This is a genomic window from Streptomyces sp. NPDC051173, from assembly GCF_040689515.1.
Classification (GTDB): Bacteria; Actinomycetota; Actinomycetes; order Streptomycetales; family Streptomycetaceae; genus Streptomyces.
Map to the genome: position 1 here is coordinate 1 of NZ_JBFBBD010000004.1, position 226,697 is coordinate 226,697.

209 protein-coding genes, 2 tRNA genes, 2 pseudogenes and 1 riboswitch (1 of these 214 running past the window's edge) are annotated in these 226,697 nt (G+C 71.5%); of the genes and pseudogenes, 86 read left to right on the forward strand and 127 right to left on the reverse strand.

Features of this window, described 5'->3' with window-relative positions; translation table 11 throughout:
- Nucleotides 1–93: pseudogene (locus tag AB0435_RS03675) on the forward strand (phosphomethylpyrimidine synthase ThiC); the annotation flags it as partial.
- Between the two features lie 86 nt (nt 94–179).
- On the opposite strand, the gene AB0435_RS03680 reads toward AB0435_RS03675, so the two are convergent.
- The 4 genes from AB0435_RS03680 to AB0435_RS03695 all read right to left on the reverse strand — a co-directional run bounded on the left by AB0435_RS03680 (nt 180) and on the right by AB0435_RS03695 (nt 4,834).
- Nucleotides 180–1,655 (reverse strand): glycoside hydrolase family 3 N-terminal domain-containing protein, encoded by a 1,476-nt coding sequence (locus AB0435_RS03680; protein ID WP_366426121.1) that lies wholly within the window; start codon nt 1,653–1,655, stop codon nt 180–182.
- Between the two features lie 11 nt (nt 1,656–1,666).
- Nucleotides 1,667–2,497, reverse strand: coding sequence for a carbohydrate ABC transporter permease (locus AB0435_RS03685; RefSeq protein ID WP_366426122.1), 831 nt, complete (start codon nt 2,495–2,497; stop codon nt 1,667–1,669).
- A complete protein-coding gene (locus AB0435_RS03690) occupies nt 2,494–3,465 on the reverse strand; it encodes a sugar ABC transporter permease (protein WP_366008100.1) in 972 nt (323 codons plus the stop codon). The genes AB0435_RS03685 and AB0435_RS03690 overlap by 4 nt, the downstream gene beginning before the upstream one ends.
- Nucleotides 3,466–3,562: 97 nt before the next feature.
- Complete coding sequence (locus AB0435_RS03695) at nt 3,563–4,834, reverse strand: extracellular solute-binding protein (protein WP_366008099.1); 1,272 nt, start codon at nt 4,832–4,834, stop codon at nt 3,563–3,565.
- 240 nt (nt 4,835–5,074) lie between these two features.
- On the opposite strand from AB0435_RS03695, the gene AB0435_RS03700 reads away from it, so the two are divergent.
- Nucleotides 5,075–5,851, forward strand: coding sequence for a GntR family transcriptional regulator (locus tag AB0435_RS03700; RefSeq protein WP_366008103.1), 777 nt, complete (start codon nt 5,075–5,077; stop codon nt 5,849–5,851).
- 36 nt (nt 5,852–5,887) lie between these two features.
- Here the strand turns inward: AB0435_RS03700 and AB0435_RS03705 are convergent, their stop codons facing one another.
- Nucleotides 5,888–6,433, reverse strand: a complete 546-nt coding sequence (locus AB0435_RS03705; protein ID WP_366426123.1) for a Uma2 family endonuclease — start codon at nt 6,431–6,433, stop codon at nt 5,888–5,890.
- Between the two features lie 519 nt (nt 6,434–6,952).
- Here AB0435_RS03705 and AB0435_RS03710 point away from each other — a divergent pair.
- Nucleotides 6,953–7,285, forward strand: coding sequence for a MerR family transcriptional regulator (locus AB0435_RS03710; RefSeq protein WP_366426124.1), 333 nt, complete (start codon nt 6,953–6,955; stop codon nt 7,283–7,285).
- Here AB0435_RS03710 and AB0435_RS03715 read toward each other — a convergent pair.
- The 4 genes from AB0435_RS03715 to AB0435_RS03730 all read right to left on the reverse strand — a co-directional run bounded on the left by AB0435_RS03715 (nt 7,216) and on the right by AB0435_RS03730 (nt 12,778).
- Nucleotides 7,216–8,508 carry an acyltransferase family protein gene (locus AB0435_RS03715; RefSeq protein ID WP_366426125.1) on the reverse strand — a complete coding sequence of 431 codons (1,293 nt, stop codon included), beginning with the start codon at nt 8,506–8,508 and terminating at the stop codon, nt 7,216–7,218. The genes AB0435_RS03710 and AB0435_RS03715 overlap by 70 nt on opposite strands.
- 237 nt (nt 8,509–8,745) lie before the next feature.
- Entirely contained in the window at nt 8,746–10,422 is a 1,677-nt protein-coding gene (locus tag AB0435_RS03720; RefSeq protein WP_366426126.1) for a lytic murein transglycosylase, read from the reverse strand.
- A 104-nt stretch (nt 10,423–10,526) separates the two neighbouring features.
- On the reverse strand, nt 10,527–12,119 hold the full coding sequence (locus AB0435_RS03725) for a S1 family peptidase (RefSeq protein ID WP_366426127.1): 1,593 nt from the start codon (nt 12,117–12,119) through the stop codon (nt 10,527–10,529).
- A gap of 86 nt (nt 12,120–12,205) precedes the next feature.
- Nucleotides 12,206–12,778 carry a hypothetical protein gene (locus AB0435_RS03730; protein WP_366426128.1) on the reverse strand — a complete coding sequence of 191 codons (573 nt, stop codon included), beginning with the start codon at nt 12,776–12,778 and terminating at the stop codon, nt 12,206–12,208.
- 359 nt (nt 12,779–13,137) lie between these two features.
- Here AB0435_RS03730 and AB0435_RS03735 point away from each other — a divergent pair, with 359 nt between their 5' ends.
- Nucleotides 13,138–17,061: a polymorphic toxin-type HINT domain-containing protein gene (locus tag AB0435_RS03735; RefSeq protein WP_366426129.1), complete on the forward strand. Its 3,924-nt coding sequence runs from the start codon at nt 13,138–13,140 to the stop codon at nt 17,059–17,061.
- Between the two features lie 128 nt (nt 17,062–17,189).
- Entirely contained in the window at nt 17,190–17,519 is a 330-nt protein-coding gene (locus AB0435_RS03740; protein ID WP_366426130.1) for a hypothetical protein, read from the forward strand.
- A 107-nt stretch (nt 17,520–17,626) separates the two neighbouring features.
- Here the strand turns inward: AB0435_RS03740 and AB0435_RS03745 are convergent, their stop codons facing one another.
- Genes AB0435_RS03745 through AB0435_RS03755 form a run of 3 tightly spaced genes read right to left on the reverse strand, consistent with a single transcriptional unit; the run spans nt 17,627 to nt 20,627 of the window.
- On the reverse strand, nt 17,627–18,940 hold the full coding sequence (locus tag AB0435_RS03745) for a site-specific integrase (protein ID WP_366426131.1): 1,314 nt from the start codon (nt 18,938–18,940) through the stop codon (nt 17,627–17,629).
- Nucleotides 18,940–19,125: a helix-turn-helix domain-containing protein gene (locus tag AB0435_RS03750; RefSeq protein WP_366426132.1), complete on the reverse strand. Its 186-nt coding sequence runs from the start codon at nt 19,123–19,125 to the stop codon at nt 18,940–18,942. The genes AB0435_RS03745 and AB0435_RS03750 overlap by 1 nt, the downstream gene beginning before the upstream one ends.
- Nucleotides 19,122–20,627: a replication initiator gene (locus AB0435_RS03755; RefSeq protein ID WP_366426133.1), complete on the reverse strand. Its 1,506-nt coding sequence runs from the start codon at nt 20,625–20,627 to the stop codon at nt 19,122–19,124. Before AB0435_RS03755 ends, AB0435_RS03750 begins: the two co-directional genes overlap by 4 nt.
- 516 nt (nt 20,628–21,143) lie before the next feature.
- Here AB0435_RS03755 and AB0435_RS03760 point away from each other — a divergent pair.
- Nucleotides 21,144–21,560 (forward strand): winged helix-turn-helix domain-containing protein, encoded by a 417-nt coding sequence (locus AB0435_RS03760; RefSeq protein WP_366426134.1) that lies wholly within the window; start codon nt 21,144–21,146, stop codon nt 21,558–21,560.
- A 528-nt stretch (nt 21,561–22,088) separates the two neighbouring features.
- Here the strand turns inward: AB0435_RS03760 and AB0435_RS03765 are convergent.
- Nucleotides 22,089–23,294, reverse strand: a complete 1,206-nt coding sequence (locus AB0435_RS03765) for a transcriptional regulator (protein WP_366426135.1) — start codon at nt 23,292–23,294, stop codon at nt 22,089–22,091.
- Nucleotides 23,295–23,398: 104 nt separating this feature from the next.
- Here AB0435_RS03765 and AB0435_RS03770 point away from each other — a divergent pair, with 104 nt between their 5' ends.
- The 12 genes and pseudogenes from AB0435_RS03770 (at nt 23,399) to AB0435_RS03825 (ending at nt 34,660) form a co-directional block, all read left to right on the forward strand.
- Nucleotides 23,399–23,776, forward strand: a complete 378-nt coding sequence (locus AB0435_RS03770; protein ID WP_366426136.1) for a hypothetical protein — start codon at nt 23,399–23,401, stop codon at nt 23,774–23,776.
- Nucleotides 23,776–24,027: a hypothetical protein gene (locus AB0435_RS03775; RefSeq protein ID WP_366426137.1), complete on the forward strand. Its 252-nt coding sequence runs from the start codon at nt 23,776–23,778 to the stop codon at nt 24,025–24,027. Before AB0435_RS03770 ends, AB0435_RS03775 begins: the two co-directional genes overlap by 1 nt.
- Before the next feature lie 310 nt (nt 24,028–24,337).
- Nucleotides 24,338–24,595: a hypothetical protein gene (locus AB0435_RS03780; RefSeq protein ID WP_366002703.1), complete on the forward strand. Its 258-nt coding sequence runs from the start codon at nt 24,338–24,340 to the stop codon at nt 24,593–24,595.
- 28 nt (nt 24,596–24,623) lie between these two features.
- Nucleotides 24,624–25,097 (forward strand): hypothetical protein, encoded by a 474-nt coding sequence (locus AB0435_RS03785; RefSeq protein ID WP_366002704.1) that lies wholly within the window; start codon nt 24,624–24,626, stop codon nt 25,095–25,097.
- 160 nt (nt 25,098–25,257) lie between these two features.
- A pseudogene (locus AB0435_RS03790) lies at nt 25,258–25,509 on the forward strand (hypothetical protein); the annotation flags it as partial.
- Between the two features lie 232 nt (nt 25,510–25,741).
- On the forward strand, nt 25,742–26,644 hold the full coding sequence (locus AB0435_RS03795) for a hypothetical protein (RefSeq protein ID WP_366426138.1): 903 nt from the start codon (nt 25,742–25,744) through the stop codon (nt 26,642–26,644).
- Nucleotides 26,645–26,744: 100 nt separating this feature from the next.
- Entirely contained in the window at nt 26,745–27,017 is a 273-nt protein-coding gene (locus AB0435_RS03800; RefSeq protein WP_366002706.1) for a DUF3311 domain-containing protein, read from the forward strand.
- Nucleotides 27,014–28,639: a monocarboxylate uptake permease MctP gene (mctP, locus tag AB0435_RS03805; RefSeq protein WP_366002707.1), complete on the forward strand. Its 1,626-nt coding sequence runs from the start codon at nt 27,014–27,016 to the stop codon at nt 28,637–28,639. The genes AB0435_RS03800 and mctP overlap by 4 nt, the downstream gene beginning before the upstream one ends.
- 327 nt (nt 28,640–28,966) lie before the next feature.
- Nucleotides 28,967–29,125: riboswitch (cobalamin riboswitch) on the forward strand.
- A 156-nt stretch (nt 29,126–29,281) separates the two neighbouring features.
- The gene (locus tag AB0435_RS03810; RefSeq protein ID WP_366426139.1) at nt 29,282–31,660 is read left to right on the forward strand and encodes a ribonucleoside-diphosphate reductase subunit alpha; all 2,379 of its coding nucleotides are present in this window, start codon (nt 29,282–29,284) and stop codon (nt 31,658–31,660) included.
- Nucleotides 31,660–32,676 (forward strand): ribonucleotide-diphosphate reductase subunit beta, encoded by a 1,017-nt coding sequence (locus AB0435_RS03815; RefSeq protein ID WP_366002709.1) that lies wholly within the window; start codon nt 31,660–31,662, stop codon nt 32,674–32,676. Before AB0435_RS03810 ends, AB0435_RS03815 begins: the two co-directional genes overlap by 1 nt.
- A gap of 127 nt (nt 32,677–32,803) precedes the next feature.
- The gene (locus AB0435_RS03820) at nt 32,804–33,226 is read left to right on the forward strand and encodes a YciI family protein (protein ID WP_366002710.1); all 423 of its coding nucleotides are present in this window, start codon (nt 32,804–32,806) and stop codon (nt 33,224–33,226) included.
- A gap of 192 nt (nt 33,227–33,418) precedes the next feature.
- Nucleotides 33,419–34,660, forward strand: coding sequence for an RNA polymerase sigma factor (locus AB0435_RS03825; RefSeq protein WP_366426140.1), 1,242 nt, complete (start codon nt 33,419–33,421; stop codon nt 34,658–34,660).
- A gap of 170 nt (nt 34,661–34,830) precedes the next feature.
- Here the strand turns inward: AB0435_RS03825 and def are convergent, their stop codons facing one another.
- The 8 genes from def to AB0435_RS03865 form a co-directional block, all read right to left on the reverse strand.
- Nucleotides 34,831–35,460: a peptide deformylase gene (gene def, locus AB0435_RS03830; RefSeq protein ID WP_366002712.1), complete on the reverse strand. Its 630-nt coding sequence runs from the start codon at nt 35,458–35,460 to the stop codon at nt 34,831–34,833.
- Nucleotides 35,461–35,545: 85 nt separating this feature from the next.
- Nucleotides 35,546–36,532, reverse strand: a complete 987-nt coding sequence (locus AB0435_RS03835; protein ID WP_366002713.1) for a hypothetical protein — start codon at nt 36,530–36,532, stop codon at nt 35,546–35,548.
- A gap of 257 nt (nt 36,533–36,789) precedes the next feature.
- Complete coding sequence (locus AB0435_RS03840) at nt 36,790–37,947, reverse strand: HD domain-containing protein (RefSeq protein WP_366002832.1); 1,158 nt, start codon at nt 37,945–37,947, stop codon at nt 36,790–36,792.
- 158 nt (nt 37,948–38,105) lie between these two features.
- On the reverse strand, nt 38,106–39,434 hold the full coding sequence (locus AB0435_RS03845; protein WP_366002714.1) for an HD-GYP domain-containing protein: 1,329 nt from the start codon (nt 39,432–39,434) through the stop codon (nt 38,106–38,108).
- 227 nt (nt 39,435–39,661) lie between these two features.
- The gene (gene rsrA / locus AB0435_RS03850; RefSeq protein WP_366002715.1) at nt 39,662–40,009 is read right to left on the reverse strand and encodes a mycothiol system anti-sigma-R factor; all 348 of its coding nucleotides are present in this window, start codon (nt 40,007–40,009) and stop codon (nt 39,662–39,664) included.
- Nucleotides 40,006–40,686, reverse strand: coding sequence for a sigma-70 family RNA polymerase sigma factor (locus AB0435_RS03855; RefSeq protein ID WP_361531846.1), 681 nt, complete (start codon nt 40,684–40,686; stop codon nt 40,006–40,008). The genes rsrA and AB0435_RS03855 overlap by 4 nt, the downstream gene beginning before the upstream one ends.
- 315 nt (nt 40,687–41,001) lie before the next feature.
- On the reverse strand, nt 41,002–41,628 hold the full coding sequence (locus tag AB0435_RS03860; RefSeq protein ID WP_366426141.1) for an alpha/beta family hydrolase: 627 nt from the start codon (nt 41,626–41,628) through the stop codon (nt 41,002–41,004).
- A 318-nt stretch (nt 41,629–41,946) separates the two neighbouring features.
- The gene (locus AB0435_RS03865; RefSeq protein ID WP_366426142.1) at nt 41,947–42,759 is read right to left on the reverse strand and encodes an SOS response-associated peptidase; all 813 of its coding nucleotides are present in this window, start codon (nt 42,757–42,759) and stop codon (nt 41,947–41,949) included.
- Nucleotides 42,760–42,800: 41 nt separating this feature from the next.
- On the opposite strand from AB0435_RS03865, the gene AB0435_RS03870 reads away from it, so the two are divergent.
- From AB0435_RS03870 to AB0435_RS03885, 4 genes are all read left to right on the forward strand, one after another.
- Nucleotides 42,801–43,514, forward strand: a complete 714-nt coding sequence (locus AB0435_RS03870; RefSeq protein WP_366002719.1) for a M50 family metallopeptidase — start codon at nt 42,801–42,803, stop codon at nt 43,512–43,514.
- A gap of 27 nt (nt 43,515–43,541) precedes the next feature.
- The gene (gene aroA, locus AB0435_RS03875; RefSeq protein ID WP_366002720.1) at nt 43,542–44,900 is read left to right on the forward strand and encodes a 3-phosphoshikimate 1-carboxyvinyltransferase; all 1,359 of its coding nucleotides are present in this window, start codon (nt 43,542–43,544) and stop codon (nt 44,898–44,900) included.
- An 18-nt stretch (nt 44,901–44,918) separates the two neighbouring features.
- A complete protein-coding gene (rsgA, locus tag AB0435_RS03880; protein WP_366002721.1) occupies nt 44,919–45,923 on the forward strand; it encodes a ribosome small subunit-dependent GTPase A in 1,005 nt (334 codons plus the stop codon).
- Nucleotides 45,924–46,010: 87 nt separating this feature from the next.
- A complete protein-coding gene (locus AB0435_RS03885) occupies nt 46,011–46,334 on the forward strand; it encodes a multidrug efflux SMR transporter (protein WP_361531828.1) in 324 nt (107 codons plus the stop codon).
- A gap of 224 nt (nt 46,335–46,558) precedes the next feature.
- On the opposite strand, the gene AB0435_RS03890 is transcribed toward AB0435_RS03885, so the two are convergent.
- Nucleotides 46,559–47,206 carry a TetR/AcrR family transcriptional regulator gene (locus AB0435_RS03890; protein ID WP_366426143.1) on the reverse strand — a complete coding sequence of 216 codons (648 nt, stop codon included), beginning with the start codon at nt 47,204–47,206 and terminating at the stop codon, nt 46,559–46,561.
- Nucleotides 47,207–47,332: 126 nt separating this feature from the next.
- Between AB0435_RS03890 and hisN the strand changes: the two genes are divergently transcribed.
- A complete protein-coding gene (gene hisN, locus AB0435_RS03895; RefSeq protein WP_366002723.1) occupies nt 47,333–48,127 on the forward strand; it encodes a histidinol-phosphatase in 795 nt (264 codons plus the stop codon).
- 184 nt (nt 48,128–48,311) lie between these two features.
- On the forward strand, nt 48,312–48,713 hold the full coding sequence (locus AB0435_RS03900; protein ID WP_366426144.1) for a CBS domain-containing protein: 402 nt from the start codon (nt 48,312–48,314) through the stop codon (nt 48,711–48,713).
- Nucleotides 48,714–48,856: 143 nt separating this feature from the next.
- On the opposite strand, the gene AB0435_RS03905 is transcribed toward AB0435_RS03900, so the two are convergent.
- Nucleotides 48,857–50,332 carry a catalase gene (locus AB0435_RS03905; RefSeq protein WP_366002725.1) on the reverse strand — a complete coding sequence of 492 codons (1,476 nt, stop codon included), beginning with the start codon at nt 50,330–50,332 and terminating at the stop codon, nt 48,857–48,859.
- A 159-nt stretch (nt 50,333–50,491) separates the two neighbouring features.
- Between AB0435_RS03905 and AB0435_RS03910 the strand changes: the two genes are divergently transcribed.
- Nucleotides 50,492–50,914: a Fur family transcriptional regulator gene (locus AB0435_RS03910; RefSeq protein WP_366002726.1), complete on the forward strand. Its 423-nt coding sequence runs from the start codon at nt 50,492–50,494 to the stop codon at nt 50,912–50,914.
- Between the two features lie 61 nt (nt 50,915–50,975).
- Here AB0435_RS03910 and AB0435_RS03915 read toward each other — a convergent pair.
- The 4 genes from AB0435_RS03915 to AB0435_RS03930 form a co-directional block, all read right to left on the reverse strand.
- A tRNA-Met gene (locus AB0435_RS03915) sits at nt 50,976–51,049 on the reverse strand.
- A 205-nt stretch (nt 51,050–51,254) separates the two neighbouring features.
- Complete coding sequence (locus tag AB0435_RS03920; protein WP_366426145.1) at nt 51,255–53,138, reverse strand: tetratricopeptide repeat protein; 1,884 nt, start codon at nt 53,136–53,138, stop codon at nt 51,255–51,257.
- Between the two features lie 235 nt (nt 53,139–53,373).
- Nucleotides 53,374–53,447, reverse strand: a tRNA-Met gene (locus AB0435_RS03925).
- A gap of 54 nt (nt 53,448–53,501) precedes the next feature.
- Nucleotides 53,502–56,378 carry a UPF0182 family protein gene (locus AB0435_RS03930; RefSeq protein WP_366002833.1) on the reverse strand — a complete coding sequence of 959 codons (2,877 nt, stop codon included), beginning with the start codon at nt 56,376–56,378 and terminating at the stop codon, nt 53,502–53,504.
- 211 nt (nt 56,379–56,589) lie between these two features.
- On the opposite strand from AB0435_RS03930, the gene AB0435_RS03935 reads away from it, so the two are divergent.
- The gene (locus tag AB0435_RS03935) at nt 56,590–57,114 is read left to right on the forward strand and encodes a PPA1309 family protein (protein WP_366002835.1); all 525 of its coding nucleotides are present in this window, start codon (nt 56,590–56,592) and stop codon (nt 57,112–57,114) included.
- Between the two features lie 77 nt (nt 57,115–57,191).
- Here AB0435_RS03935 and AB0435_RS03940 read toward each other — a convergent pair whose 3' ends face one another.
- The 4 genes from AB0435_RS03940 to AB0435_RS03955 form a co-directional block, all read right to left on the reverse strand.
- The gene (locus AB0435_RS03940; RefSeq protein ID WP_366002728.1) at nt 57,192–58,283 is read right to left on the reverse strand and encodes a PDZ domain-containing protein; all 1,092 of its coding nucleotides are present in this window, start codon (nt 58,281–58,283) and stop codon (nt 57,192–57,194) included.
- Nucleotides 58,284–58,406: 123 nt separating this feature from the next.
- Complete coding sequence (locus AB0435_RS03945) at nt 58,407–58,586, reverse strand: hypothetical protein (RefSeq protein ID WP_116215901.1); 180 nt, start codon at nt 58,584–58,586, stop codon at nt 58,407–58,409.
- A gap of 238 nt (nt 58,587–58,824) precedes the next feature.
- Nucleotides 58,825–59,283, reverse strand: a complete 459-nt coding sequence (locus AB0435_RS03950) for a molybdenum cofactor biosynthesis protein MoaE (protein WP_366002729.1) — start codon at nt 59,281–59,283, stop codon at nt 58,825–58,827.
- A 136-nt stretch (nt 59,284–59,419) separates the two neighbouring features.
- A complete protein-coding gene (locus AB0435_RS03955; protein WP_361527125.1) occupies nt 59,420–60,547 on the reverse strand; it encodes an SDR family oxidoreductase in 1,128 nt (375 codons plus the stop codon).
- Nucleotides 60,548–60,742: 195 nt separating this feature from the next.
- Between AB0435_RS03955 and AB0435_RS03960 the strand changes: the two genes are divergently transcribed.
- Nucleotides 60,743–62,179: a zinc-dependent metalloprotease gene (locus AB0435_RS03960; RefSeq protein WP_366002730.1), complete on the forward strand. Its 1,437-nt coding sequence runs from the start codon at nt 60,743–60,745 to the stop codon at nt 62,177–62,179.
- Nucleotides 62,176–62,712 (forward strand): NUDIX hydrolase, encoded by a 537-nt coding sequence (locus tag AB0435_RS03965; RefSeq protein WP_366002731.1) that lies wholly within the window; start codon nt 62,176–62,178, stop codon nt 62,710–62,712. The genes AB0435_RS03960 and AB0435_RS03965 overlap by 4 nt, the downstream gene beginning before the upstream one ends.
- 57 nt (nt 62,713–62,769) lie before the next feature.
- Here AB0435_RS03965 and AB0435_RS03970 read toward each other — a convergent pair whose 3' ends face one another.
- The 4 genes from AB0435_RS03970 to AB0435_RS03985 all read right to left on the reverse strand — a co-directional run bounded on the left by AB0435_RS03970 (nt 62,770) and on the right by AB0435_RS03985 (nt 66,705).
- Nucleotides 62,770–63,531 (reverse strand): AIM24 family protein, encoded by a 762-nt coding sequence (locus tag AB0435_RS03970; RefSeq protein WP_366002732.1) that lies wholly within the window; start codon nt 63,529–63,531, stop codon nt 62,770–62,772.
- 17 nt (nt 63,532–63,548) lie between these two features.
- Nucleotides 63,549–64,232: an AIM24 family protein gene (locus tag AB0435_RS03975; protein WP_366426201.1), complete on the reverse strand. Its 684-nt coding sequence runs from the start codon at nt 64,230–64,232 to the stop codon at nt 63,549–63,551.
- Between the two features lie 17 nt (nt 64,233–64,249).
- Complete coding sequence (locus AB0435_RS03980; RefSeq protein WP_366426146.1) at nt 64,250–65,992, reverse strand: TerD family protein; 1,743 nt, start codon at nt 65,990–65,992, stop codon at nt 64,250–64,252.
- A 116-nt stretch (nt 65,993–66,108) separates the two neighbouring features.
- Nucleotides 66,109–66,705 carry a M48 family metallopeptidase gene (locus tag AB0435_RS03985; protein WP_366002735.1) on the reverse strand — a complete coding sequence of 199 codons (597 nt, stop codon included), beginning with the start codon at nt 66,703–66,705 and terminating at the stop codon, nt 66,109–66,111.
- A gap of 413 nt (nt 66,706–67,118) precedes the next feature.
- On the opposite strand from AB0435_RS03985, the gene AB0435_RS03990 reads away from it, so the two are divergent.
- A complete protein-coding gene (locus tag AB0435_RS03990; protein ID WP_366002736.1) occupies nt 67,119–68,234 on the forward strand; it encodes a ThiF family adenylyltransferase in 1,116 nt (371 codons plus the stop codon).
- Between the two features lie 50 nt (nt 68,235–68,284).
- The gene (locus tag AB0435_RS03995) at nt 68,285–69,649 is read left to right on the forward strand and encodes an AarF/ABC1/UbiB kinase family protein (protein WP_366002737.1); all 1,365 of its coding nucleotides are present in this window, start codon (nt 68,285–68,287) and stop codon (nt 69,647–69,649) included.
- Nucleotides 69,650–69,667: 18 nt separating this feature from the next.
- Here the strand turns inward: AB0435_RS03995 and AB0435_RS04000 are convergent, their stop codons facing one another.
- From AB0435_RS04000 to AB0435_RS04020, 5 genes are all read right to left on the reverse strand, one after another.
- Nucleotides 69,668–69,853 carry a hypothetical protein gene (locus AB0435_RS04000; RefSeq protein ID WP_366002836.1) on the reverse strand — a complete coding sequence of 62 codons (186 nt, stop codon included), beginning with the start codon at nt 69,851–69,853 and terminating at the stop codon, nt 69,668–69,670.
- 164 nt (nt 69,854–70,017) lie between these two features.
- Complete coding sequence (locus tag AB0435_RS04005) at nt 70,018–70,344, reverse strand: hypothetical protein (protein ID WP_366002738.1); 327 nt, start codon at nt 70,342–70,344, stop codon at nt 70,018–70,020.
- On the reverse strand, nt 70,341–70,703 hold the full coding sequence (locus AB0435_RS04010) for a WhiB family transcriptional regulator (protein ID WP_366426147.1): 363 nt from the start codon (nt 70,701–70,703) through the stop codon (nt 70,341–70,343). The genes AB0435_RS04005 and AB0435_RS04010 overlap by 4 nt, the downstream gene beginning before the upstream one ends.
- 136 nt (nt 70,704–70,839) lie before the next feature.
- Nucleotides 70,840–71,136: a hypothetical protein gene (locus tag AB0435_RS04015; protein WP_366002739.1), complete on the reverse strand. Its 297-nt coding sequence runs from the start codon at nt 71,134–71,136 to the stop codon at nt 70,840–70,842.
- Between the two features lie 142 nt (nt 71,137–71,278).
- The gene (locus tag AB0435_RS04020) at nt 71,279–73,468 is read right to left on the reverse strand and encodes an ATP-dependent DNA helicase UvrD2 (protein ID WP_366426148.1); all 2,190 of its coding nucleotides are present in this window, start codon (nt 73,466–73,468) and stop codon (nt 71,279–71,281) included.
- 227 nt (nt 73,469–73,695) lie between these two features.
- Here AB0435_RS04020 and AB0435_RS04025 point away from each other — a divergent pair, with 227 nt between their 5' ends.
- Nucleotides 73,696–73,953, forward strand: coding sequence for a mycoredoxin (locus AB0435_RS04025; RefSeq protein WP_361527147.1), 258 nt, complete (start codon nt 73,696–73,698; stop codon nt 73,951–73,953).
- A gap of 51 nt (nt 73,954–74,004) precedes the next feature.
- Here AB0435_RS04025 and nudC read toward each other — a convergent pair whose 3' ends face one another.
- The 5 genes from nudC to AB0435_RS04050 all read right to left on the reverse strand — a co-directional run bounded on the left by nudC (nt 74,005) and on the right by AB0435_RS04050 (nt 84,077).
- Entirely contained in the window at nt 74,005–74,952 is a 948-nt protein-coding gene (nudC, locus tag AB0435_RS04030) for an NAD(+) diphosphatase (protein WP_366002741.1), read from the reverse strand.
- A 50-nt stretch (nt 74,953–75,002) separates the two neighbouring features.
- Nucleotides 75,003–76,397, reverse strand: a complete 1,395-nt coding sequence (locus AB0435_RS04035) for a dipeptidase (RefSeq protein ID WP_366002742.1) — start codon at nt 76,395–76,397, stop codon at nt 75,003–75,005.
- A 47-nt stretch (nt 76,398–76,444) separates the two neighbouring features.
- Nucleotides 76,445–80,056 carry an ATP-dependent DNA helicase gene (locus tag AB0435_RS04040; RefSeq protein WP_366426149.1) on the reverse strand — a complete coding sequence of 1,204 codons (3,612 nt, stop codon included), beginning with the start codon at nt 80,054–80,056 and terminating at the stop codon, nt 76,445–76,447.
- A gap of 70 nt (nt 80,057–80,126) precedes the next feature.
- A complete protein-coding gene (locus AB0435_RS04045) occupies nt 80,127–83,360 on the reverse strand; it encodes an ATP-dependent DNA helicase (RefSeq protein ID WP_366426202.1) in 3,234 nt (1,077 codons plus the stop codon).
- A 312-nt stretch (nt 83,361–83,672) separates the two neighbouring features.
- Nucleotides 83,673–84,077 (reverse strand): MGMT family protein, encoded by a 405-nt coding sequence (locus tag AB0435_RS04050; RefSeq protein ID WP_366002744.1) that lies wholly within the window; start codon nt 84,075–84,077, stop codon nt 83,673–83,675.
- A gap of 344 nt (nt 84,078–84,421) precedes the next feature.
- On the opposite strand from AB0435_RS04050, the gene AB0435_RS04055 reads away from it, so the two are divergent.
- The 7 genes from AB0435_RS04055 to AB0435_RS04085 all read left to right on the forward strand — a co-directional run bounded on the left by AB0435_RS04055 (nt 84,422) and on the right by AB0435_RS04085 (nt 94,947).
- Complete coding sequence (locus tag AB0435_RS04055) at nt 84,422–87,055, forward strand: lysylphosphatidylglycerol synthase transmembrane domain-containing protein (protein ID WP_366002838.1); 2,634 nt, start codon at nt 84,422–84,424, stop codon at nt 87,053–87,055.
- 322 nt (nt 87,056–87,377) lie between these two features.
- A complete protein-coding gene (locus AB0435_RS04060) occupies nt 87,378–87,773 on the forward strand; it encodes a helix-turn-helix transcriptional regulator (protein WP_366002745.1) in 396 nt (131 codons plus the stop codon).
- 20 nt (nt 87,774–87,793) lie between these two features.
- A complete protein-coding gene (gene modA / locus AB0435_RS04065; RefSeq protein ID WP_366002839.1) occupies nt 87,794–88,558 on the forward strand; it encodes a molybdate ABC transporter substrate-binding protein in 765 nt (254 codons plus the stop codon).
- On the forward strand, nt 88,555–90,486 hold the full coding sequence (locus tag AB0435_RS04070; RefSeq protein ID WP_366002746.1) for an ABC transporter permease: 1,932 nt from the start codon (nt 88,555–88,557) through the stop codon (nt 90,484–90,486). Before modA ends, AB0435_RS04070 begins: the two co-directional genes overlap by 4 nt.
- 188 nt (nt 90,487–90,674) lie before the next feature.
- Nucleotides 90,675–92,150 (forward strand): alpha/beta hydrolase, encoded by a 1,476-nt coding sequence (locus AB0435_RS04075; protein ID WP_366002840.1) that lies wholly within the window; start codon nt 90,675–90,677, stop codon nt 92,148–92,150.
- 107 nt (nt 92,151–92,257) lie between these two features.
- Nucleotides 92,258–93,343, forward strand: coding sequence for a hypothetical protein (locus AB0435_RS04080; RefSeq protein WP_366002747.1), 1,086 nt, complete (start codon nt 92,258–92,260; stop codon nt 93,341–93,343).
- Nucleotides 93,344–93,396: 53 nt separating this feature from the next.
- Entirely contained in the window at nt 93,397–94,947 is a 1,551-nt protein-coding gene (locus tag AB0435_RS04085) for an alpha/beta hydrolase (protein WP_366426150.1), read from the forward strand.
- A 63-nt stretch (nt 94,948–95,010) separates the two neighbouring features.
- On the opposite strand, the gene moeZ is transcribed toward AB0435_RS04085, so the two are convergent.
- The 12 genes from moeZ to AB0435_RS04145 all read right to left on the reverse strand — a co-directional run bounded on the left by moeZ (nt 95,011) and on the right by AB0435_RS04145 (nt 108,890).
- Nucleotides 95,011–96,189, reverse strand: a complete 1,179-nt coding sequence (gene moeZ, locus AB0435_RS04090; protein ID WP_366426151.1) for an adenylyltransferase/sulfurtransferase MoeZ — start codon at nt 96,187–96,189, stop codon at nt 95,011–95,013.
- Nucleotides 96,190–96,268: 79 nt separating this feature from the next.
- Nucleotides 96,269–97,048 (reverse strand): spherulation-specific family 4 protein, encoded by a 780-nt coding sequence (locus AB0435_RS04095; RefSeq protein ID WP_366426152.1) that lies wholly within the window; start codon nt 97,046–97,048, stop codon nt 96,269–96,271.
- Nucleotides 97,036–97,950: an NAD-dependent epimerase/dehydratase family protein gene (locus AB0435_RS04100; protein ID WP_366002751.1), complete on the reverse strand. Its 915-nt coding sequence runs from the start codon at nt 97,948–97,950 to the stop codon at nt 97,036–97,038. Before AB0435_RS04100 ends, AB0435_RS04095 begins: the two co-directional genes overlap by 13 nt.
- A 46-nt stretch (nt 97,951–97,996) precedes the next feature.
- Nucleotides 97,997–99,115 carry a hypothetical protein gene (locus AB0435_RS04105; RefSeq protein ID WP_366426153.1) on the reverse strand — a complete coding sequence of 373 codons (1,119 nt, stop codon included), beginning with the start codon at nt 99,113–99,115 and terminating at the stop codon, nt 97,997–97,999.
- A complete protein-coding gene (locus AB0435_RS04110; RefSeq protein ID WP_366426154.1) occupies nt 99,112–100,707 on the reverse strand; it encodes a DUF3492 domain-containing protein in 1,596 nt (531 codons plus the stop codon). The genes AB0435_RS04105 and AB0435_RS04110 overlap by 4 nt, the downstream gene beginning before the upstream one ends.
- A gap of 162 nt (nt 100,708–100,869) precedes the next feature.
- Nucleotides 100,870–102,483 (reverse strand): ABC transporter ATP-binding protein, encoded by a 1,614-nt coding sequence (locus tag AB0435_RS04115; protein ID WP_366426155.1) that lies wholly within the window; start codon nt 102,481–102,483, stop codon nt 100,870–100,872.
- Nucleotides 102,480–103,469: an ABC transporter permease gene (locus AB0435_RS04120; RefSeq protein WP_366002755.1), complete on the reverse strand. Its 990-nt coding sequence runs from the start codon at nt 103,467–103,469 to the stop codon at nt 102,480–102,482. Before AB0435_RS04120 ends, AB0435_RS04115 begins: the two co-directional genes overlap by 4 nt.
- The gene (locus AB0435_RS04125; protein WP_366002756.1) at nt 103,466–104,479 is read right to left on the reverse strand and encodes an ABC transporter permease; all 1,014 of its coding nucleotides are present in this window, start codon (nt 104,477–104,479) and stop codon (nt 103,466–103,468) included. The genes AB0435_RS04120 and AB0435_RS04125 overlap by 4 nt, the downstream gene beginning before the upstream one ends.
- Nucleotides 104,476–106,194: an ABC transporter substrate-binding protein gene (locus AB0435_RS04130; RefSeq protein ID WP_366002757.1), complete on the reverse strand. Its 1,719-nt coding sequence runs from the start codon at nt 106,192–106,194 to the stop codon at nt 104,476–104,478. Before AB0435_RS04130 ends, AB0435_RS04125 begins: the two co-directional genes overlap by 4 nt.
- A 163-nt stretch (nt 106,195–106,357) precedes the next feature.
- Nucleotides 106,358–106,450, reverse strand: a complete 93-nt coding sequence (locus AB0435_RS04135) for an Ms4533A family Cys-rich leader peptide (protein WP_366002758.1) — start codon at nt 106,448–106,450, stop codon at nt 106,358–106,360.
- A gap of 150 nt (nt 106,451–106,600) precedes the next feature.
- Nucleotides 106,601–107,911, reverse strand: coding sequence for a DUF3152 domain-containing protein (locus AB0435_RS04140; RefSeq protein WP_366426156.1), 1,311 nt, complete (start codon nt 107,909–107,911; stop codon nt 106,601–106,603).
- Nucleotides 107,904–108,890, reverse strand: a complete 987-nt coding sequence (locus AB0435_RS04145) for an alpha/beta fold hydrolase (RefSeq protein ID WP_366002760.1) — start codon at nt 108,888–108,890, stop codon at nt 107,904–107,906. The genes AB0435_RS04140 and AB0435_RS04145 overlap by 8 nt, the downstream gene beginning before the upstream one ends.
- Nucleotides 108,891–109,023: 133 nt before the next feature.
- Between AB0435_RS04145 and AB0435_RS04150 the strand changes: the two genes are divergently transcribed.
- The 4 genes from AB0435_RS04150 (at nt 109,024) to AB0435_RS04165 (ending at nt 111,192) form a co-directional block, all read left to right on the forward strand.
- Nucleotides 109,024–109,242 (forward strand): hypothetical protein, encoded by a 219-nt coding sequence (locus tag AB0435_RS04150; RefSeq protein WP_366002761.1) that lies wholly within the window; start codon nt 109,024–109,026, stop codon nt 109,240–109,242.
- Between the two features lie 199 nt (nt 109,243–109,441).
- The gene (locus tag AB0435_RS04155) at nt 109,442–110,077 is read left to right on the forward strand and encodes a TetR/AcrR family transcriptional regulator (protein ID WP_366002762.1); all 636 of its coding nucleotides are present in this window, start codon (nt 109,442–109,444) and stop codon (nt 110,075–110,077) included.
- A 360-nt stretch (nt 110,078–110,437) separates the two neighbouring features.
- On the forward strand, nt 110,438–110,665 hold the full coding sequence (locus tag AB0435_RS04160; RefSeq protein ID WP_215083509.1) for a DUF3107 domain-containing protein: 228 nt from the start codon (nt 110,438–110,440) through the stop codon (nt 110,663–110,665).
- A gap of 248 nt (nt 110,666–110,913) precedes the next feature.
- Nucleotides 110,914–111,192, forward strand: a complete 279-nt coding sequence (locus tag AB0435_RS04165; RefSeq protein WP_366426157.1) for a hypothetical protein — start codon at nt 110,914–110,916, stop codon at nt 111,190–111,192.
- A gap of 63 nt (nt 111,193–111,255) precedes the next feature.
- Here the strand turns inward: AB0435_RS04165 and AB0435_RS04170 are convergent, their stop codons facing one another.
- Nucleotides 111,256–112,002, reverse strand: coding sequence for a ferritin-like fold-containing protein (locus AB0435_RS04170; protein WP_366002765.1), 747 nt, complete (start codon nt 112,000–112,002; stop codon nt 111,256–111,258).
- 516 nt (nt 112,003–112,518) lie between these two features.
- Between AB0435_RS04170 and AB0435_RS04175 the strand changes: the two genes are divergently transcribed.
- Together AB0435_RS04175 and AB0435_RS04180 are read left to right on the forward strand one after the other, a co-directional pair.
- Nucleotides 112,519–114,837, forward strand: coding sequence for a DEAD/DEAH box helicase (locus AB0435_RS04175; protein ID WP_366426158.1), 2,319 nt, complete (start codon nt 112,519–112,521; stop codon nt 114,835–114,837).
- A gap of 109 nt (nt 114,838–114,946) precedes the next feature.
- A complete protein-coding gene (locus AB0435_RS04180) occupies nt 114,947–115,822 on the forward strand; it encodes an alpha/beta hydrolase (protein ID WP_366426159.1) in 876 nt (291 codons plus the stop codon).
- Here the strand turns inward: AB0435_RS04180 and AB0435_RS04185 are convergent.
- Together AB0435_RS04185 and AB0435_RS04190 are read right to left on the reverse strand one after the other, a co-directional pair.
- Nucleotides 115,819–116,610 (reverse strand): VOC family protein, encoded by a 792-nt coding sequence (locus AB0435_RS04185; RefSeq protein WP_366002768.1) that lies wholly within the window; start codon nt 116,608–116,610, stop codon nt 115,819–115,821. The two genes, AB0435_RS04180 and AB0435_RS04185, sit on opposite strands and share 4 nt — an antisense overlap.
- 172 nt (nt 116,611–116,782) lie before the next feature.
- Nucleotides 116,783–117,742: an NYN domain-containing protein gene (locus AB0435_RS04190; protein ID WP_366002769.1), complete on the reverse strand. Its 960-nt coding sequence runs from the start codon at nt 117,740–117,742 to the stop codon at nt 116,783–116,785.
- A gap of 162 nt (nt 117,743–117,904) precedes the next feature.
- Between AB0435_RS04190 and AB0435_RS04195 the strand changes: the two genes are divergently transcribed.
- Nucleotides 117,905–118,057, forward strand: coding sequence for a hypothetical protein (locus tag AB0435_RS04195; protein ID WP_162890354.1), 153 nt, complete (start codon nt 117,905–117,907; stop codon nt 118,055–118,057).
- Between the two features lie 96 nt (nt 118,058–118,153).
- Here AB0435_RS04195 and AB0435_RS04200 read toward each other — a convergent pair whose 3' ends face one another.
- From AB0435_RS04200 to AB0435_RS04215, 4 genes are all read right to left on the reverse strand, one after another.
- Nucleotides 118,154–118,759 (reverse strand): MarC family protein, encoded by a 606-nt coding sequence (locus tag AB0435_RS04200; RefSeq protein ID WP_301892603.1) that lies wholly within the window; start codon nt 118,757–118,759, stop codon nt 118,154–118,156.
- Between the two features lie 207 nt (nt 118,760–118,966).
- Nucleotides 118,967–119,830, reverse strand: coding sequence for a PHP domain-containing protein (locus AB0435_RS04205; RefSeq protein WP_366002771.1), 864 nt, complete (start codon nt 119,828–119,830; stop codon nt 118,967–118,969).
- A gap of 106 nt (nt 119,831–119,936) precedes the next feature.
- Entirely contained in the window at nt 119,937–120,578 is a 642-nt protein-coding gene (locus AB0435_RS04210; protein WP_366002772.1) for a DUF6758 family protein, read from the reverse strand.
- Nucleotides 120,579–120,652: 74 nt separating this feature from the next.
- The gene (locus AB0435_RS04215; protein WP_366426160.1) at nt 120,653–121,237 is read right to left on the reverse strand and encodes a suppressor of fused domain protein; all 585 of its coding nucleotides are present in this window, start codon (nt 121,235–121,237) and stop codon (nt 120,653–120,655) included.
- A 478-nt stretch (nt 121,238–121,715) separates the two neighbouring features.
- Here AB0435_RS04215 and AB0435_RS04220 point away from each other — a divergent pair, with 478 nt between their 5' ends.
- A complete protein-coding gene (locus AB0435_RS04220) occupies nt 121,716–122,822 on the forward strand; it encodes a magnesium and cobalt transport protein CorA (RefSeq protein WP_366002774.1) in 1,107 nt (368 codons plus the stop codon).
- Between the two features lie 6 nt (nt 122,823–122,828).
- Here AB0435_RS04220 and AB0435_RS04225 read toward each other — a convergent pair whose 3' ends face one another.
- A complete protein-coding gene (locus tag AB0435_RS04225) occupies nt 122,829–123,785 on the reverse strand; it encodes a DMT family transporter (protein ID WP_366002775.1) in 957 nt (318 codons plus the stop codon).
- Nucleotides 123,786–123,816: 31 nt separating this feature from the next.
- Between AB0435_RS04225 and AB0435_RS04230 the strand changes: the two genes are divergently transcribed.
- Nucleotides 123,817–124,323, forward strand: coding sequence for a hypothetical protein (locus tag AB0435_RS04230; RefSeq protein WP_366002776.1), 507 nt, complete (start codon nt 123,817–123,819; stop codon nt 124,321–124,323).
- Nucleotides 124,324–124,333: 10 nt separating this feature from the next.
- Here AB0435_RS04230 and AB0435_RS04235 read toward each other — a convergent pair whose 3' ends face one another.
- Entirely contained in the window at nt 124,334–125,116 is a 783-nt protein-coding gene (locus tag AB0435_RS04235; RefSeq protein WP_366426161.1) for a hypothetical protein, read from the reverse strand.
- Nucleotides 125,117–125,286: 170 nt separating this feature from the next.
- Between AB0435_RS04235 and AB0435_RS04240 the strand changes: the two genes are divergently transcribed.
- Genes AB0435_RS04240 through AB0435_RS04250 form a run of 3 tightly spaced genes read left to right on the forward strand, consistent with a single transcriptional unit; the run spans nt 125,287 to nt 128,328 of the window.
- Nucleotides 125,287–126,582 (forward strand): CBS domain-containing protein, encoded by a 1,296-nt coding sequence (locus tag AB0435_RS04240; RefSeq protein ID WP_366002778.1) that lies wholly within the window; start codon nt 125,287–125,289, stop codon nt 126,580–126,582.
- Nucleotides 126,572–127,123: a DUF1003 domain-containing protein gene (locus AB0435_RS04245; RefSeq protein ID WP_366002779.1), complete on the forward strand. Its 552-nt coding sequence runs from the start codon at nt 126,572–126,574 to the stop codon at nt 127,121–127,123. The genes AB0435_RS04240 and AB0435_RS04245 overlap by 11 nt, the downstream gene beginning before the upstream one ends.
- Before the next feature lie 44 nt (nt 127,124–127,167).
- Nucleotides 127,168–128,328: an Mrp/NBP35 family ATP-binding protein gene (locus AB0435_RS04250; RefSeq protein WP_366002780.1), complete on the forward strand. Its 1,161-nt coding sequence runs from the start codon at nt 127,168–127,170 to the stop codon at nt 128,326–128,328.
- Nucleotides 128,329–128,395: 67 nt separating this feature from the next.
- On the opposite strand, the gene AB0435_RS04255 is transcribed toward AB0435_RS04250, so the two are convergent.
- From AB0435_RS04255 to sigE, 6 genes are all read right to left on the reverse strand, one after another.
- Entirely contained in the window at nt 128,396–128,587 is a 192-nt protein-coding gene (locus AB0435_RS04255; protein WP_366002781.1) for a YegP family protein, read from the reverse strand.
- A 91-nt stretch (nt 128,588–128,678) separates the two neighbouring features.
- Nucleotides 128,679–129,368: a hypothetical protein gene (locus tag AB0435_RS04260; protein WP_366002782.1), complete on the reverse strand. Its 690-nt coding sequence runs from the start codon at nt 129,366–129,368 to the stop codon at nt 128,679–128,681.
- A gap of 117 nt (nt 129,369–129,485) precedes the next feature.
- Nucleotides 129,486–129,941 (reverse strand): sec-independent translocase, encoded by a 456-nt coding sequence (locus AB0435_RS04265; protein ID WP_366002783.1) that lies wholly within the window; start codon nt 129,939–129,941, stop codon nt 129,486–129,488.
- Nucleotides 129,942–130,047: 106 nt separating this feature from the next.
- The gene (locus AB0435_RS04270; RefSeq protein WP_366002784.1) at nt 130,048–131,565 is read right to left on the reverse strand and encodes a trypsin-like peptidase domain-containing protein; all 1,518 of its coding nucleotides are present in this window, start codon (nt 131,563–131,565) and stop codon (nt 130,048–130,050) included.
- 144 nt (nt 131,566–131,709) lie between these two features.
- The gene (locus AB0435_RS04275) at nt 131,710–132,519 is read right to left on the reverse strand and encodes a zf-HC2 domain-containing protein (RefSeq protein WP_366002785.1); all 810 of its coding nucleotides are present in this window, start codon (nt 132,517–132,519) and stop codon (nt 131,710–131,712) included.
- On the reverse strand, nt 132,516–133,298 hold the full coding sequence (gene sigE / locus AB0435_RS04280) for an RNA polymerase sigma factor SigE (RefSeq protein ID WP_366002787.1): 783 nt from the start codon (nt 133,296–133,298) through the stop codon (nt 132,516–132,518). The genes AB0435_RS04275 and sigE overlap by 4 nt, the downstream gene beginning before the upstream one ends.
- Before the next feature lie 163 nt (nt 133,299–133,461).
- Between sigE and AB0435_RS04285 the strand changes: the two genes are divergently transcribed.
- Nucleotides 133,462–134,127 (forward strand): class I SAM-dependent methyltransferase, encoded by a 666-nt coding sequence (locus AB0435_RS04285; protein ID WP_361525134.1) that lies wholly within the window; start codon nt 133,462–133,464, stop codon nt 134,125–134,127.
- 124 nt (nt 134,128–134,251) lie between these two features.
- Here AB0435_RS04285 and AB0435_RS04290 read toward each other — a convergent pair whose 3' ends face one another.
- On the reverse strand, nt 134,252–134,419 hold the full coding sequence (locus tag AB0435_RS04290) for a DUF3117 domain-containing protein (protein ID WP_003985072.1): 168 nt from the start codon (nt 134,417–134,419) through the stop codon (nt 134,252–134,254).
- 113 nt (nt 134,420–134,532) lie between these two features.
- Entirely contained in the window at nt 134,533–134,676 is a 144-nt protein-coding gene (locus tag AB0435_RS04295; RefSeq protein WP_366002788.1) for a hypothetical protein, read from the reverse strand.
- Nucleotides 134,677–134,728: 52 nt separating this feature from the next.
- Between AB0435_RS04295 and AB0435_RS04300 the strand changes: the two genes are divergently transcribed.
- Nucleotides 134,729–135,514, forward strand: coding sequence for an enoyl-CoA hydratase-related protein (locus tag AB0435_RS04300; RefSeq protein WP_366426162.1), 786 nt, complete (start codon nt 134,729–134,731; stop codon nt 135,512–135,514).
- 280 nt (nt 135,515–135,794) lie between these two features.
- On the opposite strand, the gene AB0435_RS04305 is transcribed toward AB0435_RS04300, so the two are convergent.
- Complete coding sequence (locus AB0435_RS04305) at nt 135,795–136,385, reverse strand: DNA-3-methyladenine glycosylase I (protein ID WP_366426163.1); 591 nt, start codon at nt 136,383–136,385, stop codon at nt 135,795–135,797.
- A complete protein-coding gene (locus AB0435_RS04310) occupies nt 136,382–136,777 on the reverse strand; it encodes a DivIVA domain-containing protein (RefSeq protein WP_366002791.1) in 396 nt (131 codons plus the stop codon). Before AB0435_RS04310 ends, AB0435_RS04305 begins: the two co-directional genes overlap by 4 nt.
- A 106-nt stretch (nt 136,778–136,883) precedes the next feature.
- Here AB0435_RS04310 and folP (AB0435_RS04315) point away from each other — a divergent pair, with 106 nt between their 5' ends.
- Nucleotides 136,884–137,744, forward strand: coding sequence for a dihydropteroate synthase (gene folP / locus AB0435_RS04315; RefSeq protein WP_366002792.1), 861 nt, complete (start codon nt 136,884–136,886; stop codon nt 137,742–137,744).
- A gap of 87 nt (nt 137,745–137,831) precedes the next feature.
- Here the strand turns inward: folP (AB0435_RS04315) and AB0435_RS04320 are convergent, their stop codons facing one another.
- Nucleotides 137,832–138,581 (reverse strand): TIGR00730 family Rossman fold protein, encoded by a 750-nt coding sequence (locus tag AB0435_RS04320; protein ID WP_366002793.1) that lies wholly within the window; start codon nt 138,579–138,581, stop codon nt 137,832–137,834.
- A 65-nt stretch (nt 138,582–138,646) separates the two neighbouring features.
- Nucleotides 138,647–139,726, reverse strand: coding sequence for a succinyl-diaminopimelate desuccinylase (dapE, locus tag AB0435_RS04325; protein ID WP_366426164.1), 1,080 nt, complete (start codon nt 139,724–139,726; stop codon nt 138,647–138,649).
- 136 nt (nt 139,727–139,862) lie between these two features.
- On the opposite strand from dapE, the gene AB0435_RS04330 reads away from it, so the two are divergent.
- Nucleotides 139,863–140,792, forward strand: a complete 930-nt coding sequence (locus AB0435_RS04330) for a hypothetical protein (RefSeq protein ID WP_366002795.1) — start codon at nt 139,863–139,865, stop codon at nt 140,790–140,792.
- A gap of 288 nt (nt 140,793–141,080) precedes the next feature.
- Nucleotides 141,081–141,485, forward strand: a complete 405-nt coding sequence (locus AB0435_RS04335; RefSeq protein ID WP_366002796.1) for an ATP-binding protein — start codon at nt 141,081–141,083, stop codon at nt 141,483–141,485.
- A gap of 162 nt (nt 141,486–141,647) precedes the next feature.
- Here the strand turns inward: AB0435_RS04335 and dapC are convergent, their stop codons facing one another.
- Nucleotides 141,648–142,745 carry a succinyldiaminopimelate transaminase gene (dapC, locus tag AB0435_RS04340; protein ID WP_366002797.1) on the reverse strand — a complete coding sequence of 366 codons (1,098 nt, stop codon included), beginning with the start codon at nt 142,743–142,745 and terminating at the stop codon, nt 141,648–141,650.
- 99 nt (nt 142,746–142,844) lie between these two features.
- Nucleotides 142,845–143,174, reverse strand: a complete 330-nt coding sequence (gene fdxA / locus AB0435_RS04345) for a ferredoxin (protein WP_030366150.1) — start codon at nt 143,172–143,174, stop codon at nt 142,845–142,847.
- A 114-nt stretch (nt 143,175–143,288) separates the two neighbouring features.
- Between fdxA and AB0435_RS04350 the strand changes: the two genes are divergently transcribed.
- Together AB0435_RS04350 and AB0435_RS04355 are read left to right on the forward strand one after the other, a co-directional pair.
- The gene (locus AB0435_RS04350; protein WP_366002799.1) at nt 143,289–144,287 is read left to right on the forward strand and encodes a GNAT family N-acetyltransferase; all 999 of its coding nucleotides are present in this window, start codon (nt 143,289–143,291) and stop codon (nt 144,285–144,287) included.
- A 72-nt stretch (nt 144,288–144,359) separates the two neighbouring features.
- A complete protein-coding gene (locus tag AB0435_RS04355; RefSeq protein WP_366426165.1) occupies nt 144,360–145,202 on the forward strand; it encodes a transglutaminase-like domain-containing protein in 843 nt (280 codons plus the stop codon).
- A 231-nt stretch (nt 145,203–145,433) separates the two neighbouring features.
- On the opposite strand, the gene AB0435_RS04360 is transcribed toward AB0435_RS04355, so the two are convergent.
- From AB0435_RS04360 to AB0435_RS04400, 9 genes are all read right to left on the reverse strand, one after another.
- Entirely contained in the window at nt 145,434–146,546 is a 1,113-nt protein-coding gene (locus AB0435_RS04360; RefSeq protein ID WP_366002801.1) for a PP2C family protein-serine/threonine phosphatase, read from the reverse strand.
- A 99-nt stretch (nt 146,547–146,645) separates the two neighbouring features.
- On the reverse strand, nt 146,646–147,287 hold the full coding sequence (locus tag AB0435_RS04365) for a response regulator transcription factor (protein WP_366002802.1): 642 nt from the start codon (nt 147,285–147,287) through the stop codon (nt 146,646–146,648).
- 246 nt (nt 147,288–147,533) lie between these two features.
- Complete coding sequence (locus AB0435_RS04370; protein ID WP_366426166.1) at nt 147,534–148,775, reverse strand: sensor histidine kinase; 1,242 nt, start codon at nt 148,773–148,775, stop codon at nt 147,534–147,536.
- A 36-nt stretch (nt 148,776–148,811) separates the two neighbouring features.
- Nucleotides 148,812–149,555 carry an ABC transporter permease gene (locus AB0435_RS04375; RefSeq protein WP_366002804.1) on the reverse strand — a complete coding sequence of 248 codons (744 nt, stop codon included), beginning with the start codon at nt 149,553–149,555 and terminating at the stop codon, nt 148,812–148,814.
- Entirely contained in the window at nt 149,552–150,505 is a 954-nt protein-coding gene (locus AB0435_RS04380; RefSeq protein ID WP_366002805.1) for an ABC transporter ATP-binding protein, read from the reverse strand. Before AB0435_RS04380 ends, AB0435_RS04375 begins: the two co-directional genes overlap by 4 nt.
- 167 nt (nt 150,506–150,672) lie before the next feature.
- Entirely contained in the window at nt 150,673–153,354 is a 2,682-nt protein-coding gene (locus AB0435_RS04385; RefSeq protein ID WP_366426167.1) for a hypothetical protein, read from the reverse strand.
- 306 nt (nt 153,355–153,660) lie between these two features.
- On the reverse strand, nt 153,661–154,041 hold the full coding sequence (locus AB0435_RS04390) for a DUF6113 family protein (RefSeq protein ID WP_366426168.1): 381 nt from the start codon (nt 154,039–154,041) through the stop codon (nt 153,661–153,663).
- 8 nt (nt 154,042–154,049) lie between these two features.
- Nucleotides 154,050–154,943: an N-acetyl-1-D-myo-inositol-2-amino-2-deoxy-alpha-D-glucopyranoside deacetylase gene (gene mshB / locus AB0435_RS04395; protein ID WP_366426169.1), complete on the reverse strand. Its 894-nt coding sequence runs from the start codon at nt 154,941–154,943 to the stop codon at nt 154,050–154,052.
- 74 nt (nt 154,944–155,017) lie between these two features.
- A complete protein-coding gene (locus AB0435_RS04400; RefSeq protein WP_116213708.1) occupies nt 155,018–155,212 on the reverse strand; it encodes a hypothetical protein in 195 nt (64 codons plus the stop codon).
- Nucleotides 155,213–155,398: 186 nt separating this feature from the next.
- On the opposite strand from AB0435_RS04400, the gene AB0435_RS04405 reads away from it, so the two are divergent.
- The 6 genes from AB0435_RS04405 (at nt 155,399) to AB0435_RS04430 (ending at nt 163,792) form a co-directional block, all read left to right on the forward strand.
- The gene (locus tag AB0435_RS04405; protein WP_366426170.1) at nt 155,399–157,516 is read left to right on the forward strand and encodes a prolyl oligopeptidase family serine peptidase; all 2,118 of its coding nucleotides are present in this window, start codon (nt 155,399–155,401) and stop codon (nt 157,514–157,516) included.
- A gap of 224 nt (nt 157,517–157,740) precedes the next feature.
- Nucleotides 157,741–158,718, forward strand: a complete 978-nt coding sequence (locus AB0435_RS04410) for an ABC transporter permease (RefSeq protein WP_366002810.1) — start codon at nt 157,741–157,743, stop codon at nt 158,716–158,718.
- Nucleotides 158,719–158,765: 47 nt separating this feature from the next.
- On the forward strand, nt 158,766–160,571 hold the full coding sequence (locus AB0435_RS04415; RefSeq protein ID WP_366426171.1) for an ABC transporter substrate-binding protein: 1,806 nt from the start codon (nt 158,766–158,768) through the stop codon (nt 160,569–160,571).
- Nucleotides 160,572–160,723: 152 nt separating this feature from the next.
- Nucleotides 160,724–161,701, forward strand: a complete 978-nt coding sequence (locus AB0435_RS04420; RefSeq protein ID WP_366002813.1) for an ABC transporter permease — start codon at nt 160,724–160,726, stop codon at nt 161,699–161,701.
- Nucleotides 161,702–161,714: 13 nt separating this feature from the next.
- Nucleotides 161,715–162,737: an ABC transporter ATP-binding protein gene (locus tag AB0435_RS04425; RefSeq protein WP_366002814.1), complete on the forward strand. Its 1,023-nt coding sequence runs from the start codon at nt 161,715–161,717 to the stop codon at nt 162,735–162,737.
- Nucleotides 162,734–163,792 carry a dipeptide ABC transporter ATP-binding protein gene (locus AB0435_RS04430; RefSeq protein WP_366426172.1) on the forward strand — a complete coding sequence of 353 codons (1,059 nt, stop codon included), beginning with the start codon at nt 162,734–162,736 and terminating at the stop codon, nt 163,790–163,792. The genes AB0435_RS04425 and AB0435_RS04430 overlap by 4 nt, the downstream gene beginning before the upstream one ends.
- A 146-nt stretch (nt 163,793–163,938) precedes the next feature.
- Here the strand turns inward: AB0435_RS04430 and AB0435_RS04435 are convergent, their stop codons facing one another.
- The 12 genes from AB0435_RS04435 to AB0435_RS04490 all read right to left on the reverse strand — a co-directional run bounded on the left by AB0435_RS04435 (nt 163,939) and on the right by AB0435_RS04490 (nt 180,273).
- Nucleotides 163,939–164,979, reverse strand: coding sequence for a dipeptide ABC transporter ATP-binding protein (locus tag AB0435_RS04435; RefSeq protein WP_366426173.1), 1,041 nt, complete (start codon nt 164,977–164,979; stop codon nt 163,939–163,941).
- The gene (locus AB0435_RS04440; protein ID WP_366426174.1) at nt 164,969–165,970 is read right to left on the reverse strand and encodes an ABC transporter ATP-binding protein; all 1,002 of its coding nucleotides are present in this window, start codon (nt 165,968–165,970) and stop codon (nt 164,969–164,971) included. Before AB0435_RS04440 ends, AB0435_RS04435 begins: the two co-directional genes overlap by 11 nt.
- An 11-nt stretch (nt 165,971–165,981) precedes the next feature.
- Entirely contained in the window at nt 165,982–166,953 is a 972-nt protein-coding gene (locus AB0435_RS04445) for an ABC transporter permease (RefSeq protein ID WP_366002818.1), read from the reverse strand.
- On the reverse strand, nt 166,946–167,869 hold the full coding sequence (locus tag AB0435_RS04450) for an ABC transporter permease (protein ID WP_366426175.1): 924 nt from the start codon (nt 167,867–167,869) through the stop codon (nt 166,946–166,948). Before AB0435_RS04450 ends, AB0435_RS04445 begins: the two co-directional genes overlap by 8 nt.
- 66 nt (nt 167,870–167,935) lie before the next feature.
- A complete protein-coding gene (locus AB0435_RS04455; RefSeq protein WP_366426176.1) occupies nt 167,936–169,549 on the reverse strand; it encodes an ABC transporter substrate-binding protein in 1,614 nt (537 codons plus the stop codon).
- Between the two features lie 195 nt (nt 169,550–169,744).
- Nucleotides 169,745–170,896 (reverse strand): dipeptide ABC transporter ATP-binding protein, encoded by a 1,152-nt coding sequence (locus AB0435_RS04460; protein WP_366002821.1) that lies wholly within the window; start codon nt 170,894–170,896, stop codon nt 169,745–169,747.
- Complete coding sequence (locus AB0435_RS04465) at nt 170,889–171,944, reverse strand: ABC transporter ATP-binding protein (RefSeq protein ID WP_366426177.1); 1,056 nt, start codon at nt 171,942–171,944, stop codon at nt 170,889–170,891. Before AB0435_RS04465 ends, AB0435_RS04460 begins: the two co-directional genes overlap by 8 nt.
- Before the next feature lie 13 nt (nt 171,945–171,957).
- Complete coding sequence (locus tag AB0435_RS04470) at nt 171,958–172,887, reverse strand: ABC transporter permease (protein WP_366426178.1); 930 nt, start codon at nt 172,885–172,887, stop codon at nt 171,958–171,960.
- Nucleotides 172,888–172,919: 32 nt separating this feature from the next.
- Nucleotides 172,920–173,843: an ABC transporter permease gene (locus tag AB0435_RS04475; RefSeq protein ID WP_366426179.1), complete on the reverse strand. Its 924-nt coding sequence runs from the start codon at nt 173,841–173,843 to the stop codon at nt 172,920–172,922.
- Between the two features lie 176 nt (nt 173,844–174,019).
- Nucleotides 174,020–175,657 (reverse strand): ABC transporter substrate-binding protein, encoded by a 1,638-nt coding sequence (locus AB0435_RS04480; protein WP_366426180.1) that lies wholly within the window; start codon nt 175,655–175,657, stop codon nt 174,020–174,022.
- Between the two features lie 458 nt (nt 175,658–176,115).
- Complete coding sequence (typA, locus tag AB0435_RS04485) at nt 176,116–178,020, reverse strand: translational GTPase TypA (protein ID WP_366002825.1); 1,905 nt, start codon at nt 178,018–178,020, stop codon at nt 176,116–176,118.
- A 198-nt stretch (nt 178,021–178,218) separates the two neighbouring features.
- Complete coding sequence (locus AB0435_RS04490; RefSeq protein WP_366426181.1) at nt 178,219–180,273, reverse strand: ABC transporter family substrate-binding protein; 2,055 nt, start codon at nt 180,271–180,273, stop codon at nt 178,219–178,221.
- Between the two features lie 304 nt (nt 180,274–180,577).
- Between AB0435_RS04490 and AB0435_RS04495 the strand changes: the two genes are divergently transcribed.
- From AB0435_RS04495 to AB0435_RS04515, 5 genes are all read left to right on the forward strand, one after another.
- Complete coding sequence (locus AB0435_RS04495; protein WP_366002827.1) at nt 180,578–180,862, forward strand: hypothetical protein; 285 nt, start codon at nt 180,578–180,580, stop codon at nt 180,860–180,862.
- Nucleotides 180,863–180,917: 55 nt separating this feature from the next.
- Nucleotides 180,918–181,763, forward strand: a complete 846-nt coding sequence (locus AB0435_RS04500; protein ID WP_366002828.1) for a hypothetical protein — start codon at nt 180,918–180,920, stop codon at nt 181,761–181,763.
- A 55-nt stretch (nt 181,764–181,818) separates the two neighbouring features.
- Nucleotides 181,819–183,762 carry a fumarate reductase/succinate dehydrogenase flavoprotein subunit gene (locus AB0435_RS04505; RefSeq protein ID WP_366426182.1) on the forward strand — a complete coding sequence of 648 codons (1,944 nt, stop codon included), beginning with the start codon at nt 181,819–181,821 and terminating at the stop codon, nt 183,760–183,762.
- Nucleotides 183,759–184,526, forward strand: a complete 768-nt coding sequence (locus tag AB0435_RS04510; RefSeq protein WP_366002830.1) for a succinate dehydrogenase/fumarate reductase iron-sulfur subunit — start codon at nt 183,759–183,761, stop codon at nt 184,524–184,526. Before AB0435_RS04505 ends, AB0435_RS04510 begins: the two co-directional genes overlap by 4 nt.
- A gap of 89 nt (nt 184,527–184,615) precedes the next feature.
- Nucleotides 184,616–186,625 carry a TPM domain-containing protein gene (locus AB0435_RS04515; RefSeq protein ID WP_366426183.1) on the forward strand — a complete coding sequence of 670 codons (2,010 nt, stop codon included), beginning with the start codon at nt 184,616–184,618 and terminating at the stop codon, nt 186,623–186,625.
- A gap of 278 nt (nt 186,626–186,903) precedes the next feature.
- On the opposite strand, the gene AB0435_RS04520 is transcribed toward AB0435_RS04515, so the two are convergent.
- From AB0435_RS04520 to AB0435_RS04545, 6 genes are all read right to left on the reverse strand, one after another.
- Nucleotides 186,904–187,398, reverse strand: coding sequence for a DUF3180 domain-containing protein (locus AB0435_RS04520; RefSeq protein ID WP_366005679.1), 495 nt, complete (start codon nt 187,396–187,398; stop codon nt 186,904–186,906).
- A gap of 84 nt (nt 187,399–187,482) precedes the next feature.
- Entirely contained in the window at nt 187,483–188,076 is a 594-nt protein-coding gene (gene folK, locus AB0435_RS04525) for a 2-amino-4-hydroxy-6-hydroxymethyldihydropteridine diphosphokinase (protein ID WP_366426184.1), read from the reverse strand.
- The gene (folB, locus tag AB0435_RS04530; protein WP_366005681.1) at nt 188,073–188,432 is read right to left on the reverse strand and encodes a dihydroneopterin aldolase; all 360 of its coding nucleotides are present in this window, start codon (nt 188,430–188,432) and stop codon (nt 188,073–188,075) included. The genes folK and folB overlap by 4 nt, the downstream gene beginning before the upstream one ends.
- Nucleotides 188,433–188,759: 327 nt before the next feature.
- Nucleotides 188,760–189,251 (reverse strand): nuclear transport factor 2 family protein, encoded by a 492-nt coding sequence (locus tag AB0435_RS04535; RefSeq protein ID WP_366005682.1) that lies wholly within the window; start codon nt 189,249–189,251, stop codon nt 188,760–188,762.
- Complete coding sequence (gene folP / locus AB0435_RS04540; RefSeq protein ID WP_366426185.1) at nt 189,248–190,177, reverse strand: dihydropteroate synthase; 930 nt, start codon at nt 190,175–190,177, stop codon at nt 189,248–189,250. The genes AB0435_RS04535 and folP (AB0435_RS04540) overlap by 4 nt, the downstream gene beginning before the upstream one ends.
- A 157-nt stretch (nt 190,178–190,334) precedes the next feature.
- A complete protein-coding gene (locus tag AB0435_RS04545) occupies nt 190,335–192,185 on the reverse strand; it encodes a phosphatidylglycerol lysyltransferase domain-containing protein (protein ID WP_366005684.1) in 1,851 nt (616 codons plus the stop codon).
- 167 nt (nt 192,186–192,352) lie between these two features.
- Here AB0435_RS04545 and AB0435_RS04550 point away from each other — a divergent pair, with 167 nt between their 5' ends.
- The gene (locus AB0435_RS04550; RefSeq protein ID WP_366005685.1) at nt 192,353–193,471 is read left to right on the forward strand and encodes an alpha/beta hydrolase-fold protein; all 1,119 of its coding nucleotides are present in this window, start codon (nt 192,353–192,355) and stop codon (nt 193,469–193,471) included.
- Nucleotides 193,472–193,555: 84 nt separating this feature from the next.
- Here the strand turns inward: AB0435_RS04550 and folE are convergent, their stop codons facing one another.
- From folE to dacB, 6 genes are all read right to left on the reverse strand, one after another.
- Entirely contained in the window at nt 193,556–194,164 is a 609-nt protein-coding gene (gene folE, locus AB0435_RS04555; protein WP_366426186.1) for a GTP cyclohydrolase I FolE, read from the reverse strand.
- Between the two features lie 144 nt (nt 194,165–194,308).
- Nucleotides 194,309–196,303 (reverse strand): ATP-dependent zinc metalloprotease FtsH, encoded by a 1,995-nt coding sequence (gene ftsH, locus AB0435_RS04560; protein WP_366005687.1) that lies wholly within the window; start codon nt 196,301–196,303, stop codon nt 194,309–194,311.
- A gap of 247 nt (nt 196,304–196,550) precedes the next feature.
- Nucleotides 196,551–197,090, reverse strand: coding sequence for a hypoxanthine phosphoribosyltransferase (gene hpt, locus AB0435_RS04565; RefSeq protein ID WP_102918723.1), 540 nt, complete (start codon nt 197,088–197,090; stop codon nt 196,551–196,553).
- A 104-nt stretch (nt 197,091–197,194) separates the two neighbouring features.
- Entirely contained in the window at nt 197,195–198,217 is a 1,023-nt protein-coding gene (gene tilS / locus AB0435_RS04570) for a tRNA lysidine(34) synthetase TilS (protein ID WP_366005688.1), read from the reverse strand.
- A 187-nt stretch (nt 198,218–198,404) separates the two neighbouring features.
- On the reverse strand, nt 198,405–199,538 hold the full coding sequence (locus AB0435_RS04575; protein ID WP_366426187.1) for a zinc-dependent metalloprotease: 1,134 nt from the start codon (nt 199,536–199,538) through the stop codon (nt 198,405–198,407).
- Nucleotides 199,539–199,922: 384 nt separating this feature from the next.
- A complete protein-coding gene (gene dacB / locus AB0435_RS04580) occupies nt 199,923–201,359 on the reverse strand; it encodes a D-alanyl-D-alanine carboxypeptidase/D-alanyl-D-alanine-endopeptidase (protein WP_366426188.1) in 1,437 nt (478 codons plus the stop codon).
- 144 nt (nt 201,360–201,503) lie between these two features.
- On the opposite strand from dacB, the gene AB0435_RS04585 reads away from it, so the two are divergent.
- Complete coding sequence (locus tag AB0435_RS04585) at nt 201,504–202,001, forward strand: inorganic diphosphatase (RefSeq protein ID WP_045933001.1); 498 nt, start codon at nt 201,504–201,506, stop codon at nt 201,999–202,001.
- A 123-nt stretch (nt 202,002–202,124) separates the two neighbouring features.
- Here AB0435_RS04585 and AB0435_RS04590 read toward each other — a convergent pair whose 3' ends face one another.
- Together AB0435_RS04590 and AB0435_RS04595 are read right to left on the reverse strand one after the other, a co-directional pair.
- Nucleotides 202,125–203,795, reverse strand: coding sequence for a threonine/serine exporter family protein (locus AB0435_RS04590; protein ID WP_366005691.1), 1,671 nt, complete (start codon nt 203,793–203,795; stop codon nt 202,125–202,127).
- 123 nt (nt 203,796–203,918) lie between these two features.
- The gene (locus AB0435_RS04595) at nt 203,919–204,650 is read right to left on the reverse strand and encodes a VTT domain-containing protein (RefSeq protein ID WP_366005692.1); all 732 of its coding nucleotides are present in this window, start codon (nt 204,648–204,650) and stop codon (nt 203,919–203,921) included.
- Nucleotides 204,651–204,874: 224 nt separating this feature from the next.
- Between AB0435_RS04595 and AB0435_RS04600 the strand changes: the two genes are divergently transcribed.
- Complete coding sequence (locus AB0435_RS04600) at nt 204,875–205,240, forward strand: YbjQ family protein (RefSeq protein WP_301893448.1); 366 nt, start codon at nt 204,875–204,877, stop codon at nt 205,238–205,240.
- Nucleotides 205,241–205,346: 106 nt separating this feature from the next.
- Complete coding sequence (locus tag AB0435_RS04605; RefSeq protein WP_366005693.1) at nt 205,347–206,759, forward strand: glutamate decarboxylase; 1,413 nt, start codon at nt 205,347–205,349, stop codon at nt 206,757–206,759.
- Nucleotides 206,760–206,768: 9 nt separating this feature from the next.
- Here AB0435_RS04605 and AB0435_RS04610 read toward each other — a convergent pair whose 3' ends face one another.
- The 4 genes from AB0435_RS04610 to AB0435_RS04625 form a co-directional block, all read right to left on the reverse strand.
- Nucleotides 206,769–207,374 carry a PadR family transcriptional regulator gene (locus AB0435_RS04610; protein WP_366005694.1) on the reverse strand — a complete coding sequence of 202 codons (606 nt, stop codon included), beginning with the start codon at nt 207,372–207,374 and terminating at the stop codon, nt 206,769–206,771.
- A 328-nt stretch (nt 207,375–207,702) separates the two neighbouring features.
- Nucleotides 207,703–208,239: a DinB family protein gene (locus AB0435_RS04615; protein WP_366426189.1), complete on the reverse strand. Its 537-nt coding sequence runs from the start codon at nt 208,237–208,239 to the stop codon at nt 207,703–207,705.
- Nucleotides 208,240–208,317: 78 nt separating this feature from the next.
- The gene (locus AB0435_RS04620) at nt 208,318–209,775 is read right to left on the reverse strand and encodes an aldehyde dehydrogenase family protein (protein WP_366005696.1); all 1,458 of its coding nucleotides are present in this window, start codon (nt 209,773–209,775) and stop codon (nt 208,318–208,320) included.
- A gap of 87 nt (nt 209,776–209,862) precedes the next feature.
- A complete protein-coding gene (locus AB0435_RS04625; RefSeq protein WP_366426190.1) occupies nt 209,863–210,726 on the reverse strand; it encodes a helix-turn-helix transcriptional regulator in 864 nt (287 codons plus the stop codon).
- A 312-nt stretch (nt 210,727–211,038) separates the two neighbouring features.
- Between AB0435_RS04625 and AB0435_RS04630 the strand changes: the two genes are divergently transcribed.
- Complete coding sequence (locus AB0435_RS04630) at nt 211,039–211,533, forward strand: ATP-binding protein (protein WP_366005698.1); 495 nt, start codon at nt 211,039–211,041, stop codon at nt 211,531–211,533.
- A gap of 19 nt (nt 211,534–211,552) precedes the next feature.
- On the opposite strand, the gene AB0435_RS04635 is transcribed toward AB0435_RS04630, so the two are convergent.
- From AB0435_RS04635 to rpmG, 5 genes are all read right to left on the reverse strand, one after another.
- Nucleotides 211,553–211,792, reverse strand: a complete 240-nt coding sequence (locus AB0435_RS04635) for a DUF397 domain-containing protein (protein ID WP_366005699.1) — start codon at nt 211,790–211,792, stop codon at nt 211,553–211,555.
- Between the two features lie 130 nt (nt 211,793–211,922).
- Entirely contained in the window at nt 211,923–212,165 is a 243-nt protein-coding gene (gene rpsR / locus AB0435_RS04640; protein ID WP_366005732.1) for a 30S ribosomal protein S18, read from the reverse strand.
- 58 nt (nt 212,166–212,223) lie between these two features.
- On the reverse strand, nt 212,224–213,399 hold the full coding sequence (locus tag AB0435_RS04645) for a GTP-binding protein (RefSeq protein ID WP_366426191.1): 1,176 nt from the start codon (nt 213,397–213,399) through the stop codon (nt 212,224–212,226).
- The gene (locus AB0435_RS04650) at nt 213,396–213,653 is read right to left on the reverse strand and encodes a type B 50S ribosomal protein L31 (protein WP_366005701.1); all 258 of its coding nucleotides are present in this window, start codon (nt 213,651–213,653) and stop codon (nt 213,396–213,398) included. Before AB0435_RS04650 ends, AB0435_RS04645 begins: the two co-directional genes overlap by 4 nt.
- A gap of 5 nt (nt 213,654–213,658) precedes the next feature.
- Entirely contained in the window at nt 213,659–213,823 is a 165-nt protein-coding gene (gene rpmG / locus AB0435_RS04655; RefSeq protein ID WP_366005702.1) for a 50S ribosomal protein L33, read from the reverse strand.
- A 74-nt stretch (nt 213,824–213,897) separates the two neighbouring features.
- Here rpmG and rpmB point away from each other — a divergent pair, with 74 nt between their 5' ends.
- Together rpmB and rpsN are read left to right on the forward strand one after the other, a co-directional pair.
- The gene (gene rpmB / locus AB0435_RS04660) at nt 213,898–214,134 is read left to right on the forward strand and encodes a 50S ribosomal protein L28 (protein ID WP_366005703.1); all 237 of its coding nucleotides are present in this window, start codon (nt 213,898–213,900) and stop codon (nt 214,132–214,134) included.
- Nucleotides 214,134–214,439: a 30S ribosomal protein S14 gene (gene rpsN, locus AB0435_RS04665; protein WP_366005704.1), complete on the forward strand. Its 306-nt coding sequence runs from the start codon at nt 214,134–214,136 to the stop codon at nt 214,437–214,439. Before rpmB ends, rpsN begins: the two co-directional genes overlap by 1 nt.
- 138 nt (nt 214,440–214,577) lie before the next feature.
- Here rpsN and AB0435_RS04670 read toward each other — a convergent pair whose 3' ends face one another.
- Nucleotides 214,578–214,868 carry a winged helix-turn-helix domain-containing protein gene (locus AB0435_RS04670; protein WP_366426192.1) on the reverse strand — a complete coding sequence of 97 codons (291 nt, stop codon included), beginning with the start codon at nt 214,866–214,868 and terminating at the stop codon, nt 214,578–214,580.
- A 43-nt stretch (nt 214,869–214,911) separates the two neighbouring features.
- Nucleotides 214,912–215,160, reverse strand: a complete 249-nt coding sequence (locus AB0435_RS04675; protein WP_366005733.1) for a GntR family transcriptional regulator — start codon at nt 215,158–215,160, stop codon at nt 214,912–214,914.
- Nucleotides 215,161–215,329: 169 nt separating this feature from the next.
- On the opposite strand from AB0435_RS04675, the gene AB0435_RS04680 reads away from it, so the two are divergent.
- The 5 genes from AB0435_RS04680 to AB0435_RS04700 all read left to right on the forward strand — a co-directional run bounded on the left by AB0435_RS04680 (nt 215,330) and on the right by AB0435_RS04700 (nt 218,575).
- Entirely contained in the window at nt 215,330–215,776 is a 447-nt protein-coding gene (locus AB0435_RS04680; RefSeq protein WP_366426193.1) for a hypothetical protein, read from the forward strand.
- Between the two features lie 122 nt (nt 215,777–215,898).
- Nucleotides 215,899–216,042, forward strand: a complete 144-nt coding sequence (locus AB0435_RS04685) for a lasso RiPP family leader peptide-containing protein (RefSeq protein ID WP_366005707.1) — start codon at nt 215,899–215,901, stop codon at nt 216,040–216,042.
- A 6-nt stretch (nt 216,043–216,048) separates the two neighbouring features.
- Nucleotides 216,049–217,890, forward strand: coding sequence for an asparagine synthase-related protein (locus AB0435_RS04690; protein WP_366426194.1), 1,842 nt, complete (start codon nt 216,049–216,051; stop codon nt 217,888–217,890).
- Complete coding sequence (locus AB0435_RS04695) at nt 217,887–218,147, forward strand: lasso peptide biosynthesis PqqD family chaperone (protein WP_366005709.1); 261 nt, start codon at nt 217,887–217,889, stop codon at nt 218,145–218,147. The genes AB0435_RS04690 and AB0435_RS04695 overlap by 4 nt, the downstream gene beginning before the upstream one ends.
- Nucleotides 218,144–218,575, forward strand: a complete 432-nt coding sequence (locus tag AB0435_RS04700; RefSeq protein WP_366426195.1) for a lasso peptide biosynthesis B2 protein — start codon at nt 218,144–218,146, stop codon at nt 218,573–218,575. Before AB0435_RS04695 ends, AB0435_RS04700 begins: the two co-directional genes overlap by 4 nt.
- Here AB0435_RS04700 and AB0435_RS04705 read toward each other — a convergent pair.
- The gene (locus tag AB0435_RS04705; protein WP_366005711.1) at nt 218,572–218,892 is read right to left on the reverse strand and encodes a UBP-type zinc finger domain-containing protein; all 321 of its coding nucleotides are present in this window, start codon (nt 218,890–218,892) and stop codon (nt 218,572–218,574) included. The genes AB0435_RS04700 and AB0435_RS04705 overlap by 4 nt on opposite strands.
- A gap of 652 nt (nt 218,893–219,544) precedes the next feature.
- Between AB0435_RS04705 and AB0435_RS04710 the strand changes: the two genes are divergently transcribed.
- From AB0435_RS04710 to AB0435_RS04735, 6 genes are all read left to right on the forward strand, one after another.
- Nucleotides 219,545–220,573 carry a rod shape-determining protein gene (locus AB0435_RS04710; protein WP_366005712.1) on the forward strand — a complete coding sequence of 343 codons (1,029 nt, stop codon included), beginning with the start codon at nt 219,545–219,547 and terminating at the stop codon, nt 220,571–220,573.
- Nucleotides 220,574–220,663: 90 nt separating this feature from the next.
- Nucleotides 220,664–221,119 (forward strand): TerB family tellurite resistance protein, encoded by a 456-nt coding sequence (locus AB0435_RS04715; protein ID WP_361528839.1) that lies wholly within the window; start codon nt 220,664–220,666, stop codon nt 221,117–221,119.
- Between the two features lie 588 nt (nt 221,120–221,707).
- Nucleotides 221,708–223,171: a PLP-dependent aminotransferase family protein gene (locus AB0435_RS04720; protein WP_366005713.1), complete on the forward strand. Its 1,464-nt coding sequence runs from the start codon at nt 221,708–221,710 to the stop codon at nt 223,169–223,171.
- Between the two features lie 158 nt (nt 223,172–223,329).
- Complete coding sequence (locus AB0435_RS04725) at nt 223,330–224,025, forward strand: hypothetical protein (protein WP_366426196.1); 696 nt, start codon at nt 223,330–223,332, stop codon at nt 224,023–224,025.
- 103 nt (nt 224,026–224,128) lie between these two features.
- Nucleotides 224,129–225,388 (forward strand): ATP-grasp domain-containing protein, encoded by a 1,260-nt coding sequence (locus AB0435_RS04730; protein ID WP_366426197.1) that lies wholly within the window; start codon nt 224,129–224,131, stop codon nt 225,386–225,388.
- A gap of 185 nt (nt 225,389–225,573) precedes the next feature.
- Nucleotides 225,574–226,697, forward strand: partial view of an MFS transporter gene (locus AB0435_RS04735; RefSeq protein WP_366426198.1) — the 5' portion only. The gene runs 100 nt beyond the window's last position; 1,124 of the gene's 1,224 nt are visible here — the first part of the coding sequence; it begins with the start codon at nt 225,574–225,576; its stop codon lies off the right edge, out of view.

The window sequence follows — 226,697 nt, forward strand, 5'->3', positions numbered from 1 at the left end:
GGCAATTCCGCCGTCACCTCCTCGATCGAGGAGGAGGTCGAGAAGATGACCTGGGCGACCCGCTGGGGCGCCGACACGGTCATGGACCTCTCCTGGGGGCTTGCCCCCAGTTTCGGGAAGGGGCGGGTAGGGGAAAAAGCCCGCCGCAGGCGCGAGCGACCCGCACCCGCCGTCACACATCAGCGCCCCGCGATAACCTCCGCCGCAGCGACGCCGCACACCCGCCCCGCCCCATGCGTAGCCACATGCAGCGCCCCCGCCGGAGGCGCCACGTTCAGGCCCATCTCCACCACCACCGCATCCGGCCGAGCCGAAAGCAGCGAGCCGAGCGCCTTCGCCATCCACGGATGCCGGTGGACGTCGCGCACCACCGCCACCACCCGCCGGGCCCCCGCGTCGGCCAGGACGCGCTCCACTCCCGCGTCGTCGCGCCCGTACGTACCCGCCGTCGTCCCCGGCAGCAGCCGGGAGAGCTCCGCCGCCACCCCCCACGGTGTCTCGTCGCCGACGGCTATGTTCGCGACGGGAGTGAAGGCCGCGACGTGCGCGGGCCCGGTCAGCGGCTCGTACCCCGCCGACGGAGTCACCCGCAGCGCGCGGCGGGCGGCCACCAGGCCCACTTCGGGCGCGGGCACGGCCTCGGCCGGCCCGCGGGCCACGTCGCGCGCCAGCGCCCGTACCCGCGCGGCCGCGTCGGCGAGCCGCTCCTCCGCCAGTTCCCCGGAGCGCACGGCGCCGACCAGCGCGTCGCGCAGCCGCAGCACCGTCTCCTCGTCGGCCAGGCCGCCGCCGACGCAGATCGCGTCGGCGCCCGCGGCGACGGCCATGACGCTGCCGCGTTCGATGCCGTAGGTCGCGGCGATGGCCCGCATCTCCATGCCGTCGGTGACGATCAGGCCGTCGAAGCCGAGGCCGCCCTCGGTGGCGGGGGCCCGCAGCAGGCCGTGCAGCGCGGCCGGGCTGAGGGTCGCGGGCAGCGTGGGGTCGAGCGCGGGCAGCAGGATGTGCGCGCTCATCACGGCCTTGGTGCCCGCGGCCACGGCCGCCCGGAAGGGCACCAGTTCCCGGGTGTGCAGCGTGCCGAGGCCGGCGTCGATGCGGGGCATGTCGTGGTGGGAGTCGACGGCCGTGTCGCCGTGGCCGGGGAAGTGCTTGGTGCAGGCGGCCACACCCGCCGCCTGCATCCCCTCGACGTAGGCGGCGGTGTGCCGGGCGACCAGCGCCGGGTCGGCGCCGAAGGACCGTACGCCGATGACCGGGTTGTCCGGGTCGGAGTTGACGTCCGCGGAGGGCGCCCAGTTGAGGTTGACGCCGCAGGCCACGAGGCGGCGGCCGAGTTCGAGGGCGACGGCCCTGGTCAGCGCGGTGTCGTCGACGGCGCCGAGCGCGAGGTTGCCGGGGAAGGAGGAACCCGTACGGGCCTCCAGGCGGGTGACGTCGCCGCCCTCCTCGTCGATCGCCACGAGCACGTCGTCGCGCTCCGCCCGCAGTTGGGCGGTGAGGGCGGCGAGCTGCTCCGGCGAGGCGATGTTGCGGCCGAACAGGCCGACTGCGGCCAGCCCTTCGCCGAGTCTGCGCAGCAGCCAGCCGGGGGCGGTGGTGCCGGTGAATCCCGGCTGGAGGACCGTGAGGGCGTCCCGGGTGAGCGTGTCCATGGAAGTAAGTGCTAGCCCTTCACTGCGCCGGACGTAAGGCCACCGACCGCCTTGCGCTGGAGGATGACGAAGAGGATGAGGATCGGCAGGGCGAAGAGCGAGGAGGCGGCCATCGTGGCGCCCCAGTCGTCGCCGAAGGTGGAGCGGAAGCTGGTGAGCCAGAGCGGGAGCGTCTGCGCGCCGGGGTCCTTGCTGAGGATCAGGACCATCGGGAACTCGTTCCAGACGGTGATGAAGCCGAAGAGCGAGGTGGCCATCACACCGGGGGCGAGCAGCGGGAAGATCACCTTGATGAACGCCTGGGTGCGGGTGCACCCGTCGACCATCGCGGACTCCTCCAGCTCCTTGGGCACGGCGGCCACGTAGCCGCGCAGCGTGAGCACGGTGAAGGGCAGCACCATGACCGTGTAGATGGCGATCAGCGGCGGGAGGCTGTTCAGCATCTCGGCGTCGCGCACGATCATGTAGTACGCGATGACCATGACCTCCCAGGGCGCCATCTGGGCCATCATCATCACGAGGATGAAGCTCTTGCGGCCCTTGAAGCGCATCCGCGCGACGGCGAACGACGCGAGCAGCGCGATCACCAGCGACAGCCCGACGGCGACCAGCGTCACGGTGAGGGAGTTGCCGACGAGGTGCCAGAAGCCGTCCGCGTCCACCGCCTTGCGGAAGTGCTCGAAGGTGGGGTTCGACGGGAACCACTGGGGGGTGTCGCTGACGATGTCCTTGTTGGCCTTGAAGGCCGTGGAGAACATCCAGTAGACGGGGAAGGCGAAGACCGCGAAGAGGACGACGGCCGCCGCCCCGGGCCAGGCGCGGCCGAGAAGCGAGCGGTTCACAGCTCGTCCTCCTCTTGCTTGAGGACAAGGCGCAGGTAGTACGCCGTCAGGGCCAGCAGGATGACGATGGTGAGGATGGAGATCGCGGCCCCGGCGCCGAAGTGCTGGTTGCCCATGCCCTCGACGAACGCGTAGACCGGCAGGGTCTCCGTGAGCCGCTCGGGACCGCCCTCGTTGATCGCGAAGATCTGGGTGAACGACTTGAAGACCCAGATGACTTCGAGGAACGTCGTGGCGAGGAAGAACGGCTTGAGGAAGGGGAAGGTCACCGAGGTGAACTGCTTCCAGCTGCCCGCGCCGTCCAGCGAGGCCGCTTCGTAGAGCTCCTTGGGGATCGTGGTCGTCGCCGCGTAGAGGTTGATCGCCACGAAGGGGATCGACTGCCACACGATGAGCACGGTGACCACGAAGAAGGTGGAGAACTGCGTGCTGGTCCAGTTGTAGTGGGCCATCGAGTGCCAGCCGAGCTTGTCCAGCACGTAGTTGACGACGCCGAACCGCTGGGCGAACAGCCACTGGAAGACGGTGGTCGCGGCCACGACGGGCATGGCCCAGGCGAGGACGAGGCCGAGCGAGAGCAGCAGCCGCAGCTTGGTGCCGAGGCGGGCGAGCAGCAGCCCGACGAGACAGCCGAGCGCCATGATCAGGACGACGTTGGCTGCGGTGAAGACCACCGAGCGCGCGGTGACCTTCCAGAAGTCGGAACTGCCGAGCTGCTCGCTGTAGTTGTCGAAGCCGATCCACTCGGTGATGTGCCGGATCAGCTGCCGGCGGCCCAGGTCCTGGAAGGACAGCAGCCCGTTCTTGACCATCGTCCAGCCGAGCAGCAGCACGGTGACGAGGGCGGCGGGGAGGATCAGGAGGTACGGGGCGCCCGCCGCGGCCCGGCCGCGGCGGGGTGGCGGGGCGCCGCCTCTGCTGATCCGGGCGGCGGGCTCGGCCGTCGCCTCTTCGATCTGCGCTGACATCGTCGTCCGCCTTCTCCCCTGTCGAACGTATTGCGAGGTGCGCGGCGGTGGCGAGAGGGGCCCTGGGAAAGGAGGGCCCCTCACACCACCGGCCGGATCACTGCTTCTTGCTGAGCCGCTTGTTCATGTCGCCTTCGACCTGCTTGGCGGCTTCCTCCGGCGACTTGCCGTTGAGGACGGCCGTCATGTACGCCTTGATCGGGTTCGGGGCGTTCTCCACCTCGGCCCACTCGGGGATCAGCGGGGTGGTGCCACCGCCCTTGGCAGCGGGGGCGGCGGCCTCGGCGGCCGGGTTGCCCTTCACGCTCGCGAGCAGGGCGTCCTTGTTGGGGATGTTGCCGACCTCCTTGGACAGCGCGGCCTCGTTCTTGTCGGACAGCGCGATCTTCAGGAACTGCCTGGCGAGGTCCTGCTTCTTGCTGCCCTCCGCGATGGCGAGGTTGGAGCCGCCGAGGAAGACGCCCTCGGGCTTGTCGGCGGTCTCACCGGGGATGGTGAAGTAGCCGATCTCCTTCTCGATGGCCGGGTTCGCCTTGATGGCGGTCTGCGCCTCGTAGCCCATGCCGATGAACGCGCCGGTCTTGCCCTTGGCGAAGACGTCGGCCTGCTGCGGGTTGGCCTCGTCCTTGTCCTTGGGGGCCTTGCTGAACGCCTGGTACTGCTTGTAGATGTCCATGGCCTTGGAGACCTTGGGGTCGCCGAGGTTGGACACGTACTTCTTGCCGTCCTTCTTCACCAGGTCGGCGCCGGTGCCGATGGTGAGGCCGTCGAAGAAGTACCAGTTCTGGCCGGGCAGGTAGAGCGGCTCGGCGTCGCCCTTCTTCTGGATGGCGTCCAAGTCCTTGAAGAACTCGTCGCGGGTCTTCGGGACGTCCTTGATGCCCGCGTCCGCCCAGATCCTCTTGTTGTAGATCACGACGCGGTTGGCGGCGTACCAGGGGGCGGCGTACTGCTTGCCCTCGAAGACGGAGGGCTTGTCGAGGGACTCGGTCCAGCCCCCGCCGATCTCCTTCTTGAGGTCGCCGAGGTCGGCGAGGCCACCGGTCTGGGCGTACGAGGGGGTCTGCGTATTGCCGATCTCGATGACATCGGGCGGGGAGGACTCGGAGAGGGCGGTGGTCAGCTTCTGCTGGATGCCGTTCCACTGCTGGACCTGGATGTTCAGCTTGGCGCCGGTCTGCTGCTCGAACTCGGCCTGCACCGACTTCGTCCAGCCCGCCGGGTTCGAGCCGTCCATGAACCACACGGTCAGGCTCTTGTCCTTGGAACCGTTTCCGTCCGATCCCTTGTCACTGTCGCTGGACCCACAGGCAGCAACACTCACCAACATGGCCGCGACACCCGTCGCCGCTATGAGCCCACGCTTCACAGCACTCTCCTCAAGGACCGAATGTGGTCTTTAATGGTTTAGACCAGTGCCCGCAGCTTGGCCTAGACCTTTTGGGGTGTCAAGGGTGTATAAGAGTCGCTGTCGGCTCCGTTACCGGACCGACACCTCGAGGCCGGCCTGGCGTCCCAGGGCTCCTCGGGCGCTGCCCGTGCCACGATGTGACCGCGACAGACGGAGGAGCCGGTGACAGCAGCAGGATCGGAGTCGGGAAGGCACACGATGGTGACCGACGGTGGTACGGCAGGTGCGAAGGAGAGCGGCGGCGCGTCGGGCGGCGCGCGGGTCGCGCGCGTTCCCAAGTATTACCGGCTCAAACGGCACTTGCTGGAAATGACCGAAACCATGCCCCCCGGCACCCCCGTGCCGCCGGAGCGGACGCTGGCCGCCGAGTTCGACACCTCTCGTACGACCGTACGCCAGGCCCTCCAGGAGCTGGTGGTCGAGGGGCGCCTGGAGCGCATCCAGGGCAAGGGGACCTTCGTCGCGAAGCCGAAGGTCTCCCAGGCGCTCCAACTGACCTCCTACACGGAGGACATGCGCGCCCAGGGCCTCGAGCCCACCTCACAGCTCCTCGACATCGGCTACGTCACCGCCGACGACCGGCTCGCCTCGCTCCTCGACATCACCACGGGCGGCCGCGTCCTGCGCATCGAACGCCTGCGCCTCGCCAGCGGCGAGCCGATGGCGATCGAGACCACCCACCTGTCCGCGAAGCGGTTCCCGGCGCTGCGCCGGAGCCTGGTGAAGTACACCTCGCTCTACACCGCCCTGGCGGAGGTCTACGACGTCCGCCTGGCGGAGGCGGAGGAGACGATCGAGACGTCCCTGGCGACCCCCCGCGAAGCGGGCCTGCTCGGCACGGACGTGGGCCTGCCGATGCTGATGCTCTCCCGCCACTCCCTGGACGCGCAGGGGGAGCCGGTGGAGTGGGTGCGGTCGGTGTACCGGGGGGATCGGTACAAGTTCGTGGCGCGGTTGCGGAGGCCGGCGGAGTAGCGGTGCCGCTTCAGGAGGCGGACTGCGTACGGAGGGTCAGTAGGGCCGGAGTCCGCCGGTGTCGAGGATGAACCCGAATGGTTCGGGGATGTGCACAGTTTCGCCGAAGTCGGCGTCTTCACGCAGCCGGTAGCGTCCGTTTTCCACCTCGCTGAACAGCGTCACCGTCTTCTGCCGGGCATCGACGACGAGATACAGCGGAATGCCCATCAAGGGATAGTCGCGGAGTTTGCCGACCCAGTCGTTCTCCGGGTTCGAGGGAGAGACGACCTCCACGGCGATCAGTGCCAGCTCGGCGGCCACACTGCTGTCCGTGGTAACCATGGCCTCTTCAGGCAGATAGGTCAGGTCGGGGTTGCGGACCTTCGCAGTCTGCGGGGATTCGAGATCCGTATTGCCGGTGTCGATGTACCCCGTCGGGGTGTGCGCGTCGAACTGGCGGCGGATCTTGCTGAGGTTGAGCTGATGGATGGCCGAGGGAGACGCCTGCGTGACGAGGATGTCGCCGGACAATTCGGCTTTGAACCCTTCCGGCAGGGCACGGCGGGCCTCTTCGAGCAGCTCGAAGTGCTGCGGATCCATCGTGGGCTCCTTGGCAAGCAGTGAGCGTCTGTCATCCGGAGGCCCGGTGCGAGCCGCTTCGGCGAGCCCCAGGGCCAGGCATCGGTGGGTCAGTCATCGTGTCACGAGCGCCGGCGACGAGGAAACCAGCCGCACCGGCCAGCGCACCCCGCTCCCCGCCCGCACCGGTCGGCGGCTCCTGGCGCAAGGTGTCCCATGCGCCGGTGAAGGCGTGGTGGTTCCTGTGGCTCGGGGCCCTGGCCGGCGACAGGATCGGCTCGACCTTCTACAACCACGCGGATTCCGCGAACGCCCACCGGGAGACCCGCGTGGTCGCCCGCCGCCCGGAGCACCGGCTCGACCAGGTCCGCCCGGTTCGGCGGCGGGCTGAGCTCCCCGATGCCGTGCAATCCGCGGCCGACCACGTCACGCGCCACCGCGGCCGCGGTCTCGGCGGCGGTGCGGCCCAGCCGGACGGACCCGAAGCCCAGGAAGCGATCGGGGTGGGCGGCCAGGGCCTCGCCCAGTTCCCGCCACGCCGTGGCGTGGCCGTCGTCGGCCGAGCCCATGCTGATCGGGGAGCTGGCCGAACGGACCGGGACCAGCGAGCGGCTGCCGCGCTACTACGACCGGGCCGGGCTGCTGCGGCCCGAGCGCCTGCCGAACGGCTATCGGGACTACGCCGACTCCGATACCGCCACCGTACGGCGCATCCGCGCCCTCCTCGCGGCCGGGCTGCCCAGCCGCATCATCCGCCAGGTGCTGCCCTGCACCACGGGCACAGCTACGGCTACGGCCCGCGATCAGGAACGTGACGGCGGTTGGGTCGGGTCCGGAACATTCGGGGCGGGAGTCGCCGGAGCGGATCGTTGACGCGGGATGAACGCGAGGGCTCCGGCATTGCCGTCGGAGCCGTCAGAGCCCTCGGAGCCCTCGGAGCCGTCGGCCGAGGAATCGCCGCCGACCGGGACCCGGTCGGCGGGAGGCTTCCGTCGGCTGCCGGAGAGCAGCTTCACCCCGGGCTTCTCCACCCACTCGTGCAGGAGCACCGCGGCGACAACGGACATCGCCAGGACCAGACTCAGATGCAGCGTCACCGGGATGACCAACTGGTGCGTCTTCAGGAAATGGTCGGCGCTGAAGATGATGATTTCGTGCACAAGGTAGAGCGCGAAGGAGATCTCACCGAGGTAGACGACGTACCGGTTCCTGAAGGGGGACGGCTCACCCTTGATATCGGCCCGGGCGGCCGCGGCGATGGTGAGAGTGAACGGAATGACGGTGTCGGCGGCCCAGTGAAAGTTGTAGGGCATGACGTGGACCGGGCCGAAAATGACGATGAGGGACAGCGAAAGGCTGGCGAGCAGGCCGGGACCGCGCCAGGCGCCGTTCTTCACGAGCAGAGCGACGGCGATACCGATCACGAACTCGATCAGTCGCACGGGCGGCAGGATATAGACCACGAACTTCGCGTCCCAGCCGGTGGCATGCCCGATGGGTGCGGTGAACAGCGGGAGCAGGGCGACACACGCGTTGCCGGCGATCACCGTCGCCCATAGCCCCCGGTTCGACAGCCGCCTGACGGCCTTGATGATGAACGGGAACGCGAGGTAGAAGAGCGCCTCGCAACTCAGCGACCAGGAAACCCCGTTGTACCCGAACCACCAGTCGGTCCGGTTCGGTATCCAGGACTGGATCAGGCCCAGATTCCCCAGCGCGATGCCCGGGTCGAGGACCTTGCCCATCCAGGCGATGGAAACCGCGGCCAGGCAGAAGGTCGCCACATGGCTCGGGTAGATGCGGGCGAAGCGGCGCCGCCAGAATCCGGTCACGGTGTCGCGGGGCCGCGCGGACCAGGCGAGGACGAATCCGGAGAGGATGAAGAAGAAGGAAACCGCCGAGGGGCCGTCGTAGACGACCTGCTTCAGCTTGTCCATGTGCTGGGCGGTGCCGGTGGTGGTCTCTTCGTAGAAGAAGTGGTAGCAGAAGACGAGCAGCGCCGCGTACCAGCGCAGACCCGTGAGCGAATCCAGGCGCACACGCTTGGTGGAGGGTTCGCCGGACTGCTTCGGGGCGGCGGTGGATATCGAGCTCATTGTCGGGGGTTCCATGTGGGGGCGAGTGAATCCTGCGGGAGCTGCCGTTTCGGGCGCGGACTCACCACCACGTATCAGCGGGACATAAACAACCGATGGAATATATCACCTCATACCATTCCGGACGCACTTGATCAACTATGCGAGCTTCCGCCCTGGAGTCACTGATGCTTGCCATTGATGACGTAATGGCATGGGCACGACTATTGTCCGGTCTTGTCGCCGCCCGCCCTGACCTCATCTGTCGGCCGGAGGCGGGGTGACCGTGAGATCGATGTCCAGGGTGACCCCATCGGGCGTGGCGAGGCGGAGGATGTAGGTGCCGGGAGTCTGATCAGCACGGACTTCCGGGAGGGTGATCACGCCGTCGACGCCCGGCGCGGGGAGGACGAGGGTACGCAGCGGGCCGGTGCTGTCCGGGCGCGTGAAGTAGGGGCCGATGGTGTTCTCCGCCGGGTTCTCCTTGCCGGAGATCACCGTCGCAGTGATCACGGTTCCGGCTGCGGCCTGCCCGTAGCGGGTCGCCTTGACGCGTAGGGCGTCGGAGAACGCGCTGCCCGCGGTGGCGCGCAGAGGCCGCACGTCGAGGAGCGTCAGCATGTCGGCGGTGGCGGTGGGCGACGGGCGGAGAGTCACCTGGAAGGTGACGGCCTTGCCGGGCTCGCCCGGTGCGCTTGCCTTGATGGTGAAACGGCCGGGCCTGTCGCCGGTACGGAGGAGCGGTGCGACGGCGATGCCCTGGGCGTCGGTGGTGGCGGTGGCGGTCCGCGCGCCGTCGGGGAATCGCGCGAGGGTGTCGCCCACGATGTCGAAGGTGACGCCCTTCCGGGAGACGGCCCCGCCCTGGGCATTCGTGGCCCGGACCCCGGCCGGCCGGTCGAGCTTCTTCCCGGCTTCGGCCTGGAGGTCCTGCCCGTCGATGGGGTCGAGGCGGCGGACGGTACGCGGGTCCGGCTTGGGATCGGGCTTGGGCTTGGGTTCCGGCCTGGTGTCCGTACCGGGGTCGGGCGTCTTCTCCGGCGTGGGCGGCGTAGGCACATTGGGACGGTGGTTCGCGGCGGTGTTGGTAGCGGCCGAAGTCAGGGTTGCCCTGGCAGGGGCGGAACCGGAGTGCGCGCCGGTGGCAGCGGCCGAGGGATCGGGGCGGTAGGGGGTCGCCGCGGTGTCGTCGGGTATCGCGGTGGTCTTGTCGGCCTGGTAGGTGTGCATCCAGTCCAGTACGGCGTTCACGTATTCGCGCGAGTTGTTGTAGCTGAGGATGGCCTTGTCGAGGTCGGCCGCGTTGGCCAGGTCCCGGCCGCCCGAGCAGAGGTAGCGGGCAGTACCGAGAGCGGCGTCGTAGATGTTGTTGGGGTCCTTGACCCCGTCGCCATTGCCGTCGGCACCCCATAGGACCCAGGTAGAGGGGATGAACTGGGTGGGGCCGACGGCCCGGTCGTACTCCGTGTCCCCGTCCCAGCGCCCACCGTCGGTGTCGCGGATCAGGGCGAACTGCTTGCCGTCGAGCCGGGGTCCACGGATCGGCCTCTCGGTGGACCCGTCGGTGCGCAGGCCGTATCCGGAGGCGTGGACGGATTCGATGCGACCGATCCCTGCGACCAGCTCCCAGGGCAGATGACAGCCGGGCTGACTACCGGCCAGGGCCTGCCCGGCCTTCCGGTAGGCGTCAAGGGCGGTCGCGGGTATGCCCGTGACCTCCTTCAGAGCTTCGGCACCGCCATTGCCCTTGCGGAGATCGGGCAGGCTGAGGTTGGGCACGCCACGAGGCTGCGCCCCCTGCGGACCACCATCGGCGTCACTGGCATCGGCGGTGAACGGACCCGCGACAGCGGCCGTGGACAGCGAGGCGGCCAGAGCGATTCCGCACAGCCCCTGCCGGGTGCGGCTCACGAGGTGGGCGGGGAGGGACTTCATGGTGTGGGAGGACCTCGGCTTGCGGTGACTTCGCTGTGTCTTGCTGATGAAAGGGGTGTGGGGGCCGACGCCTTGGCGTCGGCCCCCACCGGAAATGAATCGGCTCAGCCGACGAGCTGGACCTCGTTGTCGTGGGTGCCCTTGGCATCCACGCCGGGGTAGTAGCTCAGGTTGCCGTCGTTCCAACGGATGAGGATGTCGTTGGGGCGGTTAGTGGCAGCTGCGAAGGAGCCGACCGTGAGGATCTGAGCGTTCTTCCAGGGGGAACCGACGTCCCGGATGCGGATGCGGCCGTGGTAGCCGGCAGTGTCGACAGTCGGGAAGATGGTGGTGTCACCGTCGTTCCAGCGGATGACCAGGTCCGCGGTCTTGCCACCGGTGAACTCACCGGAGCTGATCTGCGCGGCGTTCTCCCAACCCTTGTCCGCCTTGGTCAGCTGGGACTCCTTGCCGACCTTGTTGGTGTCAGTGTCGGAGTACATCGAGGTGGAGCCGTCGTCCCACAGGACGATCAGGTCGTCGCGCAGTGAGTTGGCGGTGTAGCGGCCTGCGGTGATCAGACGGGCGCGCTTCCAGGTGTCGCTGTAGGCGAGAGTCTTCTCGTCGTGGAAGCCGTTCTGGTCGACGTGCGTGTACGTCGAGAGCTTGCCGCTGGCCCAGCGCACGGTGATGCCATCGCTGCCACTGCCGGTGAAGTTGCCGGCGGTGACGGCGCGAGCATCCTTCCAGTAGCTGCCCGCAGGCGCGACCTTGTACTCCTTGGAGAAGGCGGGCTTGGGGTCGTTGTGGTCAGCCCCCTGGAAGATGCTGGCCGAGCCGTCCTTCCACGCGACGAACAGGTCCATCCGACGTTTCGCACCGGCGGAGTTGCCCGTGAAGTAACCGGACGCCATGTAGGCGGCGTTCTTCCAGTCGGATCGGGACAGGAGGTTCCGCGAGGAGACGGACTGAACCCACCCGGCGATGTCGTCGACGCGGGTGTCGACAGCGCCCTTACGGGTCTCGGACTCGTCGCTGCCGAAGCAGCCGCCCTGCCCGGAAGTGCTGTTCACGCCGACCAGCTCGTACCGGCCGGCGATGTCACGGAACGCCGGGCCACCGGTGTCGCCCTGACACACGACCGCGTCACCGGACTTGCCGGTGAGGCCGAGGGACATGTCGTTGACCGTGCCCACAGAGAACTTCGCGTAGTGCAGGCGGTCGGGCACCCACTCGTCCTTGGTGCGGCCATAGCCGGAGACCCACAGGTCCTCACCCGGCAGCACGGCGTTGAAGCCGACACCGACAGGGGTGACCCCGGTGACCCGCTGATCCAGCCGGGCCATCACCAAGTCACGGCCCTCGCTCGGCACGAGCTCCACGACGTTCGCCACAACGCCGCCGTCACGGGTGAGGTCAGTACGCCCGATGGTGGCCGTCGTCTTCAGCTTCGGCGCACCGGCGGCGACCTTGAACCCCTGGGCCGGATTGTCGGCGAAGCAGCTCGCGGCGGTGATCAGCCACTCCTGCTCGACCAGGGCCGCGGAGCAGCTGCGCTGCCCACCGCCGATGTCGAGCTTGGCTGTGAACGCGTACGTACCGTCCTTCGCCGCTTCGCCGACAACCGCGTGGGCGGGCACGCCGGTCAGCAGGCTCGCCGTGACTGCGGATGCGAGAAGCCCGGTCACCCACGCGGCGCGCGGACGTATGGCAGGCATGTTGTTTCATCCTTCGGGGGTGGGAACTCGGCTTGTCAGTTCGGCCGAGTGGGATCCGTGGATACGCGCTGGGCGCGGCGGGTACGTCAGCCGGTGACGCGGAGCTCGACCAGAACGGTGGGGGAACCCGGAGTAGCCGTTCCCTGGCCCACGGACTCACCGTCGTTCTTGGCCACACTGATGTCCTGAGTCTTGCCGTCAGCGGTGAGGCTGGCGCGGACGGCATAGTCACCGGTCGCGATGCGATAGACCTTGGGGATCTCCAGGGAGAGGTAGCCGGCCTTGCCCGAACCGGTGACCTTGAAGCAGTACTGGCCCCGGTCCGGATTGGGCTCCTCGATCCGGGACGACCACACGACGATGTCCGTCGTGGCGGTGCAGTCGGAGAGAAGGATATGCCCGTCACCCTTGCGCAGCGCGATGCCGCGCTCCTTGAGGATCTTCGCCGCGTTCGGGTACTCGAACGTCTCGACAGCGGGCGGGAAGGACGCGTCGCCCCCGGGATTGGGCGCGGCCGCGGCGGTGAAAAGTGCCGAGCTCCCAAGAACGGTGGAGGCAGCTCCGACGGCACCGGAAAATGCGATTCTGCGCATGCGAGACAACACCGATAATCCCTTCCAGGATTTCCGCAGAAGAAGTAAGCCGTTGGTAATGGTCAAATAAAGATGACGAGGCAAGAATGTATCACCTCATGTGATCCAGCGGTTACTTGACGGCATGTGATGCCCATCTCCTCTTGACCTGCCTGGCGTTACCCCTGGTAGGTCTTTGTCGAGGGCATGACATTACCTCCTCCTCTCGTGCATACCTGCGAGTCAACGCGCCCTTTGCCAAGCCAGATTTGAGTCAAGGTGACCTCGCATTTCGCTCAAGGCTGCGGTTATGCTCCCGCGAGCCGAATAACGGCAACAGGAAACCTGCAAAGGGGATCTGATCGGTGAGAGACAGTCTTTACTTCACAAGAGGCGGAGGAGGCTGGGCGTTTGTCATACGCACGTTGTGCCTGGCCCTGCTCCCCTTGGCCCTCCTCGCGGGGCTGCTGACCGCGAACAGCCTCGCATTCGCTGCAGAAATACCGGATGCCTCTGCTCCGGTTGAAGACCCGCCGATGTCCGACCGGGCTCGCGTCGTGGACCTTTGGGTGCGCGGCGGGCCCCAGGTCAAGGCCGCCGCGGAGGCGGCACTCATAGGCACCGACGCGGACGTACGCAAGTTCCTCGACCACGACGAGGACCTTGCGGAGCTCCACGACAACCGCATCAGCGCGTCCCAGATCTACTCCATCGGCGGGCCCGGCGTCCGCGAGGCTGCGAGTAAGGCCCTCCTCGGCTCTGACCAGGACCTGCTCAACTTCCTGAAGGACGGCTGGCAGGCTCCTCTGGAGCAGGACCAGCGGATCCAGGCAGCGCAGATCACGGACGGCGCCGGGCCGACCATCAAGGAAGCCGGGCAGAAGGCCCTCAACGGCTCGATCGGCGACGTACGTAAGTTCCTGGACGGCACGCAGTACACGGCCCAGGAGGCCGACGACCGGCTCCGGCTCGCCCAGATCATCAGCGCAGGCGGCCCGGCCACCAAGGAAGCGGGCAACGTCGCGTTCAAGGGCTCCATCCAGGACGTACGCGAGTTCCTGAACGTAGGCCAGTACATCGCCCGCGACCGCGACCAGGAGCGTCTGACCGTCGCCCAGTTGGCCAAGCTGGCCGAGGACGCGGGCAAGGTGGCCAAGCGCGAGACCGATGCCGCGAAGAAGGCATCGGACCGCGCCGTGAAGGCCGCCGAGCTGGCGAAGAAAGCCGCCGAGAAGGCCCGCGACGAGACCAAGGCAGCCGCGAAGGACGTCACCCGCGCGGCCGAGGCCGCAGGGCGCGCCGCGAGGGCGGCGAAGGGTGCCGCGGAAGCCGCGCAGGAAGCCATCGGCGCCGCGCAGGCGGCCAATTACGCGGCCCGCATGGCATCCAACGCCGCAGCGAACGCGGCGGCAGCAGCAGCAGGCGCAGCCGAAGCGGCATCACGTGCTCGCAACGCCGCGGCGGATGCTGCGTCGGACGCCGGGCGCGCGTCGGACGCACGCCAGGCCGCCGAGGACGCCCGCAAGGCTGCCGATGCAGCCACGGAAGCGAAGCAGATCGCCGGTCAGGTGAAGATCGCCGCGAAGGCTGCGGGTGATGCGGCGGAGGCCGCAGCCGACGCGGTCGGCAACGCCAATGCGGCAGCTGACGCGGCCGACGAATCCGGAGCCTTCGCCGACGCGGCAGGGGCGGACGCGACAGAGGCCAGGGAGTGGGCGGCAACCGCCCGCAGCCAGGCCCGCGAGGCCGGACGTGCCGCCAGCAGGTCCCGGGCACTGGCCTACGAGGCCGCGGACGCGGCGGGCGACGCAGCACAGGCGGCCGGTTCCGCCGCCGTGCACGCCGAGAACGCTGCCAAGGCAGCGGAGGAAGCCGCCAAGCACGCCGGGGAAGCAGCTACCGCTGCCGCCGAGTCGAAGAAGCACGCCACGGCCGCCAAGGAAGCGGCCGACACGGCGAAGGACGCGGTCGACACGGCCATCAAGGTCCACAAGGTCGCGGCCAAGATCGAGGAGGAGGAGCTCAAGGCCAGGACGGCCGCCAGACTGGAACAGGCCAAGGTCCTGAAGAAGGCGGACGACCGGCGCACGGCCGATGCCGCACGCCAGGACAAGGCCCGCAAGGACCTCGACGCCCGGGCCGCAAGCCTCGCCGACGAGGCGGCCAAGCCGGGTACCGACACCAAGGCCCTGGCCGACAAGGGACGCAAGTTCGCGGTCCAGGTCATGAAGACCGGCGCCCCCTGGAGCCAGGCCGCCGCGAAATCCGCGCTCGCCGGTACTGACGACGACATCCGCACCTATCTGCGGACAGGCCGGCAGGAAGCCATCCGGGAAGACGAACGTGCCAACGTCCAGCGCCTCGCGGTCGAAAGCCGCATAGACACCGTCCGCGACGCGGCGAACAAGGCACTCAAGGGCGACGCCAAGCAGATCTCCGAGTTCCTGCGCACTGGCCAGCACGACGCCGCGCTCAACGACTACCGCATCCGCGTCTCCCAGATCGCCGACGGCGCCGGCACCGAAGTGCGGAGCGCGGCGAACAAGGCGCTGCTCGACAAGGACCCGGCCAAACTCCGCGCCTTCCTCACCACGGTGCAGTACACCGCCCGGGAAGCCGACGAGCGTGTCCGCGTCGCCCAGCTCATCGACAGCGGCGGCCCCGAAACCAAGGCAGCCGCCCAGGTCGCTCTGGAAAGCCCCCCGCAGCTCCTGCACAACTTCATCCAGGTCGGTCAGTACAGCACCGCCCGCCTCGATCACCTGACCGCAACCCACGTCGCAGGCATCAAACAGCTCATTGCCAACGCGTCCGCCGTGGCCGCGAACGCACAGCAGGCCGCGGCCCAGGCAGCCGCAGCTTCCGCCGTAGCCGACAAGGCCGCAGCCCAGGCAGCCGACTACGCCAAGCAGGCCAAGGCACAGGCGGGCCAGGCCAAACAATTCGCCGCCCAGGCGGCCGACTACGCCAAGCAGGCCCAGGCGTCGGCAGCGGACGCGGCTAAATCGGCACAGACCGCAGACAAGGCGGCGAAAGCCGCCGCAGCGGATGCCGACGCTGCCGAAGCCTACGCGGCTCAAGCGGGGGAGTCGGCTGCTTCAGCACGCGCATCCGCTGACGATGCTTATCTCGCAGCGGCAGAAGCACGAACCGATGCCGAGAAGGCAGGCAAGGACGCCGAGACGGCCTCGATCGCCTATGCGCAGGTCAAGGCGGATTCCATGGCGCTCTGGATGAAGGAGCGTCAAGAAGAGCTCGACGCGCAAGAGGAGAAAGAGGAAAGCGAAGCAGCCGCCAAACGCCGTGACGCCGAAATCGAAGACCAGGCTTCCATTGACGGCCGTGAGAGTGCTTTCGAGCGCAACATCCGAGAGTGCATGGATGCCCCTTGGTACCACCTCGAATGCGATGACGCTGTCATCCTCGGGAGGGAAATTTTCGGCTTCAATGACGCAATTGACTGCAAAAATGACCTGGGATGGAATGCGCAGTGCGGCTGGACTGCCGTCACGCTGATCCCCGGCGCGGGGTGGGCCTTGAAGGCTGCCAAGGTCGGCGACAAGCTCGCGAGGATCGGGAAGATCGCGGAGCGCGCACGGTTCGGGAAGCGGTGCAAGTGCTTCGTCGCAGGCACCCAGGTCCTGATGGCCGACCGTTCCACACGGAACATCGAGAACGTCAACGAGGGGGACCAGGTTCTCGCGACCGACCCCGTCACCGGCCGAACAGAAGGTCGCGCAGTAACTCGTCTGATCGTCACCGATGACGACAAGCGCTTCAACGACCTGACGATCGCCACCCCCGACGGCCCGAAGAAGATCACAGCCACGAGCGAGCACCCCTTCTGGGTCCCCTCGAAGCATCGCTGGGTCGGAGCGGGCGACCTTGAGCCGGGCACTGATCTTCTGAGCACCGATCGCGCCACCACCGTAGTCGAGGGAAATCAGGCCTACGACCAGCATGTACGCACCTACAACCTCACGGTCGAAGGTATACACACGTACTATGTACTGGCTGGAAATACGCCAGTGCTCGTACATAACTCGGGGTGTAAGGAAGTTGTCACAGACACTTTCAACAGCTTTGAGCAGGCGCGCAATAAGGCACTGGACCTGCTTGGAGATGTGGATCCCGCTACCCGTGTTCCACTCGTGGGGCGCCTCGAAAAGGCAACCTCCACTTACGGGAAGGTTGTTGGATTCACGACCCGAGTCAATGGAGTGTTCAAGCAATTCAGGATGGATTACGACCCCGTGAAGGGGCCGCATATTAACGTCATGGTCGGCAAGGGTGACTCCGCCCAAAAGTGGGCGGTGCCATGGCAGGGCTCTGAAAGTGATTTCATCAATCTCCTGGGAGGGAATTCGTAATGCGCAGCCCGTGCTACGGGAGCCGCCGGGATCTTCTCCCCAAGTTCATGGTCGCACAGTCGCCAGCGGGGCACGTCGGGCACAGTGTTCTGGGCCTTGAGGACAGTCGAGCGCTTGAGGCTGTCAGCTTGAACCGATTCCCGCAGACATCTGGTGGCGTTATCGACTGGGAGGGTGTCCAAGGTCTTGATCACCTCGTTTTCTCGAACGAAGCGGAAGGGGAGCGAGTTGTCGCGGACGTGCTACGCGGGAAAGTCGGCCAGAATTCTGATGTGGTGATCTTCTGGGGCACATTGGTTATGCCCACCGTGGTTCTTTCGGTGGAATCGGCCGTGAACCACGTGAGTGAGATTCTGGAAGTTGGCCCAGACTTCTGGGTCTTTTCTCCTGATGATCAAATCCTCATCGAGTGCCTGCAGGATGGCCAAGTGACTCTGGCGTCGATTCCCCAGGAGTGAAGGGCGTAATCGCCAAAGAAAGTCTCAGACGTACGCCCAGGAGCCCCGCCGGAGAACAGTTCCGACGGGGCTCCTGGGTGCCTTGACGGCAGTAGTTGACGGCAACGTCAGTGGACGGGTGCTGCACAAAGCGGTGGTTCGTCGCTGTCGTCGGGCTCGGCAATGGTCCCCGAGGGGTTGCCGAGGGCACGGCCAAGGGTGTCGATAGCTTGGCGCTGGAGGCGGAGTCGGACGTGGGCGTAGACGGTAGCGGTGACGCCGATGTGGGCGTGGCCGAGGAGCTCCTTGATGACGACGAGTTCGACGCCCTGTTCCAGGAGGAGGGTCGCCGCCGAATGGCGGAGGTCGTGGAAGCGGATGCGGCGGAGCCTGGCCCGGCGGAGCAGGGCGTTGAAGTGCCGCGTGAGTGTCGCTCCCTCGATCGGGGCACCGTCGGGCCGGGTGAAGAGGTAGCCGCTGTCCTTCCAGCCAGCGCCCGCTGCTTCGCGTTCCCGGGCCTGCTGGTCGCGGTGCTGTTCGAGGGAGCGCAGGCACGGTGTGGGCAGTGCGATGCGCCGCTCGGAGCTCCGGGTTTTGGTCGGCAGGGCGGTCAGGCCGCCGGAGTTGGTGCGCTGGAGGGTGCGGCGGATGCTGGCGGTTCCGCCGGCCAGGTCGAGGTCTTCCCAGCGCAGGCCGAGGAGTTCGCCCTTGCGGAGTCCGGTGCGAAGCGCGAGTTCGAAGAGCGCGTGCAGCCGGTGGCCGTGGGTGGCGGCGAGGAACGCGCGCGCCTCCTCGGTGGTGAGGGGTTCGAAGCGGCGGGGCCGAGGGGTGCCCATGCGGACGTTGCGGGCGACGTTGCGAGGGATCTCCTCTTCGCGGACGGCGTGCTCCAGGGCGGACTTGAGCACGGAGTGCACGTAGGCCAGCGTCAGCGGGGACAGCCGCTTGTGGCAGCACTTTCCTGTGGCGCAGCAGCGGGGCTGGTCGCGGGTCGTGTCGAGGCCGCGTGCGCAGCACTGGCAGGTGGTGCGGAGTTGGTCGAGCCAGGTGCGGACGTCCTTGGCGGTGAGTTTGGCGAGCTTTTTCTTGCCGAGGCCGGGGATGAGGTAGAGGCGGGTGCAGGCGGTGTAGCGGGTGTGGGTGTTCTCGCGGAGGCGGTGGATGGCGACGGTCTCCAGCCAGTAGGTGAGGAATGCTGCGACGCTTCCCTGTGCGGAGGGGGCGGGGACGCCGCGGTTGCTGGTGGCGATCTTCTCGGTGAGTTTGGCGGCGGCCTCGGTGCGGGTGGTGCCGTAGACGCGGACGCGCTTGCGGGTGTCGCCGATGGCGAGGACGTATCCGGCGGCTTCCCAGCGGCCGTCCTTGCGCTGGTATACGGTGCCGTCGCCGTTGGCGCGGACCCTGCGCGAGCCGGTGCCGGTGCCGGTGTTGGGGGTGGTCATCAGGATGCCTCTTCGAGGTGGTGGTGGACGAGGGTGTTCAGGGCGTGGGTGGGGATGCGGCGGGCGCGGCCGATGGTGATGGAGGCGAGCCGCCGGGTGCGGATGAGGTCGTAGACGGTGGAGCGGCTGATCTTGAGGCGGGCCATGACCTCGGGGACGGTGAGGAGTTCGGCGTCGGCGGTCACGCGCTCGCCTCCGTCTGGACGGCGGCGGTCAGCGGGTCGGTGGTGTGACCGGCCGGGTCACCGGAGCGCCGCGTGTGCCGGGGGCGGCTCGGTTGCTCGTGCTGGGGGCGTGGTGTGTTGGCCAGGAGGTCAGCGAGGTGGGCGAGTTCGGGCAGGAGGCCGGTGCCGGCGTACTGCCAGTGGGAGATCACCAGGGTCGTGTCCGCGCCGCTGGATCGCCCGTGCTTCTCGCGGTGACCGGCGTTGTGACCGGGGTCGGGGTCGGTGTGACCGGCGGTCAGGTCGGTGCGGTCATCGCGGTCACTGTGTCGGTCAGTGACCGGCTGGCCCTCGCCGGTCTGTTCCTGGCCGGCGTGTCGGCCAACGGCTGCCGGGGCGAGCGGCGTCGGGGCAGCGGTTTCGTCTTGGCGGGTGCGCCAGGTGGTGCGTTCGGCTCGGAGGTGGGTGAGGGTGGTGGAGTAGTGGCGGGTGCGGGTGGAGAAGTGTCCTCGGAAGCCGAGCATGTGGGCCCACTGGCGCAGGCGGAGGTGGGTGTGGCGGGGCTGGGTGCCGAGGTGCCAGGCGGTGTGGATCATGCGGCGGGCGTGGTCGGTGAGGTCGTGCTGGGCGAGTTCGGCGAGAAAGCGGAGTCGGCGGTCGAGGGTGCCGGTGGTGGTCTCGGCTCCCTTGGTGGCGTATTTGGCGATGTAGGCGGCGACGTGGCGGTCGGTGACGGGGGCGTTGCCGGTGAAGTCGGTGCTGCGTATCGCGCGGACGTCGATCTGCCGCCCGAACCGGAACACCGTGGACTCCGGCGGCTGTGTCCCCTGGGCCTCCCCGGCCCCGGCTCCGGCGAGGCGTTGCTGTTGCTGAACGCGGGTGCGTTTGGCGGCGGCGCGGATGGCGTGGTCGAGGAGTTCGGTGGTGGCCCAGGTGGGTGGGGTGCTGGCGGGGCCGGTGGGTCCGTCGAGGCGGATGACGGTGTGGAAGTGGATCTGGCCGCGCTTCTGGTATTCGGCGACCTTGGCGTAGGAGAGCGTGGCGTGGTGGCGCAGGGTGCGCTGGGTGAGTCCGGCGGCGTTGGCGATCTCGCGGCGCAGGTGGGTGGTGAAGCGGGCCCACAGGGCGGGCGCGTGGGCGTTCCACAGCACCGCGCCGGTGTAGTCGTACCGCTCGGGGTTCAGCGGGGTGCCGAGGAGCGGGTCGCCGTCGGCGTGCCGGATGCCGCAGACGCACGAGGATGCACCGGGCTGGTTGTGGACGGGGCCGAAGCCGGGGGCGGTGAGGGTGGCGAAGACGCGGGGGTGGGTGGAGACGCTGGTGGGGACGGTCTTGCCGCCGCGTAGTCCGGCGGCGATGAGCTGGTAGGTGTCGTAGCGGTAGACGTTCGAGCAGGCCGGGCAGCGGGTGGTGCGGCGGTTGCCGCAGCGCACCAGGAGTTCGCCGGCGGGCAGGTGGCGGGTGTCGAGGTGGTCGAGGATCTGCCCGGTGGCAGCATCGAGGCGGGTGCGGTGCCCTGTCATGCGGATCGGGCGGGCGCAGCCGCCCAGCGAGCCGACTTGCCGGGCCAGGGGCGCGAGGTAACCGGCGGCGGCGAGCTTTGGCCAACCGGGCCGTCAGCCGCGCCCGGCGTTCCAGCGCCGAGTCCCTGTTCGCGGACGTGTCGGCGCTCCTGGCGAGCGCCGGTGCGGCGGACGCCCCGTTAGCCGGAGCGGAGGTGGTTGCAGGGGAGAGGAGTTGGAGCTGTGCGGGCATGGGACAGACCTCCGGCAGGAGTCGGGAGAAGAGGAGAGGTGAACCGAGTGGCCGTCGCGCGAGAGAACGGCGGGCGCGGGCGGTGGGCCGGGGGCGTCTGGCCTGGTCAGCGGTGGTGTTCACCGGCGGTGCGTGAAGGTAGCATCGCTTGAAGTGCGCATTCAAGTGCATCCCTCCTCATCTGTTTCGGTGGGCGGTTGGGATGCGGGTACTGTGGCCTGGTTTTCCGGTTTGGACGGGCCGGGTTTCGGTGGTAGTGGCGCGGAGAGGGCGGGTGACCTGCGGTGACGGTGGGGCGGCGGGGGCGTAGACCGGCGGGCGGCACGGTGCTGCTGACGTTCGAGGTCATCGCCGAGGCCCTCCGGGAGCGGATCCGCTCCGGCGGGCTGAAGCCGGGGGACGCGCTGCCGACGCAGGCCGTGTTGATGGCGGAGTACGGGGCCTCCAGCCTGTCGGTGCAGAAGGCCATGGCCCTGCTGAAGCAGGATGGCTACGCGATCTCCCGCCCCGGCAAGGGCGCCTTCGTCGCCCACCCCGACACTGACGCCGGTAACTCGGAGATGGGGAGCACTGCGGTGAGTGGAACCGTGGCCCGCGTCGAGGTGCTGGAGCTGGCACTGGCCGAGACGCTCGAACAGCTCACCGCCCTGCGTGCCCGCGTCGAAGCCCTGGAAGCTGGCGGCACCGAGCGAGGCCGCTGACCCGTCGGCCCCTGGACCGCCAGGGAGCTGTGCGTCCAGATTTTCTCTACGAGGTTCAAGCGGGCTCCGCCCGTCGGAGCTGGCCCGATGTCGCCGACCAACCCAGGGCCGGGGCAGGAGTCGAGGCCGCTGTGGGTGTCGGCGGTCAGTGGTCCGTCAGGTCGTCGACGGGGTTCGACTGCTGCCCGATGGGAGCAAGTTGTGGGGTAAGCGCTGCTTACCCCAGCACCGCCCAAGGCCGGAGCAAGTTGTGGGCTATGGACTCCTTGCCCGCGGCGCGGAGCAAGGTGTCGCCTGCGACCGTCCTATGGTCGGATCGCGGGCACAGGGTCGGCCAGGGGTCCGACCCTCCGTTCCGCCGCCGGGCCCGTCGTGGGCGGTGTCCGACGCCGCCCCGGCTCCGCAGCGCAGGCCCCGCAGACCCGCCGACCGCTCCTGTGCCGAGCGGCCAGGCCGGGCGCAAGCCCGCCGAGTGCCGATACGCCCGCAAGCAGCTGTCCGAACTCCCCCCGCGCGCGATCGGGACGGTCAGGACGCCAGCAGCTCGGCGACTTCGGGAACATCGCGGAACGCTCGCAGCCGGTCCAGCACGATCCGTGCGCGCTCGGTGGTGCGTTCGCTGCCGCTCTGCCCCAGGGCGAGCATCCGGGCAGCCGTCCCGGCTGCGGCCTCGGGCTCGTTCGCGTCGGCGTAGGCGACGGCCAGCCAGGACAGGTACAGCGCCAACTCCCTCGCGTGACTGGCGTCGTAACGGCCCAGGACGTCCGTCAGCAGCGGCACGGCGCGAAGCGGCCGGTGCAGCTCGGTGTAGACGCGGGCCTCCATGACCTGGAGCTCCCCGGCGTCCATCCAGTACAGGTACGACGGCGACTCGGCGTCGGCCGAGTCCTGGGCCAGGGCCTCGCTGGCTTCCCCGAGCGCGGTCATCGCGGGGCGGTCCTGGCCGGCGCGGGTGTGTGCCCAGGCCACCCGGTCCAGGTACAGCGCGCGGGCCTTCGCCGGAGCGTCGGGACCGGCCTCCTCGACGGAGGCGGCAGCCAGGTCCACCGCGTCGCGGGGGCGTCCGGTGTTGCTCCACTGGTAGGCCAGCGAGCCCGCCACGTTCCCCGACAGCACCCCGTCCCCGGCAGCGCGGGCGGCACTGATCCCGAGCCGGTAGATCCGCTCCGCCTCGGCATGCTCGCCCGCATCGGAGGCGACCCAGCCGGCGATCTGCGCCAACTCACCAATCGCCCGTAGCAGTTCGCGGCCCACCTGCTCGGTGTGGGTGCCCTCGCGGTAGAGCGTGACCGCCGCCCGCAGTTCCCGAAGCGCCGGGGCGATCAAGTCCTTCCCGTACACGACGTCGTCCGCCAGCCGCAGGCCGTGCACCCGCCGGGCCAGGTCGGCGACCTGCCCCGATCCGATCCGCTGGCCGGCCCTGGCACCGAGCGGTGCCAGCGGGTCGCCCTCGGGCAGGAAGTCGGCCACGGTCAGCACACGCGGCGCGGGCTCGGCCGGTGGGACGGCCTTGGCCGCCTCCAACAGCTCGCGCGGCACCTCCAGCACCTGCGCGAGGAAGGGCAGCCACTCGCGCGGGGACCGCGTGCCGATCTCCCAGCGGGACACATCGTTTCGCGTCGGCGGAACCCGTCCCGGGGCGGCCTGGGCCAGCGCGTCGGCCAGCCGCTGCTGACTCCACCCGCGCGCCAGACGCAACCGCCGCACCAGTTCCCCGACCGATTCCCGCACCACCTGGCCAGCTTGGCAGACACCGGGGCAGACACGCTGGCTACTCCGCAAGGTTCACGCCAACGAGAACCTGATCGACAGAGCCGAACCGAGGAAGGGACAGCAGCATGCCCGAGGAGGCGACACGCCTGTTCGACGCGAGCACGGTGGAGCCCGCAGCGGAGGACCTACGCCTGCTGCCGTGGACCACCCAGAACGGGCGCCCCTGCTACCTGAGCACCGACGGCGAGGGCTACCTGGCGACCCTCGCTGACGGCATCGAGGAGGTCCAGCTCACCATGGGCCAGGAACTGCTGGACCACGCCCGGGGCGTCCTGGCCCCGGGAGCACGGGCGCTGACGGACGTCGAGTACCGCTGGCTGGCCTGTCGGCTGACCGAGGCCCTGTCGGACGCGCTGAGGGTCGCGGACTCACGGGGGCAGCGCATCCCCGTCCCGCCGGACACGGCCAAGGCTGACGGCTCCGACGAGCCGGGAGCACGCTGATGGGTACGACCACCCGCTACCGGTTCCGCGAGTACACCGTCACCACTGTCCTGGACCCGATGGCGCTGCCGGCCTTCGAGGCCGTCTGCGTCACCGGAGAGGAGCAGGACTGCGGAGCCGCCTCCGGCCAGATGCACACCCCCGAGGAACTGACCCGCTGGATCGCCGCGCACTGCGCGCAGACCGGCCACGCGACCTACGAGCGGACCACCCGCGCCAGCGTCCGTGCCGAGCCTGGAGAGTGGAAGTGAGGTCCCCGAGCGCCAGCACCTCACCGATGGCGGTCGCGGGGACATTGTTGAGATCAATTGGTCTATACCTCTGACGGCAGTAGTGACGGCAACAACCACGCACACCAGTGCACAGCCATGGACCCCGACAGACCGTCAAAACGCCGCTGAGCTGCGAAGAAGCAGGTAGGGCCGGGCGCCGTGCCACACGTACTATGTACTCGCTGGCAGCACGCCGATCTTGGTTCACAATTCCGGGATTTGCGGGAAGACGGCCCTTGATGATGGCGATTGGCAGCATGTTCTGGACCGCCACAGGCCCGGTGGATCAATGACCGACGATGCGTCGGGAATATTCACAGGGAAGGAAAAGGTGCTGCGCCAGAGGATCGCTGACACCATCAATCGAGGCACCCCTAAGCCGAATACGCCAGATCCGGTCACTGGCGCGGCCCGGCCTGGTCAGATCTACGAATGGGACTTCGGTACCACCGTCGGCAAGGCAGGCCCGGCGAATGGGGGTGGAGACCTGACCAGCATTCGCGTGATTGTGAATGACGGGAAAGTCGTGACTGCCTTCCCGTACTAGGTGAGTGAAGTTTCTGCGAGGAGAAAACATGATTAACCTTTCCTTCTCCCTCCCGGAGCCTGCCTCGCCCTGGCGTAGGACCTGGGATGGCGCTAAGCAGGGCGATCCTGCGGGCATTGCGGAGATTGACCTTCGCTACAAGTACTTCGGGGTCAACGTCGAGATGGTCGTGGACGACGTGGAGATCATCTCGAAGAAGAGATTTGTGACGCTCGTGGATCTGGCACTGTCTCTCCGTGGAGTGGTCGAGCGGATCTCCCGTGGGGAGGATGCGGCATTCGGCTTCACGGAGAGCGAGGAGGTCATCAGGCTTCGCCAGGCTGGCGACAGCATCTCGGTGAGCTCATCGAAAAAGCCGGAGCAGGCGTCGGTGGCTAGTGGAGAGCTGCTGGAGAAGATCTCGGAGTTTCTTCAATCGGCGCACTCGCGACTGGTTGAAGAGATCCCAGAATTGGGTGAGAATTTGATTGTCCGGAGAATCACCTCAGGCTCCGGGCTGTAATTTCGGCCCGTAGTAGAAGGCCCACGGCAGAAGCCCCGCTGAAGATCATCAGCGGGGCTTCTGGGTGTCTTGACGGCAACGGTTGACGGCAACGTCAGTGGACGGGTACTGCACAAAGCGGCGGATCGTCGCCGTTGTTGGGCTCAGCGCGGGTTGTGCCGTCTGGCCGGCTGCCGACGTGTTGGCGATCTTCCGCTTCAACGCGGCGGAGCAGATCAACTTCGATGTCGACCTGCGGGAACTCCAAGGACAAGAGCGGCTCGACGTGTTCTGCGGCTTCCTCGCGGCGATCGGCCGACGACTGGGTAAGCCGGTGCTGATGGATTCCGAGGGCAGTGACCACAGTCGCCCCGTCCTCGGGTTCGACGTTGAAACCGATCAGGTGGTCCTGCTGGCGAAGTCGCCGGCCTGAGTGAACGCGGGCGCGGATCGTCCGACCGATGGACGTGCAGATTCGATCCGAACCCCAACTGTCCAGAATTGACAGGCGAGTTAACCCTTAAGAGGGACTTCGCCCACGGCGCTATCGCGATACGGTGACCAGGATTCTTCCGCTTCGTTCCGAGACGGGACGAAGCGACCCCCCACGCTGGCGGCAACCGGCGAAGGGGGTCTACACCCACGAGGGACAGGACTCCCCCAGAATGCTCAAGCATGCTATCGCCCCCGCGCGCTTCTTCTCTCAGGTCCCCAACGAGATCATCCGCCACCCCCGCCTCTCCTCCGACGCCGTTCGGCTCCTCACCTGGCAGCTCTCGCTTCCCGACGGCGTCGATCAGCGGCTGTCGAAGACCGCCGAGCAGGCCGGGATCAAGAAGACCGCGTTCACCCGCGCCAAGCGGGAGTTGGCCGCCGAGGGGTATTTCCACGAGTGGCGGGGGCAGGGCGCCGGAGGGCTGTGGAGGACGCGGCAGTTGGTGTCCAACGTGCCGTTGACCGAGGACCAGGCGCTCGCCGTGCGGGACGGGGTCACGCCACCGCTCGCCGTACGGGACGGGATCACGCCACCGAGTGACGCCGGACCGGCCGTCGGTCAGCCGGATGCCCCGGCCGTCGGTCGTTCCCAAGAAGAGAACACCGGGGAGAACACCCCCCACCCCCTCGCCGAGCGCGGCGCGCGAGCGCTCGCCGCCGTGTGTCATACCGAACGGCGCCTGCGGCGGATCTCCGGGCGGGACGTCGAGCGGCTCGCCCCGCTGGCAGGCGAATGGCTGGCGCGCGGGGCCACGCTCCAGGAGATGCGGGAGGCGCTCACCGACGGGCTGCCGGAGCCCGTCCGCTCCCCCGCCGGGATCCTCCGCGACCGGCTCGCGCGCAAGATGCCGGACCCCCGCCCCGAGCCGGCGCCGCGTCCCCAGCCCCTGCGTGCCTGCACCGGCACCTGCGGCCGGATGATCCGGCCCGTCGCCGACGAGACCGCGTGCCGTGACTGCCGGCTGGAGACGGCCGGAAGCGACGCTTCCGGGGCGGTGGCCGCAACTCGGCGCGGCATGAGCGCCGTTCGGGCCTCGCTGGAGGCGTACGTCCAGGCGCGGCCCGCCGGGTGACGTTGCCATACCGATATGCGGACAGGGGGTGACTCCCCCCACGCCCCTGACCTAGATTTCCTGCGCATCACGTAGTGATCACCAAGGGGGAGTCGCCACCATGACAGAACCACCGATGGAGCCGCCGGAGAGCGGCCGCAGGGCCGTTGTCGTCACGGTGCCGATGGTCGTGGCCGGGGTGTGTCTCGCCATTCCCTTCGTCGCGATGCTGTGGGTCGACTCCTTTTCCCGGCTCACGCCCGCGTTCATCGGGATTCCGTTCTTCTACTGGTACCAGATGCTCTGGGTGCTGATCTCGACCGCGCTCACCGTCATCGCGTACGCGATGGTCCGCCGCCACGAGCGGATCCGCAAGGGAGGTGAGCGGGCGTGAAGAACGGCGTGAACGGCGTGGCGCTCGCCGTGTTCATCTTCTTCTTCCTGGTCGTCACGGTGATGGGATTCGTCGCCTCCCGGTGGCGGCGCGCGGAGAACGCGGACAGCCTCGACGAGTGGGGGCTGGGCGGGCGATCGTTCGGCACCTGGATCACCTGGTTCCTGCTGGGCGGCGACCTCTATACCGCGTACACCTTCGTCGCCGTACCGGCGGCCATCTACGCGGGCGGCGCGGCGGGATTCTTCGCGGTGCCCTACACGATCCTCTGTTATCCGCTGGTGTTCACCTTCCTGCCCCGGCTGTGGTCGGTGGCGCACAAGCACGGTTATGTGACGTCCTCGGACTTCGTGCGCGGCCGGTTCGGGTCGAAGGGGCTTTCGCTGGCCCTCGCGCTGACCGGGCTGCTCGCGACCATGCCGTACATCGCGCTCCAACTCGTCGGCATCCAGGCCGTGCTGGACGTGCTCGGGGTCGGCGGTGGATCCAACTGGTTCATGAAGGACCTGCCGCTGCTCATCGCGTTCGGCGTGCTCGCGGCCTATACGTATTCGGCCGGGCTGCGCGCGCCCGCGATGATCGCGTTCGTCAAGGACGCGCTGGTCTACATCGTGATCGTCGTGGCCATCATCTACATCCCCATCAGGCTGGGGGGTTTCGAGCACATCTTCGCGAAGGCGGGTGACGCCTTCGCCCAGAAGGATCCCGCGACGGGCAGACCGCGCGGCTCCCTGGTGACCGGTCCGGACGCGCAATGGGCGTACGCGACGCTCGCGCTCGGCTCGGCGATGGCGCTCTTCCTCTATCCGCATTCGGTGACCGCGGTCCTCTCCAGCAAGAGCCGCAATGTCATCCGCCGCAACACCACGATCCTGCCGCTCTATTCGCTGATGCTGGGCCTGCTGGCCATGCTCGGCTTCATGGCGATCGCCGCGGGCGTCAAGGTGAAGAACGGCCAGCTGGCCATTCCGCAGCTCTTCGAGGACATGTTCCCGGACTGGTTCACGGGCGTCGCCTTCGCGGCGATCGGGATCGGCGCGCTGGTGCCGGCGGCGATCATGTCCATCGCCGCGGCGAATCTCTTCACGCGGAACATCTACAAGGACTTCATCCGGCCCGATGCCTCACCCGAGCGCGAGGCCAAGGTCTCCAAGCTCGCCTCGCTGCTGGTGAAGGTCGGCGCCCTGATCTTCGTCCTGACGATGGACAAGACGGTCGCGATCAATTTCCAGCTGCTCGGCGGCATCTGGATCCTGCAGACCGTGCCGGCGCTCGTCGGCGGGCTGTTCACCCGCTGGTTCCACCGGTGGGGTCTGCTGGCGGGGTGGGCGGTCGGGATGGCGTACGGGACATGGCGGGCGTACGACACGCCGAGTGCCACTCAGGATCATTTCGGGAATACCAACCTGATTCCCTTCATCGGGGAGAAGGGGTACATCGGGCTTACGGCTTTCGTCCTGAATGTGCTTGTCGCCGTCGTGCTCACGTTCGTGTTCAAGGCGGTGGGCGTGCGGGACGGGGTGGACGAGACAAAACCATCTGACTACACGGCGGATGCGGGTGATCCGGGCGTGGCGGAGGAACTGCCGCCGGCGACGGCGGGGGCCCCCGGAGGTCACTGACGCCTGCGGCGGGCTTCTTCCCCAACCCCGCCCCTTCCCGAAACCGGGGAGACCCCGGACCCCCGAACCACGCTCCGCGCGGTGTCCTCAAACGCCGGACGGGCCGAGTTCGGCAGGACCTTCGCCCCGACCCCCCGGGCGCTCCCGAGATACCCAATCGCGAGCCCCTGGAGGGGTCCCAGAACGACTTCCGGCCGGCCGTCCACCCCGCCGGTCGCCGAGGGCCGTCGCGCCTCCCCGGAGGCGCGTGACGGCCCTCCGTCATGCCCCGTACGGGCAGGCCCTGTTAGCACATTCCGACCCGCTCGATTACCGCACGACACAAGATGTGGTGGTGCGTGCGACGGCCAGCACTAGATGTATGCTCGTCCTCGCTGTCGTCGCAGGGGAATCCGGTGGAAATCCGGAACTGTCCCGCAACGGTGCATGTATGCCGTAATGACGCATGCAGGAGTCCGAGTACCTGCCGACAGCACGCCCACCGCTGAGCCGCACCGGCTCGCACCGGGCGTTTTGTATTCGTCCGGGCCTCGCGGGTTGGGCCGATGGACGCTACGAGCATGCCCTGGTGCTTCAGGCATGCCCGTACGCGCCCGTCGCGCGCCACCCGCCCGGCCCCTTGCCGAGCGAGGGAGAGCCTCAGTGACCATCGCGCCCGCCGATCCGGTCTCAACGTCCGCGGAAGCGACCGGCGGCCCCGGGACCGCGCTGCTGCGCACCCTGACCGACCTCACCGCCGATCTGCCCGCCACCGACCCCGGAAAGGTCGCCGCCGCCGCGCTGCGGGGCCGCCACCCGGGCTCGGACGAGGCCGAACTGCGGTCCCTGGCCACCGAGGCCGCCGCCGGCCTGATCGCCGAGGAGCCCGAGTACTCCAAGCTCGCGGCCCGCCTGCTCACCCTCGCCATCGCCGAGGAGGCCGCCGGGCAGGGCGCCGTCTCCTTCTCCGCGTCCGTCGCGACCGGCCACCGCGAGGGCCTGATCGCCGACGACACCGCCGCCTTCGTCACGACGCACGCCGCGCGCCTCGACGAGCTCGTCGGGAAGGCGCTCGCCGACGGCGCCGACGACCGCTTCGGCTACTTCGGCCTGCGCACCCTGCACAGCCGCTACCTGCTGCGCCACCCGATCACCCGGCAGGTCATCGAGACGCCGCAGCACTTCCTGCTGCGCGTGGCCTGCGGCCTGGCCGAGGACCACTCGGTGCGGGCCCTGGAGGACGTCGCCGAGCTCTACGCGCTGACGAGCACCCTGTCGTACCTGCCCTCCTCCCCCACGCTCTTCAACTCCGGCACCCGCCACCCGCAGATGTCGTCCTGCTACCTGCTGGACTCGCCGCTGGACGAGCTGGACTCGATCTACGACCGCTACCACCAGGTGGCGCGCCTGTCGAAGCACGCCGGCGGCATCGGCCTGTCCTACAGCCGCATCCGCTCGCGCGGCTCGCTGATCCGGGGCACCAACGGCCACTCCAACGGCATCGTGCCGTTCCTGCGCACGCTCGACGCCTCCGTGGCGGCGGTCAACCAGGGCGGCCGGCGCAAGGGCGCGGCCTGCGTCTATCTGGAGACGTGGCACGCGGACATCGAGGAGTTCCTGGAGCTCCGCGACAACACCGGTGAGGAGGCCCGCCGCACGCACAACCTCAACACCGCGCACTGGATCCCGGACGAGTTCATGCGCCGCGTCGAGGCGGACGCCGACTGGTCGCTGTTCTCCCCGGCCGACACGCCCGATCTGGTCGACCTCTACGGCGACGAGTTCGACGCCGCGTACCGCAGGTACGAGGCCGAGGGCAAGGCCGTCAAGCAGATCCCGGCGCGCGTGCTGTACTCCCGGATGATGCGCACCCTCGCGCAGACCGGCAACGGCTGGATGACCTTCAAGGACGCGTCCAACCGCACCGCGAACCAGACGGCCGAGCCCGGCAAGGTCGTCCACTCCTCGAACCTGTGCACCGAGATCCTCGAGGTCACCGACGACGGCGAGACGGCCGTCTGCAACCTCGGCTCGGTCAACCTGGCGCAGCACCTGGGCACCGACGGCGAGATGGACTGGGAGAAGCTCGACCGTACGGTCCGTACGGCCGTGACGTTCCTCGACCGCGTCGTGGACATCAACTTCTACCCGACCGAGCAGGCCGGCAACTCCAACAGCCGCTGGCGCCCGGTGGGCCTGGGCCTGATGGGCCTCCAGGACGTCTTCTTCCGGCTCCGTCTGCCCTTCGACTCCCCCGAGGCGAAGGAGCTGTCCACCCGGATCTCCGAGCGGATCATGCTCGCGGCGTACGAGGCGTCCGCCGACCTCGCCGAGCGGCACGGCCCGCACCCGGCCTGGTCCGCGACCCGCACCGCCCGCGGCGTGCTGCACCCGGACCACTACCCGAACGCCGAGCAGCGCTGGGCCGACCGCTGGGCGGCGCTGCGCGCCCGCATCGCCCAGGTCGGCATGCGCAACTCGCTGCTGCTGGCGATCGCCCCGACGGCCACCATCGCGTCCATCGCGGGCGTGTACGAGTGCATCGAGCCGCAGGTCTCCAACCTCTTCAAGCGCGAAACGCTCAGCGGTGAGTTCCTCCAGGTCAACACCTACCTGGTGGAGGACCTGAAGAAGCTCGGCGTGTGGGACCGCACCACCCGTGACGCCATGACGGACGCCAACGGCTCGATCCAGGACATGAACTGGATCCCGCAGGAGGTGCGCGACCTCTACCGCACCGCCTGGGAGATCCCGCAGCGCTTCCTGATCGACATGGCCGCGGCCCGTACGCCGTACCTGGACCAGAGCCAGTCGCTGAACCTCTTCATGGCGTCGCCCACCATCGGCAAGCTCAGCTCGATGTACGCGTACGCCTGGAAGCAGGGCATCAAGACGACGTACTACCTGCGCTCGCGCCCGGCCACCCGGATCGCCCGCTCGGCCTCCGCCGCCGCCACCATTCCCGTGCAGCAGGCCGTGCCCGACGCCGACGCCGTCGCCTGCTCCCTTGAGAACCCCGAGTCCTGCGAGGCCTGCCAGTAATGTCGACCGCTGAACAGAAGAACCTGCTCGACCCGGGCTTCGAGCTGACCCTGCGCCCGATGCGGTACCCGGACTTCTACGACCGCTACCGCGACGCGATCAAGAACACCTGGACCGTCGAGGAGGTCGACCTCCACTCCGACGTCGCCGACCTGGCGAAGCTGTCCCCGGGCGAGCAGCACATGATCGGCCGCCTCGTCGCGTTCTTCGCGACCGGCGACTCGATCGTGTCGAACAACCTCGTGCTGACGCTGTACAAGCACATCAACTCCCCCGAGGCGCGGCTGTACCTCTCGCGGCAGCTCTTCGAGGAGGCCGTGCACGTCCAGTTCTATCTGACGCTGCTGGACACCTACCTCCCCGACCCGGACGACCGCGCCGCCGCCTTCGACGCGGTGGAGGAGATCCCCTCCATCCGCGAGAAGGCCCAGTTCTGCTTCAAGTGGATCAACGAGGTCGAGAAGCTGGAGCGGCTGGAGACGAAGGCCGACCGCCGTCGCTTCCTGCTCAACCTGATCTGCTTCGCGGCGTGCATCGAGGGGCTGTTCTTCTACGGCGCCTTCGCGTACGTCTACTGGTTCCGCTCGCGCGGTCTGCTGCACGGCCTGGCCACCGGCACCAACTGGGTGTTCCGTGACGAGACCATGCACATGAACTTCGCGTTCGAGGTCGTGGACACGGTCCGCCAGGAGGAGCCCGAGCTCTTCGACGACGAGCTCCAGCAGCAGGTCACCGACATGCTGAAGGAGGCCGTCGAGGCGGAGCTGCAGTTCGGCCGCGACCTGTGCGGCGAGGGCCTGCCGGGCATGAACACCGAGTCCATGCGCGAGTACCTCCAGTGCGTCGCCGACCAGCGCCTCCAGCGCCTCGGCTTCGCCCCGGTCTACGGCTCCGAGAACCCGTTCTCCTTCATGGAGCTGCAGAACGTCCAGGAGCTGACCAACTTCTTCGAGCGCCGCGCTTCCGCGTACCAGGTGGCGGTCGAGGGCTCGGTCTCCTTCGACGACGAGTTCTAGAAAAAAATCTTCGTGTGGCGTGTCGATCCGCGCGTCTGCCGTTCGACGTATAGGTGAAAGGGCCGGGAACGGCCGGGCGGAAACCCCCGCCCGGCGTCCCGCCCCCCACCTGGACAGGAGACGCGCGATGGCACGCTTCATGATGATCGTCAAGGCGACCGAGGAGTCCGAGGCCGGCGTACTGCCGACCAAGGAACTGGTCGCCGAGATGGGGCAGTACAACGAACAGCTGGTCAAGGCCGGCGCGCTGCTCGCGGCCGACGGCCTGAAGGCCTCCTCCGAGGGGGCGCGGGTCTCGTTCTCCGGCGGGCGGCCGACCGTCACCGACGGGCCCTTCGCCGAGACGAAGGAACTGATCGCCGGCTTCTGGATCATCCAGGTGAAGGACCGCGACGAGGCCCTCGAATGGGCCAGGCGGGTGCCCTTCCAGGACGGTGAGATCGAGGTCCGCCCGGTCTTCGAGCCGACCGACTTCCCGGAGGACGTCCTCTCCCCCGAGTGCGCGGAGCGCGAGGCGGCGATGCGGGAGTCGCTGCGCGAGCAGCGCTAGTCCACTGCCGGGCCTGCGACGGAGCGTCCTCAATCGCCGGACGGGCTGCTATTGCGCACCCAGCATCAGCCACATCCAGCCCGTCCGGCGATTGAGGACACCGCCGCGCAGCGGTGGTGCGCGGACGACACCACCCACACCCGACCACACGCACCCGCCGGATACGGCACCCGCTTCGTACGATGGGTGACCGTGACGACCTCCGACACCCATCGCGCGATCGAGGCGGTGTGGCGCGTGGAGTCGGCCCGGCTGATCGCCGGGCTGACCCGCATCGTGCGCGACCTCGGCATCGCCGAAGAACTCGCGCAGGACGCACTGGTCGCCGCCCTGGAGAAGTGGCCCGAGTCGGGCGTCCCGGATAATCCGGGCGCCTGGCTCATGGCCACGGCCAAACACCGCGCGATCGATCTGATCCGCCGCAACGAGACCTACGCGCGCAAGCTGGCCCTGCTCGGCCACGACCTGGAGACGGAGTGGCGGGCCCCGGAGCCGGCCGCCATCGAGGACGACCTGCTGCGGCTGGTGTTCGTCGCCTGCCACCCGGTGCTGTCCACCCAGGCCCGGGTCGCGCTCACGCTCCGGCTGCTCGGCGGGCTCACGACCGGGGAGATCGCCCGCGCCTTCCTGGCCTCCGAGCCGGCCGTGGCCCAGCGCATCGTGCGCGCCAAACGGACCCTCGCCACGGCGGAGGTGCCCTTCGAGGTGCCCGGCTCCGACGAACTCGCCACCCGGCTCTCCTCCGTGCTGGAGGTCATCTATCTCGTCTTCAACGAGGGTTACGCGGCCACGGCGGGCGACGACTGGATGCGTCCGGCGCTGTGCGACGAGGCGATGCGGCTGGGCCGGGTCCTGGCCACGCTGATGCCGAAGGAACCGGAGGTCCACGGGCTGGTCGCGCTGATGGAGCTCCAGGCGTCGCGCGCGGCCGCCCGCACGGGCCCTTCGGGTGAGCCCGTCCTGCTCCTGGACCAGGACCGCGGCCGCTGGGACCACCTGCTGATCCGGCGCGGCCTCGCGGCCCTGACCCGCGCGGAGGAACTGGGCGGCGCGTACGGTCCGTACGCCCTCCAGGCCGCGATCGCCGCCTGCCACGCGCGGGCGCACATCCCGGAGGCCACGGACTGGCCCCGCATCGCCGCCCTCTACGCGACCCTCGCCGAACGCGTGCCGTCCCCCGTCGTGGAGCTCAACCGCGCCGTCGCGGTGACGATGGCGGAGGGCCCGGAGGCGGGCCTGCGGCTGGTGGACGCGCTCTCCTCCGAACCGGCGCTCCGGGAGTACCACTTGCTGCCGAGTGTGCGGGGAGATCTGCTCTTCCGGCTGGGCCGGCTCGCGGAGGCCCGGGCGGAGTTCGAGCGGGCGGCGGGGCTCACGCGGAACGGGCGGGAGCGGGTTCTTCTGCTTCAGCGGGCGGCGGAGTGCGGTTGCTGACGCGTGAGCGGGTGGGCTGCGGGTTGCTTGCGCCTGCGGCGGGCTTTTCCCCTACCCGCCCCTTCCCGGAACTGGGGCTGCGCCCCAGACCCCGCAACACGCTTCGCGCGTTGTCCTCAAACGCCGGACGGGCTGAAATCGGGGGTCTGGGGGCTTGCCCGCCGCCGCGATCAGCCGTTCTCGACCACCGGATACCGCGGCGTCCCCTCCGCCATCTGGCGAAGCGCGTCCTTGCGGTCCCGCTTCGAGAGGCGGTCGATGTAGAGGTAGCCGTAGAGGTGGTCCGTCTCGTGCTGGAGGCAGCGCGCGAAATAGCCCGTGCCCTCGACAGCGATGGGGTTGCCCTTGGCGTCCTGGCCGCGGACGACCGCGTAGTCCGGGCGGGCCAGCTCCGCGTAGGCGGTCGGGACGGACAGGCAGCCCTCGTTGGAGTCGTCGAGGACGCGGCGGTCGGCCGGGAGCTCGTCGAGGACGGGGTTGCAGACGGCGCCCACGTGCCGTACGCCCTCGTCGTCCATGCAGTCGTAGACGAAGACCTTGAGGTCGACGCCGATCTGGTTGGCGGCCAGGCCCACGCCCTCGGCGGTGCGCTGGCTGGCGAACATGTCGTCGATGAGCTGCGCGAGCTCGTCGTCGAACGAGGTGACGTCCTTGCACTCCTTGTGCAGCACCGGGTTGCCGACGACGGTGATCGGGCGGGACGTGCCGCGCTCACGGTGTGCGAGCTCGCGCTCCTCGCAGTCCTCGGTGTCCACGATGAACTCGTCGTTCACCGGCTGCTGAGTCTCTTGCTGCGCCATGCCGCCGTTACGCCTCTCTCAAAACCCGAATCTCAAAACCCGAAAAAATGATGCCTGTACAGTGTAAGGGAGCCATGGGGCGCCCTCAGCAGACTTCCTCGAGATCGCGCCATTCACGCGTGTCCGGGCTGTCGGCGACCCAGCCGTCGAGCAGGCCCCGGACGAGCCCGGCGGGGGCGGCGATGCCGCACTCGCGCTCGGGCACCCAGAGCGAGCCGGAGCCGGCCGTGCGGTGGCCCAGCGGGCCCGGGTGGCCCGGCTCGCTGTGGTCGTGCGGGTCGAGGTGCTCGCCGTCGCCCTCGTCGCTGGGCATCCGGCTCTCGGAGCAGGTGCGGCACAGCAGCCGCACGGAGGAGGACCAGTCCTCGGCCGCGAAGCCCGCGTCGGCGGCGAGCCGCTCCAGGGCGTCCCGGTCGGCCTCGGTGGCGGCCTCCAGGAGGACCACCCAGGTCGGCACGGGCGAGGGGGCCCACAGCTCGATCTCGTCGAAGACGGGGTAGGAGGGCCCGGCGGCGGTGACCCGCTCGCCGTGCGGGACGCCGTCGTGCAGCACGACCTCGCCCCAGCGCCGCCCGGAGGAGGGCAGCGGGATGGAGAGGACCTCCATCCGGGCGGGGTCGAGCCGGCGGCCCCAGACGACCTCCGCCTCGCCCTCCGGCGAGAGCCGTACGGCCGCGCTGCCGAGCTCCATGCCGACCGGCTCCCCGGCCGGGGCGGCCTCGCCGGGCACCCGCAGGCCGTACGCCTGCCAGGCGCGGCGGGCCAGCGGCCAGTCCTGGAGGGCGGTGGCGGCGATGCCCACGTTCCACCAGTCGGGGGCGCCCGCCTCGCGGTCCAGCAGGGCGACGGCCCGCAGCCCCGCGGCGCGGGCCTGCTCCCAGTCGTGCCGGAACTTGTGCAGCAGGGCGAGGTTGAACCACGACTCGGACAGCCACGGCTCCATGTCGACGGCACGGGTCAGCAGCGCTCCCGCGTCCTCGTACCGGCCGTCGCCGATCAAAGTGAAAGCACGGTCGGTGGCCTGCCGCCACGAGGCGGAAGGCCGATGCCGTACCTTGCCGAAGATCCTCACGATTCCCGCCTGCCGGTTTCTGCGTGCGACCACGCCGGATGACCCAGGTGACGGTCGCCGTCCTCCCTGACGACAACCTGCCACATCTCTCTTGCTCCGGGAAGCTGCGCCCGCCACTCCTCGAGGGCGACGCGCGCGGCACCCCCCGTAGTCCGCGCTCTGTGTGTCGTTTTCTTCTCTTCGCATCCAACCATGCCCCTTTGGACGCCCGCTCATTACCCGTGGGTTCAGCGACCGCGCGGGCTTTGGCGGGACTCCTACGGCGCCGGGGGCGGGGTCCGGGGCGGGCAGGGGGCCCGCGCCAGCACCCGGGCCAGGGCCTCCACGACCTGTGGATCGTGGTCGTGGGCCGTGGCCAGGCGCAGTCGCTCCAGGGCGCGCAGCGGGCCGCAGGCGGCGGTCCCCGCGAGGTCGTCGTAGGCGTTGACCGTGCGGACGATCCGGGCGGTGAGCGGTTGCTCACGGAACGGGTCGGCCTGGCGCTCCACGACCACCGCGACCTCGGCGGGGACCCCGGTCTGCCGGACGACCGCGCCGCCCAGCAGGGCGATGCGGCGGCGTTCGGCGGGTGGCAGGAGTTCGGTCGCCCCGGCGGGCACGGGGTCGAGCAGCGAGAGCTGGCCGATGTCGTGCATCAGCGCCGCGTACTCCACCACGGTGAGATCCGCCTCGGCCAGGCCGAGCTCACGGCCGGTGGCGCGGCTGAGCGCGGCCACGCGGCGGGCGTGCCCGGCCGGGGTGTGCCCGGCGATCTCCGTGGAGCGCGCCAGGGAGGCGATGGTCTGGTGGCAGGTGGCGCGCACGGCGGTGTAGCGGCGGAAGGACAGCTGGGTGAGCAGCAGCGGCAGGCAGAAGACCGGCAGTGCCCAGAGCCCGGCGACGGCCACGGCGAGGGCCATGACCACGCCGGTCGCGCAGATCGCCGTGCCGATGCCGGGCAGGGCGCGCAGTTCGTCGCGCAGGGCCGGGCCGTACGGGCCGCCGGTGCGGGCCCGGGACAGGGCGGCGGCCAGGACGGCGTCGCACAGGGCGGTCAGGGCGAGCAGGAGCAGCAGGAACGGCGCGTAGTACGGGCTGTGGCCGGGCCAGCGGTCGAGGGCTCCGGAGTTGTGCAGGGGCTGGAAGCAGACGGCGGCGAAGCCGGTGGTGAGCAGGCGGCGCGCGAGGTGGTCGCGCGCGGGCGGGCGGCCCAGGGCGCCGGCGAGCGTGGCGGCGAGGACGACGGCGACGACCTGGGCCGGGCCGTGCGTGGTGGGCTGCCCGCCGACCTCGCCGAGCAGGGCGTACGCCAGCGCCCCGGCGGCGCCGACGGGCGCGGTCTCGCGGGCTTCCGCGGCGGCGGTGGGGCGCCGCCGGACGGCCTCGCCGAGGGTGATCAACACTCCGTAGGCGAGGGCCACTTGGGGCTGGGCCATCCCCTGCCGGGCGGTCCACGCGAGCGCGGTCACGGCGACGGCCGCGGCGGCGGTGTGCACCCAGCGGACGATCAGGGTGCCGTCCGGACCTGTCGTGGATGCCGAGGCCGCCGGAGATCTTCCGGATGTCGAGGACGCCGAGGACGCCGAATATGCGGTCATCCCTCGCCGCCGTGAAGAGTCGCTCCGGTGACCGAATCCCTCACAGAAGGGACGTTTCCGCTGGGCAGAATTATGCATTCCGTGAGCACGGAGCCCTCCGAGGTGACGGCCGGGTGCCAGCCGTGCCGGTCGAGCGCGGCCTCCAGCGCCTCGACCATGTGCGGGTCGAACTGGGTGCCGGAACAGCGGTGCAGCTCCGCCATCGCGACGGCGACCGGCCGGGCCCGGCTGTAGCTGCGGGTGGAGGTCATCGCGTCGAAGGCGTCGGCGACGGCGACGATCCGCGCGAACTGCGGGATCTGCCGGCCGCTGAGCCCGTACGGATAGCCGCTGCCGTCCAGCCGCTCGTGGTGGTGGAGGATCGCGGCGCGCGCCTCGTCCAGGAAGCCGATGCCGCGGACCATCTCGTGGCCGTACTCCGGGTGCAGCTCGATCAGGCGCCGCTCCTCGGGCGTCAGGGGGCCGTCCTTGCGCAACAGCCGGGTGGGGATGCCGAGTTTGCCGATGTCGTGCAGGATGCCCGCGAAGCGCAGTGCCTCCAGCCGCTCCCCCGCCATGCCCAGCTCTCGGGCGATCAGCACCGACGCGCGGCCGACGCGCTCGCTGTGGCCGCGGGTGTAGCGGTCCTTGAGGTCGACGGCCTGCACCAGGGCCCGGATCGTGGCCTGGTGGGCGGCGCGCTCCCGCTCGTAGCGGTCCAGGAACCAGGACGAGACCGACATGGGCAGCAGTACGAGCAGGGCCGCCAGCGGCCCGTACGCGCTGCGCCAGAGCAGCGCCGTCATCAGGCCCGTCGGCCCGTGCACCAGCGCGGGCAGCAGCGGGCCCGGCAGCAGGCCGCACCAGGCGGCCCGCGGCGAGCGGCGCTCTGCGGTGAACCGGATGACGCCGTCGAGGACGGCGGTGACGAGACAGAAGGCGAGCGCGGCCGCGAGGGCGGGCACGAGCGCCACCGTGAACGCGGCGCGGTCGGGGGCCGTGCCGGCGAAGACGTACGAGGCGGCGCACGCGGCGAGCGACAGCTGGGCCGCGTGCCACCAGCGCCGCACCCACACCGGGCGCTGCTCGACGCGGCCCGCGAGCGCGCCGGGGACGGCGACGAGCGCGGCGGCGGCCGGTGGCAGCAGGAACGCCCCGGCGAGCAGGACGGGGAGGGTCAGCGTGCGGCGGGGCAGCCGCTCGCAGGCCGCGCAGACGGCGGCGAGCAGGGCGATCGCGGTCCAGGGGGTCGCGGTTCCGGCCCGTACGGCGGGCGCGGCGCACAGGGCCGCGGCGACCACGGCACACGCGACACAGCCGCGTGCCACCGCCGGAATTGCCCACATGGCGCGTCCTCCCCGTCCCGTACGAAGCAGGCCAGCTTGCCGTCAGGATGGGGAGAATAGGCTGAGGGGACGCTCAGGAACGGCGCATTCGGGTATTACCCCGGCCGAACCGACCGGTTGCACACCTTCGGGTGATGTTCCCCAGGGAGGGCGTTTGTCCTGAGGACCCTGAGGACGGGAGCCAGGCGCAAGGGCGCGGCCCGCGCCGGGACTGCAGAGCGCGCGGCTCAGTCCTGCGCGAGCTTGCCCGCCGCCTCGGCCGACCTGGCGGCCTCCGCCGCCCTGGCCTCGGCCACCACGTCGTGGTCCGGCACCGACTGCCCGGCGCGGATCAGCTCGATGCGGCCCATGACCTTGGAGCGGAGGTCGGCGGGGACGTCGTCGTGGCCGCAGCAGCGCTTGACGAGCTTCTTCACCGCCTGCTCCAGGCCGTACTTCTCCAGGCAGGGGGAGCACTCGTCGATGTGCACCTCGAACTTGGCGCAGTCGCCGTCGGGCATCTCGTGGTCGAGGAACTCGTAGAGATGGTCGAGGACTTCAGAGCAGTCCGTCTCGTGCGGGTCTCCGCAGCTCATGAGTCCGAGCCTTTCCGATTGTGCGACTCGTCGGAACCGTTCGGCGCCGGGGCCGTACCCGCCGGGACCAGACCGCGCTCGCGGGCGTAGTCCTCCAGCATTCCGCGCAGCTGACGGCGGCCCCGGTGCAGCCGGGACATGACCGTGCCGATGGGCGTACCCATGATGTCCGCGATCTCCTTGTAGGCAAAGCCCTCCACATCCGCGAGATAGACCGCTATGCGGAATTCCTCGGGAATGGCCTGAAGGGCCTCCTTGACGTCGGAGTCCGGGAGGTGGTCCAGGGCCTGGGACTCGGCCGAGCGCAGGCCGGTCGACATGTGCGACTCGGCGCGGGCGAGCTGCCAGTCCTCGATCTCCTCCGACGCGCTGCGCAGGGGCTCACGCTGCTTCTTGCGGTAGGAGTTGATGAACGTGTTGGTCAGGATGCGGTACAGCCACGCCTTGAGGTTCGTACCGTCGCGGAACTGATGGAAGGAGGCGTACGCCTTCGCGTACGTCTCCTGGACCAGGTCCTCCGCGTCAGCGGGGTTGCGCGTCATGCGCAGGGCGGCCGAGTACATCTGGTCGAGGAAGGTCAGCGCGTCCCGCTCGAAGCGGGCGTTGCGTTCGGCGGCGCTTTCGGCGCCGACGACTCCGTCATCGGTCCCCTCGTCGGTCCCAGCGACCGGACCCACCTCCTCCGACACCCTGGCGGAACCGGAAACGGACCCGCTCGAATCGGAGAATAGACGACGATCCGGCCCGTCCGCCGCTCCAGGAGAAGCGGGCTGCGCCACATGCAGCGCCGACCACCCCAGGTCAGCCGTCTGCGGGCGGGACAGGCATGCGGTCGAACCCATGCTGAGAGCTCCCATTCCTCTGTCGTGCCAGTGCGTGGTGACGTTGTGCACAACAGCGGCGCCCGGCCACGCATTCCCGGCCGGCGGGACGTGATCGGGCGGCGGCCGAACGGGTCAGCCGGGCAGCCCCGCGAGCCACTCGGCGACCGGTCAGCCGGGCAGCCCGGCGAGCCACTCGGCGACCGCCTCGGTGATCACCGCGAGGGCGCCGTCCTGGCCGATGGCCGCCTTCTTCGGCACGGCGAAGCCGTGGTCACCGTCCGGCACCGGGACCAGGCGCGTGCCGGACGGGAATTCCTCGGGACGGCCGAACGGGTCCTTCGCGCCCTGGACGACGAGAGTGGGCAGGGCGGCGCCCGTCAGCTCCTCCGCGCGGGACTTCTCCGGCTTGCCCGGCGGGTGCAGCGGGAAGCTCAGCGCGAGGACGGCGACGGCGCCCAGCTCCCTCGCCGTACGGCAGGCGACGCGCGCGCCGGCGCTCCTGCCTCCCGCGACGACCGGCCCGCCGCGCTCCGCGACCGCCGGCCACAGGGCCGTCCACGCGGAGTCGAGCGTCTTCGGCGCCGGGGCGACCTTCTTGCCGGCGACGCGCCAGGGCTGCTCCACGAGGGCGACGGTGATGCCGTGCTCCGGCAGCGCGGCGGCGAGCGCTTGGAGGTCCCGCGCCTCCACGCCGCCGCCGGCGCCGTGGCCCAGGGCGAGGGTGAGCTTCGCGTTCTCGGCGTCGAACCAGTGGATTCGGGCGTCGCCGACGGGGGTGGGGGCTGTCTGGATCACGGGGCCATCTTGCCGCGGCTATGTCCGGGCGCGGGTCGTCTGCGCCTGCAGCGGGCTTTTTCCCCTACCCGCCCCTTCCCGGAACTGGGGGCAAGCCCCCAGACCCCCGCAACACGGCTTCGCCGCGTTGTCCTCAAACGCCGGAAGGGCGTTCACCGCCGCAGGCGGCAACGGCGGGACAGCCGGGGGGTCTGGGGCACGCGCCCCCCACGCGGCGGAGCCGCAGATCAGATGCAGCCGGGAAGGGGCGGGTAGGGGAACAAAGCGCCGCAGGCGCCAACCGACCCGCACCCGGGGGCAGGGGCACGAGCACCCCGCTCAGAACAGCGTCGACTCCTCCGGAGCCGGAAGCTCCGTCAGAAGTTCGGGCCCGTTGTTGCGCACGTCGCTCACAGAAGTCCGCACCGGATAGGCCCGTACGGACGTCCCCGCACCGGCCAGCACTTCCCGCAGCGCCTCCGCATCCATACAGGACGGATCCAGCCACGCACCCCACCGCTCCGGCGACAGCACCACCGGCATCCGCGGATGGATCTCCGCCAAGGACCGCGGCCCCTCCCCTCCCTCGGCGGCGAACGGCTCGGGGGACGCCTCCGTCGTGATCACGGTGCAGGTGGCCCACCAAGCCCGGGGGTGGTCGGCGGGCAGCGCCGGGTCGCGCCAGAACTCGTACAGACCGGCCATCGCCAGCACCGAGCCGTCCACCGGGGTCACGAAGTACGGCTGCTTGCGGGCCCGCTTCCGGCGGCCGAGCTCCTCCAGCTCGCGCTCGGCGGTGCCGGTGACCCACTCGTAGTAGCCGTCGGCGGGTATCAGACAGCGGCGCGACTCGAAGGCACGCCGGAAGGACGGCTTCTCGTGGGCCGTCTCCACCCGCGCGTTGATCATCTTCGCGGCGCCCTCGGGCGATTTCGCCCAGGACGGAACCAATCCCCACCGCAGCGAGCGGAGCTGGCGAACCGGACCGCGCTCCCTGGCGTCTTTCAGAGGACGTTCGAGCACCACGTGGACGCTCTTCGTCGGCGCGACGTTCCAGTCCGGGGCGAGCGTCTCCGCCGGTTCCCACTTCTCGACGCCGAAGAGCCCCACGAGATCCTCGGGACTCCGGCTCGCCGCATATCGACCACACATGTTCGCCACCCTGTCACGGACCCCCGAGGAGCCGCGCACAAATGGACAGCACCAACGCCACCGCCCTGTGGGACCGGGTGGTCGCGACCCAGCCCGACCCCACACTGTGGCTGGTGGTCGCCACCGGGGTCGTCGCGCTCGCCGCGGTCGTCCCGCGCCGCGTCTGGCTGATCACCCGCAACGCGATAACCATCGCCCACGAGGGCGGCCACGGCCTCGTGGCCCTGCTCAGCGGCCGCCGCCTGGACGGCATCCGGCTGCACTCCGACACCTCCGGGCTGACGGTCTCCCGGGGCAGGCCCACCGGCCTCGGCATGATCCTCACCGCGGCCGCGGGCTACACCGCCCCCTCGCTCCTCGGCCTCGGCGGCGCCTGGCTGCTCGCCGCCGGACACATCACGGCCCTGCTGTGGGGCGCCACCGCGCTGCTCGCCGCGCTGCTGGTGATGGTCCGCAACGCCTTCGGCGTGCTGACCGTGGTGCTGACCGGCGCCACCTTCGTCCTGGTCTCCTGGCTCGCGGGCCCGGCGGTGCAGGCGCTGTTCGCGTACGGGGTCGTCTGGTTCATGCTGCTCGGCGGGGTCCGGCCCGCCTTCGAGCTCCAGGCGAAGCGGCGGCACGGCCACGCGGGCGACTCCGACGCCGACCAGCTCGCCCGCCTCACGAACGTGCCCCCGCTCGTCTGGCTGCTCTTCTTCCACGTGGTCTCGCTGTGCGCGCTGACCGGCGGGGGCCGCTGGCTGCTCGGGCTGTGACCACGTACGAGCCACTAAGGTAAAGACATGACCGAGAGCCCTGCGCACACCGACCTCTGGCCTGCCCCCCTCGCGAGCGGGGCCGTCGACGCGACCGTCACCGTGCCGGGATCGAAATCGGTCACCAACCGCGCGCTGGTCCTCGCGGCGCTGGCCGCCGAGCCCGGCTGGGTCCGCCGGCCGCTGCGCTCACGGGACACCTTGCTGATGGCCGAGGCGCTGCGCGCCATGGGCGTGGGCATCGAGGAGACCGTCTCGTCGTCCTCCACGGGCGCCGGTTCGGGCGAGGCCTGGCGGGTGATCCCCGCGCGGCTGCACGGCCCGGCCACCGTCGACGTCGGCAACGCCGGCACGGTCATGCGCTTCCTGCCGCCCGTAGCCGCCCTCGCCGACGGCCCGATCCGCTTCGACGGCGACCCGCGCAGCTACGAGCGGCCGCTGCACGGCGTGATCGACGCGCTGCGCGCCCTGGGCGCCCGCATCGACGACGACCAGCGGGGCGCGCTGCCGCTGACCGTGCACGGCGGCGGCGCGCTGGACGGCGGGACGGTCGAGATCGACGCGTCCTCGTCCTCACAGTTCGTCAGCGCCCTGCTGCTGTCCGCGCCGCGCTTCAACCAGGGCGTCGAGGTGCGGCACACCGGTGCCGTCCTGCCGTCGATGCCGCACATCCGGATGACCGTGGACATGCTGCGCATGGCCGGCGCCCAGGTCGACACCCCGGAGTCGGGCGGCGAGGCCGATGTCTGGCGGGTCTCCCCCAGCGCGCTCCTGGGCCGCGACATCGTCGTGGAGCCCGATCTGTCCAACGCGGCGCCGTTCCTGGCCGCGGCCCTCGTCACCGGCGGCCGGGTCACCATCCCCGACTGGCCCGAGCGCACCACCCAGCCCGGCGACGCGCTGCGCGACATCTTCACCGCGATGGGCGGCAGCTGCGAGCTGTCCGACGCCGGCCTGACCTTCACCGGCACGGGCCGGATCACCGGCATCGAGGCCGATCTGCACGAGGTCGGCGAGCTGACCCCGGTGATCGCGGCGGTCGCCGCGCTCGCCGACTCCGAGTCCGTCCTGAGCGGCATCGCGCACCTGCGGCTGCACGAGACGGACCGGCTGGCCGCGCTCGCCAAGGAGATCAACGAGCTCGGCGGCGACGTCGCCGAGACCGAGGACGGCCTGCGCATCCGCCCGCGCCCGCTGCACGGCGGTGTCTTCCACACCTACGAGGACCACCGGCTGGCCACCGCGGCGGCCGTGATCGGCCTCGCCGTCGACGGCGTCCAGGTGGAGAACGTCGCGACGACCGCCAAGACCCTGCCGGACTTCCCGGAGCTGTGGACCGGGATGCTGGGGCCCGTCGCGGGGGCGACGACGGTGTCGAGAGCCTGAGAAGAGCGGAAGAGCACCATGCGCCGCTACGGCAAGAACCCCGACGAGGACGACATCCGCGTCCGCCCCAACCGCAAGGGCAACCGGCCCCGCACCAACATCCGCCCGAAGCACGAGGACGCCGCCGAGGGCTTCGTCCTCACCGTCGACCGGGGCCGGCTCCACGTCCTCGTCGAGGACCGCACCATCATCGCGATGAAGGCGCGTGAGCTGGGGCGCAAGGGGGCCGTGGTCGGGGACCGGGTCGCGGTGGTCGGCGACCTCAGCGGCGCCAAGGACACCCTCGCGCGGATCGTCCGGGTCGAGGAGCGCTCCTCCGTGCTGCGCCGCACGGCCGACGACGACGACCCCTTCGAGCGGGTCGTCGTCGCCAACGCCGACCAGCTCGCGATCGTCACCGCCCTCGCCGACCCCGAGCCGCGCCCCCGCCTGATCGACCGCTGCCTGGTCGCGGCGTACGACGCGGGCCTGGAGCCGCTGCTCGTCCTGACGAAGTCGGACCTGGCCTCGCCGGACAAGCTGCTGGAGTCGTACGGCGCGCTGGGCGTGCCCCATGTGGTCACCAGCCGCGAGGAGTTGGCAGGCGGCGGGGCCGCCGAGCGGGTCCGGGAGCGGCTGACGGACCGGGTCACCGCCTTCGTCGGCCACTCCGGCGTCGGCAAGACCACGCTCGTCAACGCCCTCGTCGAACGGCAGCGGGCCACCGGCCACGTCAACGCCGTCACCGGCCGGGGCCGGCACACCACGACCTCGGCGCTGGCCCTGCCGCTGCCCGACGGCACCGGCTGGGTCATCGACACCCCGGGCGTGCGGTCCTTCGGCCTGCACCACGTGGACCCCTCCCGCGTCATCCTCGCCTTCCCCGACCTGGTGCCGGGCACCGAGGACTGCCCGCGCGCATGCAGCCACGACGAGCAGGACTGCGCACTGGACCAATGGGTCGAGGACGGACACGCCGATCCGCAGCGGCTCTACTCCCTGCGACGACTGCTTGCCACGAGGGAGCGGCGCGAAGGCGATTGATCGCCTACGTTTGCGAGTGACCGCCGATGGCAAGTGCAACAAACACACCGGCGCGAACGGCGGTCACGGAGACTCGGGAGGCAACTGATGGCGTGGCTGCTGGTCGTGGTCGCGGGCCTGCTGGAGACCGGCTTCGCCGTCTGTCTCAAGCTCTCGCACGGTTTCACGCGGCTGTGGCCGACGATCGCGTTCGCGTGCTTCGCACTCGGCAGCTTCGGACTGCTGACGCTGTCCCTGAAGAAGCTCGACGTGGGTCCGGCGTACGCGGTGTGGACGGGCATCGGCGCGGCCGGCACGGCGATCTACGGCATGATCTTCCTCGGCGACCTGGTCTCGACGCTGAAGCTCGTGTCGATCGGCCTGGTGATCCTGGGCGTGATGGGCCTTCAGCTCTCGGGCTCGGCGCATTGAGCAGGCTGCTGCCCCTTCCGTCGGGGTTGCTGTGAGTGAAGAGGTGTCTCTGGGGGCTGCGCCCCCAGACCCCCGCTTCGGGGCTCCGCCCCGGACCCCACCCGGAGGCTCCGGCCTCTGACCTCCGCGCCCTAGCGTTCGGCCACCGGCGACCCGCGGTCGTGAACCGGAGGGCGCACCCCGCCCCCGTAGGCGCGAGCCGCCCCCCGCCGAAAGCGGATGGCTCAAATCGTGCTGTCGCCCTCCCCGCCGCTCAGAAGGGCGCGGACCAGACGGGCGACTTGTCCGGTCGCCTCCTCGTGCGAGGCCGCCGGGGCGAGCACGTAGGACAGCGTCAGCCGGACGGCCGCCTCGCAGGCCCACAGCACCTTCTCCGCGGCGGGACCCGGCTCCGCACGCCCGAGGCCCGCCGTGACCGCGCGGGCCGTACGGTCACGGATCCCGTCGGCCAGCGCCCAGGGCGTGGGGGTGCCGCGCACCGGGGCGGGCCCGGACGGGCCGCGCGGGGAGGGCACGGCGGGTGCCGCGACGACGGGCAGCCGCTCACCGCGGCAGCCGGTCAGCGCGGCCCGTACGAGGGGGTTGGTGCGGGCCGTGCGCAGGATCCAGCCGGCCGCCGCGGCGCAGCGGTCACCGGCGTCGGCGGTGGTGCCCGCCTCGGCCAGGGCCCGCTCGACACCGGCGAGCAGGGCGTCCGCCTCGCGGCGCACCAGGGCGCGCGCGAGACCGGCCTTGCTGCCGAATTCGTTGTAGAGCGTCTGCCGGGACACCCCGGCCGCGACCGCGACGTCGACCATCCGGACCCCGCTCCAGGGCCGTCTGTCGAGCGCCGCGTAGGCCGCGTCCAGCAGGAGTTCTCGTGCCGCGGGCATCGTCGCCTCCCCGGCCGTGCGGCCGCACGGCGGTAGTGGCCACAGAATTGACGTGCGTCCGGACGGTGTCAAGAGTCCCGGGCGGGCCGTCGGGGTACTGAGGGTGCCCACGGGTACTGTTCAGCCATGTCCGACTACCACGATGATCTGCGCCTGGCCCACGTCCTGGCGGACGCCGCCGATGCGGCGACCATGGACCGGTTCAAGGCCCTCGACCTCAAGGTCGAGACGAAACCGGACATGACTCCGGTGAGCGAGGCGGACAAGGCCGCCGAGGAGCTGATCCGCGGCCAGCTCCAGCGCGCCCGGCCGCGCGACGCCGTGCTGGGCGAGGAGTTCGGCAGCGAGGGCACGGGCCCGCGCCGCTGGGTGATCGACCCCATCGACGGCACCAAGAACTACGTGCGCGGGGTGCCGGTCTGGGCCACCCTCATCTCTCTGACGGTGCAGGTCGAGGGCGGCTTCGAGCCCGTCGTCGGCGTGGTCTCGGCGCCCGCGCTGGGCCGCCGCTGGTGGGCGGCGAAGGGCTCGGGCGCCTTCACCGGGCGCAGCCTGCTCTCGGCGAGCCGGCTCCAGGTCTCGCGGGTCGGCCGGATCGAGGACGCGTCCTTCGCGTACTCCTCGCTCACCGGCTGGGAGGAGCGCGGCCTGCTGCCCGGCTTCCTGGACCTGACGCGCGACTGCTGGCGGACGCGCGGCTACGGCGACTTCTGGCCGTACATGATGGTCGCCGAGGGCTCGGTGGACATCTGCGCGGAGCCGGAGCTGTCGCTGTGGGACATGGCGGCGAACGTGGTCATCGTCGAGGAGGCGGGCGGCCGCTTCACCGGCCTGGACGGCCGGCCGGGGCCGCACAGCGGTGACGCGGCGGCGTCGAACGGGCTGCTGCACGACGAGCTGCTGGGCTATCTGCGGACTTAGGACGCGCCCCCGGTTCAAACATGGGCGCGGGAGCAATGGGAAGCGGAGTTCCGGCTCCACGCGCCTCTTGTTGTGTCCGCGCGAACATGTGACGATGAGGAGCCCCACGCTTGTGAACTTGTGAACACCTTCTCGTCGCAGCGGTGTTCACGGGTCCACAGTCGCCAAGGAGGTGGCTCCGACCATGCTCGTCCGCGACGCCATGAGCACGGTGGTCCTCACCATCGGCCCCGCGCACACCCTTCGGCAGGCCGCGCGGCTGATGTCCGCGCGCAGGATCGGCGCGGCCGTCGTGCTCGACCCCGACACCTGCGGGCTCGGCATCCTCACCGAGCGCGACATCCTCAACTCCGTCGGCGCCGGCCAGGACCCGGACCGGGAGACCGCCCACGCCCACACCACCACGGACGTCGTCTTCGCGGCCCCCGAGTGGACGCTGGACGAGGCCGCCGCCGCCATGGCGCGCGGCGGCTTCCGGCATCTGATCGTCCTCGACGGCCAGGGTCCGGTCGGCGTGGTGTCGGTGCGCGACATCATCCGCTGCTGGGTGCCCGCACGGGCCCGGGCGGGCGCCCTGGCGCACTGACGGCCCGCCAGGGCCCCGCGGGCGGGCAGCCGGAGAGGCCGGAGCCCTTTGGCGTCCGGCCTCTCCGGTTCTTTCGGCAAGCCACTGGTGGGACGACCCCGGCCGGTGCACCGCCATGACGGCGGATCAGCCGGCCGACGGGGTCAGCCGCGCAGGGCCTGGACCGCGGCTTCCAGCCGCTTGCCGAAGTCGGGGTCCGCCTGGCGGAAGTTGTTGATCGCCCGCTCGGCGATGTCCTCGCGCGACACCTTGGCGATGAAGCCCGCGAGGTTGTCGACGAGACGGCCCTTCTCCCCCTCCGACATCAGCCGGTAGAGGTCGCCCGCCTGGACGAAGTCGTTGTCCTCGGCGTGCGAGGGGGTCTCGATGTTGCCCGTGGCGCCGGTGACGGGCAGCGGCTGCCACAGCGGACGGCCGGTCTGCGCCGGGCCGCCGAAGCTGTTGGGCTCGTAGTTCTTGGCGCGGCCGTGGCGGCCGTCGTACGCGTAGCCGTCGCGGCCGTACGTACGCGCCTCGGTGGCGTGCGGGCGGTTCACCGGCAGGTGGTCGGCGTTGATGCCGACGCGGTAGCGGTGGGCGTCGCCGTAGGCGAAGAGGCGGCCCTGGAGCATCTTGTCGGGCGACGGGCCGATGCCCGGGACGAAGTGCGCCGGGGAGAAGATGGACTGCTCGACCTCGGCGAAGATGTTCTCCGGGTTGCGGTTGAGCTCCAGCTTGCCGATCTCGATCGGCGGGTAGTCCTCGTGCGGCCACACCTTGGTGAGGTCGAAGGGGTTGAAGCGGTATGTGGCCGCGTCGGCCGCGGGCATGATCTGCACCTGCACGGTCCAGGACGGGAAGTCGCCGCGCTCGATGGCCTCGCGCAGGTCGCGCTGGTGGCTGTCGGGATCCTCACCGGCGAGCTCGTTCGCCTCCGCCTGGGTGAGGTTCTTGATGCCCTGGTCGGTCTTGAAGTGGTACTTGACCCAGAAGACCTCGCCGGCCTCGTTGTTCCACTGGAAGGTGTGCGAGCCGTAGCCGTTCATGTGGCGCAGCGTCGCGGGGATGCCGCGGTCGCCGAACAGCCAGGTCACCTGGTGCGTGGCCTCCGGCGACAGGCCCCAGAAGTCCCAGACGTTGTCCGCCTCCTGCGAGCCGGTGTACGGGTCGCGCTTCTGGGTGTGGATGAAGTCGGGGAACTTGATGGCGTCCCGGATGAAGAAGACCGGGGTGTTGTTGCCGACGAGGTCGTAGTTCCCCTCTTCGGTGTAGAACTTCAGCGCGAAACCGCGGGGGTCGCGCACCGCGTCGGCCGAGCCGAGGTTGCCGGCGACGGTGGAGAACCGCAGGAACGTCTCCGTCTGCTTGCCGACCTCGGAGAGGAACTTCGCCCGCGTCCACTGCGAGACGTCGCGGGTGAGCGTGAAGGTGCCGTACGCGCCGGCGCCGCGGGCGTGCACGATGCGCTCCGGGATCCGCTCGCGGTTGAAGTGCGCGAGCTTCTCCAGCAGCAGCTGGTCCTGGACCAGGACCGGACCGCCGATGCCCGCGGTCTCGCTGTTCTGGTTGTCCGCGACCGGAGCTCCGGACTCCGTGGTCAGCGGGCCCGCATTCGTCCTGGCCTCGCCCTGAACCGACACGTTCGCCTCCGTCTGATCGTCCTGCCACCTTGGCCTGAGCCGAGATCGATCCTACATTGGACTCTGTCTAAGTCAAGATGCTTCCCATGGCGATATCGGATCCAGGGGTGGACGAGGGCCGCTGCTACGCTGGTCCTATCTGACTGATAGGTGAATGGCATGAGTGACCTGCTGGAACGGCTCCGGGGACGCGGCTGGCGGCTGACCGCGCAGCGACGCGTCGTCGCCGAGGTCCTCGACGGGGACCACGTGCACTACACGGCGGACGAAGTGCACGCCAAGGCGGCGCACCTGCTGCCGGAGATCTCGCGTGCGACGGTGTACAACACCCTCGGGGAGCTGGTCTCCCTGGGCGAGGTCCTGGAGGTGAGCACGGACGGCCGCGCCAAGCGCTACGACCCGAACGCCCACCACGCGCACCAGCACCTGGTGTGCTCCCGGTGCGGCACGATCCGCGACGTCCACCCTTCGGGCGACCTGCTCGCGGAGCTCCCGCAGGACGAGCGCTTCGGCTTCCAGGTCGCGGCGGTCGAGGTCACCTACCGCGGCATCTGCCCGAACTGCACCTCCGCCGCCGTGTGAGGGCGGCCGGGCGAGCACGACAAAGGCCCGGATCCTGAGGATCCGGGCCTTTGTCCTTGAGTAGCGGGGACAGGATTTGAACCTGCGACCTCTGGGTTATGAGCCCAGCGAGCTACCGAGCTGCTCCACCCCGCGTCGGTAAACCAACCTTAACCCGCCCGGCCCAGCAGAAGCAAACGGCTCCGTCACTGCTCACCGGAGGGCTGGGGTCGAAGCCGTGTCACGGGGGCATTGCGCACCCGCATCAGCCACATCCAGCCCGTCCGGCGTTTGAGGACACCGCCGCGCAGCGGTGGTGCGCAGACGACACCACCCGCAGTCGAGCGCAAAGGCCCGCCGCCTAGGCGGTGAGCTCCTGCTGGAGCGCGTCCCGCAGCCGCGCGGCCCGCTCCGCGACCTCGGCGGGCCCCAGCCGCACCGCGCAGTCGCACCAGTGCCGCCCCTCGGTCAGGTCGCCGCGCCGCGCCGCCAGCAGGGCGAGCCGCAGCGCGGCACGCCCGTGCCCGGCCTCCGCCGCCCGTGCCCACCAGAGGGCCGCCTCCGGTTCGCTGCCCTCGCGGGCGAGGAGCAGTCCGAGGTTGAAGGCGCCGTTGCGGCTGCCCGCCTCGGCCGCCTCGCGGTACCAGTGCGCGGCCTCGACCACGTCGCCCCGCTCGGCGACGAGCATGCCGAGCCGCACCTGGGCGCGCCGGTGGCCCTGCCGGGCGGCCCTGCCGTACCACTCCTCGCACTCCTCGTGCGCGTGGTCGTCGCGGTCGAGCAGCGAGCCCAGCCGGAAGGCGGCCTCGGCGCTGCCGCCGCGCACGGCGATCCTCAGGTGGCGTTCCGCGGCCTCCTCGTCGCCGTCGCGCAGGAGGGCGATGGCGACCTGGAGGGCGGCTTCGGTGTGCCCGGCGGTGGCCGCGCGCTCGTACCACTGGAGGGCCATGCGCTCCTCGTCGCGCCCGGCGTAGAGGATGCCCAGGTTGAACGCGGCGTCGACACTGCCCGCCTCGGCCGCCTTGGAGAACCAGGGCTCGGCACCGGCCGCGTCGCCGCCCTGGAGCAGCAGTACGGCCAGCGCGTTGGCCGCCTCGCGGTGCCCGGCGTAGGCGGCGCGGCGGTACCACTGCTCGGCCTGCGCGGTGCGGCCCTGCTCGGCGCAGAGCAGGCCGAGGTTGTACGCGCCGTTGACGTCGCCGTGGTCGAGCGCCGTGCGGTACCAGCGCTCGGCCTCGCCGGACTCGCCGCGGTCGGCGTGCATGGCGCCGAGGGCGTTGGCGGCGTTGCCGTCGCCGTCCTGGGCGGCGCGGCGCCACCAGACGGCGGCGCTCTCGCAGTCACCGGCGTCGCGCAGCAGGAAGCCGAGCGCGCACGCGGCACGCGACTCGCCGTCCTTGGCGGAGGTCAGATACCAGCGCGCGGCCTCCTGGGTCTCGCCGCGGCCCTCCAGCAGCGTGCCGAGGTGCAGCGCGGCGCGGCGGTGGCCGCGGGCGGCGGCCTGGCGGTACCACTGCTCGGCCTCGCGGGCGGGGCCGCCGTCGCGGCTGTCCGCGGCGGCGGCCCGCAGCTCTCGGACGGAGGTCTCCACACCGCCGGGGCCGAGGCCGCCGGTGAGCCCACCTGCGCGGGCGCGGGGCGCCCTGCCGTCCAGGATGCGGGCCAGGCGGTACGCGGCCTCCCGGTGGCCGCGCTCGGCGGCGGCCCGGAACCAGCGCTCGGCGCCGACGTCGCTGCGGTGCTCCAGCAGGTCGGCCAGGGCATAGGCCCCGAGTGCGTGCCCGGATTCAGCCGATTGGCGCAGCCAGTACTCGGCGGCGGGCTCGTCGCCGCGCTCCCGGTGGTAGCGGCCGAGCGCGTGCGCGGCGGCGGCGGAGCCGGCGACGGCGGCGATCCGCCACCAGCCGGCGGCCTCGTCGCCGTAGCCGCGCTGGTGCAGCAGCACGCCGAGGTTGTTGGCGGCGGAGCGGTCCCCGTCGGCGGTGGCGGCCCGCAGGTGGCGCTCGGCGCCGTCCAGGTCGCCACGGCGCAGCAGGAGCGCGCCGAGCATGCTCAGGGCGGCCGGGTCGCCGGCCTCCGCGGCCCTGCGGCGCGCGGTCTCCAACTCGAGGTCGGCGGGGTCGCCGGCCTCGGCGGTCGCCGCCTGCGGCCCGTACGCCGTCAGGTCCTGCTCGCTCCCGTCACCGGGAGCCTCTACAAGCCGACGTGTCTCCCACAGCCTCGTCCTGTCCCCCATAAGCCCCATCGTCGCACCACCCGCAACCCGCGTACACCTGGTATGCCGCAGCCAGTGAGGTCACTTCAGCGTTTTGTCGACTTCCCGACTTCCCGACACGACGGGGCTCCAAACTCTCCACAGAAGCCCCGCACACAACCCGCACACACCGCGCCCTCCCGGACACCTCGCGGTACTACTGACCGCTCGGGTCCGGGCACACGACAAGGCCCGGAGTCCGAGGACTCCGGGCCTTGTCTTTGAGTAGCGGGGACAGGATTTGAACCTGCGACCTCTGGGTTATGAGCCCAGCGAGCTACCGAGCTGCTCCACCCCGCGCCGTTGTGTGACAACCGTACCACGACGGCGCGGGGTGGATCTTCCACATGGGTGTCAGCTGCCCGGCTTGCCGTTCTTGTCGGAGCCCCCGGCCTCCGCCTTGGCGATCCGGTCGAGGGCGTCCTTCAGGTCCTTCTGGGCCTTGCCGTACGCGCCCCAGTCCTTGTCCCCGAGCGCCTTCTGGCCGGCGTCGTAGGCGTCCTGGGCGTCCTTCACAGCCTGCTTGACCGTCTGGTTGGCGGGCGGCTGGCCGGAAGGCTGCCCCGGCGGCTGCTTGGTGCCGTTGTCCGGCGCCTTCCCGCCGAAGACCTCGTCGAGGGCCTCGTCGAGGGTGTCCTTGAAGGCGATCTTCTCGCCGTAGTTCACCAGCACCTTCTTGAGGAGCGGGTAATTCGTGCCAGCGCCGCGCAGATAGACCGGCTCGACGTACAGCAGCCCGCCGTCCAGAGGGACGGTCAGCAGATTGCCGTACTCGACCTCGGAATCGCCCTTCTTCCAGATGTTGATGGCATTGGCGACTGCCGCGTCGCTGTTGAATTTGCTCTGCGCCTGCTGCGGACCCCAGACCGTGGTCTCGGACGGCAGCTTCAGCACTCTGATGGCCCCGTAGTCCGGGCTCTTCGCGTCGGCGTCGACGGCCATGAAGGCGCCGAGGTTCGGCCGGCTCTTCGGCGTGAAGGTCGTCGTCAGCGAGAAGGTCTGCTTCTGCTGGTCCGGCATCTTCATGCTGAGGTAGTACGGCGGGACCGCGTTGCCTTCCTTGGTGGTCGGGTCGTCCGGCACCTGCCAGCGCTCGCTGCCCGTGTAGAACGTGCCCGGGTCGGTCACGTGATAGCGGGTCAGCAGCTCGCGCTGCACCTTGAAGAGGTCCTGCGGATAACGCAGGTGGTCCATCAGCGCCGAACCGATCTCGCTCTTGGGCTTCACCGTGCCCGGGAACGACTTCATCCAGGTCTTCAGCACCGGGTCCTTGGTGTCCCACTGGTACAGGCTGACCTTGCCGTCGTAGGCGTCGACGGTCGCCTTGACGGAATTGCGGATGTAGTTGACCTGGTTCTGCTGGGCCACCACCGACCGCTGTCCGGTGGTCAGCGAGTCCGCTGTGGTGTCACCGAGCGTGGTGCGCGAGGCGTACGGATAGCCGTTGGTCGTGGTGTACGCGTCCACGATCCACTGGATCCGGCCGTCCACGACCGCCGGATAGGCGTCGCCGTCGATGGTCAGCCACGGGGCGACCGCCTCGACGCGCTCCTTGGGCGTGCGGTTGTAGAGAATCCGCGAATCCTTGCCGATGGCGCCCGAGTAGAGCATCTTCGGCTCGCCGAAGGCCACGGCGTAGGCGGCGCGGTTGACGGGGTTCGAGAGGTTCACACCGCTCTTGCCCTTATAGGTGTAACCCTTCTCGCCCTGGTCGCTGGAGTAGTCCAGCTCGGCCTGGGGGCCGCCCACGATCGAATACTGGGTGGTCTTCTCGCCGTAGTAGATCCGCTGCTCGTACTTCCCGAGCATGCCCTCGGTGGGCAGGTTCTTCTCCGTGAAGTCCGGCTCGCCCTCACCCGTGATGGAGGTGCCGTTCGCGGTGATGGCGCCGTAGCCGTGGGTGTACTTGAAGTGGTCGTTGATCCAGTTGCGCTCGGGAATCCCCTTGATGTTCAGCTCGCGCAGACCGATGACCGTGTCCTGCTCCTTGCCGTCCTTCTTGTAGCGGTCGACGTCGAGCGTGGACGGGAACTGGTAATAACCACGCACCTGCTGTTGCTGCTGGAACGTGGGCGAGACGATATTCGGGTCCAGGAGCCGCAGGCTGGCCGTGTCGTTCACGTCCGCGCGCAGCTTGTCCTTGTCCTTCGGGTTGCCCTTGCCCGCGTAGTCCTTCACATCGGTGCCGTCGATCCCGTATGCCTCGCGGGTCGCCGTGATGTTCTTCTTGATGTACGGCGCTTCCTTGGCCTGCTCATTGGGCTGGACCTGGAACTTCTGGACGATCGCCGGATAGAGCCCGCCGATCAGCACCGCCGAGAGCACCATCAGACCGAATCCGATGACCGGCAGCTGCCAGGTGCGGCGCCACAGCGTCGCGAAGAACAGCACGGCGCAGATCAGCGCGATGATGAAGAGGATCGTCTTGGCCGGCAGATAGGCATTGGCGTCGACATAACGCAGGCCGGTCCAGCCGTCGGTCGACTTCAGCCCGCTGGACTTCACCGCCAGGCCGTAGCGGTCCAGCCAGTAGGCGATGGCCTTCAGACCCACGAAAAGGCCGAGCAGCACGGAAAGGTGCCCGGTGGCCGCCGCGGTGGCCCGGCCGCCGGGGCTGGTGAGCCGCAGCCCGCCGTAGAGGTAGTGCACCAGGGCGGAGGCGATCAGCGAGAGCACGACGGCCGCGAAGCCGAAGCTGAGCAGAAAGCGGTACCACGGCAGGTCGAAGGTGTAGAAGGAGATGTCCTTGTGGAACTGCGGGTCCTTCTGCCCGAACGGCACACCGTTGATCCACAGCAGCCACGTGCGCCACTGCCCGGCCGCGGACGCGCCCGCCACGAGCCCCACGAGGGTGGAGACCGCCAGCAGCGCCCACTTCTTGTACGGCGCGATGCTCATCCGGTAGCGGTCGAGGTTCTGCTGCTCCATCGACATCGCGCTCAGCGGCGGCCGCAGCCGGTGCGCCAGCCAGATGTTGATCCCCACCGCGAGCGTCATCAGCACCCCGAAGACGGCGAAGAGGCCGACCTTGGTGCCGAGGGTGGTGGTGAAGACGGAGGAGTACCGCACCGAGCGGTACCAGAGCCAGTCCGTCCAGAACCCGGCGAACATCACGAAGAGCATGACCAGCGCGGCCAGTACGCCCAAGGTCATCAGCAGGGTCCGGATCCGCCGGGACGGGCGGCCGACTCTGATACGTGGCCCTGTCGGGCCTCCGCCGCGGTCCGGCATCTGGAAAGCCAAGGTGCGCACCTCGAAGTTCGCTGTGAGTGGAGCTTGTCGATCAGGGCCCAGCGATCCTAGGGCCCAGTGTGGCAACTTACCGAGGCTTTACTCAGTTCCCATTTTTGGTCACTCTCAGGGCACGATATTGAGCATGTCCAGCACTTCCAGCATTCCCGACCCCGCCGACTCCTCCGGGCCCGCGCTGCCCAATACCCCGATGGCGGCCAGCCCGCTCACCCGTGCCGTGCTCGAGATCGACGAGTACGCCTCCACCCTGGGCTGGGACCAGCCCGCCCGGCTCTTCGCCCTGGTCGACACCGCCAAGCTGCGCTCCCAGGAGCCCGGTCTGGCCTCCCAGCTCGGTCTCGACGAGAACGCCACGTCCTCGCTCACCCCGATCGAGCAGGACGAGGTGCCGGCCGGCACGGCCCTGGACAAGTTCCTCGGCACCATCGCCTGGCCCGACGCGGTGACCGGCTGCGCCCTGACCGTGGAGCGCCTGATGCTCCCGCCGTCGGCCGAGGGCACCGTGCCCAACGGGCTGAACGAGAAGCAGCTCGCCAAGTGGGTCGCCGCGCACCCGGACCGCCAGGAGGTCCGGATGACGGTCGCGGTGCTGCGCGACGGCGCCCGCGAGTCCGCCGTGCGGCTGCGCGAGAAGGACACCCCCACGGAGGTCCTCACCGGTGCCGACCTGGTCCCGGGTCTCGCGGAGGCCCTGGCGGCCACCTTCGAGGACTGACCCTCACGCCCTCACGGCTCCCGCGCCGCCGGGCGGGCCCGGTCATCGGGCCCGCCCGGGGGGCGAGGCAGCGTCCGCTACTTGCTCACCGTGCACTGCGTCAGGCCGGCCGTGTCACCCTTGCGGATCTTCTGCAGCGCGCCGAGGGCGTCCCCGATCGTGTCGACCTTGACCAGGGTGAGACCCGAGGGCTTGTCCTTCGCGGCGGCCGCGCAGTTGTCCTTCGGCGTCAGGAAATACCGGGCGCCCTTGGAGCGCGCGCCCACCGTCTTCATCTCCACGCCGCCGATCGGCCCGACCTTGCCGTTGTCGTCGATCGTGCCCGTACCGGCGACGAACTTCCCGCCGGTCAGGTCGTCCGGGGTGAGCTTGTCGACTATCCCGAGGGCGAACATCAGCCCGGCACTCGGCCCGCCGACGTCCGCCAGCTTGATGTTGACCGAGAACGGGAAGGTGTGGTCGGTCGCGGCCTGGATGCCCACCACGGCGCGCTTGTCGTCGGGGGCCCTGGCCGTGGTGAGGGTGACGGTGTCCTCCCCCTTGGGCTGCCGCTTCTCCTTCTCCGCCGCGGCCGCCTCCTTGGCCGGGACGATCAGGAAGGCGACCTTCTCGCCGGGCTGGTGCTTGGTGACCAGCTTGGCCACGTCACCGGGCTGCTTGATCTCCGTACCGTCGACGGACTTGATCACGTCACCGGCGTGCAGTTTGCCCTCCGCGGGGCTGTCCTTGACGACGGACGACACGACGACGCGGGTGCCGATCGGGATGTCCAGCTGCTTGAGGGCCGCGACCTTGGCGCTCTCCTGGGACTGGCTGAACTCCTCGGCCGTCTCCTGGTTGAGCTCGTCGGGGCTCTTGTCGTCCGGGTAGAGCGTGCTGTGCGGGACCACCAGATTGTCGTGCCCGAGCCAGCCGGTGATCGCCTCGACCAGATTCATCCGGTACTGGGAGCCGGTCACCCGGACCGTCGTCATGTTGAGGTTGCCGGTCGTCGGATAGGTCTTGCGCCCGGAGATCTGGAGCACCGGCTCGCCGTCGTGCTCACCGAGCGTGTTGACCGTCGGCCCCGGGGACATCTCCGCGTACGGCACGGGGATCAGCACACCCACGCAGAGCAGCGCGATGAGCGTCAGAAGGGAAGCGAGCATCGTCGCAGTGCGGCGGGGCATGGAACGACAGTACGGGACGGGTCCGACAGTCCACCTTCGGGGCGGTCCGTACGGGGAAGCAGTGCGGGGCGCATCCCGTGCGCGGGGGCGCCCAGGGGTTTCCGAGCGCGGTTTTGGACGGCGCTAGGAGACTCCGCTGCCCGTGTCCGAGCGCTCCATCGCCTCCCGGAAGCGCGCATAGCCCGCGAGCTCCGCGACATCGCCGGATTTGCGGTTGCGGGCCGCCCAAGCTGCCCAGCTTCCCCACATGACGGCGACGATGACCGCGGCGACGGGAATCAGCAACCACACGAGCGCTGCCATGCCACCCTCCCGGCCCCATGCACCACCATGACTGACTGATGAGCAGATTAATCGTCCGTTCCCTCAACGCTCACGTCAGGGGGGCGGTTACGCAACCGGGGGCGGTCCGTGAGGGGTTGACGCAAGTGACAGGAGGGGAATCTGCGCCGTCCACGGCAGGCGCTACGCGCCGGCCCTCCCCCAGCCGGCTCCCCCAGGCTTCGTCCGGGGGTGCCCCCAGCCCTCCTGCTCGACGGCGCTACGCGCCCACCCACTCCTCTGTCCCGTCCGCGAACGTCTGGTGCTTCCAGATGGGCACCTCGCGCTTGAGGTCGTCGATCAGCCGGCGGCACGCGTCGAACGCCTCCGCCCGGTGCGGGCACGACACCGCCACCACGACGGCCAGATCACCGACGGACAGTTCGCCGACCCGGTGCACCGCGGCGAGGGCCCGCACCGGGAAGTCCGCGACGACCTTCCCGGCGATCCGGCGCAGCTCCGCCTCGGCGGACGGGTGCGCGGAATAGCCGAGTCCGGTGACGTCCGTACCGCCGTCGTGGTCACGCACCGTGCCCACGAACAGCGCGGTGCCGCCCGCGGCGTCGTCACCGGCCGCGGCGAAGACCTCGTCCACGGACAGAGGGGTGTCGCGAATCGCCAGCAGGCGGATCGGGTCGGCGGCGGCGAGCTCGCCGGGGTGCTCGTAGATCGGTGCCATACGGCCCATCGTGCCGCACCCGGGCGGGTGGCCCGGCATGGGCGTTCGACAGACCGCCTGTGCGCTCCTCTGGAGGCTTCTCCAGCCGTACGTGGGTTCGTTCCCTCGCGGGAGCCCGTACGGCCCGCACGCGGCGCTACAGCCTGCGGCGCGCCTTGCGGGCGCGGCGGACCAGGGCGGCGGTGCCCAGCAGTGCCACGGTCGCCCCCGCGGCGCCCGCGGCGGTGGCGTCCTTGCGGCCGAGCCTGCGGCCCGCGACCGTGTGGCGCCCGGCGACCTCCTCCAGCAGCTCCGCGAGGACCTCTTCGTTGGTCCAGCGGGGCCGCCAGCCCGCGTCGTGCAGCCTGCTGCCGCTGACGACCCACGGGTGCATCGTGTATTCCAGGTCGCCGGCGGGCGAGGGCGTCAGCCCCAGGCGGTGCAGCCGGGAGGCCGCGCCGAGCGCGACGGCCGAGGGCAGCTCCATGCGCCGGATGCCGGTGAGCTCCTCGACCTCCTCCTGCTCCAGCCAGCCGTCGCAGCCCACCGCCAGCTCGCCTTCGGCCTTCTCCAGGGCGGCGAACTCCAGTGCGCTCACGAGGTCCTCCACGTGGCAGAACTGCCACGTCGGCCGGGACCCTGCGACGACCAGGAGGCGGGGTGATTCGAAGTAACGCGTCAGGGCCGTGTCGGTGCCGCCGACGAGGACGGCGGGACGCAGCACCGTGACGTTCAGCCCGGGGTGCGCGCGAGGCGCCCGCCGGGCGAGCCGCTCTATCTCCAGCAGGTCGCCCACACCCGTGGCCTCCGCGGTCGCCCGCAGCTCCGCGTCCTCGGCGAGCGGCACGTCGTTGTCCGGCAGCGCGCCGTAGACCATCGCGGAGGTGCACAGCACCACGCGGTGCACCCCGGCGGCCGCGGCGGCCGTCAGCACGGTCTGGGTGCCCCGCACGTTGTAGGCGGTGCGGGCCGCCGGGTCGCCCTCCAGGTCGAGGTCGAGCGCGAGGTGCACCACGACATCGGCGCCGCGCAGCTTCTCGGCGATCACCGGGTCCCGCACGTCCAGGACGTGCCACTGCGCCTCGGAGACATCGCCGCGGCGCTCGTCGATGGCGACGACCTGCTTGATCTCCTCGGAGGCGGCGAGCCGCTGCGTGAGCAGCGCGCCGACGCCGCGGGCGGCGCCGGTGACCGCGACGACCGGCCGACGGCGGGCATGCGGGCTCGTACTGTCACGCGCGGAACCGTTTCGCGCTGCGCGAACTTCTCGGTCTGGGGAACTCACCGGGCATCTCCAGCGGTTGTCTTCAGTACGTACGGGTCATGACACGTACGTACCAGGTGACGTCCATCCTGCCGCAGGCCCAGGGTCGGCGAAGCACCAAGCCCGGATACGGGCGGGGGTGTCTACGCTGGGTGGTGTTGTCGGGCATTCGCCGCCGGTCCTGAGAGCCGGCGGCCCTACGAGCCGAGGAAACCCGTGAGTGACACCCCATTCGGATTCGGTCTGCCGCCGGAGGAGCCGGAGAACGGCGGCGACGGCGAGAAGAAGGGCGACGGCCAGGGCGGCCAGGGGCCCGCGAATCCGTTCGGGTTCGGCGGCCCCGCAGGCGGTGGGGACAACCCCTTCGCCGCGATGTTCGGTTCCCTGAACCCGAACGACCTGGGCGCGGCCTTCCAGCAGCTCGGGCAGATGCTCTCCTACGAGGGCGGCCCGGTGAACTGGGACATGGCCAAGGACATCGCACGGCAGACCGTCGCGCAGGGCACCGCCGACGGCGGCAAGGACGCCAGCGTCACGTCCGGCGAGCGGGCCGCGGTCGAGGAGGCCGTACGCCTGGCGGACCTCTGGCTGGACGGCGTGACGTCGCTGCCGTCGGGTTCGGGCACGGCCGTGGCCTGGAGCCGCGCCGAGTGGGTCGAGGCGACCCTGCCGGTGTGGAAGGACCTGGTCGACCCGGTCGCCGAGCGCGTCGGCGCGGCCATGGGCGATGTGCTGCCCGAGGAGATGCAGGCCATGGCGGGCCCGCTGCTCGGCATGATGCGGTCCATGGGCGGCGCCATGTTCGGCACGCAGATCGGCCAGGCCGTGGGCGTGCTCGCGGGCGAGGTCGTCGGTTCCACCGACATCGGCCTGCCGCTCGGCCCCGCGGGCAAGGCCGCGCTGCTGCCGGTGAACATCGAGGCCTTCGGCTCGGGCCTCGGTGTGCCGCAGGACGAGGTGCGGCTGTATCTGGCGCTGCGCGAGGCCGCGCACCAGCGTCTCTTCGCCCACGTGCCGTGGCTGCGCTCGCACCTCTTCGGTGCCGTCGAGGGCTACGCCCGGGGCATCAAGGTCGACACCTCCAAGCTGGAGGACGTGGTCGGCCAGCTCGACCCCTCGCACCCCGAGCAACTGCAGGACGCCCTCCAGCAGGGCATGTTCCAGCCGCAGGACACCCCCGAGCAGAAGGCCGCCCTGGCCCGCCTGGAGACCGCGCTGGCGCTGGTCGAGGGCTGGGTGGACGCGGTCGTGCACGCGGCCGCCGAACCGCACCTGCCGTCGGCGGGCGCGCTGCGCGAGACCCTGCGCAGGCGGCGTGCCTCCGGTGGCCCGGCGGAGCAGACCTTCGCCACGCTGATCGGCCTGGAGCTGCGTCCGCGCCGGCTGCGCGACGCCTCCCGGCTGTGGGCGTCGCTGACCGACGCGCGCGGCCTGGAGGGCCGTGACGGCCTCTGGGAGCACCCGGACATGCTGCCGACGGCCGCCGACCTGGACGACCCGGACGGCTTCGTCCACCGCGAGCACCTGGACTTCTCCGAGCTCGACAAGATGCTGGGCGAGGCGGCCGGCGGCGCGAAGCCGGATCTGAAGAAGGACTCCGGCACGGAGCCCGGCGCGGGCGACGACTCCGGCGAGGGCGACGACAAGAAGTGAGCCTGCACGAGAACGCCGTCCTCGTACTGAAGGAATACGAGGACCAGCAGGAGGACCAGCAGGAGCTGCGCGGGCTCTATCTGGACCACCTCGCCGGGCACCCGGACGGCATGTGGAAGGCGTGCGGCGCCGGGCACATCACGGCGAGCGCGCTGGTGATCGACCCGGCGGCCGGGCGCGTGCTGCTCACGCTGCACCGGAAGCTGCGGATGTGGCTCCAGATGGGCGGCCACTGCGAGCCGGGCGACAGCACGCTCGTGGAGGCCGCGCTGCGGGAGGCCACGGAGGAGTCGGGCATCGCGGGCCTGACGCTGCTGCCGGGCGGTCCGGTGCGGCTCGACCGGCACCCGATCCCGGCGCCCTGCCACTGGCACCTGGACGTGCAGTTCGCGGCGCTGGTGCCCGAGGGGGCCGTCGAGGCGATCAGCGACGAGTCGCTGGAGCTGCGGTGGTTCCCGTACGACGAGGTGGCCGGCGTCGCGGACGCCTCGGTCGTCCAGCTGCTGGAGCGGACGCTGGCGCGGCTGGCGTAGCGGACTGAGGAATGTGTAAGGGGCGGCCGCTACTGCGGCCGCCCCTTACACATGGGCTCAGCGGTTGGACCAGATGTTGCCCTGGTTCTGGCCGTGCACGCCCTGCTGGCCGATGCCGTACTGCGCCATCAGCCCCTGGCCGATCTCCGCGCCCTGCGGCGGGAGCAGCTCGCTGGGCTGGACGAGCGCGTAACCGTGACCCTGGAAGTTCAGCTCCCAGCCCTCGCCCGTGCTGCCCCGGCGCCGCCAGACGCCCGACGAGGAGGTGGGTGCCTGCATCTGGACGACCAGGGAGGTCGACCAGGCGACGACGGCGTCCGCGTCGGCGTTGACGTACTTGTCCGGGGTGACCTGGAGCATCAGCGGCTGACCGGAGGTCATCAGGGCGACCTTGCCCTGTCCGCTGATGACGAGGTTGTACGCGCCGGTGCCGGAGATCCCGAACTGGCTGTCCACGGCGACGGCGTCCCAGTGCAGGCTGGAGTCCAGCGCGAGGACGTAGGCGCTGTCGACGGTGAGGCCGTTGTGGTCCACGTCGACCACGTGGATGTACTGCGCGAGGTTGGCGAAGTAGACCGTGCCCTGACCCGAGCAGCGCATCAGGTCCAGGCCCTCGCCCGTGTGCGCCTGGGTGGTGCGCTGACCGCGGGACTGGTACTCGCCGTCGAACTCCACCATGCCCTGGTAGGCGACCATGGAGCCCTTCCGGGCGAGGACGTCGTCGTGGCCGGTGAGGGAGACCCGCAGCAGCTGCGGGTTCTGCAGGGCGTAACGCTCCTGCGTCTGTGCTTCGGTGTGACCGAAAAGCGGGCTCTGCATGCTGTCTTCGCTTCCCCTCAGCCCCGCGCCCGGAGCCGGTCGGTGCTGTCCTCGCTGGGCTGTACGACCACGAACCCCTGGCCGGAGAAGCCCAGTTGATAGGCCTCGCCACTGCCCCGGCCGATCAGGGAGGAAGCCTTGAAGCTGCTCTTCCCCTTCATCTTGAGGCCGGTGGACCAGGCGACGAGCGCGTCCGGGTCCACATAGGTCTCGTCGTCGCCGCGGCCGCAGTCGACGACGATGGGGGTGCCGCGGGAGGTGAGCGCCACCCACCCGGTGCCGGAGACGGCCACGTTGAACAGGCCCTGGCCCGCGAACTTCGCCATCCCCTTCACCCGCTCCACGCCCCACTGCAAGTGGGCGTCGAAGGCGAGGATGTTGGTGCCGTTGACGGAGAGGGATTCGCCGTTGAGCTGGATGCAGACGACGTTGGCGCCGTAGTCGGCGAGGTACAGCAGCCCGTCGCCGTGGCACTTCATCAGCGGCATGCCCTCTCCGGTGAGCCACTGGGAGGCCATCTGCCGGAGGGCGGGCGGGTTCGCCTCGTACTGGACGTAGCCCTCGTACGCGATCATCGAGCCGGTCCGGGCGAACAGGTCCTGGCCGGACTGCATGGAGACCTTCAGCATGCTGCTGCCGTGGTTCTCCATGCGTGCCGCGACGGGGGTCGGGGCGTAGCCCGCGAACGGTGTCTGGTTCATGGTCATTTCAGGCTCCCTCAGACCTCGTAGGGCTGGACGACGATGAAGTTGCCGGGCGCGCCGCGGAATTGGAGGTTCACGGTCTCTCCGCTGTGGCCCGGGTAGGCATTGCGGCGCAGCCGCACCTGGCTGGAAATGATCACCTGTGCGGCGGCGGACCAGGCGACGACGGCGTTGCTGTCGGCGTACGTCGTCGGGGTGACCGGCAGCACCACGGGGACACCGTGCGTCTTGACGACGACGGTGCCGTGGCCCTGGAACTGCATGGTGAACAGGGCGCCGCCGGGGATGCCATGGCCCTCGATCCGGCGGACCTCGTGCTGGAGCGACTCGTCGAAGGCGAGCACGGAGTCCGCGGAGACGCAGATGGCGTCACCCTGGAGCTCGATGGGGTGCACGTGGGAGGCGTTCTCGGCGAGGAAGACCTGTCCGCGGCCCGTGCAGCGCGTCAGCTGCATCTCCTGGCCGGTGACGCTGCCCATGATGCGCCCGGCGAAGCCCGCGCCCTTGTAGCCGAAGTCGACCTTGCCCTGGTAGAGCACCATGCTGCCCTGCCGGGCGAGCACGGGCTGCTGGTCGACGCCGAGGTCGACGCGGATGAGCTTGGAGTTCTGGAGCGTCCACCGCTGGCCGGTGGGCACTTCGCGGTACTTCTCGAAGGCCGCCTGGACTCCGCCCGACACGGCGGCGCCGGGCGCCCCCTGGCCGTACGGAGCGGGCTGTCCCGGGTAGGGCGCGCCCTGCTGCGGCGCCTGCGGAGGCGCGCCGTAGGGCTGCTGCGGGCCGGGGTGGCCGTACCCGCCCGGCTGCCGGCCGTGAGGAGCGTGCTGGCCGGGTACGCCCGGCGGGCCGGGCGGCGGCGGGAGCTGGCCGCCGTGCCCGCCTCCATGACCGCCTCCGTGCTCCGCGAAGTAACCGGGCGGGGCGATCGGCGCGGCGAGCGTGGGCGCCGCGTGCATCTGCTGGGGCGTGGGCGGCGGAGTGCTGCCCTGCGGCGGCGGGAAGCCCTGGTGGGGCGGCGGGGTCTGCTGCTGGTACGAGGGCGCCGGTGCGGGTGCCGGTGGCGGGGTCTGGAAGGACGCCTGCGGCATGCTCGGGGCGGGGGGCGGCGGCTGTTGGGCCGGTGTCTGCTGGGCCGGAGGGGCGAAGGCAGGGGGCGCGGTGGCCTGCGCCGGGGGCGCGAAGGCGGGGGCGGCCGCCTGGGGCGGCGCCGAGGCGGGCTCGGGCTCCTCCTCCAGCACCTCACCGCCGAAGTTCCTGAGGAGTGCCTCCAGTCCGCCGTCGAAGCCCTGGCCCACGGTGGCGAACCGCCAGAAGTCCTTCATATAGAAGTCGCCGAGCATGACCGCGCGTTCGGTGCTGAATTCCGCACCGGTGAAGGAGTAGCGCGCGACTTCCTCGCCGCCCGCGACGACACGGAGATAGCCGGGGCCGATCTGGGACATCTGACCGGCGCCGTCGATGCTGGCCGTGAAGCTCAGCTTCCGCACCTGCGGGGGAATCCGGTCGAGGGTGACGCGGAAGGATTCCGTGTCACCGGCCTGTGCGCCGAGTTGCTGAATGGCGCCCTCGGGCGACGCCGGCTGGTTGAAGAAGACGAAGTACCGGTCGTCGGACAGCCGCTCCTCGGCGTCGAGGCCGAAGCAGCTGATGTCGAAGGTCAGACCGGGACCGGCGATCTGCACCCCCACGTACAGATCGGTCCCCGCCGTCAGGTCACTGATCTTGGCCTTGTGGCCGCGCTGGAATTCCCTGGCCATGCGTAACGACCGTCCCCCATCCGAACGTGTGATGAATGCGTCGCGTCAGGCTAACGGCTCAGCCCGCCCCTTACGCCTCCGGGCCGTTCGCGCACAGAGCCGGAACGCCGTCGGCGCTATTCGCTGCGTGCCGCGGGAAGATGGGGAAGCCGGTCGGCGGAGACCACACCTTCGAGGTATCCACGGGCGCGCTCGGTCCGCGGATATGCCTCCAGGAGCCGCCAGAATCCGGGCCCGTGACCGGGGACGAGCAGATGTGCCAACTCATGGAGCAGCACATAATCCACGACGTACTCCGGCATGCCCTGCAAACGGTGCGAGAGGCGAATGCTGCCCTCGGCCGGGGTGCAGGAACCCCAGCGGGTGTTCTGGTTCGTCACCCAGCGGACCGTCTCCGGGCGGGCCCGGCCACCGAGATACTGCGCCGAGAGCCGCCCCGCCCGGTCGGCGAGCTCGGCGTCGCCGAGCACCCGCTTGCTCTCCTGGGCCGCGAGCTTGTCGAGCATCACCGTCACCCAGCGCTGCTCCTCCGCCTCCGACATCCGGGCGGGGATCAGCACCACGGTGCGGTCGCCCTCGCGGTACGCGGAGACCGTTCTCCGGCGGCGCGCGCTCCGTCTGACCTCGACCGCACTGGTCTCCGGTCCGCCGGTGAGCGGGCTCGGAATGATGCGCGGTGGTCTTGCGGCACTGTGCAGAGGATCGACGGGCACGCCCCGACGTTACCCGCTGGCGGCGCGTGAAGTCCCGCCCATCGCTCCTTGTCGGGGGAAAGACACCGGAGAGTGCACGGCTTGTACGACTATCACCCCGCGCTTGTGGATAACTTCGCACGGCCCACCGCCCGTCGGCCCATTCTGGAGGCCGACGGAGGGAGAAGGCCATGCAGACCAACGCAACGACGTGCACGGAATCGACGCGGGGCGGAGCCGTGCGCGGAGCCGGCGCACGAGGTGGCGCCGCGGGGGCGACCGCGGGGGCCGGCAGTACGGGCTCGGCGCGGGCGAATCCGGATCGCGCGGGGCGAGGGCCGACGGCCCCAGGGCGGTCCGGCTCCCCGTCCGCGGGCCCCGCGCCAAGAGCCTTCGCGCCACCGGGGCCCGCCCAGCCGGACTCCGCGCACCCGATGCTCAAGCCCGCACTGCGGCGGAGCTGGCGCAATCGGGACACGGTGCAGTTCGGCGTGGCTCCCGCGCACGCCGTGGCGGTCGGGCCGGTGGACACGGCGACGAGCAGCTTCCTGCCTCTCCTGGACGGCACGCGCGGCATGCCGTTGCTCAGGGAGGAGGCCAGGGCCGTCGGCCTGCCCGAGGGCCGGGCCGACGCCCTGGTCGAGAGGCTGACGCGGGCCGGGCTGCTCGACGATCCGCGGGCCGGGGGCGAGGGGGCCGCCGCGCTGCGCGACCAGGGGCCGGCGCTGGAGCGGCTGCGCCCCGACCTCGCCTCCTTGTCGGTGCTCCACGCCGGGGCGGGGGCGGCGATGGGGATCATGGCCGCCCGCCGGACCCTGCGGGTGCAGGTGCGCGGCGCCGGGCGGGTGGGGTCGGCCGTGGCGGCGCTGTTGTCGGCGTCGGGGGTGGGCCAGGTCGATGTCCAGGACGGCGGCTGTGTGGAGCCGTGGGACGTGGGACCGGGCGGTGTGGGGCCCGAGCGGATCGGCGAGCGCCGCGACGGTGCCGCCGGACGGGTGGTCCGGCAGGTCGCGCCCGTGCCCCGGCCACGGGCGCGGGGAGGTGCCGGTGCCGGGCCCCCGCTGGCCCTGGTGGTGTTCGCCCCGCGCGACGGGCTCGCCGCCTACGCCCCTGACCCGGCGGCCGCGGAGGAGCTCGTCCTGTCCGGAACTCCCCATATGTACGCGGGCGTCCTGGAAGCCACCGGAGTGGTGGGGCCATTGGTGCTGCCCGGCGGGTCGGCGTGCGCGGGCTGTGTGGAGCTCGGGCGGTCCGAGCGGGATCCGGCCTGGCCCCGAATGCTCGCCCAGTGGCGGTCCGGCCGTGCCTCGGGGGTACCGTCGTGCGACATGGCACTGGCCACGGTGGTGGCGGGGCTGACCGTGGGGCGGGCGCTGGCCTTTCTCGACGGTGGATCCCCGGCGAGCGCGGGGGTGCGGCTGGAGCTGGCCCTGCCGGGCCCGGCCTGGTCCCCGCGGCCCGTCGAGCCGCATCCGCGGTGCCCGTGCGGCGCGGCGGGATCTTCGGATCCCGGATATGCCTCGGCCGCGGGGTGCCGCACGGGACAATGAGCAGGTAACCGCCGTCCGCGGCGTGGCTGTTCGGCTAGTTGGAGGGGCGCATGTCTGATCTACCCCGCAAGGCGGTCACCCGTACCGCCAAGTTGGCGGCGCTGCCATTGGGGTTCGCGGGGCGCACGGCGCTCGGGCTCGGCAAACGCATCGGCGGCCGGCCCGCGGAGCTGATCGCCACGGAGTTGCAGCAGCGCACGGCCGAGCAGTTGTTCGCCACCCTGGGGCAGCTCAAAGGGGGTGCGATGAAGCTGGGTCAGGCGTTGTCCGTCTTCGAGTCGGCGCTTCCCGAGCAGGTCGCGGGCCCCTACCGGGCGGCGCTGACCAAGCTTCAGGAGGCGGCCCCTCCGATGCCGACGAAGTCGGTGCACGCGGCGCTGGCGGAGCGGCTCGGGCCGGACTGGCGGGATCTGTTCGAGGAGTTCGAGGACCAGCCCGCGGCGGCCGCGTCGATCGGGCAGGTGCACCGGGCGGTCTGGCACGACGGGCGCGAGGTCGCCGTGAAGCTGCAGTATCCGGGCGCGGGCCAGGCGCTGCTCTCCGACCTCACCCAATTGGGGCGCTTCGCCCGGCTGCTGGGCCCGCTGATCCCCGGGATGGACCTCAAGCCGCTCATCGCCGAGCTCCGCGACCGGGTGGCGGAGGAGCTGGACTACGAGCTGGAGGCGCGTGCGCAGGAAGAGCACGCCCGGGAGTTCGCGAGCGATCCGGATGTGACCGTTCCGCAGGTGGTGCACCAGAGCGATCAGGTGCTGGTCACCGAGTGGATGGAGGGGGTGCCGCTGTCCGAGGTGATAGCGGAGGGCACCCAGGAGCAGCGGGACCGGGCCGGTCAGCTGCTGGCGCGCTTCCTCTTCTCGGGCGCGGCGCGCACCGGGCTGCTGCACGCCGATCCGCATCCGGGCAACTTCCGGCTGCTGACCGGGGACGCCCCCGACGGGCCGCCGGAGAAATGGCGGCTGGGGGTGCTGGACTTCGGCACGGTGGACCGGCTGCCGCAGGGGCTGCCGCCGACGATCGGCACGGCTCTGCGGCTGACGCTGGACGGCGAGGCGGAGGCGGTCCACGAGCTGCTGCGGGACGAGGGGTTCGTCAAGCCGGAGATCGAGCTGGATCCCGGGGCGGTCATGGACTATCTGCTGCCGATCATCGAGCCCGCGCAGGTGCCGGAGTTCACCTTCACCCGGGGCTGGATGCGCGCGCAGGCGACGCGGATCGCCGATCCGCGCTCGCCCGCCTATCAGCTGGGGCGGCAGCTCAATCTGCCGCCGGCGTATCTGCTCATACACCGCGTGACGACCAGCACCATCGGGGTGCTGTGCCAGCTGGGTGCGACCGTGCGGCTGAGAGACGAGATGGAGGCGTGGGTGCCCGGCTTCGCGGCGGCCGACGAGAGTCAGGAGACACCCGCCTGACAGGCCGGAGGAGGGCCCTCACCACCAAGTCGAGTCGAGTCGGCTCTCGATCGCTCTGAGGTTGGCGCGGGCGCAGTCGTCGCAGAAGTAGCGGCGGCTGCCGTTCTCGACGGAGCAGGTCCAGGTCGGCGGCGTACCGTCGGCGGCGGTGCCACAGCGAGCGCACGTCACGGGCGTGGCGTTCTCGGTGGCCTCAGGGTCCAACTGCACTGATTCATGCGTCTTCTGGTCCACTCCCAGACGATATCCCCGTCGACGCGCCGCGAGGGCACAACGCACCCAACGCCCTGCGGGGCCGGTCCGTTCGGACCGGCCCCGCAGGGTTCGGGATGAGCTCCGGGTGAGCCCTGGGCCGGGGCCGGGCCCGCTCAGTGCATGACGGCCATGGCCAGCGCGCGGCGGGCGCGCAGCGAGGCGCGCTCGGCGCGGCGCTGCATCCGGCGGGCGCTGACCAGCCGGGCGGCCCTGCGTTCGGACTCGGCGACCCGGAGGCGTTCGTGCATATGGGCACGGGCCAGGGCTTCTGGGATGAGTTGCATTTCGAGGTTCCTGTTCTGGCGCGAGGCGGTCGCGCCGGAGGTGTCACGGGTGGGGGCTTCGGAGCCGAACGGCTCGGCGGAGGGGCGGTGCATGATCGGATCCTGCTTCTTGGGGTCGTGCGTGGTGGGGCGGTCGATGGTGCCGAAGACGTTCATGCGGCGACCGGGTTCTTGCGCGGACGGCCACGGGGCCGCTTGCGGGCCACCACGACGCCCTGGACGAAGAGCTCGCCACCCCAGACGCCCCACGGCTCACGCCGGTCCAGAGCACCGGCCAGGCAGGCCTCGCGGAGCGGGCAGGTCTGGCAGAGCGACTTGGCGTACTCCACGTCGGCCGGGGTCTCGGCGAAGAAGACCTCGGGGTCGTAGCTGCGGCAGGGGACGGGCGTGCCCAGGTTCTCGATGGCGTCGTCGAGGTCGGCGAGGGCGGTGAGGGGGGTCAAGGAGTCCTCCGTGGGGACAGGCGGGGGGATCAGGTCGGTCGCTACTGACGGGGTGTGTGCCTTGAGTTGCACGGTGTTTTTTCCTCGTCTTGTCTTCCGGCTTGTGGCCGGGCTGGTTCCCCCCGCACGGGCGAGGGGGCAAACAAAAGGGCCGCGGATCCCGGTGTGGGTTCCGCGGCCCTGGAAGGTGCCGACCTGATCGTGCCGATCAGGCTGGATCTCTCCAGGGTTCGAGCCCACGGAAGGCCCACATCGTGAGGTGCTGCTGCTGCGCGTTCAGGGATCCGGCGCCGTTGGTCGTCGCTTCAATGGCATAGGCCTGGGCCTGTGCCGCTGCTGCCCTTACCGCGGACGCCTTGGTCGGTCGCTCATTGACCGGGGCAAAGCCTGCGGTAGGCAGACCGGTGCCCTGGAACAGGGGGAGGGAGCCGACAGTGATGCCGAGGGAACGGGTGGCGACGACCGGGCGATCGGTCATTTTGCTGCTGGTCTTGAAGCTGATCATTGGTCTCCGCCTCCTCTCGGCGTCTAAGGGGACTGGTCGAAACCAGTCCGGACGGTTCAGTACAGCACGGATCCGCCGGAACTCGAAAGAGCCGCTGTCTCCGTGTTCGGAAGGCTATGGGTATGCCCTCCGCGTGCGCAAACTATTTTTCCGGAGTTTCTTCCGAGGCGTCTGACGAGGCCGTCTCCCCGCCCGCGCACAGGGCCAGGACGTCGGCACCGAACCTCTCGAGCTTCCGTCTTCCTACCCCTGAGATGCCCGCGAGCTCCGCCGCGGTTCCCGGCGCGGCTTCGGCGATCGCCAGCAGTGTCTTGTCGGTGAAGACGCAGTAGGCGGGCTGGCCCAGCAGGCCCGCCTGCCCGGCCCGCCAGTCGCGCAGCCGCTCGTACAGCGCCTCGTCCAGCTCGACGGGGCAGTCCTCGCAGCGCATCAGCTTGATCTCGCCCGCGTCCGTCAGGGTCTTCCCGCAGACCCTGCACCGCGCGGGCCCCCGACGCCTGCGCTGCCCGCCGCGCTCGACGCCCGCGCCGCCACCGGTGAAGGCGGCGGCTCCTCCCCCGCCGGGGCGGGCGACGGAGCCGGGCCGCAGCCCGGTCAGGAAGCGGGTGGGGCGGCGGGTCGCCCGGCCGCCCGGAGTGCGGGACAGCGCCCACGACAGGGAGAGGTCACGGCGGGCCCGGGTGACCCCCACATAGAGGAGGCGGCGCTCTTCCTCGACCTGCTCGTCGGTCTTGGCGTATGTGATCGGCATCATGCCCTCGGCGAGCCCGACGAGGAAGACTGCGTCCCATTCCAGGCCCTTGGCCGCGTGGAGTGAGGCGAGAGTCACACCCTCGACAGTCGGCGCGTGCTGGGCGGCCGCCCGCTCGTCGAGTTCGGCGACGAGGTCGGATAGGGTGGCCGCCGGTCTGGCCCGCACGAAGTCCTCAGCGAGCCGCACCAGGGCCGCCAGCGACTCCCAGCGGTCCCGGACCGCCCCCGAGCCCGCGGGGGGCTCTGCGGTCCAGCCACGGGTGCCGAGCACGGCCCGCACCTGGGAGGGCACGTCGTCGGCGTCGGCGAGCTGGGGGTCCGAGTGCCCTCCGGCGCGGGCGGCGCCGCGCAGCAGCAGGGCGGCCTCACGGACCTCCGGGCGCTCGAAGAACCGCTCGGCACCGCGCAGCTGATAGGGCACCCCGGCGTCGGCCAAGGCCTGCTCATAGACCTCGGACTGGGCGTTGATGCGGTAGAGGATCGCGATCTCGCTGGCCGGCACCCCGGAGTCGATGAGCTCGCGGATCCGGCGGGCGGTTCCCTCGGCCTCGGCGGGCTCGTCCGCGAACTCCGTATAGCGGGGCTCGGGGCCCGCCGGGCGCTGCGAGACCAGCTCCAGCCGGTGCTCCGCGGCCCGGCCGCGGGCCTGCGAGAGGAGGCCGTTGGCGAGGTGCACCACCTGGGGGGTGGAGCGGTAGTCCCGGACGAGCTTGACGACGGTCGCGCCCGGGTGGCGGGTGCGGAAGTTCAGCAGGTGGTCGGGCGTGGCACCGGTGAAGGAGTAGATGGTCTGGCTGGCGTCGCCGACCACGCAGAGATTGTCGCGGTCGCCCAGCCACAGATCCAGGAGCCGCTGCTGGAGCGGGCTGACGTCCTGGTACTCGTCGACCACGAAGTGCTGGTACTGACGGCGCACGGTCTCCGCGATGTCGTGCCGGTCCTGGAGGACGCCCACGGTGAGCAGCAGGACGTCCTCGAAGTCGATCACGCCTCGGTCGCGCTTGAGCTGCTCGTACGTCCCGTAGATCAGGCCGATCTCGGCGGGGTCCCGGGGGGCCTCCCGGCCGGCCTTGGCGGCGGCGGGGGCGTAGTCCTCGGGGACGGTCTGGGTGACCTTCGACCACTCGATCTCGCCCGTGACATCGCGCAGTTCATTGCGGTCGAGCCGGACGCGGCAGCGGGCCGCGGCCTCCGCGACGAGCTGGACCTTCCGCTCCAGCAGGCGCGGCACCTCGCCGCCCACGGCCTTCGGCCAGAAATACTGGAGCTGGCGCAGCGCCGCCGAGTGGAAGGTGCGCGCCTGGACGCCGCCCGCGCCGAGCTGGCGGAGCCGGCCGCGCATCTCTCCGGCGGCGCGGTTGGTGAAGGTGACGGCAAGCACACTGGCGGGCTGGAGCACGCCGGAGCGGATGCCGTACGCGATCCGGTGGGTGATCGCGCGGGTCTTGCCCGTGCCCGCTCCCGCCAGCACGCACACCGGACCGCTGAGGGCCGTCGCCACCGCGCGCTGCTCGGGATCGAGCCCGTCGAGCACGGCGTCGGCAGAGTCCGGGACCTGCGGGAAGAGGGTTGCTGTCACCCCGCCATGCTGCCAGGTCGGCGGGGGCGACCGGGAACGTCGTCCACAGGACCAGCCTTCCGGTCATATGAATGGCCGGAGTCCTCCGGAGCGGCGGACAGCCCCGCCTCCCGGCCGGCCGGTGGCGCGGTGACCGGCCGGACGCGGAAACCGCCGGGGAATGGTCCCGCACAGGTGCGCGTTCTACGACTGGCATCACACCCACCACCGAAGGAGCACGAGGACGCATGTCGGGCACCGTGACGATGTACAGCACCACCTGGTGCGGCTACTGCCGCCGGCTCAAGAGCCAGCTGGACCGCGAGGGAATCGCGTACAACGAGATCAACATCGAGCACGACGCCGAATCTGCGGCCTTCGTGGAAAAGGCGAACGACGGCAACCAGACGGTTCCGACCGTCCTGGTCGTCCCCGAGGGCGGCGGCGTTCCGGTCACCATGACCAACCCGTCGCTCGCCCAGGTCAAGCAGGCGCTGGCCTCCTGACCCCGGCGCGGCCGCGGGGCACCGGCTCCGGGGAGCCGGTGCCCGGCCGGCTCAGCTCCAGGCCGGGCCCTGCGGCAGCGGCTCGCCGTACCAGAGCTCCAGCAGGCGGGCCGCGATGGAGATGCCGGTGGGCGGCAGCACCTCGCCGGAGGCGAAGCCCGCCCGCAGCTCCTCGCGCGAGAACCAGCGGGCCTCGTGGATCTCCTCGCCGTCCACCTGGATGTCCGCGGACGTGGCCCGCGCCATGAAGCCCAGCATCAGGCTGGACGGGAAGGGCCAGGGCTGGCTGGCGACGTACTCCACGTCGCCGACGACCACGCCCGCTTCCTCGGCGACCTCCCGGCGCACCGCCTGCTCGATGGACTCGCCCGGCTCGACGAAGCCCGCGAGCGTCGAGAAGCGGCCCTCCGGCCAGTGCATCTGCCGGCCCAGCAGCGCCCGGTCCTGCTTGTCCGTGACGAGCATGATGACGGCCGGGTCGGTGCGGGGGTAGTGCTCCGCGCCGCAGGCGGGGCAGCGGCGGATGTGGCCCGCGGCCGCCACCACCGTGCGCTCGCCGCAGCGCGAGCAGAAGCGGTGCAGCCGCTGCCAGTTCTCCAGGGCCACCGCGTGCACCAGCAGCCCCGCGTCGCGCGGCGACAGCAGCAGACCGGCCTCGCGCAGCCCGGCCGGACGCGCCGACTGGTCCATGCGCCCCGGCAGCGCGTCCTTCTGGAGGGCGAAGTAGGCGATGCCCTTCTCGTCCTGGCCGAGGAAATAGCGGTGCGTCTCGGTGACCGGCGCATCGAACGCCGGGGTCATCACGAGCTCGGTGCGGCCGTCGGGGGTGTCGTCGACCAGCACCTGCCCGCCGGAGACCACGAAGACTCTCGTGGAGGGATGGCTCCACGCCGCGGCGAGCCATGCCTCGTCGAGGCGGTGGTGCGCGGCGCGGTCGATGCCGCTGTCTCCGCTGAGCGTGATGGGCCGGGCGGCTGACAGATCGGTCCAGGTGGTCACGGCTGCTTCCAACTCCCCCTGCGGATGGTGGTGTACGTCAAGAACGCGAGCTACCGGTCGCTTCCGGCCAGGTCGGACCAGAGGTAGGCACTGGTCTCGACGCCCTTCATGAGGAGGTCCAGTTCGACCTTCTCGTTGGGCGCGTGCCAGCCGTCCGACGGCACGGAGATGCCGAGGAAGAGCACCGGCACCCCGAGCACGTCCTGGAGGTCGGCGGCGGGGCCCGAGCCCCCCTCGCGTGTGAAGCGGATCTTCTGCCCGAAGGCCCGGCCCATGGCCCGGACGACCGACTGGAGGTACGGGTGGTCGAGCGGCGTCAGGCAGGGGCGGGTCACGCCCCAGAAGTTGATCTCGTGGCGGATGCCGTCCGGCAGGCTGTCGGCCACCCACTGGCGTACGGCCTGCTGCACGCCGTCGGTGTCCTGGCCCGCGACGAGCCGGAAGGACAGCTTGAGCTGCGCGGTGGACGGCACGATCGTCTTGCCGCCGGGGCCCTGATAGCCGCCGCCCATGCCGTTGACCTCGGCGGTGGGGCGGGCCCAGATCCGCTCCAGCGTGGTGTAGCCCTTCTCCCCGAGGGAGGCGTGGGAGTGCGCGATGCGCAGCCACTGCTTCTCGTCGAAAGGCAGCTCGGCGAAGAGCTCGCGCTCACGGTCGGTGAGCTCCACGATGCCGTCGTAGAAACCGGGGATCGCGACCCTGCGGTCCTCGTCGTGCAGGGCGGCGGCGAGGCGTGCCGCCTCGGTGGCCGGGTTGGGCACGGCGCCGCCGAAGGAGCCCGAGTGGATGTCCTGCTCCGGCCCGTGGAGGTCGATCTGGCAGTCCGTGAGGCCGCGCATGCCCGTGCAGACGGTCGGGGTGTCCTCGGACCACATGCCGGTGTCGGAGACGATCACGGTGTCGCACGCGAGGCGGTCGGCGTACTCGCGCACGAGGGCCGGGAAGTGCGGCGAGCCGGACTCCTCCTCGCCCTCGACGAGCAGCTTGAGGTTGACCGCCGGGGCGGTACGGCCGGTCGCGGCGAGGTGGGCCCGCAGGCCCAGGGTGTGGAAGAAGACCTGGCCCTTGTCGTCCGCGGCACCGCGGGCGTGCAGCCGGCCGTCCTTGACGACGGGCTCGAAGGGCTCGGTGTGCCAGCCGTCCTCGCGGGCGGCGGGCTGCACGTCGTGGTGGCCGTAGACCAGCACGGTCGGGGCTCCGCCGTCGCCCGAGGGCCACTCGGCGAACACGGCCGGGGCGCCGTCGGTCTCCCAGACCTCGACGGTCGGGAAGCCGGTCGCGGTGAGCTTCCCGGCCAGCCAGTCGGCGCTGCGGCGCACATCGGAGGCGCGGTCGGGGTCCGCCGACACGGAGGGGATGCGGAGCCACTCGACGAGGTCGTCGAGGAAGGCGTCGCGGTGCTCTTCGATAAACGCGCGGACAGCGCTGTCCGGGGTGTCGCTCATGACATCGAGCCTATCCGGCCACGCGGCGTGACCATGACCGGGCTTGTTCACGCGCGCTCCCCGAGCAGCACCTCTTCGAGACCGGCGCGGTCCGGCAGGCCCTCGGGCCGGACGGTCTCGCCGTCGCGCACGTACACGAAGGCGGCCGTGACGGCGGACAGCGGCAGGCCGTGCTGCTCCGCCCAGGCGACGCGGTAGACCGCGAGCTGGAGGGGGTCCGCGTCGTGGGCGCGGCTCGTCTTCCAGTCGACGATCTCGTACGTGTCGCCCTCGGGGCCGCGCTCGCGGTAGACGGCGTCAATCCGGCCGCGGATCACTCGGCCCGAGAGAGTGAGCTGGACCGGCGCCTCGACGCGGTAGGGGGTGCGGTGGGCGTACGGGGTGCGCTCGAAGGCCTCCTTGAGGGCGGCGAGGTCGCGCTCGTCGGCGATCTCCGGCTCGTCCGCGCCGTCCTCCGCGCCGCCGGGCAGCTCGTCGGGCCCCAGCATGGGCAGGGGCAGGGCCTCGAACCGGGATTCGATCCAGGCGTGGAAGCGGGTGCCCCGGCGGGCGGCGGGCTGCGGCGGGCGCGGCATCGGCCGGGCCAGCTCGTGCGCGAACCCGTCGGGGTCGGCCGCGAGCCGCACCAACTGCGAGGCGCTCAGGGCGCCGGGCAGGACCACCTCGCGCACGCTCGCGCGTGCCCGGCGCAGCTCTCCGGCCAGCGCGTCCAGGTCGCGGTCCCACGACCCGACGAGCCGGGCCTCCTCGGGCACGAGCGAGTGCCCTGCGGGCGGCTCGTCGAGGAGGCGGCTCCGGCCGTCTTCGGCCCGTACGCGCGCGTGGCGCGCGGGGGTGTCGTCCGGGTGGTGCGGTTCCCCGTGACCGGTGGCGTCGGCCCGCCGTGCGGGAGAGTCCTCCGCCCGCGCGCCCTCGTCACGTACGCGCGCGTGCTCCGCCGTCCCGTCCTCGTCCGGTGCCTGCCGGGGGGCGGGCAGGGCGGTCTCCGGGCGGGTGGTCGGCAGCGCGTCCCAGTCCGTGAGTTCCTCGTCGGCCGGCGGGCCGGGATCCTCCTCGTAGGGGTCCTCCTCCGGCGGCGGCCAGTCCGGGTCGTGGGCCTGCTCGGGCTCCGGGTCGGGGGCGGGCATGGCGGCCTGGGCCGCCATGCGGTCCAGGTGGGCCCGGACGGCGTCCGCCGCCGCGCGGCGGCGGGTCAGCGAGGCGGGGTCGAGGGGCAGGGGCCAGGAGCGGTCGCCCTCCGGCTCGGCGAGGGCGGGGTTCTCCGCGCCCTCCTCGGGCTCCTCCGCCCAGGCCTCGATCTCGCCGTGGCCGGCCTCGCAGTGCTCGCGCAGGGCCTGGAGGAAGTCGGAGGGGCCGCGCGGCTGCTTCTGGCTGGGGCCCCACCAGTGGCCGGAGCCGAGGAGCAGGGAACGGGGGCGGGTGAACGTGACGTAGCCGAGGCGGAGTTCCTCGGTGCGCTGGTGTTCCTTCATGGCGGCCTTGAACGCGGCCAGCCCCTTGCTGTCCCACGCGCCGACGTCGGGCAGGGTGTCGGCGTCACCGCGCAGGGCGTGCGGCAGGACCTTGGCCTGGGCGGTCCACGACTCGCGGGACTGCTCGCTGGGGAAGGTCTTGGCGACGAGCCCGGGGACGGCGACCACGTCCCACTCCAGGCCCTTGGACTTGTGCGCGGTGAGGACCTTGACGGTGTTCTCCCCGCCGGGCAGGGAGCTGTCGAGGCCCTTCTCGTACTGCGCGGCGGTGCGCAGGAAGCCGAGGAAGGCGAGCAGACCGGCCTCGCCGTCGACGGACGCGAAGCCCGCGGCGATATCCAGGAACTGCGAGAGCGTCTCGCGCCTGCGGGCGGCCAGCGCGTGCGGGGAGGCGGACAGCTCGACCTCCAGGCCGGTGGTGGCGAGCACCCGGTGGAGGACGTCCATGAGCGGGTCGGCCAGTGAGCGCCGCAGGTCGCGGAGTTCGGCGGCGAGGCGGGCGAAGCGGACGCGGGCGTCGGACGAGAAGGGCAGGCCGGCGTCCTGGCCCGCCCCCGGCTCGGTCCGGGAGGAGCCACCGGCCGTCAGGAAGGAGTCGAGGGCGTCCGCGAGGGAGACGACCTCGGCCGGGTCGACGCCCTCGACGGCCTCGGCGAGCCTGCGCTCGGGGTCGGCCCCGGCGCCGCCGTAGGGCACGAGCGTCCGGGCGAGGCGGCCGAGCAGCGCCAGGTCGCGTGGGCCGATGCGCCAGCGCGGGCCGACCAGCAGCCGCACGAGCGAGGCGTTGGCGGTGGGGTCCTGGAGGACCTCGCAGACGGCGACGAGGTCGGCGATCTCGGGCAGGTGCAGCAGCCCGGACAGGCCGACGACCTCCACGGGGACGTCCCGCTCGACGAGCGCGCCCTGGATCTGCGCGAAGTCGGTGGCGGTGCGGCACAGGACGGCGATGTCACCGGGCCGGGTGCCCGTGCGCACCAGGTGGGCGAGGGAGTCCGCGAGCCACTCCAGCTCCTCCGCGTGGGTGGGCAGCAGGGCGCAGCGCACCACGCCGTCCCGCTCGGCGCCGGGTGCGGGGCGCAGGGCCTCGACGCCCGCGTGGCGCGCGCGCAGCGGGGCGGCCAGGCCGTTGGCGAGGTCGAGGAGGCGGCCGCCGCTGCGCCGGTTCTCGCTGAGCGCGAACCGCCGGGCGGGGCTGCCGTCGGCGTACGGGAAGTGGAGCGGGAAGTCGTCCAGGTTGGCCACGGAGGCACCGCGCCAGCCGTAGATGGCCTGGCAGGGGTCGCCCACGGCGGTGACGGCGTGGCTGGTGCCGCCGCCGAAGAGGCCGGACAGCAGGAGGCGCTGGGCGACGGAGGTGTCCTGGTACTCGTCGAGGAGGACGACCGCGAACTGCTCCCGCATGATCTGCCCGACCTCCGGCCGGCTGCGGGCCAGCTCGGCGGAGAGCGCGATCTGGTCGCCGAAGTCGAGGAGGTCGCGCTTGCGCTTCTCCTCGCGGTACGCCTCGACGAGGTGGAGGAGCTCGAGCCGGGCGCGCGCGGTGTCGGGCACCCGCCGCAGGTCGGCGTTGGAGAGCTTGGCCCCTTCCAGGGTGCTCAGCAGCTCCGTGTCGTGCGCCCGGAGCTCCGCCGCCGGCACGAGGTGCTCGGCGAGCTCGCCGTCGAGGGCCAGGAGGTCGGGGACGAGGTCGCCGAAGGAGCGGGTGAGGGCGGGATACGGGCCCGGGGAGGTGCGCAGGACGCGGGCGGCGAGCTGGAAGCGGGTGGCGTCGGCGAGCAGCCGCGCGCTGGGCTCCAGGCCGATGCGCAGACCGTGCTCCTTCAGGAGGCGGCCCGCGAAGGCGTGGTAGGTGGAGATCTGCGGCTCGCCCGGGGCCTGGTCGGGGTCGCCCGGCGCGGGGTCGGGGTCGGTGACCCCGGCCTCGACGAGGGCCTTGCGCACGCGCTCGGACAGCTCGCCCGCCGCCTTGTTGGTGAACGTGAGGCCGAGGACCTGCTCGGGGGCGACCTGCCCGGTGCCGACGAGCCAGACAACGCGGGCGGCCATGACCGTGGTCTTGCCGGACCCGGCACCGGCCACGATGACCTGCGGGGCGGGCGGCGCGGTGATGCAGGCCGTCTGCTCCGGGGTGAACGGAATGCCGAGCAGCTCCTTGAGCTGCTCGGGGTCGGTCAGGCGCGGGGTCACACGAAAACGCTAACCGGGGCCACTGACAATCCAGCACCGCCGCAGGTCAGGGCCGGTGGCCGGGGGCCGCTCACTCCACCACCTGCCGGCCCTCCGGCCGCGCGGTGCAGGACGCCCGGAACGAGCAGTGCGTGCAGTGCGCGCCCGGCCGGGGGGCGAAGCGCTCCTCCAGGACCCGGCCCGCCGCCTCGGCGAGCAGGTCGCCGATCCACGCGCCGCCGCCCAGCGGCTCCTGCGCCTGCACCTTGGGGACGGTGTCCCCGCCGTTCTTCTTGGCCGCGCCCTGCCGCAGCTGTACGAGTTCGGCGCCGCCCGCGACGGGCCGCTCGCCGTCGAAGAGGTCGTCGACGGCGCCCTGTTCGACCGCGAGCTGGTAGACGGCGAGCTGCGGGTGCCGGGCGACGTCGTCGGCGGACACCGTGCCCTTGCCGGTCTTGAAGTCGACGACGTAGGCGCGGCCGTGGGCGTCGGCCTCCACGCGGTCCATGGAGCCGCGGATGCGCACCAGGTGGTCGGCGGCCTTGAGGGTGACGTCGAAGGGGTGCTCCGTGGCGACCGGGCCGCGCCCGCCGCGCTCCATCACGTGCCAGCGCAGGAAGCGCTCCAGGGCGGCGCGGGCGTTCTCCTTCTCCTGCACCGACTTCCAGGGCGCGTCGAAGGCCAGCGCGTCCCACACGGAGTCGAGGCGCTCCATGAGGACGGCGAGGTCGGCGGGGGTGCGCCCGGCGGCGACCTCGTCGGCGAGGACGTGCACGACGTTGCCGAAGCCCTGGGCGGCGGTGGCGGGGGCGTCCGCCTTGACCTCCCGGCCGAGGAACCACTGGAGCGAGCAGGTCCCCGACGTACCCGCCAGCTGTCCGACGGCGGAGCCGGACAGTGCGACGGGCCGCGTGCGGTCGCGCAGCGGCACCTCGCTGTGCGTCGGTTCGTGCAGGCCCCACCAGCGGTAGGGGTGGGCGGCGGGGACGAGCGGCTGGCCCTCGTCGTCGCGGAGGGCCGCGAGCCGGGCGAGGCGCTCCGCGGCGGCCGCCCGCAGCGCGTCCGATGCCTGCGGGTCGACCGTGGTGGCACGCAGCTCGGCGACCAGCGCGGCGACGGCCAGCGGGCGGCGCGGGCGCTGGCTGACGTCCACGGGCTCGGCGCCCAGCTCGGCCAGGAAGCGGGAAGGCTGGTCGCCGTCCTCGGCCGCCGCCTTGACGGCGGTGACGACCAGGCGCTCCCGCGCGCGCGTGGCCGCCACGTACAACAGGCGGCGCTCCTCCGCGAGCAGGGCGCCGGGGCTGAGCGGCTCGGCCAGTCCGTCGCGCCCGATGCGGTCGGCCTCCAGGAGCGAGCCGCGGCGCCGCAGGTCGGGCCAGAGGCCCTCCTGGACGCCCGCGACGACCACGAGCCGCCACTCCAGGCCCTTGGAGCGGTGCGCGGTCATCAGGCGTACGGCGTCGGGGCGCACGGCCTTGCGGGTGAGGGTGTCCGCGGCGATGTCCTGGGCCTCCAGCTCGTCCAGGAAGTTCAGGGCGCCGCGGCCGCCGGTGCGTTCCTCGGCGCGCGCGGCGGTCTCGAAGAGCGCGCAGACGGCGTCCAGGTCGCGGTCGGCGTTCCGGCCGGCGGCGCCGCCGCGGCGGGCGGCGCGCTCCAGCCGCTGCGGCCAGGAGGTGCCGTTCCACAGCTCCCACAGGGCCTGTTCCGCGGTGCCGCCCGCGGCGAGGAGTTCGCGGGCGGTACGCAGGAGCGCGCCCAGGCGCTGCGCGCCCCTGGCGTACGCCGTGTCGTGGGCGACGAGGCGCTCGGGCTCGTCGAGGGCCTCGGCGATCAGGTCGTCCGAGGGTCTGGGCACGGTGCGGCCCGCGGCCCGCTCCTCGTCCCTGAGCGCGCGGCCCAGCCGGCGCAGGTCCGCGGCGTCCATGCCGCCGAGCGTGGACGTGAGGAGGATGAGGGCGGTCTCGGCGTCGAGCCGGGGCTGTCCGTCGCCGCTCCCGTCCTCCGCCGCCGGTTCGGCCACTGCCCGCAGCGCCGTCAGCAGCGGGGCCACCGCCGGTTCGTGGCGCAGCGGGACGTCGTCGCCGTCGACCTCCACGGGGACGCCCGCCGAGCTGAGGGCGCGCCGCAGGCCCGGTATGGAGCGGGAGCCCGCGCGCACCAGGACGGCCATGTCGCGCCAGGGGACGTCGTCCTCCAGGTGCGCGCGGCGCAGGATGTCGGCGATGTTGTCGGTCTCGGCGCCCGCGGTCGGATAGGTGTACGCCTCCACCCGGCCGCCCTCGCGCACGGCGGCGAGCTCCCGGTGCGCGCGTACGGCCCGCGCGGGGAGACGGGTCAGCGGCATCCGGCGGGTGAGCAGCCGGGTGGCCGCGAGGAGGTCCGCGGCAGAGCGGCGCGAGGTGGTGAGCACCTCGACGGGCGCCGGTGCGCCGTCCCGGCGGGGGAAGGCGTCCGGGAAGTCGAGGATGCCGTTGATGTCGGCGCCCCGGAAGGCGTAGATCGACTGGTCGGGGTCGCCGAAGGCGACCAGCGTCCGGCCGTCGCCCGCGAGGGCGCGCAGCAGCCGCGCCTGGGCCACGTCGGTGTCCTGGTACTCGTCGACGAAGACGGCGTCGTAGCGCCGCGCGAGCTCGGCGCCGGTCTCCGGCCGCTCGGCGAGGAGCACGGCGCGGTGCACGAGCTCGGCGTAGTCGAGCACGCCCCGCATGTCGAGCAGGTCGAGGTATTCGGCGAGGAAGGAGGCGGCGGCGCTCCAGTCGGGGCGGCCGGTGCCCGCGGCGAAGGCGCCGAGCGCGTCCGGGCCGAGCCCGAGTTCGCGGCTGCGGGCGAGCACCGCGCGCACCTCGTCGGCGAAGCCGCGCGTGGTCAGGCAGGCGCGCAGTTCGTCGGGCCAGCGCACGGCGCCGCGGCCCTCGCGCTCCAGCTCGGCCTGTCCGGCGAGCAGCTCGCGCACGACGGCGTCCTGCTCGGGGCCGGACAGCAGCCGCAGCGGGTCGACGAACAGGTCGGCGTCCTGGTGGGCGCGGACCAGCGCGTAGCAGTACGAGTGGAAGGTCGTGGCCTGCGGTCCCCGGGCGGTGCCGCCGAGCCGGGCGGCCATCCGGTCGCGGAGCTCGACGGCGGCCTTGCGGCTGAACGTCAGGACGAGGACGCGCTCCGGATCGGTGCCCCGCAGCACCCGGTCCGCGACGGCCTCGACCAGGGTGGTCGTCTTCCCCGTGCCGGGCCCCGCGAGGACCAGCAGCGGCCCCTCCCGGTGGTCAACCACGGCGCGCTGGCGTGCGTCCAGCTCAGGAGGAGCCGTGGGGCCCGGCACGGTCCGCACGAGGCGGTACGCGCCCTGGGAGGGCCGCGGCGCCGGCCGCGGGCGGACGGCGTCGGCCGTGCCTGGCGAGGAGGAGGAGCTCACGTGGGTTGCCGGTCCTGGTGGGGGTGCGGGGTCGTGCGGCGGGGTGCGCCGGGCGGCCGGGAAGGGGGTCCGGGCGTGACGGCGGTTGTCGACGCTACGCCAGACGGCACGCGAGGCGCAGGGCGTACCGCGGACCGGCGCACGGCCGTACGGCTCTCACCCGTTCGGGTCAGCCCTTGGGCGCACTGGCCACAGCGTGGTCCGGGGGTGCCCGGAGCACGGATGCTGTCAGGTGTGAGGAGTCACACCGGCCGGGCCGTCACCCTCGGGGGTGCCGTCCCAGCGCGCCCGTGCCATGGCGAGCCGGGGCACGTGCCCCGGCGCCGAGCGGCCGGCCTCCCGCAGCGGTGTGCCCTCCTCGCGGTAGTGGGCGAGCGCGCGCAGCTCGTGGCCGGGCAGCAGGGCGCCGTCCGAGCGGACCACCCGCCACCAGGGCACCGCGCCGCCGTAGAGCGCCATCACGCGCCCCACCTGGCGGGGTCCGCCCTCCCCCAGCCACTCGGCGACATCGCCGTAGGTCATCACCCGGCCGGGCGGAATCCGCTCCGCGACGGCCAGCACCCGTTCCGCGTACTCGGGAAGCTCGGCAGCCTCTCCCCGGCCCGTCCGTACGTCCTCGCTCACCCGGCCCATCCTGCCGCACCCCGCCGGTGGCCGGTCCGCCGCCCGCCCTCTGGCAGCACCACCCGCCCGTACGGCAAGATCACCCAGAGTGCGTATCAGTACTACAGGGCGTACGATCCGGAGTCCGCGCCCCCGAACCACACCCTGATGCCCCCTCGCCCGGCGGGGCCATGCCACCATCTTCCGGGCGGTGACTGGTGATACGAGACCAAGACGAGAAGACGGAGCGACAGCAGGGCGCGGAGCCTCCAGGAGGCGACCGCGCCCCCGAAGCGCTGTCCGGCTCCGGTGAGCCCGCGGCCGAGGGCCCGGACGGGCCTCCCGTCGAGCGGGCGGCGGTGTGCCCCGAGGGGGTGCGCGGCGGGTACGACTGCGACGACGGCGAGGCGCACATCGACCAGGTGTCGGGTGACGAGCCGCTGCTGCCCGCCCGCGTCCACCGCCCGGCGGACCTGGTGCGGCTCTTCCTCGGCATCGTCGGCATCGCCCTGGTCCTCGCCCTCGCGGCCTTCGCCCACGGCACCACGCAGGGCCTGGAGAAGGACATCGGCGACAGCACCGGCCGGGCGCCGCAGCTGCTGGCGAACTTCGCGGGGCTCGCCGCCAACATCGCCATCTTCATCGTCCCGGTGGCGTTCGCCATCGAGCGGCTCATCAAACGTGACGGGCTGCGCATCGCCGACGGCGTACTCGCCGCCGTCCTCGCGCACGGCGTGTCCCTCGCCACCGACCTCTGGGTGGCCGACACGGCACCGGCGTCCATCCGTGACGCGCTGACCCAGCAGGCGCCCACCGGCGGCCTCACCGATCCGGTGCACGGCTATCTGGCCCCTGTGATCGCCTATATGACGGCGGTCGGAATGTCGCGACGGCCGCGCTGGCGGGTCGCGATGTGGGCCGTGCTGCTGCTCGACGCCTTCGCGGTGCTGGTGAACGGCTACACCACACCGTTCTCGATCGTCACCACCGTGCTGATCGGATGGACCGTCGCCTACGGCACGCTCTACGCCGTCGGTTCACCGAACGTCCGGCCCACCGGCCGCCATCTCCTCGCCGGACTGCGCCGCGTCGGCTTCAAGCCGGTGACCGCGCTGCGCGCGGAGGAGAGCGCCGACGCCGTCGGCACCGAGCACTCGCACCCGCACGACCGGGGGCGCCGCTACATCGTCACCCTGGAGGACGGCCCGCCGCTCGACGTCACGGTCGTCGACCGCGAACAGCAGGCGCAGGGCTTCTTCTACCGCCTCTGGCAGCGGCTGGCGTTGCGCGGCATCACCCAGCCGCGCAGCCTCCAGTCCCTCCGGCAGGCCCTCGAACAGGAGGCGCTGCTCGCCTACGCGGCCATCGCCGCGGGTGCCAACGCCCCCAAACTGATCGCCACCTCGGAGCTCGGCCCGGACGCCGTGATGCTCGTCTACGAGCACATCGGCGGCCGCACCCTCGGCGCGGTCCCCACGGAGGAGATCACCGACGAGCTGATGGCCGGCGCCTGGCGTCAGGTGCACGCCCTCCAGTCGCGGCGGATCGCCCACCGCAGGCTCGACGGCGACGCCCTTCTGGTGGATCGTTCCGGCAACGTCGTCCTGACGGACCTGCGCGGCGGGGAGATCGCGGCGGGCGACCTGGTGCTGCGCATGGACGTCGCGCAGCTGCTGGTGACCCTCGGGCTGCGGGTCGGCGCCGAGCGCGCCGTCGCCACGGGTGTGGACGTGCTCGGTCCGGACGCCATCGCCGACAGCCTGCCGCTGCTCCAGCCGCTGGCGCTCACCCGCATCAGCCGGGCGACCCTGCGCCAGCTCGCCCGGGAACGCGCGCAGCGGGAGCGGGACACCGTCCTGGACGCCGCGCGCGCCGCCAAGGAGGCCAAGGAGGCACGGGCCGCCGAGCCGGGCTCGCAGGAGCTGCCCGCGGAGGACCGCAAGGCGCTCAAGGCCGAGCGGCAGGCCGAGAAGAAGGCTGTGGAAGAGGCCCTGGAGGAGGCGCGCGAGGAGGACCTGCTCGCGCAGATCCGCCGCCAGGTGCTGCTGATCCGGCCGCAGGCCCCGATAGAGCCGGTGCGCCTGGAGCGCATCAAGCTGCGCACGCTGCTCAGCTTCGTGGCCGGTGCCTTCGCCGCGTACTTCCTGCTGTCGCAGTTCACGCACGTCCAGTTCGGCGATCTCGTCGACCGGGCGAACTGGGCCTGGGTCGCGGTGGCCGTGGCCTTCCAGGTGCTGACGTACGTCGCAGCCACGATGAGCCTGCTGGGCTTCGTGCCGGAGAAGGTCGCGTTCGGGCGCGCCGTCCTCGCGCAGGTCGCGGGCTCCTTCGTGAAGGTCGTCGCCCCGGCGGCGGTCGGCGGCGTGGCACTGAACACGCGCTTCCTCCAGCGCGCGGGCATCCGGCCCGGCCTGGCCGTCGCGAGCGTGGGCGCGTCCCAGCTCTTCGGCCTGGCCTGTCACATCCTGCTGCTGCTGTCCTTCGGCTATGTGACCGGTACGGAGCGCAGCTCGTCGCTCGGCCCCTCGCGGACGATCATCGGCGGGCTGCTGACGGCGGCCGTGCTCGTGCTCGTCGTGGCGGCCGTGCCGGTGCTGCGGAAGTTCGTCTCCACGCGCGTGCGGTCGCTCTTCGCGGGCGTCGTCCCGCGCATGCTGGACGTGCTCCAGCGGCCGCAGAAGCTGTGCGCCGGCATCGGCGGCATGCTGCTGCTGACGGCGGCGAACGTGATGTGCCTCGACGCCTCGATCCGCGCGTTCGGCGGGGACCTGAGCTACGCCAGCATCGCGGTGGTCTTCCTGACGGCCAACGCGCTGGGTTCGGCGGCGCCGACACCCGGCGGTGTGGGAGCCGTCGAGATCGCGCTGACCGGTGTGCTGACGATCGCCGGACTGCCGGCGGAGCAGGCCACTCCCGCGGTGATCCTCTTCCGCCTGATGACGCTGTGGCTGCCGGTGCTGCCGGGGTGGATCTCGTTCAGCTATCTGACCCGCAAGGGAGCGATCTAGCCGACCGGGTGGGGTGCTCGCCGTTGCCGGGGCTCCGCCGATCCCAGCCGACCGGGTGGGGTCCTCGCCGTTGCCGGGGCTCCGCCCCGGACCGCGCTCCGGGCGGTGTCCTCGATCGCCGGACGGGCTGGATTCATCGGCTGCCGGTGGGTATGCGCGAGTCCCCTACGCCTGCGGCGAGCGGCCGCAGACGCCGGACGGGCCACAGGTGTCGAGCCCGTCCGGCCCACAAGGACGCCTGATCCCCTGACCCATCTCATCTGCCAGGCGATTCCCCCCATCGACCTTGCACATGCGACCCACAGCCCCATAGCGTGCGCCCATGCAGACCTACACCATCGGCCGGGCCGCCAGGCTCCTCGGAGTCAGTCCCGACACCGTGCGGCGGTGGGCCGATGCCGGGCGGGTGCCCACCTCGCGGGACGAGGCCGGCAAGCGGCACATCCGCGGGTCCGACCTCGCGGCCTTCTCGGTGACGCTCGCGGCGGAGGCCGCCGAGGGCGAGGAAGCGGCGTACACCACCGCCCGTAACGCCTTCCCGGGCATCATCACCGCCGTCAAGCTCGGCGACGTCGCCGCCCAGGTCGAGATCCAGGCCGGCCCGCACCGCCTCGTCTCGCTGCTGACGCGGGAGGCCGTCGAGGAGCTGGGCCTGGCCGTCGGGATGGAGGCCGTGGCCCGGGTGAAGGCCACCAACGTGCACATCGACCGCGCTTGACCCGGCACCTGGAGAACCTGATGCACCGCACGCCCGCACGCGCCGCCCTGGCCGCCGCGCTCCTCCTGCCGCTCGTGGCCGCCTGCGGCGGCGGTGGGGACGAGAAGGACGCCAAGTCCTCCACGACGCTCACCGTGCTCGCCGCGGCGTCCCTGACGGACGTCTTCAAGCAGGCCGGGACGGCGTACGAGAAGGACCACCCGGGCACCAAGGTGAACTTCTCCTTCGCCGGCTCGCAGGAGCTCGCCGCGCAGGTGCGCCAAGGCGCGCCCGCCGACGCGCTGGTCACCGCCGACACCACGACCATGGACGGCCTCAAGTCCGACACGGACAAGCCGGCGGTCATCGCGAAGAACCGGCTCACCATCGCGACCGCCGAGGGCAACCCGAAGGGCGTCAAGAGCCTGGCCGACCTCTCCAGGAGCGATCTCAAGGTCGTGCTGGCCGCGCCCCAGGTGCCGGTGGGCCGCTACAGCCAGAAGGTGCTCGACCAGCAGCACGTCAAGGTCAAGCCGGTGTCCCAGGAGGCGAACGTCCGGGCCGTCCTCAGCAAGGTCTCGCTCGGTGAGGCCGACGCGGGGATCGTCTATCTCACGGACGTGGCGGCGGCCAAGGGCAAGGTCTCCACGGTCACCGTCCCGGACGCGCAGAACGCCGTCGCCTCCTACCCGGCCGCGACCCTCAAGGGCTCGAAGCACACCAAGGAGGCCGCCGACTTCGTGAAGTGGCTCGGCTCCGACGAGGCGCAGAAGCTGCTGCGCGCGGCGGGCTTCCAGCAGCCGTGACCGGCCGGACGCTCCGGGGGCGCACGCCCTGGGCTCTCGGGCTGCCCGCCGCGCTCGCGGTGGGCTTCCTGCTCCTGCCGCTCGCGGGCATCCTGGTCCGTACGCCCTGGGCCACCCTTCCCTCGCGCCTCGGCTCGCACGAGGTCACCGAGGCCCTGGGGCTGTCCCTCCTGGTCTCCGGCTGGGCCCTGCTGCTGTCCCTCCTGCTCGGTGTCCCGCTGGCGTGGCTGCTCGCCCGTGTGGACTTCCCGGGCAAGGCGCTGGTGCGCTGCCTGGTGATGCTGCCGATGGTGCTGCCCCCGACGGTCGCGGGGGTGGCCCTGCTCCAGGGCTACGGCCGCAGGGGCGTGCTGGGTCCCTGGCTGGAGTCCTGGTTCGGCGTCACCCTGCCGTTCTCGACGCCGGGCGCCGTGCTGGCCTCCGCCTTCGTGGCGATGCCGTTCCTGGTGATCAGCCTGGAGGGCGCGCTGGCGGGCCTGCACCCCCGCTACGAGGAGACGGCGACGTCCCTGGGGGCGACCCCGCTGCGGGTCTTCCGCACCGTCACCCTCCCCATGGTCATGCCGGGCCTGGTCGCGGGCGCGGCGCTGAGCTGGGCGCGGGCGCTGGGCGAGTTCGGCGCGACGATCACCTTCGCGGGCAACCTCCCGGGCACCACGCAGACGCTCCCCCTCCAGGTCTATCTGCTGCTCCAGGACGACCCGGAGAGCGCCACGGCGGTGTCCCTCCTGCTGCTCGTCATCGCGACAGCGGTGCTCCTCTCGCTGCGCGGACGCTGGCTGACGACCAAGAAGCAGTCCGCCCCCCGGCCGTCGCCGGACGTGCCGCGGTCTCCCGAACGCCTCGTACCGATGACCGAGGCCGTACGCCAGGAGAACCCGGACCGCCCCACGCACCCGCTGCGCACCACGGTGACCGGTGCGACGGCAGCCGAGCTCAGCGCGGAACCCGGCACCACCATCGCTCTCGTCGGCCCGAACGGCGCCGGCAAGACGACTCTCCTCCGCGCCCTCCTGGGACTCACGGACAGAGCCGAAGCCGATCCTCTGACCATTGGCGACACGGACGTCTCCGAACTCCCTCCGCACAAGCGGCGCATCGCCTGGGTCCCCCAGGACAACTCCCTCTTCCCCCACCTCACCGCCCTCGCCAACACGGCGTACGGCCTGCGTGCCCAGGGCGTCCCGAAGGTGGAGGCGCACCACGCGGCCCGGCACTGGCTGGACCGCCTCGGCGTGGGCGGTCTGGCCCACCGCCGGCCCGGTGAACTCAGCGGCGGCCAGGCCCAGCGCGTGGCGCTGGCCAGGGCCCTCGCCGCGCGCCCCCGCCTCCTGCTGCTGGACGAGCCGCTGGCCGCGCTCGACCAGGCGACACGCGCCCAGGTGCGGCACACCCTGCGCACCCACCTGGCGGACTTCCCAGGTGTCTGCCTGATCGTCACCCACGACCCCGTGGAGGCCGTGTCGCTGGCCGACCGGATCCTCGTCCTGGAGGGCGGCCGGACGGTGCAGTACGCGTCACCGGTGGAGCTGACCCGGCACCCGCGTTCGCCCTGGGTGGCCCGGATGCTGGGCCGCAACGCCTGGCAGGGCACGTCCACGGCGGAACGCACGCTGCTCCTCGACGGCGGCGCGAGCCTCGTCGCGGCGGACCCGCTGCCGGGGCAGGCCACGAGCGGGCTCGCCGTCGTGGGCCCGGAGGCGGTGTCCCTGCACGTCGAGCAGCCCGGCGGAAGCCCCCGGAACGTCTGGCGGGGCACGGTCCGCGAGATCACCGCACAGGGCGGGCGGCTGCGCGTCCTGGTGACGGGTGAACCGGACGTGGTCGCCGAGATCACGCCGTCCGCCGCGGCGGAGCTCGCGCTGAAGGAGGGCCTTCCGGTGTGGGTGAGCATCAAGGCCACCGAGGTCACGTTCGTCGCCCTGTGAGCCTCACGGCGCACCTGATAGGACAGCCGCCCCCGGCGGTCCACTACTAACCCGTACGCCCGCACCGCGCGCGCCCCTCACCGGCCGCCCGGACGATGGCAGTCCAACGCCTGCCGCCGACCCCCGGGAGCGCCGCTGTGTCCAGATCCGTCAGGGCCGGGGGGCTGCTCACCACCGTGTTGCTGACCATGGCGGCGGTCACCACGGCCGCCGGGTGCGGCGGGAGCGACGGCAAGCCGGTGGCGAACGTCTCGGAGGGCGACCAGAAGCCGGCCTGGAAGGCGTGCCCGGCGCCGAGCGGCAGCCAGGGCGGTACGGCGGACAAGGCGCCCGGCCGTGAGTGGGAGTGCGCGACCCTGAAGGTGCCGCTCGACTACACGGCCCCCAAGGGCGAGACCATCGACATCGCGATGATCCGCGCGCGGGCCACGGACCCGGCGCACCGGATCGGCTCGCTCGTCTTCAACTTCGGTGGCCCCGGCGGCTCCGGGGTGACCACGCTCCCGGCGTTCGCCGACGACTACAAGAAGCTGCGCACGCGCTACGACCTGGTGAGCTTCGACCCGCGCGGGGTGGGCCGCAGCAGCGGGGTCACCTGTCTCGGCGACAAGGAGCTCGACGCCTACTACGCGGCCGACGTCACCCCGGACACCAAGCAGAAGGAGAAGGCCCTCGTGGACCGGGTGGCGGGCTACGCCGCCGCGTGCGCGAAGCACTCCGGGAAGATCCTGCCCTACGTGGGGACGACGAACGCCGCCCGCGACATGGACCTGATGCGCCAGGCGCTGGGCGAGGAGAAGCTGTCCTACTTCGGGGTGTCGTACGGCACCGAACTCGGCGGTGTCTACGCGCACTTGTTCCCTGGACGGGTGGGCCGCGCCCTCTTCGACGGCGTCGTGGACCCGACGAGCGACCCCGTGCAGGGCGCCCTCGGCCAGGCGAAGGGCTTCCAGCTCGCACTGGGCAACTACATGGAGGCCTGCGTGAAGACCTCCGACAACTGCCCCACCGAGCAGCAGATCAGCGGTCTGCTGCGGCAGTTGGACAGGAAGCCGATCCCCGGCGCGGGCGGCCGCGTGCTGACGCGGTCCCTGGCCACCGGAGGGATCGCCCAGTCGCTCTACTCCAAGGACTTCTGGGACTACCTCACCGAGGGGCTCGAGGACGCCGGGAACGGCGACGGACGGCTGCTGCTCTCGCTGTCCGACTCCATGAACGGGCGTGGCCAGGACGGGCGTTACAACTCGCTCCAGTCCTCCCTCAACGCCATCACCTGCGCCGACTCCGCGCAGCGCTACACCGCGGCCGAGGTCGAGGGGAAGGTGCCGGAGTTCCGCAAGGCGTCCGCCGTCTTCGGCGACTTCATGGCCTGGAGCCTCACGCAGTGCACCGGCTGGCCCGTCAAGGGCGAGTGGCGGACGCCCGACGTGCGCGCGGACGGCGCGGCGCCCATCCTCGTCGTCGGCAACACCGGTGACCCCGCGACCCCTTACGAGGGAGCGCACCGGATGGCGCAGCAGCTCGGGAAGGGCGTCGGCGTGGAGCTGACCTTCCGAGGCCAGGGGCACGGCGCCTACGACAGCGGCAACGCGTGCGTCAAGGGGGCTGTGGACGCCTACCTGTTGGAAGGTACGGTCCCTCAAGCCGGTAAGATCTGCTCATAGCACACATAGCACTATCACCGGTGGCCCGAACGGCATGGATCGAATGTCAGTGGCCCGCACTACGATCGCCCGCACAGCAGTTCCGTGACGGACGGTCGGGGGACAAGGTGTCGTACAGCACGCTTCGCGACGGCGGCCGCAGCGGCCGCAAGGGCCGGGTCCTGACCGGCCTCCTGGCCATCGCCGCGCTGGTGGCCGCCCTCGTGGCGCTCTGGCAGACCCAGTCCACCCCGCTCGCCCGGCGCTCGTACTGCTGGGGCGCCTGGTCCGAGGACGGTGGCCTCTTCCACCGCGGCGACCGCGACCGCGTCGCCGAGGAGAGCGCGCCCGCGCCCGGCCGGCCCACCGGCCTGTGCACGCTCCGCTGGCGCGGCGGCCAGGGCTCCGGGGCGTACGAGCAGCGGGTCGAGCTCCGGCTGGGCACGGGGCCCGACGAGGCCGTGGCGCGGCGCGCGTGGCTCGACGGCCTCTTCGAGGGGGGCGACACCGCGCTCCCCGGCCGGCTGCCCGGCTTCACGGCCGCCGGTTCCGGCGCCCTGGTGCTGCCCGCGAGCTGCGACGTGGGCGGCAGGCCGTCCGTCGTGACGTTCACCAGTTCCCATACGGGCACGGCCGGGGGCACCGCCCGCCCCGGGTTCCCCGACGGCGCCTCCCCGGCGAACGCGGGGGCGTTGTTGGTGAGCGCCGCCAACCGGGCCGCAAAGGCGACGGGTTGCTCGTCGGCGCCACCCATGCGGCTGCACGCGCGGGCGAGGGCGACGAGGCCCGTACGGGTGAACCCCGGCGCGTCGCCGGGGCGTTGCGCCATCCCCGGGCTCGGGGACGCGAGCGCCCCGGACGACCGGCTGACCGACACCGTGGGCAGCGTCCACGACGACTTCCAGACCTGCGGGGTCTCCGGCGACGGGCAGTGGGCCGCCCGCTTCACCATGGTCGGCAGGCCCAGGATCGTCGCCCTCTTCGACGGCCTCACCGGCGACAGCCCGCCCGGCCCCGGCTGGCGGGCGCACGGCCGGATCGACGCGACCGGCGCGCTGATACGTGCCGACTGCGACGGCCGCGCCACGGTCTTCACCATGCGTACGGGCCCCGGCCGAACCCACACCGGGCTGGACGACCCGCGCCGGTCGTTCCCGGCCTTCGTCGACGCGGTGGGCGAGCGCATAGGGTGCGCGCGCCTGCGCGCCCGCTGAGCGCTCCCCCCGCCGCGAGGACGGCGGGCCCGCCGCCTCGTAGAGTCGGTGGAATGACTCCCCTGCGGCCACGGGCCGGCGCCCTCCTTCCCACCGCGCTCGCGGTCGTCCTCGCCACCGCCGGGTGCGGCGGCGGTGGCGGCGGCGGTTCGGACACCACGGACGCCAAGGGCACCGACGCGCCCTCGGGCGTCCAGGCGGCCCCGCGCTGGTCGGCGTGCGCCGCGCCCACCGACGCCCAGGGCGGTGACGGCAAGGCACCCGGCAAGGAGTGGGAGTGCGCCAAGCTCGCCGTCCCCCTGGACTACGCCAAGCCCGACGGCGAGAAGATCGATCTCGCCCTCATCCGGGTGAAGGCGCGCGACCAGAATCACCGGATCGGCTCACTGGTGTTCAACTTCGGCGGACCCGGCGGCTCCGGGGTGACGACGCTGCCGGGCCTGGCCGCCAGCTACGAGAAACTGCGGGAGCGCTACGACCTCGTGAGCTTCGACCCGCGCGGCGTGGGCGGGAGCGCGCCCGTCACGTGCCAGAGCGACCAGGAGCTGGACGCCACCGCGCAGATCGACGCCACCCCCGACGACGACGCGGAGCTCCGCACGACCCTGGCGGCCAACAAGGCGTACGTGGACGCGTGCGCGAAGAACTCCGCCAAGCTGCTCCCCCACGTCGGCACCGTGAACGCCGCCCGTGACATGGACCGGCTGCGCGCCGCCCTGGGCGACGACAAGCTGCACTACTTCGGCATCTCGTACGGCACCGAACTGGGCGGGGTCTACGCCCACTTGTTCCCCAAGCACGTCGGCCGCGCGGTCCTCGACGCCGTCGTCGACCCGACGCAGGACCCCCTGCAGGGCAGCCTCGGGCAGACCAAGGGCTTCCAGCTCGCCCTCGACGACTACCTCAAGGACTGCGCCACCCGCACCCCGCAGGCGGGCTGCCTCTCGCAGGACCGCATCACCACCCTGCTGAAGGACCTCGACGCGAACCCGCTGCCCACCTCACAGGGCCGCAAGCTCACACAGGACGAGGCCGTCAACGGCATCGCGTCCGCGCTCTACTCCAAGGAAACCTGGCGCTATCTGACCTCCGGGCTCCGGGAGGCCACCACCAAGGGCACCGGCAACACCCTGCTGGTGCTCTTCGACGCCCTCAACGGCCGCAACCCGGACGGCCATTACAGCAACCTCCAGGCGGCCAACCGGGCCATCTCCTGCGTCGACGCCGAGCAGCGCTACACGGTGGACGACGTGAAGAAGTACCTCCCGCAGTTCCGGTCCGCGTCACCGGTCTTCGGGGAGAACGCCGCCTGGTCCCTGCTCGGCTGCACCGGCTGGCCGGTCAAGGGCGGCTGGAAGACGCCGGACGTGAGCGCCCCGGGCTCGGCGCCGGTCGTCGTCGTCGGCAACACCGGTGACCCCGCGACGCCTTACGCCGGTGCGCAGCAGATGGCCCGGCAGCTCGGCAAGGGCGTGGGTGTCGAGGTGACGTACAAGGGCGAGGGGCACGGGGCGTACAACAGCGGCAACCCGTGCATGGTCGACGCGGTCAACAGCTATCTGCTGGACGGCAAGGCCCCGTCCGAGGGAACGACCTGTTCGTGACGGGAAACCGCGGAGCGCCGGACGGGCGGCGATCGGCCCGTCCGGCGCTCCGCGGCGTACCGCCTAGTAGACCGGCTTCTCCGGCTCGATCTGGTTCACCCAGCCGATGACGCCGCCGCCCACGTGCACCGCGTCCGCGAAGCCCGCGGACTTCAGGACGGCCAGGACCTCCGCGGAGCGGACACCCGTCTTGCAATGCAGGACGATCTTCTTGTCCTGCGGCAGGTCCTGGAGGGCGTTGCCCATCAGGAACTCGTTCTTCGGGATCAGCCGGGCGCCCGGGATGGAGACGATCTCGTACTCGTTGGGCTCGCGGACGTCGATGATGTCGATGGTCTCGCCGCCGTCGATCCACTCCTTGAGCTGCTTGGGAGTGATCGTCGAGGCCATGGCCGCCTCCTGGGCCTCCTCGGAGACGACGCCGCAGAACGCCTCGTAGTCGATGAGCTCGGTGACCGTGGGGTTCTCGCCGCAGACCGCGCAGCCGGGGTCCTTGCGGACCTTGACCTGGCGGTAGGTCATCTCCAGGGCGTCGTAGATCATCAGTCGGCCCACCAGCGGCTCGCCTATGCCGGCCAGCAGCTTGATCGCCTCGTTGACCTGGATCGAGCCGATGGAGGCGCACAGCACGCCCAGCACGCCGCCCTCGGCGCAGGAGGGCACCATGCCCGGCGGCGGGGGCTCGGGGTAGAGGCAGCGGTAGCAGGGGCCGTGCTCGGACCAGAAGACCGACGCCTGGCCGTCGAAGCGGTAGATCGAGCCCCAGACGTACGGCTTGTTCAGCAGGACGCAGGCGTCGTTGACGAGATAGCGGGTGGCGAAGTTGTCGGTGCCGTCCACGATCAGGTCGTACTGGGAGAAGATCTCCTTGACGTTCTCCGCCTCCAAGCGCTCCTGGTGGAGGACGACGTTCACATAGGGGTTGATCCCCTTCACCGAGTCGCGGGCGGACTCCGCCTTGGAGCGCCCGATGTCGGCCTGGCTGTGGATGATCTGCCGCTGGAGGTTGGACTCGTCGACCTCGTCGAACTCCACGATGCCGAGCGTGCCCACACCCGCCGCCGCGAGGTACATCAGCGCCGGCGACCCCAGACCGCCCGCGCCCACACAGAGCACCTTGGCGTTCTTCAGCCGCTTCTGCCCGTCCATCCCCACGTCCGGGATGATCAGGTGGCGGGAGTACCTGCGAACCTCGTCAACGGTGAGCTCGGCAGCCGGTTCGACTAGGGGTGGCAGCGACACGGGGTCTCCGTAGGTCGGACGGAAGGGTCGTCCCCGCAGCTGCGGGGTGCTCTTCGGCGTAACACTGCCACGCCCCTCCTCATTCCGAGACACCAGGTCCGATGCGCGAGACGAGTTCGTCCCAGTAGCCGGGCATCACCTCCCAGGGGTCCGCTTCGTCCTGGTCCGAGCGGTCGGTGAGGTAGACCGTGCCCGCACCCTGCCCCCGGGCGGTGCGCAGGGCCTCGGCCAGATGCTGCCGGGGCACGCCGTGCACGAGGTGACAGAAGCGCTCGGGCGGGTGGGCGGCCGTCCAGTCGGGCACCTGCGAGTGCCGGTACGCGGACCACGGCCCCCGGAAGGTCACCAACTGGTCGGCCAGGCCCGCGTAGGCGGGACAGGGGTGGGTGCCGTGCTGGAGCACCACATAGGCCCGCTCCAGCAGCGTGCGCAGGCCCGCGACGGTGCGCCGGGTGCCGGGGAGCGCGGCCGGGTCCGTGGGCGCGGCGTCCACCGAGAAACCGTCCACCTTGTACCAGTTGAGGTAGCGCTGCGCCTCCGACAGCAGCTCCGCGAAGGGCCGCTCCCCGAACCCCGCGTCCAGGTGCCCGAGAACGCGGACGCCCGCCTCGCGCAGCCGGCCGGCGGCGGCGAGGCAGTGCGGGTCGGGGCGGGTGCCGGGGCCGCCCGACGCCTTGCCGCACTCCCCCAGCGCCCCGGCCCCGAACACCACCCAGTCCACGGGCACATCGGGGCGCACGAGCTCGCCCCACTCGGCCGGCGCGAGCAGCGGGTGGGCGAAGCCGGGGACGCCGAAGCGCAGCGGCCGCGCGGCGGCGCGCGCGGCGCCCCGGTGGCCCGAGGGGCTCAGATGCGACATGCCGCCTCCATCCAGATGTCGGCCAGTGACTCCTCCAGCCCGATTCTGGGGCGCCAGCCGAGCCGGTCGCGTGCGGTGCGGACGTCGGCCTGCTGCCAGCTGCCGCAGCCGTCGGGGTAGGGGTACGCGGGCGGGGAGCCCAGGTGCGGGTCGTCCAGCTCGTGCAGGGCGCCGCCGAAGCCCGCGACCCTGGCCAGCAGGGACGCCGCGTCCCGCAGGCGCACCGCGCGGCCGGTGCCGATGTTGACGGCGCCCTGGGCGGCGGACAGGGAGGCGGCGTGGACGGCGCGGGCGACGTCCCGCACGTCGACGAAGTCCCGCTGCACGCCGAGGCCGCTGAGCTTCAGCTCGCTGTCGCCGCTCTGCATGGCGCGCCGCATGGCGTCGGCGAGCCGGCCGAGCGGTGACCCGGCGGGCGTGCCGGGTCCCACGGGCGAGAAGACCCGCAGCACGATGGCGTCGAGGCCGGAGCCCAGCACGAGTTCGGTGGCGGCGAGCTTGCTGACGCCGTACGGGCCGCCGGGGCGCGGCACGGCGTCCTCGGCGGTCGAGGAGCCCGGCTGCGAGGGCCCGTACTCGGAGGAGCAGCCCACCTGGACCAGGCGGGCGCCGCAGCCGCTGCGGCGCAGCGACTCGCAGACCGTGGCGACGGCAACGGTGTTGTGCCGGGTGAGGTCGCGGGCGCCGCCTCGGGTGGCGCCCGCGCAGTTGATCACGACCCCGGGGTGGACGGCGTTGAGGAACCGGGTGAGCGCACCGGGGCTGCCGCTGGCGAGGTCGAAGCGGACGTCGGCGTCGTCGCCGCGGCCGAGGGCGGTGAGCTGGACGGCGGGGTCGGCGAGCAGCCGGTCGGCCACGTAGCGCCCGAGGTAGCCGTTGGCGCCGAGCAACAGGACCCTCATCGGTCGCGCCCTCGCTCTCGCCCGGCGGTGCGGGTGGGGTGAACGGTCATCTTCCTTGCTCCTCTGACGGGGTGTGCGGCTCGGGGTGCGGTGGCCGGGCCGGGGTCCCCGGTGCCTGCGGCAGGGGGGCGGTGCCCGGGTCGGCGGGGTCGGTGGTCGCGGGCGCGCCCCGCCGGTGGGCGGAGGCCCGGGACAGCGCGGGGAGGGCGCGGCCCAGCAGGACGAACGCGGGGAGCGCGCAGGCCACGAGGGGCAGGACGGCGGGGCCGTGGGCGCAGGCGGCCCTGGCGAGCGCGCCCGCGGGCCCGCCGCCGCCCGGCAGCCAGGCCCCGAGCAGGGGCACGGCCTCGGCCGCGCAGGCGGTGAGGACGGCGAGGGCGGCCGCTCTGGCGCAGCCGCGCACGGCCGTCAGCCGGGCGAGGAAGAGCAGCCCGCCGAGTGCCGTGGTGGCGGCGAGCGGGGCGGCGGGGTACGGGAGGGCGTGCCGGTCCAGTGCCGAGTGCAGGGCCCACAGGAGCGCGAGCAGCGCGCCGAGGAACAGCCCGGTCGCGGTCATGAGGACGGGCCAGGCGCGCGTACGGAACGCGCCCAAGGTCCGGCTGACCGCCAGCGCGTGGCACACGCGCAGGGCGTACCAGCGCGCGCACCAGGCGGCGAGGGCTGCGGCACAGGCCAGGGCGATGGCGGTGGGGGCGGCGGCCGACAGGGCGCGGGGCAGGTCGAGCCGCCCGGCCGGCCGGCCGTCGAGCAGCACGGTGAGCAGCGGATCGCCGAGGAGCGCGTAGGCGATCAGCCAGAGGGCCGCGAACCGCCCGGCGGTCCACCAGCCGTCCGGGCCCGGAGGGGGCGCGGGTGCCGCTCGCCCGGGTGCCGCGGGTCCGCCGGAGCCCCACACGGCCGGTGCCGGGTCGCGGCGCACGCGCGCGTAGAGCTCCTCGGCGAGGGAGAAGACGTCACGGTGCCGGCAGTCCGCGGCCACGCGTTCGGCGATGCCCCGGGCCTCCAGGACCGCCGCGATCTCCAGTGGGTCGACCGCCCGGACGCACAGTTCGCGGTGGCGGTGCAGGAGCGCCTTCACCGGGTCGGCGGGTGCCGGTGCGGTGGTGCCGGCGGAGGGTATGCCGGCGGCCGTCGCGGTGCCGCTGTCGCGCAGGGGTGTGCTCATCGGCGGCCCGCCCAGGTGGGTGCCTGGCGCGCGGGCCAGGAGAGCGGGGGGTGCGCTCCGGCGGCGTGGGCGAAGGGGACCGACGGGTCGGCGGGGGCGTCCTGCCGTACCGGTGCGTGGGAGATGAGTTCGAGGTAGATGCCGCCGAAGGCCGTCACGTGCCGTTCGACGGTGAAGAGTTCGAGGGCCCGTGCGCGCGCGGCCGCGCCGAGGCGGGCGCGCCGCTCGGGGTCGCGCAGGAGGGCGAGGCAGGCGTCGGCGAGCTCACGGGGGGCGCGGGGCGGGACGACCAGGCCCGTGCCGCCGATGACCTCCCGGACGGTGCCCGCGTCCGGTGAGACGGTGGCGCGGCCGCAGAACATCGCCTCCACCAGGGGCAGCGGGAAGCCGTCCGCGGCTCCGGCGAGTACGACGCTGCCCGCCGCGTACGTCTCCGGGCTCGCGGACTCCTCGAAGCGGACGCCGTCGGGCGGCTGGTTGCCGGGCAGCGGAGCGCCGACGACCCGCAGCCGGACGCCGGGCTCGGCCTCGCGCACTATGTCGAGCGCCTCCCACAGATACGGCTCGGTGCGCCCGCCCGCCCACACGAGCGTGCGCCCGTCGTCGACGACCGTGCCCTCGGCGCCCTCACCGACGTCCTCGTAGGGCCGCTCGTCGACTCCGGGGGGCACGGTGCGCAGCCGCTCGCGGTCGGCTCCGCAGCGCTCCTGCCAGCGCCGCACCTGGGCGTCGCCGGGGGTGATGAGGTCGGCCCGGCGGTAGACCTCGGCGGTCAGCAGCCGGTGGAAGGCGGCGAGCAGGGTCCGTACGGGCAGGGACAGGCCCGCTGCGCTGGCGGCGCTGTTGAGGTAGTAGGCGCGGAGCCGGACCTCGTACTCGGTGACGAGGAGCGGGGTACCGAAGAAGCGCTTGGCCAGCAGCCCCGGGAGGGCGGCGGGCCCGGCGGAGGTGGCGTGGCAGAGGTCGACGGCGGCGAGCCCCCGGTCGCCGTCGGTGGCGCCGTACCAGTCGAGGGACAGCGGCCGCAGCGCGCGCTCCAGCAGTGCGGAGGCGGCGAGCAGGTCGGCGACGCGGGTGCCGTAGACCGCGGGGTGTGCGCCGGGCGCGCGGCAGGCCGCCTCCAGGGCGCGCAGGGCCTGTTCGGAGCGGAGGGCCGGGCCGAGTCCTCCGGCGTCGTGCGCGAGGTCGGCGAGGCCGTGGAGAGCGTCGGCGAAACGGTACGCCTGATCGCTGGAGCAGCCGGTGGGACCCGAGTCGTCGGCCGGGTCGGGGGGGGGCGCACCGACCGAGCCGACGGCGGCCGCGAGCTCGGCGAAGTGCTCGCCGAACCGGCGCCGTTCCCGCTTGCCGTACGCCCCGCCCGGCGCTCCCTCCAGGGCCTCCGGCGGGTCGCCCCACAGGGGGGCCGTGCGCACCCGCCTGACCTGCTCCGGCAGGCCGTACCACCCGCAGCGCTCCTGGCGGGCGCCCCGGCTCAGGGCATAGATCTCGAACTCGTGCCCGGCGAGCCCGCGCACCAGTTGGTCGCACCACTGACCGCCCTCACCCGCGGCATACGGATACCCACCCTCCGTGAGGAGTCCCACGCGCACGCACGCACCCCCGTCTGTCCACTGTGGCCACGCCGACCGCCGCCGAACGGCAGCGGGAGCACGCTATGCGCGCCGCCACGGGGCGCGACGGACGGTTGTCCGTCGCGCCACCGGAAGGGGTGAACAGAGGTGACTTTCCCGGAGATGGGACGTTGCTTCGCGCTATGCGGCGGCTTCCTCCCGTTCGAGCCGCGGAACGGCCGCCAGCAGGCCCCGCGTATAGGGGTGCCGGGGGTTCTCGTAGACGGTCTCCGCCGGCCCCTCCTCCACGATCCGGCCGCCGCGCATCACGATCAGCCGGTCGCTGACCTGGCGCACGACGGCGAGGTCGTGCGCGATGAAGACGAGCGCGAGCCCCAGGTCGCGCTGCAGCTCCCCGAGCAGCTTCACGACCTGCGCCTGGGTGGTGACGTCGAGGGCGGACACCGGCTCGTCGCAGACGATCAGCTTCGGCTCGGGCGCGAGCGCCCGGGCGATGCCGACGCGCTGCCGCTGGCCGCCGCTGAACTCGTGGGGATAGCGGTCGTAGGCGTCGGGGTCGAGGCCGACCCGCTCCAGCAGTTCGCGCACGCGGGCGACGACCTCGGCGTCCGTGAGCTTCCCGGCCACGCGCAGCGGGTCGGCGATGGACTCGCCGACGCTGCGGCGGGGGTTGAGCGAGGAGACGGGGTCCTGGAAGACCATCTGGAGCTCGGAGCGGAAGGGCCGCAGCTCGCCCGTCCCGAGCCCGCCGATGTCCCGCCCCTGGTACCGCAGTTCACCGCCGGTGGGCTCCAGCAGCCGTACGAGCATCCGGCCCAGTGTCGTCTTGCCGCTGCCGGACTCCCCCACGACGCCGACGGTCTCCCCGGCGCGCACGGTCAGCGAGACCTGGTCGACGGCGGTGACCGCCCGCTTGCCGCGCCCGAACTCCCGGGTCAGACCGGTGGCTTCGAGCAGGACCGCGTCCTCGGTCTTCGCGGGGCGTACACCCGGACGGCGGACGTTTATCCGCGGCACGGCCGCCAACAGGTCACGCGTGTAGTCCTCGCCGGGCGCGTCGAGGACCTCGCGGACCGCGCCGCGCTCGACGGCGCGGCCGTTCTTCATCACCAGCAGCTCGTCGACACTGTCGGCGGCCACCCCCAGGTCGTGGGTGACGAGGATCAGGCCCATGCCGGTCTCGGCGCGCAGTTCGCGCAGCAGGCCGAGGATCTGCGCCTGCACGGTGACGTCGAGCGCGGTGGTGGGTTCGTCCGCGACCAGGAGGCGGGGCTCGCAGGCGAGCGCCATCGCGATGAGGGCGCGCTGGCGCATGCCGCCGCTGAACTCGTGCGGGCGGGAGCGCGCGCGCCGGTGCGCGTCCGGGATGCCCACCCGGTCGAGCACCGCGACGGCGCGGGCGCGGGCCGCGCGCCTGCTCGTGCCGCGCCGGTGGACGCGGTGGACCTCGGCGATCTGGTCGCCGATGGCCTGATAGGGGTCGAGCGAGGAGAGCGGGTCCTGGAAGACCATGGCCGCCACCCCGCCGCGCACCTGCCGCAGTTCGGCCTCACCGGCGGTGAGCACGTCGTGGCCCGCCACCCGTACGTCGCCGGTGACGCGGGCGCCGGTGGAGCGGTGGAGCCCGAGCAGCCCGTAGGCCACCGTGCTCTTGCCCGAGCCGGACTCGCCGACGAGGGCGAGCGCCCCGCCGGGGGCGAGCTCGAAGGAGAGCCCGTCCACGGCGCGGACGAAGCCGTCGCCGGCCGGGAAGGAGACGGCGAGGTCGGTGACCTTCACCAGGGGTTCGGTCATCGCAGGGCCACCCTTCGGTCGGCGACGGCGTAGAGCAGGTCGCCGACGATGTTGGCGATCACCACGGCGGCGCCGATGAGCATGACGACGGCGACGACGACCGGCAGGTCGACGGTCTGCACGGAGTGCACCAGCAGCTGTCCGACGCCGGGCAGGCCGAACATCGCCTCGGTGAGCGTCGTGCCGCCCACCATCGCCCCGAAGTCGACGGCCGCCATCGCGATGACGGGCGCGACCGCGCCACGCAGCGCGTGCCTTCCGACGATCGCGCGTTCGGAGACGCCATAGGCGCGGAAGGTGCGGACGTGGTCCTCGGCGAGGGTCTCCAGCATGGAACTCCGGGTCATCCGGGCGTACTTCGACGATTCGAGCAGGGCGAGCGCGACCCAGGGCAGCAGCATGTTCCAGGCCCACTGCTCCGGATCGTCGGTCAGCGCCACATAGGACGGGAAGGGCAGCCACTCCAGGTAGGCGCAGAAGATCATCAGCAGCGCGAGTCCGCTGATGAACACCGGGGTCGCGATGCCGGCGAGGGTGAGCCAGGTGAGTGCGCGCTCGACCACGCCGCCGCGCCGGATGACGGACAGCAGCCCGGTGCCGATGCCCAGCAGCAGTGTCAGGACCATCGCCCCGGCCGCAAGGGAGACGGTGGCGGGCAGGCGCTGCGTGATGAGGTCGGTGACCTGCTGGTCGTTCTGGTACGACAGGCCGAAGCAGGGCGCGTCGCAGTGCATCACGCCGGTGCCGGTGGAGTAGTCGTGCCCGACGAAGATGCTCTGCAGGAAGTGCCAGTACTGCATGTACACCGGGTCGTCGAGGCTGAGCTGTTCCCGTACCTGCCGCAGCTGTTCGGGGCTGCAGCGCGGTCCGCACGCGAGCTTCGCGGGGTCGCCGGGGGCGATGTAGAAGGTCGCGTAGATGACCACGGAGATCACCAGGAGCACGAGGACGGCGCCGAGCGCGCGGCGCAGGAAGTAGAGGGTCATGCCGTCTCTCCCCCCGCGGGCCCGGTGTTCCCGCGCTTCCGGGCGCGGCCGACCCGCAGCCGGGACGCCTCGCGCGGGTCGAGCGCCACGCGCACGGCGTCACCGAAGACGGTGAAGGCGAGCGTGGTGACGAACAGCAGCAGCGCCGGGAGCAGCACGTACATGGGGTCCGCGCGGAACCACGTCGTGGCCGACGAGAGCATCTGCCCCCAGGAGGGGGTCGGAGGCTTGACGCCGACGCCGAGGAACGACATGGACGCCTCCAGGACAATGTTGGACGGGAGCAGGTAGACCGCGTAGGTGATCACGGGGGCGGCGAGTCCGGGCAGCAGTTCGCGCCGGGCGATGCGCCAGGTCGAGCCGCCGGCGAGCCACGCGGCCGATACGTAGTCGAGCTTCTTCAGGCCGAGCGCCTGGGCGCGGACGACCCTCGCGAGGCCGCCCCAGGCGATCAGGCCGATCACGAGGATGAGGAGCACGGGCCGGGGGAAGTCGGTGGGGACGACGGCCGTCAGCGCGATCGCGAAGACCAGCAGCGGCAGCGCGATCATCACCTCGGTGATCCGGCTGAGCAGGCTGTCCACGAAGCGGTTGCCGAGCGCGGCGGCGATCCCGACGGTGACGGCGACGAGCACCTGCACCAGCGTCGCCCCGACGGCGACCATGAGCGAGACCCGCGCGCCGTACAGGAGGCGGACGAACAGGTCGCGTCCGGTGCCGGGTTCGACGCCGAGCCAGTGGTCGGCGCTGACGCCGCCGAAGGAGCCGAGCGGCACACCGCCGCGCGCGGAGTCGACGAGGGTGTCGTGGTAGGCGTTGACGTCCTGGCCCTCCAGCGCGGCCAGCAGGGGCGCGCCGAGGGCGAGGAGGATGAGCAGGCCCAGCACGGCGGCGGCGACGAGCGCGGACTTGCGCGCGCGCAGCCGTCGCCACACCTGCCGGGCCCCGGAGGCGGCTGCCCCGGCGGGGGTCACCGCCTCCGGTTCCGTGGTACCGACGATGTCCGTCACTTGACCGCGACCTGCGAGATGTCGAGGACGCCGGTCCAGTCGCTGATGACGACGTTCTTGACGTCCTTGCCGAAGAGGCGCTTGTAGACGGGGTGGAACAGCGGCACCGTCAGGGCCTGCTCACCGATCGTCTTGTCGAGCGCGCCCCAGCGCTGCGCGGCGGCACCGAGGTCGGTGATCTTGTTGATGCTGTCGATCTCGTCGTTGACCTTGGAGTCGTCGAGCTGGGCCGAGTTGTAGTTCGAGCCGTCCTTGACGATCTGCCGGCCGTCGAAGATGGGGGCGAGGAAGGGACCGCCGGACGGCCAGTCGGCACCCCAGTGGCCGAGGAAGAGGTCCGGCTGCGTCTTGACCTGGTGGACCTTCTCGTCGTAGTCGTTGGTCTCCAGGCCCTGGAGCTTGACCGTGATGCCGGCCTGCTTGAGCGCCGCCTGGATCGCCGTGGCGATCTCGGGGCTGGTCTCGAAGTCCTGCGCGGTGGAGTGCGTGAGCGTGATCTCCAGGCCGTTCGCGTAACCGGCCTCCTTCAGCAGCTCCTTGGCCTTCTCCGGGTTGCCGGTGGCGCCCGCCGGGAAGGGGTCGTAGGGCGCGTAGCCGAAGGACTTCTGGTTGGGCAGGAAGGTCGTCGCCGGCTCGGCGAGCGAGGAGCCGCCCGCCGCGTTCACCACGCTGGTGCGGTTGACGGCGTACGCGACGGCCTCGCGGACCTTGGGGTTGTCGAACGGCTTCGCCTTGGGGTTGAAGGCGAGGTAGTTGGTGTAGCCGAAGTGGCCGGTGCCGACCCGGCCGGCGAGCTTCTTGTCGCCGGTGACCTGCGCGAGTTCGGCCGGGCCGAGGTTGTTGTCGGTGGTGATGGCGGCGGCGTCCGCGCCCTGGCCGCTGGAGAGCCGCTGGTTGATGACCGCGGAGTTCAGGCCCGCCTGCACGTCGATGGTGTCGGGGTAGGCGTGGCGCTCCTTGTCGGTGTCCTCCGACCAGTTGGTGTTGCGCTCCAGCACCAGGTGCTCGCCGTCGCCGGTGTTCTTGACGACCTTGTACGGGCCGGAGGAGACCGGGTGCTCGGCGTACTTCGCGCCGGTGTCCTTGGCCTTGGGCACCGGGGCGAACTGGGTCTGGGTGGCGACGAAGGGGAAGTCGCCCTCGGACTTGCGCAGGTGGAAGACGATGGTCCGGGCGTCCGGGGTCTCGATGGAGTCGAGGCCCTTGGCGTCCTTGTAGACGCCCTGGTAGTTCTCGCCGCCGGCCAGCCAGTCGCGCAGGTAGGGGGCGCCGCCGGAGAGTTCGGGGGCGAAGGAGCGCTCGATGCCGTACTTGATGTCGGCGGTCGTGATGGGCGAGCCGTCCTCGTACTTCAGCCCGTCCTTGAGGGTGAACGTCCAGGTCTTGGCGTCGTCGCTCGGCTTGCCGGTGTCGGTGGCGAGGTCGGGGACGACCTTGGTGCCCTCGGCGCCGTTCGCGCGGTGGCGCGTGGTGAGGGTGCGGAAGACGAGCGAGGGGACGTTGCCGCCGCCGGAGGTGTAGAGCCGGGCGGGGTCGAACTGCTTCTGCGGCTGTCTGTTGAGGACGGTCAGGGTGCCGCCCTTCTGCGGCGCGCCGCCGGCGCCGCTCTTGGCGTCGCCGCTCTTCTCCGGACCGCACGCCGCCGCGCCTCCGAGCAGAGCCACACTGACGGCTGCCGCGGCGACGCGGCGGGATATGGCGGGAAGTTGACGCATGACGAAGAGAGCCTTTCGCGGGACACGACGGGACGAATGCGAGCGGAATGCACCCACGGAAGGCGGTTGAGGAGCGCGCGGACGAACGCGGGACCGCCCCCGGCGGACGCGACGCTAGTGCGCAGGGGCGCAACGCGGAAGTACGCGGGGGAAAAGAGCGGTCTCAGCGACAGAGAATGTCGGCGACTGCGTGCGCGGCCACGCCGATCAGCACCAGCTCGAAGCCGGCGCTCTCGGAGGCGTGGTGGTGCGACATGCGCAGAACACTGGACGAATTTTCGCCCAGTGGCAAAGGTGTCTCAAAAGCAGAGATGGAGCGTCCCGCAGAACGAGACAACTGATCATGACATGACGGACATGGCCGGAGCCGGGCGGACGGGGCGGCCCCTGGAACCGCCCCGTCCGCTCACGCCGCGGGGAAGGGCCAGGGATTCGGCCGGCAGGTCGGGCCGCCCTCCGACTTCAGGAACTTCGTCTGCTGCATCATCACCGGCGCCAGGGCGCCTTCCTTGGTGCAGCTCTCGTGGTCGTGCCCGAGCCGGTGGCCGACCTCGTGATTGATCAGCATCTGCCGGTACATGAGCATCTTGTCGCCGTACGTCTGGGCACCCTGCGCCCACCGATAGGCGTTGATCATGACCCGGTCGGTGGCGGCGGAGTCGCAGGAGACGTTGTCCTCGGTGGTGTCCAGGCCCGACTTGGCGCACCAGTCCGCCGTCGTGCCGGGGCTGGCGAGGGTGATGACGAAGTCGGCGTGACCGGAGGAGACGCGTTCGAACGTACGGGTGCCGCCGTGGCCCCAGCTGCGGTCGTCGTTGAGCGTCCGCTGGACGGCCGTAGCGAAGAGCGTGCCGTCGAGCGGAAGGCCCTTTTCCACGTCAACGCGATACCGCAGCACTTCACCCTTACCAGGGGCCTTGTCGTGACCGCCCACGGTCTCGAAATCACCCGATCCGTGGGCCTTTTCGTCGAGGGGGTACTTCTGGGCCATCTGCTCGTCATAGCCGGCCCGGGCCACCGCACCGCCGTTGGGCGTCGGCCTGCTGTCGGAGCGGGAGGCGGCGTCCGGGCTGCTCCGCTCCACGTCCGCGGACCGGGCCTGCGCCTTGCTGTCCGTGCTGTCGTCGACCTGACCCGCGACGATCACCGCGAGCACGGCCGTCACCAGGGCGGCCGCGACGCCTGTGGCGGTCCGGGCCGCACCCTGGCCCGCCTTCGCGGGTGCGGCCCGGCGCCGCGGGGCCGCGGTGCCCGCCTCGGGCCGCGGCGCGGGCACGCGCGCGGGGGCGACGGTGACGGCGGGCGCGACAGGAGGCACCGGAGCCGCCGCCGCGGGCGCGCCGCCGCCTTGCCAGTAGGCCGCGGGGGCATACCCCGAGGGCTGCTGGGCAGACTCGTTGAGGGGCTCGTGCTCAGAGGCGTATCCCGGGCTCCAGGACGCTCCGTAGCCGGCCGGCTGACCCGAGCCCTGGCCGCGCTGCACCCCGATGACACCCCAGCCGACACCCTGCGCCCGCGTCTCGGGATGCTCCCCGGCCGCGGACGGCTCCCCGGACGGGGCGTGCGCCCCGTCCGTACTGACGCCCTCCGGGGAAGGCTCCTCGGCGGCCTCGGACCCCTCGGCAGACGGGGCCGATCGGCGTCCCGTGCCCCCCTCGGCCCCGGCGGCCTGGGGCCGGCGAGTGGCATGGGAGGCGCGTGCGCTGTGTTTACCCACGAGGCGTAGCGCTCCGTTCAGCAGTGGCGGCGGTGTCCGTGAGGAGGTCGCGGAAGGCACGAGCCACCGCGTCCGGGTCCTCCATCATGGCGACATGTCCTGATTCCAGGAGCGTCAGCAACCGCGAGTCGCGGAAAGTCTCGCTCGCGCGGTGTGCCATGCGGAAGGAGACGAGCTGGTCGCGCTTTCCGTAGACGAGCAGCGTAGGGGCAAGCACCCGCTCCGCCTGACGCCACAGCGAGTGCTGGCCACCGAGTGTGTACGAGTCGACTATGCCGCGCGCGGCACGCGCCATGACGTCCCAGAAGTAGGGCAGCTCCAGGCGCCGCTCGAATTCCGCGACGGCGCGTTCGAACTCCTCCGGTGTCACCCGTCCGGGGTCCCCGTAACAGAGCGCGAGCACCTCGCGGGTACGCCTCTCGGGTGTCCACTCCTTGGTCGCGCGGACGAAGAGGGAGACGATCCCCGGCACGGCGAGCAGCCCGGTGGGCACCGCCGTGCGCTGGGGGCGCAGCTCGGGGAGGGCGGGCGAGATCAGGGTGAGCGTGCGGACCAGGTCGGGGCGTACGGCGGCGACGCGCGTGGCCACCGCGCCGCCCATCGAGTTGCCGAGGAGGTGCACGGGCCCGCGCCCGGCGGCGTCCAGATACCGGATGACCACGCGGGCGCAGCCGGTGATGGACAGGTCCCTGTCGTCCGGTGGCGGTGAGTCACCGAAGCCCGGCAGGTCGAGGGCCTCGCCGTCGACGTGGCCGGCGAGCCGGTCCATGAGCCCGGACCAGTTCTGCGACGACCCGCCGAGCCCGTGCACGTAGAGCGCGGGCGGCAGCCCCTCCTGCGCCGGCTTCCGGGAGCGCACCGCCAGGGTGACGCCCGGCAGCGTCACCGTGCGGACCTCCTCGCCCCGGCTGACCCACGAGGGCCGCCCGGGCGGCACCACGGGAACGGCGCGGGCATCAGGCGACTCGGTCGAAGACATGCGGGCAATGTTACGAGACGATCACGCCGGGACTCCTGTGGCGGAGGTCACAGATCACCTGGCGTCGCGGGGCCGCCTCTCCTAGGCTCGTACCACGGAGTAAGAGGGCTTCCTCCCTGAGAAGGGGTACCGCATGACCGTTGATCCGTCCGATCCGGATACGTTCGAGGAAGCGACCGAGGCCACGGAGGTCGATGCCGAGGCCCCGGAGGCGGACGCCGCCGAGCAGCACGCCGATCTCGCTCCGCGCCGGGACGACCCACTGCGCCACATCCACCCGGACAGCGCCAACGAGGCCGACGTGGCCGAGCAGGCCCGGGTGGTCGAGCTGGACGAGGACGACTACCGCTGAGACACCGCCCGGAGCGACCCCTTCCGGGCGATACCGCGGGAGCCGGGAGTGACGTGCGCGTCAATTGTCGGGATTTTGTTGACTTCCCACAGCGTCCGGTACATGAAATTCTCCGCTCCGACCACGCACGGCCCGGTTACCCAAAAGTACGATGGCGGGCGCGGTGCACACCGTGCAGGGAACGATCATGGGAGGCGGCGTGACAGCCATCGAGCAGACCGAGGCGCGGCCGCGTGGCACGCGTCTGCCGCGCCGAGCCCGACGCAATCAGCTGCTGGGCGCGGCCCAGGAAGTCTTTGTCGCACAGGGTTACCACGCCGCGGCGATGGACGACATCGCCGAGCGCGCCGGCGTCAGCAAGCCGGTCCTCTACCAGCACTTCCCCGGCAAGCTCGACCTCTATCTGGCCCTGCTGGACCAGCACTGCGAGGCCCTGCTGACCGCGGTCCGCACCGCGCTCGCCTCGACCACCGACAACAAGCTGCGCGTGGCGGCCACCATGGACGCCTATTTCGCGTACGTGGAGGACGAGGGCGGCGCCTTCCGGCTGGTCTTCGAGTCGGACCTCACCAACGAGCCGGCCGTGCGCGAGCGCGTCGACAAGGTGTCGCTGGAGTGCGCCCAGGAGATCAGCGACGTCATCGCCGAGGACACCGGCCTGTCGAAGGACGAGGCGATGCTGCTGGCCGTCGGGCTCGGCGGCGTCTCCCAGGTCGTGGCCCGCTACTGGCTCTCCAGCGAGAGCACCGTCCCGCGCGACACCGCGGTGCAGCTGCTGACGTCACTGGCCTGGCGCGGCATCGCGGGCTTCCCGAAGAACCCGGCCGACCACTAGCCGCGTCGGCGGATCTTGTGGTCGGTGCTGCGGGTGGCCGTCGTCCGCACCACCGCTGCGCGGCGGTGTCCTCAAACTCCCCCAGACTCCGTCCGGGGGTGCCCCCAACGGGCTGGATATGGCTGATGTGGGTGCCCAATTCAGCCCGTGGGGGCACCTCCCAGCGGTAGCTGGGGGAGATTGAGGACGCTCCCGAAGGGAGCTCCCGCCGCAGGCGGCGACGGACCCGCAGCCCGGTGACGTCCGCCGGACACGGCCGCGGTGTTCGCTGCCAGCGTGGACGCACCCGCTCGGCTCGTGCCTTTACCGGGCTAGTGTGTGGAACGTACGGGACCCCAAACCTTCGGAGGGACATAAGCCGTGGAGGTCAAGATCGGCGTGCAGCACGCGCCCCGCGAGATCGTTCTCGAGAGCGGGCAGTCTGCCGAAGAGGTCGAGCGCGCGGTTGCCGACGCGCTCGGCGGCAAGGCGCAGCTGCTGAGCCTGGTGGACGACCACGGCCGCAAGGTCCTGGTTCCGGCCGACCGCCTGGCCTATGTGGAGATCGGCGAGCCGACCGCCCGTAAGGTCGGTTTCAGCGCGCTCTGAGCGAGCGCGGAAGCGCGTACGAACGGCGGGGCCCCGGTGTGGAATTCACCGGGGCCCCGCCGTTGTCATATCGACAGGGGGCGGCGAGAGGCGGCAGGGGCCGGCGGACGTCGGCGGAGGCCGCCAGGAGCGGCCCCGCGGAGGGTTGCCGGGCCTCCCCGAGGGGTAGTACGGCTTCGACCGATTTGCACCTGCTCCTCGATCTCGCACGACGATCTCGCACGATCTCAGCACGGGAGGAAGTGACCATGATCCTCTGGGAAGCGCTCGGCTCGGTCCTCATCGGCCTCGCCGTCTCGTACGGAGCCCTGCGCTGGCTGCCCGCGCGGTACGGGCAGTTCCGCCCCCGGAGCCTGGCGCTGGCCACGGGTCCGGCCGCGGCGCTCTTCGGCGCCCTGATCGCCCACTCCGTGCTGGGCCCCGGTCACACCCCGGCCGTCCTCGCCGTCTCGCTCGGCGTGTCCGTCGCGCTGCTGTCCCTGCTGGTGCGGCAGGGCGAGCAGCCCCGCCGATCAGCCACCGCCTGACCCGGGCCCGCCCGGCTCCGGGGGCGCGTCGTGCGCCGTGTGCGGCCGGACGGGCGAGGTGACTCAGGCCGCCAGGCCCAGCGCGGCCATCCGCTTGGTGTGCGCCTCGGTGATCCGGGAGAACATCTTGCCGACCTCGGCGAGGTCGAAGCCGTCGGCCACGCCGCCCACCAGCATCGTCGACAGCGCGTCACGGTCGGCCACCACGCGCTGCGCCTGCGAGAGCGCCTCGCCCATCAGCCGCCGTGCCCACAGCGCGAGCCTGCCGCCCACGCGGGGCTCCGCCTCGATCGCGGCGCGGACCTTTTCGACCGCGAAGCTCGCGTGGCCGGTGTCGTCCAGGACGGTCAGCACCAGGGCGCGGGTGTCGGAGTCCAGGCGGGCGGCGACCTCGCGGTAGAAGTCACTGGCGATCGAGTCGCCGACGTACGCCTTGACCAGGCCCTCCAGCCAGTCCGAGGGCGCCGTCTGGCGGTGGAACTCGTCGAGCGCCGCCGCGAAGGGCTGCATCGCGCCGGTCGGGTCCACGTCGATGGCCGTCAGGCGGTCGCGCAGCCGCTGGAAGTGCTGGAACTCCGCCGCGGCCATTTTCGCCAGCTCAGCCTTGTCGTCCAGCGTCGGCGCCAGCTTGGCGTCCTCCGCGAGCCGCTCGAAGGCGGCCAGCTCGCCGTAGGCGAGGGCACCCAGCAGATCGACCACCGCCGCCCGGTACTGCGGGTCGGCGGCGGCCCGGGACCAGTCCTGGGCGGCGATTCCGGTGTGTACGGCTGCGGTCTCGGCGGCGTTCTCAGCGTTGTCGGGCGTCTCCATGGAGCGCACAATAGCCCGCCCGGCAGCAGGGGGAAGGCCCTGGTCAGCCAGTTCCTCCTCATCTGTCCGAAGGATTGTCCGGACACACATGCGTGTTTCCGGGGTACAGTGGTAATGCGCCTGCTGAGTATTCGGCAGGCTGTCCCATGCTGTGTCTTCCGGTGGCGTCACTCGCCCGGCCCCCGGATCCCCAGCGGATGCCCGGTCGGTGGCCCGATCGGCTTCCAAAACCGACCGCCCTCCGTGCGGCGCATGCGAGACGTATGCGCCTGGAGGGATCCGCTCGCGGCACGTGTGCAAGAGCGAAGGCAGTGGTCCCGCGCGTCACCCGGCTTCCCCAGGCCGGACAGCAACCCGGCGCGGTACGTACGACCCCCTTCGCCGCCTCGCGCCGCGTCTCACAGAAGAGGCAAGATCCTGTCTACTCTCTCCACCTTCCGAGAAATCGGGATTCTTCCCGAGACCGCCGAAGCCCTTGAAGCCGTCGGCATCGTCCACCCCTTCCCCATCCAGGAGATGACGCTCCCCGTGGCCCTGTCGGGCTCGGACGTCATCGGCCAGGCCAAGACCGGCACCGGAAAGACGCTGGGCTTCGGCCTCCCCCTGCTGGAGCGCGTCGTCGTCCCCGCGGACGTCGAGGCCGGCCGGGCGAAGCCCGAGCAGCTCACGGACGCCCCGCAGGCGCTCGTGGTCGTCCCCACCCGCGAGCTGTGCCAGCAGGTCACCAATGACCTCCTCACCGCCGGCAAGGTCCGCAACGTCCGCGTGCTGGCGATCTACGGCGGCCGCGCCTACGAGCCGCAGGTCGAGGCGCTCAAGAAGGGCGTCGACGTCATCGTCGGCACCCCCGGCCGCCTGCTCGACCTCGCCGGCCAGAAGAAGCTGGACCTCTCGCACGTCAAGGCCCTCGTCCTGGACGAGGCCGACGAGATGCTCGACCTGGGCTTCCTGCCCGACGTCGAGCGGATCATGATGATGCTGCCGGCCAAGCGCCAGACGATGCTGTTCTCGGCCACCATGCCGGGCGCCGTCATCAGCCTCGCGCGGCGCTACATGTCGCAGCCCACGCACATCCGCGCCACCGCGCCGGACGACGAGGGCCAGACCGTCGCCAACATCACGCAGCACGTCTTCCGCGCGCACAACATGGACAAGCCGGAGCTGGTCTCCCGCATCCTCCAGGCCGAGGAGCGCGCCCTCGCGATGGTCTTCTGCCGTACGAAGCGCACGGCCGCCGACATCGCCGACCAGCTGGCCCGCCGCGGCTTCGCCTCCGGCGCGGTCCACGGCGACCTCGGCCAGGGCGCCCGCGAGCAGGCGCTGCGCGCCTTCCGCAACGGCAAGGTCGACGTGCTGGTCTGCACCGACGTCGCCGCGCGCGGCATCGACGTCGACAACGTCACGCACGTCATCAACTACCAGTCCCCCGAGGACGAGAAGACCTACCTGCACCGCATCGGCCGTACGGGCCGCGCGGGCAAGTCGGGTACGGCCGTCACCCTCGTCGACTGGGACGACATCCCGCGCTGGAAGCTGATCAACAAGGCGCTGGACCTGCCGTTCGACGAGCCGGAGGAGACGTACTCCACCTCCCCGCACCTCTACGAACTGCTGAACATCCCCGCGGGGACCAAGGGCATACTGCCGCGCTCCGAGCGGACCCGTGCCGGGCTCGCGGCGGAGGAGATCGAGGACCTCGGCGAGACGGGCGGCCGCGGCCCCCGTGGCCGCGGCCCGAAGCAGGCCACCGCCGTCGAGGAGGAGCGCCCCGCGCGCACCCGCACCCCGCGCCAGCGCCGCCGCACGCGCGGCGGTGCCACGGGGGGCGCCGAGGCACCGGCCGCCGCCGTCGCCGCGACGCCCGTGGCCGAGCCGGTGACGCGTCCCGCCGCGCAGCCGGTGGCCGAGGGTGCTCCTGAGACGCCCTCCAAGCCGCGTCGCCGCCGCCGCACGCGCCACAGCGCGTCGTCGGCCGCCGCACCGGTGGCCGCTGCCGCCACCACGACGACCGAGGCCGCCCCGGCTCCGGCTCCCGTCGCCGCCGCCGAGCCCGAGCAGCCGCGTCGCCGTCGTCCGCGCATGGTGAAGCCGCTGGCCACGGACGCGTCCGAGCCCGGTTTCCAGACCGTCGAGACGGCGGCCAGGGCCCTGGCCGCGTCGTCGGCGACGATTCCGTCCCAGGCGAAGGCCGGGACCGAGGTCGAGGAGAAGCCGAAGCGCACGCGCAAGGCTGCCGCGCCGAAGGCCGACGCCGAGACCGTCGCGACCGTCGCGGTCGAGGAGAAGCCCAAGCGCACCCGCAAGGCCGCTGCCCCCAAGGCCGACGCCGTCGTGGTCGAGGAGAAGCCCAAGCGGACCCGCAAGGCGGCCGCGCCCAAGGTCGAGACCGAGACGGTCGTGACCGAGGAGAAGCCCAAGCGGACCCGCAAGGCCGCAGCTCCCAAGGTCGAGGCGGAGGCCGTCGAGGCCGAGGCCAAGCCGAAGCGCACGCGCAAGGCGGCGGCTCCCAAGGCCGACGCCGAGACCGTCGCGACCGTCGCGGTCGAGGAGAAGCCCAAGCGCACCCGCAAGGCCGCTGCCCCCAAGGCCGACGCCGCCGAGACCGAGGAGAAGCCCAAGCGCACGCGCAAGGCGGCTGCCCCCAAGGCTGAGACCGTCGAGGCCGAGGAGAAGCCCAAGCGGACCCGCAAGGCGGCTGCCCCCAAGGCTGAGACCGTCGAGGCCGAGGAGAAGCCCAAGCGCACGCGCAAGGCCGCAGCTCCGAAGGCGGACGGTGCCGAGGCTCCTGTGAAGCGGACGCGTAAGGCCGCGGCGCCGAAGGTCGCCGCGAGCTGACGCTCCATCCCTTCGACGACGGCCGGTCCCCATCACGGGGACCGGCCGTCGTTTTTTCGACCCCTACCCGGAATCCGAGCGCGAGCGCCCCACCGTTAGCCTCACCCCCATGAGCCGCCCACCCTTTCTCACCCTGCCCCCGCGAGCGGAGGCTCACCGCCTCCCCACCTCCCGCGGCGACTTCGCGGCGCACGACGCCCCGCCCGCGGGGGCGAGCCGCGGCACCGTCCTGCTCGTGCCCGGGTTCACCGGGAGCAAGGAGGACTTCATCGCTCTGCTGGAGCCGATCGCGGCGGCCGGTTACCGGGCCGTGGCCGTGGACGGGCGGGGGCAGTACGAGAGCCCGGGGCCGCGGGAAGCGGCGGCGTACGCGCAGGAGGAGCTGGCCCGGGACGTGCTCGCCCAGGCGGCGGCCCTCGGTGGTCGGGTGCACCTGCTGGGGCACTCGTTCGGCGGCCTGGTCTCGCGCGCGGCGGTGCTGCTGGACGCCTCCCCCTTCCGCTCGCTCACGATCATGAGCTGCGGCCCGGGGCCGATCGCGGCGGAGCAGCAGGCGCGCACCCGGCTGCTGATCGACGCCCTGGGACAGCTGGACAAGGAAGCGGTCTGGCAGGAGATGCGGAAGCAGGAGCCCCAGGAACCTCAGGAACCGGGGCCGGTCGCGGAGCCCGCGGGTCTCGACGAGTTCCTGCACCGCCGCTGGACGGGCACGGCCAAGGAGCAACTCATCGCGGCCGGGCGGCAGTTGACGGCGGAGCCGGACCGTACGGCGGAGCTGGCGGCGGTCCCGCTGCCCAAGCACGTACTCTCCGGCCGGCTGGACTACGCGTGGCCGGTGCCGTCGATCGACGCGATGGCGAAGGAGCTGTCGGCGGTCCGTACGGTCGTCGAGGGCGCGGGCCACTCCCCCAACGCGGAACGCCCGGCGGAGACGGCCGAGGCGCTCGTCCGCTTCTGGGGCCGGACGGGACCGGTCACCGCCTAACCGCCCGCCTCGCTCGCCGTCACCGTGAAGAGCCCGCCCTGCGGGTCGCGGAGCGTCGCCTCGCGGCCCACCGGGGACTGGCCCGGTTCGGCGGCGACCGTGCCGCCGGCGGCGAGGGCGGTCTCGACGGCCTTCTCGACGTCGTCGACGCAGAAATAGACGTGCCAGCGGGGCCGGACCCGCGGGTCGGGTGCCGCTTCGACCGCGCCGCCGCGCAGGCAGGCGACCGTGTGCCCACCGGAGCGGACCATCACGGCGTCGTCCTCGTAGCGCACCTCGCAGCGGTCGGGGCGGCCGGTGGCCCACTCGAAGACCTCGCCGTAGAAGATGGCGGCGGCGAAGGCGTCGCGGGTGCGCAGTTCGAGCCAGGCGGGCGCGCCCTCCCGGCCGACGCGCCACTCGCGGAGCGTCTGGCCTTCCCAGAAGCCGAAGACGGCCCCCGCGGAGTCGGCGGCGAGGGCGGCCCGGCCGTGTCCGACCGCGATCGGCCCGACGGCGACGGTGCCGCCGCGCTCGCGGATGCGGGAGGCCACGGTGTCGGCGTCCTCGACGGCGAAGTACGAGGTCCAGGAGACGGCGACACCCATGGTGCGGGCGACGTTGCCGATGCCGGCGACGGGCTTGCCGTCGGCGAGCGCCACGGTGAAGTTCTCGCCCAGCCTCCCGGACCGGAAGGTCCAGCCCATCACCGGTCCGTAGAAGTCCTCGGCGGCGGCGAGGTCGTGGGTCAGCAGGGACACCCAGCACGGCGCACCCGGCACGGCACGGTCAAGGGACGACGACGCCATGGCGGACCGCCTCGCTTCTGGTCGGGGGCTCTTCCGGGGCTTCCGGACTGCCGGACGCCGGCAGCGCTCGGGGGTGGCCGCGCCCTGGGGCACGGCCACCCGAAGCCAGGGTTCCACTCACGGTGCCCGCGCGCATTCCGGCGCGCGCACGCGTCACGCTGGTTCCGTACGTTCAGTACTGGGCGCCCAGGTGGTCCCAGAATCCGTCGCGCAGCGCGCGGCGCAGGTCGGCGTGGCCGCGGAGGGAGAGGCCGAGCAGCGCCTCGGCCTCCACCAGGAGTTCCTGGTCGACGGCGCCGGGCAGGTAGGGGTGGCCGGGCAGCAGTTCGGCGAGGGTGTCGCGGCCGCGCGAGCCCAGCCACTGGGCGGCGACCTGGGCGCCGACGAAGCGCACGTCGTCGCGGCCGGGCGCGGGCGCCTGGTGGGCGGCGGCCTCGCCGTAGGGCTCGGGGACGGCGCGGCGGCTGACGTAGGGCTTGCAGAAGTCGAGGTCGAAGGTGCGCTGGCTGTCGACCTCCCAGAGCAGGGGTTCGGCCTGGTTGCGGCCGGTGACGGCCTCGATGCCCCAGAGGTGGACGCGGGCGCCGTAGCCCTGCGCGGCCTCGACGGCGGAGACGAGGTCCTCGTCGCCGCCGATGAGCGCGGCGTCGCTGATGGCACGGTGCCGGGCGAGGGATTCGAGGTCGCTGCGGATGAGGGAGTCGACGCCCTTCTGCTGGTTGTTGGCGTTGAGGTTGCCCAGGCGCACCTTGACGTCGGGCAGTTCGGCGATGCTCTGCTGCTCGGCGGTGTGGATGCGGCGCCGGGCGCCGTCGTACCAGTAGACCCGCAGCAGCCTGCTGTCGGGGAAGATCATGCGGGCCTTGTCGATGAACGCCTCGATCAGTCCTTCGGCGTCGAGGTCGAAGGCCCGGCGGTCCTCGGTCCCGGCCACGAGCCGGCCCGCGGCGGCGTAGACGTAGCCGGCGTCCACGAAGATCGCGTGGGTGGAGGGTGTGGTGGCGACCTCGGCGAGGACGCGGGTGAGCAGCTCATTGGTGCGCTCGATGCCCGCGGCGACCGTGGTGAGGTCCGGGGTCTGCGGCGGGAGCGGGGGGTGCGCGGCGGGGTTCGCGGCGGAGGGGTGGGTCATGTGCGAGCTCTCAGTAATTAGTCACGTTAAAAATTTCCTTAGCGTAGGGAATGTTTGAAGTGATCACCTCGTTGGACACGTATGTGAACGGGTCGCACCGTCGCGACACCGTCACCCACTCAATGGAGTTCTCCTCAGGAGGATCAGACGAAGGGAGAAGCCTTGCGCTTCGAAATCATGCGCCTGGACGACATCGACGGCTCGGCCGTCGACAGCACCGTCGTGGACGCCGCCTCCGTCAACAGGATCGTGCAGCAGGCCGCATCCACAGGCCAGCGCATCTACATCCGCCCGGCCCACACCGCGGCCCGGTAGTGCGTAAGCGCTCCCACGTGCCGACGCCCCCGTACGGACCGTACGGGGGCGTCGTGCGTTCGCGGGTGTGCCGCGCCGGGCGCGAGGCCCGCGCCGTCAGCGGTTGGCGATGACCTGGGTGATGCCGTTGATGATCTGCTGGACGGCCAGCGCCGAGAGCATCATGCCCGCGAGCCGCGTCACCAGCACCACGCCGCCGTCCTTGATGACCCGGATGATCAGCAGCGAATAGCGCATCACCAGCCACAGCACGACGTGCATCGCGGCGATGGCCACCCACACCGAGATCTGGGCGCTGACGGAATCCGCGTGCTGGACCGCCAGGATCACCGAGACGATCGCACCGGGCCCGGCCAGCAGCGGCATGCCGAGCGGGACGAGCGCGACGTTGACGTCCTTGGTCTGGGTCGGCTCCTCGGACTTGCCGGTCAGCAGGTCCAGCGCGATCAGCAGCAGGAGCAGACCGCCCGCGATCATCAGCGCGGGGGTGGTGATGTGCAGGTAGTCCAGGATCTGCTGGCCGCAGATGCCGAAGACGGCGATGACGCCGAAGGCGACCGCGGCGGCCTGCCAGGCCATCCGCCGCTGGACCTTGGCCGGGCGGCCGGAGGTGAGCGCGAGGAAGATCGGGGTGATCCCGGGCGGGTCCATGATCACAAAAAGCGTGAGAAAGAGGGATCCGAAGACAGCGAAGTCGAACACAGTGTGGCCTTGCGAGAGTGGTGCGAGCAGGAGCTGGGTGAGGCGGGTCGCGGGCGCGGGGCAGCGCACGGAGGTAACAGGAAGGGGAGTGCGTACGAGCAGTACGCGCCGGTCGTACGGCCGGGTGCTCAGGGGCGTACGGAAGCCCGGTCACGCGCGGGCGCAGGGCACGCGCGCGGCCCGGAGGGACCGGGGTGGGGTGAGGGGTCAGCCGCCCGCGCCCGGGACGGGGAACGCGCCCGTGGCCCGGCGGGTGATCTCGCCGTAGATCTCCGGGTCGGTGGTGTAGTCACCGAGCCGGCAGGTCTTGCGGCTGCCGTGGTAGTCGCTGGAGCCGGTGGTCAGCAGGGAGAGGTCGGCGGCCAGGCCGCGCAGCCGGGCGCGCGTGGACGCGTCGTGGTCCATGTGGTCCACCTCGACGCCGTCGAGACCGGCCGAGGCCAGCTCGGCTATGCCGCTCTCGGAGACGCAGGCGCCCCGCTTGAGCGCGAAGGGGTGCGCGAGGACGGTGACTCCGCCCGCCGCCTTGACCAGGCGGATCGCGTCGAAGGGGTCGAGCTCGTGCTTCTCGACGTAGGCGCGGCCGTCACCGGCCAGCCACTCGGAGGTGAAGGCGTCCGAGACGCTGTCGATCACGCCCAGCTCGACCATGGCGCTGGCCACGTGCGGCCGGCCCACGGCGCCGCCCGCGGCGAGCTCCATGACCCGCTCCCAGGCGACGGGCACGCCCAGTTCGTTGAGCTTGGCGACCATGCCGCGCGCGCGGGGGACCCGGTCGTCGCGGACGAGCTCGCGCTCGCGGGCGAGCTCCGGCTCCAGCGGGTCGAAGAGGTAGGCCAGCATGTGCACGCTGAAGCCGTCCGGTCCGGCGAAGCGGCAGGAGAGTTCGGCGCCCGTGACCAGGGTGAGCCCGGCGGGCAGCGCGGCGACGGCCTCGGCGTGGCCGCCGACCCCGTCGTGGTCGGTCAGCGCGACGACGTCCAGCCCGGCGGCGGCCGCGTTGCGGACCAGCTCGGCGGGGGTGTCCGTGCCGTCCGAAGCCGTGGAGTGGGTGTGCAGGTCGATGCGCACGTCACGGCTCCTGGCGGTGGGACGGTAGGGGACCGGTTCAGGATAACCGGCGCCGCCGTCGGCACCGCCACCAACCGGCGCTCCGCCGCGGCCGCCGGAGGCCGGGCTACGGGGACAGCAGGCGCGGGGACAGCGCGCCGCACGGCAGGAGTTCCACCTCGGCGCCCGCTTCGCGCAGATCCGTGAGCACCAGCTCGTCGTACATCAGCAGCCCCGACCGCTCCGGCCAGACGACCGCCCACAGCCACAGCCCGCGCGCCTCGCCCGCGAAGACCGCGCGGTCGTCGGGCGCGCCGTCGACGTGCCAGAGGGGGGTGGGGCGGCCCGCCGCGTGCACCTTGGCGTGCGGCGAGCGGTCGACACACATGTGGGGGCCGGGGTCGGGGCCGTCGATCCCGGCGTAGCGGGCGCCGAGGCCGACGCCGAGCTCCTCGGCGACGAGCAGCAGCTCACCGGGGCCGCCGAGCGGGCTCGGGCCCGAGCAGGCGACGGCGGTGGCCCGGCCGCCGCTGCGGTCGTCGCCCGCGCACACCACGCCCGTGAAGAGCCAGCCGACGGGCAGGGGCCAGGGCATCCACACCGGCACCCGGGCGCGGTTGACGACGACGGCCAGCGCCTCGACGCTCGGCGGGACGACCGGCTGCAAGGGGTGCACCGGGCCGTGCGCGGAGCACTGCCAGGAGTCGGCGAAGAGACCGGGCGCGCGCACCCGGCCTCCGCACTTCGGGCAACTGGGTTCGCCCCTCATAAGGCCCAACGGTCCTCCCAGCCCGCCGCCGCGTCAAGGACGATCACCCGTCCGGACGCCGACACCCCGGAGCGTCACCCCAGGGGCACCCCGGACCTCAGTGGGTCACGCAGATCGGTGCCGTGCGCGAGCCACCGCTCCTCCAGCGCGGCCGCTCCCTGGACCCGCTTCCACGCCGCCTCGTTCGGTGTCATCGGCAGCAGCGGGAGGAAGCGGACCGGCTCCAGCGGCTCGTCCAGTTCGAGGTCCTCGACCAGCCCGCCGGACTCCGCGACGAGCACGGAGGTGAAGGGCGCGCCCGGCCACAGCGGCTCGCCCGTGTCCAGCGAGGCTCCGGGCGCCACGACGAGCCCTTCCACCTGCGGGGACGCGGCGAGCACGGCCAGCAGGCGGAGCACCTTGTCGGTGTCGGCGCGGCCTGCGCGTACGGAGAGGACCAGCTCGGCGCGCGGTCCCCGGAGCGGGTCGGCGACGACGGCGGTGGGGTCGGACATCGGCTGGGCGGACATGCCGAGGGTGGCGTAGCGGACGACGTCTCCGTCGAGGAAACGGAGAACTTCGATCCGGTCGGTGCCGAGGAAGGTCACCGCGGCGCGCGCGTCCGGTTCGCCCAGGGCTGTCCGCAGCCGGGCCTCGACCAGTGCGAGAACGTCTGACATGCAGTGAGCATAGAACGCGTATCGAACGGGCAAAGGAGGGTATTGACGGGTTAAGTGGCTGCTAGCCTTGGCCTCTGGTCAGGGAGTTACGTTCGTCCCTCAGCGGGGACCGGCCGGAGGAGGTGGGGCTGCGGTGGATCCTAGTCGACCGTGCAGTACCGGTAGTTCTCCCGTCCCTCCGCTCCGGGCGCGCTCCTTGTGATCTGAAAGCCTTCCCGTACCGGCCGTTCCGCCGGATACCACCGGGGTTCCCGCTGGAAGTCCTTTCGCGCCCACAGCAGTTGACGGAAGAGCGCCTTCGTCTCGCTTTGTTCCGTGTTCTCCGCGAAGTTCTTGCGCACTGCCGTCAGTCCACCGCACCGCGCGAAGCGCCGCCCGCTTTGCGGACGTATTTCCTGCCGACCGGGGTACGTCCACGTTCCGGGCAGCGTTGCGCCGCTCCCCCGAGACTGGCGGCCGGCCCGTGAAGGAGCCTGCCATGTCGATGATCCGCGACCTGCGTGCCGCCGTCCGCCCCGCCCTCCGCCGGGGTGACACTCCTTACGAGTACGACTCCACGCGGGACCTCTCCGTCAGCAGCGCAGTCGTCGACTGCGCCGTCTACCGCGACGGCAAGCGCCTCAGCGACCACGTCAGCCCGGCCGAGGCCATGCGGCGCGTACGGGCCGACGGCGGCTTCGCCTGGATAGGGCTGCACGAGCCGACGGAGCGTGAGTTCTCCGGCATCGCCAGGGAGTTCGGGCTGCACCCGCTCGCCGTGGAGGACGCGGTCCACGCCCACCAGCGGCCCAAGCTGGAGCGCTACGACGACACGCTGTTCACCGTCTTCAAGACCATCCACTACGTCGAGCACACCGAACTGACCGCCACCAGCGAGGTCGTGGAGACCGGCGAGGTGATGTGTTTCACCGGTCCGGACTTCATCATCACCGTCCGGCACGGCGGCCAGGGCTCGCTGCGTGCCCTGCGCCACCGCCTCCAGGACGACCCGGAGCTGCTCGCCAAGGGCCCCTCGGCCGTCCTGCACGCCATCGCCGACCAAGTCGTCGACGGCTACATCGCGGTCGCCGACGCCGTGCAGGACGACATCGACGAGGTCGAGATCGATGTCTTCTCCGCGCCCGGCAAGGGCTCCTCGCGCGGTGGTGACGCGGGCCGGATCTATCAGCTCAAGCGCGAGGTGCTGGAGTTCAAGCGGGCGGTCTCGCCGCTGATGCGGCCGATGCAGCAGCTCAGCGAGCGGCCGATGCGGCTGGTCGAGCCGGACATCCAGAAGTATTTCCGTGACGTCGCCGACCACCTCGCGCGCGTGCACGAGCAGGTGATCTCCTTCGACGACCTGCTCAACTCCATCCTCCAGGCCAACCTCGCGCAGGCGTCGGTCGCCCAGAACGAGGACATGCGGAAGATCACGTCGTGGGCGGCGATCTGCGCGGTCCCGACGATGATCGCCGGCGTCTACGGCATGAACTTCAAGTACATGCCGGAGCTGGAGTGGAAGTACGGCTACCCGACGGTGATGGTCGTGACGGTGGCGATCTGTGTCGCCATCCACCGGGGCTTCAAGCGGAACGGCTGGCTGTAGAGGGGGCTAGCCCGCCGCCCGGTCGCCCCTGATCACCAGGGCCAGGCCCGCCAGGATCACCAGGAGCGCGGGGTACGCGGCGGCCGGGGGGAGCTGGTGCAGCCACAGGGCCGCGATCAGCGCGGCTCCCGGGGTCTCCAGCAGGATCGCCGTCGAGGTGACCGACGGCCCGAGGCCCTTGACCACACGGTTGATCAGCGAGTGCCCGAGCAGCTGCGCGGTGACCGTGAGCAGGGCCAGCTTCAGCCACGTGTCCCCGCTGTAGCCGCCGAGCCGGTCGCCGGACACCAGGCAGGCGACCAGCAGCAGGACCGTCGTCGTCGCGTACAGGACGTAGGTGTACGCCACGGTGCCCACCGTCCGCCGCACCTCCGCCCCCAGCAGGACGTACCCGGCGGCCGCGATGCCGCCGGCGAGCGCGAGCGCGTCCCCGGCGAGCGCGCGGGCCGATACCGCGAAGTCGACGCCCGTCAGGATCACGACACCGAGGAAGGCGAGAGCGGTGCCCGCCCAGACGAGCGCCGGGCGGCGGTGTCCGCCCAGGCGCAGCAGGAGCGTCGTCCAGATCGGGGTCGTCGTGACGAGCGCGGTCGAGGACGCGACCGACGTCATCCGCAGGCTCGGCAGCCACATCGCGAAGTGCACGGCGAGCAGCACGCCCGCCGCCACGGACAGCAGCAGGGCCCGGCGCCCGATGCCGCGCAGCTCGGCGCGGTGCCGGACGAGCGCGAGCGGGGTGAGGACGCCGACCGCCATGGCGTTGCGCCAGAAGGCGATGGCGAGGGCGGCCGGGGCGAGGGTCGCGGTGAGCGGCGCGGAGAGCGAGATCCCGGCGATGGCCACGGCGAGCAGGGCGATGTCCGTACGGACCGGGGCCGCGGCACCCGGAGCGGGTGCCTGCGACGGGGCGGCGGGGCCCGTACGGGCGGCTCGGGCGGTCCTGGTGGTCCGGGCAGTCATCACCCGTCCAGCCTAGGCGGCATAAGGTGAACGCATGACGCAGACGCTGGCGCTGATCGAAGAGGCCACCAAGAAGTCCGGCCTCATCTGGGTGCAGGGTCCGACGGGGCCGAGCCGTGCGCTGTGGCACGTGTGGCACGAGGGCGCCGCCCATCTCGTCGGCGGGCCCGGCGAGCAGCCGGTGGAGGAGCTCGGGCTCACGGACGGCGCGCGGGCGGCCGTGACGGTGCGGAGCAAGGACAAGGGCGGCCGCCTGGTGACCTGGCACGCGCGCGTGGCCGAGCTCGCGGCGCGGGGCGAGGAGTGGAGCGCGGCCGTCGCCGAACTCAAGGGCAAGCGGCTCAACGCACCGGACGCGGAGCGGCTCGAGGAGCGGTGGGCCGCGGAGTGCCGGGTGCTGCGCCTGGAGCCGGAGGGTTCGACGGTGGAGCTGCCGTCGGGCGCGCTGGCCGCGCAGCCCCTGCCGTCGCCGGCCGTCACGCGGATGCCCATGCCCGCGGCCCTGCCGCGCCTGCTCCGGGGCCGGCGCCGCCGGGGCTGACCCGCGGGGCTCAGGGCTTGCCCGCGGACGGGTCCTTGCCCGTGGACGGGCCGTTGCCCGCGGACGGGTCGGCGCCCGTCGGGATGTTCTTGCCGTAGTCGACGGTGGCGCTCTTGTCCGGGACGGAGAGGGCGAAGTCCTTGCCCCAGTCGCCCAGTTCCAGCTGGCCCGCCCCGCCCGCCCGCTGCACCCGCACGGGATACGGCGTGCCCGTCAGGGAGACGTCGAGCGTGCCGCCGCTGCCCTTGTCGCCGCCGGTGACACGGATCGTGCGGACACCGGCGACCGTCCCGTGGTCGCCGCGCGTGAGCTTGCCGTGCAGCACGAGCAGGCCGTCCAGCAGGACGTTCTTGTCGGTGAAGCCCTTGAACTGCTGGTAGGACGGGTCGTTGGCGGGGACCTTCACGTACTTCTTCTCCAGCTTGCCGCCCACCGCGCCACCGCCGTCCCCGTGCGACCAGAACGCCGCCGGCGCCTTGAGGTAGAGCTCGTCGCCGACGCGCAGCAGCTCGAACGCGCCGGCCCCGGTCGCGACCTGGCCGGTGCCGCCGTCCTTCTTCAGCCGCATGTCGATCTTGTACGTACTGCCCTGGCTGACGACGCTGCCGGACAGGTGGACCGCGTCCGCGCCGCGGGCGGCCGCCGTCGCCTTGTCCTGGATCTTCGCGGCGTCGAGCTTGCCCACGCCGTTGGTGCCCGCGTCGGGATCCTCACCAGCGCCGCCACAGGCCGTGAGCGCGGCGGACAGGCCGGCGCACAGCGCTCCGACGAGTGCCGCCTTCGGGGTTCGCACGTCTGCTCATGCCTCCTGACACCGATGGAGTACGGCAGCGTACCCGGGCCGCGCGGAGGCGGAAGCGGGGAGTCCGTACGGCCGTCTCTCCCGCGCCGGGAAGAAGCCGGGCACGTAGCCTGAAACCTGGACATCACCCCTTCGGGATCCCGGAGAAGGAGGGCGCGGCCATGGCGGGAGGCGTCCACCGGGTGTTCGTCTCGCACCTCTCCGGGGTGGCCGTCTTCGACCCGAACGGCGACCAGGTGGGCCGTGTGCAGGACCTCGTCGCGATGCTGCGCGTCGGCGGGCGCCCGCCGCGCGTGCTGGGCCTGGTCGTGGAGGTCGTCAGCCGCCGCCGGATCTTCCTGCCGATGACCCGGGTGACGGGCGTGGAGTCCGGCCAGGTCATCACCACCGGCGTGATCAATCTGCGGCGCTTCGAGCAGCGGCCCACGGAGACGCTGGTCGTCGGCGAGCTGCTGGACCGCCGGGTGCGGCTGGTCGACGGGGACGAGGAGGTCACCGTCCTCGACGTGGCGGTCACCCAGCTGCCGGCCCGCCGCGACTGGGAGATCGACAAGGTCTTCGTCCGCAAGGGCAAGGGCGGGGCCCTGCGCCGCAAGGGCGAGACGCTGACGGTGGAGTGGTCGGCGGTGACCGGCTTCTCGCTGGAGGAGCACGGGCAGGGCGCCGCGAACCTCCTGGCCACCTTCGAGCGGCTGCGCCCGGCCGACCTCGCCAGCGTGCTGCACCACCTGTCGCCGAAGCGGCGCGCGGAGGTGGCTGCCGCGCTGGACGACGACCGGCTCGCCGACGTCCTGGAGGAGCTGCCGGAGGACGACCAGATCGAGATCCTCGGCAAGCTCAAGGAGGAGCGGGCGGCCGACGTCCTGGAGGCCATGGACCCGGACGACGCCGCCGACCTGCTGTCCGAGCTGCCCGAGGACGACATGGAGCGGCTGCTGACGCTGATGCAGCCGGACGACGCGGCCGACGTACGGCGCCTGATGGCCTACGAGGACCGGACGGCGGGCGGCCTGATGACCACGGAGCCGATCGTGCTCCGGCCGGACGCCACGGTCGCCGACGCCCTCGCGCGGGTGCGCAACCCCGACCTCTCCCCCGCGCTGGCCGCGCAGGTCTACGTGTGCCGCCCGCCGGACGAGACCCCGACGGGCAAGTACCTCGGCACGGTGCACTTCCAGCGGCTGCTGCGGGACCCGCCGTTCACGCTCGTCGGGTCGATCGTCGACACCGACCTGCGGCCGCTGCCGCCGGACACCCCGCTGCCCGCCGTCACCAGCTATCTGGCGACCTACAACATGGTCGCCGCCCCCGTGGTGGACGAGAGCGGCGCGCTGCTGGGCGCGGTGACCGTGGACGACGTCCTGGACCACCTGCTGCCGGACGACTGGCGGGAGACCGAGCTGCACTCCGGTGCGCTGGGCATGAGCGATCTGCCGGAGGCCACCGATGGGCACTGAACGCACGCGTGAGGAGCGGGCCAAGGAGCGGATCGCGCACCAGCCGCGGGTGCGGCTGGACCTGCCGCGGGTGCGGCGGCGCAGCTGGCTGCCCAGTTACGACCCGGAGGCGTTCGGGCGCACCTCGGAGCGGATCGCGCGGTTCCTGGGGACAGGCCGGTTCATCGTCTGGATGACGGTCGTCATCGTGCTGTGGGTGCTGTGGAACACCACGGTGCCGGGGCATCTGCGGTTCGACAACTATCCGTTCATCTTCCTGACCCTGGTGCTCTCGCTCCAGGCGTCGTACGCGGCGCCGCTGATCCTCCTCGCGCAGAACCGGCAGGACGACCGCGACCGGGTCAATCTGGAGCAGGACCGCACGCAGAACGAGCGGTCCATCGCGGACACGGAGTACCTGACGCGGGAGATCGCCGCGCTGCGGATGGGCCTGGGCGAGGTCGCGACGCGGGACTGGATCCGCTCGGAGTTCCAGGATCTGGTGAAGGAGCTGGAAACGCGGCGGGTATTCCCGTACGAGAGTGAGGAACGCGACCGCTGAAGGGCCTTTCCGGAGGCCCCCTCACGCGCCGTACCATCGTGCTTATGGCTACCGACACGAACGGCACGTCCGTGAGCGAGGACGCGATCCGCGCCGCGCTCGCGACGGTGAACGACCCCGAGATCCACCGTCCGATCACCGACCTGGGCATGGTCAAATCGGTGGAGATCGGCGCGGACGGCTCGGTCGCGGTAGCGGTCTATCTGACGGTCCAGGGCTGCCCGATGCGCGAGACGATCACGAGCAACGTGCGCGATGCCGTGGCCGCCGTCGAGGGCGTCACGGGCGTCACCGTCGAGCTCGACGTGATGAGCGACGAGCAGCGCAAGGAGCTGGCGACGTCGCTGCGCGGCGGCACGGCCGAGCGCGAGGTGCCCTTCGCCAAGCCGGGCTCGCTGACCCGGGTCTACGCGGTGGCGTCCGGCAAGGGCGGCGTGGGCAAGTCCTCGGTGACGGTCAACCTCGCGGCGGCGATGGCGGCCGACGGCCTGAAGGTCGGCGTCGTGGACGCGGACATCTACGGCCACTCGGTGCCCCGCATGCTGGGCGCGGGCGACAGCAGGCCCACCCAGGTCGAGAACATGATCATGCCGCCGTCGGCGAACGGCGTGAAGGTCATCTCGATCGGGATGTTCACGCCGGGCAACGCCCCGGTGGTGTGGCGCGGCCCGATGCTGCACCGCGCGCTCCAGCAGTTCCTCGCGGACGTCTACTGGGGCGACCTGGACGTCCTCCTGCTCGACCTCCCGCCGGGCACCGGTGACATCGCGATCTCCGTCGCACAGCTCGTCCCGAACGCCGAGATCCTGGTGGTGACGACCCCTCAGCAGGCCGCCGCCGAGGTCGCCGAGCGCGCCGGTTCGATCGCCGTGCAGACGCACCAGAAGATCGTCGGCGTCGTGGAGAACATGTCCGGGCTGCCCTGCCCGCACTGCGACGAGATGGTCGACGTCTTCGGCACGGGCGGCGGCCAGACGGTCGCCGACGGCCTGACGCGGACGACCGGCGCGAACGTGCCCGTGCTGGGCTCGATCCCGATCGACGTCCGGCTGCGCGAGGGCGGCGACGACGGCAAGCCCGTCGTCCTGTCGGACCCGGAGTCCCCGGCGGGCGCCGCGCTGCGGGCGATCGCGGGCAAGCTCGGCGGCCGCCAGCGCGGCCTGTCGGGGATGTCCCTGGGGATCACTCCGCGCAACAAGTTCTGACGCCGCCTGTGCGACAGGCGCGGTAAGGGGCGGCCTCCATGGAGGCCGCCCCTTACTGTTCCTCCGGCTACCGGTTCCCGGTCTCCAGGTCCTTGACCGGTGCGTCGGGGGCGTTGTTCTTCACGGACGCGATGCCCTTCTCGGCCGCGGCCTTGCTGTTGTACGCCTCGCCGACGGCGATGATCTCGCCGTTCCCGGCCTTGAGGCGGAACCGGTGCTGGCCGGCCTTGTCCTTGTAGAGCTCGAACGAACCACCCATGTCGCTTCACCTCTCCGAGTGCGTCCCCTGCCAGGCATTCAAGCCCGGCACCGGGGCGTCCGCAGCTCGGGTGGCCCGATCGGTGACCGCCTCAGCTCCCGTAGGCGGCGAGGTCCTTGATCACCGAGAAGCCCATGCCGTACGCGCTCATGCCCCGCCCGTACGCGCCCAGGTGGACGCCCTCGGCGGAACCTGCGAGCACCCAGCCGTACTCGGACTCGCGGTAGCGGAAGTCGGTGGGCACCCCGTCGACCGGGAGCGACAGCGTCGACCAGGCGGGTTCCTCCAGATGGTCGGCGAGCTCCCAGGCGAGGGCCGTCTGCTGGTCCAGCCAGTCCTGCCGCAGGGCGCGCTCCATCTGCGCCGGCCAGGTGGACGACAGCAGCCCCGAGCCGGCCAGCCAGGCGGCGGAGGAGACCGAGGTGGCCTCCAGCACGCCCGTGCCGTCGGCGCTGCGCCGGACGGGGCGGCTCGCGACGGTCACCACGACGGCGAAGCGCTGCTTGGCCTCGGCGGGGGCGGTCTTCTCGCCGCGCAGCGAGGGCTCCTCGCCGTGACCCGTGGAACCGTGCTCCACGGTCCCGTCGGCGGCGGCGCCGACCTGCATCAGCCAGCGCGGCCCGCTGTACGCCTCGTCCAGGCCGTACCACGGGAACGAGGCCAGCAGATAGCCGTCGACGGACCGCCGGGTACCGGGGCCGCTCTGTGCCGCATCCTGTGCGGCGGACGCACCGGCCTCACCGGCCGGCCCTTGCGCCCCTACCCGACTCGTCGTCTCCATCTGCGCGGCGCCTCCTCGTTGCCCGACGTCCTGGGCGAGCCCGCCCCCCTAGGGAGACTTCACCCCAAACACAGGGAGGATAGCCACCCCCGTCAATGGCGCCGGGGATGCGCGAGCTCAGGTGGCGTCGGAATCGAAGGGCGGACGCTCGCCCGGATGCAGCCCCTCGCGCTTTTTGAGCAGGTCAGGGCCGCCGGAGGGGGACGCGGAGCCGGGGGCGGCCGGCTCGGCGGAAGGGGCCGGGGCACTGCTGCGCCCGTGGACCGCGTCGGCCACGTCGCCCATCTCCGCCTTGAAGTCGAAGCCGTTGCGGATCTCCTTCAGGCCCAGCTCGTCCTTGTCGAGCACGTGCTTGCGCACGAAGGTCTTGGGGTTCAGGTCCTCGAACTCGAAGTCCTTGAACTCCGGGCCCAGCTCCGAGCGGATGTCCTGCTTGGCGTTCTCCGAGAACTGCCGGATCTTGCGCAACGTCCGCGACACGTCCTGGATCATCTTCGGCAGCTTGTCCGGGCCGAAGATGAGCACCGCGATCACCACGAGCGCGACCAGCTCGAGGGGTCCTATGTCGAGCACGTTGCAGCTCCTTGATGCGTCAGTGGCCGGGGGTCGCGGCCACCTATCACGGTACCTGGCCCGGGGACCCCCGAGGGCGTCGCCCGGGCCAACATCAGGCCAAAGGTCACCGCGCGCCCGCCGAGCCCAGGGTCAGCTCCACGGTCCGCTCGCCGCCGTCGTGCTCCACGGTCAGGGACAGCCGGTCACCCGGACGGTGGCTGCGGACCTTGACGATCAGCTCCTGCCCGCTGTGCACCGGGGCCCCGTCGACCTTCTTGATCACGTCCTGGTCCCGGATGCCGGCCCTGTCGCCGGGTCCGCCGGGGGTGACGGCCGGGCCGTCGGCACCCTTGGAGTTCACCCGGGCGCCGTCGCCCGCGTACGTCATGTCCAGGGTCACCCCGATGACGGGGTGGGTGGCCCGGCCGGTGTTGATGAGCTCCTCGGCGACGCGCCTGGCCTGGTTGACCGGTATGGCGAAGCCGAGGCCGATGCTGCCGCCCTGGCCGCCGAGGTCGGAGCTGTCACCCGCGGACCGGATCGCGCTGTTGATGCCGATGACACGGGCCTGGGAGTCCATCAGCGGCCCGCCGGAGTTGCCCGGGTTGATCGGGGCGTCGGTCTGGAGCGCGTCCACGTAGCTGACGTCGCTGCCGTCCTGCTTCTGGCCGCCCGCGGTGATCGGGCGCTCCTTGGCGCTGATGATCCCGGTGGTGACGGTGCCCGCGAGGTCGAAGGGCGCGCCGATGGCGACCACGGAGTCGCCGACGCGGACGGAGTCGGAGTTGCCGAGGGCGAGCGGGGTCAGCCCGGTCACGCCGGAGACTTTGATCACGGCCAGGTCGTAGCCGCTGTCCCGGCCGACGACGGTGGCCTTCGCCGTCTGGCCGCTGTTGAAGGTCACCGATATGTCGCCGCCGGAGCCCGCGGGCTCCACGACGTGGTTGTTGGTGAGGATGCGGCCTTCCTTGTCCAGGACGAAGCCGGTGCCCGTGCCCTGGTCGCTGCTGCCGCGCACATGGATCGTCACCACGCCGGGCAGGGCGCGCGCCGCGATCCCGGCGACGCTGTCGGGGGCGCGCCCGGACCGGTCCACGGGCGCCTGCGGCAGCCGCACGTGGTGCCCCACGACACCGTCCCGCTCAAGGAACGCGCCGACGACCCCGCCGATGCCCCCGGCGACGAGCGCCACGATCACCGTTCCGACGACGATCCGCCCGCGCCGTCGCACGGCCGGCCCCGGGGCCGCCGGGCGGGCCGCGGGTGAGACGGCCCAGGGGTCGTAGGTCCAGGGCTCGGGCCGGGGCGGCCCGTACGGGAAGGGCGGCGGGAACGCCGCGCCGGGCGGAGCGGGAGGCGGGGCAGGAGGCAGGCCCGGCGGCAGGTGGGTGCCGTGGGCCGGGGTGACCGGGCGCTGGACGGGCGGCGCGGGCGCCCACGGGCCGGGGCGGCCGTAGGGCGGCGTGCTGTACGGATCGGGCGCGTGCAGGGGTGCAGGGGCGGCGTACGGAGCGGCGGGCGCCGTGCCCTCCTCGGCCTGGGCCTCCGGGCCGGGCGGCACCGCGTCAGGCGGTGTCGTACGCCGGGGACGGCTCCACCAGTGCGGCTTGGGACCCATGGGCCCCGCCTTCCCCTCGTCCATCTTCTCCCCACCGTTCGCCGGAGGGCGCGCGGCGTCGCCCGAGGGCTCCGCGGCCCACCAGGAATTCAACCAGGTCCGCGCGGACCTGCGCAGAGGGCCGGGGCCGCCGCCCGGATCCGTCGGGCGCGGCCACGGCGGGAAGGATCAGTGCCGGATCGGCGCGCTGTCGGCCGCGGAGAAGCCGGGTGCGGGGAGCGCGGCGCGGATCAGCGGCGGGAGCGGAGCGGCGGAGGGCCGCAGCAGCGACACCCCCGTGGCCGGAGGCGCGGGCGCGGCCGGGGCGCCGGGCACCGCGGGCCCGTCCCGCCCGGCGAGCGTGAGGGCCAGGGAGCGCCGGCTGTCCTCCGCGGTGTCTCCTTGGCTCATGGAAAGCGGTGTGGTGGCCACGCGGGGGTCCTCCGAGCGCGCGCTGGTGGTCTCGCCGACCGAGGCGAGCGGCTGGGCGCTGCCGAGCGCGAAGGCCGCGAGCGAGACCGCGCCGGCCGCCGCGAAGGCGAAGCGGCGCCCCCGTGAGGCACCGCGGGAAGGGTCGGGCAGCTCGTGGACGCGGAAGCCGCGGTCGCGCTGCCAGGGGGCGACGGCGGGGAAGAGGGCAAAGGTTTCAGCCCGGTTGCCGGAGCCGCCTCTTCCCTGGCCTCCGGGCCGCCTGCGGCCGTCCGGAGCGGGACGCGTGTCCTCGCCGCGGAGCCTCTCGGCGCCGTCACCGCCGGGGCCGGTGCCGGGCAGGTTCTGCAGGCGGGCGAGGAGCGCGTCGGAGAGCGGCGGGGCGGCCGCCTCGGCGAACACGCTCTTGAGCCGGCGCTGGGCGTCGGCTTCGGCTTTGCATGTCCAACAGGTCGCCAGGTGCGCGAGCACCCGCTCCCGAGAGTCGTGTCCCAACTCCCCGTCGACCAGGGCCGCGAGGCGGTCGCCGAGATGGTGCTCGGCGGGGGACTGACCGCCTGAACCGGTCACGCGATCCCTACCTCCCCACCCAGCGGAAAGCCGGGGCCCGCACCCGTGACGGCGACGGCGCGCTGCTCGGCCCGGGCGGCGGGCGAGCGGTGCTGGAGTGCCTTGCGCAGGTGGGAGCGGCCACGGTGGATGCGGCTGCGCACGGTGCCGAGCTTCACGCCGAGCGTCGCGGCGATCTCCTCGTAGGAGAGGCCCTCGATGTCGCACAGGACGACGGCGGCGCGGAACTCCGGGGCGAGGGTGTCCAGCGCCTGCTGGACGTCCGCGTCGAAGTGGGTGTCGTTGAAGTGCTGCTGGGGGGACGGCTCGCGGCTGGGGAGCCGCTCTGCGGCGTCCTCGCCGAGTGCGTCGAAGCGGATGCGCTGGCGGCGCCGGACCATGTCCAGGAAGAGGTTGGTGGTGATGCGGTGCAGCCACCCCTCGAACGTGCCCGGGGTGTACGTCGACAGCGAGCGGAAGACGCGGACGAACACCTCCTGCGTGAGGTCCTCGGCGTCGTGCTGATTGCCGGTGAGGCGGTAGGCGAGGCGGTAGACCCGTGCACTGTGCGTGCTGACGATCTCCTCCCAGGAGGGAGGGGCCCACGCCTGCGAATCCGCATCGGTGGCGAAGGTCGCGGTGGGTGCGGAGTCGGCGGTGCGCGAACGGTCAGCGGTCTTGGTCACGGATTTCGGCTCGCCGATGGACCTGCGAAAGCGCTTCAGCACGCCCCGACGGTCTCCGGCCGCAGCCGCACCTCCCCTGTCGGCTCTGGTGGTGTCCAGTGGAGCCCCTACCATATCCATCCCGCCCGTTAGCTCAGGATAAGGAATTTTGACCTTCATTTGGTCTTGGTCCCCCGTCTCCGACGTCTCCCCCCGGCTTCTCCCGCCGTAGCCTTCCGATTCTTCCCAACGCGCGGTCCCATCTGCGGGTTCCCGTGGTCAGCGGATACAGTCACGGTTGCGTCGACTACGGGGACAGGAGAGGGCCATTACCGGCAACCAGCAGACGAGCTGGGCGTTCGCCGATGCGTTCGTCGCCGAGGGAGAGGCGCTGCGGTGGGCCCGGGACCGGGCTCACGAGGCAGGTCTCCGCTCGGTGTCGTCCGGCACCGGCGCCGCGCTGCGCCTGCTCGCCGCGGCGGTGGACGCCAAGGCGGTGGCCGAGATCGGCACGGGCACCGGCGTCTCCGGCCTCCATCTCCTGCACGGCATGCGGCCCGACGGCGTCCTGACGACCGTGGACAGCGATCCCGAGTGCCAGCAGTTCGCCCGGCAGGCGTTCCGCGCCGCGGGCTTCGCGGGCAACCGCGCGCGCTTCATCCCGGGCCGCGCGCTGGAGGTCCTGCCGCGCCTCGCCGACGGCGGATACGACCTGGTGTTCTGCGACGGCGACCGGCTGGAGTGCCTCGACTATCTAGCCGAATCGTTGCGCCTGTTGCGGCCGGGCGGACTCGTCTGCTTCGAGGGCGTCTTCGCGGACGGCCGCACGGTCGACTCCGCCGCCCAGCCCGCCGAGGTGCAGCGGCTGCGCGAGTTGCTGCGCGCCGTCCGCGAGTCCACGGTGCTGCTGCCCTCACTGCTGCCGGTGGGCGACGGGCTGCTGTGCGCGGCCCGGCGCGGCTGACCGGTGCGTGCCACGGCCGGTCACGCCCCCACCGGGGCGCGGGCGTGACCGGCCGTGGATACACCACTGCCCCGGAGCCAGGACCAGCCGGCACCGGGGCAGCGTGAGATCCGCAGGCCGCGCGTCAGACGGTGACCTTCTCCAGGGCCTCGCCGAGAGCCTTGGCCTCGTCCGGGGTCAGCTCGACGACGAGACGACCGCCGCCTTCGAGCGGAACCCGCATGACGATGCCCCGCCCCTCCTTGGTCACCTCGAGCGGGCCATCGCCCGTCCGCGGCTTCATGGCCGCCATGCTCGTTCCCCTTCCTGAAACCAGCTCGCCGCAGCCGACAACCCAGGTGTCACCGGCATCGAACACATTGCTTCCAGGCCATTATCCCGCATCGCGCGACCCGATGACCAACATCAGTCCGCATCCGGTCGGCAACGCGCTCTCGCAAAACCACCCAATTCGGCGATCGGACTGCGATACTGCGCCGCCATCGCGCCGCCTCGATGGCCGGTTTCTTTGACGCAGGTCACATATCGGCCGCCGGTGATCTCCGGCATGCTGAGCCCTGACGGCTGCCGACGCAGCCGCGACGAGGGAGGGAGCGGCTCCATGGCCGACACCGTGCTGTACAACGTGACGGACGGGCTCGCGACGGTCACACTCAACCGTCCCGACGCCATGAACGCGCTCGACATCGCGACAAAGGTCGCGCTGCGCGACGTGCTGCAGGAGGCCGGCGCGGATCCGGCCGTGCGCGCCGTCCTGCTGACCGCCACGGGGCGCGCCTTCTGCGTCGGACAGGACCTCAAGGAACACGTCGAGCTGCTGGCGCGGACCGAGTCGGTGATGACCACCGTCAAGGAGCACTACAACCCGATCGTCACCGCGATCACCGGGATGCGGAAGCCGGTCGTGGCCGGGGTCAACGGCGTCGCGGCGGGCGCGGGCGCGGGCTTCGCCTTCGCCGCGGACTACCGCGTCGTCGCGGACACCGCCTCCTTCAACACGTCCTTCGCCGGGGTCGCGCTCACCGCGGACTCGGGCGTCTCCTGGACCCTCCCCCGCCTCGTCGGCCAGAGCCGCGCCTCCGACCTGCTGCTGTTCCCCCGCAACGTGCCCGCCCAGGAGGCGTACGAGCTGGGCATCGCCAACAAGGTCGTGCCCGCGGCGGACCTCGCCGCCGAGGCACGGTCGGTGGCCCGGCGCCTCGCGGAGGGCCCGACCGCGGCCTACGCCGCGCTCAAGGAGTCGCTGGCCTACGGCGCGGACCACTCGCTGGCCCAGTCGCTGGCCAAGGAGGACGAGCTCCAGGCGCGCGCAGGGGCGTCGGAGGACCACCGCATCGCGGTGGACGCCTTCCTGAAGAAGGAGAAGCCGCGCTTCGTCGGGCGCTGACCGGCCGGGCGGCCTGGGCCGTGACCGGCGGATCTTGTGGTCGGTTCTGCGGGTGGCGTCGTCTGCGCACCACCGCTGCGCGGCGGTGTCCTCGACCTCCCCCAGCTAACTCCCCCAGACTCCGTCCGGGGGTGCCCCCAGAGGTGCCCCCAACAGGCTGGTTGCGGCTGACGTGGGTGCGCGATTCAGCCCTTGGGGGCACCTCTGAGGACACCCCCAAGGGCGCCTCCGCCGCAGGCAGCAGGCTGCCCGCGGTCTGGCAACGATCCGTCGGACACGGCTACGCGCCCCCGCGCGCATGGCAGTTGGCCAGGTGGTCGTTGACCAGACCACACGCCTGCATCATGGCGTACGCCGTCGTGGGGCCGACGAAGCGGAAGCCCCGCTTCTTGAGCTCCTTCGCCAGCGCCGTGGACTCCGGGGTCGTCGCGGGCACGTCCGCCGCCGAACGCGGCGCCTTCCGGGGCCCGTCCGGGGCGTACGACCAGATGAAGGCGTCCAGCTCGCCGGGCGCCCACTCCGCCGCCACCCGGGCGTTGCCGATCGCCGCGGTGATCTTCGCGCGGTTGCGGATGATGCCCGGGTCGGCGAGCAGCCGCTCGGCGTCGGCCTCCGTGAAGGCCGCCACCTCGGCGATGGAGAAGCCGGCGAAGGCCGCGCGGAACCCCTCGCGGCGGCGCAGGATCGTCAGCCACGACAGCCCGGACTGGAACGCCTCCAGGCACATCCGTTCGTAAAGGGCGTCGTCGCCGTGCACCGGGCGGCCCCACTCGGTGTCGTGATAGCGGCGGTAGTCCGCCACGGACTCCGCCTCCAGGCCCCATGGACAGCGCGCCAGCCCGTCCGGGCCGACGACCGCTCCGGTGCTCATGCTTCCCCGCCCCCGCTCCGCTCGCCCGGCGCGGCGCCGTGCGGCGCCTGTCCGGGGCCCTCGTGGCCCTTCTCCGCGCCCCGCGCCGCCGCCTCCGCCCGCGCGTCGGCGAGGGACCGCTCCAGCTCGGCGATCCGCGCGTCCCTCTCGGCCAGTTCGGCGCCGAGCCGGTCCAGGACGTCGTCGGTCTCCGTCATGCGATAGCCGCGCACGGCGAGCGGCAGCCGCACCGCGTCGACGTCGGCCCGGGTCGTGGGCCGGTCCGCGGGCAGCGGCCAGGCGATCCGGTCCGGCTCGGCCTCGGGCAGCGAGACACCGCTCCCGCCGCCCACGACGAAGAGCGTGACCGCGGCCACCACCACGACCAGCGCGATGAGCAAGAACCAGAACACGACCATCTCCCAGGTGCGCCCGCCACACGAATCCGTCGTCCACGATCGTGCCATGCCCCACTGACAGTTAAGGTCGCTGGCGGACCACGCGAAGAGGAGTAGGGAAATGCTGCGGCTGGGACGGCGCGAGTTCGACGCCCACGAACCGGTGATCATGGCGATCGTCAACCGGACGCCTGACTCCTTCTACGACCAGGGGGCCACGTTCCAGGACGAGGCCGCGCTGGCCCGCGTGGAGCAGGCGGTGGCGGACGGCGCCGCCATCATCGACATCGGCGGCGTGAAGGCGGGCCCCGGCGCGGAGGTCACCGCCGAGGAGGAGGCGCGGCGCACCGTCGGCTTCGTGGCCGAGGTCCGCCGGCGTCACCCGGACGTGGTGATCAGCGTGGACACCTGGCGGCACGACGTCGGCGAGGCGGTCTGCGAGGCGGGCGCCGACGTGCTCAACGACGCGTGGGGCGGCTTCGACCCCAAGCTGGCCGAGGTCGCGGCGCGTTACGGCGTGGGTCTGGTGTGCACGCACGCGGGCGAGGTGGAGCCCCGTACGCGGCCGCACCGCATCGCCTACGACGACGTGATGGCGGACATCCTGCGCGTGACGCTCGGGCTGGCCGAGCGGGCCGTCGCGCTCGGCGTCCGGCGCGACGCGATCATGATCGATCCGGGCCACGACTTCGGGAAGAACACCCGCCACTCGCTGGAGGCGACCCGGCGGCTGGGCGAGATGGCGGAGACGGGCTGGCCCGTGCTCGTCTCGCTGTCCAACAAGGACTTCGTCGGGGAGACGCTCGACAAGCCGGTGAAGGAACGGGTGCTGGGCACCCTCGCGACGACGGCCGTCTCCGCGTGGCTGGGGGCGCAGGTCTACCGCGTGCACGAGGTCGCGGAGACCAGGCAGGTGCTCGACATGGTGGCGTCGATCGCGGGGCACCGGGCCCCGGCGGTGGCGCGCCGGGGGCTCGCGTAGGCACACGCAGACCCACGCAGCCGCACACAGGCGCACACAGCAGGCGCCCCGCCGGGCCCGTGGCCGGGCCGGCGGGCGCCGCGCCGCTTACGCCCCGGCCTCCTTGGTGACCAGGGCGACCGCCTCGTCGACGTCGTCGGTCACATGGAACAGGTGCAGGTCCTGCAGGCCCGCCTTGCCCTCCGCGATCAGTGTGTCGCGGAACCAGTCGACCAGGCCGCGCCAGTACGCCGTGCCGAAGAGGACGATCGGGAAACGCGTGACCTTCTTGGTCTGCACCAGCGTCAGCGCCTCGAACAGCTCGTCCAGCGTGCCGAGTCCGCCCGGCAGCACGACGAACCCGCTCGCGTACTTCACGAACATCGTCTTGCGGACGAAGAAGTAGCGGAAGTCCACACCGAGGTTGACGTAGGGGTTGAGGCCCTGCTCGAAGGGCAGCTCGATGCCGAGGCCGACGGAGATGCCGCCCGCCTCCGTCGCGCCCTTGTTGGCGGCCTCCATCGCGCCGGGCCCGCCGCCGGTGATGACCGCGAAACCGGCCTCGACCAGGCCGCGGCCGAGCGCCACCCCGGCCTCGTACTCCGGCGAGCCCACCGGTGTGCGGGCCGAGCCGAACACGCTGATGGCAGGCGGCAGTTCGGCGAGCGCGCCGAAGCCCTCGACGAACTCGGACTGGATGCGCATCACCCGGAAGGGATCCTCGTGCACCCAGTCCGCGGTGCCTCTGGTGTCCAGCAGATGCTGGTCGGTGGTGCCCTGCTGCATCTGGCCGTGCCTGCGCACGACCGGCCCACGGCGCTGCTCCCGCTGCGCGCGGGCCCCTTCGGGATGTGCCATTCCGCTCTCCCTCCGCTGATCGTTGCTGTTCAGCGTAGGCCCACACGGCGCCGCGGGCGGGCCCGTCAGGAGGTGAGCCAGGCGCGCAGCCGCTCCTCGCACTCCGGGATCAGTGCGGCGCGCACCCGCTCGTCCCGCTTGTGCGCGACCATCGGGTCGCCGGGGCCGTAGTTGACGGCGGGCACGCCGAGCGCCGAGAAGCGCGAGACGTCCGTCCAGCCGAACTTGGGCTTCGGCGTTCCCCCGACGGCCTCGATGAAGGCCGCGGCGGCCGGGTGGGAGAGACCGGGCAGCGCGCCGGGCGAGTGGTCGTCGACGACGAACGCGGCGACGCCGCAGCCCTCGAAGACCTCCCGGACGTGCGCCAGCGCCTCCTCCTGGGTGCGGTCGGGGGCGTAGCGGAAGTTGACGGTGACCGTGCAGGCGTCGGGGATGACGTTGCCCGCGACGCCGCCCTCGATCCGTACGGCGTTGAGCCCCTCGTGGAACTCCAGGCCGTCGATGACCGGCCGGCGCGGCTCGTAGGCGGCGAGCCGGGCGAGGATCGGGGCCGCCGCGTGGACGGCGTTGCTGCCCATCCAGCTGCGCGCCGAGTGGGCGCGCTCGCCCTCCGTGCGCAGCAGGACCCGCAGCGTGCCCTGACAGCCGCCCTCGACCTGGCCGTCGGTCGGCTCCAGCAGCACGGCGAAGTCGGCGGTGAGCCAGTCGGGGTGGGCCGCGGCGACGTGGCCGAGGCCGTTGAGGTGGGCGGCGACCTCCTCGTTGTCGTAGAAGACGAACGTCAGGTCGCGGTTGGGCGCGGGGACGGTCGCGGCGATGCGCAGCTGCACCGCGACGCCGGACTTCATGTCACTGGTGCCGCAGCCCCACAGGTAGCCGTCGTCGTCCGTGTGCGAGGGGACGTTGTCGGCGATGGGCACGGTGTCGATGTGCCCGGCGAGCACCACGCGCTCGGCACGGCCCAGGTTCGTGCGGGCGACGACGTTGTTGCCGTACCGGTCGACGGTCAGGTGCGGCAGCTCCCGCAGCGCGCTCTCCACGGCGTCGGCGAGCGTCTTCTCGTCCCCGCTCTCCGAGGGGATGTCGACGAGCCGGGCGGTGAGGGCGGCGGCGTCGAGGGACAGGTCGAGTACGGCGTCATCCATGCCCGCGACTCTAACCCGGCCCGCAGGGGCCCGGCCCCGGCCGGAAGAGCCCGGCGGATCCCGTGCGCGGGGCCCCGGACTCCGGCCGGGGGCACGGCCCTCATGATTCTCATATCTCTCCAGTAACGTTTGCCGCATGTCCCGGATCTCCGTCACCCGCCGTGGTCGCCTGCTGCGCATCGTGGCCGCCTGCGCCGTGCTGTTGGCGCTGATCGGTTACGGCGTGGCCCAGCTGGTGACGGGCGGCCCCGGCGCCCCCCGCTGCACCGTGCGGGCCAACGGCGCGTCGTACGCGATGGCGCCCGAGCAGGCCGTGAACGCCGCGACCATCTCGGCCGTGGGCGCCGCCCGCGGGCTGCCGGAGCGCGCGGTGACGATCGCGCTGGCGACGGCCATGCAGGAGTCGGGGCTGCGCAACATCCACCACGGCGACCGCGATTCGCTGGGTCTGTTCCAGCAGCGCCCGACGCAGGGCTGGGGCACGGCGGAGCAGATCACCGACCCGGTGTACGCGGCGGGGAAGTTCTACGACCACCTCGTGCAGGTGCCCGGCTATTCGCGGCTGCCGCTGACGGTGGCCGCGCAGAAGGTGCAGCGCAGCGGCTTCCCGCAGGCGTACGCCAAGCACGAGCCGGACGCCTCGCTGCTGGCGTCGGGCCTGACGGGCCGGGCGGAGGCCGCCTTCAGCTGCACGACGAGCCCGGCGGACGGTCAGCACGGGGACCCGTCGGCGGTACGGACGAAGCTGCGGCACGAGTTCGGCTCGACGGTGCTGCCGACGATGGGCGGCACCGGGGGCGGGGGCACCGACGGCGCGGCGGGCGCGGCGGCCCGCACCGTGACGGTGCCCGCGACGTCACCGACGGACGCGCCGGACGACGCTCCCACGCGGCGGGGCTGGCAGCTGGCGTCGTGGGCCGTGGCCCACGCTTCCGAACTGCGGATCGAGCGCATCGACTTCGCCGGCCGGGAGTGGACGGCCGAGGACTCCCGTGACGGCTGGCGCGCGACGAAGGACGCCGCGGCCTCCCCGTCGTCCGAGGTCCGGATCACCACCGTTCAGTAGTACGAGCATCCCCTCCTGCGGGGTATCCGCCCGAGGGACGGGCGGAAATCCGGCATGCCCCGCGAAGCCCGTCCGGCTTCTCTCAACTTCCTTGCGACTAAAGGCTTGTACGCCTTTAGGACAACGTCGCGCCCTGCGTGTTTTGCCCGGGATTTCCCGAAACCGATAATGCGACGCATTGCCAAGGCTTTACCTTCGGGCACCGCAACCTTCGAGGCTCTCACGCGGTAGTCACTGCGTCCGCTCGCCGGACAGCCAACGTTCTCCAACTCCGCCAAAAGGAGCATCATGTCCCTCCCCCTTTCGCGTCGGATCGCCCGGGTAGCCCTGCTGGTCGCCGCCGGTGCCGCACCCGTCATCGGCGCGGCAGGAGCAGCCAGCGCCGCGGACTTCAAGGCCCCCGAGCTGGGCGGCCTGAGCGCGGTGGACGGCGCGAGCCTGGGCAACAACATCGCGGCCACCTCCCACAAGGCCGGTGTCGCGACGGCCGAGGTCGGTCACAAGGCCGTCGACACCGCCGCCCCGGGCACCACGGACACGCTCGGCAAGACCGCCCAGAGCACCACCCCGGCCGCGCAGAAGGTGGCGGGCGACCTCGGCGGCTCGGCGGCCGGCGTCGTGGGCGGCGCGGCGGAGACCGCGACGAAGACCGGCGGTGGCCTGCCGACCGGTGGCCTGCCGCTCGGCCACTGATCGGTCGTTCGACACCGAGAGGGCCCGGGAGTGGTTCCCGGGCCCTCTCGTTTATGTTTTTGGGCGCGGGTCCGCCGCGCCTTCGGCGAGAACGCCCTTCGGGCGTGTCCTCAAACGCCGGACGGGCTGAATTCGCAGCCCACCGGACGTCCCCCTTCCAGGTCAGGCGGACAGTCGCCGTACCGCCTCGGCCACGCGCTCGTCCGTGGCCGTGAACGCTACGCGGACGAAGCGCTCGCCCGCCACGCCGTAGAAGTCGCCCGGCGCGACCAGGATGCCCCGCTTGGAGAGGTCCGCCACCGTGTCCCAGCACGGCTCGTCGCGCGTGGCCCACAGGTACAGCGACGCCTCGCTGTGCTCGATCCGGAAGCCCGCGCGCTCGAGCGCGGCGCGCAGGGCTTCGCGCCGGCGCGCGTAGCGCTCGCGCTGCTCGGCGACGTGCGCGGTGTCCCCCAGGGCGGCGACGGTCGCCGCCTGGACGGGGGCGGCGACCATCATGCCGCCGTGCTTGCGGATCTGGAGCAGCTCCCCGAGGACCGCGGCGTCACCCGCGAGGAACGCGGCGCGGTAGCCGGCCAGGTTGGAACGCTTGGAGAGCGAGTGGACGGCGACGATCCCCTCGTACGAACCGCCGCACACCTCCGGGTGCAGCACCGAGACCGGGTCGGCCTCCCAGCCCAGCTCCAGATAGCACTCGTCGCTGAAGAGCAGCACGCCGTGCTCGCGCGCCCAGGCGACCGCCCGGCGCAGCTCGTCGGCGGTGAGGACGCGGCCGGTGGGGTTCGACGGGGAATTGAGCCACAGCAGCTTCACGCCGGCCGGGTCGAGGTCCCACGGGTCGTCGTAGACGACGGGCTCGGCGCCCGCGAGCCGCGCGCCGACCTCGTAGGTGGGGTAGGCGAGCCGCGGGTAGGCGACCTTGTCGCCCGCGGTGAGCCCGAGCTGCGTCGGCAGCCAGGCCACCAGCTCCTTGGAGCCGACGACGGGCAGGACGTTGGCGTGCGTCACGTCCCGGGCGCCCAGGCGGCGCTCCACCCAGCCGGTGAGCGCGTCGCGCAGCGCGGCCGTGCCCCACACCGTGGGATAGCCGGGGCTGTCGGCGGCGTCGGTCAGGGCCCGCTGGATCAGCTCGGGCACGGGGTCCACGGGGGTGCCGACCGACAGGTCGACGATGCCGTCGGGGTGGGCGGCGGCCGTCGCCTTGTACGGGTCGAGCCGGTCCCACGGAAAGGCGGGGAGACGGGAAGAGACTGCGCCCACGGGTGCTCGCTCGCTCTCTTGCGATAGGTGCTCGGTGTCAAATGCCGCGGCCCCGCACGGCGCGAGGGCCGTACGGGGCCGTGGTGGCTGCCGCGAGAATCAGTGCTCGGGGTTGATGTCCGCCGGCAGCGCGGCGATGAAGGGGTGGTCACGCTCGATCAGACCGAGCTTGGAGGCACCACCGGGCGAGCCGAGCTCGTCGAAGAACTCGACGTTCGCCTTGTAGTAGTCCTTCCACTCCTCGGGAGTGTCGTCCTCGTAGAAAATCGCTTCGACCGGGCAGACCGGTTCACAGGCACCACAGTCGACGCATTCGTCCGGGTGGATATACAAGGACCGGGAGCCCTCGTAGATGCAGTCGACGGGGCACTCCTCGATGCACGCCTTGTCCTTCACGTCGACACAAGGCTGCGCGATGACGTAGGTCACGCTGTCGTTCCTCCTCGGTAGGGCTCATCTCGCGCGGGAGCGCGGCGTCGTCGATGCCCACACCTAGTATCTCCGTTCCCGGGCACTTGACGAACAAGAGGGGCGAGGAGAGCTGTGGAATTCACCACGGGCGGACGGCTGGAAGTCCGGATCAGTACCGCCGATGTGGGAAAAAGGGTATCTGTCCGACGGCTGAACGACCCCGGACGGTCCCCCGAGCGGTTCACGGACACCGTCGGGGTGCTCGACTCCTGGGACGGAGGTGTGCTGCGGATCACACGGCGGACCGGTGAGACGGTGGTGATCGAGGAGTCCTCGATCGTCGCGGGCAAGGTGATCCCGGCCGCTCCGGCGCGCAGGCGGGGCCCGGCCACGACGGTGCGGGAGCTCCAGGAGATCGCGGCGCGCGGCTGGCCCGCGCGGGAGACGGCGGCGCTGGGCGGCTGGACGCTGCGGGCCGCGGGCGGTTTCACCTCCCGGGCCAACTCGGTGCTGCCCCTGGGCGATTGCGGGATGCCGCTGCCGCGGGCCGTGGAGCGCGTCGTCGCCTGGTACGAGGAGCGCGGCCTGCCCGCCGTCGTGCAGGTCACCACCGGCGATCCGGCCGAGGACGAGCGGCTGGACGCGGAGCTGGCGCGGCACGGCTGGACGGCCGAACGGCATGCCGTGGTGCGCACGGCCGCCCTGGCCCCCCTCGCCGACACCACCGCCGACACCGGCCGGGTGCTGCTCTCCCGGGAGCCGGACGAGGCGTGGCTGCGGGCGTACGGGCGCACGTCCGCGTCCGTCGCCGACACGCTGGCGGTGCTGACGGGCGGGCCCTCGGTGTGGTTCGCGACCGTGCCGGGCGAGGAGCGGCCCGCGGCCATCGGCCGCTGTGTCGTCGACGGCCGGTGGGCGGGGTTCTCCGGGCTGGACGTGGACCCGGCCCGGCGCCGGGAGGGCCTGGGGACCCTGGTCGTGGCCGCGCTGGCCGAGCGGGCGCTGAGCGAGGGCGCCTCGGCGGCGTACCTCCAGGTGATGACGGACAACGGCGGCGCGGGCTCGCTCTACGACGGGCTCGGTTTCACCACGCACCACGCGTACCACTACCGTCGCGCGCCGCAGGGGTAGGCGTCACGGGCGCACCATGGACACCGGCGGTGGGTGTTTTCCCCCCACCGCCCCGAGCGGGTACGAGGACCTATGGATGACACCGACGACACCACTGGCCGGCGGCGGTTCGCGGAGGCGGCGCGGGAGGAACGCCCCGACGTCGCGCTGCTCTGCCTCCTGATCTCGGCCGAGGCGGACCCGGAGGCGGGCGAGGCCGCCGTCGACGCGGCGCAGATCGAACTGGACCGGCTGGCCGGGGCGCTCCCCGCGCTGGGGCGCGCCGCCGCGCCCCGGCAGTGGGCCGCGGCCCTCGCGGAGCTGCTCGGGGAGCGCTGCGGGTTCCGCGGCTCCCCCGCCGACTACCGGCGGCTGGAGTCCTCGCTGCTCGACGAGGTGCTGCGGCGGCGGCGCGGGCTGCCGATCCTGCTGTCCGTGGTGTGGATGGAGGTCGCCCGGCGGGCCGGGGCCCCCGTCTACGGGGTGGCGCTGCCCGGCCACTTCGTCGTGGGCTTCGGCGACCCGGACGGGCCGCACGTGCTGGCCGACCCCTTCGACGGCGGGCGGCAGCTGTCCGAGGACGAGGCCGGGCTGCTGGTGGCGGGCGCGACCGGGGCGCCGCTGACGCAGTCGATGTTCTCCCCCGCCGAACCGCTGGAGATCGTGCTGCGCGTCCTCAACAACATCCGCGCCTGGGCCGCGGCCCGCCCCGAGCGGAGCGAGGTGCAGCTGTGGGCGGTCGACCTCTCGCTGCTGCTGCCCAGCCACCCGGCGCGGCTGCGGTACGAGCGGGCGGAGCTGCTGGTGGAGCGCGGGGACTTCGTGGGCGGGGCGCGGGAGATGGAGGAGTACGCGGAGGTGATCGACGCCCTGGAGCCGACGGTGGCCCGGACGGTCCGCCGCGAGGCGCGGGCGGCGCGGGCCATGCTCAACTGAATGCCGGGGGGGGTGGTGGCTGAGCTCGTTGCCCGGCTGCGGGCTGTCTTGTTCCGCACCACCGCTGCGCGGCGGGGTCCTCAGACGCCGGACAGGCTGATTTCCGTGACCCCGGGTGGGCACGTGCGGGTCCCGCTGCGCCTGCGGCGAGCGTCCGCCGGACCCGGGCGATCGAACGCCCCCCAGCTGCATCAAGCCCGTTGGGGGAACACGACGGCCCTCAAATGGCGGTCAGGGCCCGGCGCAAGCCGACGCGTCCCTGACGATCAGGACCGCCGCGTCGTCCTTGAGTTCGCCCTCCGTGAAGGTCTCCAGGTCCGCGCGGAGGGCGCGGGCGAGCTCCGCCGGCGGCAGGTGGACCCAGTGGGACAGCCGCTCGCGCAGCGGGTAGAAGCGGCCCCGCGGGTCGCGCGCCTCGGTGACCCCGTCCGTGCACAGCACCAGCCACTCCGGCGAGGAGGCGTCCGTACGGCAGACCGCCGAGTCGACGGCCCGGCGCGGCACGCCGGTGAGCGGGCCCAGCCCCAGCGGCAGCCCGAAGTGCTCGGGGAGCCGCTCCTCGACCCGGTCGCCGCTGATGACGTAGTACGGGATGTGGCCGCAGGACAGCACCCGGGTCGTGGTGCCGGGCGGACCGACCTCCAGCAGCAGCGCGGTGACGAAGCGTTCGTCCGTACCGGTCAGTGACAGCGCGCTGTTGTGCCGCAGCAGCGCCCCCTCCATGTGGTCGGCGACCGCCTCCAGCGCGGCCTCGTGATAGGCCGCCTCCCGGAACGACGTGAGCACCGCGTGCCCCGCCCCGATCGCCGGCATGCCCTTGCCCTGGACGTCACCTATGAGGATGCGCTGCCCGGCCGGGCTCTCCACCACCTCGTAGATGTCGCCGCCGACCCGGGCACCCTCCTGTGCGGAGATGTAGAACCCGGCGATCCGCAGCGGCCCGGCGGTGAGGGGCAGCTCCCGCAGTATCGTGCGCTGCACGGCGTCCGCGACCATCCGCGTCCGGTCGTACGCCGCCTCGCGCTCCAGCAGCGCCGCGCACAGGGCCACGGAGAAGCCGGCGACGAGGAGCGCGCCGAGGACCGCCACGAGCACGCCCGCCGTGTCCCAGCGCGGCATGATCACGCAGTGGGCCACCGCCTGGGCCACCGCGAAGACCACGGCGACGACGACCGTGCGGCCCAGCGAGCAGAGCCGGGCGGCGATCAGGGGCATGACGCTCGCGATCAGGGCGAGCCGCAGCCGGGTGCCGGTCACGCAGTCGAGCACGGCGAGCACGGCGATCCCCGCGATGAGCAGGGCGGTGAGGACGCGACCGCCGTCGGGAACGCGCTTGATGTGCACGGCGGCGTTCCCCTCCCCCTCGCGTCGTCGTCTTCCGTAGGGACCCTACGACGGCCGTATGACAGCCTTGCGACAGAGTGCCCGATTCTTGACGCGCCGCTACAGCCAGCCCTTGTCCCGGGCGATGCGGACGGCCTCGGCGCGGTTGCGCGCCCCGGTCTTCTGGATGGCCGTGGAGAGGTAGTTGCGGACGGTGCCGTGGGAGAGGTGCAGGGCCGCCGCCAGCTCCGCGTTGGTCGAGCCGTCGGCCGAGGCGCGGAGCACGGCGCGCTCGCGGTCGGTCAGCGGGTTCGCGCCCTCGGCGAGCGCGGCGGCGGCGAGGGTCGGGTCGATGACCCGCTCCCCGCGCAGCACCCTGCGCAGGGCGTCGGCGAGCTGAGCGGCGGGCGCGTCCTTGACGAGGAACGCCTCCGCGCCGGACTCCATCGCGCGGCGCAGGTAGCCGGGGCGGCCGAAGGTCGTGAGGATGACGACCTTGAGCGCGGGCAGTTCGCGGCGGAGCAGCGCGGCCGCGTCGAGGCCGGTCATGCCGGGCATCTCGATGTCGAGCAGGGCGACGTCCGGGGCGTGCGCACGCGCGGCGTCGAGCACTTCGTCGCCGCGGGCGACCTGGGAGACGACCTCGATGTCACCCTCCAGCCCGAGCAGCGCGGCGAGGGCTTCCCGGACCATTGACTGGTCCTCGGCGAGGAGCACCTTGATGGTGCGGCCGGATACGGCGGGGCAGGGCTGCTCGGTCACAGCCACAGGGTAGGCGCTCGGCGCCACGCGGTGATCCCGCCTGGTCCGCGGGTGCGCCCCCACCCCCGTCGGGGGCGCACCCACGTGTCTTCGCCGGCCGCGGCCGGAAGGAATCACAGCCCGCCTGAGCTTGAGCCCGTATCAGCCACCATCAGCCCGTCCGGCGTTTGAGGACGCCGCCGCGCAGCGGTGGTGCGGACGAACGGACCCGCACCCGACCGACAACGCCGGCCCCCGACCCCACCGCTACACACTCACCCGCACGCTCCGCGAGAGCGGCACGCAAGCCCGCAGGCAGAAGCCGCCCTTGGGGCCCGGCCCCGTTTCGAGGCGGCCGTCCGCGAGCGCGAGCCGCTCCGTCAGGCCCGTGAGGCCGTTGCCGTGCGAGCCCCCCGGGCCCCGGCCGTCGTCCGTGACGGTCAGGCACAGCTCGTCGTCCGCCTCCGCCAGGGAGATCTCGCAGCGGCGCGCCCCGCTGTGCCGCACCACGTTGGTCACGGCCTCCCGGAGCGCCCAGGCCAGCACGCCCTCCTCGTCGGGCGGCAGATCGGGGATGGGGGCACCTCCCATGCCGTTCAGGCTATGGGGGACGGTACCCGCCTGGTCGAGATCGGCGCTGATGCCCGCCGCGGCGAGGGCGGTTCGGGCTCCGGCGATCTCGGCGTCCAGGGTGGGGCGGCGAAAGCCGCTCACCGCCTCCCGTACGTCCACGAGTGCCTGGCGGCTGACCCGCTCGATGTCCGCGACCTGCTGCGCGGCCTGGTCGGGCTTGTCCGGCAGCATCCGTCCCGCCAGCTCGCTCTTGAGCGTGATGAGGGACAGCGAGTGGCCGAGGAGGTCGTGCAGATCGCGGGCGAGCCGCAGCCGCTCCTCGTTGGCGGCGAGGTGGGCGACGGTGGCCCGCGCCTCGCGCAGCGCCTTCGTCGTACGGGCCATCTGCCGCACCCCGACCATCGCGAAGCCGCCGAGCAGCGCCGGGAGGACGAGCACGGGCAGGAACGAGTCGGCGTCCGGCGTGGTGAGCCCGACGGCGATCAGCACGCCCAGGGCCAGCAGGATCGCGAAGCGCGAGATCTTCAACGGCAGGCCCGCGCCGCAGCCGACGCACACGTAGACGAAGAGGACGAGCCAGGCGGCGCCCAGCGTCAGCGACAGCACGACGGCCATCGCGAGCAGCAGGCCGAGCATCGGCAGCACCCGGTCCTCCAGCGGCCGCGAGGTCTGCCGGAACACCAGGACGACGTAGCAGAAGACGAAGGCCAGCAGGCCCACCCCGCCGAAGATGTCGGCGGCCATCGTGTGGTGGTCGCCGAGGACGTCCTCGGCCGGTGCCGCCAGATAGGCGAACCAGATCCCGACCCAGGCCAGCTTCACCAGCGCCTGCCGGCGGCTGTCGGGCCGGGACCCGACGCCGTTGTACTCCACGGGCACGTCGTCGGCGGCGAGGACGTCACGCCACCACTGCCGGCAGCGTACGAGCACGCTCATCGCTCCTCCTTCCTCACGGCCGACGACATCGGTGTGTCAGGCCTTGTGGGTGTCCTTGCGGTACAGCCAGGCGGCGGCACCAGCGAAGATCACAAGGTAGGCGAACAGGATGGAGACGTCCTTCAGGTGCGGGGCGTCGCCCTGCTCGATGGCCTGGCCGAGCGCGGCGTAGGCGTGGGTGGGCACCCACTCCGTGATGCTCTGCAGCCACTTCGGGAAGGTCGCGGTCGGCATCCACAGGCCGCCCAGCACGGACAGGCCGAAGTAGATGATCATCGTGATGGGGCGCACGGCGTCGCCGGTCGCGAGATAGCCGACCGCCACGCCGAGGGCGGCGAAGACGATGCTGCCCGCCCAGATCGCGCCGGTCAGCGCGAACCACTGCCAGGCCGCGTCCATCCGGACGTCCTTGACGATCGCGGCGATGGCGAAGACGACCACGATCGACGGGAGGGACACCACGGCGGCGGAGGCGACCTTCGCCGTCACATAGCCGCGGCCGGGCAGCGCGGTGAGCCGCAGCTGGCGCACCCAGCCCTTCTCGCGCTCCTTGGCTATGCGCTCGCTGTTGCCCACGAGCACTGCGGTGATCGCGCCGAAGGAGGCCATGGAGACCATCATCAGCAGTGGCAGCGTCAGGTGCGTGCCCTTGACGATCTCCGTGGAGCTCGCGCCGCCCGCGATCAGCAGATACAGGCCCGCGGGGTAGAGCACGGAGAAGAACATGAACTTCTTGTTGCGCAGTGTGCGCGCGATTTCCAGCTTGATCAAGGTGTTCATCGGGCCGCCTCCTCGGCGGTCGCGGCGTCGGTGATGGCGATGAAGGCCTGCTCCAGGCCGAGGCCCGCGACCTCCAGATTGCGCGGGTAGAGACCCAGGCCGTAGAGGGCGTGGACCGTGGCGTCGGCGTCGTGCGACTGGATGCGCACGGTGCGGCCGGACACCTCCAGGGAGGACAGGAACGGCAGCTCGCGCAGCGCGGCCTCGCCGATGTGCCCGTCCAGGTCGAAGACGATGCGCCGGGCGCCCGCCTTGGCCTTGATCTCGGCGGCCGAGCCGTCGGCGAGCACGCGCCCGCGGTGGAGCACGATCACCCGGTCGGCGATCGCGTCGGCCTCCTCCAGATAGTGCGTGGCGAAGAGGACCGCGCGGCCCTCCCGGGCCTGCTCCCGCATCACGCTCCAGAACGCCTGCCGGGCGGAGACGTCCATGCCGGTGGTCGGCTCGTCCAGCACGACGAGCTCATTGGCCCCGGCGGTCGCGAGGGCGAAGCGCACCCGCTGCTCCTGGCCTCCGGAGAGCTTGTTGACCATGCGGTCGGCGATCTCGGTGAGGTCCGCCTTCTCCAGGACCTCCTGCACCGGATACGCCCGGGGGTGCAGGTCGCAGGCGAGCTTCACGAGCTCGCGGACCTTCACCTCCTCCATCAGGCCGCCGCTCTGGAGCATCGCGCCGACCTTGCCCTGGCCGATGGCCTCCTGCGGCGAGGTGCCGAAGAGCTCCACGCGGCCGGCGTCGGGGGTCCGCAGGCCGAGGAGGAGGTCCAGGGTCGACGACTTGCCCGCGCCGTTGGGGCCGAGGAGGGCGACGGTCTCGCCCGCGTGCAGCTGAAGATCCAGATCGGCGACGGCCCGGACGTCGCCGTAGCTCTTGCTGACATTCTCAAAGCTGACCACGGGGGCGCCGGTGCGGCGCCCTTCCCCCGTGAACGTGCTCGCTGTAGTGGTCATACCCATGATGGTTCCAGGCGGTGGCCCCGCCCGGCAGTGTCAGCCGTCGTGTGCTGCCGATGACAGATGTCATGGATCCGATAACCGGCAGGTCACGGCCCCCGGACGCACGCGAGCCCCCGTGCCGGGTGGGGCACGGGGGCTCGCCTTGCGCCGTCGCGCGTCCGTCAGCTCGGGTTGAGCGGGATGACGCCGATGCGCTCGGCGGGCGTCTTGCCCATGAGCGCCTTGCGCAGGGCGCCCACGACGTCCTGCGGGGTCACCTCGGTCTTGCTGCCGTCACCGCGCTGGATGCGGACGCCCGCGAAGGTCGTCCCGTACAGCTCCTTGACGGCTTCGAGGTCGTAGGAGTCGACGAGCTTGCCGTCGACCTCCTTCACGGAGAGGATCTTCGGCAGCGAGCGCTCGGGGCCGAACTGGATCTTGTGCGCCGCGTCGGTCTGCACGGTGACCAGGCCGGACATGGCGGGGATCGCGAAGCTCTGCATCTCCCGGTCGACCTCGGCCTTGTCCACCTTGGGCTGCTGCCCGGCGCTGGGCAGCTCCACCGTGCTGTCCTTGCCGGTGGCCGCCCGGTCGCGGTACGCCTGGGCGACGGCGGCGACGGCCTTGTCGGTGTCCAGGCCCTGGTACGCCTGGCCGTAGACCGGCACGGCCTTGCCCGCCTCGAACTTGATCGTGCCTTCCTTGGCGGTGCCCGTCTCGCCGGAGGCCCGCTTCAGGGCGTCCGCGATCTTCTCCTCGTCGGCGCCGATCGAGGGCTCCGCCGTACGGGTGCCGCCGACGAGGGAGCCGATGACGGTGAGCGGGTTGTAGTCCCGCCCGGCCGCCGCCCGCACCGTGGCCTGCGTGTCGATGGTCAGGCCGGCCACGGCCGGCTTGAGCGTCGCCTGCTTGCCGCCGATCGACACCTTCAGCGGCGCCGTCGCGCGGTCGCCGAGGGCGGAGTCGAGCTTCTGTACGGCCTGCTCCTTGGAGCTGCCGCCGATGGACACGCCCAGCACGGTGGTGCCGTTCGGCACGTCGGCGTGGTCGAGCAGCAGCCCGGCGCCGTACGCGACACCGACGAGGCCGACGAGCGCGCCACCGGCCAGGACGAGCTTGGAGCGGCCCTTCTTCTTCGGGGCGCTCTTCGCGGGCGCGCTCTTCGCGGGCGCGCTCTTCGCGGGCGCGCTCTTGGCCGGAGCGCTCTTGGCCGGAGCGCTCTTGGCCTCGGAGGACGCCGCGCCGGGCGCGGGCACCTTCGGCTTCGGCACGGGCACGCGGGGCGCGCCGCTGTCCACCGGCGCCTTGGCGCCGGGGCCCGCGGGCGGGGGCACGACGGGCACGCCGCTGACGAGCGTCTCGCCGGCCGCCTTCTGCCCGCCGGGCGGAGGCACCTTGGCGCCGCCCTTCTTGCCGCCCTTGCCGCCCTTGGGCTGCTTCGGCGTCTGGGTGGCCGCGGGGGCCTGCGGGGCCGCCTGCGCGCCGGTGGCCGGGGCCGGGACGCGCGGGAAGCCTTCGCGGGGCGTGTCCGTACGTCCCTCGGCGAAGGCGCCGCCGCCGGGCGGAGCGGGGGCGAACGGGTCCGCGAGGGCGTTCTGGCCCACGGTGGGCATGGTGGGCGCGGGGAACTGCTGCGTGGATTCCACGGCCTCGTTCCACGGCGCGGCACCGGCCACCGGGTTCGCGCCCGGGACGCCTGCGGCCATGGGGTCGGCGGGCCAGGGCGTGGCACCGGTCGTGGAGGGATCGGCGGGCCACGGCGTGCCGGCCGTCGTGGACGCGCCGCCGACGGTGCCGCCCGGCACGGGCGGCTGCGGCATGGCACCGGTCGTCGAAGAACCGCCGGGCCAGTCGTCGACCTGCGGGCTCCCGGCCGTGGGGGCCTCGCCGGGCCACGGCGCCGCACCACCGGGCGCGGGCGGCTGCGGCACGGCGCCGGTCGTCGAGGAACCGCCCGGCCAGTCGTCGGCCTGCGAACCGGAACGGCGTGCGGCACGCGCGGCCGAGGCGTTGCCCTGCCAGGGCGTGGCGCCCGTGGCGGACGTGTCGAGCGGCCAGTCGTCGGCGGGGGCGGGCGCGCCCGTGGCCTGGGCGTCGCCCGGCCAGGGGGTCGCCGCGGTGGTCGAGGGGCCGCCCGGCCAGTCGTCGGCGGGGACCGCGGGGGCGGCCGGGCCGCCGTTCTGCCAGGGCGTGGCGCTCGTCGTGGAGGCGTCGAGAGGCCAGTCGTCCACGGGCGCGGCGACGGCCGGGGGCTCCTGCATCACGGGGTTCGCGCCGGTGGCCAGCGGGTCGGCGGGCCAGGGATCAGAAAGGGGGGCAAGGCCAGAAAGGGGAGAAAGGCCGGAAAGGGGCGCAGCGGTGGTCGAAGGGTCCGGAGCACCGGTCATGGGCGCCTGCCGGGGGACGCCGCCGCTCGGGGTGCCACCGGAAGCGGAACCTCCGCCGAAGCCACCGGCCGCGCCCGAGCCGCCGTCCGACGCACCGCCGACGGCACCGCCCTGCATGCCCGTACGCCGGTTGGCGCCGGTCGAGGGGCCGGGGGCGGACGGGCCGGACTTGCGCGGCGCGAACCAGTCGCTCGTCTTCTCCTTCTCGCCCGTGCCGCCCTGACGCTCCGCCTCCGCGCGCGCCGGGGCCGCGGACGGCTCGGGGCGGCGGGGCAGCGCGGGCTTGCGCTCGCCGGCGGCGGGCGCGGGCACGGCCGGAGCGCCCGGCGTCGCCGGGGCGTTGTCGCCCTCGGCCGCCTCGTCACCGACGGGCGTGCGCATGATGACCGGCGGAATGGGGCGCGAACCCGGGATGTTGATGCGGATCCGCGTCGTCAGCGTGGTCTCGGTCCTGGGCTCTTCCGGCTTCGGCGGCACGGCCGGCTCCTCGTTGCCGCCACCGTCCGAGGACGCGTGACGGGTTCCGTACGGCGGGGTCCCCGACGGGTAAGCGGCGCCACCGCGCCCCTGGGGCCCGGAGGACGAACTGTCAGATTCACGGCTCAAAGCAGGTTCTCCCGGTTGGCTCCGCCGCCCGTCATGACCTCGTTCGGGCGGCTCGGCGGCGCGCACCACCATACTGGGCACCGCGGATACGCACTTGACGGCTGCCGGATCCCCCCGGCGGCAGGGAGCGCGGGGCGCGCCTTCGCGCCTCGCGCTCCTCAGGCAGAAATCGTCACGTCACTTGCCAAGTCGGGCTGAAGGCCCGCCCGGTTGCGGCACTTTCGGGAGCGTGGCGCACATCACAGCCACGGCCATCCCGCCCAGCAGGAAGGCGTACGAGCCCAGTCCGGCGCTGAAGAGGAAGTCGCCTTCCGGTCTGCTCGCGGTCAGCAGCAGCACGGCGACGATCCAGCCGATGCCGGGCGCCATCCCGCCGCCCCGGGTGCGGGTCGCGAGGAGCCCGCCGTAGCTCAGCCCGGCGATGGCCAGCAGAGCCAGCGTCAACCCGCCGGGGAACCAGCCGCCTTGCACCAGCGATCCGGCGGCCCCGGCCAGCGCCCCGAGGGCGGTGAGGCCGAGGTAGCCGCCGATGCGCGCGGCGCCGATCGGTGAGGCCATGCCGCTCATTAGAGGACCACCCCCGCGAACAGGTCGTCCTCGCGCCCGGCACCCGCGGTGCCCCGCACGAGCTTGTAGTACTCGGTGGCGAAGAGCGGCTGCCCCAGGTCGTTGGAAAGCGTGAAGAAGGGGCCGTCCACGGCGATCTGCGTCACGTGGGCACGCATCGCGGCCGCCTTCGCCTCGGCATGGGCGGAGCCGTCGATCGCCGCCGTCACCTCGGCGTCGTCGACGACACCCGGCACGTCCGCCGGGGAGGCGACGCCCGGGAAGGGCTTGCCGACGCCCATCTCGCGCAGCCGCGCGAAGCCCTCCTCCAGGACGGAGCGCGGCACGCAGTTCCAGTAGACCTTCGCGACCTCGTGCGGGTCGCCGAGGTCGCGGCGGAACGCGCTCTCCCCCGCGAGCTCCACGGCGCGCGTCGCGACGCGGTGCGCCTGGATGTGGTCGGGGTGGCCGTAGCCGCCCTCGGGGTCGTAGGTGACCAGGACCTGGGGACGCGTCTCGCGGATCACCTCCACGAGAGAGGTGGCCGCCTCGTCCACGTCGGCCTGCCAGAAGGACCCGGGGCGCTCGTTCTGCGGGGCGCCCATCATGCCGGAGTCGCGGTAGCGCCCGGGGCCGCCGAGGGAGCGGTGGTCGGCGACGCCCAGCTCCCGCATGGCGTCGGCGAGCTCTCCGGCGCGGTACGGCCCGAGGGCGTCGTCCCGGTCGGCGGCGAGATGCGCCAGTCCGTCCGGGATCACCTCGCCCTCTTCACCGAGGGTGCAGGTCACGAGGGTGACATGGGCCCCTTCGGCGGCGTACTTGGCCATGGTCGCGCCGTTGTTGATCGATTCGTCGTCCGGGTGCGCGTGCACCAGGAGCAGCCGGCGGCCCGTCGAGGGGAAGCGGTCGGTCATGGGAACAGCCTACGAGTCCGACCGGCCCGGCGGGACGCCACGCCCGCACTGCCGCCGGCGCCCGCGGGCCGCTGTCAGAACTTGATGTTGCTGATGACGTCGGTTGCGCTCTTGGTCAGCTGGTTGAGCGTCGGGGCGATCGACGAGCTCGAGAGGTAGAACCCCAGCAGCACGCAGACCGCGGCGTGGCCCGCCTTCAGTCCGGACTTCCGGACCAGCAGGAAGACGATGATCGCCAGCAGCACCACCGCCGAAATCGAGAGTGCCACAGCGGTTCACCTCCATGTACGCGCGGTCGGACGGACAAGGGGCGGATGACATACGGATGCCACCCGCGACATACCAACTATGCGTCAGTGATCATAACTTTCCGGTGCCCCGACCTCACTCGGTGCACAGGAGCAAATCCGGGGCGCACGGCGAGATCGCGCCGCCCTCGCCGTAGGCTCGCCGGCATGACCGGACAGCTCACATTCCCACGGCAGTACGCCAGAACCCAGCGCTTCTCCCTCGGCGCGCCGCGCGCATTCACCGTGTCGCCGGATGGTTCGCGTGTCGTCTTCCTGCGCTCCCGCACCGGTTTCGATCGGGCAAACGTTCTGTGGGTGCTCGATCCCGCGACCGGCCGGGAGTATCCGGCCGCCGATCCAGCCGTGTTGCTGGGCGGCGCGGACGAGGAGCTGTCGGCGGAGGAGCGGGCCCGGCGCGAGCGCAGCCGCGAGGGCGCGGCGGGCGTCGTCGGCTATGCGGTGGACAGCGCCGTGGAGTTGGCGGCGTTCGCCCTCTCGGGGCGGTTGTTCCTCGCGGAGTTGCGCGGCGGCACTGCCCGTGAGCTGGCCGTTCCCGGTCCGGTGGCCGATCCTCGCCCGTCGCCCGACGGCCGCCGGATCGCCTATGCCGCGGGCGGCGCGCTGCGGGTCGTCGAGGCGGACGGCAGCGGCGACCGCGCCCTGGCAGAGCCCGGGAGCGCCACGGTGACCTGGGGGCTCGCGGAGTTCATCGCGGCCGAGGAGATGCACCGCACGCGCGGCTTCTGGTGGGCGCCGGACGGGGAGTCCCTGCTGGTCGCACGTGTGGACGACGCGCCGGTACGACGCTGGTGGATCGCAGACCCGGCCAATCCGGACAGCGAGCCCGCCGAGGTCGCCTATCCGGCCGCCGGCACCCCCAACGCCGAGGTGACGCTGTCGCTGCTGGGCCTCGACGGCTCGCGCACGGACGTCGAGTGGGACCGTGCGCGGTACCCCTATCTGGCACAGGTGCACTGGTCGGAGGGGCATCCGCCGCTGCTGCTCGCACAGGCGCGCGACCAGCGGAGCCAGGTGTTCCTGACGGTCGACACGGCGACCGGCGCGACCCGCGTCCTGCACACGGAGGAGGACGCAAACTGGCTGGATCTTTTCCCTGGTGTGCCCGCGTGGACCGCGGACGGCCGGCTCGTACGGATCTCCGACGAGGGCGGCGTACGGGCCCTGACGGTGGGCGACCGGGCCCTGACCGGACCGGGGTTGCACGTCCGCGCCGTACTCGACGTCGGCCCCGGCGACCTGCTCGTCTCCGCCTCGGCCGGGCCGGAGGCGAAGGAGGCGGAGACCGGGGAGACCCATGTCTACCGCGTCGGCGAGCACGGCGTGGAGCGCGTCTCGGAGGGCCGGGGATGGCACTCGGCCGTGCGGTCCGGCGCGGTGACCGTCCTGGTGTCGACGTCGCTGGAGCACAGCGGGGCGACGGTTAGGGTCCTGCGCGACGGCGTACGGACCGCCACGGTCACCTCCCACGCGGAAGCGCCGGTACTGGTCTCCCGCGCACGGCTCACCGAGGCGGGCGCGCGGCGCATCCCGTGCGCCGTCCTGCTGCCGACCGGCTACGCCGAGGGTGACGGGCCGCTCCCGGTGCTCATGGACCCGTACGGCGGACCGCACGGGCCGCGCGTGGTGGCCGCGCACAACTCCCACCTGACCTCGCAGTGGTTCGCCGACCAGGGCTTCGCGGTGGTGGTCGCCGACGGCCGCGGCACCCCGCACCGCTCGCCCGGGTGGGAGAAGGCGGTCCGGGACGACTTCGCGGGCGTGACCCTGGACGACCAGGTCGAGGCGGTCCGGGCGCTCGCCGAGGAGTACCCCCTGGACCTGGGCCGGGTCGCGATCCGCGGCTGGTCGTACGGCGGCTATCTCGCGGCGCTGGCCGTGCTGCGCCGCCCCGACGTCTTCCACGCCGGCATCGCGGGCGCCCCGGTCACGGACTGGCGGCTGTACGACACCCACTACACCGAGCGCTATCTCGGCGACCCGGCGGAGCGGCCCGCGGTCTACGCCCGCAATTCGCTGGTCACCGACGAGGGGCTGGGCGAGGCGGCCGAAGAGGCACGGCCGTTGATGATCATCCACGGCCTGGCCGACGACAACGTGGTCGCCGCGCACACCCTCCGACTGTCCTCCGCACTCCTCGCCGCGGGTCGCCCGCACGAGGTACTGCCACTGTCCGGGGTGACGCACATGACGCCGCAGGAACAGGTGGCGGAGAACCTCCTGCTGCTGCAAGTCGACTTCCTCAAGCGGTCGTTGGGCATGTAGCCGGGTCGTGCCGCAGGTGGCCGTCGACCTGCGGCACGACCAGCCTGTCAAGCACGCCGCGTCGTCGATCCGCTCAACCTTCGCTCAAGAAGCCCGGCCCGGAAGGGCCGATGGCGCAGCCCTCTTGACTGCGCTGTGAATCCATTGCCAAAGTCCGCTCAACCCACCGTTGCGCTCCAGGTCCGCGATGGGCCAACTGGTCTACAGTGCGGGGGATTTAGGCGATGACGAGTCCTTCCCGGAGCACCCTGGCACAACCGGAGCTGGCGGGCCGCTCACCCGGCCGGCTGATGTGGCGCCGCTTCAAGCGCGACCGCGCCGGGGTGATCTCCGCGTACGTCGTGCTGTTCTTCTTCCTCGTCGCGCTGGCCGCCCCGCTGATCTCCAAGCTCTACGGGAAGGACGCGACGACCACCTACGGGCTGAACGAGCGGGGGCTGCTGAACGAGTTCGGCTATCCCGTGAAGCCCAACGGCGGTGTCTCCGGCCGCTTCTGGTTCGGCATCGAGCCGACCCTGGGCCGGGACGTACTGTCCCAGCTGGTCTACGGGATCCGCACCTCCCTGCTCATCGCGACCGCCGCCACCGTCCTGTGCGTGGTCACGGGCGTCCTGGTGGGGGTGACGGCCGGATATCTGGGCGGGCGGACGGACTATCTCCTGGGGCGGTTCATCGACCTGCTGCTGGCCTTTCCCTCGCAGCTGTCCTTCATCGCCTTCACGCCGGTCGTCTACTCCCTCTTCGTCAGCCCCGAGAAGGAGACGCCCACCTATCTGCGGGTGGTGACCCTGATCCTGGTCCTGTGGGTGCTGGGCTGGATGGGGCTGGCGCGCCTGCTGCGCGGGCAGGTGCTGAGCCTGCGGGAGCGGGAGTTCGTCGAGGCGGCCAAGGTCACCGGCGCCTCCCCCTGGCGGATCATCAGCAAGGAGCTGCTGCCCAACCTCTGGACCCCGATCCTGGTGCAGTCGACGCTGATGCTGCCCTCGATCGTGACCATCGAGGCGGGCCTGTCCTTCATCGGCGTCGGCATCGTGGAACCCACGCCCGACTGGGGCCGGATGTTCGCGAACGGCGCCCACTACTACGAGAGCGACATCACCTACATCTTCTTCCCCGGCCTCGCGATGATCATTTTCGTGGTCGCCTTCAACCTGCTCGGGGACTCGGTCCGGGACGCCTTCGACCCCAGGACCGGACGCTGACGCAGGTGCCCTACCAGTTATCGACGGACAGGCAGGTGCATCGACCCATGAACCCGTTGACGAGACATCCCAGGCCGGGATACCGGTGGTGTACGGCCGCGGCCCTGGCGGCCGGTGCCCTGGTGCTCTCCGCGTGCAGCAGCGGAGGCGGCGGCGGGGACGGGGCGAAGGACCAGGGGCCCGGCGCGGACAAGAACAGGTCCTCGAACTACTCGATAGGCACCAAGGAGGACTCGGCCGGCCCCGCCCCCGAGGTGCCCGGTGCCAAGAAGGGCGGCACCGTCGGCGTCCTCCAGCGCGACGCCTTCGTCCACCTGGACCCGGCGCAGATCTACTACAGCGACATGCTCACCGACCAGATGCTCTACAACCGTTCCCTGACCACGTACAAGGTGGACGACAAGGGCCAGGTCAAGGTCGTCGGTGACCTGGCGACCGACGCGGGCACGCCCTCCGACGGCGGGAAGACCTGGAAGTTCACCCTCAAGGACGGGCTGAAGTTCGAGGACGGCTCCGCCATCACCTCCCAGGACGTCCGGTGGGGCATCGAGCGGCTCTACGCCGACTTCGAGACGGACGGCCCGCAGTACATCCCGCAGTGGCTCTCCGGCGACGGCACCGCCTTCCGTAAGGCGCTGCCCGACGGCCCGTACAAGGGCAAGCACCTGCCCTCGTCCGTGCTGGACACCCCGGACGACAAGACGGTCGTCTTCCACTTCCTGGCGCCGCACGCCGACACGCCCTTCGCGACCGCGATGCCCAACATCGGCGCGGTCAAGGCGGCGAAGGACACCCAGCGGAAGTACGACAACGCCCCCTTCTCCTCGGGCCCTTACAAGGTCGGGGACTACAAGGTCGGCAAGTCGCTGACGCTGGTGCGCAACGACCAGTGGGATCCGAGGACGGACCCCGTGCGCCACCAGTACGCCGACCGGTTCGAGATCAGCTTCGGCCACCAGTACGCCGACTCCACCCGCCGCTTCCTCGCCGACCAGGGCGGTGACAAGAACGCCATGTCGTTCTCCAACGCCGTCGCGCCGGAGATGACGGAGAAGGTGCTGAACCAGGCGGACACCAAGGACCGCCGCTTCGTGGAGATCCAGCCGTACGTCGACTACATCAGCTTCAACATGGACCGGCTCAAGGACGTCAGGGTCCGCAAGGCGCTCGCGTACGCCATGCCCAACGGGCAGATCCTCCAGCAGATGGGCGGCACGACCGCCGGGGTGCTGGCCACCAACTACCTCTCCCCCGCCATGGACGGCTATCAGCCGACCGACCCGTACGGGAAGAAGGCCAAGCCCGCCGGTGACCCGGACAAGGCCAGGGAACTGCTGAAGGAGGCCGGCAAGGAGGGGCAGGAGATCGTCTACGCCTACCCCAACACGGACCTCCAGCAGAAGGTCTCCGTGGTCGTCACCCAGGCGCTGGAGCGCGCCGGCTTCAAGGTGCAGAAGAAGGAGATCGACTCCAACACCTGGGCGACCGCGATCGCCGAGGTGAAGAACAAGTTCGACATCTACCGCACGTCGTGGGGCGCGGACTGGCCCGTCTCCTCGACCGTGGTGCCCCCGCTCTTCGACGGCCGGGGGATCGCCGACGGCGCCCAGAACTACGGTCACCTCGACGACGCCGCCGTCAACAAGGAGATCGACCGGATCAACGCCGTCCCGGACGTGAAGCAGGCCGCGCCCCAGTGGCAGAAGCTCGCCGACAAGATCCTCACGGACGACGTCCCGGGCGTGCCGACCTTCTACAACCGGCAGTTCGCGCTGTGGGGTTCGAACCTCGGCGGGGTCCGCTACCACCCGGTCTACGGCACCGCCGACCCGACGGGCGTCTACGTCAAGTAGCGCCGGTCCCCGTGCGGCCGGACCACCACCGGCCCGGCCGCACCCCCGCGCCGGACCCGTACCGCCGTCCGGCCCACGTCCCACAGACAGGACAGCCCACAGACAGGACAGCCTGCCGACAGGACAGCCCGCCGACCGGAAGACCGCGAACCATGCTTCGATTCCTCGCCCGCCGCTCGCTCGGCGCGATCGTGATCATCCTGCTGATCAGCGCGATCACCTTCCTGCTCTTCTTCGCGCTGCCCTCCCAGCCGGCCCTGATGTCCTGCGGCAAGAACTGCACCCCGGACGCCATCGCCGTCATCAACAAGAATCTGGGGCTCGACCAGCCCGTGCCCGTGCAGTACTGGCACTACATGACGGGCATCTTCGTCGGCCGCGACTTCTCCGTCGGCCACTGCCCGGCCCCCTGCTTCGGCTATTCCTTCTCCAACCAGCAGCCGGTCTGGGGCACCATCGTCGACCGCTTCCCGACCACCTTGTCCATCACCCTCGGCGGGGCGGCCGTCTTCCTCGTCGTCGGCATCGGCATCGGCATGATCGCCGCCGCCTTCCGCGGCACCTGGATCGACAAGTTCTTCAGCTCCCTGTCGCTGGTCGGCAACGCCCTCCAGATCTACTTCGTCGGCGTGATCGCGCTCGCGGTCCTCGTCAGCGGCCTGCACTGGATGGACAACCCCGCCTACTACCCCATCACCCGGAATCCCGGGAAGTGGTTCATGGGGATGCTCATCCCCTGGCTGGTGCTCTCCATCATCTTCATCGCCAACTACAGCCGCATGACGCGCTCCCAGATGATCGAGCAGCTGGGCGAGGACCATGTGCGCACCGCGCGCGCCAAGGGCCTCAGCCGGCGCACCGTCTTCTTCCGGTACGCCTGGCGGGGCGCGCTGGCCCCGATCGTCACCATCTTCGGCATCGACCTCGGGTCGCTCTTCGGCGGCGCGATCATCACCGAGTTCACCTTCAGCCTGCACGGGCTGGGGCGGCTGGCCGTCTCCTCGGTCAGCGAGACCGACCTGCCCACCCTGATGGCGGTGATGCTCGTCGGCTGCACGGCGATCGTCGTCGCCAACATCGTGGTGGACGCCGCCTACGCCGTCATCGACCCGCGCGTGCGCCTCGCCTAGGAGCAACGACACCGTGACCACATCCGAGGGCGCGTTCCTGGCCGTACGGGACCTCTTCGTCCGCTTCGACACCGAGGACGGCGTCGTCAAGGCCGTCGACGGGCTCTCCTTCGAGCTCGAACGCGGCCGCACGCTCGGCATCGTCGGCGAGTCCGGCTCCGGGAAGTCCGTCACCAACCTCGCGGTCCTCGGGCTGCACGACCCGCGGCACACCGAGATCAAGGGCGAGATCCTGCTCGACGGGCAGGAGCTGACCGGCGCGCCGGAGTCCGCGCTGGAGAAGCTCCGCGGCGACAAGATGGCCATGATCTTCCAGGACTCGCTCACCGCGCTCTCGCCGTACTACACCGTCGGCCGCCAGATCGCCGAGCCCTACCGCAAGCACACCGGTGCCTCCCGGCGCGAGGCCCGGCAGCGCGCCGTGGAGATGCTGGACAAGGTCGGCATCCCCAACGCCACGCTGCGCGTGGACGATTACCCGCACCAGTTCTCCGGCGGGATGCGGCAGCGGGCGATGATCGCGATGGCCCTCGTCTGCGACCCCGAGCTGCTGATCGCCGACGAGCCGACGACGGCCCTCGACGTGACCGTGCAGGCCCAGATCCTCGACCTGCTCAAGGAGCTCCAGCAGCAGACCGGTTCGGCGATCATCCTCATCACCCATGACCTCGGGGTCGTGGCCCACACGGTGGACGAGCTGCTGGTGATGTACGCGGGCCGGGCCGTGGAGCGTGGCACGGTCCGCGAGGTGCTCGACGAGCCCCACCACCCGTACACCTGGGGGCTGCTGCGCTCCATGCCGCTGCTGGACTCCGACGTCGAGGAGCCGCTCGTCCCCATCCCCGGCACCCCGCCGAGCCTGCTCACACCGCCGCCCGGCTGCCCCTTCCACCCGCGCTGCGGCTACGTCGCCGAGGTCGGCGGCGACCGGTGCCGCACCGAGCGCCCCGAGCTGCCGCCCGGCCGCGGCGCGGCCTGCCACCTCCCGCCCGCCCGGCGGCGGACGGCCTTCGACCGGCCCGAGGAGTCCCGATGAGCGACCAGGTGTCCCCGGGCGAGCCGCTGCTCGTCGCCGAGGGGCTGACCAAACACTTCCCGATCATGGGCGGCTTCCCGTTCCGCCGGAAGGTGGGGGCGGTGCAGGCGGTGGACGGCATCGACCTGACCGTACGGGCGGGCGAGAGCTTCGGCCTGGTCGGCGAGTCGGGCTGCGGCAAGTCGACCACCGGGCGGCTGCTCACCCGCCTCCTGGAGCCCACGGCCGGGCGGATCACCTACCAGGGCCGCGACATCACCCACGCGCGGCGCGCGGAGCTGGCGCCGGTCCGCGCCCAGATCCAGATGATCTTCCAGGACCCGTACGCGTCCCTGAACCCCCGGCAGACCGTCGGCCGGATCATCTCCGGGCCGATGGAGATCAACGACATCCGGCCGCCCGGCGGCCGCGAGGCGCGCGTACGCGAGCTCCTGGAGACCGTGGGGCTCAACCCCGAGCACTACAACCGCTTCCCGCACGAGTTCTCCGGCGGCCAGCGGCAGCGCATCGGGGTGGCCCGCGCGCTCGCCCTGGAGCCGCGGCTGGTGGTGGCGGACGAGCCGGTGTCCGCGCTCGACGTGTCCATCCAGGCGCAGGTGGTCAACCTGCTCCGCTCCCTCCAGCGGGAGCTGGGCATCGCCTTCCTCTTCATCGCCCACGACCTCGCCGTCGTCCGGCACTTCTCGCAGCGCGTCGCCGTGATGTACCTCGGGCGCATCGTCGAGGTGGGCGACCGCGACGACATCTACCGCCGCCCGCGCCACCCTTACACCCACGCGCTGCTGTCCGCGGTCCCGGAGGGCCTCACCGCCGGCGCCCCGACCCGCGAACGGATCCGCCTGGCGGGCGACGTCCCGTCCCCCATCAGCCCGCCTTCGGGGTGCCGCTTCCGTACGCGGTGCTGGAAGGCGCGCCCGAAGTGCGCGGAGGAGGAGCCGCCGCTTGTGCGGCTGGAGGGGAGCGGTTCTTCTCACCTGGCTGCGTGCCACTTCCCGGAGCCGCCGACGGTGGAACGCGACCGGGAGGTGATCCTGGACCCGGCGCTGTCGGGCTGATTTTCAGCCCGTCCAGCGTTTGAGGACAACGCGCGAAGCGTGTTGCGGGGTCTGGGGAGCAGCCCCCCACGCGGCGGAGCCGCACATCAGACGCAGCCGGGAAGGGGCGGGGCTGGGGAAAAGGCCCGCCGCAGGCGCAACGGACCTCAGTCAGAGCCCGGCACAACCTCCCGCTCCTCAGCGAAGTGGCAAGCCGATTCATGCGTGGCCCCCCCACCCCCTTCCCGGAACCAGTCCGGCACCTCCAGCGGCGGGACCACCTCCGCACACTTCGCCTGCGCCTTCCAGCACCGCGTACGGAAGCGGCACCCCGAAGGCGGCGCCGCGGGCGACGGCACGTCGCCGGCGAGCAGGATCCGCTCGCGGCGCGCGCGGGCCCGCGGGTCCGGCACGGGGACGGCGGAGAGCAGGGCCTGGGTGTAGGGGTGCGTCGGATGTTCGTAGATCTGCTCGTCCGTGCCCACCTCCGCGAGCCGTCCGAGATACATCACCGCGACCCGGTCGCAGATGTGCCGGACCACGGACAGGTCGTGGGCGATGAAGACGTACGACAGGTCGAACTCGTCCTGGAGCCGCTCCAGGAGGTTGACGACCTGGGCCTGCACCGAGACGTCCAGCGCCGAGACCGGCTCGTCACAGACGATCACCTCCGGGCGCAGCGCGAGCCCGCGGGCGATGCCGATGCGCTGGCGCTGGCCGCCGGAGAACTGGTGCGGATAGCGGTTGATGTATTCGGGGTTGAGGCCGACGACGTCCAGCAGTTCGCGGACCTTCTGCCGCCGGCTGCCCTTCGGGGCCACCTCGGGGTGGATCTCGAAGGGCTCGCCGATGATGTCGCCCACCGTCATACGGGGGTTGAGCGAGGTGTAGGGGTCCTGGAAGACCATCTGGATGTTGCGGCGTACGGCCTTCAGCGCGCGCCCGGACAGCTTGGTGATGTCCTCGCCCTTGTAGCGGATCACCCCGCTGGTCGGCCGTTCCAGGTTGACGAGCAGCTTGGCGACCGTCGACTTGCCGCAGCCGGACTCCCCGACGATGCCGAGCGTCTCGCCGCGCCGCAGGTCGAAGGAGACGCCGGAGACCGCCTGGACGGCGCCGACCTGCCGCTGGAAGACGATGCCCTGGGTCAGCGGATAGTGCTTGACGAGGTCGCGCACCTCCAGGATCACCTCGCTGTCAGCTCTCATCGAGGGTTTCCTTCCAGAAGTGGCAGGCGCTGGTCCGGCCGGGGGCGACGGTGAAGAGCGGTGGCCGGTCGGTGCGGCAGATGTCCCGGGCGCGGGGGCAGCGGGGGTTGAAGGGGCAACCGGGCGGGATGGCGGTCAGGTTGGGCGGCAGGCCCTTGATCGCGTAGAGCTGCTTGCCCTTGCGGTCCAGGCGCGGGATGGAGTCGAGGAGACCGCGGGTGTAGGGGTGGGCGGGCGCGGCGTAGAGGTCGAGGACGGGTGCGGTCTCGACGATGCGGCCCGCGTACATCACGGCGATCTTGTCGGCGACGTCCGCCACCACGCCCAGGTCGTGGGTGATGAGGACGAGGCCCATGTCGTACTCGCGCTGGAGCTCGGCCAGCAGGTCCATCACCTGCGCCTGGACGGTCACGTCCAGGGCCGTGGTGGGCTCGTCCGCGATGACGAGGTCGGGTTCCAGGGCGATCGCCATCGCGATCATGATGCGCTGGCGCATGCCGCCGGAGAACTGGTGCGGGTAGTCGCCCACCCGGTCCTTGGCCGCCGGGATGCGGACCCGGTCCATCAGCTGGACCGCCCTGGCCCGGGAGTCCTTGCGGGTCATCCCCTCGTGCACTTCGAACATCTCGCTGAGCTGGGCTCCCACGCTCAGCACGGGGTTGAGCGAGGAGAGGGCGTCCTGGAAGATCATGGCGAGCTTGGCGCCCCGCACGCGGCGGCGCGTCTCGGCGGGCATGGTCAGCAGGTCCTGGCCGCGGAAGAAGACCTGGCCGCCGGTGACATGGCCCGGGGGCGAGTCGAGGATGCCCATGACGGCCTGCGCCGTGACGGACTTGCCGGAGCCCGACTCGCCGAGCACGGCGAGGGTCTCGCCGGCGTCGACGCCGTAGCTCACGCCGTTGACGGCCTTGGCCACACCCTCGCGGGTGCGGAACTCGACCCGGAGGTCGCGTACGTCCAGCAGGGCCGGCCGTGCTTCCTGGTGCTCCATCCGCCCGCTCCTCAGCGCAGTTTGGGGTCGAGGGCGTCGCGCACCGCGTCGCCGAGCATGATGAACGCCAGCACCGTGATGCTCAGTGCTCCCGCGGGCCACAGCAGCATGTGCGGGGCGTTGCGGATCTGGACGGAGGCGTTGGAGATGTCGATGCCCCAGGAGACGGTGGGTGGTTTGAGCCCGACGCCGATGAAGGACAGCGTCGCCTCCAGGGCGATGTACGTGCCGAGCGCGATGGTCGCCACGACGATGACCGGGGCCACGGCGTTGGGCGCGATGTGCCGCAGCAGCATCCGCCCGTTCCCGGCGCCGAGCGCCCGCGCGGCCTGGACGTAGTCGTTCTGTTTCGCGGTGACGACGGCGCCGCGGGCGATGCGGGAGATCTGCGGCCAGCCCAGCAGCACGATGAACCCGACGACGGGCCACACCGATCCGCTGGTGACCACCGAGAGGAAGACCAGCCCGCCCAGGATGATCGGGATGCCGAAGAAGATGTCGGCGAGCCGGGACAGCAGCGCGTCCCACCAGCCGCCGTAGAAGCCCGCGAGCCCGCCGAGCACGCTGCCGAGCAGCGTGGCCCCGGCCGTGGCGCAGATGCCGACGGTGATGGAGGCGCGCGCGCCGTGGACCGTACGGGTGTAGACGTCGCAGCCCTGGGCGTCGTAGCCGAAGGGGTGGCCCGGCGCGGAACCGTCCTGGGCCTTGGCGAGGTCGCACTGGAGCGGGTTGCCGCTCGCGATCATCTCCGGCCAGACGGCGATCAGCACCAGAAAGACGATGATCAGCGCCGAGACCACGAAGACGGGGTTGCGGCGCAGGTCCTGCCAGGCGTCGGACCACAGGCTGCGGGGCTTGCCCGTGGGCACCCCGCCGGTCGGCGGCGGCCCCTTCTCCAGCGTCTCCGCCTCGCTGGTGGCCAGGCTCATCGCGCCGCCCCCTGCGGGGGTGATGGCGTCCTGCGGCTCGGGGGACTCAGGCATAGCGGATCCTCGGGTCGAGCACGGCGTAGAGGAGGTCGACCAGCAGATTGGCCATCAGGAAGACGATGACCAGGATCGTCACGAAGCCCACCACGGTCGGCGAGTTCTGCCGCAGGATGCCCTGGAACAGCTGGTAGCCGACGCCGTGGATGTTGAAGATCCGCTCGGTGACGATGGCGCCGCCCATCAGCGCCCCGATGTCGGTGCCGATGAAGGTGACGACGGGGATCAGGGAGTTGCGCAGCAGGTGCCGGGTGATGATCCGGCGCCGCGGCAGGCCCTTGGCGACGGCTGTGCGGATGTAGTCCGCGCGGGAGTTCTCCGCGATGGACGTGCGCGTCAGCCGGGTGACGTACGCCAGCGAGGTCAGGCCCAGCACCACTCCCGGCAGGAGCAGTTCGTCGAGCGGGGCGTCGGGCGAGACGGAGGGCGAGGCCAGCCCCCATTTCACGCCGAAGAGGAACTGCAGCACGTAGCCGCTGACGAAGGTCGGGATGGAGACCACGACGAGGGTGAGCAGCAGTACCGAGGTGTCCACCGAGCGGCCGCGCCGCAGCCCGCTGAGGACGCCGAGCACGATGCCCACGACGATCTCGAAGACGACGGCGGTGAGCGTGAGGCGCAGCGTCACCGGAAAGGCGCCTGCCATCAGCTCGGTGACCTTCTGGCCGTTGAAGGCCGTGCCGAAGTCACCGGTGAGGATCTGCCCCATGTAGTGCAGGTACTGCTTCCACAGCGGCGCGTCGAGATAGAGCTCCTGGCGGATCCGCGCGGCGGTCGCGGGGTCGGGCGCCTTGTCGCCGAAGAGCGCGGCGACGGGGTCGCCCAGGGTGTAGACCATGAAGAAGATCAGGAACGTGCTGCCGATGAACACCGGGATCATCTGGAGCAGCCGCCGGATCACATACCGTCCCATGAGGGCTCCGGGGGTCGTGGCGGGAGGCCCGGGCGGGCCGGGCCTCCCGGTCCGTGCGAAGGCTCGTCAACTGACCTTGATCTGCTCGTAGACGGGCACGCTGAAGGGGTTGAGCGTGACGTCGGAGAGCCTCTCGGAATAGCCGGCGCTGCCGTTCTGGTACCACAGCGGAATGGCCGGCATCTGCTCGGCGAGGATCTTCTCGGCGTCCTGGAACGTGGCGTCCGCCTTGTCCGCCGAGCTTTCCGCGTTGGCCTCGTCGACGAGCTTGTCGAACCGCGGGTCGGAGAACTTCCCGTAGTTCGACGCGGCGTCGGTGTAGTAGAGCGGTTGCAGGAAGTTCTGGATGAGCGGGTAGTCCATCTGCCAGCCCGAGCGGAAGGGGCCGGTCATCCGCTGCTCGGCGGTCTGGTTCCGGAAGTCCGCGAAGGTGCCGATGGGGTTGACGGTGCACGCCCGGTCGTCGCCCAGGGCGTTGTTGATGCTGTTGCAGACGGCGTCCATCCACACGCGGTGCGAGCCGGTGTCGACGTTGGAGGTGAGGGTGACCCGGCCGCCGGGCAGCCCGCCGCCGTCATGGATCAGCTTCTTCGCCATGGCGGCGTCGTACGTGCAGGCGGCACCGCACAGGCCCGACTTGTAGCCGCCCTTGTCACCGAGGGCCGGGGAGGTCCAGTCGGTCGCCGGGGTGCGGGTCTTCCGGTAGATCTGATCGGTGATCTGCTCGCGGTTGACGGCCATGGACAGCCCCCTGCGGACCTTCTCCATCCCGCTTTTCGACCAGGCCGGGTCGTACATCGGGAAGGCCAGGGTCTGGATGATGCCGGCCGGCTGGTTGATGTAGCGGTCACCGAGGTCCTTCTTGACGTTCTTCAGCTGGGCGCTCGGAATGTCGTCGACCAGGTCGAGGTTCCCGGCCTGGAGGTCGGTGTACGCGGTGTTGTTGTCGGTGTAGACCCGCAGCTCCACGCCCTTGTTCTGCGCCTTGTCGGGGCCTGGGTAGGTGTCCCGTCTGACGAGCTTCATCGACGAGCCCTTGTTGTAGGAGTCGATGACGTACGGGCCGTTGCCGATGGGCTTCTTCAGCCAGGCGGCGTGGTTCTCGAAGAAGGCCGCGGGCAGCGGGGCATAGGCGGCGTAGCCGAGGGTGTCGGGCCAGGTGGAGAACTTCGTCCGCAGCTTGACCGTGAAGGTCCTGTCGTCCTTCACGGACAGGCCGGGGAGAGTCTTCGCCTTCGCCGTCCCACTGGCCGGGTGGACCTTGTCGTAGCCGTCGATGTACGCGAAGAAGGAGGCGTTCTTCTGTTTGTTGTCGATCAGGGCCGCGTAGTTCCAGGCGTCCACGAAGGACTTCGAGGTGACCTTCTCGCCGTTGCTGAAGGTCCAGCCGTCCTTGACGCTGATGGTGAAATTCTGCTGGTCGGAGGTCTCGATCCGGTCGGCGAGCATGTTCTCCGCCGCGCCGCTCCTGGGGTCGTACCGCTTGAGCCCCCGGAAGATCATGTCCAGCACCTTGCCGCCCTGGACCTCATTGGTGTCGGCGGGCTCCAGCTGGTTCTGCGGATCCCCCCAGGAGGCCCGCACCACCCCGGCACGCACGCTGCTGCCCCCGCACCCCGACGCCACCAGCACCACCGACAGCACACAGACACCCCACCGGACACGCGCGACTCCCCGCATGGGGGCCCTCCTCGTCCTCAGCCTCACTTAGGACGAGATAACACCCCATGAGGTGACGCGATGGGGCTCTTTGGGTGCCGGACGGCGCAGAAACCGCCCGTATGCGTGAGTGAGGGTCCTCGAACGCGGGACGGGCCGGACGGTGCGGGTGATCCGCACCGTCCGGCCCGTCCGCAGCTCGCGGCCGACCTGCCGCTAAGCGGCCGGGACCACCTGCCGCACCTCGGCGAAGTGGCACGCCGACTCGTGCGCCGCCGGGGTGTCCTTCCCCTTGAAGACCTCGGGGATCGCGAGCAGCGGGAGCTCCTCCGCGCACTTGTCCTGCGCCTTCCAGCAGCGCGTGCGGAAGCGGCAGCCGGACGGCGGGTTCGCCGGGGAGGGCACGTCGCCGGTCAGGATGATCCGCTCCCGGCCCTCGCGCGCCTCCGGGTCGGGCACGGGCACGGCCGACAGCAGCGCCTGGGTGTAGGGGTGCGTCGGGTGCTCGTAGATCTGCGCGTCCGTGCCGATCTCGGCCATCTTGCCGAGGTACATCACGCCGACGCGGTCGGAGATGTGCCGGACGATGGACAGGTCGTGCGCGATGAAGATGTAGGAGAGGTTGAACTCGTCCTGGAGCTTCTCCATCAGGTTGATGACCTGGGCCTGCACGGAGACGTCCAGCGCCGAGACCGGCTCGTCGCAGACGATGATCTCCGGGTTGAGCGCGAGGCCGCGGGCGATGCCGATGCGCTGGCGCTGGCCGCCGGAGAACTGGTGCGGATAGCGGTTGACGTACTCGGGGTTGAGGCCGACGACGTCCAGCAGCTCCTGCACCCGCTTGCGCCGGTCGCCCTTCGGGGCCACCTCGGGGTGGATCTCGAAGGGCTCGCCGATGATGTCGCCCACCGTCATACGGGGGTTGAGCGAGGTGTAGGGGTCCTGGAAGACCATCTGGATGTTGCGGCGTACGGCCTTCAGCGCGCGCCCGGACAGCTTGGTGATGTCCTGGCCCTTGTAGAAGACCTCGCCGGCGGTGGCCGTCTCCAGGGTCATCAGCAGCCTGGCGACCGTGGACTTGCCGCAGCCCGACTCGCCGACGATGCCGAGCGTCTCGCCCTGGTAGAGGTCGAAGGAGATACCGTCGACGGCCTTGACCGCGCCGACCTGCTTCTTCAGCAGGATGCCCTGCGTCAGCGGGAAGTGCTTGACGAGGTTGCGGACCTGGAGGATCGGCTCACCGCGGTCGACCGGGGCGTCGAGAACCGCCTCGACCTCGGCCGTCGTGCTCGCGTCGGTCGGAACGACTTCGGAGACATTGGGCGTCGCGCCCGCCACGGCCTCGTCCTTCTTGCCGGTCTCAGCCATGGATCGTCTCCTTCCAGAAGTGGCACGCGCTGCCGCGGCCGTCGAGCTCGGTGCCGTCCTGCTCCGCGACCGGGAGCAGCTCCGGGATCTCCGTGCGGCACACGTCCTGCGCCTTGGGGCAGCGCGGGTTGAAGGCACAGCCGGTGGGGATGTGCAGCAGGTTGGGCGGCAGGCCCTTGATCGCGTAGAGCTCCTGGCCCTTGTGGTCCAGGCGCGGGATCGACTCCAGCAGACCGCGGGTGTACGGGTGCGCGGGGCGCTTGTAGAGCTCGTGCACCGGCGCGGTCTCGACGATCCGGCCCGCGTACATCACGGCGATCTTGTCGGCGACGTCCGCCACCACGCCCAGGTCGTGGGTGATGAGGATGAGGCCCATGTTGAGCTCGCGCTGGAGCTCGGCCAGCAGGTCCATCACCTGCGCCTGGACGGTCACGTCCAGGGCCGTGGTGGGCTCGTCCGCGATGATCAGGTCGGGTTCGAGCGCCATGGCCATGGCGATCATGATGCGCTGGCGCATACCGCCGGAGAACTGGTGCGGGTAGTCGTTGACCCGCTCCTTGGCCGCCGGGATACGGACGCGGTCCATCAGCTCGATGGCCTTGAGCTTGGCGTCCTTCTTCGACATGCCCTGGTGCACCCGGAACATCTCGCCGAGCTGGTTGCCCACGGAGAAGACCGGGTTGAGCGCCGACAGGGCGTCCTGGAAGATCATCGCCATCTTCGGGCCGCGCAGCTTGCGCCGCTCGTTCTCCGGCAGCTTGAGGATGTCCTCGCCGTGGAAGCGGATCTCACCGCCGGCCACCCGGCCGGGGGGCGAGTCGAGGATGCCCATGATGGCCTGCGCGGTGACGGACTTGCCGGAGCCCGACTCGCCGAGCACGGCGAGGGTCTCGCCGGCGTCGACGCTGTAGCTCACACCGTTGACGGCCTTGGCCACGCCGTCCCGGGTCTTGAACTCGACGTGCAGGTCGCGCACTTCGAGCAGGGGCGCGGACTTCTTGCCCTCGCCGGTCGCCGGGGTGCCGGCGGTCTCTTCGATGGTGGTCATCGGGACGTTCTCCTCAACGCAGCTTCGGGTCGAGGGCGTCGCGCAGCCCATCGCCGACGAATACAAACCCGAGCACCGTCAGCACGATCGCGACACTGGGGTAGACCCACAGGAAGTCCTTGATGCCCATGAAGTCCTTGGCCGAGGAGATCATGTTGCCCCACTCGGGAACCTCGGGGCTCACGCCGATGCCGAGGAAGGAGAGGGACGCCTCGGCCACGATCGCCGTACCCACGCTGAAGGCGATGAACGACATCACCGCGGCGATGGAGTTGGGCATGATGTGCCGGACGATGATGCGGCTCGTGCTGGCGCCCAGCGCGCGGGCGGCCGTCACATAGTCCATCTCGCGGACGGACAGGATGCTGCTGCGCAGCAGTCGCGCGACGGTGGCCCAGCTGAAGATGGCGAGCGAGAGGATCACGGGCATCACGCCGCGGCCCATCACCAGGATGATCACGATCGCGCCGATGAGCAGCGGGAAGGCGAAGAAGATGTCGGCGACGCGCATGATCACGGTGTCGACGAACTTGCCGTAGTAGCCGGCCAGCGCGCCGAGCACGAGGCCGATCAGGCAGGCCAGGAAGATCGAGGCCAGACCGACGACGACGGCGATCCGGCTGCCGTAGACGACGCGGGAGAACTGGTCGCGCCCGAGGGCGTCGGTGCCGAACCAGTGGTCGCCACTGGGGGATTGCAGGGTGTTGCTGAGGTTCTGCGCGTACGGGTCGTGCGAGGCGATCAGCGGCGCGGCCGCGGCGACGATGAAGAGCAGGGCGACCAGGACGAGGCCGACGACGGCGAGTCGGTTGGCCACGAAGCGGTGCCGGATCTCGCCCCACTGGGTGATCCGGGCGGGTGCGGGCTCGGCGGTGCCGGTCGCGGCTGCTGGCTGTGCGGTCGCGGCGTCCTGCCCCTTGGCGCTCTTGGTGAGCTCAGTCATGGGTGACTCCTAGAACGGGGTTGACCTGGCGGTCAGTTGAGACGGATCCGCGGGTCGAGCACCGCGTAGAGCAGATCGACCAGCAGGTTGAGCACGACGAACACGGCGACGCCGTAGGTGACCACGCCCACGATGATCGGGTTGTTCTGCTGCTGGATGGCGGTCACCAGCGCATAGCCGATGCCGTCCCAGTTGAAGATCGCCTCGGTGATGAGCGCGCCGCCGAGCAGACCTCCGAAGGAGATACCGATGTAGGTCACGACCGGGATGATGGAGTTGCGCATGACGTGCTTGAAGAGCACGGTGCGGCGCGGCAGGCCCTTGGCCACGGCCGTCTTCACATAGTCGGCGCGCAGCACTTCGAGCATCGTGCCGCGCATCAGACGGGCGACGAGGGCGGCGTCGATGATGGCCAGCGTCACCGCGGGCATGATCATCGAGTTGAAGGAGCCGTCGGAGATCAGCGGGAACCAGCCGAGCTTCACCGCGAAGGTGCTCTGCAGGATCGCGCCGATGACGAAGCTGGGGAAGCCGATGGCCAAGGTGGTCAGCAGCGTGACCAGCACATCCCAGAACGAGTATCTGAACAGAGCCGCCACCAGACCCGCGAGCATGCCGAGCACCACGTCGATGACGATGGCCGCGAGCGCGAGCTTGGCGGTGTTCTGGAGCTTGGGACCGAGGACCTCGGTCACCTCGCGCCGCTGGGTGTAGTCCTCGCCGAGGTCGCCCTTGACGAGGTTGGTGACGTAGTTGCCGTACTGCACGGCGAGCGGCTTGTCCAACCCGTAGCGCTCGCGCAGTTCCTGGACGACGGCGGGGTCTCGCGCCTTGTCGCCACCGAGCGAGCCGACGGGGTCACCCGGAAGAACGAACAGACAGGCGAACAGAATGAGTGTCGCACCGAAGAGGACGACCACCATCTGCCCGATCCGCCGGATCACATACTTGCCCACGTTGCTGCCTCCTTGACTTGCTGCCGCCGTGGGGCGTGTTCCGCCGCCTCGGGGGGAGGGAGGCGGCCCGGCACGGGCGGCCTTGTGGGCCGGCCGTGCCAGGCGAAGGCCGTGGAGCCGCGGGCCTCGGCCCGGACAACCCCACGACCTTCACGGAAGTGGCTGGATGGTGAGGGTTACTTCGGGCTGATCTCGGCGAGGTTCGGGTCCTCGAAGAAGTCCATCTTCACGCCGTCGAACTTCTTGGTGTTGGCGAGGCGGTACTGGGTGCGCTTCCACAGCGGGATGAGCGCCTGGTCCTCGTCGATCGCCAGCTTCTCGGCGTCCTGGTAGATCTTCGCGCGCTCGGCGGCGTCCTTGGTCTCGCGCGCCTTGACCAGCATCTCGTCGAACTTCGGGTTGCTGTAGCGGCCGCGGTTGTCACCGAGGGCCTTGCCACTGGCGTCCGGGTTGATGCCACTGGTGGACAGCAGCGGCGAGAGGAAGTTGTCCGCGGTCGGGTAGTCGGCCGACCACGCCGCGCGCCAGATGCCGTTGGCGCCCTTCTCCTGCTCCTTGGCCAGCGCCTCCTTGAAGGGCAGACCGTTCAGCTTGACCTTGAGGCCGAGCACGTCCTCGATCTGCTTGGCGACCGCCTGCACCCACTCCTCGTGCCCGGCACCGGTGTTGTAGCCGAAGTCGAGGGTGTCGCCGGACTTCAGGCCCGCCTTGTCCGCGTACTCCTTGGCCTTCGCCTTGTCCTGCTTGACGCAGGAGGAGCAGACGTCCGGCTTGTAGACGTCCTTGAAGGTCGGCGGCAGGAGGGACGTGGCCGGCTCCTGGAGACCCTGGTAGACGCCCTTGGCGATCTCGGCGCGGTCGATCGCGTAGGAGACGGCCTTACGGGCGTCCGCCGACTTCATCTGCGACTCGGTGGTGAAGAGCAGCAGGTAGTTGACGCCGCTGGAGTCCAGCTTCAGCCACTCGCCCTGGCCGTCGTACGTCGCCTTGGCGACCGGCAGCTGCGGCGTGGGCATACGGGCCCAGTCGAACTGGCCCGACTTGAAGCCCGTGTACTCCAGGTTGTTGCTGTTGGCCGGGTTGAGGATCGAGATCTCGACCTTGCCGAGCTTGGCCTTGTCCAGACCGTAGTCGTCGTTGCGGACGAGCGTGATCTTCTGGTTGTGCTGCCAGCTGCCGTCCATCTTGAACGGGCCGTTGCCGATGGGCGCGTCGTTGAACGTCTTGTTGTCGCCGGCGCCGGCGACCTTCGGCATCGGGCTGAAGACGGAGTGCGCGGTCTTCTTGTTGAACTCGAAGTCCGGGGCGGAGAGCTTCACCTTGAGGGTGTACTCACCCGCGGCGGTCAGGCCCGAGAACTTGTCGCTCTTGCCGGAGTTGAGGTCCTTGAAGCCGTCGACGCCGTTCATGTGGTAGGCCACATCGGAGGCGGAGGACTTGGCGGCGGCCCGGGTCCATCCACGGATGAACGCCTCGGCGTTGACCGGCTCACCGTTGCTGAACTTGGTGTCCTTCTTGATCTCGAAGGTCCACTCGTCACCCTTGTCGTTCGGGGTGCCGGAGACGGCCAGCATCGGCTTCAGGGTGCCGTCGAGGTTCACGTCGTACAGACCGGTGAACAGGTTTCGCGCGACCAGGGTGCCCTCGGACTCCTGGGCGTTCACCGGGTCGATCGAGACCGGCTCGGTGATGCCGAGGCGGAACGCCGCCCCGCCCTTGCCATCGCTCTTGCTGTCGTTGCCACCGCACGCGGTCGCGGCCATGGCCACGACTATCGCTCCGACGACCCACTTGGCGCTCTTGCCACCGCGCATGGGTATGCCTCCTCAGGAGTCCACTGGTTCACTACCAAGAGAGGCGCCGGTCCCACGCTGACACCCCTGACAGCGGAGACGGAACCGGCACCTCGAGTGTGCTCGTGAGTCGGCGCTCCCCACAGCGCGTGACCCATTGACCCGAGCTCAATGAACCCAACTATTGAGTACGTCCGGCTTGTAAACCACACTTAAAGGGTCTCGCTTTGGTCACATCGATCACATTCGCCTGTCCGAAATCCGGACAAAGCGAGGAGAGACAGACACCCGCGAAACGGACTGTTAACACAACAACAGGTTCCACACGTCCGCTATTCGGACACTCGGCGGTTAAACCTGGCGCTAAATCACTTGCCGGGAGGGGCACCGGAGAGGCAGTCGCACCCCGAGCATGCCAGAGGCCCGGCTTCACCACTTCGGAAAGTGGTGAAGCCGGGCCTCGGTGAACTGGCGGAGCGTCAGCGCTTGGCGCGGGAAGCCGTGCGGCCGCGCTCCTTCTGGTCCAGGACGACCTTGCGGATGCGGACGGCCTCCGGGGTCACCTCGACGCACTCGTCGTCGCGGCAGAACTCCAGGGACTGCTCCAGCGACAGCTTGCGCGGCGGGACGATCGCCTCGAAGGAGTCGGCGGAGGAGGAGCGCATGTTGGTGAGCTTCTTCTCCTTGGTGATGTTGACGTCCATGTCGTCGGCGCGGGAGTTCTCGCCGACGATCATGCCCTCGTAGACCTCGGTGCCCGGGTCCGTGAAGAGGACGCCGCGCTCCTGGAGGTTCGTCATCGCGAAGGCGGTGACGGCGCCGGCGCGGTCGGCGACCAGGGAGCCGTTGTTACGGGTCTTCAGCTCGCCGAACCACGGCTCGTGGCCCTCGTGGATGGAGTGGGCGATGCCGGTGCCGCGGGTGTTCGTCAGGAACTCCGTACGGAAGCCGATCAGGCCGCGGGACGGGACGACGAACTCCATGCGGACCCAGCCGGAGCCGTGGTTGGACATGTTGTCCATCCGGCCCTTGCGGGTGCCCATGAGCTGCGTGACCGCGCCCATGTGCTCCTCGGGCACGTCGACCGTCAGGCGCTCGACCGGCTCGTAGGTCTTGCCGTCGACCTGCTTGGTGACGACCTGCGGCTTGCCGATCGTCATCTCGAAGCCCTCGCGGCGCATCTGCTCGACCAGGATGGCCAGCGCCAGCTCACCGCGGCCCTGCACCTCCCAGGCGTCGGGGCGCTCGGTGTCCAGGACGCGCAGCGAGACGTTACCGACCAGCTCGCGGTCCAGACGGTCCTTGACCTGACGGGCGGTGACCTTGCGGTCCTTGACGGCGGACTTGGCGTCCGCGCCCTTGCCCGTGCCGCCACGGCCGACCAGCGGCGAGGTGTTGGTGCCGATGGTCATGGAGATCGCCGGCTCGTCGACCGTGATCAGCGGCAGCGCGATCGGGTTCTCCGGGTCGGCCAGGGTCTCGCCGATCATGATGTCGGGGATACCGGCGACGGCGCAGATGTCACCCGGGCCGGCCACCTCGGCGGGCTTGCGGGTGAGGGCCTCGGTCATCATCAGCTCGGTGATGCGGACGCTGGAGATGGTGCCGTCGCGCTTGATCCACGCGACCGTCTGGCCCTTGCGCAGCTCGCCCTGCTCGACGCGGAGCAGCGCGATGCGGCCGAGGAAGTTGTCGGCGTCGAGGTTGGTGACGTGGGCCTGGAGCGGCGCGTCCTCCTCGAACGACGGGGCCGGGACGTGCTCCAGGATCGTGGAGAAGAACGGCTCCAGGCTGGTGCTGTCCGCGGGGACGGTGCCGTCCTCCGGCTTGGTCAGCGAGGCGATGCCGTCACGGCCGCAGGCGTAGACGATCGGGAACTCGATCTGGTCCTCGTCGGCGTCCAGGTCGAGGAAGAGGTCGTAGGTCTCGTTGACGACCTCGTCGATGCGGGAGTCCGGGCGGTCCGTCTTGTTGATGCAGAGGATGACCGGCTTCCGCTGCTGGAGCGCCTTGCGGAGCACGAAGCGGGTCTGCGGCAGCGGGCCCTCGGAGGCGTCCACCAGCAGCACGACCGCGTCCACCATCGACAGACCGCGCTCGACCTCGCCACCGAAGTCGGCGTGGCCGGGGGTGTCGATGATGTTGATGGTGATCGGCTCGCCGCCGTCCTTGGGGTGATACTTCACCGCCGTGTTCTTGGCGAGGATCGTGATGCCCTTCTCACGCTCCAGGTCGTTCGAGTCCATGACGCGGTCGTCGACGGACTCCAGCTGGTGGGCGGCGAAGGCGCCGGCCTGCTTGAGCATGGCGTCGACGATGGTCGTCTTGCCGTGGTCGACGTGGGCGACGATGGCGACGTTTCGAATGTCGTGGCGCGTGGGCACTTGCGGCGCTTCTCCCGGAATCGTGGATGGCGACGCGTACGGTCCGGTACGCGCGCCTGCCGGGCAGGACACGCCACGGCCTATCCACTCCATGGTACGGGCCCGCGCCGACTTCGGCCGCCCGGGGATGCGTACGAGTGTTCTGACCTGCGGTAATTCCATCGGTATTCGCATCGGCCGGCGGCCCCGGGACCCCGGTCAGCCCCGGAAGCCCAGGTCCTGGTACCGCGGGGTGGCGAAGCCGAAGGCCCCGGCGTTGGCCACGGTGCCGCGGGCGGCGACGAGCTCGGGCCGCTGGTAGAGGGGGAGGGAGCCGGCCGCCGCCCAGATCCGGGCGTCCGCGCGGTCGACCAGGTCGTGGGAGACGTCCGGGTCCAGCTCCGTGGACGCCTGCTCGAAGAGCTGGTCGATCTGGTCCGTGCCGACCCGGGTGTAGTTCTGCTCCACCAGCAGCGAGCCGTCGGCCGCGGGCTGCGGCTTGGCGAAGACGGGCCGGGCGTCGGTCGCGGGGAAGGCGGTCGCGGGCCAGGAGTAGAGGGCGAGGTCGTAGCTGCCCGCGGCGATGTGGTCCTTGAAGTAGCCCGCGTCGGCGACCTTCGTGATGTCGGTGTGGATGCCGACCGCCTCCAGACGCCGGGCGATGCGGTCGCCGACGGCCCGCAGCGGCTCGGCGGCCGCGCCCTCCGGCAGGATGAAGCGGAGGCTGAGCTTCTTGCCGTCCTTCATCCGGACCGGGGCGGCGACCGCCTTGCCGCCCGCGTCCCGGGGGGCCTTCTCGTCGACGTCGCCGGGCTGGCCCGTGCGCTCCTCGCGCTCCTGCCGCTCCGCGGCCGACTCCTCGCCGGGGGCGGCGGCCGGCTCGTCGGCGGTCCGGGTGTCCTCCTCGTCCTCCGTGGGCTCGGTGCCGCGGTCCGGGCGGCCCGCCTTGTCCGCCTCGGCCTGCTTCTTCGACAGGGCCGAGCCGTGGGCGCCCTTCTCCTGCCAGCCCGCGTCCGCGAGCAGGGCCTCGGCGGCCTTGGGGTCGGGCCCGCCGATGGCGTCGCTGTTGTCCTCGTACCCCTGCTGTCCCGCCATGTAGAAGTGGCTGCCGAGCGGGTCGGCGGGCAGGCCCAGCGGGCGCAGCACCACCTCGGCGAGGTCCTTGCGGTCGATGGCGCGGGCCACCGCGCGGCGCACCCGCTCGTCGGCCAGCGGGCCGGAGGCGCCGTTGAGGGCGAGCTGGGTGTAGGCGGGCTCCAGGGACTTGCGCACGGTCAGCCCGCGCAGCGCCTCGGCCTCGGGGGGCCTGCCCACCACGGCCCGGTTGCCCTTCTCCCCCTCCCCCTTCTTCAGCGGCTTGTTCGCGGCGATGATCCGGTGCGCGACGGAGGGGCTGACGTCGGCGAGGTCGAGCTTGCCGTCCGCCAGCTCGTCGGCGCGCTCGCCGGGCGGCACGGCGCGCAGGACGAGGCGGTCGAGCTTGGCCCGGTCGCCCCACCACTTCGGGTCGCGTACGAGCGTGAGCGTGCCCTCGTCCTTGTCGCGGGAGTCGACCCGGAAGGGGCCCGCGGAGACCTTCAGCTCGTTGCGAGCGCTGTCGTTGAAGCCGCCCGGGCTGCCCATCACGGACCTCGGGTAGAGCGGGGTGAAGAGCGAGGCCCAGTCGGCGAAGGGCTTGGCGAAGGTGACCTTGACCTCGTGGGCGTTCGCGCCCTGCTCGACGCGGTCGATCCGGTCGTAGCCGGCGTTGCGCGCCGTCCAGTAGGCGCTGTCCTTGCCGCGCAGCGCCTTCCACTGGGCCTCGAAGTCGGCGGCCGACAGGGCCTTGCCGTCGCTCCAGGCCGCCCTGGGGTCGAGCTTGTAGACGACGACCTGCCGGGGCTCGCGCTCGGCGACGGTGGCGGCCGTGAGGTAGTCGGCATTGCGCTGCGGGCGCCCGCTCCGGTCCATGGTGAACAGCGCGGGCAGCACCGCTCCGGCGACGCGCTGGGTGGTGGGGTCGGCGTCGGCCTGGAAGGTGTTGAAGGTCGCGGGCAGCGCGTCCACCGCCCAGCGCAGGGTGCCGCGGTCGGCGACCTTGGCGCGCGGGGCGGCGGCGATGTCCGGCGGGGTGACGGAGCCCTCGGCGCCGCCGTGGCCCCCGCCGCAGCCGGCCAGGACGGGCAGCGGGAGCAGGACGCCCGCGGCGAGCAGCACGGCGGAGCGGCCCGTGCGGGACCGGGTCAGGGTCGTCAGGGGTGCCGAGAGGGCCGAGAGGGCCGAGAGGGGGGCCATGGGATACCTCCGCCGGACTGGGCTGCCGCCGGATGGCTCGTCCGGCGCAATGCGCGGTTGATCGCATCTACCGACAACCACTCAAAGCGACGGGCATGGCGAAAGGGGCGCCGACACGGCGCCGCCGGGCCGCACGCCACCCACGTGGGCGAACGCGGCCCCGGCCCTCGACGCGGGCGCCGCCTCCCCCGACGGCGCGATCGCGAACGCTATCTTCCCCCGGAGGGGTGTGACGCGCGACACTCACTGTCGCAACACTGTCGCCACCCGCAACCGCCGATCGCGGAAGTGAGGGCAAGGACCCATGTCCCTGAACGATGAAGTGACGGCAGTCCAGCGCTGCCTCGACGACCTCGGCCGCGCGCTCGCCCGGCTGGAACCCCTGCTGGGCGCCAGGGACCTGGAGCTGCGACGCGTGCGCACCGACGCCGCCCACCTGCGCGAGAGCGTCACGCTCCTGCGCTCCGCCCACTCACCGGAAGCACCCCGCCCCGAGCCGGTCCCGGTACCCGACGCCCCGTACGACGCCTCGCTGTGGAAGGACGCCGACGAGGAGGGGCTCGGGGCCCGCGACCGGCACGCGCCCTGACACCCCCGGGCAGCGCGGAGAGACACCGACCACCCACTCCTCCCCGGAGTCCCACTTGGCCACTGGTACCGATCCCCGGACAGGCACCGCCACCGCCCCCAGCCAGTCCCCCGGTGGCGTGCACCACGCGTCGCGCGCCTCGATCGCCCCCCGCCACCTGCGCACCGACCGCTGGTGGCTCGCGCCCGCGGCCACGGCCGCCGGGCTGCTGGCGTTCGTCGTCTACTCCACCTGGCGCGCCTTCGCCAACGGCGACTACTACGCCGCCCCGTACGTCTCGCCGTTCTACTCCCCGTGCGTCGCGCAGAACTGCGTCCCCATGAAGGACGGCGCGGACTGGGGCCTCTTCGGCTCCTGGTGGGGCCTGTCACCGGCCCTGCTGGTCCTGATCTTCCCGCTGGGCTTCCGGCTGACCTGCTACTACTACCGCAAGGCGTACTACCGCGGCTTCTGGGCCTCGCCCCCGGCCTGCGCGGTCGCGGAGCCGCACAAGAAGTACACCGGCGAGACCCGCTTCCCGCTGATCCTGCAGAACGTCCACCGCTACTTCTTCTACTTCGCGGTGATCGTCGCGGGCATCCTCACCTATGACACCGTCCTCGGCTTCCGCAACGCGCGGGGCGAGTGGGGTCACATGGGGCTCGGCACGCTCGTGCTGCTCGCCAACATCACCCTGATCTGGGCGTACACCCTCTCGTGCCACTCCTGCCGGCACATCGTCGGCGGCCGGCTGCGCAACTTCTCCAAGCACCCGGTGCGCTACCGCATGTGGGGCTGGGTCAGCGCGCTGAACGCCCGCCACATGCTGCTCGCCTGGGCCTCCCTGGTCAGCGTGGCGGTCGCCGACTTCTACGTCTATCTCGTCGCCAGCGGCGCCTTCGACGATCCGCGCTTCTTCTAGAGACCGACAGCTAGAGACCGACAGCTAGAGATCCAGCCCAGAGAGGGGCATATTGATGTCGCGTACGGCCCGGCAATCCTGGGACGTCGTCGTGGTCGGTGCCGGAGGCGCGGGGCTGCGGGCCGCCATCGAGGCCCGGGAGCAGGGCCTGCGTTGCGCGGTGATCTGCAAGTCGCTGTTCGGCAAGGCCCATACAGTCATGGCCGAGGGCGGCATCGCCGCCAGCATGGGCAACGTCAACCAGGGCGACAACTGGCAGGTCCATTTCCGCGACACCATGCGCGGCGGCAAATTCCTCAACCAGTGGCGGATGGCCGAGCTGCACGCCCAGGAGGCGCCCGAGCGGGTCTGGGAGCTGGAGACCTGGGGCGCGGTCTTCGACCGCACCGCCGACGGCCGGATCTCGCAGCGCAACTTCGGCGGCCACGAGTACCCGCGGCTGGCGCACGTCGGCGACCGTACGGGCCTGGAGCTGATCCGCACCCTCCAGCAGAAGATCGTCGCGCTCCAGCAGGAGGACCACCGGGAGACCGGCGACTACGAGTCCCGGCTGAAGGTCTTCCAGGAGTGCACGGTCACCCGCCTGCTCAAGAGCGGTGAGCGCGTCTCCGGCGTCTTCGGCTACGAGCGCGAGTCCGGCCGCTTCTTCACCATCGAGTCCCCGGCCGTGGTGCTGGCCACCGGCGGCATCGGCAAGTCCTTCAAGGTGACGTCCAACTCCTGGGAGTACACGGGCGACGGGCACGCGCTCGCGCTGCTCGCCGGGGCGTCGCTGATCAACATGGAGTTCGTGCAGTTCCACCCGACCGGCATGGTCTGGCCGCCGTCCGTCAAGGGCATCCTGGTCACCGAGTCCGTGCGCGGCGACGGCGGGGTGCTGCGCAACAGCGACGGCAAGCGGTTCATGTTCGACTACGTCCCGGACGTCTTCAAGGAGAAGTACGCGGAGTCCGAGGACGAGGGCGACCGCTGGTACAAGGACCCCGACCACAACCGCCGCCCGCCCGAGCTGCTCCCCCGCGACGAGGTGGCCCGCGCCATCAACTCCGAGGTGAAGGCCGGCCGCGGCAGCCCGCACGGCGGGGTCTTCCTCGACATCTCCAGCAGGCTGCCCGCCGAGGACATCCGCCGCAAACTCCCTTCCATGCACCACCAGTTCAAGGAGCTGGCGGACGTGGACATCACCGCCGAGCCGATGGAGGTCGGGCCCACCTGCCACTACGTGATGGGCGGGGTGGACGTCGACCCGGACACGGCGGCGGCGGTCGGCGTGCCCGGCCTCTTCGCCGCGGGCGAGGTCGCGGGCGGCATGCACGGCTCCAACCGGCTGGGCGGCAACTCCCTCTCCGACCTGCTGGTCTTCGGGCGGCGGGCCGGACTCCACGCCGCCCGCTACGCGGCGGGGCTCGCGGCGGCGGAGCGGCCGGCCGCGGCCGATGCCGACATCGAGGCGGCCGAGGCGGAGGCGCTGCGCCCGTTCGGCGCCGAGGGCGGCGACCCGGCCGTCTCGCAGGGCCCGGCGGAGAATCCGTACACCCTCCACCAGGAGCTCCAGCAGTCGATGAACGACCTGGTGGGGATCATCCGCAAGGGCCCCGAGATGTCGGAGGCGCTGCGCCGGCTCGCGGCGCTGCGGGACCGCTCCCGGCGGGCGGGGGTGGAGGGGCACCGGCAGTTCAACCCCGGCTGGCACCTGGCCCTGGACCTGCGGAACATGCTGCTGGTCAGCGAATGCGTGGCGCGCGCGGCCCTGGAGCGCACGGAGAGCCGGGGCGGGCACACGCGCGACGACCACCCGGCGATGGACCGGCAGTGGCGCCGGGTGAACCTCGTGTGCCGGCTGTCGGAGGAGAGCCCGGGTTCCGCGGCGGCCGATCCCCTGCTGGGGCTGGTGCGGGTGGCCCGGCGCGAGATGCCGCCGATCCGCGGCGACCTGCTGGCGCTCTTCGAGAAGGACGAGCTGGTGAAGTACCTGACGGACGAGGAGTTGACGACTTGAGTTACGACGCCCATTTCCGGGTCTGGCGGGGTGATGCGGACGGCGGGGGTCTCGTCGACTACACCGTGGCCGTCAACGAGGGCGAGGTGGTCCTCGACGTCATCCACCGGCTCCAGGCCACCGAGGCCGCCGACCTGGCCGTCCGGTGGAACTGCAAGGCGGGCAAGTGCGGTTCGTGCAGCGCGGAGATCAACGGCAGGCCGCGGCTGATGTGCATGACCCGGATGTCCTCCCTCGATCCGGACGCGACGGTGACGGTCACCCCGATGCGGGCCTTCCCGGTGCTGCGGGACCTGGTGACGGACGTGTCCTTCAACTACGCGAAGGCCCGCGAGGTGCCCGCCTTCGTACCGCCGCCGGGAGTGGCGGCCGGGGACTACCGGATGAAGCAGGAGGACGTCGGCCGGTCGCAGGAGTTCCGCAAATGCATCGAGTGCTTCCTGTGCCAGGACACCTGCCATGTGGTGCGCGACCACGAGGAGAACAAGCCGGCCTTCGCCGGGCCCCGTTTCCTGATGCGCGTCGCCGAGCTGGACATGCACCCCCTGGACGCGGCGGCCGAGGCGGGCATCGACCGCAAGCGCGCCGCGCAGGACGAGCACGGCCTGGGCTACTGCAACATCACCAAGTGCTGCACGGAGGTCTGCCCCGAACACATCAAGATCACGGACAACGCGCTGATCCCGCTCAAGGAGCGGGCCACCGACCGTAAGTACGACCCACTGGTGTGGCTGGGCAGCAAGATCCGGCGCCGCGGGGAGTGAGCCCGGCGCGAGCCGGGCGCGAATACGCTCCGTGGAGGGCTACGAGCTCCCGGTAGCGAGTCGGGCAGTACCGCCATACGCTCCCAAATGTGACACGGCTTTCCAGGCGGTACGGGCCGGGGGCGCCGGGCCGGGCCCGGGTCAGGGCTCCCCTCGCCCTCCTCACGCTGTGCGCGCTCACGCTCCCGGGCCCGGCCGCCCGCGCCGACACGCCCCTCGACCTGGACACCGGCGGCCGGATCACCGACACCGTCGGCGCGCTGGGCCAGCGCCGCTCGCAGGTCAACAGCGCCCTCAACCGGCTGCACACCGCCCACCACGTCCAGCTGTACGTCACCTACGTGCGCGACTTCTCCGGCCGCTCCGGGCACGACTGGGCGAACGCCACCGCCGACCGCAACGGCCTGGGCCCGCACGACGTGCTGCTCGCCATCGCCACCCACGAGCGGCAGTACGCGGTCTCCGCCGCCCCCGACTCCGGCTTCCGCCCGCAGCAGCTGAAGACCGTCTCCGCCACCGCCATCGCGCCCGCCCTGGCCCAGCACGACTGGGCGGGCGCGGCCATCGGCGCCGCCGAGGGCTACGGCGCCGTGCTCCAGGGCAAGCCGGTGCAGCTCCCCGCGATCTCACCGGGCAGCAGCGACCCGGGCGGCGACGGGCTCGTGCCGGGCCACCGCCGGGTGTGGCTGCCGGTGACGGTGGCCGTCCTGGCCCTGCTCACCGGCCTCTACCTCTGCTTCTGCTCCCGCCGGGCCGCCCACCGCCGCGCCGCCCGGCGGGAGCGGCCCACCGTCGCCACCTCCACCCCGCCCGGCCTCGCCCGATTGGCCCAGCCGCTCACCCCGCTGCCCGAACTGGAGGCCGAGGCCGCGCGCAACCTCGTCGAGACCGACGACGCGGTCCGCACGAGCGCCGAGGAACTCCTCTTCACCACGGCCCAGTTGGGCAAGTCGGCCACCCGCCCCTTCGCCGAGGCCGTCGCCTACGCGAGGAGCGAGCTCGCCTACGCCTTCCGGCTGCGACAGGGCCTGGACGACGCCCCGTACGAGGACGACGAGATCCGCCGCCGCACCCTGGACGAGATCTGCTCCCACTGCACCAGCGCCAACCGCCGGCTGGACGCGGAGTCCGGGGCCTTCGACCGGCTGCGGGCCCTGAAGGTCAACGCCACCGGCATCCTGGAGCACGCCGAGGAGATCGCGCGGGCGCTCGGGCCGCGCGTCGACACCGCGGAGGCCGCGCTGGCCTCGCTCGCCGACTGCTGCGCCAAGGCCGCGCTCTCCCCCGTGACCCGGCACCCCGCCGAGGCCCGTGACCGCCTCGCCTTCGCCACGGCGGGCCTGGCCGAGGCCCGCCGCTCCCTGGCGGAGGGCGACGCCGACGGCGCGGCGATCTCCCTGCGCGCCGCCGAGGCCGCCCTCGCGCAGGCCCGCACGCTCACCACCTCGGCGCTGCGCCGCGCCCGCGAGCTCACCGGCACGGCCGCCCGGCTGCCGGTCGCCCTGGCCGACGCGGAGGCGAGCCTGGCCGAGGCCCTGGCCACCGGCACGGCGGACGGCGGGCGGGTGGCGGACGCCGAACAGGCGCTGGCGGAGGCCCACCGGGAGATCGCGAGCGGGCGGTACGACCCGCGGGCGGTGCTGCGACGCCTCCAGGAGACCGCCGGCGTCCTCGACGCGGAGGCCGGTGCCCTGGCCGACGAGGGGCGCGCCCAGCGGCGCGTGGAGCGGGCGCTGAGCGCCGCGCGGAGCGAGGTCGCGGCGGCGCGGGACTTCATCGGCACCCACCGGGGCGCGATCGGCTGCCGCGCCCGCACCCGGCTGGCCGAGGCGGAACGCCATCTGGCCACGGCCCGCGCCCTGGTGCCCAGGGGCGGCCCGGCGGTCCTCCACGTGACCGGCGACGCGGACTCCCTGGCCCGCCAGGCGCGCGCCCTCGCCGAGCACGACGTCTCCGACTACGCCGCCCCGTACGACCCCCACGCCCCCCACCCGGCGCGCGCCCTGTGCGGCGCGCTCCTGGGCGGCATCATCCTGACGGGCCTCCTCCCGGCGACGTTCGGCGGCGGCGCGACGCGGGGGCGACTGGCGGCGGAGTGAGGCCTGTGCGGGTGCGCCGCGTGACCCCCTCTGCGGTGCGGGTTGTTGGCGCCTGCGGCGGGCTTTTTCCCCAGCCCCGCCCCTTCCCGAAACCGGGGGGACCCCGGACCCCAGCGCCCTCCGGGCGCGTCCTCAAACGCCGGACGGGCTGGTTTTCCAGCCCGTCCGGCGTTTGAGGACAACGCGGCGAAGCGTGTTGCGGGGGCCTGGGGGCTTGCCCCCGGTTTCGGGAAAGGGCGGGGCTGGGGAACAAGCCCACCGCAAGCGCCAGCAACCCCTCAAGCCCGAGCCGCCCCCGGCCCCTCCTCTTCGTCGTCGTCCTCCGGCAGGCGGCAGACCCGCTCCAGGAAGAACGCCGCCACCATGACGCAGACGGCCGCGAGCACCGACACCCCGGCGTAGATCGTCTGGTCCCGGCGGGCCGGGTTGTTGTCCAGGCCGGCCAGCAGCAGGAACGCGCCCACGCCCCCGTACATGCCCCCGACCAGGGCCGCCACCAGCGCGCTCGCCTGGCCGAAGACCACCGCGCGGGCGGCCACCAGGGGGTCGACGCCCTTCGCGCCGGGGCGCCGCTCGCGCTGCGCCCGCAGCCGGGCGCGCAGCGAGAGCGCCGTCGCGGCCAGCACGACGGCGATGACGGCCAGCACGATGGGCGCCGCCACGGGCACGCTCGGCAGTGTGCCGAAGGCGTCCCACAGCCGGGCTCCCGCCCAGGACACCACCCCGGCCACGACGAACAGCCCGGCCAGCACCCTGACCCGCAGTTGCTTCACCGGTCAGCTCCTCCGTGAGCAGATCGCGGAGCGGACCGCTCCGCGCCCTCGCTCCTCATCTCGTACGTTTCCTCGGCCGGGCGCCTACTCGGGCAGCCGGAGTTCCAGGTCTACCCGGGGTGCGACCCCTTCGAGCCCGACCTGGGCAAGCAGCTCGACGACCGCGCCGTGCCCCGGGACCACGGCCTCCGGGTCCACGTCGTGCCACGGCGCCAGCACGAAGGCGCGCTCGTGGACGCGCGGGTGCGGCAGCGTGAGGACGGGGTCGTCGGAGAGGACGTCCTGATAGCTGACGATGTCGACGTCGAGCGTCCGCGGGCCCCACCGCTCGTCCCGCACCCGCTCGAAGGCTTCCTCGATCGCGTGCCCGCGCTCCAGCAGGGAGTCCGGCGGGAGGGTGGTCTTCACCAGGACGACGGCGTTGAAATACGCCGGCTGGGTGCCCGGCTCGACGCCCCACGGCTCCGTCTCGTACACCGGGGAGACCGCTTTGACCCGCAGGCCGGGCGTGTCCTCCAGCGCGTCGATCGCGCCCTGGAGGGTCTCCAGGCGGTTGCCGAGATTGCTGCCCAGCGAGATCACGGCCCGCTTGGGGTTGCTCAAGGTCACATCGGCGGCGTCCACCTGCTCCACCACGGAGGCGGGCACCGGCTGCACGGTCGGGTCGCTGCTGCTCATACTCGGCTCCGCGTAATAGTGATCGTCACATCGTCAAAAGGCACGGTGATGGGGGCGTCGGGCTTGTGCACCACGACCTCCACCTCCCGCACCGCTTCGTGCTTCAGACACACCTGGGCGATCCGCTCGGCGAGGGTCTCGATCAGGTCGACGGGCTCGCCCTGGACGACGTCGACCACCTCCTCCGCCACCACGCCGTAGTGCACGGTCTTCGTGAGGTCATCGGTGGCCGCGGCGGGCCGGGTGTCCAGGCTCAGCACCAGGTCCACGATGAAGGTCTGGCCCTCCTCGCGTTCCCGGGGGAAAACCCCGTGGTGCCCGCGGGCCTTCAGGCCGCGCAGCGCGACACGATCCACACGAATCACTCCTGCTGGTCGTCGGTATGGCGAGTGCGTACCGGCACCGCCGGCACATCGCCCGTCCCCCCGTCGGCCGGGGTACCCACTTCGAATCTACCTGCGAGCACCGACAGCGCTCGCACCCGGACGCCATGGTGCGCTGCCGATACGCGACGACATGTACGGATGTTCACGGATGCCAAAGAACGTTACGGACAGGGAATCGCGGGGCCCCCGGGCGGTCGCGCGGCGCTTACCCCCGGACCCGTGCCTCACCCCTACCCGACCGCCGGGCACCCCGAACGAGTGGCTCGGCGCATTCCCGTGCTGACGTCCGGCCGGCCGTCACGCCCCCTCCGGACCGTTCGTGCCCTCCCTGTCCTCCGGGCCCTCCTCGTCCTCGTCCTCACGCCCCGCGAGCACGGGCGAGCCGTGGTGCGACCACACCTTCCACTCGTCGCCCACCCGGCGGAAGGTGTTGGTCGCCACGACCAGCTGGCCCACCAGCGGCCCGAGCTCGCCCTCCGTCTCGGACGGGCCGCCGCTGAGGATGTTCTCGGTGCAGGTCACCAGCGCCGTGTCACCGGCCACCGCGACCTCGACGTCCGTCAGGAAGAACTGGATGTAGTCGGTGCTCGCCATGATCAGCGCATACGAACGGAGCACCTCGCTCCGCCCGCGCAGCACCGGCCACCCCGGGTGCACGCAGGACACCTCGGTCCCGGGGTCGTCCAGCCACAGCTGCCCCATGGCCACCGTGTCGCCGCGCTCCACCGCCTCGTAGAGCGCGGTGTTCGCCAGCTCGACCCGCTCGCTGTCCGTACGGGCCGTGCTCACTCGGCCCCCTCGGCGCCCGGGGCGCCCGCCGCCTCTGCCACCATCGCCACCCCCGCCGTCTCCGCCGCCAGGTCCACGGCGCGCACCACCCGCACCGCGTCGGCGCTGGCCCGTACCTCGTGCACCCGCACCGCCCACGCGCCCTCGCGCGCGGCGATCGTCGACACCGCGGCCGTCGCCGCGTCCCGCTCCCGCGCCGGGGGCGGGCTGCCGCCGTCGTCACCGGCCAGCACGCGGCCGAGGAAGCGCTTCCGGGAGGCGGCCACCAGCATCGGCAGCCCCAGCTCCCTGCGGAGCCTGGCCAGCTGGGCGACCAGGGCCAGGTCGTGGTCCGCGGTCTTCGCGAAGCCCAGGCCGGGGTCGACGACCAGCCGCTCCGGGGCCACTCCGGCGGCGACCACGGCGTCCAGCCGCTGCCGCAGCTCGCCGAGGACCTCGCCGACCACATCGCCGTAGACCGCCCGGCTGTTCATGCCCTCGCTGAAACCGCGCCAGTGCATCACCACGAACGGCACCCCGGCGGTGGCCACCACCGGCACCATCGCCGGGTCCGCCATGCCGCCGCTCACATCGTTGACCAGCACCGCGCCCGCCTCGACGGCCGCCTCCGCGACCGAGGCGCGCATGGTGTCCACGGACACCACCACCCCTTCGGCCGCCAGCCCGCGGACCACCGGGATCACCCGGCGCAGCTCCTCGCGCTCGTCCACCCGGGCCGCACCCGGGCGGGTCGACTCGCCGCCCACGTCGACCAGGTCGGCCCCCTGGGCGGCCAGGTCCAGACCTCGCTTGACCGCCCCTTCGGTGTCGAACCAACGGCCGCCGTCGGAGAACGAGTCGGGCGTGACGTTGACCACGCCCATCACCGCACAGCGGTCCCACTCCGGCAGACCGACCGGCCCGAATCGACCACGCAACGCACTCATGCCACCAGCCTAGGGCGTGCGGTGAAGGGCGCGCCGCCTGCCCGTTGGCCGAGCTGCGCGTTGCCGTCGCCGGGCGCGGCACGGCCGCCGCATACGGGCGGGGCCCCGCCCGGCAGCTCTTCGCTGCCGGACGGGGCCCCGGGCCTCCGCCGTACGGTCACGCGGCGCGCGTGACCTCCGCGGCCGAGACCTTCTCCTCGTCCATGAACTCCTTGGGCTCCGCCGGGCGGCGGCGCAGCAGGCGCGGCAGCTCCAGGAAGCCCTCCGCCTGCATCATCGCGAAGCCGATGCGCGGCAGGTCGCGGTTGTTCGGGAAGACGATGAAGCGGGGCTCCCAGCGGGGCCGGAACTTCTCGTTGAACTTGTACAGCGACTCGATCTGGAACCAGCGCGAGAGGAAGACCAGCACCGCGCGCTGGACGCGGACGACCGGGCCGGCGCCGAGCTTCCCGCCGCGCTCCAGGGCGGAGCGGAAGAACGCGAAGTTCAGCGACAGGCGCTTGATCTTCAGGTCGGGCGCGGCCTGGAGGAAGGCGACGATGAGGAGCTCGTTCATGCCGGGGTCGGCGCTGCGGTCGCGGCGCATCAGCTCCAGCGACTGGCCGTCCGGGCCCCAGGGCACGTAGTGCTGCATGGCCTGCAGGTCGCCGAAGGGACCGGGCTCCTCGCCCTCCCCCGGCGCCTTGTGGGCGGTGGCGATGACGGCGTCGAGGTCCTTGGGGTCGCCGATGCGGCCCAGGGCCATCGAGAAGCCGCGCTCGTCCTCGGTGTCGCGCCAGGCCTCGGCGGCCTGCTGGACGGCGGTCAGCTCCTCGGGGCTGAGCTCGCCGACACGGCGCACCTTGGTCTCGTAGCCGTTGCGCTCGATGCGCTTGACCATCTGGCGGACGTTGCGCATCGCGCGCCCGGTGAGGGAGAAGTCGTCGACGTCGACGATGGCCTCGTCGCCCATCTCCAGCGCGTCCAGACCGGTCTCGCGGGTCCAGACCTCGCCACCGGTCTCGCTGCAGCCGGCGACGGCGGGGGTCCAGGAGTGGCGCTTGGCCAGCTCCATGAACTTCTCGATCGCGCCCGGCCACGCCTCGACGTCACCGATCGGGTCACCGCTGGCGAGCATCACACCGGAGACGACGCGGTAGGAGACGGCGGCCTTGCCCGACGGGGAGAAGACGACGCTCTTGTCGCGGCGGAGCGCGAAGTGGCCGAGCGAGTCGCGCGCGCCGTGCTTGGCGAGCAGCTCGCGCAGCCGGTCCTCGTCCTCCTCGGTGAGGACCGCGGCCGGGTACGCCGGGCGGAAGGCGAGGTAGGCCGTGGAGGCGACGGTCAGCAGGCCCAGGGCGCCGAGGGAGTAGCCGACGGTGTAGTCGACGTGGTCGGTGTAGCGGATCGAGCCCTCGAAGCCGAAGAGGCCCCAGATCACGTGCTCGATCTGCTCGAGGACGGAGGGGTCGCCGACCATGTGCTTGTACTGCGAGCCGACGATGATCCAGCCCAGGGTGAAGCTGACGCCACCCATGATGATGAAGTTCGCCACCGCCTTCCAGCGGCTGCGCGGGTCGGGCAGGGCCGTGAAGGAGGGCTTGTGCCAGACCAGGTAGGCGAAGAGCGCCAGCGAGCAGATCGTGCCGATGACCGAGTGCCGGTAGATCAGCTGGGCGGCCGCACCGACCGGCAGGACGACGACGGCGGCGACCCAGGCCCGCTTCTTGGCCCGGATGAGGCCGTGGGCCAGCATCAGCATGAGGATGCCGACGACGATGGAGCCGGCCGCGGCGAGCTGGGTCACGGTGCCGGGGAGGACCTCGGCCCAGGTGTGGACCTTGCTCAGGCGGAACCGCGGGAAGACGCCGGCCGCGAGGTTCATCAGGCCGATGATGATGCCGACCCATCCCACCACGGTCGGCACGTTCTCGGGCCGTGGCCCCTTGGCGATACGCGCAAGCCTCGAAGGTCGCTTGGTTCCCTCGGGAACCCCATCGGACTTTTTGCCATCTACCCTGACAGACATCTCTTCCCGTCGTCCTGTCGAGTGGTCCTGCGCCTTCTGGCGGCAGCGCCCGGACAATGTGCGCCCTGTAGGACGACGGTTTCGGGGTTGAGGTTCCGCCGGGGGCCGAGCCCGGAAAGAAGTAACCATTCCGCGGCCCGCGTCGGCCGCTCGGCAGAAAGCACCTCATGGGTCTCACCAGCATGGCGGTTCTGCTGCTTGCCATAGCGGCGGCGGTAGTGCTCTTCGCGTTGACCATTTGGCTCTGGCCCCGTCTGGGCAAGAAGAGCGTCGGGTCGGTCCTGGGCCGGTTCGGCATGATGCTCGCCACCCAGCTGACGCTGTTCGCCGCGATCGGCCTCTGGGCGAACCAGTCCTTCGGCTTCTTCGCCTCCTGGGCGGACCTCTTCGGTATGGAGAAGGGCCAGGGCGTCGTCGTCGACCACAGCGCCGGCAGCAAGCCGGTCGAGGTCCTCGGCATCCAGCAGGTGAAGGGCCACGGCTCGGTGCCCTCGATCGCGGGCAAGGTCGAGAAGGTCAACATCAAAGGGTCCGAGTCCAAGATCGTGAGCCCGGCGTTCGTCTACCTCCCGCCGGAGTACTTCCAGCCGCAGTACGCCCACAAGACCTTTCCCGCCTCGGTCGTCCTGACTGGCTTCCCCGGCACCGCCGAAGCCCTGATCAAGGGCCTGCACTACCCGCAGGAGGCGCAGAAGCTCGCCAAGGCGAAGAAGATGCAGCCCACCATCCTGGTGATGATGCGCCCGACGGTCGCCCCGCCCCGCGACACCGAGTGCATAGACATACCCGGCGGCCCGCAGACCGAGACCTTCTTCACCAAGGACCTGCGCAAAGGGCTCTCCGAGCAGTACCGCATCGGCATGAAGGCCGCGAACTGGGGCGTGATCGGTGACTCCACCGGTGGCTACTGCGCACTGAAGTTCGCCATGCGTCACCCGGACTCCTACGGCGCCGCCGCCGCCTTGTCCGGCTACTACGAGGCCGCCCAGGACGCCACGACCGGCAAGCTCTTCGGCGACGGCCCGCAGAAGAAGAAGCTGGAGAAGGAGAACGACCTGATGTGGCGGCTGAAGAACAAGCCGCTGCCGCCCGTCTCCCTCCTGGTGACCAGCAGCAAGCAGGGCGAGCACAACTACGGGGACACCCTGAAGTTCATCGACGGGGCCAAGCAGCACCCCACCCGCGTCTCCTCGATGATCCTGGAATCCGGTGGCCACAACTTCAACACCTGGCGCCGTGAGATCCCCGGCACCCTCCAGTGGATGGGCAGCCGCCTCAGCGCCTGACCCCCGCCGCACACAGCGAAGCCGCCCGTCACGACCGAGGTCGTGACGGGCGGCTTCGTTTTCCGCGGCCCGCGTTCTCGCGTCTCAGCGGGAGGACATGATCAGGCTCATGGCCTCGGCGCGGGTCGCGGCGTCGCGCAGCTGGCCGCGTACGGCCGAGGTCAGCGTCTTGGCGCCGGGCTTGCGGATGCCCCGCATCGACATGCACATGTGCTCGCACTCGACGACCACGATCACACCGCGCGGCTCCAGGATCTCCATCAGCGAATCCGCGATCTGCGTGGTGAGCCGCTCCTGGACCTGCGGGCGGCGGGCGTAGACGTCCACCAGGCGGGCCAGCTTCGACAGACCCGTGATCTTGCCGCTGGTCGCGGGGATGTAGCCGACGTGCGCCACACCGTGGAACGGCACCAGGTGATGCTCACAGGTGCTGTAGACCTCGATGTCGCGGACGAGCACCATCTCGTCGTGCCCGATGTCGAAGGTCGTGGTCAGCACCGACTCCGGCTGCTGCCACAGCCCGGCGAATATCTCCTTGTACGCACGAGCCACGCGCGCCGGCGTCTCGCGGAGCCCCTCACGATCGGGGTCCTCACCCACCGCGATCAGCAGCTCACGGACGGCGTTCTCGGCCCGCTTCTCGTCGAATGCGCCGATGGAGCTCTCGGCGTCCAGCGTCACCGGGTCGGTCATGGAGTTGCCTCGTTCTCTCATGCGTACGTACGGGCCGACGGCGGCCACGATGCGGAAAGCCGCGCCCCCCAGGCTAATAACCTGGGGGGCGCGGCATCCATTCCGGGCTCTGTGATGTGCCCGGGTCCAGCTGTTGTTCCCGGCTCAGAGCTCCGGGCGGGTGTCGTCCGGGAGGTCGACCTGCTCCACGGGCTGGCCGCCGTTGCTCGGTGCGAGCTCCTTGGGGGAGAGCACCGGCGGGCGGGTGGAGGGCGTACGGCGCGAGGAACCGGTCCACGCCGGGCGGGCCGGGCGCTTCACGATGTGCTTGAAGACCTCGGCGATCTCCTCCTTGTTCAGCGTCTCCTTCTCCAGGAGGGCCAGAACCAGGTTGTCGAGGACGTCGCGGTTCTCGACGAGGATCTCCCACGCCTCGTTGTGCGCGGTCTCGATGAGCTTCTTGACCTCTTCGTCGACCAGGGCCGCGACCTCTTCGGAGTAGTCGCGCTGGTGCGACATCTCACGGCCCAGGAACGGCTCGCTGTTGTCCGAGCCGAACTTGATCGCGCCGAGCCGCTCGGTCATGCCGTACTGCGTGACCATCGCGCGGGCCGTGGCCGTGGCCTTCTCGATGTCGTTGGCCGCACCGGTGGTCGGGTCGTGGAAGACGAGCTCCTCGGCCGCGCGGCCGCCCAGCATGTACGCCAGCTGGTCGAGCATCTCGTTGCGCGTGGTGGAGTACTTGTCCTCGTCGGGCAGGACCATGGTGTAGCCGAGCGCGCGGCCGCGGGACAGGATCGTGATCTTGTGCACCGGGTCGGAGTTCGGGGACGCCGCCGCGACCAGGGCGTGACCGCCCTCGTGGTAGGCGGTGATCTTCTTCTCCTTGTCGCTCATGATCCGGGTCCGCTTCTGCGGTCCGGCCACGACACGGTCGATCGCCTCGTCCAGGGAGTGGTTGTCGATCAGCTTCTTGTCGCTGCGCGCGGTGAGCAGCGCCGCCTCGTTCAGCACGTTCGACAGGTCCGCACCGGTGAAGCCGGGCGTACGACGGGCGACAGCGCCCAGGTCGACGTCCGGGGCGACCGGCTTGCCCTTCTGGTGAACCTTGAGGATCTCCAGACGGCCCTGCATGTCCGGGCGGTCGACGGCGATCTGCCGGTCGAAGCGGCCCGGGCGCAGCAGCGCCGGGTCGAGGATGTCCGGGCGGTTCGTGGCGGCGATCAGGATGACGCCGCCCTTCACGTCGAAGCCGTCCATCTCGACCAGCAGCTGGTTGAGGGTCTGCTCGCGCTCGTCGTGACCGCCGCCGAGGCCCGCGCCACGGTGCCGGCCGACGGCGTCGATCTCGTCGACGAAGACGATGGCCGGGGCGTTGGCCTTGGCCTGCTCGAAGAGGTCACGGACGCGCGAGGCGCCGACACCCACGAACATCTCGACGAAGTCGGAGCCCGAGATCGAATAGAAGGGGACGCCCGCCTCGCCGGCGACGGCGCGCGCGAGCAGGGTCTTGCCCGTACCGGGCGGGCCGTAGAGCAGGACGCCCTTGGGGATCTTGGCTCCCACGGCCTGGAACTTCGCCGGCTCCTGGAGGAACTCCTTGATCTCGTGGAGTTCCTCGACCGCCTCGTCCGACCCGGCCACATCGGCGAAGGTCGTCTTCGGGGTGTCCTTGGTGATCAGCTTGGCCTTGGACTTCCCGAAGTTCATGACTCGGGAGCCGCCGCCCTGCATCTGATTCATCAGGAAGAGGAAGACCACGACGATCAGGACGAACGGCAGCAGCGAGAGCAGTACCCCGATGAAGGGGTTCTGCTTCGACGTCGAGACGTTGTAGCCGTCGGAGATCTGCTTGGAGTCGGCCTTGGCCTGCAAGGTCTTGGCGAGGTCGACGCCCTGGTCGCCGATGTAGTTCGCCTGGATCTTGCCGCTGCCCTTGACCTTCTGGCCGTCCTTGAGCTCGACCTTGATCTTGTTCTCGTCGCCGGTGGTCAGCTCGGCCGATTTCACCAGGTCCTTGTTGATCGCATTGACGACCTGGCTGGTGTCCACCGACTTGTAGCCGCCGGACGAGCCGACGACCTGCATCAACACGACCACGGCGAGGACGGCCAGCACGATCCACATGACCGGCCCACGGAAGTAGCGCTTCACGTCCATCCATACGGGGCGCGAGCGCCCCGTCCCTCCTGCCACAGTGAGGCACGGCCGCCCCTGTCAGGGGGTGCGTGCGTACGGTGTTCTGCTCGACCTTGAAAAAGATTGAAAAGACTGACCTTCGGACGGTACCCCAGCATTGTCACCCGACGCCGCCGCAGGCGGTCAACCAACCCGCCTTCCCATGCTCCAACGGCGGGAACCACCAGTCGGTTCCCGCACGCGTGGGAGTCCCGTCCGGGCCTGGGCCCTAGCCGCCGTAGACGTGCGGCGCGAGCGTGCCCACGAAGGGCAGATTGCGGTACTTCTCGGCGAAGTCGAGGCCGTAACCGACGACGAACTCGTTCGGGATGTCGAAGCCGACCCACTTCACGTCGATGGCGACCTTGGCCGCCTCCGGCTTGCGCAGGAGGGTGACGACATTGAGGGAGGCGGGCTCCCGCGAGCCGAGGTTCGACAGCAGCCAGGACAGCGTCAGGCCGGAGTCGATGATGTCCTCGACGATCAGGACATCCTTGCCCTTGATGTCGGTGTCGAGGTCCTTGAGGATCCGGACCACACCGGAGGACTGGGTGCCCGCGCCGTACGAGGACACGGCCATCCAGTCCATCGTGAGGGGGGTGGACAGCGCGCGCGCCAGGTCCGCCATCACCATCACGGCGCCCTTGAGGACACCGACGATGAGCAGGTCCTTGCCCGCGTACTCCGCGTCGATCTTCGCCGCCAGCTCCGCCAGCTTCGCGTCGATCTCTTCCTTGGTGATGAGCACCGACTTGAGGTCGGTGCCCATGTCCTTGTCGTCCACCCGCGCCACTCTCGTTCGTTGAAGGCTCGTCCGGCTCTGTCTCATCCGGCCTGTTCGAGGCGAGTCGTGCTCGTTCGCACTCGTTCGAATCAGCCCTGCCGAAGGACCAGTCTGCCACCCTGCCTGCGGACCGCGACGCGCCCGGGCAGATTGATGGCCCCCTGACCGCGCCAACCGGTGATCAGCCGGTCGACTTCCTCGATGTGCCGGGCGAAGAGCGAACCGGCCGGTGCGCCCGCCGAGATGACCGCGCGGCGCAGCACCCGGCGGCGGACGGCGGGGGGCAGGGCGAACAGCTTCGCGGCCTCCAGGGCGCCGCTGTCGTCCCGCACGGAGGGCTCGACGGCGGCGGCCCAGCCGTCGAGCGCGTCGGCGTCGTCACGCGAGAGCTGGGCGGTGCGGGCGAGGGCCTCGACCACGCCCTTGCCGAGTGCCTTCTCCAGGACGGGCAGTGCTTCGTGGCGGACCCGGGAACGGGTGTAGGCGGGGTCGACGTTGTGCGGGTCGTCCCAGACGGGGAGCGACTGGACCATGCACGCCTTGCGGGCCGTCTGGCGGTCCAGGCCGAGGAAGGGCCTGCGGTAGCGGCCGCCGACGCCGGAGGCGACGGCCATGCCGGACAGCGAGCGGATGCCGGAGCCGCGGGCGAGCCCGAGGAGCACGGTCTCCGCCTGGTCGTCGCGGGTGTGGCCGAGCAGGATCGCGGCGGCTCCGTGCCGCTCGGCGACGGCGTCCAGGGCGGCGTAACGGGCGTCGCGGGCGGCGGCCTCCGGACCGCCTTCCCTGCCGACGGAGACGGCGACGGCCTCGACGGGGTCGAGGCCGAGGGCCGTCATCCTGCTGACGACCTCGGCGGCGCGGATGTCGGAGCCGTGCTGGAGGCCGTGGTCGACGGTGACTCCCCCGGCCCTGATGCCGAGCTTGGGCGCCTCGAAGGCCAGGGCGGAGGCCAGGGCCATGGAGTCGGCGCCGCCGGAGCAGGCGACCAGGACGAGCGGGGACCGCTCGGCGGGGGTGGGGGGTACGGATGCGGGTGTGGTGGGGGTGAGGACGTCGTGAAGTACGCGGCGGACCGCCAGGCGTATCGCGGCGACCGCGGGATGTGGACCCATGTCCGTGTGTCCAATCGTTCCATATGGAGATGGTCGGAGCTGCGCGAGCTTCGAGCCTCAGTCACGCTGTGTGCGTCGATGGTGACAGAAGCGAGCCATTACCCGAGCATCGCACGCCCACCCCTGGCTCACGGTCCCTCGGACGGGTGATTACGGAAGCGTTCTACCCGGAGGTGGAGCGTCCGCTTCAGGATTCCGTCTTTCCGTGCACCCGCGCGACCCAGTCCGCCGGTTTGGCGATCTCCGTCTTGGTCGGGAGGGTGTTCGGGGACGTCCAGACCCGGTTGAAACCGTCCATACCGACCTGGTCGACGACCGCTCGTACAAACCGCTCGCCATCACGGTACTGCCGCAGCTTGGCGTCCAGCCCCAGCAGCTTGCGCAGCGCCGCGTCCAGCCGCCCCGCGCCGGTCGCGCGGCGCTGCTGGAACTTCTCCCGGATCTCCGTCACCGACGGCACGACCGCCGGGCCCACACCGTCCATCACATAGTCCGCGTGCCCCTCCAGCAAGGACATCACCGCCGTCAGCCGGCCGAGGATCTCGCGCTGCGCGGGCGTCTGGACCAGATCGACGATGCTGCGCCCGCCCTCCTCCTCGTCCTGCGGCGGCCTGCCGCCCGCCAGCGACTGCGCGGCCTCCCGCACCCGCTCCAGCAGCGTCGCCGGGTCGACCTCCGTCTCGCCCAGGAACGCCTGGATCTCGCCCTCGATGTGATCGCGCAGCCAGGGCACCGCCGTGAACTGCGTGCGGTGCGTCTCCTCGTGGAGGCACACCCACAGCCGGAAGTCGTGCGGATCCACGTCCAGTTCGCGCTCCACGTGGACGATGTTCGGCGCCACCAGCAGCAGCCGTCCGCCCACTGCCGCGCCCGGCAGGTCGCGGGTGGCGGGCGCGAACGTCTCGTACTGCCCGAGCACCCTGGACGCCAGGAACGACAGGAGCATGCCCAGCTCCACGCCGGTCACCTTGCCGCCGACCGCGCCGAGCACCGCGCCGCCCGGGACGTTGGCCCGGCGGTCCGACATCTTCTCCAGCAGCGGGCCGAGCAGGGCGCGGAAGCCGGCGACGTTCGCCTTGATCCAGCCCGCCCGGTCCACGATGAGCACCGGGGTGTCGTGCTCCCCGCCCTCTGACGCCGGCGGCGTCATCCGGGTGAACGCCCGGACGTGCTCCTCCGACGTCTTCGCGTGCCGCCTCAGCTCCGCGACGACCTCGCGGGCCGCGTCCCGGCCGATCTCCGGGCCCGGCCGCACGAGCCTCGTCGCGGTCGCGACCGCGAGCTTCCAGTCGACCATCTCCGCACCACCGATGCTCGTCATGGCTTCACCGTACGTGCTGCGCACGGCTGGCGGTTAGGGGTTCCCTGCGGTGGGGTTCCCATGCGGCTGCGGCTGCGGCGGGCTCGTTCCCCTGCCCCGCCCCTTCCCAGCTGCGTCTGATGTGCGGCTCCGCCGCGTGGGGGCTCCGCCCCGGGCCCCTTGTCTGCGGGCCGGTTGGCGCCTGCGGCGCTTTGTTCCCCAGCCCCGCCCCTTCCCGAAACTGGGGCTCCGCCCCAGACCCCGGGCTGCGGGCCGGTTCGCCGCCTACGGCGGGAGCGGCCTGCGGCCGCGTCCTCAAACGCCGGACGGGCTGAATTCGCTGGACACGGTCCGCACAATCCAGCCCGTTGAGGCACCTCCCAGCAGCAGCTGGGGGAAAAGCAGTCAGCCCCCGCAGCCGCAGCCCGCCACCGTCGTCGCCATGCGGTCCAGGACCCGCTGCGCCGCGTCGGCGTCGCTCGTGCCGGAGGCCATGAAAGCGAACGTCAGGAGGCGGCCGTCCGCGGAGACCGCCGTGCCGGCGAGTGTGTTCACCCCGGTCAGCGTGCCCGTCTTCGCGCGGACGGTCCCGCGGCCCGTCTCCTCGTCCGCGTACCGGCCGCTCAGCGTTCCGGTGAAACCGGCGACCGGCAGACCCGTCAGGACCGGGCGCAGCCCGGGGTGGGCGGGGTCGGCGGCGCGTACGAGCAGTTGGGCCAGGAAGGCCGCCGAGACCTGGTCCGCGCGGTCGAGGCCGCTGCCGTCGGCGATGCGGGCGCCCGGCAGGCCGAGCTTGTCGAGGTGTTCGGTGACCGCCTTCGCCGCGCCCTCGAAGCTCGCGGGCTGCCCGGAGGCGAGGGCGGCCTGCCGGGCGAGGGCCTCGGCGATGTCGTTGTCGCTGTTGGTGAGGGCGCGTTCGACCAGCGCGCCCAGCGGCGGGGAGGAGACCGCGGCGATGCGTTCCGCTTTCGCCCCGGCCGTGCCCTGGGTCACCTCGCCGTCGACCTTGACGCCCTGCTCGCCAAGCAGCTCCGCGAACTTCCGGGCCGCGTCGCCGGCCGGGTCGGCGGACCGGGCGGCGGGTCCGTGGTCGGAGTCGTCGAGGCGGCCCTCGTCGGTCATCAGGGCGCTGACGGGCGCGATGTTCTCGTTGGGGCCGATGACGTGCAGGGGCGGCCCGGAGTAGAGCGAGGTGTCGTACGCGACCTTGGTGTGGTCGGTGCCGCGTTCCTTCAGCTTGCGCGCGGTGGCCTCCGCGAGGGCCTGGAGGCTCGCGGGCTGCTGCGGTCCCGCCGTGGCCCGGTGGGCCGTGAGCGTGGGGTCGCCGCCGCCCACGAGCACGATGCCGTCGCCGCCCGCCACGACCGTGGTGTCGATCCGGTGGTCCGGCCCGAGCGCGGCGAGCGCCGCCGCCGCGGTGGCCGGTTTGATCGTCGAGGCGGGGGTGTAGGCGGTGTCGGGCGCGGAGCCGTAGAGCTGCCGGCCGGTGGCGGCGTCGTACACCGCCGCCGACCGGTCTGAGCCGAGCGCGGCGTCCTTCAGCAGCGGTTCGAGCACGGCGGCGAGGCCGTCCCGGGTCGGTTCCTGCGCGGTGGCCCGGCCGCCGAGGGCGGCGAGGACGGGCGGCGCGGTGGGCACCGGCGGCCCGGCACGACGGCCGTCGCCGCGCGCCGTACCGGCGGCCGCGCGGTCGTGCTCGGCCTTGCGCTGGCCGGACTCCCAGGGCCCGGAAGCCCCCACCGCGCCCGCCGCGGCGACGAGGCCGGCCATGGCCGACACCGCGACGAGCCGTACGGTCCTGCGCCGCTCCAGCGGGGTGTTCCGCCACCACTCACGCACCACGGACCAGCCCCTTTCGCCACCACACACCTGCGTGAGAGACACTTAATCACTGCGCCTTGCCGCGAGCATGGCACCCGCTGTAGCCACCCGCCCGGGAGGACACAGCATCATCGGACGTATGTGTTGATCATGGAGGAGCCACCCGTGGAGTTCGACGTCACCATCGAGATCCCGAAGGGTTCGCGGAACAAGTACGAGGTGGACCACGAGACCGGTCGCATCCGTCTGGACCGCCGACTCTTCACCTCGACCAGCTACCCGGCCGACTACGGCTTCGTCGAGAACACCCTGGGTGAGGACGGCGACCCGCTGGACGCGCTCGTCATCCTCGACGAGCCGACCTTCCCGGGCTGCCTTATCAAGTGCCGCGCCATCGGCATGTTCCGTATGACGGACGAGGCCGGCGGCGACGACAAGCTGCTGTGCGTCCCGGCGAACGACCCGCGCGTCGAGCACCTGCGCGACATCCACCACGTGTCGGAGTTCGACCGCCTGGAGATCCAGCACTTCTTCGAGGTCTACAAGGACCTGGAGCCGGGCAAGTCCGTCGAGGGCGCCGACTGGGTCGGCCGCGCCGAGGCCGAGGCCGAGATCGAGGCGTCCTACAAGCGCCTGGAGGCCGCGGGCGGCTCGCACCACTGAGTGGTGCCGATGTTCGACTGACGTACGCGCGGTTCCCGAGTGCCCCCAGGGCACCGGGGCCGCGCGTTCGTCGTTCCGGAAGCGTTCCGGGAGGCGGGCCGAGAAGGCGTTCCGGAGGGCCTTCTAGAAGCCGCGGGTCCGCTTCGCCGCCCGGCGGGACGCCGCCGCTCCCGGGACCCTGATGAACAGGCGTGCCGTCTCCGAGCCCAGGTTCACCCCGATGGCGATGGCCAGCGCCAGCGCCGCCGCCTTGGTCAGGCTGGAGATGCCGGCGCTCATCTCGTTCCTCGCGAAGTTCAGCAGCGCGAAATACGTCGCGCTACCCGGCAGCAGCGGCCCGATCGCCGCCGTGACGTACGGCAGGGCCGACGCGTAGCGGTAGCGGGACAGCAGCTGGCCGAAGAGGCCGACGAGCCCGGCGGCGATGGCCGTGGCGGGCACCGGGTCGAGCTTGGCGGTGTCGGCGAGGGCCGCGTAGATCACCCAGGCCACGCCGCCGTTGAGGGTGGCCGCCAGGACGGTGTTGCGCTCCTGCTGGAGCAGCACCGCGAAGGAGAAGGCCAGCAGCATCGCGGCGATGATCTGGATCAGCGGCCGCTCCTGGTGTTGCAGCGCCGCCTCGGGGTTCAGCGTTCTGCCGCCGATGTGCACGCCTCCGTAGAGGACGACCAGGACTCCGCAGACGATGCCGACGATGAGGTAGCCGACTTCGAGCAGCCGGGCCGCGGCGGTGATGTAGTAGCCCGTCAGGCCGTCCTGTACGCCCGCCACGAGCGCCCGTCCGGGGATGAGGGCGAACAGACCACCCGTGATGACCGCCGAGGCCTGTACGTGCGCCTGTCCGGCGCTGAGGGCCACGCCCATCGCGGCGGGCGGCATGGCCGCGGCGACGAACTGATAGAACTCCGGCAGCCCGCGCCCGGACGCCAGCCATGCCAGCCGGTCGCCCAGCATCGCGCCCGCTGCCGCCGCCAGGAAGACGAGGGCCCCGCCGCCGACCAGCATGCTCGCCGCGCCGGCGAGCAGCCCGGAGGCGGCCGTGAGCGCCCAGCCCGGGTAGGGGTGGCGGTTGCGGCGTATTTCGGCGAGGCCGCGGTACGCCTCCTCCAGGGTCAGCCCGCGCGAGGTGATCTCATGGACGAGCCGGAAGACGGCGGAGAGCCGGTTGTAGTCGGTGCCGCGGCGGCGCACGGTGCGGCTGGCCGTGACGGGGTCGTCTGTCAGGGACGGCTGGTAGCTGACCGACAGCAGGGTGAAGGTGACGGTGGGCTCGCAGCGCCCGAGGCCGTAGGCGTGCGCGACGCCGAACATCGCCGCTTCCACGTCCTCCGCGCCCTCGCCGCCCGCTAGCAGCAGCTCGCCGATGCGCAGGGTCAGGTCGAGCACGCGGGGTACGGGCGGGCCGGGCTCGTCGGGCTTCTCCGCGCGCTCGGGCACGGGCCGCTCTCCGACCGGCATGCGCAGCATCGTGCGCATCCGGTCCTGCCAGGGCGCCTCCTTGGTGAGGCTGACCTTGGGTATGCCGTGCGGCGGGGTGAAGGCGGCATAGGGCGTGCCCTGGGTGGTGCTGGGGCTCACGGTACCCGCAGGGAGGGTGAAGGCCGAGCCTTCGGGCTCGCTCTCGGGCTCTGCCGCCACGCCCTCCGGAACAGCGAATTCCGATGTGGGGTGCTCGTCCTCGGGCGGACCGGGCAGCGGTACGCCCAGGGGTGGGGTGAACGCGCTGCGCGCCTCGTCGGACTGCGGCTTCCGGTCCTCGACCGGGTCCGCACCACCCCGCTGCCGATCAGCCACCACACGCTCCTCGCACGCCTCCTGCCGCTGCTACGGCCACCATGCCTGATGGGTGTCCCAGGTGCCCAGTGGGGGCCCCGTCATGCGTGCGGCGGCAGGAGAAATCAGGAGAAATACGGGGCGTCAGCGCTTGGCGTGACGGCCGCGCGGGGCCGGACGGCCGTCGTAGGGGGGCATGGGCGCGCCTGGGGCGCCGGGCACGCCCGCGGGGCCGGAGAGGGGAGCGGGCGCCTTCTTCGCCTTGGAGCGGGCGCGCAGCAGCTCGATGGCGACCGGGACCACCGAGATCAGCACGATGGCGACGAGGATCAGCTCGATGTGCTTGTTGACGAAGTCGACCTTGCCGAGGGCGGCGCCCAGCAGGGTGACCCCGGCGCCCCAGAGGCAGCCGCCGATGACGTTGAAGATCAGGAAGGAGCGGTAGTTCATCCGGCTCACGCCGGCGATGATCGGCGTGAACGTCCGGATGATGGGCACGAAACGCGCCAGGACCAGCGACTTCGGGCCGTACTTCTCGAAGAATTCGTGCGCCTTCTCCACGTTCTCCTGCTTGAAGAGGCGGGAGTCGGGGCGCTTGAAGAGCGCGGGGCCGACCTTGCGGCCGAAGAGATAGCCCGCCTGGTCACCGAGGACGGCGGCGAGCACGACGAGCAGGGCGACCAGCCACAGGGGCTTGTCGATCTGGTTCGTGGTGACGAGCAGGCCGGTGGTGAAGAGCAGCGAGTCACCCGGCAGGAAGAACCCGATCAGCAGGCCGGACTCCGCGAAGACGATGGCCAGGACGCCGATCAGACCGAACTGGTCGATCAGGTAGTTCGCGTCGAGCCACTGCGGGCCGAGCGCGAGTGTGGTCATGGGGGACACGGTGACGGCTCCTGGGTCGAGGGCGCAGGCTCGTGCGAGGCCCGGGCACAGGCGGGGTGACGGGGAAGTGCGGCCCCAAAAGTACAACGTGACCGCCTGGCCCCCGGTTCCAGAGTGCCACGAAGCACACCGGCCCCCGGCCGGGCTCAACCGCGCCGCCCCGGCATGCGTCCCGGCCGGTGTACGGCAAAACTGCACACACGGAGGTGGATGCGATGGGCATCGAGGAGTACGGCGGCGGACAGTCCCAGACCGATGTGCTGGTGGTCACGACGAACGACGTGCCGGGTTACAAGGTCGACCGGGTCATCGGCGAGGTCTTCGGCCTGACCGTGCGCTCCCGGCACGTCGGCAGCCAGATCGGCGCCGGGCTGAAGTCCTTGATCGGTGGTGAGCTCAAGGGCCTGACCAAGACCCTCGTGGAGACCCGTAACCAGGCGATGGACCGCCTCGTGGAGCAGGCCCGGGCGCGCGGCGCGAACGCGGTCCTGATGTTCCGCTTCGACGTGACGGAGGCGGCGGACGTCGGCACGGAGGTCTGCGCATACGGCACCGCGGTCGTCATCTCCCCCCGGGCGTGACGCCGGAGGTCCCGGTTCCCGGCGCGGGGCGGCGGTGCCCCCTCACCCTCGCGGGTGGCACCGTCCCCAGCGTGGCGCGCCCGCGCCGGTGGTAGGCATCAACGCCATGGCACTGCACAGAGGCGCCGGCAAGGCGACGGAACGCGGCTACGCGGTCAATCCCTTCTACGGTGAGGCCGACCCCGTCGGCGGGATGGCGGCCGAGCCACCGCGGGAGGCACTGCCCGACGGGCCGATGTCACCGCACGCGGCGTACCAGTTCGTCCACGACGAGCTGATGCTGGACGGCAATTCCCGGCTCAACCTGGCCACCTTCGTCACCACCTGGATGGAGCCGCAGGCCGGTGTGCTGATGGCCGAGTGCCGGGACAAGAACATGATCGACAAGGACGAGTACCCGCGTACCGCGGAGCTGGAGAAACGCTGCGTGCGGATGCTCGCCGACCTCTGGCACGCGCCCGGCCCCGCCGCCGTCGTCGGCTGCTCGACCACCGGGTCGAGCGAGGCGTGCATGCTCGCCGGGCTGGCCTTCAAGCGGCGCTGGTCGCTCGCGAACGCCGGACGCTCCTCTTCCGCCGACGCCCGGCCGAATCTGGTGATGGGCGCGAACGTGCAGGTCTGCTGGGACAAGTTCTGCGCCTTCTGGGAGGTCGAGGCGCGCCAGGTGCCGATGGAGGGCGAGCGCTTCCACCTCGACCCCGAGGCGGCCGCCTCGCTCTGCGACGAGAACACGATCGGCGTCGTGGCCGTCCTGGGGTCGACGTTCGACGGGTCGTACGAGCCGGTGGCCGACCTGTGCGCGGCACTGGACGCGCTCCAGGAGCGTACGGGCCTCGACATCCCCGTCCACGTGGACGGCGCCTCCGGGGCGATGGTCGCGCCCTTCCTGGACCCCGGTCTCGTGTGGGACTTCCGGCTGCCGCGCGTCGCGTCCGTGAACACCTCGGGGCACAAATACGGGCTGGTCTATCCGGGCGTCGGGTGGGCGCTGTGGCGGGACGCCTCCGCGCTGCCCGAGGAGCTCGTCTTCCGGGTCAACTATCTGGGCGGCGACATGCCCACCTTCGCACTGAACTTCTCCCGTCCGGGCGCGCAGGTGGCCGCGCAGTACTACACCTTCCTGCGCCTGGGGCGCGAGGGATACCGCGCCGTGCAGCAGAACGCGCGTGACGTCGCCTGCCGCCTCGCCCGGCACATCGAGGAGCTGGGCGACTTCCGCCTGCTGACGCGCGGCGACGAGCTGCCCGTATTCGCATTCACGACGACCGACAGCATCACGCGATACGACGTCTTCGACGTGTCACGGCGCCTGCGGGAGCGCGGCTGGCTGGTGCCCGCCTACAGCTTCCCGCCGAACCGGGAGGATCTGTCAGTCCTTCGGGTCGTCTGCCGCAACGGCTTCTCGCACGACCTGGCGGACCTCTTCCTGGACGACCTGCGCTCGCTGCTGCCCGAACTGCGCCGCCAGCCAGGCCCCTTGGACCGCCCGGAGAGCGTCGCCACGGCGTTCCACCACTGACGGTCCCCGTCAGCCGCCGGAGGGGTTGCCGGAGGGGTTGAGGCCCTCCCAGGGGTCGCCCTCGTCGGCCATCACATAGGCGCCGGCCTCCAGCCGCCCGATCAGGCCCAGGGCCCACTCCTCGCCGCTCTCGGCGGTGTGGACCCACATGCTCCTGATCTCACCGATGTGCCCCCAGTCCTCCCCCTCCCCCGGCGTCCAGTGCAGGCGGATCTCCTCACGCCAGGCGCGCAGCGACTCGACCCGCCGCTTCAGCAGGGCGATGGCCTCGGCGCGCGGCAGGTCGACCATGAAGCCGATGCCCGCGGTCACCATGTCGACCTTCTGACCGGGCGAGGAGAGCGCTTCCCGCAGCAGCCGGAAATACTCCCGCTCGCCCTCCTCCGTCAGCTCGTACTCCGTACGGGGCGGGCCGCCGGCCTCGCTCGGCGCGGTGTCGTGCGCGATCATCAGCCCTTGCGTGGCCATGGACTTGAGGGCGTGGTAGATCGACCCGGGCTTGGCGTTCGACCACTCGTGGGCGCCCCAGAACTCCAGGTCGCTGCGGACCTGATAGCCGTGGGCCCGTCCGTGCTGCCGGACGGCGCCCAGCGTCAGTAGCCGGATCGCCGACATGGGTTCCTCATTCCGGGGGTGTGCGGCTTGCTGCCGCCCAGCCTAGGGTGCGGGTTGGCTGCGCCTGCGGCGGGCTTGTTCCCCAGCCCCGCCCCTTCCCGAAACTGGGGGCAAGCCCCCAGACCCCCGCAACACGCTTCGCGCGTTGTCCTCGAACTCCCCCAGCTACCGCTGGGAGGTGCCCCCAACGGGCTGATTTCAGCCCGTCCGGCGTTTGAGGACACGCGGCGCAGCCGCGTTGGGGTCCGGGGTCTCCCCGGTTTCGGGAAGGGGCGGGGTGGGGGAAAGCCCGCCGCAGGCGCAACGCACCCGCCGAACGAACCGCCCCTCAGTCCCCCCGCGACTCCGCCACCAACTCCAGCGCCGTCCGCCCGTCCAGCGACTCGCGGATCACATCCGCGTGCCCCGCATGCCGGGCGAGCTCCTCCACCAGGTGCAGCAACAGCCACCGCATCGAGACGGAAGAACCCGGCGGGAACCACGGCGCATCCGGCAAGGGGAACGTGTCCGAGAGGCTCGGTACGGAGTGGATGAAGCGCGCGGTCTCCTCCGCCACCTCCTCCCACCGGGCGAGCACGCCCGCCACGCTCTCGCCGTCGAGCAGCCGGAAGCTGTCCGCCCACGTCTCCGGGGTGCGATGGAGCTCCGGCAGCCTCTGCGCCCGGTGCACCCACCCCTCCTCGACCTCCACGACGTGCTTGAGGAGCCCGGCCGGCGACATCTCGCTCGCACTGGGCTTGCGCGCCGCCTGTTCCTCGCTCAGGCCGAGTACCGACCGGCGCAGCGCGCCCCGCTGGGCCTCCACGAACGCCAGCAGCGTGGCGCGTTCGTCGGTCGGGTCCTTCTCGATCACCAGCGTCACCATGGGATCCACCCTCTCGTCGTCACCGATGCCTTCACCGTAGAAGGCAACGCGGACAGCACGGGTCCTACATCCCGCGCGTCAGAACGGGAATCTGCTGCGCCCGTGCTGGATCGAGATCCACTTGGTGGTCGTGAAGACGTCGACCATCGAGTCGCCGTTCAGCCGCCCGACCCCCGAGTTCTTCTCGCCGCCGAAGGGCACGATCGCCTCGTCGTGGACCGTCCCGTCGTTGACGTGGATCATCCCGGTGTCGATGCGCTTGGCGACGCGTACGCCCCGCTCGATGTCCCGCGTGTGGACGGCGCCGCTCAGCCCGTAGGGCGTGGCGTTCGCGATCCGGACGGCCTCCTCCTCGCCGTCGAAGGGGATGAGCAGGGCGACCGGCCCGAAGATCTCCTGCGTCAGGACCGGCGAGTCGGCCGGGAGCCCCGTGAGCACGGAGGGTGCGACCAGCGTGCCGTTCGTCTCGCCCCGTACGAGGGCGGTCGCGCCGTCCGCGACGGACTGGTCCAGCAGGGTGTTGATGGCGTCGGCCTGACCGGCGTTGATCAGCGGGCCGATATGGGTGGCCGGATCGCCGGGGTCGCCGACCTTCAGGGACTTGACCTTGGCGACGAACTTCTCGGTGAACTCCGCCTCCACGGAACGGTCCACGAGCACCCGGTTGGCCGCCATACAGACCTGCCCCTGGTGGATGAAGCGGCTGAAGACGGCCGCGTCCACGGCGTAGTCCACGTCCGCGTCGTCGAGGACGATCAGTGCGCTGTTGCCGCCGAGCTCCAGGACGGTCCGCTTGAAGTGCGAGGCGGCGACGGTGGCGACGTGCCGGCCGACCTTGTCCGAACCGGTGAAGGAGATCACGCGGGGCACGGGGTGCTCGATGAGCGCGTCCCCGATCTCCGCGATGTCGGTGACCACGACGTTGAGCACCCCGGCGGGCAGCCCCGCTTCCTCGAAGACCTTGGCCACCAGCCCGCCGCCGCATATCGGCGTGTTCTGGTGCGGTTTGAGGACGACGGCGTTGCCGAGGGCGATCGCGGGCGCGACGGACTTGATGGACAGCAGGAAGGGAAAGTTGAAGGGGCTGATCACCCCGACGACCCCGACCGGCAGCCGGTAGAGGCGGTTCTCCTTGGTGTCGTCCGGCGACGGCAGGATGCGTCCCTCGGCGCGGAGCGCGAGGTGCAGTGCCTCGCGCAGGAACTCCCGCACCAGGTGCAGCTCGAAGGCCGCCTTCACGGCCGTCCCGCCGCACTCCGCGGTGATCGCGGCGGACAGCTCGGGCTCCCGCTCGTCGATCACCCGCAGCGCCCGCTCGAAGACGAGCCGCCGGGTGTACGGATTGGTGGCGCCCCACTCCTTCTGGGCGCGCTCGGCGGCGCGGTACGCCTGGTCGATCTCGTCCACGCCGGCCACCGTGATGGAGGCGAGCTTCTCCCCGTCGTAGGGGTTGAAGTCGACAATGTCCCAGGAGCCGGTGCCGGCCCGCCATTCGCCGTCGATGTACTGGAACGCCAACTCGTCGAAGTAGGACATGCGCCATCCCTGCCTGGAGATACGGGGGCGCTCACGGCGCCCGAACCGGAATGCAGACTCCTGATGGGACGTCATCGTACTGATGTGTCACGCGAGTTGAAGCAGCCGCCGCAACAGGTCCCGGGTGAGGGCGGGCGAGAGGCTGTCCTCGTGCAGGCGATCCATCACCCTGCCGTACTGCGCGACCTCGTCGGGCTTGTCCAGATACAGCGCGCTGGTCAGCTGCTCCAGATAGACGACGTCGGACAGGTCGGACTCGGGGAAGCGCAGCATGGTGAAGGCGCCGCTCTCCCCCGCGTGCCCGCCGTGCGCGAACGGCATCACCTGGAGCGTCACATTGGCCTGTTCCGAGACGTCGATGAGGTGCTCCAGCTGACCGCGCATGACGGCCTCGCCGCCGTAGGGCCGGTGCAGCGCGGCCTCGTCCAGCACTGCGTGGAAGTGCGGGGCGCGCTCGGAGAACAGCAGCTTCTGCCGCTCCATGCGCAGCGAGACGCGGCGCTCGACCTCCGCCTCGCAGGCGGTCGGCTGGCCGCGGACGACGACGGCCTGGGCGTAGCCCTCGGTCTGGAGCAGGCCGTGCACGAACTGCACTTCGTAGATGTTGATGTGGGACGCGGCGCCCTCCAGCCCCACATAGGTCTGGAACCATCCCGGCAGCACGTCACCGTAACTGTGCCACCAGCCCGCCACGTTCGCCTCACGGGCCAGCCCCAGCAGCGCTTCCCGCTCCAGCTCGTCGGTGACGCCGTAGAGCGTGAGGAGGTCCTCGACGTCCCGCGCCTTGAAGCTCACCCGGCCCAGCTCCATGCGGCTGATCTTCGACTCCGACGCCCGGATCGAGTAGCCGGCCGCCTCGCGGGTGATCCCGCGTGATTCCCGCAGCCTCCTGAGCTGTGAGCCCAGAAGTATGCGGCGCACCACAGAACCGCTCGACTCGCTCGTGGCCATCTTCGCGACTCCTCCTTTTCCGGTCCCTACCCGGTCGTGCCGCTTCCGCACCCTCCCGGGGCGACCCCCGCTACCCCCGGCGCCGAAGTCTGCCACCTCCGGGCTCCGTTGAGTGTGCATCCGATTACGGAGGCAGTGGCAGTCCGGACACCGTACGCAGGAGGGCGTAGGAAGAATTGCGCCCTTACTGGAGCGTGCGCCCCCAAAACCCCCACGTGCACGTGCATCTGCCCTTGCATCCGCCATCCGCATTGGGAACCATGGGGAACGCACACGTGCATGTCACGTCCACGATTGCCAGGAGTGCCTCGGATGGGTACCGAAGGATCGACTGCGCTCTCCCCCCTGTGGCGAGGGCTGCCACCGATCGCCCCATCGGCCGTCTCCAGCTCCGCCTCCTGTGTGCTGCCGCCCCGGTTCGAGGCGGTCAGGACGGCGCGGCGGTTCACGAGGAGCACGCTCCAGCAGTGGGACCTCCCCGGGCTGTTCGACGATGTGGCGCTCGTCGTCTCGGAGTTGGTCACCAACTCCATGCGCTACGCCCTTCCGGCCGAGCTCGTCGGCACGGAGTACGAGCCGCCCGTACGGCTGCACCTGATGCGGTGGACGTCGCGTCTGGTGTGCGCGGTGCGGGACCCCAGCGAGGAGAGCCCCGTCGCGGGCGAGGCCGACGCGTCCGCGGAATGCGGGCGCGGGCTCCTCCTGGTGGACTCCTTCAGCGACACCTGGGGCTGGCATCCGCTGGCCGGGGCGCTGCGGGGGAAAGTGGTCTGGGCTCTGTTCAGACTGCCGCGGGATCGCGACTGAGCGCTGTCACGGGGGGCGCTCAGTCGGCGATCAAATAGTCGAATTCGCCGTCCTTGACGCCCAGCAGCATGGCCTCGATCTCCGCCCGCGTGTAGATGAGCGCCGGGCCGTCCGGATGACGGGAATTACGCATGGCGATCCCGCCGTCCGGAAGCTTCGCGAACTCCACGCACGATCCCTGCGAGTTGGAGTGCCGGCTCTTGCGCCAGACGGCGCCGTCGAGATCCGTGGCAGCCATGCCGTTGCACGCGTGAGGCACAGGTCTCTCCCGGAGTATTCGCAGGGGGCACCCCGGCACGAATGGTGGGGATGACAACTACTCCGGATCATAGCTCCGTTCATGTGCCTCTGCATGGGCGGATGCACGTGCACTTTGAGTGCGGATCCCGCTACTTCCCGGTGCTCGAATACGGCAGCAGGCCCATCTCACGGGCGTTTTTGATCGCCCGGGAGAGTTGTCGCTGCTGCTGGGCGGTGACCCGCGTCACGCGGCGGCTACGGATCTTCCCGCGGTCCGAAATGAACTTCCGCAGCAGATCGGTGTCTTTGTAGTCGATGTATGTGATGCCCGCTGTTTCCAGGGGATTGGGACGGGGTTTGAGGTTCTTGCGGTGATCGGGGCGGCGGGGCACGGGCATTGCCTTTTCTGGTGATTGATCGGCCGCCGGGATGCGGGTGGCCGACCGGTGATCAGGAAACGGGATCGAGGAGTTCGTCGAATGCGGCGGACAGACACCGCCAGGTGTCCGGGCCCGCCGCGAATTCGGCGTCGGTCAGCAGGCACGACTCCAGCAGCGCGGACAGCGCCTCCGCGTCGAGGCCGGGCGAGGTGAAGGTGAGGTACTGCGCGCGGTCGCCGTGCTCGGGGTGCCAGTCCAGGGCGGCGGCCACGCGACGGGTCGCGGGCACCATCTCCCAGGCGGCGTCCGGCAGCGAGGCCAGCCACGGCCCGGCGTTCTCCACGCACAGGGCGCCTCCGGCCGCGTCCCAGGACAGCAGTGTGTCCGGCCGGTCCGCGAGCCAGAACCGCCCCCGGCTGCGCGCCGCGGCGCACGACAGGTCCTCCAGGGCGTCGTAGAGCCGCCCCGGGTGGAACGGCCGGTGCCGGTGCCATACGAGCGTGCTGACGCCGTCCGCGTCGGCGGCCTGCGGAAGGAGCGCGCAGGCGGGGTGCTGCCGGGCGGCCGCGGCCTCGACGTCGAAGCCCTCGACCGCGGCGGCCGCCAACTCCACGGATTCGACCGGAACCCGACGGGCGGTGGGGGCGAGCTGGCCGAGCAGCGCGAAGTCGGCGGCGTCCGCGGGGGGTGTGGTGTCCGGTCCCCCGCTCCCCTCCACCACCGCCAGCACCGGCGCGTACTCCAACTGCCGGGCGAAGGTGTCCGCGACGGTCCGCTGATCCGACGCGGCGGCCGCGAGGCCCGCCTCGGCGAGGTCGTCGCCGCAGCCGAGCGCGGGCAACAGCAGGGCGGGGTCGACGGCCGTGATCACACCGGTCAGCCGGAAGTCCGGCCCGCTGTGGGCGGCGACCGCCTCGGCCATCGCCTTGGGCTCGACGGAGTCCCACAGCTCCACGACGGCGAGCCGGCAGAGGCCGCCGGCAGCGAGGCGTTCGAGCTCGGGCACCAGGTCCTCGCGCAGCGCGCAGCAGGCGCAGTCGTTGACGAGCGGAGCGTCGCCCTCGTCGAGGACACCCGAGCCGTCCCGTACGGTGCGGCGCACTGTTCCCGTGACGGCCGTCGCCAGGTCGTGATGGAGCGCGACGCTGCCTGGCACGGTGTTCAACAGCCGCTCGACGACGGCGACGCGCGCGTCGGAGTGCAGACCTCCGACGAGCGCGACGGGCAGCGGCAGCGGGCCGGTCACCGGCCGCCCTCCCGCTTGCCGTACCGGCGCTCGAAGCGCTCGACCCGCCCGGCCGTGTCCAGGACACGGGCGGTGCCGGTGTAGAAGGGGTGGCTCGCCGAGGAGGTCTCGACGTCGATGACGGGATAGGTGTTGCCGTCCTCCCACTCCACCGTCTTGTCGCTGGTGGCGGTCGAGCGGGTGAGGAAGGCGTAGTTCGCGGCGCGGTCGCGGAAGACGACCGGGCCGTAGGGCGGGTGGATTCCGGGCTGCATCGGGGTCAGCGCTCCTCTCGGAAGACGGCGTGGCGGCCGACGACGGGGTCGTACTTCCGCAGTTCCATGCGGTCGGGGTCGTTACGGCGGTTCTTGCGGGTCACGTAGGTGTAGCCGGTTCCGGCGGTGGACCGGAGCTTGATCACCGGGCGTAGCTCGTTGCGGGCCATGGGGGCTACTATACAGAAATGGTTTCCATTTTCATTAGGCCTTTCGCGGCCGCACGAGGACCGGAGGTCTGACCTTGTCCGCCCACTGCCAACTCACCGGCCGCAAGCCCGGCTTCGGCAACTCCGTCTCCCACTCCCACCGGCGCACCGCCCGCCGCTTCGACCCCAACATCCAGAGCAAGCGCTACTGGCTCCCCAGCGAGGGCCGCCACGTGCGGCTGCGGCTGAGCGCGAAGGGCATCCGGACAGTCGACAGCATCGGCATCGAGGCCGCCGTGGCCCGCATCCGCGCCCGGGGGGTGCGCGTCTGATGGCGAAGAAGAGCAAGATCGCGAAAAACGAACAGCGCCGGCTGACAGTGGCCCGCTACGCGGCACGCCGCGCCCTGCTCAAGGCAGTCATCCGCGACCCGCACACGTCCGACGCGGAACGCGAGGCGGCAGGGCGCGAGTTGCGCCGCCAGCCGCGCGACGCGAGCGCGACACGCGTACGCAACCGCGACTCGGTGGACGGCCGCCCGCGCGGCTATCTGCGGACGTTCGGGCTGTCCCGCGTGAACGTACGCGCGCAGGCGCACGCGGGGTTCCTGCCGGGGGTGAGGAAGTCGAGCTGGTAGAGGGGCTGTTGGTGCGCCGGGTGGGCTGGTTCTGATGCACCCGGCGCATCGATGTCGGCGGCTGCCTTCTGTTCGGCTTGCACGACGCGAACAGGTCGGGGACGTGCTTGCTCGGACGACTCCCGTCTGCAGACCGCGCTACGAGGCGTCGGCATCCTCCGCACCTGACGGCTTCGCCGCGACGAACGTGCCCTTGGCCGGGAGGGTGATCAGCAGGCCGCGGTCGCGCAATTCCTGAACGGCCCGGCGGATCGTACCGATGGCTACGCCACACTCCTCCGCCAGGTCTCGTTCCCCTGGCAGGCGGGCGCCTACGCGCAAGGCGTCCGCCTCGATCTGGGCGACGATGTGGTCGGCCACCTGCGCATAGACATAGGCGATCTTCGCCGGGTCGACGACCCGTGGCGGCGTGCCGTGCTCATGTGCCATGCGTGCCAACGTAGGTCAATTCACAGCGCGGCACACCGTCTTGTCAGGAGTCGCCTGAACCGTCCTTCTGGGCAGCGACGAATGAGCCCATACCTCGGGTTGTGACGATCAGACCCTCGGCGCGGAGAACGTCCTTGACTTTGCGGACCGTCCCGCGCGCCACGCCGAACTCCTCTTCCAACTGCGTCTCCGAGATCAGGCGATTCACGGGGTACTCGCCACTGGCGATGCGCTGTCGGATCACGTCTGCGATTTGCGTCCACTTCGGACGGGTGGGGTCGAACTCCATCAGGCGACTGTACGCATGAGCGCCTAACCGAACATAGTCACGGACATTCAAGGATGGTATTGGACGGCCATGGACAGGTGAGAACAAGTAGCAGTAGCGTGCTGCCACACAGAACCCCGGCGACCGCACGAACGGCCCCGGGGCGTGGCCACCAGCCCAAGGAGCTGATGACGTGAAGGACCTTATCGCCCGCTTCCTTCGATGGGCGGGGGTGCCGCTCAGGCGCCGAACTCTCAACGCGCCCCAAGCCGCCGCCACTCCACTCACACCCACCCCTCCAGCCCCCACCTCCGCCCCCGAAACGCCGGACGCCTGCGGCGTCTACACATGGGCCATCGCACGCGGGATCGACATCAAGCCCAGCTCCCCCCTCGCCTCCTGCCCCTGCACGGAGCACACCCGGCCATCCGTTCCCGACATCGGCACGTACGTCTTCGACGTCCGGCTCAGCCGGGTCGGGCAGGTCATGGGCGACGAGGGCCTTCGGCTCCAGCTTCGACCGCTTTACGGCGGGCGGGAGTGGGATGCCGAGATCGAGGACACCCGGCCCGCCACCGGCGCCGAGCTGCTCAGCGCAAAGGTGAAGGCGGCCAACCCGGGCGGCGATCGGGGAAGGTGAGCGCGGGCGCGATGCGCCCCGCGCGCCCCCCGTGCGCCGGTTGTGCGCGCCAAACCCCCCTTCACGGAGCGCTACCGTCAGATACTCTGAGTGACGACAGCGGTTTCGGGAGGGGACGCGAAATGACTGATCTCAAAGAGCTCACGGAGGTCTACGAGCCTCCGGCGCTCGTCGAAGTGGGCAACTTCAGTGACCTCACGCTCGGCTGGATCGAGGGAGGCGCGCTGGAGGAAGGCGGCGAGGGTCAGCTCTGGTACTGGGGGTAGCGGGCCATGCCGAGTGAGGAGTGGTTCGCCGTCCTGCCCGACGGCCCGGCGGCGCAGGTCGCGGTGTGCGCGCTGCGGCCGCGCGCCGAGCGGATCGTCGCGCATGCTTCCGGGAGACCCTGGCTGCTGGGCCGCTGGGCGGACGACCAGGTGACGATCGCCCGTACGCGCAGAGCCAGGGTCGCGGTGATCGGCCGCTGCACGGTCACCGTCGCCGAGCTCACCGCCCTGATCGCCCGGCTGGACGACGTCGCACAGGTGGAGCGGGTCGCCGAGCCGCTGGCGGGCAGCTTCCATCTCATCGCGTCGGCGGGCGGCCGGGTGCGGGTGCGGGGCAGCGCCTCGGGGGTCCGGCGGATCTTCCACGCCCTGCTCGGCGGGGCGACGGTCGCGTCCGGCCGGAGTGACGTGCTGGCCACCGCGATCGACGCACCGGTGGACGAAGAAGTACTGGTGACACGGCTGCTGGCCGCCGGGGCCGTGCACCCCGTGGAGGAGCGGAGCCCATGGCGAGGCGTCACCGCGGTGCCGCCCGACCACTGCCTGGTCGTCGAGTCCGACGGCCGGTCCGCCCTCCGCCGCTGGTGGACCACGCCCGAGCCGCTGCTGCCCCTGGCCGAGGGCGCCCAGGTGCTGCGACAAGCCCTGTCGGCGGCAGTGGATTCCTGCACGGCGGGAGGCGGCACGGTCAGCGCGGATCTGTCCGGTGGCCTCGACTCCACCAGCCTCTGCTTCCTGGCGGCACACGGCCCGGCCCACCTGGTGACCACCCACCGGCAGGGCGCCGACCCGGTCAACAGCGATAGGGAATGGGCGGATCGGGCCCGGGCGGCCCTGCCGGAAGCGGAGCACCGGTCGGTGGGGCAGGAAGAGGATCCACTGTGGTTCGCCGGCGCGCGCGGTCCGCACCCGGCACTGGAGGAGCCGGGCGCGTGGGTGCGCGACACGGCCCGGCTCGCCGGCCTCGCCCGGCGGATGCGCGAAGCGGGCTCCCGGCTGCACCTGGCCGGGCACGGCGGCGACGAGCTGTTCTCCGTCACCCCCCGCTATCTCCACGACCTGGTCCGCGCCCACCCCGCGAAGGCCCCCACCCACATCCGCCGCCACTGCCTGCGCTTCCGGCAGCCGCTCTGGCCACTGCTGCGCGCCCTGGCCGAGCAGACCACGTACGCCGACTGGCTCCACCAGGCCGTCGAAGAGATGGACGCGCTGCCGACCACACCCACCGCGCCCTCCATGACCTGGGGACCGCCGCTGCGGATGCCTCCCTGGGCCACACCGGAAGCCGTCCGCGGCGCCCGGATCCTGCTCCACGAAGCCGCCGCCGCGGAACCCGAACCGCTGGCGCCGCACCGCGCCCAGCACACCGCCGTGCAGTACGCCCGGACCGCCGGGGCGGCCGTCCGCCGCATCGACCAGGCCACCACCCGCTCCGGGCTCCCCCAGGCGGCGCCCTGCCTGGACGACCCGGTGATGAACGCGGCCCTGTCCGTACGCCTGCCCGACCGCGCCGGGCGCACCGCGTACAAACCGCTGCTCACCACCGCGATGCACGGCATCGTCCCGGCGCCACTGCTGGCCCGCACCACGAAAGGCGACTACAGCGCCGACTTCTACATAGCCCTCGCTCGGCACCGCGCCGAGCTCCTGGAGCTGTTCGACGGCTCGCTCCTGGCGGACAGGGGACTCATCGACATATCCGTGCTGCGCGCGGCACTGCTCGTCCCGCACCCCACGCCGCACATCGTCACGCACCTGTCCCAGACGCTCGCCTGTGAGACCTGGCTGCGCTCCCTGCCCCACCCCGACCACCGGCCCACCTCCACCCCGACCGGGAGAGCACGATGACCGTCAGCCTGCGCGACACCATCAGCACCGCACCCGTCGACGACGGCATGATCCTGCTCGACGAGCGCACCGGCCGCTACTGGCAGCTCAACGCCACGGGCACGCTCGTGCTGAACGCGCTCCTCCAGGGGGCCACCACCGCCGAGGCCGCCCGCGGCCTGAGAGAGCATCACCCGAGCCTCCCGGCCGGGCAGGCGGAGGAGGACGTGTCGGCCCTGGTCACCTCGCTGCGCACCGCGCGCCTGGTGACGCCATGAGCGGGCCGGCCCTCACGCGGCGGCCCGAGCGGCGCGCGACCGTACGGGCGGCGGTCGCCGGGGCGCGAGTGCTCACCGCCCTGCCACCGGAGCGCATCCGCCGGGTGCTCAGCCGCTTCGGGTCCGGCTCCGTCCCCGCCACGGCCGAGCAGGTGCTGGCCGCACGGGAGGCAGTGGTCAGGGCCAGCGCGCGGTGCGCGGTGGAGGCGGGGTGCCTGCAACGGTCGCTGGCCGTGGTGTTGTTGTGCCGGATGAGTGGCCTGGGGGTGGTGTGGCGTACAGGAGTCCGAAGCCGACCGTTCCGCGCACACGCGTGGGTGGAGGCCAGTGGGTCACCTGTGGGTGAGCCGTACCCGACGGGGTACTTCACACCGATCGTGACGGTGCGGGTAGGGGCGGCGGATCCGCTCGCCATGCCCCGCCCCTAACGCGGCACCAGCAGCAGCTCGTCCGCGTAACACCAAGCCCAGTCCTCGCCCGGCTCGAAGGAGCGGGCGAGGTCGTGCCCGGATTCCGTGTGCGCGTGGGCGCTCGCGTGACGGTTCGGGGAGCTGTCGCAACAGCCGATGTGTCCGCAGACCAGGCACTCGCGCAGGTGCAGCCAGGTGCCGCCGGTGCGCAGGCAGTCCTCGCAGCCGTCCGTTGCACTCGGGGTCACTTCGCGGACTTCACTCAGGTGGGCGCACTCTCGTTGGGTGGGGCGGCCTTCTACGTCGGCGGTGACGTGCCAGGTGGGTTGGGTCATGCTGTCCAACGTAGGGGTGGGCGGGTGGGGGCGCGATCTCTTCGCCTGCGGCGGGCCTTTCCCCACCCCGCCCCTCCCCGCACCGGGGCGCGTGCCCCAGCCCCCCGGCTGCGGGTCGGTTGGCGCCTGCGGCGGGCTTGTTCCCCAGCCCCGCCCCTTCCCGAAACTGGGGCGCTGCCCCAGACCCCGCCCACCGGTCCGTTGCCGCCTGCGGCGGGAGCTCCCTTCGGGCGCGTCCTCAAACGCCGGACGGGCTGAAAAGAAAAGGACGGCGTGCCCGGATGAAGAGAAACGGCGTGCCCGGCGGAAAAGGAAGGCGCCACCGGCCGTGAACGTACCCACCGGCGGAGGGGGTGGGGCCGGAGGGTGAGGTTCTGGAACGCGGTGCGTCGTCACGGCACCCAATACGGATCACGGCGCCCGCACCGCGTTCCAGGTCCTCAGCCCGGAGGCCACACCCCCGGTCCAGCCACCACCCCAGCCCGGCCGGCGATTGAGGCCACGCCCGAAGGGCGCCCCTACGCCACAAGAGTGGCAACCCCTGACCCCCCATCAACCATGCGGCCCAATCCATCGAGCCCCACCCCACGACGCACCGCACGATGGACCCGTGGGCCCGCGGGTCCAGCGCCGTCTTCGGGAAGGATCCGTCTTGACCCCTCACAGCCTTGAGCAGCTGCGCCGTTGCACCGTGGCCGTCGACCTCGGGGCCGCCCGTACCCGGCTCTACGTCCGGGACACCGGACTGATCGTGGACGAGCCGAGCATCGCGGCGGTGAACACCCGCACGGGTTCCCTGATCGCGGTGGGCTCCCTGGCGGAGGGGATGGCGGGGCGCACGCCGCACCACATCCGGGTCGTGCGGCCCATCTCCGGCGGCACGGTCGTGGACATCGACATGGCCCAGCGCATGCTCCGCTTCCTGGTCAGCGACAAGATCCGCCGGGCCTGGCGGCGCAAGCCGCTGCTGCGCGCCGCGGTCTGCCTGCCGCACGACGCGGAGCCGCTCGCGCAGCGGGCGGCGACGGAGACACTGACGGGGCTGGGCGCGCGCCGGGTGGAGCTGGTGGACACGCTCATCGCGGCGGCCGTCGGGTGCGGGCTGCCGGTGGAGCAGCCCGAGGCGACGATGATCGTGGTCTGCGGGGCGGCGTCCACGCAGGTGGCCGTCCTCTCCCTGGGCGCGATCGTGGCGGCGGAGAAGGTGCTGGTGGGCGGCGACGCCATCGATTACGCCGTGGTCCAGCACCTGCGCAGCAGGCACGAGCTGATGCTGCCCACGCAGGGGCTGGCACCGCTGCAGCGCGCGCTGTGCGCGGACCCCATGGAGGAGGGCGCGGAGGTACGCGGGCGCGACGTGGCCACGGGCCTGTCCCGCACGGTCATGGTGAGCACCGAGCACGTCCGCGAGGCGATCCACACTCCGCTGACCGGCGTGCTGGACGCCATCGGGCGCGTCCTGCGCGACTGCCCGCCGGACCTCGTCGCCGACCTCGTGGAACGCGGCGTGATGCTGGCCGGCGGCAGCGCCGTCCTGCCGGGCCTGGACCGGATGATCGCGGATGCCACGGGGATGACGGTGCGGATCGCCGAACACCCCGACACCTGCGCGGTGATGGGGCTGGGCGCGATGCTGGAGGGCAGGGTGCGGCCGCTGCACCTCGACCCGATGGCCACCTGACCCCCGGGACCCACCCACCCCCTTGGGAACTTCTTTACCTTTGGGTCCGTTCCGTCTGTGCACCCCTGATTTTCACGAGGAGAGACACAGATGGCGCTCTGGGACCGGCTCAAGGACTCCGCCGCAACGATGCAGGGTCAGCTCGTGGCGAAGAAGAACGACCTCAAGAGCGGGGCGTTCCGTGACGCGAGCATGGCGATGTGCGCGCTGGTGGCCGCGGCCGACGGCTCGATCGACGCCTCGGAGCGGCAGCGCGTCGCCTCGCTGATCGCCACCAACGACGTCCTCCAGAACTTCCCGGCGGACGATCTCCAGGCCCGCTTCAACGACTACTGCCAGAAGCTGACGGCCGACTTCGACTTCGGCAAGGTCAGCATCCTCCAGACGATCGGCAAGGTCCAGAAGAAGCCGACGGAGGCGCGGGCGGTCATCCAGATCGGCATCGTCATCGGCGGCGCCGACGGCGACTTCGACAAGGACGAGCAGGCTGTCGTCCGCGAGGCGTGCTTCGCGGTGGGCATCAACCCGGCGGAGTTCGACCTGTAGTTCACCCGCCGCCGCACCGCGGAGAAGCACCACGGAGACGCACCGTGGAGAAGCTCCGTCGCGAAGCTTCGCGGAGAAGCTCCGTGAAGACGCTCCGTCGAGAAGCACCACGGAGAAGCCTCATGGAGAATCACCGTGCGGCGGCACCGCGGAGCACCGCACCGCCCGCCGCAGGCGCAAGGGGACCCCTCCCCCGTCACTCGCCTGCGCGGGCGGCTTCCGCGAGCGCGTAGAAACCCTTGACACCCCGCCGCGCCCCTGTTGAGCATGTGCGCATGACGGGGGAGTCAAAGAGGGGTTGTGAGCCGCGTCCTGCGCGGGCTCGCGTCAGATCGCGTCCTGGTCGCCGTACCGGTTCCGCCGCTGCCTTCGGCACTCCGTCACCGCACCGGCAGGGCCGCCCCCCACGCCACTATCCGGCCCCGCTGTGTGCCGAAAGCCCCATTCGCCAGGCTCCACCTGCTACCGAACCCGGATAGCGGGACATTTCCTGTGCGTTCCGGTGGGCGGGCCGAAGGACCTCGGATGCCCGTGCCGGACGCACCGGCCCTTCCCGAATGGCACACAGTGGCAGAAATATTGCACGTGATGAGCCCAGGGCAGATGGGACGCCTCCTGGGTGGCTGGCGTTCGCGCGGCCCCGCGTACGACGCGCTGGCGCAGCGCGTCCGGATCCTCATCCGCGAGGGGCAGCTGTCACCGGACACCCGGGTGCCCCCCGAACGGGCCCTCGCCGAGCAGCTCGGCATCAGCCGCACCACCGTCACCAAGGCGTACGACATGCTCCGCGCCGAGGGCCGGCTGCGCAGCGCCCGCGGTTCCGGCACCGTGATCGCGCTGCCGGAACCGGCGGCGGACGGTCCCGAGAGCGCCTCGCCCTGCCCCGCCGCGCAGTGGTGCAGGCCCGCCACCGACTGGGCGGCCGACTTCGCCTCCGACCTCCTGCCCGTACCCGCCGAGCATCTCGGCCAGGCGCTGGACTCCATCGCCCCGGCCGTGGCCAGGGCGTTCACCGACCGGAGCCATGAGCCGTACGGGCTGCCGGAGTTACGGCAGGCCGTGGCCGACCGCTACACCGCGCGGGGACTGCCCACCTCGCCCGCGCAGATCCTGATCACCCAAGGGGTCGGGCACAGCTGGCAGCTGATGTTGCGGCTGCGGGCCCGGCCGGCGCAGCGCGTCCTCATCGAATCGCCCGCGGCGCCCCACGTCATGGACGCGATCTGGCTGCACGGCGCCCGCCCGTGGCCCGTGGGCCTCGGGGCGAACGGCTGGCACATCGAGCTCTTCAGCGCCGCACTGCACCAGGTCAGACCCCAACTGGCGCTGCTCACCCCGGATTTCCAGCAGCCGACCGGGCATGTGATGCAGGCCGAGGAGCGCCGCCTCCTCGTGCGGACCGCGCTGCGCACCGGCACACTGCTGGTCGCCGACGAGAGCGCGGCCGACCTGTGGCTGGACGACGACGGGATGCCCGAGTCGCTCGCCGCGCACGCCCCGGAGGGCACGGTGGCACTGATCGATTCCGCCCGCGCGGTGACCGGGGACGGCGTCCGGGTCGGGTGGATCCGCGCGGCGGCCTCCACGGTGCACCGGCTCGCCGTCCTCAACAGCGGTCTGGGAACGACGTGTTCGGTGCCCGACCAGGTGCTCGCCGCCCGGCTGATGGCCTCGGCGGACGGGCTGCTGGCCGAGCGGAGGGCAGCGCTCCGGGCCGGCCGTACGGCCCTGACCTCGGCACTCGACCGGTACCTGCCCAGCTGGCGGTACGCGTCCCCGCGCGGTGGGACCACCCTGTGGGTCGACCTGGGCGCCGCCGTCAGCAGCGCGCTGGCAACCGCCGCGGAACGGCACCGTGTTCAGCTGTTGAGCGGCCCGAGGTTCGGCACCGGCGGCACCTACGACAGCAGGCTGCGGCTGCCGTTCACGCTCGACGAGCACGTGCTGCGGGACGGCGTCCGGCGGCTGGCCCGCGCCTTCGGCGAGGTCGTGGAGGCCACGGGCACCGGGGCCGCCGAGCGCCCGGAGAACCGGAGCCCGGTCTTCGCCTAGGGCAGGCCAAGCCTTGCCGATTGGCTATTTGAAGCGCGCCACCCATGTTTCATACTGGTAAAAGAAATTCTGCACGGCCCTTCCCATTCCGTCGATGCCCCTGGGCCCGGCTTTTCCTGCCGCCCGGTGGAATCACCCTCGAAAGGCTGTAAAGAAGCATGTCCAAGCTCGACCGTGATCGCCTTGAATCCCTCGCCGCCGAGCTGCTGGAGAAGCAGTTCAAGCGCGTCCCGAAGATGCGCGAACTGCACCGCGGTGAGTGGATCGACCGGGATTACTACATCCGTCACATCACCGAGACCGTGCTGCGGATCCGCCTCAACAACGAGGTGGACAGCTACGCCCTCTACAAGGTCGGTTCCCAGGACGATCAGCTGGCCGCGAAGCTGGCCCGCTATCTGGCCGAGGAATTCGGGCACGAGAACATGTTCACCCGCGACCTCCAGAAGTTCGGTCTGACCATCGAGCAGCTGGACGCCACCCCGGTGCTCATCTCGACCGCCAAACTGATGGGCTACCTGCGGCTGGAGGCCGACCACGCGGGTCCGGCCCCCACCACCATCTGGGACTGGTTCGTCGAGTGGTACTCGGACCGCTACAACCCGGTCATCACCGACAAGGCCGCCGAGGAATTCGGCAAGGAATACGTGCACGGCACCCAGGCGCACATCGCCTTCGACGAACAGCACGACCACGACGAGCTGATGTTCCGGACCGTGTCCCGCGCGGTGGAGAACTTCAGCACGCCGGAAAAGGCCGAGGTCTATCTCACCACCTTCATCGACCTCATCGGTGATTACTTCGCCGAGCTCTACGAGGTCACCGTCGGCGCCCGTGAGGCCGTTTCCGCCTGACGGCGCCCGGCGCACCGGCACCGCTGCTCCGACCAGTGAACGCACAGCGGCGGCCCCGACCTGTTCCGGGCCGCCGCCACCGATGTCCCGGAGAGCCACTGCAATGACCGAACCGCTGCCCCGACCCCGTATCCGCATTCTGGTCGTCGAGCCCATGTCGTCCGGGAACAGACTGCTCGTCGAGGCCCGCGCGCTCGGCTTCGAGCTCGTCGTCGCCTCCTACGACCGTGACGACCGGCGCATCCCCGAGCCACTGCGCGAGCACATCGACGAACTCGTCGTGGTGGACACCAACGACGAGCCGGCGCTGTACGACACGGTGGCGGAGCTGCATCGCGAGCGGCCGTTCGCGGGCATCGTGCCCGGCTTCGAGTTCTACGTCGGCACGGCCGCCCGGCTCGCCGGCCGGCTGGGGCTGCCCGGCCTGCCCGTGGCCGACGTGGAGGCGCTCCGGGACAAGGCGGTCATGCGCGACCGGGCGCGGGCGGCCGGGCTGCGGGTGCCGCGCTACGCCGAGGCGTCCGACGCGGCCGGCCTGGACGCGGCCGCCGCCCGGGTCGGCTTCCCCGCCGTACTCAAACCCACCCGCTCGGCGGGCAGCATCCACGTCACGCGGGTGGAGAGCGCGCGGGAGCTGCACCGGGCGTACGACTGGATACGCGCCGACCCGCGCACCGACATGGGCCGCGGCCTCGACGGGCCCGTGCTCCTGGAGGAGTACGTCGCGGGGCCGGAGGTCAGCGTCGAGGGGTATGTGCTCGACGGCAAGGTCGCCATCGTCTCCGTCACCTCCAAACTCCTCGGCGCCGAGCCGTACTTCGTCGAGATCGGCATGATCGTCCAGCATGAGCTGGAGCCGCCCGTGCGGGCCGCCGTCGAGGCGTACGTCACCGACGTCTGCCGGGCGCTGGGCGTCACGCTGGGCCCCTTCCACTGCGAACTCCGGCTGCCCGACGGCGATCCCGTGCTGATCGAGATCGGCGCCCGCCTCGCCGGGCACTCCATCCCTCAGCTCGTGGAGCTCGTCACGGGCGTCTCCCTGGCCCGCGTCATGCTGGCCGCGTACGCCGGGCTCGACCCTGCCGAGCTGGGTGTCTTCTCGGCGCCGCGGGCGAAGTGCGCGGCGGTGCGGTGCTTTGTGGCGGAGGCGGGGGTGCCGGCCTTCAAGGGGCTCGTGGGGCTCGATGAACTGCGGGAATCCGACGATGTGTTGGATATCTCGCTCTATTACGAGCCGGGGGCGGAGGTTCCGCCCGCCGAGGACTTCCGGTGTCTGCTGGGACATGTCATCTTCCAGGCGGAGTCCTACGGGTCGGCGCTGTCGCGCTGGGAGGCGATCGGGGATGCGGTGCGGCTCGCTTGACCGGGGGTTTCTTCCCCATACCCGCCCCTTCCCGGCTGCGTCTGATGTGCGGCTCCGCCGCGTGGGGGCTCCGCCCCAGACCCCGCAGCACGCTTCGCGCGTTGTCCTCGAACGCCGGACGGGCTGATCTGTCCGCTCCGCCCGGGACGGACACCCCCACCACCCAGCCCCCGAGGACGAACCCTTTGGAACAGACCGCGTCCGCACCCGCCCAGGACAACCGCATAGGCAGGGACTTCGGCTATCTCTGGTCCGCCAGTCTCATCGCGCCGCTCGGTGACGGCGCGCTCGTCGCCGCGCTGCCGCTGGCCGCCAGGAGTCTCACCGACGACCCCCGGCTGATCTCCGGCGTCGCCTTCGCGGCCACGCTGCCCTGGCTGCTGCTTTCGGTGGTCGGCGGGGCGCTCGTGGACCGGCTGGACCGCCGCCGGCTGATGCTCGGCGCGCAGATCGCGCAGGCGCTGCTGGTGGCGGTCATCGCCGTCCTCGTCTCCAGCGGCCTCACACGGATCTGGATGCTGTTCCTGTTGCCCTTCGGCGTGGCCTCCGCCGAGGTGCTGTTCACGACCGCCGGCCAGACCGTCATCGCCGCCGTCGTGCCGGAACGCCATCTGGAGCGGGCCAACGGCAGGCTGGTGGCGAGTGAGACCGTGGCCCGCGAGTTCGCCGGACCACCGCTCGGCGCGGCCCTGTTCGCGTTCGCCGCGCCCCTCCCGTTCTGGCTGAACAGCCTCACCTTCGCCGTGTCCGTCCTGCTCATCCAGCGCATCCGTACCCCCGCCCGGGAGCCCCGCCCGGCGGACGGCCAGAGGCTGTCCGCCGAGATCGTCGCGGGGCTGCGCTGGCTGCTGCGCCACCGGCTGCTGCGCACGCTGTCGCTGGTCGCGGGCGCGGCCATGTTCTGCGAGGCCATGGCGCTGTCGACGCTGGTGCTGTTCGCCCACGACGAGCTGCACGTGGGCGACCGCGGCTACGGCGTCCTGCTGGCGGCCATGGCGATCGGCGGCGTCGTCGGCGGGGTGGTCGGCGGCCGCGTCGTCGCCCGCGCCGGGCCCCGGCTGACGGCCATCGGGGCGCAGACCGCCTGCTCGCTGATGTGGCTCGCGATCGGTCTGGTGGGCCGCAGTCCGGTCACCGTCGTGGCGCTGTTCACCGTCTTCTCCGTCAGCGTCTCCCTGTGGGTCGTGGTGGTGCAGTCCGTACGTCAGAGGCTGGTCCCCGCCGAGCTGCTCGGCCGGGTGTCGGGCGCCGCCCGCATGCTCACCTGGGGCGCCATGCCGCTCGGCTCGCTCGTCGGCGGTTTCGTCGC

What these genes read in the sequence shown, in the direction of transcription:
- AB0435_RS03680 (WP_366426121.1), bottom strand. Translation starts at nt 1,655, where the DNA reads ATGGACACGCTCACCCGGGACGCCCTCACGGTCCTCCAGCCGGGATTC.
- AB0435_RS03690 (WP_366008100.1), bottom strand. Translation starts at nt 3,465, where the DNA reads ATGTCAGCGCAGATCGAAGAGGCGACGGCCGAGCCCGCCGCCCGGATC.
- AB0435_RS03700 (WP_366008103.1), top strand. Translation starts at nt 5,075, where the DNA reads ATGGTGACCGACGGTGGTACGGCAGGTGCGAAGGAGAGCGGCGGCGCG.
- AB0435_RS03705 (WP_366426123.1), bottom strand. Translation starts at nt 6,433, where the DNA reads ATGGATCCGCAGCACTTCGAGCTGCTCGAAGAGGCCCGCCGTGCCCTG.
- AB0435_RS03715 (WP_366426125.1), bottom strand. Translation starts at nt 8,508, where the DNA reads ATGAGCTCGATATCCACCGCCGCCCCGAAGCAGTCCGGCGAACCCTCC.
- AB0435_RS03720 (WP_366426126.1), bottom strand. Translation starts at nt 10,422, where the DNA reads ATGAAGTCCCTCCCCGCCCACCTCGTGAGCCGCACCCGGCAGGGGCTG.
- AB0435_RS03725 (WP_366426127.1), bottom strand. Translation starts at nt 12,119, where the DNA reads ATGCCTGCCATACGTCCGCGCGCCGCGTGGGTGACCGGGCTTCTCGCA.
- AB0435_RS03745 (WP_366426131.1), bottom strand. Translation starts at nt 18,940, where the DNA reads ATGACCACCCCCAACACCGGCACCGGCACCGGCTCGCGCAGGGTCCGC.
- AB0435_RS03755 (WP_366426133.1), bottom strand. Translation starts at nt 20,627, where the DNA reads ATGACAGGGCACCGCACCCGCCTCGATGCTGCCACCGGGCAGATCCTC.
- AB0435_RS03770 (WP_366426136.1), top strand. Translation starts at nt 23,399, where the DNA reads ATGCCCGAGGAGGCGACACGCCTGTTCGACGCGAGCACGGTGGAGCCC.
- AB0435_RS03775 (WP_366426137.1), top strand. Translation starts at nt 23,776, where the DNA reads ATGGGTACGACCACCCGCTACCGGTTCCGCGAGTACACCGTCACCACT.
- AB0435_RS03780 (WP_366002703.1), top strand. Translation starts at nt 24,338, where the DNA reads ATGACCGACGATGCGTCGGGAATATTCACAGGGAAGGAAAAGGTGCTG.
- AB0435_RS03785 (WP_366002704.1), top strand. Translation starts at nt 24,624, where the DNA reads ATGATTAACCTTTCCTTCTCCCTCCCGGAGCCTGCCTCGCCCTGGCGT.
- AB0435_RS03795 (WP_366426138.1), top strand. Translation starts at nt 25,742, where the DNA reads ATGCTCAAGCATGCTATCGCCCCCGCGCGCTTCTTCTCTCAGGTCCCC.
- AB0435_RS03800 (WP_366002706.1), top strand. Translation starts at nt 26,745, where the DNA reads ATGACAGAACCACCGATGGAGCCGCCGGAGAGCGGCCGCAGGGCCGTT.
- AB0435_RS03815 (WP_366002709.1), top strand. Translation starts at nt 31,660, where the DNA reads ATGTCGACCGCTGAACAGAAGAACCTGCTCGACCCGGGCTTCGAGCTG.
- AB0435_RS03820 (WP_366002710.1), top strand. Translation starts at nt 32,804, where the DNA reads ATGGCACGCTTCATGATGATCGTCAAGGCGACCGAGGAGTCCGAGGCC.
- def (WP_366002712.1), bottom strand. Translation starts at nt 35,460, where the DNA reads ATGGCGCAGCAAGAGACTCAGCAGCCGGTGAACGACGAGTTCATCGTG.
- AB0435_RS03840 (WP_366002832.1), bottom strand. Translation starts at nt 37,947, where the DNA reads ATGGCCCAGCCCCAAGTGGCCCTCGCCTACGGAGTGTTGATCACCCTC.
- AB0435_RS03845 (WP_366002714.1), bottom strand. Translation starts at nt 39,434, where the DNA reads ATGTGGGCAATTCCGGCGGTGGCACGCGGCTGTGTCGCGTGTGCCGTG.
- rsrA (WP_366002715.1), bottom strand. Translation starts at nt 40,009, where the DNA reads ATGAGCTGCGGAGACCCGCACGAGACGGACTGCTCTGAAGTCCTCGAC.
- AB0435_RS03865 (WP_366426142.1), bottom strand. Translation starts at nt 42,759, where the DNA reads ATGTGTGGTCGATATGCGGCGAGCCGGAGTCCCGAGGATCTCGTGGGG.
- AB0435_RS03870 (WP_366002719.1), top strand. Translation starts at nt 42,801, where the DNA reads ATGGACAGCACCAACGCCACCGCCCTGTGGGACCGGGTGGTCGCGACC.
- aroA (WP_366002720.1), top strand. Translation starts at nt 43,542, where the DNA reads ATGACCGAGAGCCCTGCGCACACCGACCTCTGGCCTGCCCCCCTCGCG.
- rsgA (WP_366002721.1), top strand. Translation starts at nt 44,919, where the DNA reads ATGCGCCGCTACGGCAAGAACCCCGACGAGGACGACATCCGCGTCCGC.
- AB0435_RS03885 (WP_361531828.1), top strand. Translation starts at nt 46,011, where the DNA reads ATGGCGTGGCTGCTGGTCGTGGTCGCGGGCCTGCTGGAGACCGGCTTC.
- AB0435_RS03890 (WP_366426143.1), bottom strand. Translation starts at nt 47,206, where the DNA reads ATGCCCGCGGCACGAGAACTCCTGCTGGACGCGGCCTACGCGGCGCTC.
- hisN (WP_366002723.1), top strand. Translation starts at nt 47,333, where the DNA reads ATGTCCGACTACCACGATGATCTGCGCCTGGCCCACGTCCTGGCGGAC.
- AB0435_RS03900 (WP_366426144.1), top strand. Translation starts at nt 48,312, where the DNA reads ATGCTCGTCCGCGACGCCATGAGCACGGTGGTCCTCACCATCGGCCCC.
- AB0435_RS03910 (WP_366002726.1), top strand. Translation starts at nt 50,492, where the DNA reads ATGAGTGACCTGCTGGAACGGCTCCGGGGACGCGGCTGGCGGCTGACC.
- AB0435_RS03920 (WP_366426145.1), bottom strand. Translation starts at nt 53,138, where the DNA reads ATGGGGCTTATGGGGGACAGGACGAGGCTGTGGGAGACACGTCGGCTT.
- AB0435_RS03930 (WP_366002833.1), bottom strand. Translation starts at nt 56,378, where the DNA reads ATGCCGGACCGCGGCGGAGGCCCGACAGGGCCACGTATCAGAGTCGGC.
- AB0435_RS03935 (WP_366002835.1), top strand. Translation starts at nt 56,590, where the DNA reads ATGGCGGCCAGCCCGCTCACCCGTGCCGTGCTCGAGATCGACGAGTAC.
- AB0435_RS03940 (WP_366002728.1), bottom strand. Translation starts at nt 58,283, where the DNA reads ATGCCCCGCCGCACTGCGACGATGCTCGCTTCCCTTCTGACGCTCATC.
- AB0435_RS03945 (WP_116215901.1), bottom strand. Translation starts at nt 58,586, where the DNA reads ATGGCAGCGCTCGTGTGGTTGCTGATTCCCGTCGCCGCGGTCATCGTC.
- AB0435_RS03950 (WP_366002729.1), bottom strand. Translation starts at nt 59,283, where the DNA reads ATGGCACCGATCTACGAGCACCCCGGCGAGCTCGCCGCCGCCGACCCG.
- AB0435_RS03970 (WP_366002732.1), bottom strand. Translation starts at nt 63,531, where the DNA reads ATGCAGAGCCCGCTTTTCGGTCACACCGAAGCACAGACGCAGGAGCGT.
- AB0435_RS03975 (WP_366426201.1), bottom strand. Translation starts at nt 64,232, where the DNA reads ATGAACCAGACACCGTTCGCGGGCTACGCCCCGACCCCCGTCGCGGCA.
- AB0435_RS03980 (WP_366426146.1), bottom strand. Translation starts at nt 65,992, where the DNA reads ATGGCCAGGGAATTCCAGCGCGGCCACAAGGCCAAGATCAGTGACCTG.
- AB0435_RS03990 (WP_366002736.1), top strand. Translation starts at nt 67,119, where the DNA reads ATGCTCAAGCCCGCACTGCGGCGGAGCTGGCGCAATCGGGACACGGTG.
- AB0435_RS03995 (WP_366002737.1), top strand. Translation starts at nt 68,285, where the DNA reads ATGTCTGATCTACCCCGCAAGGCGGTCACCCGTACCGCCAAGTTGGCG.
- AB0435_RS04005 (WP_366002738.1), bottom strand. Translation starts at nt 70,344, where the DNA reads ATGAACGTCTTCGGCACCATCGACCGCCCCACCACGCACGACCCCAAG.
- AB0435_RS04015 (WP_366002739.1), bottom strand. Translation starts at nt 71,136, where the DNA reads ATGATCAGCTTCAAGACCAGCAGCAAAATGACCGATCGCCCGGTCGTC.
- AB0435_RS04025 (WP_361527147.1), top strand. Translation starts at nt 73,696, where the DNA reads ATGTCGGGCACCGTGACGATGTACAGCACCACCTGGTGCGGCTACTGC.
- AB0435_RS04035 (WP_366002742.1), bottom strand. Translation starts at nt 76,397, where the DNA reads ATGAGCGACACCCCGGACAGCGCTGTCCGCGCGTTTATCGAAGAGCAC.
- AB0435_RS04050 (WP_366002744.1), bottom strand. Translation starts at nt 84,077, where the DNA reads ATGGGCCGGGTGAGCGAGGACGTACGGACGGGCCGGGGAGAGGCTGCC.
- AB0435_RS04060 (WP_366002745.1), top strand. Translation starts at nt 87,378, where the DNA reads ATGCAGACCTACACCATCGGCCGGGCCGCCAGGCTCCTCGGAGTCAGT.
- modA (WP_366002839.1), top strand. Translation starts at nt 87,794, where the DNA reads ATGCACCGCACGCCCGCACGCGCCGCCCTGGCCGCCGCGCTCCTCCTG.
- AB0435_RS04075 (WP_366002840.1), top strand. Translation starts at nt 90,675, where the DNA reads ATGGCGGCGGTCACCACGGCCGCCGGGTGCGGCGGGAGCGACGGCAAG.
- AB0435_RS04085 (WP_366426150.1), top strand. Translation starts at nt 93,397, where the DNA reads ATGACTCCCCTGCGGCCACGGGCCGGCGCCCTCCTTCCCACCGCGCTC.
- AB0435_RS04095 (WP_366426152.1), bottom strand. Translation starts at nt 97,048, where the DNA reads ATGTCGCATCTGAGCCCCTCGGGCCACCGGGGCGCCGCGCGCGCCGCC.
- AB0435_RS04100 (WP_366002751.1), bottom strand. Translation starts at nt 97,950, where the DNA reads ATGAGGGTCCTGTTGCTCGGCGCCAACGGCTACCTCGGGCGCTACGTG.
- AB0435_RS04105 (WP_366426153.1), bottom strand. Translation starts at nt 99,115, where the DNA reads ATGAGCACACCCCTGCGCGACAGCGGCACCGCGACGGCCGCCGGCATA.
- AB0435_RS04115 (WP_366426155.1), bottom strand. Translation starts at nt 102,483, where the DNA reads ATGACCGAACCCCTGGTGAAGGTCACCGACCTCGCCGTCTCCTTCCCG.
- AB0435_RS04120 (WP_366002755.1), bottom strand. Translation starts at nt 103,469, where the DNA reads ATGACCCTCTACTTCCTGCGCCGCGCGCTCGGCGCCGTCCTCGTGCTC.
- AB0435_RS04130 (WP_366002757.1), bottom strand. Translation starts at nt 106,194, where the DNA reads ATGCGTCAACTTCCCGCCATATCCCGCCGCGTCGCCGCGGCAGCCGTC.
- AB0435_RS04135 (WP_366002758.1), bottom strand. Translation starts at nt 106,450, where the DNA reads ATGTCGCACCACCACGCCTCCGAGAGCGCCGGCTTCGAGCTGGTGCTG.
- AB0435_RS04145 (WP_366002760.1), bottom strand. Translation starts at nt 108,890, where the DNA reads ATGTCTTCGACCGAGTCGCCTGATGCCCGCGCCGTTCCCGTGGTGCCG.
- AB0435_RS04150 (WP_366002761.1), top strand. Translation starts at nt 109,024, where the DNA reads ATGACCGTTGATCCGTCCGATCCGGATACGTTCGAGGAAGCGACCGAG.
- AB0435_RS04165 (WP_366426157.1), top strand. Translation starts at nt 110,914, where the DNA reads ATGATCCTCTGGGAAGCGCTCGGCTCGGTCCTCATCGGCCTCGCCGTC.
- AB0435_RS04170 (WP_366002765.1), bottom strand. Translation starts at nt 112,002, where the DNA reads ATGGAGACGCCCGACAACGCTGAGAACGCCGCCGAGACCGCAGCCGTA.
- AB0435_RS04175 (WP_366426158.1), top strand. Translation starts at nt 112,519, where the DNA reads ATGACGCTCCCCGTGGCCCTGTCGGGCTCGGACGTCATCGGCCAGGCC.
- AB0435_RS04180 (WP_366426159.1), top strand. Translation starts at nt 114,947, where the DNA reads ATGAGCCGCCCACCCTTTCTCACCCTGCCCCCGCGAGCGGAGGCTCAC.
- AB0435_RS04185 (WP_366002768.1), bottom strand. Translation starts at nt 116,610, where the DNA reads ATGGCGTCGTCGTCCCTTGACCGTGCCGTGCCGGGTGCGCCGTGCTGG.
- AB0435_RS04190 (WP_366002769.1), bottom strand. Translation starts at nt 117,742, where the DNA reads ATGACCCACCCCTCCGCCGCGAACCCCGCCGCGCACCCCCCGCTCCCG.
- AB0435_RS04210 (WP_366002772.1), bottom strand. Translation starts at nt 120,578, where the DNA reads ATGAGGGGCGAACCCAGTTGCCCGAAGTGCGGAGGCCGGGTGCGCGCG.
- AB0435_RS04215 (WP_366426160.1), bottom strand. Translation starts at nt 121,237, where the DNA reads ATGTCAGACGTTCTCGCACTGGTCGAGGCCCGGCTGCGGACAGCCCTG.
- AB0435_RS04220 (WP_366002774.1), top strand. Translation starts at nt 121,716, where the DNA reads ATGTCGATGATCCGCGACCTGCGTGCCGCCGTCCGCCCCGCCCTCCGC.
- AB0435_RS04230 (WP_366002776.1), top strand. Translation starts at nt 123,817, where the DNA reads ATGACGCAGACGCTGGCGCTGATCGAAGAGGCCACCAAGAAGTCCGGC.
- AB0435_RS04240 (WP_366002778.1), top strand. Translation starts at nt 125,287, where the DNA reads ATGGCGGGAGGCGTCCACCGGGTGTTCGTCTCGCACCTCTCCGGGGTG.
- AB0435_RS04245 (WP_366002779.1), top strand. Translation starts at nt 126,572, where the DNA reads ATGGGCACTGAACGCACGCGTGAGGAGCGGGCCAAGGAGCGGATCGCG.
- AB0435_RS04250 (WP_366002780.1), top strand. Translation starts at nt 127,168, where the DNA reads ATGGCTACCGACACGAACGGCACGTCCGTGAGCGAGGACGCGATCCGC.
- AB0435_RS04255 (WP_366002781.1), bottom strand. Translation starts at nt 128,587, where the DNA reads ATGGGTGGTTCGTTCGAGCTCTACAAGGACAAGGCCGGCCAGCACCGG.
- AB0435_RS04260 (WP_366002782.1), bottom strand. Translation starts at nt 129,368, where the DNA reads ATGGAGACGACGAGTCGGGTAGGGGCGCAAGGGCCGGCCGGTGAGGCC.
- AB0435_RS04270 (WP_366002784.1), bottom strand. Translation starts at nt 131,565, where the DNA reads ATGGACGAGGGGAAGGCGGGGCCCATGGGTCCCAAGCCGCACTGGTGG.
- sigE (WP_366002787.1), bottom strand. Translation starts at nt 133,298, where the DNA reads ATGGTAGGGGCTCCACTGGACACCACCAGAGCCGACAGGGGAGGTGCG.
- AB0435_RS04290 (WP_003985072.1), bottom strand. Translation starts at nt 134,419, where the DNA reads ATGGCGGCCATGAAGCCGCGGACGGGCGATGGCCCGCTCGAGGTGACC.
- AB0435_RS04295 (WP_366002788.1), bottom strand. Translation starts at nt 134,676, where the DNA reads ATGCCGGAGATCACCGGCGGCCGATATGTGACCTGCGTCAAAGAAACC.
- AB0435_RS04300 (WP_366426162.1), top strand. Translation starts at nt 134,729, where the DNA reads ATGGCCGACACCGTGCTGTACAACGTGACGGACGGGCTCGCGACGGTC.
- AB0435_RS04305 (WP_366426163.1), bottom strand. Translation starts at nt 136,385, where the DNA reads ATGAGCACCGGAGCGGTCGTCGGCCCGGACGGGCTGGCGCGCTGTCCA.
- folP (WP_366002792.1), top strand. Translation starts at nt 136,884, where the DNA reads ATGCTGCGGCTGGGACGGCGCGAGTTCGACGCCCACGAACCGGTGATC.
- AB0435_RS04320 (WP_366002793.1), bottom strand. Translation starts at nt 138,581, where the DNA reads ATGGCACATCCCGAAGGGGCCCGCGCGCAGCGGGAGCAGCGCCGTGGG.
- dapE (WP_366426164.1), bottom strand. Translation starts at nt 139,726, where the DNA reads ATGGATGACGCCGTACTCGACCTGTCCCTCGACGCCGCCGCCCTCACC.
- AB0435_RS04330 (WP_366002795.1), top strand. Translation starts at nt 139,863, where the DNA reads ATGTCCCGGATCTCCGTCACCCGCCGTGGTCGCCTGCTGCGCATCGTG.
- AB0435_RS04335 (WP_366002796.1), top strand. Translation starts at nt 141,081, where the DNA reads ATGTCCCTCCCCCTTTCGCGTCGGATCGCCCGGGTAGCCCTGCTGGTC.
- AB0435_RS04355 (WP_366426165.1), top strand. Translation starts at nt 144,360, where the DNA reads ATGGATGACACCGACGACACCACTGGCCGGCGGCGGTTCGCGGAGGCG.
- AB0435_RS04370 (WP_366426166.1), bottom strand. Translation starts at nt 148,775, where the DNA reads ATGAGCGTGCTCGTACGCTGCCGGCAGTGGTGGCGTGACGTCCTCGCC.
- AB0435_RS04375 (WP_366002804.1), bottom strand. Translation starts at nt 149,555, where the DNA reads ATGAACACCTTGATCAAGCTGGAAATCGCGCGCACACTGCGCAACAAG.
- AB0435_RS04380 (WP_366002805.1), bottom strand. Translation starts at nt 150,505, where the DNA reads ATGACCACTACAGCGAGCACGTTCACGGGGGAAGGGCGCCGCACCGGC.
- AB0435_RS04390 (WP_366426168.1), bottom strand. Translation starts at nt 154,041, where the DNA reads ATGGCCTCACCGATCGGCGCCGCGCGCATCGGCGGCTACCTCGGCCTC.
- mshB (WP_366426169.1), bottom strand. Translation starts at nt 154,943, where the DNA reads ATGACCGACCGCTTCCCCTCGACGGGCCGCCGGCTGCTCCTGGTGCAC.
- AB0435_RS04405 (WP_366426170.1), top strand. Translation starts at nt 155,399, where the DNA reads ATGACCGGACAGCTCACATTCCCACGGCAGTACGCCAGAACCCAGCGC.
- AB0435_RS04410 (WP_366002810.1), top strand. Translation starts at nt 157,741, where the DNA reads ATGACGAGTCCTTCCCGGAGCACCCTGGCACAACCGGAGCTGGCGGGC.
- AB0435_RS04415 (WP_366426171.1), top strand. Translation starts at nt 158,766, where the DNA reads ATGAACCCGTTGACGAGACATCCCAGGCCGGGATACCGGTGGTGTACG.
- AB0435_RS04420 (WP_366002813.1), top strand. Translation starts at nt 160,724, where the DNA reads ATGCTTCGATTCCTCGCCCGCCGCTCGCTCGGCGCGATCGTGATCATC.
- AB0435_RS04430 (WP_366426172.1), top strand. Translation starts at nt 162,734, where the DNA reads ATGAGCGACCAGGTGTCCCCGGGCGAGCCGCTGCTCGTCGCCGAGGGG.
- AB0435_RS04435 (WP_366426173.1), bottom strand. Translation starts at nt 164,979, where the DNA reads ATGAGAGCTGACAGCGAGGTGATCCTGGAGGTGCGCGACCTCGTCAAG.
- AB0435_RS04440 (WP_366426174.1), bottom strand. Translation starts at nt 165,970, where the DNA reads ATGGAGCACCAGGAAGCACGGCCGGCCCTGCTGGACGTACGCGACCTC.
- AB0435_RS04445 (WP_366002818.1), bottom strand. Translation starts at nt 166,953, where the DNA reads ATGCCTGAGTCCCCCGAGCCGCAGGACGCCATCACCCCCGCAGGGGGC.
- AB0435_RS04450 (WP_366426175.1), bottom strand. Translation starts at nt 167,869, where the DNA reads ATGGGACGGTATGTGATCCGGCGGCTGCTCCAGATGATCCCGGTGTTC.
- AB0435_RS04455 (WP_366426176.1), bottom strand. Translation starts at nt 169,549, where the DNA reads ATGCGGGGAGTCGCGCGTGTCCGGTGGGGTGTCTGTGTGCTGTCGGTG.
- AB0435_RS04460 (WP_366002821.1), bottom strand. Translation starts at nt 170,896, where the DNA reads ATGGCTGAGACCGGCAAGAAGGACGAGGCCGTGGCGGGCGCGACGCCC.
- AB0435_RS04465 (WP_366426177.1), bottom strand. Translation starts at nt 171,944, where the DNA reads ATGACCACCATCGAAGAGACCGCCGGCACCCCGGCGACCGGCGAGGGC.
- AB0435_RS04470 (WP_366426178.1), bottom strand. Translation starts at nt 172,887, where the DNA reads ATGACTGAGCTCACCAAGAGCGCCAAGGGGCAGGACGCCGCGACCGCA.
- AB0435_RS04480 (WP_366426180.1), bottom strand. Translation starts at nt 175,657, where the DNA reads ATGCGCGGTGGCAAGAGCGCCAAGTGGGTCGTCGGAGCGATAGTCGTG.
- AB0435_RS04490 (WP_366426181.1), bottom strand. Translation starts at nt 180,273, where the DNA reads ATGGCCCCCCTCTCGGCCCTCTCGGCCCTCTCGGCACCCCTGACGACC.
- AB0435_RS04495 (WP_366002827.1), top strand. Translation starts at nt 180,578, where the DNA reads ATGTCCCTGAACGATGAAGTGACGGCAGTCCAGCGCTGCCTCGACGAC.
- AB0435_RS04505 (WP_366426182.1), top strand. Translation starts at nt 181,819, where the DNA reads ATGTCGCGTACGGCCCGGCAATCCTGGGACGTCGTCGTGGTCGGTGCC.
- folK (WP_366426184.1), bottom strand. Translation starts at nt 188,076, where the DNA reads ATGAGCAGCAGCGACCCGACCGTGCAGCCGGTGCCCGCCTCCGTGGTG.
- folP (WP_366426185.1), bottom strand. Translation starts at nt 190,177, where the DNA reads ATGAGTGCGTTGCGTGGTCGATTCGGGCCGGTCGGTCTGCCGGAGTGG.
- AB0435_RS04545 (WP_366005684.1), bottom strand. Translation starts at nt 192,185, where the DNA reads ATGTCTGTCAGGGTAGATGGCAAAAAGTCCGATGGGGTTCCCGAGGGA.
- AB0435_RS04550 (WP_366005685.1), top strand. Translation starts at nt 192,353, where the DNA reads ATGGGTCTCACCAGCATGGCGGTTCTGCTGCTTGCCATAGCGGCGGCG.
- folE (WP_366426186.1), bottom strand. Translation starts at nt 194,164, where the DNA reads ATGACCGACCCGGTGACGCTGGACGCCGAGAGCTCCATCGGCGCATTC.
- ftsH (WP_366005687.1), bottom strand. Translation starts at nt 196,303, where the DNA reads ATGGACGTGAAGCGCTACTTCCGTGGGCCGGTCATGTGGATCGTGCTG.
- hpt (WP_102918723.1), bottom strand. Translation starts at nt 197,090, where the DNA reads ATGGGCACCGACCTCAAGTCGGTGCTCATCACCAAGGAAGAGATCGAC.
- tilS (WP_366005688.1), bottom strand. Translation starts at nt 198,217, where the DNA reads ATGGGTCCACATCCCGCGGTCGCCGCGATACGCCTGGCGGTCCGCCGC.
- AB0435_RS04575 (WP_366426187.1), bottom strand. Translation starts at nt 199,538, where the DNA reads ATGACGAGCATCGGTGGTGCGGAGATGGTCGACTGGAAGCTCGCGGTC.
- AB0435_RS04595 (WP_366005692.1), bottom strand. Translation starts at nt 204,650, where the DNA reads ATGACCACACTCGCGCTCGGCCCGCAGTGGCTCGACGCGAACTACCTG.
- AB0435_RS04600 (WP_301893448.1), top strand. Translation starts at nt 204,875, where the DNA reads ATGGGCATCGAGGAGTACGGCGGCGGACAGTCCCAGACCGATGTGCTG.
- AB0435_RS04605 (WP_366005693.1), top strand. Translation starts at nt 205,347, where the DNA reads ATGGCACTGCACAGAGGCGCCGGCAAGGCGACGGAACGCGGCTACGCG.
- AB0435_RS04610 (WP_366005694.1), bottom strand. Translation starts at nt 207,374, where the DNA reads ATGTCGGCGATCCGGCTACTGACGCTGGGCGCCGTCCGGCAGCACGGA.
- AB0435_RS04615 (WP_366426189.1), bottom strand. Translation starts at nt 208,239, where the DNA reads ATGGTGACGCTGGTGATCGAGAAGGACCCGACCGACGAACGCGCCACG.
- AB0435_RS04620 (WP_366005696.1), bottom strand. Translation starts at nt 209,775, where the DNA reads ATGTCCTACTTCGACGAGTTGGCGTTCCAGTACATCGACGGCGAATGG.
- AB0435_RS04625 (WP_366426190.1), bottom strand. Translation starts at nt 210,726, where the DNA reads ATGGCCACGAGCGAGTCGAGCGGTTCTGTGGTGCGCCGCATACTTCTG.
- AB0435_RS04630 (WP_366005698.1), top strand. Translation starts at nt 211,039, where the DNA reads ATGGGTACCGAAGGATCGACTGCGCTCTCCCCCCTGTGGCGAGGGCTG.
- AB0435_RS04650 (WP_366005701.1), bottom strand. Translation starts at nt 213,653, where the DNA reads ATGCAGCCCGGAATCCACCCGCCCTACGGCCCGGTCGTCTTCCGCGAC.
- rpmG (WP_366005702.1), bottom strand. Translation starts at nt 213,823, where the DNA reads ATGGCCCGCAACGAGCTACGCCCGGTGATCAAGCTCCGGTCCACCGCC.
- rpsN (WP_366005704.1), top strand. Translation starts at nt 214,134, where the DNA reads ATGGCGAAGAAGAGCAAGATCGCGAAAAACGAACAGCGCCGGCTGACA.
- AB0435_RS04670 (WP_366426192.1), bottom strand. Translation starts at nt 214,868, where the DNA reads ATGGCACATGAGCACGGCACGCCGCCACGGGTCGTCGACCCGGCGAAG.
- AB0435_RS04685 (WP_366005707.1), top strand. Translation starts at nt 215,899, where the DNA reads ATGACTGATCTCAAAGAGCTCACGGAGGTCTACGAGCCTCCGGCGCTC.
- AB0435_RS04690 (WP_366426194.1), top strand. Translation starts at nt 216,049, where the DNA reads ATGCCGAGTGAGGAGTGGTTCGCCGTCCTGCCCGACGGCCCGGCGGCG.
- AB0435_RS04695 (WP_366005709.1), top strand. Translation starts at nt 217,887, where the DNA reads ATGACCGTCAGCCTGCGCGACACCATCAGCACCGCACCCGTCGACGAC.
- AB0435_RS04700 (WP_366426195.1), top strand. Translation starts at nt 218,144, where the DNA reads ATGAGCGGGCCGGCCCTCACGCGGCGGCCCGAGCGGCGCGCGACCGTA.
- AB0435_RS04705 (WP_366005711.1), bottom strand. Translation starts at nt 218,892, where the DNA reads ATGACCCAACCCACCTGGCACGTCACCGCCGACGTAGAAGGCCGCCCC.
- AB0435_RS04715 (WP_361528839.1), top strand. Translation starts at nt 220,664, where the DNA reads ATGGCGCTCTGGGACCGGCTCAAGGACTCCGCCGCAACGATGCAGGGT.
- AB0435_RS04720 (WP_366005713.1), top strand. Translation starts at nt 221,708, where the DNA reads ATGAGCCCAGGGCAGATGGGACGCCTCCTGGGTGGCTGGCGTTCGCGC.
- AB0435_RS04725 (WP_366426196.1), top strand. Translation starts at nt 223,330, where the DNA reads ATGTCCAAGCTCGACCGTGATCGCCTTGAATCCCTCGCCGCCGAGCTG.
- AB0435_RS04730 (WP_366426197.1), top strand. Translation starts at nt 224,129, where the DNA reads ATGACCGAACCGCTGCCCCGACCCCGTATCCGCATTCTGGTCGTCGAG.